215 protein-coding genes (2 of these 215 running past the window's edge) are annotated in these 227,865 nt (G+C 62.4%); 143 read left to right on the forward strand and 72 right to left on the reverse strand.

The genetic code is table 11. The features are described 5' to 3' along the window. The 5 genes from ACVC7O_RS07905 to ACVC7O_RS07925 all read right to left on the reverse strand — a co-directional run. On the reverse strand, positions 1–366 hold the 5' end (the start) of the coding sequence (locus ACVC7O_RS07905) for an ABC transporter ATP-binding protein (protein ID WP_458325540.1). Its footprint begins 639 nt before the window's first position; the window shows 366 of its 1,005 coding nt (coding positions 1–366); it begins with the start codon at positions 364–366; its stop codon lies off the left edge, out of view. Positions 367–377: 11 nt separating this feature from the next. Then, positions 378–1,208 (reverse strand): carbohydrate ABC transporter permease, encoded by an 831-nt coding sequence (locus tag ACVC7O_RS07910; RefSeq protein WP_458325541.1) that lies wholly within the window; start codon positions 1,206–1,208, stop codon positions 378–380. Between the two features lie 17 nt (positions 1,209–1,225). After that, positions 1,226–2,089, reverse strand: a complete 864-nt coding sequence (locus tag ACVC7O_RS07915) for a carbohydrate ABC transporter permease (RefSeq protein ID WP_458325542.1) — start codon at positions 2,087–2,089, stop codon at positions 1,226–1,228. Positions 2,090–2,217: 128 nt separating this feature from the next. Next, complete coding sequence (locus ACVC7O_RS07920; RefSeq protein ID WP_458325543.1) at positions 2,218–3,519, reverse strand: ABC transporter substrate-binding protein; 1,302 nt, start codon at positions 3,517–3,519, stop codon at positions 2,218–2,220. A gap of 102 nt (positions 3,520–3,621) precedes the next feature. Further along, positions 3,622–4,653 carry a LacI family DNA-binding transcriptional regulator gene (locus tag ACVC7O_RS07925; RefSeq protein WP_458325544.1) on the reverse strand — a complete coding sequence of 344 codons (1,032 nt, stop codon included), beginning with the start codon at positions 4,651–4,653 and terminating at the stop codon, positions 3,622–3,624. Positions 4,654–4,898: 245 nt separating this feature from the next. Here ACVC7O_RS07925 and ACVC7O_RS07930 point away from each other — a divergent pair, with 245 nt between their 5' ends. From ACVC7O_RS07930 to ACVC7O_RS07945, 4 genes are all read left to right on the forward strand, one after another. Next, positions 4,899–6,125, forward strand: a complete 1,227-nt coding sequence (locus tag ACVC7O_RS07930; RefSeq protein WP_458325545.1) for a YcaO-like family protein — start codon at positions 4,899–4,901, stop codon at positions 6,123–6,125. After that, on the forward strand, positions 6,122–6,904 hold the full coding sequence (locus ACVC7O_RS07935; protein ID WP_458325546.1) for a TfuA-like protein: 783 nt from the start codon (positions 6,122–6,124) through the stop codon (positions 6,902–6,904). The genes ACVC7O_RS07930 and ACVC7O_RS07935 overlap by 4 nt, the downstream gene beginning before the upstream one ends. Positions 6,905–6,962: 58 nt before the next feature. Continuing rightward, entirely contained in the window at positions 6,963–8,219 is a 1,257-nt protein-coding gene (locus ACVC7O_RS07940) for a hypothetical protein (protein ID WP_458325547.1), read from the forward strand. A gap of 73 nt (positions 8,220–8,292) precedes the next feature. Then, a complete protein-coding gene (locus ACVC7O_RS07945) occupies positions 8,293–8,775 on the forward strand; it encodes a hypothetical protein (protein WP_458325548.1) in 483 nt (160 codons plus the stop codon). Positions 8,776–8,792: 17 nt separating this feature from the next. Here ACVC7O_RS07945 and ACVC7O_RS07950 read toward each other — a convergent pair whose 3' ends face one another. The 3 genes from ACVC7O_RS07950 to ACVC7O_RS07960 form a co-directional block, all read right to left on the reverse strand. Then, the gene (locus ACVC7O_RS07950) at positions 8,793–10,583 is read right to left on the reverse strand and encodes a tetratricopeptide repeat protein (protein ID WP_458325549.1); all 1,791 of its coding nucleotides are present in this window, start codon (positions 10,581–10,583) and stop codon (positions 8,793–8,795) included. After that, positions 10,576–11,193 (reverse strand): GNAT family N-acetyltransferase, encoded by a 618-nt coding sequence (locus tag ACVC7O_RS07955; protein WP_458325550.1) that lies wholly within the window; start codon positions 11,191–11,193, stop codon positions 10,576–10,578. The genes ACVC7O_RS07950 and ACVC7O_RS07955 overlap by 8 nt, the downstream gene beginning before the upstream one ends. Before the next feature lie 307 nt (positions 11,194–11,500). Beyond that, positions 11,501–14,341 carry a G8 domain-containing protein gene (locus ACVC7O_RS07960; protein ID WP_458325551.1) on the reverse strand — a complete coding sequence of 947 codons (2,841 nt, stop codon included), beginning with the start codon at positions 14,339–14,341 and terminating at the stop codon, positions 11,501–11,503. Between the two features lie 517 nt (positions 14,342–14,858). Here ACVC7O_RS07960 and ACVC7O_RS07965 point away from each other — a divergent pair. From ACVC7O_RS07965 to ACVC7O_RS07995, 7 genes are all read left to right on the forward strand, one after another. Further along, positions 14,859–15,887: an extracellular solute-binding protein gene (locus ACVC7O_RS07965; RefSeq protein ID WP_458325552.1), complete on the forward strand. Its 1,029-nt coding sequence runs from the start codon at positions 14,859–14,861 to the stop codon at positions 15,885–15,887. Positions 15,888–16,105: 218 nt separating this feature from the next. Continuing rightward, positions 16,106–16,246 (forward strand): hypothetical protein, encoded by a 141-nt coding sequence (locus tag ACVC7O_RS07970; protein WP_458325553.1) that lies wholly within the window; start codon positions 16,106–16,108, stop codon positions 16,244–16,246. After that, positions 16,243–16,419, forward strand: a complete 177-nt coding sequence (gene hemP / locus ACVC7O_RS07975; protein ID WP_458325554.1) for a hemin uptake protein HemP — start codon at positions 16,243–16,245, stop codon at positions 16,417–16,419. The genes ACVC7O_RS07970 and hemP overlap by 4 nt, the downstream gene beginning before the upstream one ends. Positions 16,420–16,496: 77 nt before the next feature. Further along, a complete protein-coding gene (locus ACVC7O_RS07980) occupies positions 16,497–16,895 on the forward strand; it encodes a hypothetical protein (RefSeq protein ID WP_458325555.1) in 399 nt (132 codons plus the stop codon). A 26-nt stretch (positions 16,896–16,921) separates the two neighbouring features. Beyond that, positions 16,922–18,181: an imelysin family protein gene (locus ACVC7O_RS07985; RefSeq protein WP_458325556.1), complete on the forward strand. Its 1,260-nt coding sequence runs from the start codon at positions 16,922–16,924 to the stop codon at positions 18,179–18,181. Between the two features lie 65 nt (positions 18,182–18,246). Continuing rightward, entirely contained in the window at positions 18,247–18,504 is a 258-nt protein-coding gene (locus ACVC7O_RS07990) for a DUF1289 domain-containing protein (RefSeq protein WP_458325557.1), read from the forward strand. After that, positions 18,504–18,905 (forward strand): hypothetical protein, encoded by a 402-nt coding sequence (locus ACVC7O_RS07995; protein WP_458325558.1) that lies wholly within the window; start codon positions 18,504–18,506, stop codon positions 18,903–18,905. The genes ACVC7O_RS07990 and ACVC7O_RS07995 overlap by 1 nt, the downstream gene beginning before the upstream one ends. A gap of 206 nt (positions 18,906–19,111) precedes the next feature. On the opposite strand, the gene ACVC7O_RS08000 is transcribed toward ACVC7O_RS07995, so the two are convergent. Both ACVC7O_RS08000 and ACVC7O_RS08005 read right to left on the reverse strand, forming a co-directional pair. Next, positions 19,112–19,582 carry a Dps family protein gene (locus ACVC7O_RS08000; RefSeq protein ID WP_458325559.1) on the reverse strand — a complete coding sequence of 157 codons (471 nt, stop codon included), beginning with the start codon at positions 19,580–19,582 and terminating at the stop codon, positions 19,112–19,114. Positions 19,583–19,687: 105 nt separating this feature from the next. Next, complete coding sequence (locus ACVC7O_RS08005) at positions 19,688–20,125, reverse strand: hypothetical protein (RefSeq protein WP_458325560.1); 438 nt, start codon at positions 20,123–20,125, stop codon at positions 19,688–19,690. 140 nt (positions 20,126–20,265) lie between these two features. On the opposite strand from ACVC7O_RS08005, the gene ACVC7O_RS08010 reads away from it, so the two are divergent. From ACVC7O_RS08010 to ACVC7O_RS08035, 6 genes are all read left to right on the forward strand, one after another. Next, entirely contained in the window at positions 20,266–21,756 is a 1,491-nt protein-coding gene (locus ACVC7O_RS08010; protein ID WP_458325561.1) for a di-heme oxidoreductase family protein, read from the forward strand. Between the two features lies 1 nt (position 21,757). Then, entirely contained in the window at positions 21,758–22,729 is a 972-nt protein-coding gene (locus ACVC7O_RS08015; protein WP_458325562.1) for an imelysin family protein, read from the forward strand. Continuing rightward, a complete protein-coding gene (locus tag ACVC7O_RS08020; RefSeq protein ID WP_458325563.1) occupies positions 22,729–23,793 on the forward strand; it encodes a DUF1513 domain-containing protein in 1,065 nt (354 codons plus the stop codon). The genes ACVC7O_RS08015 and ACVC7O_RS08020 overlap by 1 nt, the downstream gene beginning before the upstream one ends. Positions 23,794–23,838: 45 nt before the next feature. Further along, positions 23,839–25,425: an alkaline phosphatase family protein gene (locus ACVC7O_RS08025; RefSeq protein ID WP_458326057.1), complete on the forward strand. Its 1,587-nt coding sequence runs from the start codon at positions 23,839–23,841 to the stop codon at positions 25,423–25,425. Between the two features lie 120 nt (positions 25,426–25,545). Then, positions 25,546–26,205 (forward strand): peroxiredoxin, encoded by a 660-nt coding sequence (locus tag ACVC7O_RS08030; RefSeq protein ID WP_458325564.1) that lies wholly within the window; start codon positions 25,546–25,548, stop codon positions 26,203–26,205. Positions 26,206–26,223: 18 nt separating this feature from the next. After that, positions 26,224–27,111, forward strand: a complete 888-nt coding sequence (locus ACVC7O_RS08035) for a sulfurtransferase (RefSeq protein WP_458325565.1) — start codon at positions 26,224–26,226, stop codon at positions 27,109–27,111. 70 nt (positions 27,112–27,181) lie between these two features. Here the strand turns inward: ACVC7O_RS08035 and ACVC7O_RS08040 are convergent, their stop codons facing one another. From ACVC7O_RS08040 to ACVC7O_RS08050, 3 genes are read right to left on the reverse strand one after another with little or no spacing between them, the layout of a single operon-like run. Next, positions 27,182–27,952 (reverse strand): maleate cis-trans isomerase family protein, encoded by a 771-nt coding sequence (locus ACVC7O_RS08040; protein ID WP_458325566.1) that lies wholly within the window; start codon positions 27,950–27,952, stop codon positions 27,182–27,184. Further along, on the reverse strand, positions 27,949–29,115 hold the full coding sequence (locus tag ACVC7O_RS08045) for a M24 family metallopeptidase (RefSeq protein ID WP_458325567.1): 1,167 nt from the start codon (positions 29,113–29,115) through the stop codon (positions 27,949–27,951). Before ACVC7O_RS08045 ends, ACVC7O_RS08040 begins: the two co-directional genes overlap by 4 nt. Beyond that, positions 29,112–30,149, reverse strand: a complete 1,038-nt coding sequence (locus ACVC7O_RS08050; RefSeq protein ID WP_458325568.1) for a pyridoxal-phosphate dependent enzyme — start codon at positions 30,147–30,149, stop codon at positions 29,112–29,114. The genes ACVC7O_RS08045 and ACVC7O_RS08050 overlap by 4 nt, the downstream gene beginning before the upstream one ends. Before the next feature lie 93 nt (positions 30,150–30,242). Here ACVC7O_RS08050 and ACVC7O_RS08055 point away from each other — a divergent pair, with 93 nt between their 5' ends. Beyond that, positions 30,243–31,229, forward strand: coding sequence for a sugar phosphate isomerase/epimerase family protein (locus ACVC7O_RS08055; RefSeq protein ID WP_458325569.1), 987 nt, complete (start codon positions 30,243–30,245; stop codon positions 31,227–31,229). Further along, a complete protein-coding gene (locus tag ACVC7O_RS08060; protein WP_458325570.1) occupies positions 31,226–32,065 on the forward strand; it encodes a PfkB family carbohydrate kinase in 840 nt (279 codons plus the stop codon). Before ACVC7O_RS08055 ends, ACVC7O_RS08060 begins: the two co-directional genes overlap by 4 nt. Here the strand turns inward: ACVC7O_RS08060 and ACVC7O_RS08065 are convergent. Both ACVC7O_RS08065 and ACVC7O_RS08070 read right to left on the reverse strand, forming a co-directional pair. Then, positions 32,050–32,889, reverse strand: coding sequence for an amidohydrolase family protein (locus tag ACVC7O_RS08065; RefSeq protein ID WP_458325571.1), 840 nt, complete (start codon positions 32,887–32,889; stop codon positions 32,050–32,052). The two genes, ACVC7O_RS08060 and ACVC7O_RS08065, sit on opposite strands and share 16 nt — an antisense overlap. Before the next feature lie 17 nt (positions 32,890–32,906). Next, positions 32,907–33,938 (reverse strand): aldo/keto reductase, encoded by a 1,032-nt coding sequence (locus ACVC7O_RS08070; RefSeq protein ID WP_458325572.1) that lies wholly within the window; start codon positions 33,936–33,938, stop codon positions 32,907–32,909. Positions 33,939–34,035: 97 nt separating this feature from the next. Here ACVC7O_RS08070 and ACVC7O_RS08075 point away from each other — a divergent pair, with 97 nt between their 5' ends. From ACVC7O_RS08075 to ACVC7O_RS08085, 3 genes are read left to right on the forward strand one after another with little or no spacing between them, the layout of a single operon-like run. Further along, on the forward strand, positions 34,036–34,836 hold the full coding sequence (locus ACVC7O_RS08075) for a BtpA/SgcQ family protein (RefSeq protein WP_458325573.1): 801 nt from the start codon (positions 34,036–34,038) through the stop codon (positions 34,834–34,836). Further along, a complete protein-coding gene (locus tag ACVC7O_RS08080) occupies positions 34,833–35,927 on the forward strand; it encodes a M42 family metallopeptidase (protein ID WP_458325574.1) in 1,095 nt (364 codons plus the stop codon). The genes ACVC7O_RS08075 and ACVC7O_RS08080 overlap by 4 nt, the downstream gene beginning before the upstream one ends. Continuing rightward, positions 35,927–37,414: an FGGY-family carbohydrate kinase gene (locus tag ACVC7O_RS08085; RefSeq protein WP_458325575.1), complete on the forward strand. Its 1,488-nt coding sequence runs from the start codon at positions 35,927–35,929 to the stop codon at positions 37,412–37,414. The genes ACVC7O_RS08080 and ACVC7O_RS08085 overlap by 1 nt, the downstream gene beginning before the upstream one ends. 144 nt (positions 37,415–37,558) lie before the next feature. On the opposite strand, the gene ACVC7O_RS08090 is transcribed toward ACVC7O_RS08085, so the two are convergent. Genes ACVC7O_RS08090 through ACVC7O_RS08100 form a run of 3 tightly spaced genes read right to left on the reverse strand, consistent with a single transcriptional unit; the run spans position 37,559 to position 39,982 of the window. Next, positions 37,559–37,912 (reverse strand): DUF1428 domain-containing protein, encoded by a 354-nt coding sequence (locus tag ACVC7O_RS08090; RefSeq protein WP_458325576.1) that lies wholly within the window; start codon positions 37,910–37,912, stop codon positions 37,559–37,561. A 52-nt stretch (positions 37,913–37,964) separates the two neighbouring features. Then, positions 37,965–38,879, reverse strand: a complete 915-nt coding sequence (locus tag ACVC7O_RS08095; RefSeq protein ID WP_458325577.1) for a carbohydrate ABC transporter permease — start codon at positions 38,877–38,879, stop codon at positions 37,965–37,967. Then, positions 38,876–39,982 (reverse strand): carbohydrate ABC transporter permease, encoded by a 1,107-nt coding sequence (locus ACVC7O_RS08100; protein ID WP_458325578.1) that lies wholly within the window; start codon positions 39,980–39,982, stop codon positions 38,876–38,878. Before ACVC7O_RS08100 ends, ACVC7O_RS08095 begins: the two co-directional genes overlap by 4 nt. Before the next feature lie 172 nt (positions 39,983–40,154). Here ACVC7O_RS08100 and ACVC7O_RS08105 point away from each other — a divergent pair, with 172 nt between their 5' ends. Continuing rightward, positions 40,155–40,583 carry a cupin domain-containing protein gene (locus ACVC7O_RS08105; RefSeq protein WP_458325579.1) on the forward strand — a complete coding sequence of 143 codons (429 nt, stop codon included), beginning with the start codon at positions 40,155–40,157 and terminating at the stop codon, positions 40,581–40,583. Positions 40,584–40,839: 256 nt separating this feature from the next. Here ACVC7O_RS08105 and ACVC7O_RS08110 read toward each other — a convergent pair whose 3' ends face one another. After that, the gene (locus ACVC7O_RS08110; protein ID WP_458325580.1) at positions 40,840–42,468 is read right to left on the reverse strand and encodes an extracellular solute-binding protein; all 1,629 of its coding nucleotides are present in this window, start codon (positions 42,466–42,468) and stop codon (positions 40,840–40,842) included. Positions 42,469–42,684: 216 nt separating this feature from the next. Between ACVC7O_RS08110 and ACVC7O_RS08115 the strand changes: the two genes are divergently transcribed. The 4 genes from ACVC7O_RS08115 (at position 42,685) to ACVC7O_RS08130 (ending at position 45,770) form a co-directional block, all read left to right on the forward strand. Further along, positions 42,685–43,734 (forward strand): ABC transporter ATP-binding protein, encoded by a 1,050-nt coding sequence (locus ACVC7O_RS08115; protein ID WP_458325581.1) that lies wholly within the window; start codon positions 42,685–42,687, stop codon positions 43,732–43,734. Positions 43,735–43,795: 61 nt separating this feature from the next. Further along, positions 43,796–44,389 (forward strand): SGNH/GDSL hydrolase family protein, encoded by a 594-nt coding sequence (locus tag ACVC7O_RS08120; protein WP_458325582.1) that lies wholly within the window; start codon positions 43,796–43,798, stop codon positions 44,387–44,389. 19 nt (positions 44,390–44,408) lie between these two features. After that, on the forward strand, positions 44,409–44,858 hold the full coding sequence (locus ACVC7O_RS08125) for an RbsD/FucU family protein (RefSeq protein WP_458325583.1): 450 nt from the start codon (positions 44,409–44,411) through the stop codon (positions 44,856–44,858). 3 nt (positions 44,859–44,861) lie between these two features. Beyond that, a complete protein-coding gene (locus ACVC7O_RS08130; RefSeq protein ID WP_458325584.1) occupies positions 44,862–45,770 on the forward strand; it encodes a ribokinase in 909 nt (302 codons plus the stop codon). Here ACVC7O_RS08130 and modC read toward each other — a convergent pair. From modC to modA, 3 genes are read right to left on the reverse strand one after another with little or no spacing between them, the layout of a single operon-like run. Further along, positions 45,767–46,873 carry a molybdenum ABC transporter ATP-binding protein gene (gene modC / locus ACVC7O_RS08135; RefSeq protein ID WP_458325585.1) on the reverse strand — a complete coding sequence of 369 codons (1,107 nt, stop codon included), beginning with the start codon at positions 46,871–46,873 and terminating at the stop codon, positions 45,767–45,769. The genes ACVC7O_RS08130 and modC overlap by 4 nt on opposite strands. Continuing rightward, positions 46,870–47,565: a molybdate ABC transporter permease subunit gene (gene modB / locus ACVC7O_RS08140; protein ID WP_458325586.1), complete on the reverse strand. Its 696-nt coding sequence runs from the start codon at positions 47,563–47,565 to the stop codon at positions 46,870–46,872. Before modB ends, modC begins: the two co-directional genes overlap by 4 nt. Then, on the reverse strand, positions 47,562–48,347 hold the full coding sequence (gene modA / locus ACVC7O_RS08145; protein WP_458325587.1) for a molybdate ABC transporter substrate-binding protein: 786 nt from the start codon (positions 48,345–48,347) through the stop codon (positions 47,562–47,564). The genes modB and modA overlap by 4 nt, the downstream gene beginning before the upstream one ends. 211 nt (positions 48,348–48,558) lie before the next feature. On the opposite strand from modA, the gene ACVC7O_RS08150 reads away from it, so the two are divergent. Then, complete coding sequence (locus ACVC7O_RS08150) at positions 48,559–49,227, forward strand: DNA-3-methyladenine glycosylase I (protein WP_458325588.1); 669 nt, start codon at positions 48,559–48,561, stop codon at positions 49,225–49,227. Here the strand turns inward: ACVC7O_RS08150 and arsJ are convergent. The 7 genes from arsJ to ACVC7O_RS08185 all read right to left on the reverse strand — a co-directional run bounded on the left by arsJ (position 49,224) and on the right by ACVC7O_RS08185 (position 57,457). Then, positions 49,224–50,489, reverse strand: coding sequence for an organoarsenical effux MFS transporter ArsJ (gene arsJ / locus ACVC7O_RS08155; protein WP_458325589.1), 1,266 nt, complete (start codon positions 50,487–50,489; stop codon positions 49,224–49,226). The two genes, ACVC7O_RS08150 and arsJ, sit on opposite strands and share 4 nt — an antisense overlap. A 1-nt stretch (position 50,490) precedes the next feature. Further along, positions 50,491–51,489 carry an ArsJ-associated glyceraldehyde-3-phosphate dehydrogenase gene (locus ACVC7O_RS08160; RefSeq protein WP_458325590.1) on the reverse strand — a complete coding sequence of 333 codons (999 nt, stop codon included), beginning with the start codon at positions 51,487–51,489 and terminating at the stop codon, positions 50,491–50,493. Continuing rightward, a complete protein-coding gene (locus ACVC7O_RS08165) occupies positions 51,486–52,322 on the reverse strand; it encodes an arsenate reductase/protein-tyrosine-phosphatase family protein (RefSeq protein WP_458325591.1) in 837 nt (278 codons plus the stop codon). The genes ACVC7O_RS08160 and ACVC7O_RS08165 overlap by 4 nt, the downstream gene beginning before the upstream one ends. Before the next feature lie 109 nt (positions 52,323–52,431). Beyond that, entirely contained in the window at positions 52,432–52,866 is a 435-nt protein-coding gene (locus ACVC7O_RS08170; RefSeq protein ID WP_458325592.1) for a universal stress protein, read from the reverse strand. Then, on the reverse strand, positions 52,863–55,478 hold the full coding sequence (locus ACVC7O_RS08175) for a TRAP transporter permease (protein WP_458325593.1): 2,616 nt from the start codon (positions 55,476–55,478) through the stop codon (positions 52,863–52,865). Before ACVC7O_RS08175 ends, ACVC7O_RS08170 begins: the two co-directional genes overlap by 4 nt. 112 nt (positions 55,479–55,590) lie before the next feature. Continuing rightward, positions 55,591–56,559, reverse strand: a complete 969-nt coding sequence (locus ACVC7O_RS08180; protein ID WP_458325594.1) for a TAXI family TRAP transporter solute-binding subunit — start codon at positions 56,557–56,559, stop codon at positions 55,591–55,593. A 34-nt stretch (positions 56,560–56,593) separates the two neighbouring features. After that, positions 56,594–57,457, reverse strand: coding sequence for a MurR/RpiR family transcriptional regulator (locus ACVC7O_RS08185; protein ID WP_458325595.1), 864 nt, complete (start codon positions 57,455–57,457; stop codon positions 56,594–56,596). 112 nt (positions 57,458–57,569) lie between these two features. Here ACVC7O_RS08185 and ACVC7O_RS08190 point away from each other — a divergent pair, with 112 nt between their 5' ends. Further along, positions 57,570–58,886, forward strand: a complete 1,317-nt coding sequence (locus ACVC7O_RS08190) for an aspartate aminotransferase family protein (protein WP_458325596.1) — start codon at positions 57,570–57,572, stop codon at positions 58,884–58,886. Here ACVC7O_RS08190 and ACVC7O_RS08195 read toward each other — a convergent pair. Continuing rightward, positions 58,883–59,671 (reverse strand): nitroreductase family protein, encoded by a 789-nt coding sequence (locus ACVC7O_RS08195; RefSeq protein ID WP_458325597.1) that lies wholly within the window; start codon positions 59,669–59,671, stop codon positions 58,883–58,885. The two genes, ACVC7O_RS08190 and ACVC7O_RS08195, sit on opposite strands and share 4 nt — an antisense overlap. A 124-nt stretch (positions 59,672–59,795) precedes the next feature. Between ACVC7O_RS08195 and ACVC7O_RS08200 the strand changes: the two genes are divergently transcribed. Genes ACVC7O_RS08200 through ACVC7O_RS08225 form a run of 6 tightly spaced genes read left to right on the forward strand, consistent with a single transcriptional unit; the run spans position 59,796 to position 64,585 of the window. Next, a complete protein-coding gene (locus tag ACVC7O_RS08200; RefSeq protein WP_458325598.1) occupies positions 59,796–60,527 on the forward strand; it encodes a succinate dehydrogenase/fumarate reductase iron-sulfur subunit in 732 nt (243 codons plus the stop codon). Continuing rightward, the gene (locus ACVC7O_RS08205; RefSeq protein WP_458325599.1) at positions 60,527–60,871 is read left to right on the forward strand and encodes a succinate dehydrogenase; all 345 of its coding nucleotides are present in this window, start codon (positions 60,527–60,529) and stop codon (positions 60,869–60,871) included. The genes ACVC7O_RS08200 and ACVC7O_RS08205 overlap by 1 nt, the downstream gene beginning before the upstream one ends. Then, a complete protein-coding gene (sdhC, locus tag ACVC7O_RS08210; RefSeq protein WP_458325600.1) occupies positions 60,868–61,206 on the forward strand; it encodes a succinate dehydrogenase, cytochrome b556 subunit in 339 nt (112 codons plus the stop codon). Before ACVC7O_RS08205 ends, sdhC begins: the two co-directional genes overlap by 4 nt. A gap of 3 nt (positions 61,207–61,209) precedes the next feature. Then, complete coding sequence (locus tag ACVC7O_RS08215; protein WP_458325601.1) at positions 61,210–62,967, forward strand: L-aspartate oxidase; 1,758 nt, start codon at positions 61,210–61,212, stop codon at positions 62,965–62,967. After that, entirely contained in the window at positions 62,964–63,920 is a 957-nt protein-coding gene (locus ACVC7O_RS08220; protein ID WP_458325602.1) for a fumarate hydratase, read from the forward strand. The genes ACVC7O_RS08215 and ACVC7O_RS08220 overlap by 4 nt, the downstream gene beginning before the upstream one ends. Next, complete coding sequence (locus tag ACVC7O_RS08225) at positions 63,917–64,585, forward strand: fumarate hydratase C-terminal domain-containing protein (protein ID WP_458325603.1); 669 nt, start codon at positions 63,917–63,919, stop codon at positions 64,583–64,585. Before ACVC7O_RS08220 ends, ACVC7O_RS08225 begins: the two co-directional genes overlap by 4 nt. Here the strand turns inward: ACVC7O_RS08225 and ACVC7O_RS08230 are convergent. Further along, entirely contained in the window at positions 64,582–65,325 is a 744-nt protein-coding gene (locus ACVC7O_RS08230) for a sulfite exporter TauE/SafE family protein (RefSeq protein ID WP_458325604.1), read from the reverse strand. The two genes, ACVC7O_RS08225 and ACVC7O_RS08230, sit on opposite strands and share 4 nt — an antisense overlap. After that, positions 65,322–66,233 carry a LysR substrate-binding domain-containing protein gene (locus ACVC7O_RS08235; protein ID WP_458325605.1) on the reverse strand — a complete coding sequence of 304 codons (912 nt, stop codon included), beginning with the start codon at positions 66,231–66,233 and terminating at the stop codon, positions 65,322–65,324. The genes ACVC7O_RS08230 and ACVC7O_RS08235 overlap by 4 nt, the downstream gene beginning before the upstream one ends. Positions 66,234–66,383: 150 nt before the next feature. Between ACVC7O_RS08235 and ACVC7O_RS08240 the strand changes: the two genes are divergently transcribed. The 11 genes from ACVC7O_RS08240 to ACVC7O_RS08290 all read left to right on the forward strand — a co-directional run bounded on the left by ACVC7O_RS08240 (position 66,384) and on the right by ACVC7O_RS08290 (position 76,358). Then, positions 66,384–67,358 carry a Bug family tripartite tricarboxylate transporter substrate binding protein gene (locus ACVC7O_RS08240; RefSeq protein WP_458325606.1) on the forward strand — a complete coding sequence of 325 codons (975 nt, stop codon included), beginning with the start codon at positions 66,384–66,386 and terminating at the stop codon, positions 67,356–67,358. 93 nt (positions 67,359–67,451) lie between these two features. Further along, positions 67,452–67,943, forward strand: a complete 492-nt coding sequence (locus tag ACVC7O_RS08245; protein WP_458325607.1) for a tripartite tricarboxylate transporter TctB family protein — start codon at positions 67,452–67,454, stop codon at positions 67,941–67,943. Continuing rightward, positions 67,940–69,454: a tripartite tricarboxylate transporter permease gene (locus ACVC7O_RS08250; protein WP_458325608.1), complete on the forward strand. Its 1,515-nt coding sequence runs from the start codon at positions 67,940–67,942 to the stop codon at positions 69,452–69,454. Before ACVC7O_RS08245 ends, ACVC7O_RS08250 begins: the two co-directional genes overlap by 4 nt. Before the next feature lie 162 nt (positions 69,455–69,616). Then, positions 69,617–69,994 carry a hypothetical protein gene (locus ACVC7O_RS08255; protein ID WP_458325609.1) on the forward strand — a complete coding sequence of 126 codons (378 nt, stop codon included), beginning with the start codon at positions 69,617–69,619 and terminating at the stop codon, positions 69,992–69,994. Further along, the gene (locus ACVC7O_RS08260; RefSeq protein WP_458325610.1) at positions 69,991–71,049 is read left to right on the forward strand and encodes a Rieske 2Fe-2S domain-containing protein; all 1,059 of its coding nucleotides are present in this window, start codon (positions 69,991–69,993) and stop codon (positions 71,047–71,049) included. The genes ACVC7O_RS08255 and ACVC7O_RS08260 overlap by 4 nt, the downstream gene beginning before the upstream one ends. After that, complete coding sequence (locus ACVC7O_RS08265; protein ID WP_458325611.1) at positions 71,046–71,807, forward strand: hypothetical protein; 762 nt, start codon at positions 71,046–71,048, stop codon at positions 71,805–71,807. Before ACVC7O_RS08260 ends, ACVC7O_RS08265 begins: the two co-directional genes overlap by 4 nt. Continuing rightward, on the forward strand, positions 71,807–72,088 hold the full coding sequence (locus ACVC7O_RS08270) for a hypothetical protein (protein WP_458325612.1): 282 nt from the start codon (positions 71,807–71,809) through the stop codon (positions 72,086–72,088). The genes ACVC7O_RS08265 and ACVC7O_RS08270 overlap by 1 nt, the downstream gene beginning before the upstream one ends. Then, the gene (locus tag ACVC7O_RS08275; protein WP_458325613.1) at positions 72,081–74,060 is read left to right on the forward strand and encodes a thiamine pyrophosphate-binding protein; all 1,980 of its coding nucleotides are present in this window, start codon (positions 72,081–72,083) and stop codon (positions 74,058–74,060) included. The genes ACVC7O_RS08270 and ACVC7O_RS08275 overlap by 8 nt, the downstream gene beginning before the upstream one ends. Before the next feature lie 80 nt (positions 74,061–74,140). Beyond that, a complete protein-coding gene (locus ACVC7O_RS08280) occupies positions 74,141–74,845 on the forward strand; it encodes an ABC transporter permease (RefSeq protein ID WP_458325614.1) in 705 nt (234 codons plus the stop codon). Then, complete coding sequence (locus ACVC7O_RS08285; protein ID WP_458326058.1) at positions 74,839–75,555, forward strand: ATP-binding cassette domain-containing protein; 717 nt, start codon at positions 74,839–74,841, stop codon at positions 75,553–75,555. Before ACVC7O_RS08280 ends, ACVC7O_RS08285 begins: the two co-directional genes overlap by 7 nt. Continuing rightward, positions 75,552–76,358 (forward strand): substrate-binding domain-containing protein, encoded by an 807-nt coding sequence (locus tag ACVC7O_RS08290; RefSeq protein WP_458325615.1) that lies wholly within the window; start codon positions 75,552–75,554, stop codon positions 76,356–76,358. Before ACVC7O_RS08285 ends, ACVC7O_RS08290 begins: the two co-directional genes overlap by 4 nt. 2 nt (positions 76,359–76,360) lie before the next feature. Here the strand turns inward: ACVC7O_RS08290 and ACVC7O_RS08295 are convergent, their stop codons facing one another. From ACVC7O_RS08295 to ACVC7O_RS08310, 4 genes are read right to left on the reverse strand one after another with little or no spacing between them, the layout of a single operon-like run. Beyond that, positions 76,361–76,855, reverse strand: coding sequence for a DUF6505 family protein (locus tag ACVC7O_RS08295; protein ID WP_458325616.1), 495 nt, complete (start codon positions 76,853–76,855; stop codon positions 76,361–76,363). Then, positions 76,852–77,556 carry a DUF4444 domain-containing protein gene (locus ACVC7O_RS08300; protein ID WP_458325617.1) on the reverse strand — a complete coding sequence of 235 codons (705 nt, stop codon included), beginning with the start codon at positions 77,554–77,556 and terminating at the stop codon, positions 76,852–76,854. Before ACVC7O_RS08300 ends, ACVC7O_RS08295 begins: the two co-directional genes overlap by 4 nt. Continuing rightward, positions 77,553–78,620: an Mrp/NBP35 family ATP-binding protein gene (locus tag ACVC7O_RS08305; RefSeq protein ID WP_458325618.1), complete on the reverse strand. Its 1,068-nt coding sequence runs from the start codon at positions 78,618–78,620 to the stop codon at positions 77,553–77,555. The genes ACVC7O_RS08300 and ACVC7O_RS08305 overlap by 4 nt, the downstream gene beginning before the upstream one ends. After that, on the reverse strand, positions 78,621–78,827 hold the full coding sequence (locus tag ACVC7O_RS08310) for a DUF6494 family protein (protein ID WP_458325619.1): 207 nt from the start codon (positions 78,825–78,827) through the stop codon (positions 78,621–78,623). 99 nt (positions 78,828–78,926) lie between these two features. On the opposite strand from ACVC7O_RS08310, the gene ACVC7O_RS08315 reads away from it, so the two are divergent. Next, positions 78,927–79,658: a c-type cytochrome gene (locus ACVC7O_RS08315; protein ID WP_458325620.1), complete on the forward strand. Its 732-nt coding sequence runs from the start codon at positions 78,927–78,929 to the stop codon at positions 79,656–79,658. On the opposite strand, the gene ACVC7O_RS08320 is transcribed toward ACVC7O_RS08315, so the two are convergent. Beyond that, on the reverse strand, positions 79,652–81,604 hold the full coding sequence (locus tag ACVC7O_RS08320) for a 4Fe-4S binding protein (protein WP_458325621.1): 1,953 nt from the start codon (positions 81,602–81,604) through the stop codon (positions 79,652–79,654). The two genes, ACVC7O_RS08315 and ACVC7O_RS08320, sit on opposite strands and share 7 nt — an antisense overlap. A gap of 376 nt (positions 81,605–81,980) precedes the next feature. On the opposite strand from ACVC7O_RS08320, the gene ACVC7O_RS08325 reads away from it, so the two are divergent. The 8 genes from ACVC7O_RS08325 (at position 81,981) to ACVC7O_RS08360 (ending at position 88,927) form a co-directional block, all read left to right on the forward strand. Continuing rightward, positions 81,981–82,511, forward strand: coding sequence for a DUF3305 domain-containing protein (locus ACVC7O_RS08325; RefSeq protein ID WP_458325622.1), 531 nt, complete (start codon positions 81,981–81,983; stop codon positions 82,509–82,511). Next, a complete protein-coding gene (locus ACVC7O_RS08330) occupies positions 82,508–83,092 on the forward strand; it encodes a DUF3306 domain-containing protein (RefSeq protein ID WP_458325623.1) in 585 nt (194 codons plus the stop codon). The genes ACVC7O_RS08325 and ACVC7O_RS08330 overlap by 4 nt, the downstream gene beginning before the upstream one ends. After that, positions 83,089–83,697 (forward strand): TorD/DmsD family molecular chaperone, encoded by a 609-nt coding sequence (locus ACVC7O_RS08335; RefSeq protein ID WP_458325624.1) that lies wholly within the window; start codon positions 83,089–83,091, stop codon positions 83,695–83,697. The genes ACVC7O_RS08330 and ACVC7O_RS08335 overlap by 4 nt, the downstream gene beginning before the upstream one ends. 51 nt (positions 83,698–83,748) lie before the next feature. After that, the gene (locus ACVC7O_RS08340; RefSeq protein WP_458325625.1) at positions 83,749–83,940 is read left to right on the forward strand and encodes a twin-arginine translocation signal domain-containing protein; all 192 of its coding nucleotides are present in this window, start codon (positions 83,749–83,751) and stop codon (positions 83,938–83,940) included. Between the two features lie 89 nt (positions 83,941–84,029). Then, positions 84,030–86,927, forward strand: a complete 2,898-nt coding sequence (locus tag ACVC7O_RS08345) for a formate dehydrogenase subunit alpha (protein ID WP_458325626.1) — start codon at positions 84,030–84,032, stop codon at positions 86,925–86,927. 15 nt (positions 86,928–86,942) lie between these two features. After that, positions 86,943–87,539: a formate dehydrogenase FDH3 subunit beta gene (gene fdh3B / locus ACVC7O_RS08350; RefSeq protein ID WP_159975708.1), complete on the forward strand. Its 597-nt coding sequence runs from the start codon at positions 86,943–86,945 to the stop codon at positions 87,537–87,539. An 81-nt stretch (positions 87,540–87,620) separates the two neighbouring features. Continuing rightward, positions 87,621–88,802, forward strand: a complete 1,182-nt coding sequence (locus tag ACVC7O_RS08355) for a formate dehydrogenase subunit gamma (RefSeq protein ID WP_458325627.1) — start codon at positions 87,621–87,623, stop codon at positions 88,800–88,802. Continuing rightward, complete coding sequence (locus ACVC7O_RS08360; protein WP_458325628.1) at positions 88,799–88,927, forward strand: hypothetical protein; 129 nt, start codon at positions 88,799–88,801, stop codon at positions 88,925–88,927. The genes ACVC7O_RS08355 and ACVC7O_RS08360 overlap by 4 nt, the downstream gene beginning before the upstream one ends. A gap of 2 nt (positions 88,928–88,929) precedes the next feature. Here the strand turns inward: ACVC7O_RS08360 and ACVC7O_RS08365 are convergent, their stop codons facing one another. Further along, positions 88,930–89,586 carry a GntR family transcriptional regulator gene (locus ACVC7O_RS08365; protein WP_458325629.1) on the reverse strand — a complete coding sequence of 219 codons (657 nt, stop codon included), beginning with the start codon at positions 89,584–89,586 and terminating at the stop codon, positions 88,930–88,932. 131 nt (positions 89,587–89,717) lie between these two features. Between ACVC7O_RS08365 and dctP the strand changes: the two genes are divergently transcribed. The 5 genes from dctP to ACVC7O_RS08390 all read left to right on the forward strand — a co-directional run bounded on the left by dctP (position 89,718) and on the right by ACVC7O_RS08390 (position 95,395). Beyond that, positions 89,718–90,704 carry a TRAP transporter substrate-binding protein DctP gene (gene dctP / locus ACVC7O_RS08370; protein ID WP_458325630.1) on the forward strand — a complete coding sequence of 329 codons (987 nt, stop codon included), beginning with the start codon at positions 89,718–89,720 and terminating at the stop codon, positions 90,702–90,704. Positions 90,705–90,767: 63 nt separating this feature from the next. Next, positions 90,768–91,316 carry a TRAP transporter small permease gene (locus ACVC7O_RS08375; RefSeq protein ID WP_458325631.1) on the forward strand — a complete coding sequence of 183 codons (549 nt, stop codon included), beginning with the start codon at positions 90,768–90,770 and terminating at the stop codon, positions 91,314–91,316. Further along, positions 91,316–92,632: a TRAP transporter large permease gene (locus ACVC7O_RS08380; protein ID WP_458325632.1), complete on the forward strand. Its 1,317-nt coding sequence runs from the start codon at positions 91,316–91,318 to the stop codon at positions 92,630–92,632. The genes ACVC7O_RS08375 and ACVC7O_RS08380 overlap by 1 nt, the downstream gene beginning before the upstream one ends. Continuing rightward, positions 92,629–93,903: a malonyl-CoA decarboxylase gene (locus ACVC7O_RS08385; RefSeq protein ID WP_458325633.1), complete on the forward strand. Its 1,275-nt coding sequence runs from the start codon at positions 92,629–92,631 to the stop codon at positions 93,901–93,903. The genes ACVC7O_RS08380 and ACVC7O_RS08385 overlap by 4 nt, the downstream gene beginning before the upstream one ends. Beyond that, a complete protein-coding gene (locus ACVC7O_RS08390; protein WP_458325634.1) occupies positions 93,884–95,395 on the forward strand; it encodes a malonate--CoA ligase in 1,512 nt (503 codons plus the stop codon). Before ACVC7O_RS08385 ends, ACVC7O_RS08390 begins: the two co-directional genes overlap by 20 nt. Before the next feature lie 33 nt (positions 95,396–95,428). Here the strand turns inward: ACVC7O_RS08390 and ACVC7O_RS08395 are convergent, their stop codons facing one another. From ACVC7O_RS08395 to ACVC7O_RS08420, 6 genes are all read right to left on the reverse strand, one after another. After that, the gene (locus ACVC7O_RS08395) at positions 95,429–95,623 is read right to left on the reverse strand and encodes a hypothetical protein (protein WP_458325635.1); all 195 of its coding nucleotides are present in this window, start codon (positions 95,621–95,623) and stop codon (positions 95,429–95,431) included. 16 nt (positions 95,624–95,639) lie between these two features. Beyond that, a complete protein-coding gene (locus tag ACVC7O_RS08400) occupies positions 95,640–96,980 on the reverse strand; it encodes an amidase (protein ID WP_458325636.1) in 1,341 nt (446 codons plus the stop codon). After that, on the reverse strand, positions 96,977–98,344 hold the full coding sequence (locus ACVC7O_RS08405) for a TRAP transporter large permease (protein ID WP_458325637.1): 1,368 nt from the start codon (positions 98,342–98,344) through the stop codon (positions 96,977–96,979). The genes ACVC7O_RS08400 and ACVC7O_RS08405 overlap by 4 nt, the downstream gene beginning before the upstream one ends. Before the next feature lie 30 nt (positions 98,345–98,374). Then, positions 98,375–98,965, reverse strand: a complete 591-nt coding sequence (locus tag ACVC7O_RS08410; RefSeq protein ID WP_458325638.1) for a TRAP transporter small permease subunit — start codon at positions 98,963–98,965, stop codon at positions 98,375–98,377. A gap of 110 nt (positions 98,966–99,075) precedes the next feature. After that, on the reverse strand, positions 99,076–100,170 hold the full coding sequence (locus ACVC7O_RS08415) for a TRAP transporter substrate-binding protein (protein WP_458325639.1): 1,095 nt from the start codon (positions 100,168–100,170) through the stop codon (positions 99,076–99,078). A gap of 299 nt (positions 100,171–100,469) precedes the next feature. Further along, positions 100,470–101,339, reverse strand: a complete 870-nt coding sequence (locus tag ACVC7O_RS08420) for an IclR family transcriptional regulator (protein WP_458325640.1) — start codon at positions 101,337–101,339, stop codon at positions 100,470–100,472. Positions 101,340–101,547: 208 nt separating this feature from the next. Here ACVC7O_RS08420 and bhcA point away from each other — a divergent pair, with 208 nt between their 5' ends. The 21 genes from bhcA to ACVC7O_RS08525 all read left to right on the forward strand — a co-directional run bounded on the left by bhcA (position 101,548) and on the right by ACVC7O_RS08525 (position 123,759). After that, on the forward strand, positions 101,548–102,738 hold the full coding sequence (bhcA, locus tag ACVC7O_RS08425; RefSeq protein WP_458325641.1) for an L-aspartate--glyoxylate aminotransferase BhcA: 1,191 nt from the start codon (positions 101,548–101,550) through the stop codon (positions 102,736–102,738). A gap of 9 nt (positions 102,739–102,747) precedes the next feature. Continuing rightward, positions 102,748–103,719 carry a beta-hydroxyaspartate dehydratase BhcB gene (bhcB, locus tag ACVC7O_RS08430; protein ID WP_458325642.1) on the forward strand — a complete coding sequence of 324 codons (972 nt, stop codon included), beginning with the start codon at positions 102,748–102,750 and terminating at the stop codon, positions 103,717–103,719. A gap of 11 nt (positions 103,720–103,730) precedes the next feature. Further along, complete coding sequence (gene bhcC, locus ACVC7O_RS08435) at positions 103,731–104,894, forward strand: 3-hydroxy-D-aspartate aldolase BhcC (protein WP_458325643.1); 1,164 nt, start codon at positions 103,731–103,733, stop codon at positions 104,892–104,894. 83 nt (positions 104,895–104,977) lie between these two features. Beyond that, the gene (gene bhcD / locus ACVC7O_RS08440; RefSeq protein WP_458325644.1) at positions 104,978–105,955 is read left to right on the forward strand and encodes an iminosuccinate reductase BhcD; all 978 of its coding nucleotides are present in this window, start codon (positions 104,978–104,980) and stop codon (positions 105,953–105,955) included. A 181-nt stretch (positions 105,956–106,136) separates the two neighbouring features. Then, positions 106,137–107,786, forward strand: coding sequence for a serine/threonine protein kinase (locus ACVC7O_RS08445; RefSeq protein WP_458325645.1), 1,650 nt, complete (start codon positions 106,137–106,139; stop codon positions 107,784–107,786). A gap of 75 nt (positions 107,787–107,861) precedes the next feature. Then, a complete protein-coding gene (locus ACVC7O_RS08450) occupies positions 107,862–108,953 on the forward strand; it encodes an FHA domain-containing protein (RefSeq protein WP_458325646.1) in 1,092 nt (363 codons plus the stop codon). After that, positions 108,937–109,782 carry a PP2C family protein-serine/threonine phosphatase gene (locus ACVC7O_RS08455; protein ID WP_458325647.1) on the forward strand — a complete coding sequence of 282 codons (846 nt, stop codon included), beginning with the start codon at positions 108,937–108,939 and terminating at the stop codon, positions 109,780–109,782. Before ACVC7O_RS08450 ends, ACVC7O_RS08455 begins: the two co-directional genes overlap by 17 nt. Beyond that, positions 109,772–110,884, forward strand: a complete 1,113-nt coding sequence (locus ACVC7O_RS08460) for a hypothetical protein (protein WP_458325648.1) — start codon at positions 109,772–109,774, stop codon at positions 110,882–110,884. Before ACVC7O_RS08455 ends, ACVC7O_RS08460 begins: the two co-directional genes overlap by 11 nt. 180 nt (positions 110,885–111,064) lie before the next feature. Continuing rightward, positions 111,065–113,143, forward strand: a complete 2,079-nt coding sequence (locus tag ACVC7O_RS08465) for a dynamin family protein (protein WP_458325649.1) — start codon at positions 111,065–111,067, stop codon at positions 113,141–113,143. Beyond that, positions 113,140–114,069 (forward strand): dynamin family protein, encoded by a 930-nt coding sequence (locus ACVC7O_RS08470; protein WP_458325650.1) that lies wholly within the window; start codon positions 113,140–113,142, stop codon positions 114,067–114,069. The genes ACVC7O_RS08465 and ACVC7O_RS08470 overlap by 4 nt, the downstream gene beginning before the upstream one ends. A 101-nt stretch (positions 114,070–114,170) precedes the next feature. Beyond that, the gene (locus ACVC7O_RS08475) at positions 114,171–114,554 is read left to right on the forward strand and encodes a hypothetical protein (protein ID WP_458325651.1); all 384 of its coding nucleotides are present in this window, start codon (positions 114,171–114,173) and stop codon (positions 114,552–114,554) included. 3 nt (positions 114,555–114,557) lie between these two features. Then, the gene (locus ACVC7O_RS08480) at positions 114,558–115,286 is read left to right on the forward strand and encodes a hypothetical protein (protein ID WP_458325652.1); all 729 of its coding nucleotides are present in this window, start codon (positions 114,558–114,560) and stop codon (positions 115,284–115,286) included. Between the two features lie 213 nt (positions 115,287–115,499). Continuing rightward, positions 115,500–116,501 (forward strand): ABC transporter substrate-binding protein, encoded by a 1,002-nt coding sequence (locus tag ACVC7O_RS08485; protein ID WP_458325653.1) that lies wholly within the window; start codon positions 115,500–115,502, stop codon positions 116,499–116,501. A gap of 58 nt (positions 116,502–116,559) precedes the next feature. Next, positions 116,560–117,345: an ABC transporter ATP-binding protein gene (locus tag ACVC7O_RS08490; RefSeq protein WP_458325654.1), complete on the forward strand. Its 786-nt coding sequence runs from the start codon at positions 116,560–116,562 to the stop codon at positions 117,343–117,345. Then, positions 117,342–118,199: an ABC transporter permease gene (locus ACVC7O_RS08495; protein WP_458325655.1), complete on the forward strand. Its 858-nt coding sequence runs from the start codon at positions 117,342–117,344 to the stop codon at positions 118,197–118,199. The genes ACVC7O_RS08490 and ACVC7O_RS08495 overlap by 4 nt, the downstream gene beginning before the upstream one ends. Further along, positions 118,199–119,461, forward strand: coding sequence for a cytosine deaminase (locus tag ACVC7O_RS08500; RefSeq protein ID WP_458325656.1), 1,263 nt, complete (start codon positions 118,199–118,201; stop codon positions 119,459–119,461). Before ACVC7O_RS08495 ends, ACVC7O_RS08500 begins: the two co-directional genes overlap by 1 nt. Beyond that, the gene (locus ACVC7O_RS08505; protein WP_458325657.1) at positions 119,458–120,858 is read left to right on the forward strand and encodes an FAD-binding oxidoreductase; all 1,401 of its coding nucleotides are present in this window, start codon (positions 119,458–119,460) and stop codon (positions 120,856–120,858) included. The genes ACVC7O_RS08500 and ACVC7O_RS08505 overlap by 4 nt, the downstream gene beginning before the upstream one ends. A 2-nt stretch (positions 120,859–120,860) precedes the next feature. Then, positions 120,861–121,442 (forward strand): NAD(P)H-dependent oxidoreductase, encoded by a 582-nt coding sequence (locus ACVC7O_RS08510; RefSeq protein ID WP_458325658.1) that lies wholly within the window; start codon positions 120,861–120,863, stop codon positions 121,440–121,442. Then, positions 121,443–122,072: an NAD(P)H-dependent oxidoreductase gene (locus ACVC7O_RS08515; protein ID WP_458325659.1), complete on the forward strand. Its 630-nt coding sequence runs from the start codon at positions 121,443–121,445 to the stop codon at positions 122,070–122,072. After that, positions 122,069–122,989: an isopenicillin N synthase family dioxygenase gene (locus tag ACVC7O_RS08520; protein ID WP_458325660.1), complete on the forward strand. Its 921-nt coding sequence runs from the start codon at positions 122,069–122,071 to the stop codon at positions 122,987–122,989. The genes ACVC7O_RS08515 and ACVC7O_RS08520 overlap by 4 nt, the downstream gene beginning before the upstream one ends. After that, the gene (locus tag ACVC7O_RS08525) at positions 122,986–123,759 is read left to right on the forward strand and encodes a creatininase family protein (RefSeq protein ID WP_458325661.1); all 774 of its coding nucleotides are present in this window, start codon (positions 122,986–122,988) and stop codon (positions 123,757–123,759) included. Before ACVC7O_RS08520 ends, ACVC7O_RS08525 begins: the two co-directional genes overlap by 4 nt. Before the next feature lie 21 nt (positions 123,760–123,780). Here ACVC7O_RS08525 and ACVC7O_RS08530 read toward each other — a convergent pair whose 3' ends face one another. Next, positions 123,781–124,542 carry a DeoR/GlpR family DNA-binding transcription regulator gene (locus ACVC7O_RS08530; RefSeq protein ID WP_458325662.1) on the reverse strand — a complete coding sequence of 254 codons (762 nt, stop codon included), beginning with the start codon at positions 124,540–124,542 and terminating at the stop codon, positions 123,781–123,783. A gap of 291 nt (positions 124,543–124,833) precedes the next feature. On the opposite strand from ACVC7O_RS08530, the gene glpD reads away from it, so the two are divergent. The 10 genes from glpD (at position 124,834) to ACVC7O_RS08580 (ending at position 135,589) form a co-directional block, all read left to right on the forward strand. Continuing rightward, complete coding sequence (gene glpD / locus ACVC7O_RS08535; protein ID WP_458325663.1) at positions 124,834–126,438, forward strand: glycerol-3-phosphate dehydrogenase; 1,605 nt, start codon at positions 124,834–124,836, stop codon at positions 126,436–126,438. 12 nt (positions 126,439–126,450) lie between these two features. Further along, positions 126,451–127,539, forward strand: coding sequence for an ABC transporter ATP-binding protein (locus tag ACVC7O_RS08540; RefSeq protein WP_458325664.1), 1,089 nt, complete (start codon positions 126,451–126,453; stop codon positions 127,537–127,539). After that, positions 127,539–128,624, forward strand: coding sequence for an ABC transporter ATP-binding protein (locus ACVC7O_RS08545; RefSeq protein ID WP_458325665.1), 1,086 nt, complete (start codon positions 127,539–127,541; stop codon positions 128,622–128,624). Before ACVC7O_RS08540 ends, ACVC7O_RS08545 begins: the two co-directional genes overlap by 1 nt. After that, positions 128,624–129,496: a carbohydrate ABC transporter permease gene (locus ACVC7O_RS08550; protein ID WP_458325666.1), complete on the forward strand. Its 873-nt coding sequence runs from the start codon at positions 128,624–128,626 to the stop codon at positions 129,494–129,496. The genes ACVC7O_RS08545 and ACVC7O_RS08550 overlap by 1 nt, the downstream gene beginning before the upstream one ends. Then, positions 129,496–130,371: a carbohydrate ABC transporter permease gene (locus ACVC7O_RS08555; RefSeq protein WP_458325667.1), complete on the forward strand. Its 876-nt coding sequence runs from the start codon at positions 129,496–129,498 to the stop codon at positions 130,369–130,371. Before ACVC7O_RS08550 ends, ACVC7O_RS08555 begins: the two co-directional genes overlap by 1 nt. Beyond that, entirely contained in the window at positions 130,371–130,787 is a 417-nt protein-coding gene (locus ACVC7O_RS08560) for a hypothetical protein (protein ID WP_458325668.1), read from the forward strand. Before ACVC7O_RS08555 ends, ACVC7O_RS08560 begins: the two co-directional genes overlap by 1 nt. Continuing rightward, on the forward strand, positions 130,787–131,059 hold the full coding sequence (locus ACVC7O_RS08565) for a DUF2160 domain-containing protein (RefSeq protein WP_263845460.1): 273 nt from the start codon (positions 130,787–130,789) through the stop codon (positions 131,057–131,059). Before ACVC7O_RS08560 ends, ACVC7O_RS08565 begins: the two co-directional genes overlap by 1 nt. A 76-nt stretch (positions 131,060–131,135) precedes the next feature. Continuing rightward, a complete protein-coding gene (locus ACVC7O_RS08570; RefSeq protein WP_458325669.1) occupies positions 131,136–132,863 on the forward strand; it encodes an ABC transporter substrate-binding protein in 1,728 nt (575 codons plus the stop codon). A gap of 93 nt (positions 132,864–132,956) precedes the next feature. Continuing rightward, positions 132,957–134,444 carry a glycerol kinase GlpK gene (glpK, locus tag ACVC7O_RS08575; RefSeq protein WP_458325670.1) on the forward strand — a complete coding sequence of 496 codons (1,488 nt, stop codon included), beginning with the start codon at positions 132,957–132,959 and terminating at the stop codon, positions 134,442–134,444. Beyond that, positions 134,441–135,589, forward strand: coding sequence for an iron-containing alcohol dehydrogenase (locus ACVC7O_RS08580; RefSeq protein ID WP_458325671.1), 1,149 nt, complete (start codon positions 134,441–134,443; stop codon positions 135,587–135,589). The genes glpK and ACVC7O_RS08580 overlap by 4 nt, the downstream gene beginning before the upstream one ends. A 3-nt stretch (positions 135,590–135,592) precedes the next feature. Here ACVC7O_RS08580 and ACVC7O_RS08585 read toward each other — a convergent pair whose 3' ends face one another. Next, complete coding sequence (locus tag ACVC7O_RS08585) at positions 135,593–136,792, reverse strand: ROK family protein (protein WP_458326059.1); 1,200 nt, start codon at positions 136,790–136,792, stop codon at positions 135,593–135,595. Positions 136,793–136,983: 191 nt separating this feature from the next. On the opposite strand from ACVC7O_RS08585, the gene ACVC7O_RS08590 reads away from it, so the two are divergent. From ACVC7O_RS08590 to ACVC7O_RS08665, 16 genes are all read left to right on the forward strand, one after another. After that, positions 136,984–138,006 (forward strand): substrate-binding domain-containing protein, encoded by a 1,023-nt coding sequence (locus ACVC7O_RS08590; protein WP_458325672.1) that lies wholly within the window; start codon positions 136,984–136,986, stop codon positions 138,004–138,006. Between the two features lie 128 nt (positions 138,007–138,134). Continuing rightward, entirely contained in the window at positions 138,135–139,208 is a 1,074-nt protein-coding gene (locus ACVC7O_RS08595; protein ID WP_458325673.1) for an ABC transporter permease, read from the forward strand. Further along, positions 139,208–139,984, forward strand: coding sequence for an ATP-binding cassette domain-containing protein (locus ACVC7O_RS08600; RefSeq protein WP_458325674.1), 777 nt, complete (start codon positions 139,208–139,210; stop codon positions 139,982–139,984). The genes ACVC7O_RS08595 and ACVC7O_RS08600 overlap by 1 nt, the downstream gene beginning before the upstream one ends. Further along, a complete protein-coding gene (locus ACVC7O_RS08605) occupies positions 139,981–140,625 on the forward strand; it encodes a nucleoside/nucleotide kinase family protein (protein WP_458325675.1) in 645 nt (214 codons plus the stop codon). Before ACVC7O_RS08600 ends, ACVC7O_RS08605 begins: the two co-directional genes overlap by 4 nt. A gap of 140 nt (positions 140,626–140,765) precedes the next feature. After that, positions 140,766–141,773 carry a type I glyceraldehyde-3-phosphate dehydrogenase gene (gap, locus tag ACVC7O_RS08610; RefSeq protein ID WP_458325676.1) on the forward strand — a complete coding sequence of 336 codons (1,008 nt, stop codon included), beginning with the start codon at positions 140,766–140,768 and terminating at the stop codon, positions 141,771–141,773. A 40-nt stretch (positions 141,774–141,813) separates the two neighbouring features. Then, positions 141,814–143,619 (forward strand): phosphogluconate dehydratase, encoded by a 1,806-nt coding sequence (gene edd / locus ACVC7O_RS08615; RefSeq protein ID WP_458325677.1) that lies wholly within the window; start codon positions 141,814–141,816, stop codon positions 143,617–143,619. A gap of 14 nt (positions 143,620–143,633) precedes the next feature. Then, entirely contained in the window at positions 143,634–144,275 is a 642-nt protein-coding gene (gene eda, locus ACVC7O_RS08620) for a bifunctional 4-hydroxy-2-oxoglutarate aldolase/2-dehydro-3-deoxy-phosphogluconate aldolase (RefSeq protein ID WP_458325678.1), read from the forward strand. A gap of 29 nt (positions 144,276–144,304) precedes the next feature. After that, positions 144,305–145,231, forward strand: coding sequence for a carbohydrate kinase family protein (locus ACVC7O_RS08625; protein ID WP_458325679.1), 927 nt, complete (start codon positions 144,305–144,307; stop codon positions 145,229–145,231). A 97-nt stretch (positions 145,232–145,328) separates the two neighbouring features. Then, positions 145,329–147,752: a glycogen/starch/alpha-glucan phosphorylase gene (locus ACVC7O_RS08630; protein ID WP_458325680.1), complete on the forward strand. Its 2,424-nt coding sequence runs from the start codon at positions 145,329–145,331 to the stop codon at positions 147,750–147,752. Positions 147,753–147,764: 12 nt separating this feature from the next. Further along, complete coding sequence (gene glgB, locus ACVC7O_RS08635) at positions 147,765–149,963, forward strand: 1,4-alpha-glucan branching protein GlgB (protein ID WP_458325681.1); 2,199 nt, start codon at positions 147,765–147,767, stop codon at positions 149,961–149,963. Positions 149,964–150,004: 41 nt separating this feature from the next. Further along, on the forward strand, positions 150,005–151,264 hold the full coding sequence (gene glgC / locus ACVC7O_RS08640) for a glucose-1-phosphate adenylyltransferase (RefSeq protein WP_458325682.1): 1,260 nt from the start codon (positions 150,005–150,007) through the stop codon (positions 151,262–151,264). Position 151,265: 1 nt separating this feature from the next. Continuing rightward, the gene (gene glgA / locus ACVC7O_RS08645; RefSeq protein ID WP_458325683.1) at positions 151,266–152,720 is read left to right on the forward strand and encodes a glycogen synthase GlgA; all 1,455 of its coding nucleotides are present in this window, start codon (positions 151,266–151,268) and stop codon (positions 152,718–152,720) included. Positions 152,721–152,725: 5 nt separating this feature from the next. Continuing rightward, positions 152,726–154,822, forward strand: a complete 2,097-nt coding sequence (gene glgX / locus ACVC7O_RS08650; RefSeq protein ID WP_458325684.1) for a glycogen debranching protein GlgX — start codon at positions 152,726–152,728, stop codon at positions 154,820–154,822. Then, complete coding sequence (gene malQ, locus ACVC7O_RS08655; RefSeq protein ID WP_458325685.1) at positions 154,819–156,822, forward strand: 4-alpha-glucanotransferase; 2,004 nt, start codon at positions 154,819–154,821, stop codon at positions 156,820–156,822. Before glgX ends, malQ begins: the two co-directional genes overlap by 4 nt. A gap of 11 nt (positions 156,823–156,833) precedes the next feature. Next, complete coding sequence (locus tag ACVC7O_RS08660; protein WP_458325686.1) at positions 156,834–158,465, forward strand: alpha-D-glucose phosphate-specific phosphoglucomutase; 1,632 nt, start codon at positions 156,834–156,836, stop codon at positions 158,463–158,465. 101 nt (positions 158,466–158,566) lie between these two features. Continuing rightward, the gene (locus tag ACVC7O_RS08665) at positions 158,567–159,850 is read left to right on the forward strand and encodes a cytochrome-c peroxidase (protein ID WP_458326060.1); all 1,284 of its coding nucleotides are present in this window, start codon (positions 158,567–158,569) and stop codon (positions 159,848–159,850) included. Here the strand turns inward: ACVC7O_RS08665 and ACVC7O_RS08670 are convergent. Next, on the reverse strand, positions 159,847–161,319 hold the full coding sequence (locus tag ACVC7O_RS08670; protein ID WP_458325687.1) for a CRTAC1 family protein: 1,473 nt from the start codon (positions 161,317–161,319) through the stop codon (positions 159,847–159,849). The two genes, ACVC7O_RS08665 and ACVC7O_RS08670, sit on opposite strands and share 4 nt — an antisense overlap. Then, a complete protein-coding gene (locus tag ACVC7O_RS08675) occupies positions 161,316–162,575 on the reverse strand; it encodes an ROK family transcriptional regulator (RefSeq protein WP_458325688.1) in 1,260 nt (419 codons plus the stop codon). The genes ACVC7O_RS08670 and ACVC7O_RS08675 overlap by 4 nt, the downstream gene beginning before the upstream one ends. A 203-nt stretch (positions 162,576–162,778) precedes the next feature. Between ACVC7O_RS08675 and ACVC7O_RS08680 the strand changes: the two genes are divergently transcribed. The 6 genes from ACVC7O_RS08680 to ACVC7O_RS08705 all read left to right on the forward strand — a co-directional run bounded on the left by ACVC7O_RS08680 (position 162,779) and on the right by ACVC7O_RS08705 (position 169,715). Continuing rightward, positions 162,779–163,801, forward strand: coding sequence for a substrate-binding domain-containing protein (locus ACVC7O_RS08680; RefSeq protein WP_458325689.1), 1,023 nt, complete (start codon positions 162,779–162,781; stop codon positions 163,799–163,801). Positions 163,802–163,933: 132 nt separating this feature from the next. Next, a complete protein-coding gene (locus ACVC7O_RS08685) occupies positions 163,934–165,256 on the forward strand; it encodes a sugar ABC transporter permease (protein WP_458325690.1) in 1,323 nt (440 codons plus the stop codon). A gap of 11 nt (positions 165,257–165,267) precedes the next feature. Next, positions 165,268–166,029 (forward strand): ATP-binding cassette domain-containing protein, encoded by a 762-nt coding sequence (locus ACVC7O_RS08690; protein WP_458325691.1) that lies wholly within the window; start codon positions 165,268–165,270, stop codon positions 166,027–166,029. Positions 166,030–166,032: 3 nt separating this feature from the next. Next, on the forward strand, positions 166,033–167,472 hold the full coding sequence (xylB, locus tag ACVC7O_RS08695; protein ID WP_458325692.1) for a xylulokinase: 1,440 nt from the start codon (positions 166,033–166,035) through the stop codon (positions 167,470–167,472). Continuing rightward, on the forward strand, positions 167,469–168,773 hold the full coding sequence (xylA, locus tag ACVC7O_RS08700; RefSeq protein WP_458325693.1) for a xylose isomerase: 1,305 nt from the start codon (positions 167,469–167,471) through the stop codon (positions 168,771–168,773). Before xylB ends, xylA begins: the two co-directional genes overlap by 4 nt. Before the next feature lie 12 nt (positions 168,774–168,785). Next, positions 168,786–169,715 (forward strand): glucokinase, encoded by a 930-nt coding sequence (locus ACVC7O_RS08705; RefSeq protein WP_458325694.1) that lies wholly within the window; start codon positions 168,786–168,788, stop codon positions 169,713–169,715. Between the two features lie 9 nt (positions 169,716–169,724). On the opposite strand, the gene ACVC7O_RS08710 is transcribed toward ACVC7O_RS08705, so the two are convergent. The 10 genes from ACVC7O_RS08710 to ACVC7O_RS08755 all read right to left on the reverse strand — a co-directional run bounded on the left by ACVC7O_RS08710 (position 169,725) and on the right by ACVC7O_RS08755 (position 180,490). Further along, positions 169,725–171,623, reverse strand: coding sequence for a beta-galactosidase (locus ACVC7O_RS08710; protein ID WP_458325695.1), 1,899 nt, complete (start codon positions 171,621–171,623; stop codon positions 169,725–169,727). Further along, positions 171,620–172,480, reverse strand: a complete 861-nt coding sequence (locus tag ACVC7O_RS08715; RefSeq protein ID WP_458325696.1) for an SMP-30/gluconolactonase/LRE family protein — start codon at positions 172,478–172,480, stop codon at positions 171,620–171,622. Before ACVC7O_RS08715 ends, ACVC7O_RS08710 begins: the two co-directional genes overlap by 4 nt. Continuing rightward, positions 172,477–173,082, reverse strand: a complete 606-nt coding sequence (locus ACVC7O_RS08720) for a 2-dehydro-3-deoxy-6-phosphogalactonate aldolase (RefSeq protein WP_458325697.1) — start codon at positions 173,080–173,082, stop codon at positions 172,477–172,479. The genes ACVC7O_RS08715 and ACVC7O_RS08720 overlap by 4 nt, the downstream gene beginning before the upstream one ends. After that, entirely contained in the window at positions 173,079–173,984 is a 906-nt protein-coding gene (locus ACVC7O_RS08725) for a 2-dehydro-3-deoxygalactonokinase (protein ID WP_458325698.1), read from the reverse strand. Before ACVC7O_RS08725 ends, ACVC7O_RS08720 begins: the two co-directional genes overlap by 4 nt. A gap of 3 nt (positions 173,985–173,987) precedes the next feature. Next, complete coding sequence (locus tag ACVC7O_RS08730; protein WP_458325699.1) at positions 173,988–174,758, reverse strand: SDR family NAD(P)-dependent oxidoreductase; 771 nt, start codon at positions 174,756–174,758, stop codon at positions 173,988–173,990. Between the two features lie 31 nt (positions 174,759–174,789). Next, positions 174,790–176,874, reverse strand: a complete 2,085-nt coding sequence (locus ACVC7O_RS08735; protein ID WP_458325700.1) for an alpha-galactosidase — start codon at positions 176,872–176,874, stop codon at positions 174,790–174,792. Next, positions 176,871–177,719, reverse strand: coding sequence for a carbohydrate ABC transporter permease (locus tag ACVC7O_RS08740; RefSeq protein WP_458325701.1), 849 nt, complete (start codon positions 177,717–177,719; stop codon positions 176,871–176,873). The genes ACVC7O_RS08735 and ACVC7O_RS08740 overlap by 4 nt, the downstream gene beginning before the upstream one ends. A gap of 1 nt (position 177,720) precedes the next feature. Continuing rightward, positions 177,721–178,089, reverse strand: a complete 369-nt coding sequence (locus ACVC7O_RS08745) for an MmcQ/YjbR family DNA-binding protein (RefSeq protein WP_299678295.1) — start codon at positions 178,087–178,089, stop codon at positions 177,721–177,723. Positions 178,090–178,153: 64 nt separating this feature from the next. Further along, on the reverse strand, positions 178,154–179,080 hold the full coding sequence (locus ACVC7O_RS08750) for a carbohydrate ABC transporter permease (protein WP_458325702.1): 927 nt from the start codon (positions 179,078–179,080) through the stop codon (positions 178,154–178,156). A 147-nt stretch (positions 179,081–179,227) separates the two neighbouring features. Beyond that, positions 179,228–180,490, reverse strand: a complete 1,263-nt coding sequence (locus ACVC7O_RS08755) for an ABC transporter substrate-binding protein (RefSeq protein ID WP_458325703.1) — start codon at positions 180,488–180,490, stop codon at positions 179,228–179,230. Positions 180,491–180,735: 245 nt separating this feature from the next. Between ACVC7O_RS08755 and ACVC7O_RS08760 the strand changes: the two genes are divergently transcribed. From ACVC7O_RS08760 to ACVC7O_RS08800, 9 genes are all read left to right on the forward strand, one after another. Further along, positions 180,736–181,527 (forward strand): IclR family transcriptional regulator, encoded by a 792-nt coding sequence (locus ACVC7O_RS08760; protein ID WP_458325704.1) that lies wholly within the window; start codon positions 180,736–180,738, stop codon positions 181,525–181,527. Between the two features lie 4 nt (positions 181,528–181,531). After that, the gene (locus ACVC7O_RS08765) at positions 181,532–182,590 is read left to right on the forward strand and encodes an ABC transporter ATP-binding protein (protein WP_458325705.1); all 1,059 of its coding nucleotides are present in this window, start codon (positions 181,532–181,534) and stop codon (positions 182,588–182,590) included. A 144-nt stretch (positions 182,591–182,734) separates the two neighbouring features. Then, positions 182,735–183,592 carry a delta-class carbonic anhydrase gene (locus ACVC7O_RS08770; RefSeq protein ID WP_458325706.1) on the forward strand — a complete coding sequence of 286 codons (858 nt, stop codon included), beginning with the start codon at positions 182,735–182,737 and terminating at the stop codon, positions 183,590–183,592. 75 nt (positions 183,593–183,667) lie between these two features. After that, a complete protein-coding gene (locus tag ACVC7O_RS08775) occupies positions 183,668–184,135 on the forward strand; it encodes a hypothetical protein (RefSeq protein WP_458325707.1) in 468 nt (155 codons plus the stop codon). Positions 184,136–184,396: 261 nt separating this feature from the next. Next, positions 184,397–185,545 (forward strand): ABC transporter substrate-binding protein, encoded by a 1,149-nt coding sequence (locus tag ACVC7O_RS08780; protein ID WP_458325708.1) that lies wholly within the window; start codon positions 184,397–184,399, stop codon positions 185,543–185,545. Between the two features lie 86 nt (positions 185,546–185,631). Then, positions 185,632–186,549, forward strand: coding sequence for a branched-chain amino acid ABC transporter permease (locus tag ACVC7O_RS08785; RefSeq protein WP_458325709.1), 918 nt, complete (start codon positions 185,632–185,634; stop codon positions 186,547–186,549). Between the two features lies 1 nt (position 186,550). After that, on the forward strand, positions 186,551–187,534 hold the full coding sequence (locus ACVC7O_RS08790) for a branched-chain amino acid ABC transporter permease (protein WP_458325710.1): 984 nt from the start codon (positions 186,551–186,553) through the stop codon (positions 187,532–187,534). Continuing rightward, complete coding sequence (locus ACVC7O_RS08795; RefSeq protein ID WP_458325711.1) at positions 187,527–188,282, forward strand: ABC transporter ATP-binding protein; 756 nt, start codon at positions 187,527–187,529, stop codon at positions 188,280–188,282. The genes ACVC7O_RS08790 and ACVC7O_RS08795 overlap by 8 nt, the downstream gene beginning before the upstream one ends. Next, positions 188,279–188,968, forward strand: a complete 690-nt coding sequence (locus ACVC7O_RS08800; RefSeq protein ID WP_458325712.1) for an ABC transporter ATP-binding protein — start codon at positions 188,279–188,281, stop codon at positions 188,966–188,968. The genes ACVC7O_RS08795 and ACVC7O_RS08800 overlap by 4 nt, the downstream gene beginning before the upstream one ends. Positions 188,969–189,260: 292 nt before the next feature. Here ACVC7O_RS08800 and ACVC7O_RS08805 read toward each other — a convergent pair whose 3' ends face one another. Further along, positions 189,261–191,288, reverse strand: coding sequence for a PhoX family protein (locus ACVC7O_RS08805; protein ID WP_458325713.1), 2,028 nt, complete (start codon positions 191,286–191,288; stop codon positions 189,261–189,263). Positions 191,289–191,447: 159 nt separating this feature from the next. Further along, positions 191,448–192,653, reverse strand: coding sequence for an FAD-binding domain-containing protein (locus tag ACVC7O_RS08810; RefSeq protein WP_458325714.1), 1,206 nt, complete (start codon positions 192,651–192,653; stop codon positions 191,448–191,450). A 149-nt stretch (positions 192,654–192,802) separates the two neighbouring features. Here ACVC7O_RS08810 and ACVC7O_RS08815 point away from each other — a divergent pair, with 149 nt between their 5' ends. The 6 genes from ACVC7O_RS08815 (at position 192,803) to ACVC7O_RS08840 (ending at position 196,642) form a co-directional block, all read left to right on the forward strand. After that, a complete protein-coding gene (locus tag ACVC7O_RS08815; RefSeq protein ID WP_458325715.1) occupies positions 192,803–193,432 on the forward strand; it encodes an ATP-dependent Clp protease proteolytic subunit in 630 nt (209 codons plus the stop codon). A gap of 140 nt (positions 193,433–193,572) precedes the next feature. Beyond that, positions 193,573–194,838: an ATP-dependent Clp protease ATP-binding subunit ClpX gene (clpX, locus tag ACVC7O_RS08820; protein ID WP_458325716.1), complete on the forward strand. Its 1,266-nt coding sequence runs from the start codon at positions 193,573–193,575 to the stop codon at positions 194,836–194,838. Between the two features lie 173 nt (positions 194,839–195,011). Further along, on the forward strand, positions 195,012–195,374 hold the full coding sequence (locus ACVC7O_RS08825; protein ID WP_458325717.1) for a RidA family protein: 363 nt from the start codon (positions 195,012–195,014) through the stop codon (positions 195,372–195,374). Between the two features lie 81 nt (positions 195,375–195,455). Continuing rightward, positions 195,456–195,839, forward strand: a complete 384-nt coding sequence (locus ACVC7O_RS08830; RefSeq protein ID WP_458325718.1) for an NADH:ubiquinone oxidoreductase subunit NDUFA12 — start codon at positions 195,456–195,458, stop codon at positions 195,837–195,839. Between the two features lie 3 nt (positions 195,840–195,842). Then, a complete protein-coding gene (mlaD, locus tag ACVC7O_RS08835) occupies positions 195,843–196,289 on the forward strand; it encodes an outer membrane lipid asymmetry maintenance protein MlaD (protein ID WP_458325719.1) in 447 nt (148 codons plus the stop codon). Next, the gene (locus ACVC7O_RS08840) at positions 196,286–196,642 is read left to right on the forward strand and encodes a DUF2155 domain-containing protein (protein ID WP_458325720.1); all 357 of its coding nucleotides are present in this window, start codon (positions 196,286–196,288) and stop codon (positions 196,640–196,642) included. The genes mlaD and ACVC7O_RS08840 overlap by 4 nt, the downstream gene beginning before the upstream one ends. Here ACVC7O_RS08840 and aat read toward each other — a convergent pair. The 3 genes from aat to accB are packed head-to-tail and all read right to left on the reverse strand — an operon-like array spanning position 196,606 to position 199,105. Next, a complete protein-coding gene (gene aat / locus ACVC7O_RS08845) occupies positions 196,606–197,238 on the reverse strand; it encodes a leucyl/phenylalanyl-tRNA--protein transferase (RefSeq protein ID WP_458325721.1) in 633 nt (210 codons plus the stop codon). The genes ACVC7O_RS08840 and aat overlap by 37 nt on opposite strands. A 4-nt stretch (positions 197,239–197,242) precedes the next feature. Further along, positions 197,243–198,595 carry an acetyl-CoA carboxylase biotin carboxylase subunit gene (accC, locus tag ACVC7O_RS08850; RefSeq protein WP_458325722.1) on the reverse strand — a complete coding sequence of 451 codons (1,353 nt, stop codon included), beginning with the start codon at positions 198,593–198,595 and terminating at the stop codon, positions 197,243–197,245. Positions 198,596–198,607: 12 nt separating this feature from the next. Next, a complete protein-coding gene (accB, locus tag ACVC7O_RS08855; RefSeq protein ID WP_458325723.1) occupies positions 198,608–199,105 on the reverse strand; it encodes an acetyl-CoA carboxylase biotin carboxyl carrier protein in 498 nt (165 codons plus the stop codon). A gap of 148 nt (positions 199,106–199,253) precedes the next feature. Between accB and ACVC7O_RS08860 the strand changes: the two genes are divergently transcribed. Beyond that, entirely contained in the window at positions 199,254–200,771 is a 1,518-nt protein-coding gene (locus ACVC7O_RS08860) for a class I adenylate-forming enzyme family protein (RefSeq protein ID WP_458325724.1), read from the forward strand. Positions 200,772–200,922: 151 nt separating this feature from the next. On the opposite strand, the gene ACVC7O_RS08865 is transcribed toward ACVC7O_RS08860, so the two are convergent. The 5 genes from ACVC7O_RS08865 to ACVC7O_RS08885 all read right to left on the reverse strand — a co-directional run bounded on the left by ACVC7O_RS08865 (position 200,923) and on the right by ACVC7O_RS08885 (position 206,231). Next, complete coding sequence (locus ACVC7O_RS08865; protein ID WP_458325725.1) at positions 200,923–201,678, reverse strand: ABC transporter ATP-binding protein; 756 nt, start codon at positions 201,676–201,678, stop codon at positions 200,923–200,925. 117 nt (positions 201,679–201,795) lie between these two features. Continuing rightward, on the reverse strand, positions 201,796–202,560 hold the full coding sequence (locus ACVC7O_RS08870; protein ID WP_458325726.1) for an ABC transporter ATP-binding protein: 765 nt from the start codon (positions 202,558–202,560) through the stop codon (positions 201,796–201,798). A 10-nt stretch (positions 202,561–202,570) separates the two neighbouring features. Further along, complete coding sequence (locus ACVC7O_RS08875) at positions 202,571–203,767, reverse strand: branched-chain amino acid ABC transporter permease (RefSeq protein WP_458325727.1); 1,197 nt, start codon at positions 203,765–203,767, stop codon at positions 202,571–202,573. 3 nt (positions 203,768–203,770) lie between these two features. Further along, complete coding sequence (locus tag ACVC7O_RS08880; protein ID WP_458325728.1) at positions 203,771–204,802, reverse strand: branched-chain amino acid ABC transporter permease; 1,032 nt, start codon at positions 204,800–204,802, stop codon at positions 203,771–203,773. Positions 204,803–204,881: 79 nt separating this feature from the next. Further along, a complete protein-coding gene (locus tag ACVC7O_RS08885; protein ID WP_458325729.1) occupies positions 204,882–206,231 on the reverse strand; it encodes a substrate-binding protein in 1,350 nt (449 codons plus the stop codon). Positions 206,232–206,468: 237 nt separating this feature from the next. Between ACVC7O_RS08885 and ACVC7O_RS08890 the strand changes: the two genes are divergently transcribed. From ACVC7O_RS08890 to ACVC7O_RS08910, 5 genes are all read left to right on the forward strand, one after another. Further along, complete coding sequence (locus tag ACVC7O_RS08890) at positions 206,469–207,758, forward strand: short-chain fatty acyl-CoA regulator family protein (RefSeq protein WP_458325730.1); 1,290 nt, start codon at positions 206,469–206,471, stop codon at positions 207,756–207,758. Positions 207,759–207,878: 120 nt separating this feature from the next. Further along, positions 207,879–208,262: a response regulator transcription factor gene (locus ACVC7O_RS08895; protein WP_458325731.1), complete on the forward strand. Its 384-nt coding sequence runs from the start codon at positions 207,879–207,881 to the stop codon at positions 208,260–208,262. Between the two features lie 3 nt (positions 208,263–208,265). Beyond that, positions 208,266–208,541 carry a hypothetical protein gene (locus ACVC7O_RS08900; protein WP_458325732.1) on the forward strand — a complete coding sequence of 92 codons (276 nt, stop codon included), beginning with the start codon at positions 208,266–208,268 and terminating at the stop codon, positions 208,539–208,541. Beyond that, positions 208,541–211,234, forward strand: a complete 2,694-nt coding sequence (locus ACVC7O_RS08905) for an ATP-binding protein (RefSeq protein ID WP_458325733.1) — start codon at positions 208,541–208,543, stop codon at positions 211,232–211,234. Before ACVC7O_RS08900 ends, ACVC7O_RS08905 begins: the two co-directional genes overlap by 1 nt. A 126-nt stretch (positions 211,235–211,360) precedes the next feature. Continuing rightward, on the forward strand, positions 211,361–212,572 hold the full coding sequence (locus tag ACVC7O_RS08910; protein ID WP_458325734.1) for a FliM/FliN family flagellar motor C-terminal domain-containing protein: 1,212 nt from the start codon (positions 211,361–211,363) through the stop codon (positions 212,570–212,572). Between the two features lie 22 nt (positions 212,573–212,594). Here the strand turns inward: ACVC7O_RS08910 and ACVC7O_RS08915 are convergent, their stop codons facing one another. Continuing rightward, on the reverse strand, positions 212,595–213,026 hold the full coding sequence (locus ACVC7O_RS08915) for a TIGR01244 family sulfur transferase (protein WP_458325735.1): 432 nt from the start codon (positions 213,024–213,026) through the stop codon (positions 212,595–212,597). 104 nt (positions 213,027–213,130) lie between these two features. Further along, complete coding sequence (locus tag ACVC7O_RS08920) at positions 213,131–213,370, reverse strand: hypothetical protein (RefSeq protein WP_458325736.1); 240 nt, start codon at positions 213,368–213,370, stop codon at positions 213,131–213,133. 130 nt (positions 213,371–213,500) lie between these two features. Between ACVC7O_RS08920 and ACVC7O_RS08925 the strand changes: the two genes are divergently transcribed. The 6 genes from ACVC7O_RS08925 to ACVC7O_RS08950 all read left to right on the forward strand — a co-directional run bounded on the left by ACVC7O_RS08925 (position 213,501) and on the right by ACVC7O_RS08950 (position 220,158). Beyond that, positions 213,501–213,785, forward strand: coding sequence for a DUF2312 domain-containing protein (locus tag ACVC7O_RS08925; protein ID WP_458325737.1), 285 nt, complete (start codon positions 213,501–213,503; stop codon positions 213,783–213,785). 397 nt (positions 213,786–214,182) lie between these two features. After that, positions 214,183–214,887: a GntR family transcriptional regulator gene (locus ACVC7O_RS08930; protein ID WP_458325738.1), complete on the forward strand. Its 705-nt coding sequence runs from the start codon at positions 214,183–214,185 to the stop codon at positions 214,885–214,887. After that, positions 214,877–215,782, forward strand: a complete 906-nt coding sequence (locus ACVC7O_RS08935; RefSeq protein ID WP_458325739.1) for a dihydrodipicolinate synthase family protein — start codon at positions 214,877–214,879, stop codon at positions 215,780–215,782. Before ACVC7O_RS08930 ends, ACVC7O_RS08935 begins: the two co-directional genes overlap by 11 nt. Continuing rightward, positions 215,782–217,272: an aldehyde dehydrogenase gene (locus ACVC7O_RS08940; RefSeq protein ID WP_458325740.1), complete on the forward strand. Its 1,491-nt coding sequence runs from the start codon at positions 215,782–215,784 to the stop codon at positions 217,270–217,272. Before ACVC7O_RS08935 ends, ACVC7O_RS08940 begins: the two co-directional genes overlap by 1 nt. Next, positions 217,269–218,819 (forward strand): trimethylamine methyltransferase family protein, encoded by a 1,551-nt coding sequence (locus tag ACVC7O_RS08945; protein ID WP_458325741.1) that lies wholly within the window; start codon positions 217,269–217,271, stop codon positions 218,817–218,819. Before ACVC7O_RS08940 ends, ACVC7O_RS08945 begins: the two co-directional genes overlap by 4 nt. A 7-nt stretch (positions 218,820–218,826) precedes the next feature. Further along, positions 218,827–220,158: an NAD(P)/FAD-dependent oxidoreductase gene (locus tag ACVC7O_RS08950; RefSeq protein WP_458325742.1), complete on the forward strand. Its 1,332-nt coding sequence runs from the start codon at positions 218,827–218,829 to the stop codon at positions 220,156–220,158. Between the two features lie 130 nt (positions 220,159–220,288). On the opposite strand, the gene ACVC7O_RS08955 is transcribed toward ACVC7O_RS08950, so the two are convergent. Both ACVC7O_RS08955 and ACVC7O_RS08960 read right to left on the reverse strand, forming a co-directional pair. Further along, complete coding sequence (locus ACVC7O_RS08955; RefSeq protein WP_458325743.1) at positions 220,289–221,473, reverse strand: oxidoreductase; 1,185 nt, start codon at positions 221,471–221,473, stop codon at positions 220,289–220,291. A gap of 153 nt (positions 221,474–221,626) precedes the next feature. Then, positions 221,627–222,505, reverse strand: a complete 879-nt coding sequence (locus ACVC7O_RS08960) for an NAD-dependent epimerase/dehydratase family protein (RefSeq protein WP_458325744.1) — start codon at positions 222,503–222,505, stop codon at positions 221,627–221,629. 573 nt (positions 222,506–223,078) lie between these two features. On the opposite strand from ACVC7O_RS08960, the gene ACVC7O_RS08965 reads away from it, so the two are divergent. From ACVC7O_RS08965 to ACVC7O_RS08975, 3 genes are all read left to right on the forward strand, one after another. Then, entirely contained in the window at positions 223,079–226,210 is a 3,132-nt protein-coding gene (locus ACVC7O_RS08965; RefSeq protein ID WP_458325745.1) for an AAA family ATPase, read from the forward strand. 272 nt (positions 226,211–226,482) lie between these two features. Then, the gene (locus tag ACVC7O_RS08970; RefSeq protein WP_458325746.1) at positions 226,483–227,409 is read left to right on the forward strand and encodes a LysR family transcriptional regulator; all 927 of its coding nucleotides are present in this window, start codon (positions 226,483–226,485) and stop codon (positions 227,407–227,409) included. Positions 227,410–227,715: 306 nt separating this feature from the next. Beyond that, positions 227,716–227,865, forward strand: partial view of a J domain-containing protein gene (locus tag ACVC7O_RS08975; protein WP_458325747.1) — the 5' end (the start) only. 396 nt of this gene lie beyond the right edge of the window; 150 of the gene's 546 nt are visible here — the first part of the coding sequence; it begins with the start codon at positions 227,716–227,718; the stop codon falls past the right edge of the window.

Here is a 227,865-nt window from a genome sequence, read left to right on the forward strand (position 1 = left end):
GTTCAGCGCGGCGGCAGCTTGTGTGATCCGCCGGTCCTGTTCCGCCTGATCGATGCCCGCCATCCGCATCGGGAAGGCGATATTCTTGCGCACCGACATATGCGGGTAGAGCGCGTAGGACTGGAACACCATGGCCAATCCGCGCTTTGCGGGCGGGATGTCGGTGGCGTCCGTTCCGTCGATGCTGATGTGGCCGCTGGTGATGTCCTCCAGCCCCGCAATCAGCCGCAGCAGGGTGGATTTCCCGCAGCCGGAGGGGCCGACGAAGACCGTGAACTCGCCATCCTGAATGTCCAGATCCAGCGGCGGGATCACTTCGACATCGCCGAAACTCTTTGTCACGTTCTGAAGCGTAATCTGTCCCATGATATCGTTCCTTATTTGACCGCGCCGAAGGTGAGACCGCGGACGAGTTGTTTCTGGCTGAACCAGCCGAGGATGAGGATGGGGGCAATCGCCATGGTCGAGGCCGCCGACAGCTTGGCGTAGAAGAGGCCCTCGGGGCTGGAATAGCTGGCGATGAAGGCCGTGAGCGGTGCCGCCTTGGCCGCTGTGAGGTTGAGCGTCCAGAACGCCTCGTTCCAGGCCAAGATGAAGTTGAGCAGCAAGGTTGACGCAATCCCCGGGACTGCCATCGGCGTGAGCACGTAGAGGATTTCGGACTTCAGCGTGGCCCCATCCATCCGGGCCGCTTCCAGGATTTCCCCCGGAATCTCACGGAAGTAGGTGTAGAGCATCCAGACGATAATCGGCAGGTTGATCAGCATCAGCACGAAGGTCAGCCCATAGACGTTGTCGAGCAGGCCGAACTGGATGAAGAGCAGGTAGATCGGGTAGAGCACACCCACCGCCGGCAGCATCTTGGTCGACAGCATCCAGAGCAGGATGTCCTTGGTGCGCTTGGAGGGCACGAAGGCCATGCTCCAGGCCGCAGGCACCGCGATGATGATGCCGAGGATGGTGGAGCCGCCCGCGATGAAGATCGAGTTCCAGAGGAACCGGCCGTAGTTCGACCGCTCCATGACCGTCGAGTAATTCTCGGTCGTCCAGTCGAAGAACAGGAAGATCGGCGGGTCGGCGATGGCCTGGGCCTCGCTCTTGAAGCTCGTGAGGATTGTCCACAGGATCGGGAAGAAGATCAGCAGACCGATGATCCAAGCCGCAGCGGTGTTGATCGCCTTGCGTTGGTTTGTGACAGCACGTGCCATGAGTCGTCCTCCCTGGTTCAGTCGAGGTTCTTGCCAACGATGCGCATCAGGAAGATGGCAACGATATTGGCGAGGATGATGGCATAGACGCCGCCTGCGGATCCGAGCCCGATGTTCTGGCTCTCCAGCACGCGCTGGAAGATCAGATACGACAGGGTCCGGGTGCCGAAGGCGCCGCCGGTGGTCACGAAGATCTCGGCGAAGATGGCCAGCAGGAAAATCGTCTGGATCAGCACCACGATGGTGATCGCGCGGCTGAGGTGGGGCAGGGCGATGTAGAAGAAGCGCGAGAGCACCGAGGCGCCATCCATTTCCGCCGCTTCCATCTGCTCGCCATCGAGCGACTGGATCGCGGTCAGCAGGATCAGCGTGGCAAAGGGCAGCCACTGCCAACTGACGATCATGATGAGCGACACCATGGGCACGTCCGACAGCCAACTGATCGATTCAGCCCCGAAGAACCGCCACAGATGCGCGAGCAGCCCGTTGGTGGGGTCCATGAAGATGTTCTTCCAGACCAGCGCCGAGACGGTGGGCATGACGAAGAAGGGCGCAATCACGAGGATGCGGACAACACCTTGGCCCCACATCGGCTGATCCAGAAGGATCGCCAGCAACACGCCGAAAATGATGGTGATGGCCAAAACGCCGATCAGAAGGACCAGCGTGGTCGAGATCGCAGGCCAGAAAGAGCTGGAGGTGACGAACCGAACGTAATTGTCAAAACCGGTCCATCCCTGATCCCCGCCACGCAGCGGCAGGTAGGTGCGGAAGGAAAACCACAAGGTCATGATCAGCGGTACCAGCATCCAGCCCAGCAAGAGCACCACTGCGGGGGCCATCATCACGCGGGCTGCGGATCGGGAAGCTTTGGTCGCCATTTGACACATCTCCTCTGTGCGCAGCAGCCCGGGTGGGGCGACGCTGCAGAATTGCGGGCCTACAACTTAATGATACGAGAGGGGCAGAGGGCGGCTCAACATCAGCCGCCCCCTGACGAAGCGGGGCGTTAACGGTAGCCGGCCGCTTCCATGGCTTCGTTGGTGATCGCCTGCGCCTTCTCAAGCGCCTCTTCCACCGACTGCTGGCCAGCATAGGCCGCCGAGAACTCCTGGCTCACTTGCGTTGCGATACCTGCGAACTCAGGGATGGCGGCGAACTGGATGCCCACATAGGGGCTCTCCTCGACGGTGGAGTTATTCGGATCAGCCGACAGGATGGAGTCCAGTGTCTTCTGAGCGAACGGCACTTTCTGGTACTCGGGGTTCTCGTAAAGCGAGGTCCGCGCACCGGGAGGCACGTTGGCCCAGCCTTCGTTCTCAGCCACCAACTCGATGTAGTCCTTGGAGGTGGCCCACTCGATGAACTGCTTGGCTTCGGCTTCCTGCTGGGTGCCCGCCGGCACCGCCAGCGCCCAGGCCCAGAGCCAGTTGGAGCGTTTGCCAAGGCCGGTGTCCGGTGCCAGTGCAAAGCCAACCGAATCCGCGACGGTCGAGTCGCCGCCTGTCACGAAGGAGGCCGCCACCGTGGCGTCGATCCACATGCCGCATTTTCCCTGGTTGAAGAGGCTCAGGTTCTCGTTGAAGCCGTTCGTGGCATAGCCCGCCGGGCCGGACTCGTCCATCATGCCCTTGAAGAAGTTGAGCGTGTTGGCCCAGGCTTCGGTGTCGAACTGTGCGTTCCAGTCCATGTCGAACCAGCGTGCACCAAACGAGTTGGACATCGCCGTGATGAAGGCGCCGCCCTCACCCCAACCGGCCTTGCCGCGCAGGCAGATGCCGTTGATGTCAGCGTCGCGGTCGGTCATGGCCGCCGCGGCTTCGCGGACGAACTCCCATGTGGGGGCGTCCGGCATTTCCATACCGGCGGCTTCCATCAGGTCGGTGCGATACATGATCATGGAGCTTTCGCCATAGAACGGCGCCGCATAAAGCGTGCCGTCGTGGCTCAGACCACCGGCCATGGCGGGCAGAATGTCGTCCACATCATATTCCGCGGACAGATCGTCGAGAGGGACCAGCCAGCCGTTGGCGCCCCAGATCGGTGTTTCGTACATACCGATTGTCATGATGTCGAACTGACCACCCTTGGTGGTGATGTCCGTTGTCACACGCGAACGCAGCACGTTCTCTTCCAGCGTGACCCATTCCACGGCGATGCCCGTCGCTTCGGTGAACTGGTCCGTATAGCCCTGCATACGGATCATGTCGCCATTGTTCACGGTCGCGATGGTGAGGGTGGCCTGCGCCAGTGCAGCCCCAGCGGTAAGTGCAAGCGCACTCGCCGCACAAAGTGCGGTTCTCAGGTACATCCGATTCCTCCCTTGGTATTATGGATTTCCCACCACCAAGAATTGAGAAAATATTTGCGCGCGTCAAGTTTTTATTTTTCGCGCGTCAATAAGGTAATGGTTTCAAGCTGATGTCCGCAGAATCAGCCGGGCGGGGAACAGCCGCTCGGTCCGTGGGCCTTGAGCGTCACCCTTGTCAATCACGCTGAACAGCGTCTCGACACTGTGGTTCGACACCGCTTCGTAGTCGTGCGCCACCGTGGTCAGTGAGGGGCTGGTGAAGCGCGAAAACGGGTGATCGTCATGCGCGGCCACCCGCATCGCGCAATCCGGGTCACGACCTACGCGGATGCCCTTCTCATAGGCCGCCGCAAGAAAGCCGATCGCCAACCGGTCGTTGCTGCAGAGCACCGTATCACGTGTCAGATGCCCCTCGGACAGGGCCCGCATCGCACCCTCATAACCGATCTCCTCGAAGGCCCAGCCTTCGCCATCCACTTTGATCACCTCGGGCGTCAGACCCATCTCTTCCATGATGCTGATATAGGCGATGCGGCGCTTGTTCGCATTGGGGTTGGCAGGGGTGCGCATCTCGAAAAAGCACGGCGGGGTGCCCGAGCGCACCAGGTATTCGACGCTCTGGGCCACGAAACTATGGTTGTCCGAGCCGACAAAGGCGGCGCCGATCCCTTCAAGATCGCTGTCGAACAGGACTGTCGGCACATCGCGGCAGAATTTTTCGATGGCACCCCGGTCGGATGCCCGGCCCAAGGGTGCCAGCAAGACGCCCGCAGGCTTCAGCGAGCGGAGGCTGTCCAGAATGCTGTTCTCCAGCTCTTGCGAGCCATGCGCGCTGAACAGGGTTGGCCAGAACCCGGCATCAATACAGCGCCGCTCGATCTTGCGCGCGATCTCGGTGAAGAACGGGTCGGCGAGATAAGGCACCACGATGCCGATGTTCTTCGTCAGCCGCCGGTTCTGGTTCATCGCATAGATGTTCGGCCGGTAGTCGTATTGCTCGAGTGCTGCTTCGATGCGTTCGCGGATCGTGTCGCGCACGCTGCCGGGATCGTTGAAATACTTGGAAATCGTCGGGCGTGAGATGCCGCTGACGCTGGCAAACTCCGCCATATTCTTGATCTTCTTGTCGCTCATGCCTCATCCTGGCTTGGGGCGCATCTCCTGGCCGTGCACAAGCGCCCTTGCCGGCGCCAAGCCATCCATCACAAATTTAACACGCGCAAATTTATACTTTGACTTTAGAAAGAAAGAGTTTTGCCGGTCAAGGTGTGTCGGCCCGGTTCGGGAGGTGACTGCGCGGTTGCGTCAAAAGATAATCGTTCCGCCGCCGGACGGGATGTGATTTGACACGGGGCGTGACAACAGCGAAAGGCCGCAGGGTGGACCTGACATCGCGGATTGAGAAGCAGTTGCGGGGTGGGTCGCAACGCATCTGCCCGGCAGAGGAGACGCTCGCGCGGGTCCTGCCACACAAACGCGCCTTTGGGATCACGCGGCTGGCCAATGTGACCGGGCTCGACAATGTGGGGCTGCCGGTTGTGATCGCCATCCGGCCAAATGCACGGTCCATCGCGGTGTCGCAGGGCAAGGGCATGACGCTCGCCCATGCCAAGGCCTCGGCCCTGATGGAATCCGTCGAAGTCTGGCATGCGGAGCATCTCGAGCTGCCGGTCTTCTACGCGAGTGTGGCGGACCTCGAGGCACGCCACGAGTTTGTCGATCTGGAGCGTTTGCCGCAAACACCCCGCCCCCAGCCGCCGCGCACTGTCCGGCAGCACTGGGTCGTGGCGCGTGATATCCTGAGCGACACCGACAAGCTGGTGCCCTTCGAGATGGTGCACGCGGATTACACCGCTCGGACGTCGTCGGAGGCGGGGTGTTATCCGGCCAGCACAAATGGTCTGGCTTCCGGCAATCACGTGATGGAGGCGATCTGCCATGGCATCTGCGAAGTCATCGAAAGGGACGCGCTGACGCTTTGGAATGCGACACCGCTTGAGCAGCGCGCGCGCACCCGCGTGGACCCGATGACGATTCAGGATGATATGTTGCAGCGGTCTCTGCAGAAGTTTGCCGAGGCTGGCCTGGCCTGCGCGATCTGGGAAGCCACCAGCGATACCGATGTGTCGACCTTTGTTGCCGTGATCCATGACCCCAACGCGCAGTCCGACCACCTCGGCTTGGGGTCGGGGACACATCCCGATCCGGTCATTGCCCTGCACCGGACGTTGAATGAAGCGGCGCAGACGCGGTTGAACTATATCTCAGGTGCGCGGGAGGATCTTTTCCACGCGGAATACAGTGCCGAAGGGCGCGCCGCAAAGGCCGCGCATTTCGCGGACCTGTTGCTGCCGCCGACGCATCAGCGCGATTTCGAGCAGGTCGCGGGGGTGACTCATAAGGACCTGCATGATGATCTGGAGTGGTTGAAGGTCCGGCTACAACATATTGGCATAGAAGAGATTTGCGTCGTTGATCTCACCCAGGATGCGTTCCGGATTCCGGTGGTCCGCGTGATCGTCCCCGGGCTCGAGGCCCCGCATGATGATGCGGCCTATGTGCCGGGACTGCGCGCGCAGCTTGCACAAGAGCGCGCTGTCTCATGACGCACACCATTCTCTTTGCAGGCCCCTCGATTCATGGCCTCGGCGCTCAGATGTCGAGCACGGTTCGCCTGTGCCCCCCGGTGCAGCAAGGCGACGTCTATCTCGCCACGCTCGAAAACCCCGGTGCCATTGCGATCATCGACGGGTTCTTCGAGGGCGCGCCAGCGGTCTGGCACAAGGAAATCCTCTGGGCGCTGAAACGTGGCATTCCCGTGTTGGGCGCCTCGAGCATGGGGGCCTTGCGCGCCGCCGAAATGGACGTCTTCGGCATGGTCGGCCTCGGCGCGATTTACGAAGACTACCGGGACGGCGCGCTTGAGGATGACGACGAGGTCGCGCTGCTCCACGGCCCCGAGGCGGTGGGCTATCCACCCCTCAGCCTCGCGATGGTGAATGTCCGCGCGACGCTCGGCGCGGCGCGGAAGGCCGGGGTGATCACCGGAGATGTTGCCGAGCGTCTGACCGCCCGGGCGAAGGCCCAGTTCTACAAGATCCGCAGCTGGGACAGCGTCCTGGCAGACAAGGGCGCCCCGATAGAAGACAGCCTGCGCGGCTGGATTGCGGACAATGAGGTGGACCAGAAACAACAAGACGCGGCCCTTTTGCTGAAGCACCTGGCCGAAGAAGCCTTCGACACTCCAGACCCCGGCACTCACTTCGAAGAGACCGCGCTGTGGCAGGAGGCAACGAGGATTTGGCGCCAACGTGCCGCCGCTGAACGCGACGTTCAGCAGGGCGGCTACCGCGTGACAGCGGGTGTGTCGCTCTTTGATGAATAGACGCACGGCCCAATCTGCGCTAGCCATGATGGCGAGCGTGTGGTGAAGGGGTTCGGTCATGGCAGGAACGCGGTTCAAACTGTTCGCGCAGCCTCAATTTCTGGATGAATACGCCGAGCCGGAGGTGGTGGAGGTCTCCTCGCCGCCGGGCAGCCTTGATCCCGGCCCGTCGGATGACCGGATGTACACGGTCTTCCCCATCGGAAAATCGCAACCCTATGGCATCTCGCCGGATGGCTCCGACCCGCTGGCACCACCCTGGACGGGGGATATCGAAATCCCCGCGATGCCGGATGCCGAGGGGCATTTCGATTATCTCGAGCCCGGAACGCCGCAGTTCGAGGCGGCCCATCTCTTTGGCACCGTGCGCTTTGTCATGGACATCTGGGAAGGCTATTTCGGGCGCGAGATCCCCTGGCAGGCGGATGGGGTTTACGAGCGGCAGGAGCTGACGATCCTGCACTCCCTCGACAATGCCTATTCGGGTTTCGGTTTTATCGAGATGGGGGCCGATACCAGCACGGGCAAGCTCATGCCCTTCGCTCTGAACTTCGACGTGATCGCGCATGAGCTGGGCCATGCGATCATCTATTCCGAAATCGGCGTGCCCGACCCGCAGAATGTCACAGGCGAGTACTTTGGGTTTCACGAAAGTGCCGCGGACATCGTCGCGCTGATCTCATCGCTGCACTTCAATTCGCTGGTCGATCTGCTGCTCAACAACACGCGCGGCAACCTCTACATGCTGAACGCTGTGAACCGGATCGCGGAGCTGTCGCAGAACAAGCAAATCCGTATTGCCGCGAATGACCGGCGCCTCTGCGAATTTGCGAAGGGCTGGCGGAAGGAGCACCATCTCGGACAGCCGCTGACCGGCGCGTTTTTTGATATCCTCGTGGACATCTTCCACGAGATGCTACTCGACTACGATGCCATCACGCCGGAGATGGAGGACCTGTCCGATCAGCTTTTGGCGACGGCGGACTATGCGCCGGTGATGCAGGAGATGTTCGATGCGGCCTATGCCGATCACCCCGAACAGTTCAAGCGCGCGCTTCTCGATGCGCGCGACATCATGGGGACCTACCTCGCCGACACCTGGCAGAAGCTGAGCCGTCAGAATCTGAACTTTGTCGATGTGGCCGAGGCGTTTCTCGAGGTCGATCGCGCCCATACCGGGGGACGGTTTGAGAAGATCATCGTGGGGAATTTCCACCTGCGTGACATCGGGATTGTCGACGTTGGGCCACAGCTGGAGCCCCTGGGTAAGGACAGCCATGCAAATTCAGTCAGAACGATGCTTCCGATGGACTGAAAACACGGAATAGGTTAACAAAAGAACAGCTGCAGCATGAGGGGCTGATTTCCCTCTCAGAAGGACCCATATTATGAATGAATCAATTTATACCTCTTCAGAAATTGTCCTTTTTGGACGCCTGGTGGATGATCTGACAATTGGCTCGTCCGATGACACCGACGCTACCGCGCACAAACCCGGCCGAAAATTTGCCCGGATATATGGCTTCACCTTTGATGGCGTTTACACCGAATTGGGCTCGCCCGTTCTCTTCATGGTGAGCGACGCGCACAAAGAGGCCAAGGAGGTTCCCGTACCAGGGCCGAACCCGCGCAACACGAAGTTCTATTCCGAACTGAAAGCGTGGATCGTCGACAAGTCAGCCGAGACGGTGCGTTTGGACGTGGATCAGGGGAAGTACGAAGACGTGCTTCTGGCTGGTGCCGCGGAAGCGATGGGCGGTGTCTCGGGCGCGCGGGTCTCCGGGGCCCGGGTCTCGGGTGCGCGTGTGTCCGGGGCGCGTGTCTCCGGCGCACGGGTGTCCGGTGCGCGCATCAGCGGCGCGAGCGACTGACCCGAGGCGGCGGGCCGTCAGAGGCCCGCGCGCTTCATCCCTTCGTAGAAGTGCCGGACATCGTCTTCGAACTTGTCCGGTTGAACCGCGGCCCAGCGTTCGATCGAGAAATTCGGATGGGCTTCGCGCACCAGATCGGCCTGCGCGCGCGCATCCTCGACTTGGTTCAGATAGGCATAGCTGGCCGCGAGAATGCGTCGCCCTTCGGTCGGGTTCTGCATCTTCTGGATCGTGTTGATCGCGTCCTCATAGCGCATGAGGTTGAAGTAGGCGCCGCCCAGGTGCCAGATGTATTGATCCGGATAGAAGGGATTGAGCCGCATGGCCTTTTGCAGAAGCTCCACCGCTTCTTCGGAGCGGCCCATATGCGCCAGCGCATCCGCCATGTCCGACATCAGGTCGGCGTCATTGGGGTTGAGCTTCAGTGCGCGGTCATAGGCATTGATCGCGGGGTCATGTTCCTTGCGGTAAAGATGCGCAAAGCCCAACTCGCCAAAGCCGCGCGCATCGGCCTCATCAAGGTCGATGGCTTCGCGCGCAAAGCTCAGCGCATCATCGAGCGCCATGTCCGGCTGGTCCGCCCAGTCATAGCGCCAGTCGAGATTGAAGGTGCGTGACTTGGCGGCATAGGCGCGGGCATAGCGCGCATCGCTGCCGATGGCATTCTCGTAAAGATCGCGGGCCTGCCGCACCTCTGGCTGCGTGTACTTGAGCACATGCCGATGCCCTTTCAGCACAAAGCCATAGGCCATCAGGTTGGCGGGCGGCAGCAGCCGCATGCGTTCCCGCTCGGTCGCTTCGATGCGCGCTGCCGTGGCGGTCACGATGATCTGGGTGATCTCATCCTGCAGATCGAAGATGTCTTCCATGTCACGGTTGTACTGCTCGCCCCAGATCGTCCGGTCCTGCAAAGCGTCGAGCAGCTGCAGGGTGATCCGAATCCGGGAGCCCGCCTTGCGCACGGTGCCGTCGACCGCATAGCGCACGCCCAACTCGCGGGCCGCCTGCGCAGGTGACTTCGACCGGTCAGCGTACATATTCGCCGACCCCCGCGCGATCACGAAGAACTCCTGGAACCGCGACAGGTTCGTGGTCACATCCTCGGTCAGCCCATCGGCAAACCACTGGTCCCCCTGATCGCTGCCCTGAAAGCCGAAGGGCAGAACCACGATGGACTGGTTCGCAATCGGGCGTTCCTTGAACTCGGCGGAATTCTCGAGATTGCGCCGCAGCCCGGGCGTCATCGCCGCTGTGGTGGGGTTCTCATGCACCTGGAAGACGTCGATTGTCCGCCCGATGTTCTTGAAATCCTGTCCGCCGAGGTACTCATAGCCGTACTTCAACTTGTTGCAGACATGATCATAGGCCGCGCCGGATATGCAGACCTGGCCGGGCGCCGCAAAGGCCTCGATCCTCGCGGCGATATTGATGCTCTCGCCGGTGATCTCATTGCCGCTGACCAGCACCTCGCCGAGATTGATGCCAAAGCGGAAGTGGATCTGCTCGTCTTCGGGCAGATCCTCGTTTTCCTGCTCCAGCGCCTTTTGCATTTCGACTGCAAAGGTGACCGCATCGACGGCGCTTTCGAACAGCATAAAGGCGCTGTCGCCTGCCGAGCCCTTGAACTCACCCGAATAGGATTTGATCGCGTTGCGAAATTTCTCCAACCGGTTGGTCACCGAGATCGTCGTGCGCACCTCGTCAACGCTCATCATCGAGCTGAAGTTCGCAACATCCGCAAAGACAATCGCCACAAGACGACGTCTGAGGTGTTCGCGTGCCTCGGGTATGTTCGCAGTATCAGCCAAGACTTTCTTTCCAGCAGGTTGGCGAAAATGTGAGAGTGCAGGATGCGGCGACATCTTCGATGACCTTGTCGCGAGTTGCAATCCATTCTGTTCCTAAAATGCCAGCGACTACGGTGTCTTTTCGGGCGCCTTCCACAAACCAGGCTTCACGAAAGCAACCCTCCTTGGCAAATCCGAATTTCTCCAGCACCCGCGCGGTTGCGGCGTTGTCAGAGCGGTAGAAGGTGGTCACCCGGTGCAGCCGCAGGCGCTTGAACGCAAGATCGAGCATGGCCACCGTCATCGCCGTGGCCAGCCCCCGTTTGCGAAATTTTTCCGACACAAAGAATGGCAAAACCGCGTCCCCCTGAATATAATTGACCGCTTCCAGACCTGCGATCCCCACGGGCGCGCCGTCTTTCTCGGCCATGAACCAATAGGCTCCGGGCTGGGACTTCTGCACGATCGACTCGCGCCATGTCTCGCGCAAGGCATCGACACTGACCGGCACAGGTAGGCTCCGATCAAAGAGCGCCGCATCCGTGAAATCCCAGAACCAGTCGGAAATCCGCGGTATGTCGTCCAGTCCCATTGGGCGCCACGTGATAACCTTTGTAGTTTCGTCAGCCATAATGAATTTCCTATCAGCTGCCGCCCTGATCTCACCCCGCGCGGTCTGATTGCGCCGGGGAACGGGCCTCGCAAGAAACTACAATGCGTTCGTTAACTACAGTTGTTACTACCGTACCCCTCGGAAAAGCAACGATTTTGCGGGTTCGGCCATTTCCCGGTAGCGCAGGCTGGATCGGCGTGTCTGTGATCTGGAACACGTTTGACGCCAATTCTTAAGCCGAACGACGAAGGCGGGCAGGGGTATGCTGCCCGCCTGTGGTTCGCTCTGATGGCGCACCGATGAGAGGTGCCCGCCAACGGCCTTATCAGGCGGCGGCCTCTTCAGGCAGCTCCTCGTCAGCCTCTGGGGCAGGCGGGTCTTCGGCGAGGATTACCTGGCCTTCGGTGAGCTCGGCAAAGAGCTCCGCGGCCTCCTGTGTCGGATCGCTTTCGCTCTGGTCGAGATCGGCCACACCGTTGAACAGCGCATCGCCATAGGAGGTGAATGGATTGCCCAAGGGCACATTGGGGTCGATCATCACCGGATGGCTCTCGGTATAGATGTCCCCGGTCAACCGGTCCGAGAAGTAGAGATCGACCATGAAGTAGTTCTGCCCGTCCGAGGTGGCATAATACCCATCGGTCTCGAGCGTGCGCACGACATCCTCGAAATCCATGTTGTAGCTGTCCGTGCCTGCGGGGAAGCTTGTCTGCCCAAGGCTGTCGGTCTTGGTCCCGCTGATCTCGACGATCCGTGCGCCCGGGTCGGGCCAGCCTTCGCGGTAGCTCATGGGGCTCACCACCAGATCGGGCTCGACCTCCTGCGGCAGATCAGCCGAATTGACGATCTCATCAATCGCCGGATTGAAATTCTCATAGGCCTGATCGACGTTCTGGAAGACCGGATCGACAATCGTGTGCTGGAACTGGTCCGGCGTGCCGGGATTGTTGGGTGTGAACCATTTGAAGAGGTCCATGCCAGTGTCAAACTCCGCGATCTGCGCATCGACAATGGTCATATCCGTGGTGTTGGGCCCAAAGCTGATGCCCACATCCGCTTCGGAATAGCTCACCCCCGGGCCTTCACCAATCAGGTCGAACCCCTCGATGATGTAATGCGAGGTGTATTCGAAATGCGCGCCCGAGCGGACGTTCCACGCCGTGAAATCGCTGAACACACTGTGCAGATCATGCCCCTGGTTCGGGTTCGATTTCACCACATGCAGCCCCTCCTTGGCGGCGAAGGCCTCGTTGTCGTGAAAGCTCAGCACCGGAAAGTGATCGAGGAACACGGTATCATCGCCGAAAAAGGCATCCGGTGCGGCAAACACATCCGAATCCGCCGTGTAAAGCCCGTCCTCGAAGCCGCGGTGCATATAGGCAAACCCGTGGTTCACGCTCGCCGCGATATTGCCGGTGGACTCGACCATGCGCCCCTGGAACCAGAAGCCATCGCCGGTCTGCCCGAGATCGAAATTGGCGATGTCATTGCCATCCTTGGGCGCGGCCCAGCTGTTGCCTTCGGCATAGATGGCGATGTTGTTGCTCCAGACGCCGGTCTCATTGCCGGACTCGGCCACATAACCCGCGCCAAAGGTATCGAAGGTGGCGTTGCCGTCCACAATGGCATTGGAATCGTGATGCACGATCCCCCAGCCGGGGGAGCCAAAGACCGCATTGCCCATCAGCACCGCAGGATCCTCCAGATCGCCCACACCCGCCTTGTGAACATGCGCCGGATAGCGGCCCTTTACGTTGTCGTCGAAGGCAATGTCGATGATATCATCCGCATCCTGCGCAGGCTCGGACTTGTCCGTTCGACCGAGCTCGTGGAAGGCGGCATAGCGTACGTCAACGTCATCGTTGTGCATGAACATGACATGACCGCGGTCGTAGATCTCCGCGTCTGCGCCCCCTTCGGAGGAGAAGGTGATGTTGCGCGTGTAATTGGCGACCGAGGTGCTCAGATCGTCGCGCGGGGCGTCGTGGTCATGCTCCAGCGGGTCATCGAAATAGACCATGCCATCCTGGATGTCCGTGATCGTCCGCACCTCGTCCTGCGAGGGGTAGGGCTGCACGGCATTCACGCCGTTCCAGTCGTGCCCGCGATAGTGGGTCCCGGCGATGACAATCGTATCACCCACCTCCCAGCCCTCGGGTGCCGTGGCAAATTCGACCCAGGTGTCACCGGCCATCGGATCGTCGATGACCTTCTCATGGGCGTCCTTCTCCGCGCCGTGGATCGTCGTCTGCCCATGCGCGATCAGCCCGCGGCTGAGCAGCGTCGGGTCCCAATCGGTATCGATGGGCCCGTTTCCCGCGAAGATGATATCGACACTCACATCCGCCTCAACCGGGTTGGCCTCGGTCCCGATGGTCAGTTGCCCGTTGGGCGTCACCACCATCGTGTCGAGCAGCATCTGGCTGTCCGTGTCCGGCGCGAATTCCAGGTGTCCATCGACGCGCACCGTGAAGAGGCTCGCGTCGCTCAACCCGTCATAGGTCATATGCACCCCGTCCGGGATGATGACCCGCGCGCCCGCATCCGGGATGTTGCCCTGATACCAATTGTCTGCGTCGAACCAGCTGCCATTGCCAATCGCGACGTGTGTCGCCTCGGCCGGGGCCACGAGGTTCAGCGCGGCCATATGCTCCATCCCCATGGGCGAGCCCGGCGCATGATCGCCATGCGCGTCCTCCCCCGCGAGCACATCGGCGACGAAAGCTTCAATCTCTTCGGGCGTCTGCGGCAAGTGCGCCCCGTGGTCGTCCGGCGCGTCACCGTGACCACCGTCCATCGGCATTTCCGGATCCTCCGGCTGGTCCCCATGGCCGTGATCCGGGGGGGTCTGCGGGTCCTCACCGTGCTCCGGCGGCATCTCGGGCGCGTCAGGAGGGGTATCACCATCCTCAGCGGGAGGCTCGGGGTGATCTTCGCAGCTCGGCGGCGCGACCGGCGGCTCCGGGGCGGGCGGGCTGACAGGATCGGCGGGCTGCTCGTCATCCGCAGCCTCTTCGGGTGGCGGGTCAGAGGGCGCTGGTGCCTCCGGGGTTTCAGGGGGCTCGTCGGTCGGAGACTCTTGCGTGGCCTCGAAGTATTCTGTCAGCTTTTGAAAGAAGTCGGTCAGACCACCGGTGTCATAAAGCCACTTTAGGAATGAAAACATGTCGCGGTTCTCCAGTGTTGGCATTTGGTAGCATGGTAGAATCACACTACCGTAGGTTGGTCCCCCGGTGTGAACCTTGGCATGGAGCGTCGCCCGCCCGCAACAGTTCGATCACCGCGCGTCCGAGGTTTTTTCCGCTCTATATTCAAGTGAAGATGGGGCTGTTCTGGTTTGATATTAAACAGAAAATTTCACTATCTCGGCTTTCCTTAACGGGCCTGTTAACAGCCGCTTAATCCCGTCTCTGCCAGTTAACCAGAATTCTCCCTGTGCCGAATGCGTTCCTGCCAAGCAGCGCGCAAAGCTTCCGCACGGGGCCGTGGGTGTCTCAGAGCGGAGGTCACATTGGTTTGAGTTATGGGTCGTGACGGCCGTTCTTTATGGCCAGAGCGGAAAGTCGACAAAAAACATCAGAAATCAGACCAAAATACCCAATTATTTCACTCAACAATATTGCCTTCCGCGCAGGAATCAGTAATTGAGTAAATCAATAAGGATTAACCTTTGGGAGACATCAATGCCTACACCATCCAGATTCATGCTCGGCGCGCTGGCCGCGACCACCGCAATCAGCACGGCGTCACTCGCGCAGGCGAACGGCGAGTTGAACCTCTACTCCTCGCGCCACTATGACACCGATGAACGTCTCTACTCGGATTTCACCGAGGCCACCGGCATCACCATCAACCGGATCGAAGGCAACGCGGATGAGCTGATCACACGGATGCAGGCGGAAGGGGCGAATTCGCCCGCCGACATCCTGTTGACCGTTGACACCTCCCGCCTCGAGCGCGCGAAGGATGCAGGCGTGCTGCAATCCGTCGAGAGCGCGGTGCTGGAAGAGCGCATCCCCGCAAACCTGCAGGACAGCGACAACCAGTGGTTCGGCTTCTCCCAACGCGCGCGGATCATCTTCTACGACAAGGCCGATGTGGCCGAGCCGCCGATGGATTATGTCGCGCTGGCCGATCCCAAGTACAAGGGCATGGTCTGCCACCGGTCGTCCTCCAACGTTTACAGCCAGACCCTGCTGGCCGCTGTGATCGAGAACCACGGCGAAGAGGCGGCCAAAGCCTGGGCGCAGGGCGTTGTCGACAACTTCGCCCGTGAGCCGGAAGGTGGCGACACCGACCAGCTGCGCGGCCTGGTGTCGGGGCAGTGCGACGTGTCGATCTCGAACACCTATTACTTCGCCCGCGCGATCCGTAAAGACGTGGACGGCCTCTCCTCCGATCTCGACAAGATCGGCTGGGTGTTCCCGGCCCAGGACGCCGAGGGCGCGCATATGAACCTCTCGGGTGGCGGTGTGGCCGCGCACGCCCCCAACCGTGACAACGCCGTTGCCTTCCTCGAATACCTCGCCTCCGATCAGGCGCAGCAGTATTTCTCGGCCGGCAATGACGAATTCCCCGCGGTGCCCGGTGTGGCGATCAGTGAAAGTGTCTCCGAGCTTGGAGACTACAAGGGCGACGATGTTGATCTCTCTGCAGTGGCCAAGAATGTCCCCGCTGCTCAGAAAATCTTCAACGAGGTCGGCTGGAAGTAGTCGCTTCACCAGGTGCTGACTAAGGGGTGCGGCTGGTCCGCACCCCTTTTTTGCTGCGCCCGCGGCTTCGATGCCGTGGCCATAGGCAGAGATGAGAATAAAGTAGCCAAGTGTTTTAGTCGGGATTGACTTGTCTGACTATAATGGTCAAGAATTAAAGCAGATTCCCAGCCACCCGAAAGGGCAGCCCGGAGCCATACAGTCAGCTGGAGGCCACCATGGAGCACCGCCCTAAACCCGCCCGACCCACACCACCCCGCCTATGCCGCATCGAGATACTGCAATCCGCCCTGAATGGCCTTGTGCCGCTCGATCACCGTCTGGAAAGCATGCTGGACCGGCTGGAGGTGCGGTCATGAACGCGATGGCGCAACCCACACGCATGGACCCGACCGAAAGTGCCGCCGCCGATATCGTCACCTATGACGTGCGCGATCTGATCGAAACAGGCGTGCAGGCACGCCTCGTTCTCGACGGGCAGCCCTATTTCCTGCGCATCACGCGCGCCGGCAAGCTGATCCTCACAAAATGACACCGAATGCGCAAAACCGCGGCGGGGCTTCCGTAGGTGTGTTGATGCACCTGGAGCCCTGGGAAGCGGATCTTATCGTGACGCTTCGCCTTTGGTGTGACAGCCCCGAAGGCCAGGCGAAGGTCTGGAATGAATTCGCCATGACCCTGCCCAAAGGCAAGGCGGCAGACGAGATGCGCGCCTTTGAACAGCTGGTCTCGGTGATTGCGTCCTATGCGCACCGCCCGCTTGTCCGGCACGGTGTCGGCTGCGCCTGCATCGGCGCGGATGAGGGGGTCTTTGCGCATCTCGTGCGCGTCGCCTGCGACGGGGATCTGGGCGAGGCCGCGCAGGTGGCCACCCTGCTGGTCACCGCCGCGCAGGCGGAACGCGTGGCGATCCTCGCCGCGCAAGTGGGCTGCGCCCGCAAATCTATCACCCGGACCCGCGCGGCCGAGCAGGCCGCATATTCCGACAACGTCATCCGACTTCACTAACGATTGCAACAAAGGGACAGCAACCAATGAAGACGACACTGGCCGCCGCACTTGGCACAACGATGCTGATCGCGGCTCCCGCTTTGGCGGATAAGGCAGCGGTTCTCGACACCTACGCGAATATCGCCGCCGCGAAATACACCGACAGCCTGGTCACCGCGCAGGCTCTGCAAACGGCCATCACCGCGTTGATTGACAGCCCGTCAGCCGAAGCCTTGCAGACCGCGAAGGAGGCCTGGATCGCCGCCCGCGTGCCCTACCAGCAGACCGAGGTCTACCGCTTTGGCAATGCCATCGTCGATGACTGGGAGGGTAAGGTGAACGCCTGGCCGCTTGACGAGGGCCTCATCGACTATGTGGATGCCACCTATGGCGGCGCCACGGATGAGAACGAATACGCGGTGCTGAACGTGATCGCGAACCCGTCGTTTACGCTCTCGGGCGAGACGGTGGATGCGTCCGAGATCACGGCGGACTTGCTGGAAAACGTGCTGCATGAGGCCGACGAGGTCGAAAGCAATGTGGCCACCGGCTATCACGCCATCGAATTTCTTCTCTGGGGGCAGGACCTGAACGGTCATGGCCCCGGTGCAGGCAACCGTCCCTGGACGGATTACGCACAAGGCGAGGCCTGCACGGGCGGGAACTGCGACCGCCGCGGCGCCTATCTTCAGGCGGCTACCGACCTTCTGGTGTCCGATCTCGAATGGATGGCGGCGCAATGGCAGGAGGGCGGGGAGGCCCGCGCCCAACTCATCGCAGACGAAAACGCCGGGATCACCGCGATCCTGACCGGCATGGGCTCGCTCTCTTATGGCGAGCAAGCGGGCGAGCGCATGAAGCTCGGCGTGCTGCTGAACGACCCAGAAGAAGAGCACGACTGCTTCTCCGACAACACGCACAACAGCCATTTCTATGACGCGATGGGCATCCGCAATGTCTATCTCGGCAGCTACACCGGGATCGACGGCACCGTGACATCCGGTGCATCGCTCTCGGCGCTGGTGGCTGAGGCGGATGCGGGCGTCGATGCGGAGCTCACCGCCAAGCTCAACACCACGATGATCGAGATGGCCGAGATGAAAGCTGCAGCCGAGGCCGGGTTCGCCTATGACATGATGCTGGAGCGCGGCAATGAGAAGGGTGAGGCGCTGATCATGGGCGCCGTCGATGCGCTGATCGATCAGACCCGGTCTATCGAGCGCGCCGTCGATGCGCTGGGCGTCGCCCAGATCGCCTTTGAGGGCTCTGACAGTCTCGATGATCCGGAGGCCGTCTTCCAGTAACCGGAACTGTTCCTACATAAATAGAGAGGCGGGGCGCCGCCTCTCTCCCCACCGCGAGAGGTCGCATGAGCAAAACACCCAGCCCCTGTATCGACGTTTGCAAGTTCAAGCGCCAAGGCCATTGCATTGGCTGTTCGATGACCAAGACGCAGAAGTCGATGTTCAAGACCCTCAAGAAGGACAGCCACCGGCAGGCTTTCGTCGAAATGCTGGTTGCGCAGCAGAAAACCCTGGGCCGCTACAAGCACTGGGTGCCGCAGTATCTGCGCAAGTGCCCGAAGAAAAAGGCCAAGCCGGTCGCCGCCGTACGCGACGCAGCCTGATGCGGCTGTTCGCGATTGCTTTGATCATGTTCGCCGCGCCTGCGCTGGCCGACTACCGGCTCGAGATCACCGAGACCGGCAAGCGCGACTATTACTGCACCATCACGGTGGAACTCACCAATGACAGCGCCGAGCCGCTGACCGAGATCAACGCCTTCTTTCTCAACTACATCGGCCAAGAGCAGGTGGGCCGATCGAAAGGCGCCTCTTTCTTCAACGTGGCGCCGGGCGCCTCCGCAACCGCCACCTTCGAGACCCCGAACGCCCCCTGCGCCGAGGTCGAGCGCTACGACATGGTGATCGGGGCCTGCCGTCTCGGCGCGTCTTTCGCGGAGAAGGCCATCTGCGCCGACCGCATGGCGCTGACCGCGCCCTTTGGAACCGCAGCCCCATTGGAGTGACTTGGCAGCTGACGACCAGCGCGGCTGATGGGGGGACGAAGCCCCCTCACCCCCATCGAGGGGGATCGGGGGCTGCCCGGCCTGTCAGCCGGGCGCGCCAGCTGCGCCGCCGGGACCTTTGGCCGGGGCGGGGCACGGGACGCTCAACAATGCAATACTAAGAAAGAGCCGCCCCGACAGGCGGCGTCATGTTCTGGCTCAGCGCTTCAGCGCAGGTGCGCCCGCAGGAACCAGGCAAACTTCTCGTGCTCCTGGCCGCGCGCGATGCACAGATCTTCGGTCAGCGTATCGCCATGCTCGGCAGCCAACTCGCCACAGCCCGCCAGCGTCTTTGCCAGCGTTTCCTGCGCGTCCATCATCATTTTGATCATGTCTGTGTCCGAGGCGTGCCCATCATGCTCGCTCACCTTTGAGCGCTTGATCATGCCCGCCAGCGTGCCCTCTGCATGCCCGTCCAGCGCCTTGATCCGCTCGGCCAGATCGTCCTGGGCCACGAAGTGATCCTCATAGATCTTCTGGAACAGCTCGTGCAGCGGCCCGAACGCCATGCCCGTCACGTTCCAGTGAAAATTCTGCGCCAGCATGGTGGTGACAGCCGTCTCCGCAACGGACTGGTTCAAGGCTTCCACAATTTGAGTTTGTGCGTCTGTAGACAGCGCCATCGCGGTCTGTGTCATTCGTCATCTCCCAATTTTGAAAACGGCTGGCTGGCATCAGGCTGGCTGGCGATACGTCTTATTTAACGCAGCCAGCCAAAAGTCCAACAGAAAATTAGAATAATTCTAAATCTGACCAAAACGCTCGGAGAGAGACAGGATCAGGAAGCCCAGATTGCGCCGCGCGGCATGGGGCACGCGCGAGCGGATCAGGAAGAGAAAGCTGCCGTGGTCCTCCGCCTGGGCTGCGGCGATGCTGCGCAACAGCCAAGCTTCGTCGAACGAGACCTCGGCCACACCGGGGCGGTGCAGAAGGGGGGAGGCGCCAAGCGCTTGGGCAAGGCTCTTCATCAGTGCTTCGGCATAGGCTTTGCGCGCAACGTTCGGCGTCTGAGACAGCACCGCGCAGGCTTCGAAGAGATCGGTGCGCGCCGCAGAACGACATGTCAGAGCCACCTGCCGTAACTCGTTCAACACAGCTGCGGCCTCGGGGCTGAAGGCGGTCAGGGTCGATGTCTGCTGCCGGGGCGCAAGGGCGCGGGGGGCGTGGCGGGCTGCGATCATCTGTCCTATCACTTTTCCTGTTTGCAGGCGCGCAGAGACTCGACGCGCTGAATTCCCGAGTATATTTATCGGAAATAAGTCGCCGCTGCAATTGGAGACATGGGACAGTGCGTATTCGTCACAGTTTGTTCGGGCCTGTTGTGGCTCTTGGTCTCGGAAGTGCTGCATCGGCGGAGCTGGCAGACCTGCATCTGCCGATTGTCCCGCGCACCGAGGACGAGGCGGCCCGCATCGCTGCAATTACCGCGCCAACCACGGATTTCTCGCAGGCCGAGCGATTCGAGGCCAATTCCGCTGGAGCCGCGACCGTACGGGTGATCGGCACCGCCGATGCCTTCAGCCAGCCGTCGGCCAACATCAGTTTCGAGCGGGAGCTGGAGTTCAAAGTGGGCAACGGGCTTTTCAAGAAGCTCTGGGTCTCCTCGCCATCCTCCACGCTGGCCTCGGATGGGCTTGGCCCGCTCTACAATGCGCGCTCCTGCCAGCGCTGTCACCTGAAGGATGGGCGTGGCCACCCACCGGAGGGTCCGGATGATTCGGCTGTCTCCATGCTGGTGCGCGTCTCGATTCCAGCGGATGAGAGCACGCTTTCGGACTACATCGAGGACTACATCGCCACCGCGCCCGAACCCACCTATGGCGGGCAAATCCAGGACTTTGGCATCGCCGGGCACCCGGCGGAAGCGCGCATCGCGATCACCTATGAGGAGTTCGACGTGGTGTTGGAGGGGGGCGAGACCGTCACTCTGCGCAAACCCACGTTGGCTCTGGACAACCTCGGCTACGGCCCGCTGCATCCCGACACGATGACCAGCGCCCGCGTGGCCCCGCAGATGATCGGCCTGGGCCTGCTCGACGCGATCCCGGCGGCGGATATTCTCGCGCAGGCTGATCCCGAGGATGCCGATGGCGACGGCATTTCAGGGCGCCCCAATATCGTCTGGTCCAGCGTCTATGGCACGCCGATGCTGGGCCGCTTTGGCGTCAAGGCGGGCGAGCCCAGCGTCTGGGAGCAATCCGCCGGTGCCTTTCATGGCGACATCGGCATCTCCACGCCGCTGCACCCGACGGGCTATGGCGACTGCACCGAGGCGCAGGCGGCCTGTCGCGCGGCACCTGACGGGAACACGCCAGATCATGACAACGCCGAGATCGGGCAGCTTGGGCTGGAGCTTGTGAGCTTCTATTCCTCGAACCTCGCCGTCCCGGCCCGCCGCGACTACGACGACCCGGAAGTGCTGCGCGGCAAGCAGATGTTCTATAAGACCGGGTGCATTTCCTGCCACACGCCCAAATTCGTGACCCACCGTCTTGAGGGGCAGCCTGAGCAGAGCTTCCAGCTGATCTGGCCCTACACCGACATGCTGCTGCACGACATGGGCGAGGGGCTGGCCGACAACCGCCCCGAAGCCCGGGCCACGGGGCGCGAATGGCGCACCCCGCCGCTGTGGGGGATTGGCCTCACGCAGCAGGTTTCAGGGCATACGTATTTCCTGCATGACGGGCGCGCGCGCTCGCTGATGGAGGCGATCCTCTGGCACGGCGGCGAAGCGGAAGCCGCGAAAAATCGGGTGATCTCCATGCCCAAGCCCGACCGTGATGCCCTGATCCGCTTTCTGGAAAGCCTCTGATATGAAAAACTTCGTCTGCGCCGCCTTGCTCTGTCTGCCGTCATCGCTGGTGGCAGGCGTGACGGCGGTTGTGAGTGATCACATCTTGCCCGCCTACAGCGCCTTTGCCCAAGCCAGCGACGCGCTTGTCACGGCCACCGTCGCCTGCGATCAAACGGAGATGCGCGCGGGCTATCACGCAGCTTTTGACGCCTGGATGGGCGTGAGCCACATCCAGTTCGGACCGATCGAAGCGCAAGGGCTGTCGCTTGCCATTGCCTTCTGGCCGGATCCGAAGAATCAGACAGAAAAGGCGTTGGCACGGCTGATCGCAGCCGACGATCCGGCCGTCGAGGACCCGGATCAATTCGCCGAAGTCTCCGTCGCGGCGCAGGGTCTGATGGCGCTCGAGAGCCTGCTTTACACCGAACGGGAAGAGACGGCCTACACCTGTGCGCTGACGCAGGCCGTGGCGCGGCAGCTGGCGCACAACGCGGCCCGCCTTGAGGCTGCCTGGGTGGGGGAACACGCCGATCTGCTGACCAACCCGGGCCCCGAGAACGACGCGTATCAATCGCAGGCTGAGGCGCAACGTGCGCTTTATACCTCTCTCTCGACCGGGCTGGAATTCTTGCATGATCAACGGCTTGGGCGCCCTCTGGGCACCTTCGACCGCCCTCGGCCCAAGCGCGCCGAGGCGCGCCGGTCCGAGCGCAGCCTGCGCAATATCCTCCTGAGTCTGCGCGCTTTGGACGCGCTGACGGTTGCGCTTGCCGGTGACGAGAGTCCAAAGACGCAAGCGGCCTTTGCAGAGGCCGTGGCGCGTGCCGAAGCGCTGGACGATCCGGCGCTGCAAGGCGTGGCCGACCCGGCGGAGCGTTTCCGCATCGAAGTCCTTCAGCAGGGCGTCGCGGCGATCCAACGCGCGGTTGCCGAGGAGATTGGCGCAGGCCTGGGCGTCCGCGCTGGGTTTAACGCATTGGATGGCGACTGATGCCGAACCGGCGCGCTTTCCTAGCAGGGCTGCTGGCCAGCGGCATGACCGCCGAGCTCAGCTGGGCCGACGCCGGTGGCCCCAGCCATCTGAGTGCTGCGATGACACCCGCAGGTGACTATGTGCTGGTCGGGCTGCGGCCCGGCGGCGAACTGGCTTTCACCCAGCCCTTGCCGGGCCGGGGCCACGCTGCGGTGGCCCATCCCGCCAGACCCGAGGCGGTCGCCTTTGCCCGCCGCCCGGGGACATATGCGCTGGTGATCGATTGCGTGTCGGGCGCTGTGCTGCATGAGCTGACCGCGCCTGCCAGCCATCACTTCTACGGGCATGGGGCGTTTTCCGCTGATGGCAGCCGTCTCTTCACAACCGAGAACCACAGTCCGAGCGGGCAGGGCCGGATTGGCATTTGGGCGCGGGAGGAGGGCTATGCACGGGTTGGAGATGTGCCGTCCGGCGGGATCGGCCCGCATGAGATGCTGCGCCTGCCGGGGCGGGCCATGCTTGCGGTGGCCAATGGCGGCATCCTGACGCGGCCCGAAACTGGGCGCGAGAAGCTCAACCTCGACACCATGCGCCCGAACCTGACCCTGATGACGGACGCGGGGGACATCACGGATCAGGTGGCGCTGCCTGACGCCCTGCACCAGAGTTCCCTGCGCCATATCGCGGGCTTCGCGGATGGCAGCATCGCCTGCGGCTTCCAATGGGAGGGCGACCCCTATGACAGCCCCGCGCTTGTGGCGCTCTACAAGCAGGGCAGCCTGCGCCTGCTCGACAGCCCACCGGATGCGGTGCGCCGTCTCAACGCCTATGTGGGCTCTGTCGCGGCACTGCCCGACGGCCACATCGCCGTGACATCACCCCGTGGTGGCGTGGTGCAGGTCTTCGATCCGGCCCTTGGCTTTCTGACGCAAAGCCCGCAAGCTGACATCTGCGGGGTCGCGGCCAGTGGCGGCGCTGGCCTCGCGACCGACGGTCTGGGAGGGGTGCATCATGTGGGACAGCGGTTGCGACGCATCGGCCAGCATGATCTGGCGTTCGACAATCACCTCGTCGCGATCTGACGCTCAAGGCCGCACCTCGTGACGGCGAAGAACATCCTGTTTATCATGTGTGATCAGCTGCGGTTCGATTATCTTGGCTGCACCGGCCACCCGCATCTGAAAACGCCGCACATCGATGCGCTGGCCGCCCGGGGCGTGCGCTTTGACAACGCCTATGTGCAATCGCCCATTTGCGGGCCCAGCCGGATGAGCACCTATACGGGACGGTATGTGCGCAGCCACGGCTCCACCTGGAACCAGACACCGCTGCGGGTGGGCGAGATGACGCTGGGCGATCATCTGGAGCCGCTGGGCCTGCGCACGGTACTCTGTGGCAAGACGCATATGGCGGCGGACACCGACGGGATGAGACGGCTGGGCATCGACCCGACCTCCGCCATTGGCACGCGGATCGCGGAATGCGGTTTCGAGGTGTGGGACCGGCTCGACGGGGTGCATCCGACTGGCGGCAAAGCACCCTCTCACTACAATGACCATCTGGCCGGGCTGGGCTACGGCGGGCCGAACCCCTGGGAGCAATGGGCCAACTCCGCGCGAGGCGATGATGACGACATCCTGTCAGGCTGGCTAATGCAGCACGCCGACAGACCCGCGCGCGTGGCCGAGGAGGAGAGCGAAACGCCCTATACCACCCGCCGCGCGATGGACTTCATCGACCAGGCGGGGGATCAGCCGTGGTGCCTGCATCTGAGCTACATCAAACCGCATTGGCCCTATATCGTCCCGGAGCCCTACCATGCGATGTACGGGCCGGAGCATGTGCTGCCCGCCGTCCGGGCCGAGGTGGAACGCGACGATCCGCACCCGCTGCTCGCGGCCTACCACCAGCATCGCTTCTCCAAGGTCTTCGCCCGGGACGAGGTGCGCGCCCGTGTGATCCCGGCCTATATGGGCCTGATTGCGCAGCTTGACGATCAGATCGGGCGGCTGATGGCCTGGCTCGATGAAACCGGGCGCAGCTCTGATACACTGATCGTCTTCACCTCCGATCACGGCGACTATCTGGGCGACCACTGGCTGGGCGAAAAGGAGCTCTTTCACGAGCCTTCGGTCAAGGTGCCGCTGATCGTGGTGGACCCGTCGCCTGAGGCCGAGGCCACGCGCGGGCAGGTGCTGTCGCATCTGGTTGAAGCGATTGATCTGGCACCGACTTTTGTGGATTGGGCAGGTGGTGCTGCGCGCCCGCATATCCTCGAAGGGCAGTCATTGCTGCCGCTGATCCGCGGCGCTGAACCGACCTGGCGCAGCGCGGTGATCAGCGAATACGACTATTCCGCGCGCCGGGCGCAACAGCTCTTGAACCAGCCCATCGCCGATTGCCGCCTTGTCATGGTCTTTGACGGGCGCTGGAAATACATCCATTGCGAAGGCTTCCGGCCGATGCTCTTCGACCTCGATACCGATCCGCAAGAGTTTCACGATCTGGGCGCGGACATGGCCCATGAGCCCGAGCGCCGCCGTCTTGCCGATCTGATGCAGCGCTGGTCCCTGCGGCACCACAGCCGCACAACGATCAGCGACGCCGAGATCGAGGCGGGGCAGGGGCGCGAGGTGGACCAGGGCGTCTTCATCGGGTTCTGGGATCAGGCCGATGTCGCCGCCGCCCGCAAGGACGGCCACAGCGGCAACTGACCCGCGGTTTCAGCAAAGCTTCAGAACTCCTTCAGGCGCGTGGCGGTCCGCGCCGCCTAGGGTGCCTGTCAGGGGCGGCCGAGGGGCCGCCCTGCGATTTGATTACGAAGGAGATGTGTTATGAGTCTGTCCCTGAACGCCATCGCGCCTGATTTCACGGCAGAGACGACAGAGGGCCCGGTTCGGTTCCACGAGTGGTTGGGTGACGATTGGTGCGTGCTGTTTTCGCACCCCAAGGATTTCACCCCGGTCTGCACCACTGAAATCGGCGCAATGGCCCGCATGAAGGAGGAGTTCGACCGCCGCGGTGTCAAGCTGATCGGCCTCTCGGTCGATCCGGTCGAAGCCCATACCCGCTGGTCGGTGGACATCGCCGAAACCCAGGGCGTGGCGCCCAACTTCCCGATGATCGGGGACCCGGACCTCGAGATCGCCAAGCTCTACCAGATGCTGCCCGAAGACGTGGAAGGCCCGGCGGTTGATCGTACCGCGATGGACAACGCCACGGCCCGCGCGGTCTTTGTCATCGGGCCGGACAAGCGGATCAAGCTGATGATCCTCTATCCGATGACCACCGGGCGTGACTTCAAGGAGGTGCTGCGCGTGATCGACAGCCTGCAGCTCACCGCTGAGCATCAGGTGGCCACCCCGGCCAACTGGAAGCAGGGCGAGCAGGTGATCATCGTGCCTTCCGTCTCGGATGAAGATGCCCGCAAGAAGTTCCCGACCGGCTGGTACGCGCCGCGCCCCTACATGCGCCTCGTGCCGCAACCGGTCTGATTCAGAAGGATAATCCACATGACACCACCTCTCACGCGCCGCGCCTTTGGCGGCCTGACACTGGCGGCCCTGTCAGTGCCCCGCAACGTCTTCGCAGCGCCCAGCAGCTATGCCAACCCCGATCTGCTGGTCAGCGTGGCCGAGCTGCAAACCAAGGTCTGGGCCGAGGGCGCGCCGCCTGCGGTGCTGGTCGATGTGCGCTCTGCCGAGACCTTCGCCGCCGGGCATATCCCCGGGGCGGTCCTGCTGGAGGCCAATGCGGTGGTCGCCCCCGGCGGGCCGATCACGGGCGCCTTGCGCCCTCAGGCTGAGATCGAGACGCTGTTGGGCGATCTCGGGATCACGCCCGACCGCCGGGTGATCCTCTATGATGATCGCGGTGGCTTTCACGCCGCGCGTATGTTCTGGCTGCTCGAATACCTCGGTCATCAGAACGTCGCCCTGCTGAACGGCGGGCTGACCGCCTGGACAGCGGCGGGCGAAGCGCTCTCCACCACGCCTGTCTCCCCAAATCCTGGACGGTTCGTCTCGGCCCCGATGCCGCGCCGCTTCGCCACGGCGGATTACATCATGGCCCATCGGCGCGACCGCGATACCCTCGTGATCGACGTGCGCCCGCCCAAAGCCTTCGACAAGGGGCATATCCCCTGGGCCAAGAACGTGCCGTGGAGCGCCAATCTCGACGCGGCCAAGCAGTTTCTGCCTGCGGCGGACTTGCGCGCACTGTTCGACGGCTATGGCGTCCTGCCGGAGCATAACGTGGTCATTCATTGCGAGGTTGGGCTTGCGTCTTCGCACAGCTACGTGGCGCTGCGGCTTCTGGGGTATCCGCAAGTGCGGGTCTACCACCGGTCCTGGGCCGAATGGGGCAAGGACGACTCGCTGCCCCGATCGGGCGGCGTCTGACCCCGTGGGCGCGCGCGTCTGCTGGACACAGCGCGGGCGCCCACTGCCTGAAGGTAGACCCCTCTCCCCTTCAGGACGCCCGACCCTCTGGTTGGAAGAGGTCGGGCACCAACCCACCGGGGGGATCATCCCGAGCGATCCTCCCGGTGGACATCAGCAGGTGCCAGGCCAGCACAAGATTGCTTGAGAGCACCGGCAGCCCGGTGGCCTGTTCGATCTGGTGGATGACGTCCAGCGTGCGCAGGTTGGTACACGACAAGAACAGCGCATCGACCTCTGCACCCGCCGCAAGGTCGGTCGCGGCGTCGACAATCGATGGTCCGTCGATCCGTGCCACCTTCGCTTCTTCCGCCTCGCCAAAGCTGCCGAAGACCGGCGTCTCGATCCCGGCCGCGCGCAGCCGGTCGCGCAGGCGCGCCGATACCGTTTCAATGTAGGGCGACAGGAGCGCAAGCCGCGTGAACCTGAATGCGTCGCAGGCTGCGATCAATGCTGTCAGCGGGTCTGTCACCGTGGCTGCATCGGTGCCCCGGCGGATGGCCTCAGCAACAGCCTGCGCTCCGATCTGCGCGGTGCCGGAGGTGCAGCCGTACCCCACCGCGCCGAAGGTGCAGCCCTGCGGGAAGAGCGACGCGGCCTGCGTCAGATGCTGCTCCATCTCGGCCAGCGTGTCCGGCGTGACCGTGACGCCGGACGGGACACGAGAGACCAGCAGCCGCACATCGGCGGGCACCATCCGGCGAAACTCATCTTCGATGGTCAGATCCGCTTGCAGAACGATCAGCCCCAGCTGGTGTGGCGGAGCAGGGGCTTCGCCATAGGGATAGGGGGCTTGAGTCACGCGCCCAACCGCGGCAAATGGCGTGGCGCGGGCGTCGAGAGGTAGTCCGCGCCGCTTTCGGTGATTGCGATGACCTCTTCATGCACAAGCGTGCGCCCGGGCGCGATCTCGATCCCCGGCTCGAGGGTGATTACCATGCCCGCCTCCAGCACCGTACGATCCTGCGGCATCAGGGACAGCCCTTCGGTGAGCTGCAGGCCCACCCCGTGGCCAAGCCGACCTGCATCGGAGCCACCCTCACCGCCTGTGAGACACGCGTCCATGACCGCGAAGAGCTCAGCAGCGGTGGCGCCGGGCCGCGCCGCTGCAAAGCCCGCCGCCTCGGCCTCCAGCAAGAGCTGGTAAGCTGCTTCGGTCTCGGCGTCGGGCGGGCCAACGCTGTAGTTTCGGTCGAAGTCGCAGAAGTAGCCGTCCCAGACGATGCCGGTGTCCAGCATCAAGACGTCGCCTGGGTCCAGCGGGCGCGCCGAGGCCGGGGAGATCACGTCGCCATAGCCGCCCGGGCCTGCGCCGCCAGCCAGATAGGCAACCCAGTCCGCCCCTTCCTCGAGGGCCAGCCTCTGGACGCGGCGAAACACCGCCTCCAGAGGCTGGCCCTGCGCTGTACACGCCGGGACGCGGGCAAAAGAGCGGTCCGCAATCGCGCAGGCATGCCGGATCTTCGCAATTTCGGCGGGCGACTTCACCGCACGGGCCCGCCGCATGATCTGCGCATCGGGCGCGACTGTCCGCGGGGCGAGCGCGGCTTGCAGCGCCGCCCAATCGTCGAGCGGCATCCGCAGATGGGTCTCCAATCCGCTTGGCACCCCGATCCGCCCCTGCGCCGGGGTACAGTCAGTCAGCGTTGCGCGCAGCAAGGACACCCCGTCATCCGAATAATCCGGCGACCGCCAGGTGCGGATGTCGCTGATCCAGCATTGGCCCATCAGATGCGCACCGATCGACGGGATCACCGCAATCGGATCCCCGCTTTGCGGGACCACCACGAACCAGGGGCGCGTCGGGCTCTCCCAGAACCGTGTCAGGAACCCGGTCACATAACGCACATCCGGTTCGGTCGTGAGCAGCAAGGCGTCCAACCCGGCCGCACGCATCATCGTCTGGATGCGGATACACCGGTCTCGAAACTCCGCCTCCGGGAAGCCGCGGGGCGGTTCTGTCACACCTCCGGTCCTTCGCTCAGGATCAGGAGCACGCTGGCATCCCGCGGCAACGCAAGATCAGTCGCCCCGGCCATCAGCGCGGCAAGGCCCGCCGCACCAGAGGGCGTGCTGGCCAGCCCGATCTTTGCGGCAAGGTCCGCTCCCGCCTGTCCCTCCGCCTCGCTGATCGTGGCGAAGACATCGGCATCGCGGGCGAGGCCCTTGAGTGCGATCAACGACGGCACCTTGCAATCGAGCCGCCCCATGGCCGAGACCGGCCCGGGCGTTTCAACCGGGCGTCCTGCCGCGATGGAGCCCATCAGTGCGGGAGCCACCTCCGGCTCCACCACGATGATCTGCGGGTCATCGCCCCACCTCTGCCGCGCGGCGGCGGCGCATGCGCCTGCGAGGCCGCCCACGCCCGCCTGCAGCAGTACATGCGTCGGCACCGCTGCAATCTGGTCAAACACCTCTGCCATCAGCGCGAGGTACCCCTCCATCAGCCGGTGCGGGCGCGCGGTGTAACCCGACCAGGAGCTGTCCGACAGCAGCACAGCGTCCTGCGCCTCGGCATAGGTCGCGGCCGCCGCCATGCTGGCTTCATACTCCGCGCCCGCGCGGATCACCTCGGCGCCCTCCGCCTCGAGGCGGGCCGCGAAGGCCTCCGGTACGGTCTCGGCAATGAAGATCACGGACTTTGCGCCGAAGGCGGCGGCCCCGGCGGCAACCGACATGCCGTGGTTGCCGGCGCTCGCTGTCACGTAGGTCGTGCCCTTGGCGGCGCCCTCGGCGTGATCGCAGGCGATGACATAGGCGGCGCCAAGCGCCTTGAAGCTGCCGAGACCCATACGCCCCCGTTCGTCCTTGATGTCCACCCGTGCGACGCCAAGGTTCTCTGCCAGCGACGTCGCGGCGATCAAAGGGGTGCGGGCCGCACGCGGACATTTTGTCAGCATTGAAACCGGCGCACCGGCATCGACGCTCGGCATCGGAACACCATCAAGCTCGGGGTGTGCGAGCCCGCTGCGACGGTAAGGATTCACAAGAGCCTTCATGCCGCGACGGTGGGCGAGAACGTGCGCGCCGTCAATCACATGCGTCGAAAATCCGGTTTGCCAGAGCGCGCGCCTTGCGGCTAGGCTCGCGCCATGACAGCCAAGCCACCGCCCCGCTACGCCGCCCGCCTCAATGCCTTCAAGATCGGTGCCGCGGCGTATTGGCCCGGCAAGAACACCGTGACAACCGCGGATTTGCTGGCCCGGGCGGCGACCGCAGGGCTGACCGCTGCCGATCTCAACTACCCTGACCATTTTGTGCAGGACACGCCTGCGGAGCTGTCGGCTGCGCTCGCGGACGCGGGCATGGTGCTGAACGGCTTGGCGATGCGCTATTACACCGATCCCGGCTATAAGCTCGGTGCGTTCACCCATCCGCAGGCCAGCATCCGCCGCGCGGCGATCGACGAGACCAAACGCGGGCTCGATGCGCTGGCCGAGATGGGTGGGCGGCTCATGACACTCTGGATGGGGCAGGACGGGTTCGATTACTCGTTCCAGATGGACTATGTGGCGGCCTGGGCCCACACGCTGGAGGCCATGGCCGAGGTCGCAGATCACAATCCCCAGATCGATATCGCGCTGGAGTACAAACCCAATGAGCCCCGCGCCTTTGCCGTGATGCCCGATGCGGCAACAACGCTGCTGGCCTTGAAAGAGCTTGGGCGCGCCAACACCGGCGTGACGCTCGATTTTGCCCATGTGCTCTACGCCGATGAGATGCCGGCCTTTGCGGCGGCCTTGGTGGCGCGGCATTCGCGCATCTTGGGTGTGCACCTGAACGATGGCTATGGCAAATGGGACAACGGGCTGATGGTCGGTGCCGTGCATCCCATTCAAACCATTGAGCTTCTGGTCGAGCTGGAGCGTGCAGGCTATGACGGTGCGATCTACTTCGACACCTTCCCGGATCACTCCGGTCTCGATCCGGTGGCCGAGGCGCGCACCAACATCGAGATCGTTGACCGGTTGCGCAAGGTGGCCGCCGGTCTCGTCGGTGATGCGGAGCTGCAGGCTGCCATTGCGGCGCAGGATGCGCCTGCGGCGATGCGGATCGTCCATCGGGCCCTGGCCACGTGAGCCTGCTGGTCGTTGGTGCGCTGCACCTCGACGTGGTGCTGCGCGCGCCGCATCTCCCAGCGCTTGACGAGACCGTTAGAGGCTCCAGCGTCGACTATGTCTTTGGCGGCAAGGGGGGCAACCAGGCGGTGGCGGCGGCGCGGATGGGCGCGTCGGTACATTTTGCTGGTCGCGTTGGCGCGGATCGTTTTGGTGAGATGCTTCGGGAGACGCTGCGCGTCAGCGGCGTCGACATCACCCAGGTGCAGGACGACACGGGACCCTCGGGAATGAGCGCGGCCATCGTCGATGCGCAGGGCGACTATGGAGCCGTGATTGTCTCCGCCGCCAATCTCAACATCGCGGCCGATCGCATCCAGATTCCCGAGGGCACGCGGCTCGTGCTGCTGCAGAATGAGATCCCGGAGGCCGTGAATGTGACGGTGGCGCGGAGCGCCAGGGCAGCGGGCGCGCGGGTCTGGCTGAACGCCGGACCCGCGCGCCCGCTGCCCTCCGCCCTGACCGATGCGCTGGATTTGCTGATCGTGAACCGGGTCGAGGCGGCGGCTTACAGCGCGCTTGCCGTGCCCAAGCTCGAGACACGCGGGGCGGAGGGGGTGATCTTCGATGGCCGCACCATGCCGGGCTATTCCGTCGACGTGCTGTCGACCCACGGGGCCGGGGATGCCTTTGTCGGCGCGTTGGCGGCGGAAGTTCTTAAAGGCGCCGACATCGCCAAAGCCATTCCCTTTGCCCAAGCCGCCGCCGCCCTGCATGTGAGCACGCCACGAGAGGCGCAGGCAAAGCTCACCCGGTCCGCTGTCATGTCTTTCCTCGTGGATCACTCCAGCCGGTAAAACCGCCGCGCCGTGCCACCAAAAACCTCCGCCCGCTCCGCGTCGCTCAGACCGTCGGCCAGCCCCTGCGCCACGTCGAGCCAGTCGCCATATTCGGCAAAGACCCGCACCACCGGCCAGTCCGACCCCCACATCACGCGCCGCGCGCCAAAGGCCGTCAGAATGTGGTCGGAGAAGGGGCGCAGATCATCTGGCGCCCAACCGTCGCGTGCCTCGGTGATCATCGCGGAGAACTTGCACAGCGCCTGGGTCTCTTCCGCCAAACGTGTCATCTCGTCCGCCCACGCGGTAAAGATGTCCTCGCCCGCCATCTGCAAATGGATCTGCGGTTTCATCAGGTGGTCGAACACCACCCGCATCTCGGGATACCGCCTGAACAGCGTGTGGAAGTTCGGCATGTGCTGCGGAAACCCCAAGGCGTCGAGGCTGAGGTCCAGATCAATCAGCGCCTCATAGGCCCATTGCACATCCGCTCGCAGCATCCAGTCCACATCCGGAATGTCCTGGATCATCGGGCGCACGCCCCGGAATTTCGGATGCCGCGAAAAGCGCTTCAGCACCTCCAACTGGCCCGCGTCTTCAAAGTCGATCCAGCCCACCACGGCCTTGACGCTCGGCGTCGCCTCCGCCAGCCCCAGCAGATACTCTGTCTCCGCCACCGTCGCGGCCGCCTGGACCAGCACGGTGCCCGCTATGCCGTGCCGCGCCAGCGCGGGTTCCAGATCCGCCGGGCCGTAATCGCGGTTCAGAACATCGATATCGGGCATCCAGTCATAATCACCCCGGTCGATCTGCCAGTAATGCTGATGCGCGTCGATTTTCATGTCGAGAGCCCCTCTGATCAACCGGTGGGCGCATCCTCGCGCATCAGCCCCTTGGCCTTCAAGTCGTCCCAGAGCGCTGCGGGGATTTCCGCCTGTGCCGCCTGCAGATTGCCCTGCATTTCCGACACGCCCTGCCCACCGGGGATCACCGCCACATGCGCTGGATGCAACAGCGGGAACTGGAAGGCGGCATCCACCATGCGCACCCCGTGATCTGTACAGACCGCCTCGATGGCATTCACCCGGTCCAGGATCTCCTGTGGCGCGACATCATAGTTGTAGTAGGCCCCCGGTTTGGCGCCTGTCGCGAGAATGCCGGAGTTATAGGGCCCGCCCGTGACAATCCCGATGCCTCGGCTTTCACACAGCGGCAGGAAGGAGTTGAGCGCCTCCTGTTCCAGCAGCGTATAACGCCCGGCGAGCAGGAAGAGGTCGAAGTCGCCGCGCTCCGCAAGGGTCTGGCAGACCTCCCACTCGTTGATGCCGCCACCAATCGCCTGGATCATGCCCTGATCGCGCAGGGAGACCATTGCGTCATAGCCGCGCCCGCCAAAGAACTCCTCGATCCGCATGTCGGAGACCTCTTTCGAGCCATGGCTGAAAATGCACAGATCGTGGACATAGAGAATGTCGATCCGGTCCACACCGAGCCTTGAGAAGGAATGCTCGACCGAGCGCATGACCCCGTCATAGGTGTAATCATATTGCTCGCGGCGGCAGGGCACGTCGAACCACTTGCCCACGCCCGAACGGTGCTCGGGTGCGCAGTGTTGCATCAGCCGCCCGACCTTGGTCGAGAGCACATACTCATCGCGCGGTTTGCCCCGCAAAAACGGGTTCAGCCGCGTCTCCGACAGACCCATCCCGTAAAGCGGCGCGGTGTCATAATAGCGCACGCCCCCGTCCCAGGCGGCATCCAGTGTCGCCCGCGCATCCTCATCCGAAATCGCCTTGTAGAGGTTGCCCAAAGGGGCCGTGCCGAACCCCAGTTCCGTGAAGGTCACCCCGCCGTTTCCGATCCGGTCCCACGCGCGTGTCTTCAGTGTCATATCGGCCTCCCCCATGCTGTTGGCGCTATCATTACCGAGTTTCCCTTTGCGTGAACAGATCACAAAACCTAAGCTCCAACACAAAGGGGAGAGGGATATGACCGAGCGGTTCAGAGCGGTATTCGGGGTCGAAAAGCCGGTGATTGCCATGGTGCATCTGGGCGCCCTGCCGGGCAGCCCGCTTTACGATCCGGCGGTCGATCTGGTGGCCGCCGCTCGCGCCGATCTTCAGGCGCTACAGGCCGCGGGCTTCGATGCGGTGATGTTCGGCAATGAGAACGACCGGCCCTATGAGTTCGCGGTTGATGCGGCCTCGAGTGCGATGATGGCTTACGTGATCGGGCAATTGCGCGATGAAATCACCGTGCCTTTTGGCGTCAACATGCTCTGGGACCCGATGGCGAGCGTTGCCGTCGGCGCGGTCACCGGCGCGGGCTTCATACGGGAGATCTTCACTGGCACCTATGCCTCCGACATGGGGCACTGGTCGCCGGATGCGGGTGCGGCGATGCGCTATCGCGACCGGCTGGGACGCTCCGACATGGCGATGCTCTACAACATCTCGGCGGAGTTCGCACACTCACTCGACGCGCGCCCCTTGCCTGACCGGGCGCGCTCCGCCGTCTTCTCCTCGATCCCCGACGCGGTCCTGGTCTCGGGCCAGATCACCGGCGAGGCGGCGGCGCTGTCGGACCTCGAAGCGGTGAAGGCGGCGCTGCCGGAGACGCCCGTGCTCGCCAACACCGGCGTCAAGCGCGACACGGTCGCAGAGGTGTTGCGCGTGGCGGACGGCTGCATCGTCGGCTCCTCGCTGAAGGTGGATGGGGACACCTGGAACGCCGTTGATCCCGACCGCGCGGCTGATTTCATGGCGCGGGTACGGGCGGCGCGCGGATGAGCGACCGGATCAAAGGCGACCTGCTGGACCTCATGCAAATCCCCGGGTTGTCCGGGCACGAGGATCGCGTCCGACGGGCGATCACCGCCCGTCTCGACGCGATGGGGCACGCCACTCAGACCGATGTGCTTGGCAATCTTTGGACGACCATCCCGGGTGAGGGGCCTGCGGTGATGCTCTTCACCCATATGGATCAACTGGGTTTTGTCGTGCGCAAGATCGAAGCGGATGGACTCTTGCGTCTGGAACGCCTCGGCGGCGTGCCGGAACGCGCGCTTGCGGCGCAGGAGGTGCTGATCTGCCTCGGCGAAGGCCGGGACCTGCCCGGGGTGATCGCCAACAAGAGCCACCATGCGACCTCACCCGATGAGAAATACACCGTGGTGCCCTACGCCGATCTCTTCGTCGATGCGGGCTTTGCCTCGAAAGCGGCCGCCGAGGCTGCGGGCATTCGCATCGGCACGCCCGTGGTCTACACGCCCCGGGCCTTCGAGATGCCGGGCGGACGCATCGCGGGCACCAGCGTCGATGACCGCGCCGGCTGCGCCGTGCTGCTCGATATCGCGGCAGCTTTGACCGCACGCGAGGGCGGGCCGCCCGTCCACCTTTGCTTCACCGTGCAGGAGGAGTTCAACCTGCGCGGTGCGCAACCCTTGGCCCAACAGCTCCAGCCCGACATTGCGCTGCAGATTGACCTGATGCTCGCCACAGATACGCCGGATATGGCCGCGCGGGGCGACATGGCCTTGGGGCAGGGACCGGGCATCAGCCTCTACAGCTTTCACGGGCGTGGCACGCTCAACGGCGTGATCCCGCATCCGGCGCTGGTGCGGCTTGCCGAAGAGAGCGCCGAGGCCACGGGTCTGCCGCTGCAACGTTCCGCGCAAACCGGGGTGCTGACCGATCTGAGCTATGTGCAGCTGGTGGGCAAGGGTGTGGCGAGCCTCGATCTCGGGTTCCCCATGCGCTATTCGCATTCCGCGCGCGAGGTTTGTGACCTGAATGATCTGGCACAGCTGTCGCAGCTGCTGCAGGAGATGCTCGCCCGCATCCCGCCGGAGTTTTCTCTCAACCGCGACGAGGTGACCTGATGGCATACACCCTTGGCATCGACATCGGCACTTACGAGACCAAGGGTGTGCTCGTGGATTTCGAGGGTCGCGTGGTGGCGCAGGCCGCACGGGGCCACAAGATGCTCGTGCCCCAACCCGGCTGGGCCGAGCACCGCCCCGAGGACGACTGGTGGGGCGATTTCGTCCATGTCTCTCAGGCCCTCTTGCGCGACAGCGGCCTGGACCCGCGCGAGATCAAGGCCGTCGCCTGCAGCGCCATTGGCCCCTGCATGCTGCCTGTGGATGCGGGGGGGGCACCGCTGATGAACGGCGTGCTCTACGGCGTCGATGGCCGTGCCGAGGCGGAGGTGCGGGAGCTCACCGACCGCATCGGCGAAGACGTTCTGATCGAGCGCTGTGGCAATGCGCTCACCTCGCAATCCGTTGGCCCGAAAATCCTTTGGCTGAAACGCCACCGCTCGGAGCTCTATGCGCAGACCGCCCATGTGCTGACCTCCACCAGCTTCCTCGTACAGCGGCTCACCGGCGAGGTGGTGATCGACCACTACACCGCGGCCAATTTCGCGCCGCTCTATGATGTTGAGACCCAGAGTTGGGTGAGTGATCTCGCCGATGACATCCTGCCGCTGGACAAGCTGCCGCGACTCCTGTGGTCGGATGAGATTGCGGGCGAGATCACCCGCGAGGCGGCCGCGGCGACTGGGCTGGCGCCCGGAACGCCCGTGACCGCCGGGACCATCGATGCCGCGGCCGAAGCCTTCTCAGTGGGCGTGGATCAACCGGGGGACATGATGATGATGTATGGCTCGACCATCTTCATCATCCTGCGCGCGGCGGAGCGTGTGGCCGACCCGCGCATCTGGTATGCGCCCTGGCTCTTTGCGGGCGAGCACGCCTCGATGGCCGGGCTTGCCACCTCCGGCACGCTGACCCATTGGTTCCGCGACCAGATCGCCCGCGATCTCGACCCGGCAGAGGCGTTCCCGACGCTCGCTGAAGAGGCCGCCGCCTCGCCGCCCGGGGCCAACGGGCTTCTTCAGCTGCCGTATTTCTCGGGCGAGCGCACGCCGATCCATGACATCCATGCGAAAGGCGCGCTCTTTGGTCTGAACCTCACCCACACCCGGGGTGACATGTACCGCGCGCTGATCGAAGGCATCGCCTACGGCACGCGGCACGTGACGGACACCTTCGCCGAACTGGGCCAATCGCCCACCCGGCTGCTCGCGGTCGGCGGCGGCACGCAGAACCGGCTCTGGCTGCAGGCGACCTCGGACATCACCGGGATCGACCAGGTGGTCTGCGAGAAGACCACGGGCGCAAGCTACGGCGATGCCTTCCTCGCCGCGCTCGCCATCGGGGCCGTGAGCCGCGCTGATATCGCGCAGTGGAACCCCGTCGCGGAGACGATCGAGGCCGCGCCCGATCCTGCGTATGACAAAGGATACGACCTCTTCCGCCGCCTCTACGAACAGACCAAGGACATCGCGGCGGATCTGTCATGACAGAAGATGCAGAGGAAGGTCCGGAGGCCACCCGGCCCAATTTGGGCCGGGTGGCCTCCGGACCGGAGCGCCCTTGCCGGGCGGGCCGCGCCAAGGCGCGGCCCGCCCGGCAAGGGCGCCACCCCGTCAGTCAAAGGCCGGGTTCTAGATTTCGAGCACCGTCTCGAAGCCGCCGAAGATCAGCCGTTTGCCGTCAAACGGCATCGGGTTTGTCTCCGGAGACATCTCCGGGTCTTCCATGATCTTCGCCCATCCCGCGTCGCGGGCCTCTTTTGACGGCCAGACCACCCAGGAAAACACCACCGTTTCATCGGCGCCGCACTGCACGGCCTGCGGAAAGGACGTCACCTCTCCCGGGGGCACATCATCACCCCAGTTCTCGACGGTTTTCAACGCACCGTGCCGCTTGAAGACTGCGCCTGAAATCCGCGAATGCTCCAGAAAGTCCTGCTTCTTGTCGTTGGGCACTGCAGCCACGAAGCCATCCACATATGACATGATCCACCCTCCTATGCTGGGTGCGTCATAGCACAGCGGCCCCGCCGGGGCACTACTTCACGGCACCTGCGGCCATGCCCTTGATGATGTATTTCTCAAGGAAGATCGCCACGATGATCAGGGGCAGGATCGCCGCAGACGACAGCGCCGCCATCGACCACCAGTTGATCCCCTGGCTGCCGGTCTGGCTGGCGACCATCACCGGCAGCGTCGTAGCATTGGTGGAACTCAGCAAAGCCGCGAAAAAGTATTCGTTCCAGCAGAGCACCAGGCTCAGGATGAAGGCCGCCACCATGCCGGGCAGAGCGATAGGCAGAACGATCTGAAGGAAGGCGCCCCAGATGCCCAAACCGTCTACGAGGGCCGCTTCCTCCAGTTCAACGGGAATGCCCTGGAACTGGTCGCGCATGATCCAGATGACAATGGGCAGCACCATCAGCGTATAGAGCAGAATGAGCCCGATCCGGCTGTCGAGCAGATCGAGCGACTTGTAGAGCACAAGGAACGGCAGGGCGAGCACCACCGGCGGCAGGATCATCTGGCTGAGGAAGAAGAACGAGATGTCCGAGTTGCGCATGAACCCGAAACGGTAGTTGAAGCGCGACAGCCCGTACGCCGCCAGCGAGCCCAGCACCACCGCAAGCGTCGAGGCCGAGAGGGCCACGACCGCCGAATTCCAGAACCGTTTGAGGAACTCCTCGCGCACGGTCGACACCTCGCCGATGAGCCGGGGGGAGAGCCCGAGGCTTTCCCAGCCTTTCCATTTCGGCATGTAGTCCACGAAGGGGATCATGTTTCCGCGCATCACATCCGGCGCCAGTTTGAACGATGTGGTCAGCGTCCAGTAGATCGGAAAGAGGCAGATCACCGCCCAGAGGATCAGCGCGGCGTAGATCGCGACGCGGCTCGACCACCATTTGACCTTCACGCTGCGATCGGCGGCGTGATCCTTGAAAATCGCACTCATGCCGGGCGCTCCATCCAGCGGCTCACCAGCTTCAGCAGGGCGGTGATGAAAATGATGATCAGCACCAGATAGACGATGGCCAACAGCGTGCCGTAGCCCACGTTCGAGCGGTCGCGGTACTCGCGGAAGATGAAGCTTGTGACACTGTCGGTGGCGCCACCGGGTCCGCCTGAGGTGACGTTGATGATGATATCCGCGAGCTTCAGCTTGAAGATGATGCGGATCACGATGGCGGTGACCGAGACGGGCAGCATCAGCGGGAAGATCACCTCCTTGAAGCTTTGCCAACCGGTGGCGCCGTCGACCTTGCTGGCCTCAATCACCTCACGCGGCAGCGCCTGCAGGCCCGCCAGCAGCATGATCATCATGAAGGGGATGAAGGTCCAGGCGTCCATGGCCATGATCATGAAGCGTGCCATCTCGGGCGTGCCGAAGAAGCTGGGCTCAAACCCCATTTCGCGCACGAGTCGCGAGATCGGGCCAAAGCGCACCTCCAGCATCGACTTGCCGACCATCCACGAGACCGCAACAGGGCTCAGCATCAAGGGCAGCAGAAAGACCACGCGAAAGAACTTGCGCGCGCGGATCTGGGCATTGAGCAGCAGGGCCAGGCCAAAGGCGATCACATATTCCACGCTGACGGCGGCGACGTAATAGACCATGTTTTTCAACGCGTTCCAGTAGAAGGCATCGCCCCACATCTGGCGCATGTTGTCCCAGCCGTTGGGCCGCGCACCATTGAGCGACGCGAGGTTCCAATCGGTGAAGGAGATGTAGAGCGCAAAGAGCAGCGGGAAGACCACAAGGCTGATCACGAAGAGCGCGGCTGGCAGCACGAAAAGCGTGCGTTTGCCCTTTTCGCCGTTCACGATCACCTGCGCAAAACACAAAGCGGTGGCCCAGAGCAGATAGGCAAAGAGCACGGGCCGCCATGTGTCGAAGCCAAAGCCGATGCGCCCGATCTCATGGGCGAATTGCAGCGCCGCAAGGGCCAGCACAAGCAGGGCCGTCCCCCAGACCATTGCCTTGCCCAGACGCCTGCGCGTGTCAGAGATATCGTCTGCCGTGACGGTGTGCAGCAGGTCGCCTTCGGTCGTGCTCATGCGGCGACGTTAGCGCTGTCTTGCTGGGCTGTTAAGACGAAACTGACCCCGGCGCCGCTTTTGCCCCAAGTGCCTCCGACCTGCGGTTGTGCGGCGGTGGCGATCTCTCTTGACGTGATACCATAATGTTTCATATTTAAGTGATACCATATGGTATTATAAGGAGAGTGATATGAAACGACATCTGATGACCGCGCTGATGGCCAGCTGGCTTGCGGCGGGCCCTGCATCTGCGCAGGAGATCGCGCTGATCGCCGCCGCCGATCTCGACTGGCAAAGCACGCCCGAGGGGGTCGCCTTCGCAGCCCTCGACGGTGACCGCTTCGCCGAAAGCTATCAGGCCATGGTCAGGTTGCCTGCCGGGATTGTCAGCCCGCCGCATGTCAAATCGGCTGATATGTTCGGTGTGATGCTGGAAGGGCAGATGGTTCACTACGCCAGCGGCGCCGATCCGGCAGCGGCTGTCCCCGTTGGCCCCGGCGGGTTCTATCACATCCCCAGCGGTCTGCCCCATATCTCGGCCTGTGTGTCCGAGGTCCCCTGCGTGGCCTATCTCTATCAGGACGGGGCGTTTGACTTTCTGCCGGTGCAAACGCCCTAGTTACCACTCGTTAGCAAACACGCGGTTTTGAGGCCATAGGCCCGAAACACCGATCCGGGCACCGACAAAATACCGACGTTATACCGACGTTGGATTTTCATGAAAACAGGGGGTCTGTGGGCGATCCGCGCCAGAGGGCCGCGCAGGCCTGATCCCCGTTGCGCGCCCGCTGCGTTAACCTTTGTCCGGACCTTGAAACTGAAAAGGGGCGCCGCATCTTGCCGCGCCCCTGTCTCGTCCTGTGACTGGGCAGTGGTCAGAGCCCGAGCGACGCCTTGTAGAGCGCGATCTGGTTGTCGCGCCCGATCTGGTCGGTGATCTTCTCCCAGGCGGCGGCGATGGCGTCCGCCGTTTCCTGCGCCGAACCATACTGCCCCGCATAGCCCTTGGCGAGCTCGTCTTCGGCGACGGAGTAGTATTGGAAGATCCCCGGAATACGCGGCTCGATCGCGGCATTCGGGTGGTTGTAGCTGTCCGCGTTTGAGCCCAGGTAGTCCTCGATGAAGGCACGGTCGTAGCCTGCCTCTTCCCACTCCTCGAACTGGAAGTGCGACTGGCGATACGGCTGGAAGCCCGACGGGTAGGCCGAGGCCCAGAGCGACAGGTCCTTACCGCCCAGATGCGCCGCCGCCGACCAGGCCGCTTTCTTCTTCTTCTCGTCGCCTTCGACGGTGGCCATCACGTAAACGCCCCAGCCGATGTAGGCCATGTTGGGCGCCTCGTTGCGGGTCTCTTCCCATGCGCCGGACTGGGCATTATAGACCCGATCCGAGGCCGGGTTGATGCCGAAGCCCACCACATCGCCGACCACAGACGTGTCGGACGTGCGGGCGGATGAGCCCACGTCGCCCCACCACATCAGCATTGAGCCGGTGCCCGCGAGGAACTGCTGGAAGGCTGTGGTGCCCGGGTCCGCGTTGATCTGGTCGGCGGGGTAGGCGCCCGCTTCGATCAGGTCCATCACGTCTTGAATGGCCTGCACCCAAGCCGGGTTATTGACCATTGGTGTCATGGTCTCCGGGTCGAAGAGCCACGCGGGGCTGTTGGGGTGTTTGGCGTAAGCCGCGGCGCGGTTTTCCAGGAAGTAGAAGCCAAAGCCACCCCAGCCTTTCAGCGGGTCGAGATAGCCATGCGCGGGCAGACCGGTCAGCGGGTCTTCCTTGCCGACCAGCTCCTTACTGGCCGCATTGATTTCCTGCCAGGTTGTCGGCACCTCAGCGCCGCCAATGCCATCTGGGCCGAAGTAATCCTTACGATACGCAAACGTATGGCAATCGCCGTCGATGGAGACGCGGTAGGTCTTGCCATCCCAGGTGCCGACGGGATCCTTGAGGTAGTCGACATAGTCGTCCATGTCGATCTGCTCTTTCACCCAATCAGGCATCTCGGAGGCCATGCCGCGCCCCAGCACGTCGCCCTCAAAGGGCGCACCCATCTCGATGATATCGAAGTCCACCGTGCCGGTGGCAATCGACTGCTGCAGCCGTGCGTTATAGTCAGCCTGGGCGAGGTCGATCCAGTTGATCGTGGCGCCGGTATAGGCCTCCCAGGGCTTCAGGAACCCGCGAAACAGAAAGTTGTGCAGGTTCTGGTTGTTCAGCCCCATGAATGTGAGCTCGACCCCGGCAAACTCGCCCTCGGCCACGTTTTCCTTCGTCGCGCCAAGGCAGAGCTCGCCCACTTTCTGCCAGTCGCTGTCGGTCGGAGAGCCCGCGCCCACACCGGGGATTTTCAGGATCTCGGCCCGCACATTGCCGTGCCCGTCAGCGCGCGCCGCGGCCTTTGGCATCATCGCCACGGCCCCCAGTGCAGCGCTGCCTTTTAGCATCTGCCGCCGGTTCATTTTCTGGGCCGCCCTGATGTAATTGTAGAGCTCTACTTTCATATCCATCCTCCCTGGATTGCAGTGACACGTCTTGTCAGTGGGCAGATGGCAGAGCGCGCGTTTTCGTCCGCGTCTTTATCAGCAGCGCCAGGTGATCCCCCCACGAAATTTCACTATGATCGAGATTTACCTTAAGTCAACAAAAGCCATAAGCCGGGCGTGGACAAGGCAAAATCCTTTCTCTAGCATCGTGTTTCGAAGGCGGGGAGGCAGGGCATGGCAGGGGTCACAATCCAGGACATCAAAAAGTCCTATGGGGCGGTTCAGGTCATCCATGGGGTCAATGTCGAGATCGCGGATGGCGAGTTCGTGGCGCTCGTCGGGCCGTCCGGATGTGGCAAATCCACGCTGCTGCGCATGATCGCCGGGCTCGAGCCTATCAATGGCGGCACCATTGCCATTGGGGACCGCGTGGTGAACAACTTGCCGCCCGCCGAGCGTGATATCGCGATGGTGTTTCAGACCTACGCGCTCTATCCACACAAGTCGGTGGCGGAGAATATGGGTTTCGCGCTCAAGGTGGCGCGCACCGACAAGGCCGAGATTGCACGACGTGTGAAAGAAGCAGCCGAGATCCTGAGCCTGACAGACTATCTCGATCGCAAACCCCGGCATCTGTCAGGCGGCCAGCGCCAGCGGGTCGCAATGGGCCGCGCCATTGTCCGCGATCCGCAGGTGTTTCTCTTTGACGAGCCGCTCTCGAACCTTGACGCCAAGCTGCGGATCCAGATGCGAACGGAGATCAAGGAGCTGCACCAACGGCTGAAGACCACGACCGTTTTCGTAACACATGATCAGATCGAGGCAATGACGCTCGCGGATCGGATCGTGGTGATGCAGGCAGGCAAGATCGAACAGATCGGCACGCCGCTTGAGCTCTATGACAACCCGGCCAATGAGTTCGTTGCCACTTTTATCGGCGCGCCTTCGATGAACCTGATCGAGGGTCAACTCAAGACCGGTGTCATCGATCTCAGCGGTCATGAGCTGCCTTATCCGCAAAGCTCGGCCTCGGGGCGTGCACGTCTGGGCATCCGGCCCGAGCATCTGGAGCTTGTCGATGTGGGGGCGGGCCTGCCGATGCAGGTCAAGGTCGTCGAGCCGACCGGCTCGGAGACGATGGTCTTCCTCACCTTTGCAGGCCAGGACATCACTGCCGTTTTTCGCGAACGGCACGCCTTTGCGCCGGGCCAGACCATCCATCTGCGTCCTGATCCTGAGCATCTGCACTGTTTCGATGCGCAGACCGGTCAACGGATCGGGTAGGCGGGTGTCGTCGCGCAGCATCCTGTGCTTCGGCGATAGCAACACGCATGGCAGCTGCGCGATGCGCACAGCCGATGACCGCACGCGACATGCCCGGGCCCTGCGCTGGCCCAATGTGATGGCCAAGAAGCTTGGGGCGGGCTGGGAGGTGATCGCTGAAGGGCATCCCGGGCGGACAGCTGTTTTTGACGACCCCATCGAGGGGTCGCACAAAAACGGGCAGGCTGCGCTGCCAGTTCTGCTGGAGAGCCATCGGCCTCTTGATCTGGTGATCGTCATGTTGGGCACGAACGATCTCAAGGCGCGGTTTGGCCAGTCCGCGCATGACATTGCGCTCGGCCTGCGCCGTCTGGCGTTGGACATCGCGACCTGTGACAGCGGCCCGGGTGGCCGCGCGCCCGAGGTTCTGCTGGCCGCGCCACCGTGCACAAAGGAGGCAGGGGTGCTTGCGGAGACATTCGCTGGGGCCGAGGAGAAGTCGGCAGAGCTGCCGGGCCTTTTGGCCGCGGTTGCTGTGCGTCAGTCGGTGCATTTTGCCGACATGGATGCGGTGGCTGATGTCGACCCGGTTGACGGTGTGCACCTGAGTGCTGACGCGCATGCCGCCATTGGCGCGCAGATGTGCAAAGCCGTGCTAGAAATCTTCAAGGATTGAACAAGGAGGACCGCATCACATGCTCAAAGGACTGGACCCGATCCTGAACGCGGATGTGCTCTACGCGCTGCGCGCGATGGGCCATGGCGATGATCTGATTATCGCTGACACCAACTTCCCGTCGGACAGCGTGGCGCGCAAGACCGTGTTGGGGCAGGTCTTGCGCATTGACCGCCCAGCAGCGGAGGTGGTGCGGGCGGTGCTGTCGGTTTATCCCATCGACACGTTCGTTGACGATGCGGCGGCGCGGATGGAGGTGGTGGGCGAGCCAAACACCATCCTGCCGGTGATGGAGGAGGTGCAGGCCGAAGTCTCCGCCGCCGAGGGGCCGAAGATGCTGGGGATTGAGCGGTTTGCCTTCTATGACCGCGCGAAGCAGGCCTATGCGGTGATCCAGACGGGGGAGCGCCGCTTCTACGGATGTTTTGCCCTGCGCAAGGGCGTGGTGCCGCCGGACGCGGAAGGGTAAGCCATGGGCAAGGCGGTCATTCTCGGGGTGTTTGTTGCGGACACCGCCTATCGCGCAGATCGGATGCCGCGGATGGGCGAGACGATCCTCGGCAACAGCTTTGCGCTGGGGCCGGGCGGCAAGGGTTCGAACCAGGCGGTGGCCTGTGCCAAGATCGGCGCTGAGACGCATATGATCTCGAAGCTGGGGCAGGACGACTTTGCCAAGCTTGCGCTCGACACCTGGGCCGCTGCCGGGGTTGAGGCGCATGTGCAGCAGGTGGCCGAGAGCTACACAGGCGCGGCCTATATCTTCATCGAGGAACGCTCTGGCGACAACGCGATCATCATCGCACCGGGTGCCGCCGCGCTGATTGAGGCCACTGATATCGACGCTCATGCCGATCTGATCCGGGGCGCGGATGTGTTTGTCACCCAGTTGGAACAGCCAATGCCCGCCGCGGTTCGTGCGCTGGAGCTTGCCCGGGAGGCAGGCGTGACCACGATCCTCAACCCTGCACCGGCGGCGGAACTGCCCGACGGGATGTTGGCGCTCTGTGATTACGTCACCCCGAACGAAACCGAATGCGAAGCGCTCACTGGCGTCGCCGTTGAGAGTGCCGAGGACGCGGCCCGCGCCGCTGAGGCGCTGCGCGCCCTCGGCGTCGGCACACCGATCATCACCATGGGCGCGCAGGGCGCTTATCTCGACGGTCACGGGCTGGTGCCTGCCATGACTGCGGGCGCCGTGGTCGAGACGACAGGTGCCGGAGACGCTTTCAATGGCGGGTTCGCTGCGGCACTGGCCGAGGGAAAGCCCGCGCTTGAGGCGGTCCGGATCGGCTGTGCAACGGCCGGCATTTCGGTGACCCGCCCGGGCACGGCGCCTGCAATGCCAACCCGAGCGGAGGTCGACGCGCTTCTGACAGCCTAGGAGCCTTCGGCGGGTGCGGGTTGATCGCCGATCGCATCCCGCGCCACAGAGACGGCCTTCAACACGGCGAAGACCTTGGAGCCGGGCGCCAGTGACAGCGCGTCCGCCGAACGGCGCGTAACCCGCGACAGCAGCAGCGCATCGCCGAAAGCCAATTGCACCAGAACCCCAGGTCCTCCTCCGAAGCGCAACTCTCGCACGGTCACCTCCAGCACGTTGAGCGCGGAGATACCACGCGGGCGTTCCGTGGCCAGCATCACATCCTGTGCTTCTATCCAGACCCGGACGGGCGCACCAGGCGCCTGGTCAACCCGTGGCAACAGCAAGGTGGCTCCCGAGGCATCCAGCGCGCTCAGCCCGTCGGCGTGATGTTCGGTCACACGGGCTTCGAGCATGGCGCCTGCCGAGCGCACGCCGAGCGGTGTAATCGCAGGATCACTCAGCACATCCGCCGCCGCGCCCTCACGCGCGACGCGCCCGTCGTTCAGTGCGACAACGGTCGTGGCGATCCGGGCGACTTCGGTGGCCGCGTGGCTGACATAGAGGATCGGCACCGACACTTCATCGCGCAACCGCTCGAAGTAGGGCAGGATCTCGGCCTTGCGCTGTTCATCCAACGCGGCGAGCGGTTCATCGGCGAGGATGAGGCGCGGGCTTGCCAGCAGCGCGCGGCCAATCGCAACCCGTTGCCGTTCGCCACCTGAGAGATGGCCGGGGCGACGGCCAAGCAGGTGCCCGATGCCCAGAAGATCGATGATCCGGTCGGGATCTTCCCGCGTGATCGATCTTGGCGCAAACCATCGCCCGTAGTTGAGGTTCTGTCGCACCGTCATATGCGGGAAGAGCCGCGCATCCTGAAAGATATAGCCCACCCGACGCCGGTATGGGGCGACGGCTTCACCCGTGTCACTGTCGAAAAGCACGTCACCATCGCAGACAATCCGTCCGGCTTGAGGGTGGAGCAGCCCGGCGACCGCGTTCACGATGGTCGATTTGCCCGCGCCAGAGCGGCCGAAGAGCACTGTCACGCCCGCGGGCGCTTCGAAGGTGATGTCGAGGTCAAAGCTCTCGAACCGATGCTGGAGGGCGACGGAAAGCGTCATACGCCGCGCACCTGTCCAGCCGCCCGGCGCGCGACCCATTCCGAGAGCAACAGCGCGCCCATCGCGATAATCACCGAGACGACGACCAATCGCCAGGCCGAGTTCTCCCCACCGGGCACTTGCAGGAAAGCATAGATTGCCGAGGGCACGGTCTGGGTCTGACCCGGAATGTTGGACACAAAGGTGATCGTCGCGCCGAACTCGCCCATCGCCTTGGCGAAGGCAAGGATCGCGCCCGCGATCACGCCCGGCAGGATCAGCGGCAAGGTTACCGTCAGGAACACCCAGGAGCGCGACGCCCCGAGCGTCGCCGCGGCGTCTTCCAGCTTGGGGTCCACCGCTTCGATGGAGAGCCGCATCGCGCGGACCATCAGCGGGAAAGCCATGACCGCGGCGGCTAGTGCTGCCCCCGTCCAACGGAAGGCGAAAACGATGCCAAGCGCCTCAAGGGTGCTGCCAAGGGTGGTCTGTGTCCCAAAGCTGATGAGCAACAGATAACCGGTCACCACCGGTGGCAGGACAAGGGGCAGGTGCACGATGCCATTCAGGATCTGTTTGCCGGGGAAGTGCTTGCGCGCGAGCACATAGGCGACCCAGAGGCCGAGGGGCAGGCTCAGCAGCGTCGCCCAAAAGGACACCTTGAGCGACAAGGTCACCGCACGCCACTCTTCGGGGCCGAGCCAGTCGGTCATTCTGGTGCCTCGACCCGCTGGAACCCATGCTGTTCAAGTAGCGCACGGGCGGGTTCTGATTGCAGAAAGCCAAGGAAGGCATGCGCGGCGGGTGCGCCTCGGCCTGAGACGATGGCAGCGGGGTAGGTTATCGGGGCGTGGCTCTCCGTTGGGAAGCGGGTCAGCACCGTGACGCGCGGCTCGGCCATCGCATCTGTCGCGTAGACGATGCCATAGGGCGCGGCCCCGGTCGCGACCAAGGCCAATGCGGCGCGGACGTTATCGGTTTGCGCAACCAGCGGCGCGATCTGATCCCAGAGATCAAGGTGCGATAGGGCCGCTTTGCCGTAGATTCCAGCAGGCACCGCATCGACCAGCGCCATCGCGATGCGGTCCTGCCTTAACTGTTTGGCGAGCGCCTCGGTGGTCGGTGGGATCGCGGTCGCTTCGCTCCCATGCGCGATCAGCACGAGATGGTTGCCGACGACATCTATCCGGCTGTCGGCGTCAATGGCGCCACGTTCTTCGAGCCAATCCATCCACTCAGCGCTGGCCGAGATGATGACATCCGCAGGTGCGCCGAGCGAGATTTGGCGGGCCAGAACCGACGTGCCCGCGTAAGACACAACGATGCGCTCCTCGGTGGATTCTGAAAACGTTGCGGCGATCTGGTCCAGCGCCGTCTTCAGGCTGGCCGCTGCGAACACGGTGATCTGCTCGGCCTGAGCTGCGCTGATCACCGACCACAGGCTCACATTCAGCGCCACGAGCCATCTTGCGCCGCGCCGTCCTAACCCACCCATCGGTCTTCCTGCGAATGGTCGGCGGCGGCCTGGCAGCAAAGCCGGGACTGTGAGGTGTGGCGCGTCATGGGTTCACAGTGTTTCAGCACTGCGCGGGTTGCAAGGGGCACGGGCGACACCGCGATTTCCGCACAACGCCCTGTGCTCGATTGATCGTTTCTGCGCAGCGGTGTTTCGGCTAGGGTGCCGAGCCAGACCGGAGGAGGCCACCATGCGCAGCTTGCAGGATATTCTCGCCATCAGCATTGAGCGGAAAGGATCAGAGGCTGCGATTTTCGACGGGTTCACGCCCGCGAAGACGGCAGAAGACCTCAGCGCCTGCCCGGATGACCGGTGGCTCGCCGCGATGACCCGCGCGATCTTCAACGCCGGATTTAACTGGAAGGTTGTCGATTCGATGTGGCCGGGGTTCGAGAGCGCGTTCAAAGGGTTCGACCCCGCAGCCTGTGCGATGATGGACGATGAGTGGTTTGATCAACTCCTCACTGACACGTCGATCGTACGGCACGGGCCAAAGATCCGAGCGGTACAGGAAAACGCCGTCTACCTGCAGGAGCAGGCGCAAGACCATGGCGGCTATGGCGCTTTCATCGCACAGTGGCCTGCGGATGACTTCACCGGCCTGCTGGCGCATCTGAAGACGGAAGGAACACGGCTCGGCGGGACAACGGGGCAGTACTTCCTGCGCTCCATGGGCGTCGACGGTTTCATCCTCTCCCGCGATGTGGTGGCGCGGCTGATTGCTGAAGGTGTGGTTGACAAGCCGCCGACATCGAAGGGCGCCATGCGCGCGGTTCAGGCCGCGTTTTCGGACTGGCAGGAGAGTTCTGGACGGTCGCTAAAAGAGATCAGCAGGATTCTCGCCATGAGCATCGGCTAGACTCGCTGCACAGCGGCCTTGGCTGTTGTGCCGCGCAGCCGGGCCGCACCGAACGTACTCAGTGCCAAGAGCACCGCCGCCGTCCCAAGGCAGAGCGGCAGACCGCCCATTTGATAGCTTAGGCCGGACAGTACCGTGCCGATCAACCGACCCGCCGCATTGGCCATGTAGTAAAACCCGACATCCATTGTCACCCGCTCGCCGGTGCTGAAGGCGAGAATGAGATAGGAATGCAGCGCGGAATTCACCGCGAAGAGGGCACCAAAGATCAACAGTCCGATGATCAGCGTAACCGTCAGCCAGGTGGTCGGCTGCGGCGCGAGGAAGCTCAGCAGGGCCAGACCTGCGGGGATCACGATGAGTGCTGCAACCCAGCGCCTTGCGTCGCGGACGATCTCGGCCTCATTGCGGCCCTTCGCGTTCAGCAGCTTCGGGGCTGCCGCCTGCACGCCGCCGTAGAGGATGATCCACAACGCCATGAAGCTTCCGATGGTGAAGAAAGCGGCGCGATTGCCTGCCTCGGTACCATCCGACAGCACCGCGTAGAAATAGATCGGAATGCCGACGACAAACCAGACATCGCGGGCTGCGAAGAGAAAGACGCGCGCAAAGCTCAACCAGTTGACATTGGCGTTCTTGGAAAACACCTCGCGGAACTTCGTGCCCTTGCGGCCGGTGGGCAGGCCCTTTGGCATTTTCAGCATGATCGCCACGAGGATGACGGCGAGCACCGCTGCCATGCCGAGCACGGCGCCTTCGAGACCGACCCAGCCCAGAAGCAGCGCGCCGATCAGGAAGCCGCAGCCTTTGACCGCATTCTTCGACCCGGTCAGCAGGGCGACCCAGCGGAAGAGGCCGCCTTGCTCGGCTGGGGCGAGCAGCTTGACGGCGGATTTCGCACTCATCTTGGAGAGGTCCTTGGCCACGCCCGATGCGCCCTGGACAGCCATGACGAAGACAACCGAGACGGCGACGGTCCAGGTCGGATCCAGTTGTGCCAGGGCGATGAGCGCCGCGACCTGCAGGGCGAGGCCAGCATAGAGTGTCGAGGTCAGGCCAAAGCGCGCGGCGATCCAGCCTGCGCTGAGGTTCGTCACCACGCCTGCGATCTCGTAAAGCACGAAGAGATAGGCGAGTTGGACCGGTGAGAAGCCGAGCGTATGGAAGTGCAGCAGCACCAGCATCCGCAGCGCGCCATCGGTCAGCATGAAGGCCCAATAGGCCGCCGTGACGGCGATGTAGGCTGCTCCAGCGCGCTCCATATCAGAGGCTGCCCGCGACCATGAAGGCGACGTCAACAAGTCGATTTGCATAGCCCCACTCGTTGTCATACCACACGTAGACCTTGAGCTGGGTGCCATTGACCACCATCGTCGAGGGCGCATCCACAATGCCGGAGCGGGGGTCGTTGGTGTAATCCGTGCTCACCAGCGGGCGGGTCTCATAGCCGAGGATACCCTCCAACTCACCCTCTGCTGCGGCCTTGAACAGGCCGTTCACCTCTTCGACCGTCGTTTCGCGCTCCAGCTCGAACACGCAATCGGTCAGGGAGGCATTCAGCAGTGGCACGCGCACGGCATGGCCGTTCAGGCGCCCGGTCAACTCGGGATAGATCAGCGTGATCGCGGTCGCACTGCCGGTGGTCGTCGGAATGAGCGAGTTCAGCGCCGAGCGCGCGCGGCGCAAGTCCTTCGCGGGGCGGTCCACAATGGTCTGCGTGTTGGTCACGTCATGAATGGTGGTGATCGACCCGTGCTTGATGCCGAGGTTCTCATGCACCACCTTAACCACGGGGGCGATGCAGTTGGTGGTGCAACTGGCCGCTGTCACGATGTCATGGGTTGCGGGATCGTACGCCGCGTTGTTCACCCCATAAACGATGTTGGCGGTCGGTCCGTCTTTCACCGGGGCCGAGACGACAACTTTCTTTACACCGGCGGCAAAGTAAGGTGCCAGCGCGGCCTCGGTCTTGAACACGCCGGTGCAGTCGATGATCACATCAACACCATCGAGCGGCAGTGCGTCCAGCGTGGCTTCGGAGTGCACCGGCAGCCGCGTGCCGTCGATGGTGATGCCGCCCTCATCGGCGCTGAACGCAGCGGGCCAGCGCCCGTGAACCGTATCAAATTCCAGCAGATGCGCATGCATCGCGGCATCGCCCACCGCATCGTTGATCCACGCGATCTTGGCGCCCCGCTCGAGCAGGGGGCGCAGTGCCAGTTTTCCGATCCGGCCCAATCCGTTGAGGGCGTATGTTGTCATGCAGGTGTTCCTTCCAGATGGTCTGCGCCGATCTCATCGACCGCGGCTTGCAAAGAGATGGTGTCGAGCGTGTCGATTGGCAGAGCGGCAAAGGCCTTCAACCGGTTGCGCAGGGCGCCATAGGTCTGCTGAAACGCCAGCCGCCGCTCAGCCAGGCTGCCGGTGGCTTTCACCGGGTCCGGCAGACCCCAATGGGCGCTGATCGGTTGGCCTTCCCACGAGGGGCATTCCTCGTTTGCGGCCTGGTTGCAGACGGTAAAGACGAAATCCATGTGCGGGCTCTCCGGTGTTTGGAACTCAGAGGTATGTTTGGAGCGCAACAGTGATGTGTCATGCCCCTTGTCCTTGAGCATCTCGATGGCGAGCGGGTTCAGCTCGGAGGCGGGGTCGGTTCCCGCCGAATAGGCCGTGAACCGTCCGCCCTCCAGATCACGCAGGATCGATTCCGCGAAGATCGAGCGGGCGGAATTGCCAGTGCAGATGAAGAGAACGTTGTAGGTCGTGTCAGTCATCGGTCGTGCTCCTTTTGTGAGAGGGGGGCACAGCTCGGGCCGGCCCCGGCAGCAGTCAATGAAGAGAAAGTCGATGAGTTCCGCTGCTGCACCGGTGTTGGCGCTGTACCTGAGAGAGGTGCCGTGGCGCTTCTGGCGGATCAGACCTGCGTCGGTCAGCGCGGAGAGGTAGACCGAAGTCGTGGAGGGTTTCAGCGACAATGCGCTGGCGATCTCACCCGCTGGAACCTGATCGGGATAGCGCCGCATCAACAGCCGGAAGACGGCCAGCCGCTGCGGATGGCTCAGGGTTGAGAGGCGGATCAGCGAGTCTTTTTCCATATTTCATGAATATATGAAATATTAAGCTACGCAAGATGGTTTTGCGGGCTGGCGCAAAAGAAAAGGCGCGCCCGGAATCGGACGCGCCGGAAGCCACCACGGACCCTGATTATTGTCGGACGACGTGCACACTGCAGTTGGAATGCCGCACGACGCGGGCGGCATTCGGGCCGAGCAGGTAATCCTTGAAATCCGGTTTGTGCGCGCCGATCACGATCAGCCCGCAATTGGTTTCCTGCGCCACGTGCAGAATTTCCTCATAGGCCTTCCCGGTCGCCACCACGTGACGCACCATCGCGTCGACATCTGCACCGATGCTCGCCGTGACCTCGTCGCTCAGCAGTTGCCGCGCTTCGGCGACGGCTTTCTCGTGGTGGTCCTGCTCGAAAAAGCTGCCCACGATGCTCTCACCGAAGTCCGGCACAACCGTCATGACATCCAGCGTGGCCCCATCGAGATCGGCCAGTTTCTTGGCGACGCGCAAGACATCCGCGTCCTGGCCCTTGTGGCTCACGTCGATCGCGCAGAGGACGGGACGGCTCATGCGGTGGCTCCTTCTGGTTTTTCTTCTTTGCCCATGCGCCCACGCTGCAACAGCACAACGAGACCCAACAGGAGCAGGGCGGGGATAAAGATCAGCTCTTTGGGCATCTGATCCGCCGGGGCCTTGACCTCTTTGATGGTCACAAAGTCATCGCCGTAGAAGTCATAGGCCTGGAAGGTCTCGGCATAAGGCGTGCCAAAGAGCGGCTCTTCGAGCACGATCTGGTCGCCTTCTTCAAGTGTCAGCAGACCGAAGGTATCCATCCGTGTGCCTGGTTCTTCATCACCGATGGCGACCAGCAGCGTGGTTTCGGTGATCTCGCCTGTGTCGAAATCCGGCCCGCTGACCACCACGCGGAACTCGCGGCCTGCCGGGGCTTCTTCGACTTTCTCGGCAAACTGCTGCGGCGCGATGTCTTCGAACGGCGGTTGGATGCGGTTCATGAAGAAATCCGGACGGAAGAGCGCGAAGGCGATGAAGATCAGCACGATGCTCTCATAGATCCGGTTGCGGGTCAGGAAGTAGCCCATGGTGCCTGCCGTAAAGACGAGGATCGCGATGGTCGCCGTGACGAAGACGAGTATGCCTTGCGCCCAGGTCACGTCGATCAGCAACAGATCGGTGTTGAAGATGAAGACGAAGGGCAGGGCGACCGTGCGCAAAGAGTAGAAGAACGCCACAAAGCCCGTGCGGATGGCATCCCCGCCCGAGACGGCGGCAGCCGCGAAGCTCGCCAAGCCTACCGGGGGCGTCACATCCGCCATGATCCCGAAGTAGAACACAAAAAGGTGCACTGCGATCAGCGGCACGATCAGCCCGGACTGCGCGCCCAGTTCCACAACCACACCCGCCATGAGCGAGGAGACCACGATGTAGTTCGCCGTGGTGGGTAGGCCCATGCCGAGGATGAGGCTGAGAAGCCCCACCATGATCAACATCAGCACCAGCCGTCCGCCGGAGAGGAACTCGACCAAGTCCGCCATCACCTGACCCACACCGGTCAGCGTGACGGTGCCCACGATCACACCGGCGGTGGCTGTCGCGAGGCCAATACCGATCATGTTGCGCGCGCCGTCAATGAGGCCGTTGAGCAGATCGACCACGCCATCCTTGAAGGCGTTGGCCATGTCATTCTCGCCCCGGAAGATCGACTTCAGCGGCTTCTGCGTGAGCAGGATCACGAAGAGCAGTGCCGTGGCCCAGAAGGCCGAGAGCCCCGGAGACTTCTGCTCGATCATCAGGAAGTAGACCAGCACGATGATCGGCAGCAGGAAGTAGAGGCCCGCTTTGTAGATCTCGCCCACGACGGGCAGTTCGATCTCCTCGGCGTTGGGGTCATCGGGCTCCAGATCCGGCACTTTGGCCGCGAAGAAGAGCAGGATGACATAGGCCAAGAATACCAGCGCGGAGAGCAGCAGGCCGGAGTTCGGCAGTGCCGAGGTGATCCAGCGCACCGGGTACTGCACGCCGTAGCAAAGAAGTGCAAAGCCCACGAAGAAGGCTGCCATGCCGCCGATGGTTTTGCCCATCGACACGACACGGTTGCCCAGCGTCGGCATGTTGTTCTTCACCGCTTCCAGATGCACGATGTAGACCAGCGCGATGTAGGAAATCGCCGCTGGCAGGAAGGCATGGGTGATGACCTCCACATAGGAGATGCCCACATATTCCACCATCAGGAAGGCCGCGGCCCCCATGACGGGCGGCATGATCTGACCGTTCACGGAGGAGGCCACCTCAACCGCGCCGCCTTTCTCAGACGAAAAACCCACGCGCTTCATCAGAGGGATGGTGAAGGTGCCGGTGGTGACCACGTTGGCGATAGAGGACCCCGAAATGAGGCCCGTCGCAGCAGAGCCCACAACAGCAGCTTTCGCAGGGCCACCGCGCAGGTGACCGAGCGCGCCGAAGGCCATCTTGATGAAGTAGTTGCCCGCGCCCGCCTTATCGAGCAGGGCGCCGAAGAGCACGAAGAGAAAGACGAATTTGGTCGAGACCCCGAGCGCGATGCCAAAGACCCCTTCGGAGGTGATCCACATATGGCTCATCGCCTTTTGTAGTGAGGCGCCTTTCCAGCGGATCACATCGGGCACGACTTCGGAGGAGCCGAAGAAAACGTAAAGCAGGAAGATCGTGGCGATGATCGCCATCGCGGGGCCGAGCGCACGGCGCGCACCTTCGAAGAGTATCACCAGACCAATCAACGCGAACCACTTGTCGGTGTCATCGGCGAGACCGCCGGAATTCACGATCTTGTCGTAGAAAATATAGCCGTAAAGCGCGAGAAATGCGCCGCCAAGGGCCAGAATCCAATCATGGATCGGGATGTAGTGGCGCGGGCTCGACTTGAGCATCGGGTAGGCCATGAAGGCCAGGAAAATGGCAAAGGCCAGGTGGATCTGGCGCGAGTTGTTGATGACCGAGCCGGGCAGCAGCTGGTTCGACAACGGCGAGGCCAGCATCACCTGAAACAGCGACCAGACGATCGCGACGATGGCCAGGAAGGTGCCGACGGACCCGGCTGGGTTTCGGGCCCCCGCGTCAGATGACGAGACGAGGTCCTGAAGTTCTTCTTCGGTCAGCGCACGGCCGCCGCTTGTCTTATCTGTCATTTCACTGTCTCCCTGACGTGCCACGTTTTTTTGGTGTGGCTTATGTCGTGTGGTGCCCTTTGGTGGGCGTCAGAGGGCGGCACACCGCCCTCTGGAATGGCATTGGATCAGATTATTCGATCCAGCCTTTTTCTTTGTAGTACTTCTCAGCACCGGGGTGCAGCGGTGCCGACAGGCCAGCTGTCGCCATTTCTTCCGCTGTCAGGTTGGCGAAGGCCGGGTGCAGCTTTTTGAAGTCTTCGAAGTTATCAAAGACCGCCGAGACAACCGCATAGACCGCATCTTCCGACACAGACGCCGAGGTCACGAAGGTCGCACCCACGCCGAATGTGGCCACGTCACCATCGGTGCCGCGGTACATGCCGCCGGGGATCTTGGCCGAGCGGTAGTAGGAATTGTCGCCGATCAGGGCGTCAATCTCGGCACCGGAGACTTCAACCAGCACGGAATCGCAGGCGGTTGTAGCCTCCTGTATCGAACCCGAGGGGTGACCCACGGTGTAGATCATCGCGTCGATCTGGTTGTCGCAGAGCGCTGCGGATTGCTCAGCCGCTTTCAGCTCGGAGGCGAGGGCCAGATCGGACATCTCCCAGCCCATCTTCTCCATCACCACTTCCATCGTGCCGCGCTGGCCTGAGCCGGGGTTGCCGATGTTGACACGCTTGCCTTTCAGGTCGGCGAAGCTGCTGATGCCCGCATCAGCCCGGGCCACAACGGTGAAGGGCTCTGGGTGTACGGAGAAAACCGCGCGCAGATCTTCGAACGCACCCTGTTCCTCGAAGCGCGAGGTCCCTTTGTAGGCATGGTACTGCCAGTCGGACTGCGCCACACCGAACTCTAACTCGCCCGCGCGAATTGTGTTGATGTTGTAGACGGAGCCACCGGTCGATTCGACCGAGCAGCGGATGCCGTGCTCTTTCCGGCCCTTGTTCACCAGGCGGCAGATCGCACCACCTGTGGGGTAGTAAACCCCGGTCACACCACCGGTGCCGATGGTGATGAATTCCTCAGCCATGGCCACCGGCGCGGTCAGAACCGCAACCGCTGCACCAGCGACTGTCATCTTCAATCCATTGAACATAGTTCTCTCCCTTATATGGATTATCGGTTAGTTATCAGCCGTCCAGAACCTCTTGTAAACGGCGGTTGCTCAGTTCCACCTCCGCGATGCGGTTGCGCGAGGATTCGCCCCCGATCCGGGCCAAAAGGCCCATCAAGGTTTCCACGAAAAACAGCGAAGCGGTATAGGAGGAAAAGAAATGTGGCGTCTTTGCCGGGGTAATGAAACGTGCTGATGCATATTTCAGCGCCGGGCAGGTGTGGCTGTCGGTGACCACCACCACATAGACGCCGTTGCTGCGCGCCAGCTCCGCAGCCCGAACCGGGCGCGGCGAGAAGGGCTGTTGGGTGATGATGATCAACACATCCTGATCATCGAGCCCGGCAAGCCCCGCGCCCAATGAAGCGCCCATCCGGCCTGCCATGCTCCAGTTGTCGAAGAGCAGGCTCGCCATATAGGTGAGGTGCTCGGCTACCCCGGTCGAACTCAGCGTCCCGAAGACCATCACGTTGCGCGCCGCGTGCAACTTCTCAACGGCCTCATCCAGTTGTGAGGTCTGAAGGCTGCTGGCAAGGGTGTGGATGTTGTCGATGCAGGACTGTGCGAAGTCCTGCGAGAAATCGCTGCCCTCATCCTGTTGTAGCGTGGACAGTTGCCGGGCACGGGCGGTCGGGCTGTTCACGCGCCGCCCCAGAGAGGTCCGGATATCACCACGCAGAGCGCCAAAATCTTCATATCCCAGGGCACGGGCGAGGCGCGAAAAGGACGCGGGCGCGATGTCGCTGTCTTCGGCGACCGCACGCAGCGAGCGTGTCGCGATATCGACCTGGTTTTCCAGGAGGTAGTCAGCGGCCTGCTGCAGCTTGCTGCTCAGATCGCCGTAACTCGCAGATATCCTGATATCAAGTGGTTCGGCCACGCACGCCCCCAAGCCGCTGTGAGTCCATTCGCGATGATTCATTTGTTTCAGCGCATTGTCAACGAAGGCTCCATGTGTTTCACAATTGGCAGCAAAACGCGGGAGAGTCCGAATGTCACATGTGTTTGCAAGGCACTCTAGAACCGATCTTCGACGTGCGTCTATAGGTAAAGGTACGTACCTCTATGATGCTGATGGAAAAGAATATTTTGATGGATCGGGCGGTGCGGCGGTGTCCTGCCTCGGGCATGGCGACCCTGACGTGATCGCCGCCATTCAAGAGCAGGTGGCCCAGCTGGCCTATGCGCATACGAGCTTCTTCACCTCGGAGCCTGCCGAGGAGTTGGCGGATCGTCTGGTTGCAGCAGCGCCCGGCAATTTGGACAAGGTGTACTTCGTCTCGGGCGGGTCCGAAGCGGTCGAGGCGGCACTGAAACTGGCGCGACAATATTTTGTCGAGATTGGCCAACCCGAGCGGCACCGGTTCATCGCGCGGCGGCAGAGCTATCACGGCAATACACTGGGGGCGCTGGGGACCGGTGGGAACGTCTGGCGCAAGCAGGCCTTCGCGCCGATCATGGTGGAGACCTCGCTGATCTCGCCCTGCTATGCCTATCGCGGGCAGCAGGAGAATGAGAGCGCGTTTGATTACGGTCAGCGGGTCGCCAATGAGCTTGAGGCGGAGTTGCAACGGCTGGGACCAGAAACGGTCATCGCCTTTGTGGCCGAGCCGGTCGTGGGCGCCACCTTGGGTGCCGTGCCGCCGGTCGAAGGCTATTTCACGCGCATCCGCGAGATCTGCGACCAACACGGTATCTTCCTGATCCTCGATGAGGTGATGTGCGGGATGGGGCGGACGGGCAGCCTGTTTGCCCATGAACAGGAGGGGATCACGGCAGACATCGTGACCATCGCGAAGGGGCTTGGGGCCGGGTATCAGCCCATCGGAGCAATGATGTGCACCGACACGATACACCAGGCCATTGCCGACGGGTCGGGGTTTTTCCAGCACGGCCATACCTACATCGGCCACCCGACGGCCTGCGCAGCGGGCAATGCGGTGCTGAAAAAACTGACCGGGGGCCTGGTCGAGCGCTGCGCCATTATGGGAGAAAAGTTGCAAGAGGCCTTGCAAGCCGAATTTGGCCAGCATCCGCATATCGGCGACGTGCGGGGACGCGGGCTCTTTCGCGGGCTGGAAATTGTCGAGGACCGCGCAACCAAGGCACCTTTTGATCCGGCAAAGGGTATCAACAAGACCATCAAGCAGACGGCCATGTCTCATGGCCTAGCGTGTTATCCGATGGGCGGTACCGTCGATGGCCGGATCGGCGATCACGTTCTCTTGGCCCCGCCGTTCATTATGGAAGACCACCACGTGGACGAGATCGTATCGAAGCTCAAGAAAACGTTCGACGATGTTCTCTAGTCGAGGTTAAAGCCGATTTGGCGTACAAAGCTGCCAAAATCTGTGCGTTGTGGCGCGGCATACATCCGGGCTTTGGCTTCGGACCAGCCCGGACCATCTGCGCCGTCGAGGCGCCGGGTGTCGTAGCCTTTGACCTCCTCCTCCGTGATGTCCGCGAAGTGGTTGTAATGGATCGTTTTGCTGAGCGGCAGCCGGGGGCTGATGTCAGGCGCACCAGCCGGATGGCCCACCGCCATCGCAGCGACTGGGAACACGTGATCGGGAAGTTGTAAGAGGTCTTTGACGTCGTCAAGGTGATTGCGGATTGTGCTGATCGGACAGCAACCGAGGCCCGTTGCTTCGGCCGCTGTCATGAAGGTGGCAAGCGCGATCCCCGCATCGACGCTTGCATTGAAGAAAGCGTCGAGGTGGTCGTTCGGGAACGGTTGCGCATGCCAGTGCTGGATATGACGTTGCCGCCGATTGTTCGCCAGGAACACGACCATCGCGGGCACATCTGTGATCCAGGCCTGCGCGGCAAGCAAGGTTTTCAGCTGCGTCAGTAGTTCTGCATCGGTGATGATGACGATGTCGCGCTGTTGCAGGTCACTCTTCGAGGGCGCCGAGAGCGCGGCAGCACACAGGGTTTCGAGCAGCGCGATCTCGACCGCTTGGTGTTTAAATGCACGGCAAGATGCCCGGGCTGCGATCTGCGTCAGAACCGCATTCTCAGCCACCTCTGCGGGCACGGTCGGTGCCTCGCCAAATCGTTGCGCGAAGAGTGCGGTCAAGGTCCGATCAGGCATGAAGAACCCCGCATTTTTCGTAAGGAAGGCTTACAAAAAGCATAAGTACATATTCCTTCTCGTTAGGTATTCTGGCGTTTATACCATAGGCGCAACTCGAACAGCCACAAGACAGGAAGCCGATTTGGGCCGCGAGAATGACGTTCTGGAGGTGTCGGTCTGGCGCGGGACATCCGCGGGCGGCGGCTATCAGACCTTCGACGTGCCCGCGCAGGACAACCAGACCATCCTCGACGTGGTATCCTGGATCCAGCAATACGCGGATGCGTCGCTCACCTATCGCTTTGCCTGCCGGGTCGGCATGTGCGGCTCCTGCGCGATGATGGTGAACGGACAGCCCCGCTGGACCTGCCGCACCCACGTCAAGAAGGTGCTGAAGGATCACAAGATACAGATTGCGCCGCTGCGAAACCTGCCTGTGATCAAGGATTTGGCGGCGGATATGGATCCCTTTTTCGACAAGTGGGTCGCCGCAGGGGGATCGCATGCTCCGAGTGCGACACGCGACGATCCCATTCCACCGGTTGATCCAAAGGACGCGATCCGCGTGGAGGCCAGCGCCGGGATTGAATGTATCAACTGTTCGATTTGCTATGCGGCCTGCGACACGGTGGCTGGCAATCCGGACTACCTCGGCCCGGCGGCGTTGCAGCGGGCATGGACCTTGCTGAACGATGCCAAACATGACGGGCGGGACCAGATCCTGGATGCTGTCTCGGGCACCGGCGGCTGCCACAATTGCCATTCGATGGGCAGTTGCACGACATTCTGCCCCAATGATCTCGACCCGATGTTCGCCATCGCCGGGCTCAAACGCGAAACGACCCGTGCGTTTTTTCGCAAGGGGCGCCGCTGATGCTCGACCTGCGTCTTTACATGCTGCAACGGGTCACGGCGCTGATGATGGCGCCACTGGTGCTAGGGCACATCGCAGTAATGATCTACGCGGTGCAAGGCGGGCTCACGGCGGAGGAAATACTGGGCCGGACGCAAGGCTCGATCTTCTGGTTCCTGTTCTACGGCAGCTTTGTCGCCGCCGTTTCGGTGCACGCGGCGATTGGCCTGCGGGCGATCCTGCATGAAATTGTGGGGCTGAGTGGCGGGCCACTGCGCGTCGTAACATGGGCAATTACCCTGCTCCTGCTGGCGATGGGCACACAAGCGGTCATCGCGGTGACCTGGCCGGTCGGCGCATCATGAGATGCGCCCGCGCCCATCCGCTCTGGCTGGCCTTCGTGCTGCACCGTGTGTCCGGCCTCGCATTGGCGCTGTTTCTTCCGCTGCACTTCTGGGTTTTGTCGCTAGCGTTGACGCAGCCCGAGCGACTGAACCAATTTCTCAGCTTCACCGAGCAACCTCTTGTGAAGATGGCCGAATTCGGCCTGATCTTCCTGCTTGCCGTGCATATGTTCGGCGGGCTGCGGTTGATGGCGATGGAATGGCTGCCCTGGTCCGCGCCGCAAAAGACGCTCGCAGCCGGAGCCGTTGGCGTGGCGGTTCTGATTTCCGGCACCTTCTTCTTGCAGGTGGTGTGAGACATGGCACATGACATTGACCGGCACGATACGGACATCCTGATCCTCGGCACGGGCGGCGCAGGGCTCTTTGCCGCGCTGCACGCCCAGCAATCCGCGCCTGCGGGCACGAAGATCACGATTGCGGTGAAAGGGCTGATCGGCAAATGCGGCTGCACGCGGATGGTCCAGGGAGGCTATAACGTAGCGCTTGGCGGCGGTGACACGGTCGAACGACATTTCATGGACACCATTGAGGGTGGCAAATGGCTGCCCAATCAGCACATGGCCTGGCGGCTCTGCGAACAGGCGGTGGTGCGTATTCGCGAACTGGAGAACGAGATTGGTTGCTTCTTTGACCGCAACCCCGATGGCACGTTGCACCAGAAGGCCTTTGCCGGGCAGACCGCCGACCGCACGGTGCACAAAGGGGATCTTACAGGCATCGAGATCATCAACCGGCTGATGGAGCAGGTGCTGAGCCGACCGGTGGAAAAGCTGCAGGAACACCGCGCGATTGGGCTCGTGCCGACGAAAGATGGAAGCGCTTTGGCGGGCGTTCTGATGATTGACATGCGCACGGGGCGGTTTCGCTTCGTGCGCGCCAAGACGGTGCTGATGGCAACGGGCGGCGGGCCGACGATGTACAAATACCACACGCCAAGTGGTGACAAGAGCATGGACGGGCTCGCAATGGCGTTGCGCGTGGGCCTGCCGCTGCGGGACATGGAGATGGTGCAGTTTCACCCCACCGGGCTTTTGGCTGGCGAACACAGCCGGATGACCGGGACGGTGCTGGAGGAGGGGTTGCGCGGCGCGGGCGGGCAATTGCTGAACGCCGCAGGCCAGCGCTTCATGTTCGACTACGACGCCAAGGGCGAGCGCGCGACCCGCGATGTGGTCAGCCGCGGCATCTACGCCGAGATGCGGAAGAGCAACGACCCCGACCAGGTGGGCATGTTTATCTCGATGTCCCATCTGGGGCCCGATAACGTGCGCACCAAGTTCAAGGGCATGGTCAAGCGCTGTGAAGACAGCGGCTTTGACCTCGCGGGCGGGTTGGTCGAAGTGGTGCCCACAGCGCATTACTTCATGGGGGGCGTTGTGGTCGATGTAGATACGCGCACTGCTCTAGAAGGGCTCTATGTCGCGGGCGAGGATGCGGGGGGTGCGCATGGGTCCAACCGCCTGGGGGGCAACGGTGTGGCGAACTCGACTGTCTATGGGGGCATCGCAGGTGACACCATGGGCGTCGAGATCCGCGCCATGAGCGCTCTGCGCGACCCGGATGAAGACGTTTTGGCCGAAGAGATTGCGCGTGCGAGCCGCCCCTTGGCGCAGAAACCTGATCTGGTCCAACCGCTGCGCAATCAGCTACAGGAGGTCATGTGGGACGAGGTTGGCGTGATGCGAACCTCGACGGGTATGCAGCGGGGTCTCGACAAGATCGCGAACATTCGCGATGCCTTGATGCAGGTCGGTGTGGCACCGGACAACTTGGCGTTCAACCTGACCTGGCACGATTGGCTGAACATGGCGAGCCTGTGTGACATTTCTGAAGTGATTGCCAAGGCTGGCCTGGCGCGTGAAAACTCCCGGGGGGCGCACTATCGCGAAGATTTCCCCGAGCCAGGTGCAATGGAGGATTCGTACTTCACCGTCGTGCGACACGACGGATGCGACATCAATGTCACTCGAGAAGATGTTGATTTCTCTATCGTTCGCCCCGGTGAGAGCATTCTGCCGGACGGTGAGCCTGACACCTTGGTGGCTGCACAATGATACCGATTGATCTCATTCAAAGCACCGCGGAAACCTTGATGGACAAGGCTGCTATCGAGATCCCCCAGGACTATCTGGACGGGCTGAAGGCAGCCGCCGAGACCGAGGACGGTGATCTGTCATCCTTCGTGCTCAAAGCCATGCTGGAGAACTACGAGGCTGCGAAAGAGGACCGCCGCGCGATGTGCGGCGACACCGGTGTGCCGCGATGGTTTGTGAAGCTCGGCAACGAGGCGCGGATCGAAGGTGGTTTTGTCGCGCTGGAAGCCGCGCTGCGCCGGGCCACGGCGAACGCGACGACCGGTGTGCCCCTGAGGCCCAACCGCGTGCACCCGCTCTGGCGCACGGATCACAATAACAACGTCGGGATCGGTGCGCCCGAGATCGAATACGGGTTTGAGCCTGAAGGCGAATGGATTGATTTGATCACCGTTCACAAAGGCGGGCTTTTTGGCACGGATTACCGGATGCTCTTTCCGTCCGACGGGATCGAAGGGATCAAGCGGTTTTACCTCGACAGTCTTGTCGCCTTTGGCAAACGAGGTCTGGCTTGCCAACCTGCCATCATCGGTATTGGACTGGGCGGGTCCAAAGACACCTGTATGGTGCTGGGCAAGCGGGCGTCGGTTCTGCGCACGGTCGGCAGCCGAAACTCCGATCCGAAGATTGCGGCGATGGAAGATGAGTTCAAAGAACTCGGCAATTCCATCGGTATGGGTGCCATGGGGTTTGTAGGCAAAAACATGGTGATAGACTGCAATATTGAAGTGGGATACTGCCACACGGGCGGTATGCAGATGTCAGTGCATGCGTTTTGCCTGTCCTCTCGCCGTGCGGTCGCGCGCCTGTTTCCGGATGGTCGGGTTGAGCATCGGACCGATCCCGATTGGTTCACAGCTTACCAACGTCGCGAGACCGTAGACTGGGATCCGGTGCGGGAGGCGGCGGAATGAAAATCCGCGAGGTGACCTTATCGACAACGCCCACTGCCGAGGCCGTAGCCGATCTGCGTCTCGGCGATATCGTCTATCTCGATGGGCTGATCTACACAGCGCGCGAGGGCGTCTATATGCGAGCTTTGGAGGAGAAGGCCAACATCCCGATGGAATTGCCCTCGCAGAGCGCCGCCAATTTCCACTGTTCACCGGCCGCCGTCATTCGCGAGGACGGGTCCTTCGATCTGGGCGCGGTCACGGCCACCGCGAGTTTCCGCTTTGCCAAATGGCTGCCGGAGTGGATGGCAAAGACGGGCGCACGGCTGATCATTGGCAAAGGCGGTATGTCGTCGAAGGATTACAAAGAATACTTCGTGCCGAATGGCGCGGTCTATCTCTCAACTGTTGGCTATGGCACTGGCGCGCTGTTGGGGCGGGGGGTCGAGACGGTGGAGGCCGTGCACTGGCATGAAGAGCTGGGGATCGCGCAGGCGATGTGGGTGATCAAGGCGCGGCGCATGGGGCCTTTCATCGTAGCGTCAAACTTGCAGGGTGACTGCCTCTTCGAGCGAGAGAACACGAAGATCGCCGAGAACCTTGACCGTGTCTATGAAGGGACCAAGCCAGCGGTGCTGAAACGCTATGGTGAGACCGACGACCGCTCCGATGAGGTGATCGGTTAGAACAGCTCTCGCAGCAAAAGCACTGTTCCGGACAGAAAGCAGACGGCGATGAGCAGCCTGCGAAAGACCGCGTCGTCAAGTCGTCGGAAAACAGCGATGCCAACCTGTGCCGCAATGATGGCGGTGGGCAGGGCCACAGATGTGTAAATCAAGGTTTGCGTATGGTAGGCACCGTTCCAGGCCAGAACGATGGCTGAGAGCCCCAGAACCACGACATTGAAGGGTTGCAAGACAGCCCGGGTCTCGTATCGCGGCCAGGCGCGCATCGAGCACCACATGGTGGGCAGTGCGCCCGAGAGAGAGGCCGCCCCCCCGAGAATACCCGCGAAAAACCCAACCGTGCAGTCGATCACCGGTGTTGGCCGATCGATTTGAGGCAGCGTGCGCCGTAGGGTGAAAAACCCGCCGTAGAGGATCAGAAAGGCCGCAATCAGCAGCTTCAAAGTAGAGACATCCACCTGCTTGAGGGATGCGACCCCCAGCGGGATGCCGACGACTGCGGGCAGGAGAAAGCGGGCAAGCCGTCGCAGGTTGTTGGCGATGGCATGGCGCACGATCCAGAGCCCCTGCAACCCGCTGAACACTGAGATCAGCACCGTGATGGCGACAGCTTCCAGCGCAGGCATGACACTGAGAAAGAAACCAAGCGCAAACAGCGCAGTGCCAAAGCCTGCAAGCCCGTTGATAAAGCCGCCCGCGATGGCTCCGATCACGAGATAAAGGATGTCGGTATCAGTCACGCAGGCTGCCCAGAGCGCGGCGACTGACCGAAGGCACCGATCTCCACCGAGGTCAGACAGACGCTGTGCAACTCCTTGAGCACGGAGGCGCGCGCGGTATCACGCGGAAAGGCGAGGCCCAGCCGCCGGACGGGGGCATCTGGCCCCAAGGCAAGGCGCTTGAGCGGCAGTGGGCTGTTGGTTTGCACGGCCCGTCGCGGCGCGATGGCGACGCCGAGCTTGGCAAAGACCATGCTCGAGATTGCTTCCAGCCCATCCAACTCCATGGCCTCGTTTACGCGAATCCCTTTCTTTTGCAGCCAGCTTTCGATCATGTGGCCGACCACCGCGTCCCGGTTGAAGCGGATGAACGGGTAGGTGGCCAGAAGCTCGAACGGATCGTCGCTATCGATGTCCTGGGACGCCAGCAGTTGCAACGGTTCTTCGGCGATGTCGAGAAAGTCCAGCCGCGCGGGTAGCAGATCGGGTCGCGTGACAATGGCGGCGTCGAGCGCGCCGCGCTCCAGTTGTGACACCAGTTGGTTGCTGAGCCCCGGAAAGAGCCGGACGCGGACCTGCGGATAGGCGCTCACCAGCATGGAAATCGCGGAAGGCACCATCGTCGTCAGGGTCGTGGGCAGGGCGCCAAGCGCAACGTCTCCGCTCACGCCACGCTCGCCCAGCACGGAAGGCAACATCTGGTCATAAGCCTGCACCACCTCACGCGCCTTCGAAACAAGTGCACGACCGAGAGGTGTCAGCTCCGGCGTGCGCCGGGAGCGATCAAAGAGCTGCACGCCCCAGTTTTCCTCGAGCGTGCGCATCTGCTGGCTGACCGCGGCATGGGTGACATGGACGGCATCCGCAGCGGCGCTGAAGGTCTTGTGATCGTAGACGGCGATCAGCGTCCGAAGCGTGCGTATCGACATGTCGCGCGCGGCCCTTTGTTAAGCTGTGCTTACTGGAAGTGTAATGCATTATTACTTCTATAAAGCATGCCTTAAGGTTACCAATTGTCAAGGGTGCCGTCGGCTTGGCCCGGAACGGTCCGGAAACAAGACACGACTGGGAGGAAAACGATGACATTCAAGACACTCGGCGCGGTCTGCGCCTTGACCCTGGGCTTGGCCGGGGCTGCTGTTGCGGAGTATCCCGAGCGGCCGATTAACATGGTCATTCCCTATGGCGCGGGCGGGGCGACGGACATCTCTGCCCGCACGATCGCAGAGCCGTTGGGCGCTGCGGTGGGCAAGCCGCTGGTGATGGCGAATGTCACCGGTGCGGGCGGTGCGACCGGGTCTGTCGCTGTGCAGAACGCCAAGGAAGATGGCTACACCATGCTCTTTGCGCGCGTGGGCTCGCATTCGGTGAACCCGGCGATGAAGGCGACGCTGCCCTATACGCTCGATGATTTCCGCTTTGTCACCGTCTATGAGATCAATCCGGTTGCCTGTGCAGTCAGCCCGTCTTCGGGCATCACATCCATGGAAGACCTGATCGCCAAGGTCGATGAGGGCGGGGTGACCTATTCCTCCTCCGGTGTCGGCTCGCTCCTGCATCTGGCGGCTGTCATGGTGCTGTCGGAGTTCGGCGTCGAGGAGCCGCTGACCAAGACCACGCATATCCCGCAGAAGGGCGGCGGCGCGGCAGCCACGGCGGTGCTGAACGGTACGGCGACGTTTCTCTGCACCAACTCTTCGGCCATCGCCAGCTTCGTGGCGAACAAGCAACTCGTCCCCTTGATGGTGACCACGGCGGAGCCTGTTGCGGGCTTTGATGTGCCGACGGCGGCTGACCTTGGCAAACCCGCGCTGCACCAGCTGGTAGGCTGGACCGGTATCGCGGGCCCGGATGGTCTGCCGGATGATGTGGCAGAGAAGTGGGGCACGTGGATGGCGAGCGCCACGGCGGACCAGGAGTTCCTTGAGAAGATGACTGCGCGGGGCTCTGTGATCGAGCTCATGTCGCCAGAAGATGCCAACGCTTTCATCCAGGGACAGTACGAGACGTTCCGCAAACTTGTTGACGATCTGGGTATGAGGATTGAAGGCTAGGCCCATCGCCTTGCGCAGCAGATGTGGAGAGACGCCGGGCAGTCAGGCCGCCCGGCGTTTTTTGTCGCGTGGAATAGGGTTGGAGGGGAGCCAGTGACACAACGGCAGGTGCAATTGCGTCTGGGGGTCGGCGCGCTTTTTGCAGCGCTTTTTCTGGCGCTCTATGGCATTCCGCAATGGGTGTCGTCGCCCAGCAATGTGGGTAACATCATTCTGTCGCCGCTGTTCTGGCCCTATGCGTTGGCTGGTCTGACGGGGCTGACCGGATGCGGATTGCTCTTCTCGGGCCTGCGTCTTGAGCGGGATGATGACCCGTTGAACGAGGCCAGCGAAGAGCCCGGCACGGCGTGGCTGCGCCTTGCCGGGATGGCCGTGATCATGGGGCTGACGATGGTGCTGTTGCCCCGGCTCGGCATGGTGCTGACCTCGATGCTGATTTTCGTCGCCACGGCCTTCCTCGTGCGCACGCGACACCCCGTCACAGCGCTGATCTGTGCGGTGATCATCCCGCTGGTGCTCTACGCTTTCTTCGCCCATGTCGCCGGGGTGGCGATCCCGCAGGGCAACTACCTGAGGTTGCCATGAGCTTTCTCGACAGTATCGCAGCCGGGCTCAGCCTCGTTGGAAACATCGAATCCTTCCTGGCGCTGTTCATCGGGGTGGCTATTGGCGTGATTGGGGGCGCCATTCCCGGCATGTCGGCGACAATGGCCGTGGCGCTGACCTTGCCCTTTACCTTCGCGATGCAGCCGATCACCGGCATCCTGCTGTTGCTCGGGGTTTACAAGGGAGGCATCTTTGGCGGATCAATCCCGGCAATCCTGATCAAGACGCCCGGAACACCGGCGTCTTCCGCCACGATCCTCGATGGCTATCCGATGGCCGAGAAGGGTGAGGCCGGTCGGGCGCTGGGCATGGCGCTCTGGTCGTCCTGCACGGCGGATGTGATCTCCAACATGTCGCTCATCCTCTTTGCGGGGTGGCTGGCGTCGTTTGCGTTGAGCTTCGGGCCGCCAGAGTTCTTTACGCTGATCCTGTTTTCCCTGACGATCATCGCAGGCGTATCGGGCGAGAGCCTGCTGCGCGGTGCGCTTTCGGCGCTTCTGGGCCTGCTGCTCGCGACCATTGGGCTCGACCTTGTCTATGGCACCAATCGCTTCACTTTTGGTGATCCGAACATGATGGGGGGGCTGAATTTCATCGCCGTGCTGATCGGGCTCTTTGCGATCCCAGAAATCCTCGCGATGGTTTGGCACCCCACCGCGCATGTGGGTAAAGCCCGGTCACTCGGCAAGAACTGGGTGACCTTCGGGGAATACCGGCGCAGCTTCAAATCCATCGTGCGGGGCAGCTTCATTGGGGTATTCCTCGGTTCCATCCCTGGCATTGGGGCTGCGCCCTCAGCCTTTCTGAGTTACTCCGAAGCGCGCCGCACGTCGAAGAACCGCGACAACTTTGGCAAAGGCGAGATTGAAGGCGTCGCCGCATCCGAGGCCGGCAACAATGGGGTGGCGGGGGCCACTCTGATCCCACTGTTGGCCCTTGGTGTGCCCGGCGATGTGATCACCGCGATCATCATCGGCGCGTTCATGATCCACGGGCTGCAGCCCGGCCCGATGATGTTCATTCTGAATGTCGATATCATCTACGGGCTGTTCATTGGTCTGATCGTCAGTTCGGTCTTCCTGTTCTTCATCGGCACGATTGCAATCCGCGGTTTCAAATACGTGGCCGACATCCCCAAACGCATCTTGATCCCGGCGGTTCTGGTGCTCTGCATCTATGGTGTCTTCGCGGTGAACAATAATATCTTCGACGTGGGCGTGATGTTTGTGATGGGCTGGATTGGCTTTCTTATGGTCCGCTATCACATTCCTGCAGCACCCTTCCTGATTGCCTTCATCCTCGGGCCGCTGCTCGAGGACAATTTCCGCCAGTCGATGCTGATGTCGGGCAGCGACCCTTCGATCCTCGTGCGAGGGCCGATCACCTGGTTCTTCTGGGCGATGACGTTGCTGACCATTGTTGCCATCGTGCGGGCTGGGGTCCGGGCTGTGAAAAATGGCCCGACATTCGGCGAAAAGCGCGGCGGGTGATCGACAAGGCACGGTGACGTGCAAAAACCACATAGGCTGCAATTCGCCGAAGCGGCGGGGCAAATTTTGAAATTGTGATTTGGTCGCAGACCCCAAATGCGTGCAGTTTTCGGGTGAGACGTTGAGCGCGCCTCACCTAGCAAAGAGCGGAGCGCCAGGGAGATGAACCAAGCCGAAGCAATCCTCATGGCGCTGCGCATCTGGGGCAGTATCGGCGCGGTGGTCGCGGCGCTGTTCCTCACCATCGGCATGGACCGGATCGATGAAGATGCGCGCGAGGCCTACATTTTTCGACCGCTGCTCATTCCCGGCGTGTTGGTGATCTGGCCGCTCGTGCTCTGGCGCTGGTATCTCTATGAGAGCGGGCGCGAGCGGTGGGCCCGCCGCTACGACCCACCTCGTAAGTCGCATTTCACGGTCGGGTGGCTGCTGCCCATCGGCATCTGTGTGATCATTCTGGCGGGTCTCAGCCAGCGGCAGAGCTGGCCATCTGATATCGCGCCTGTGCAGATATCCGCGCCTGCGGAGGCTGCACAATGAGCGTCAAATACATCCCGGTTCAGTGGAACCTTAACAAATACATTTACGATGCGGTGATGCTGCTCGGCGTTGGGCTGTTTCTCTACGTGTTCCTCTATGCGGCGCCCGGCATCCTCAGCCACGAGCGTCCGATCAATGCGCAGGTGCACAACGCTCGGGCCTTCGGCGCCTGTGCCTTTGTGATGCTGACAGTGATCCTGTGTATCGGCCCGCTGGCGCGGCTCGATCCGCGGTTCCTGCCGCTGCTCTACAACCGACGGCATTTTGGTGTCATGACCGCCTTCGTGGCGATCACCCACGCGGGCTACATCGTCGACTGGTACTTCGCCTTTTCCTCATCAAACAAGTATGAGGCTCTGCTCTTTGCCAACACGAGCTACGGCCAGCTTGCCGGTTTCCCCTTTGAGGTATTCGGGATCTTCGCGCTCTTCACACTGACCCTTTTGGCGGCGACGAGTCATGATTTCTGGATGAAATTCCTCAGCCCGCCGGTCTGGAAACGCATCCATTACCTGATCTATCCCGCCTATCTGTCGGTCGTGGCGCATGTCTCCTTTGGCATCCTGCAGGACCAGCAGAACCACGTTTTCACTGTGATTTTCATCGGTGGGGCGGCAACTGTGGGCGCGTTGCATCTGATGGCGGCGCTGAAGGATCGGCACACGGACCGAGCGCTTGCCGCAGAGGCGGCGAAATGGGTACCCGTTTGCGATGTGTCCGAGATGACGGAGGGTTTTGCCAAGATCAAACTCTTGGCCAATGGCGAACGCGTTGCTGTCTACTTGAACGCAGGCAAGCTCAGTGCGATATCAAACGCTTGCGCGCATCAGAACGGACCGCTTGGGGAGGGGCAGATCATCGACTGCCTGGTGACCTGCCCGTGGCACGGGTTTCAGTACGATGTCACCAATGGCCGCTCGCCTGCGCCTTTCACTGAGAAAATCCCAACCTACAACCTGAAGACCGAAGGGTCGGCTGTGCTGGTCGATCCACGCGCCAATCCGCCTGGTACCTATGTCGAGCCGGTCGCGGTGCCGGAAGGAGTTACCCGATGAGCGAGAATCGCCCGCCTTTCTTTGTCGGCTACCTCCCCGCACCAAAGGCTCTGCGCGGGGTGTTGCTCGCGATCTGCGTGCTGTTCATCTCCGGCCTCGCGGGCTTTGGACTGGCACTTGGGGTGGCGCAGGATGATCCGGGTGAAGGCGCATTCCGCTTCGATTATGGTCGCCAGACGGTCACCGGAGTTGTCGAGCTGACGCCCTATCCACTTCTGCGCGTGACCGAAGGAAACGAGCGGATCCCGGAGGGTCACACGCTGATGCTGGCCGGGGGGGGCAAGACCAACGTCGAGAGCCGCGCGATCCCGCTGGATGGACAGCTTGCGCAGGTCTCGGGCACGCTTCTGCAGCGCGGCGCGCTCGATATGCTGCAACTGCGGGGCGGTGAAAATGGGATCAGCGCGGCAGAGGGTGAGGCCCCTCAGATGGACACCGTTCCGCTCGGGCGCTGGAAGCTTGCCGGTGAGATCTGCGATGGCAAATGCCTCGCCGGTGCTATGCGGCCCGGACGTGGTCTGGCGCACAAGGCCTGCGCCAACCTCTGTCTGCTTGGAAAGGTGCCGCCGGTCTTTGTTTCCACGCAACCGGTCGACGGGTCCGAGTTCCTGTTGGTCACCGGCCCCGATGGCGGGCACCTGCCGGACGCGGCCTATCATTTTGTCGCGCAATTCGTCTCGCTGGAAGGCGAGGTAGAGCGGCGCGGTGATCTTCTCGTTCTGCGGATGGATCCGGACACGCTGGAGGTGCTGGACTGATGCGCCGTGTTCTCATGCTGATCTTGGTGGCCTTCCTCGCCACGGTGTTCTTTTATCTTTCGCGCTTCTGGTACTTGTCGCTCTGGGAACGGCCAGGGCTCTTTGGCTGGGAGGCGCTGAGGCCACAGGGCGATCTCGTCACCTTTTGGCTGCGCGGCACCAACGCCGCCCCCTTCGAATTGCTGATCTGGGCTCTGGGGTGTTTCGCGATCCTGAGCCTTGCCCAGAAAATCCATGACAAACTCACCAAGCCACCCCAGACAGGAGAGCCACATGAGTGACGACACCCTCGACTGGATCAGCGTCGGACACACTGGGGACCTGCCCGAAGGCCGGGTGAAGACGGTCACGGCCCGCACCACCTCGATCTGTCTTGTCCATTTCGATGGGCAATGGGCGGCCATGAACAACCACTGCCCACACCAGCGCGGTCCGCTGGGCGAAGGCTCTATCGAAAAAGGCATTGATGACAAATGCTGGATCCGTTGCCCGTGGCACGGATGGGATTTCGACCCGCTGACCGGCAAACCGCCGGGCGGGCATGAGGACACCGGCCAGCAGATGTATCCCGTGGACATCCGGGACGGCGAGATTTTCGTGGGGATCGAGCCGGAACCGCCGCATGAACGGACCGTGACGGATGTGATGGTGGAGACGCTGACCAACTGGGGCGTGCAGTCAGTCTTTGGCATGGTGGGGCACTCGAACCTCGGTCTCTCGGATGCGATCCGGCTGGCCGTCGTGGATGGCAAGATGTCCTACTTCGGCATTCGCCATGAGGGGGCTGCCGCCTTCGCAGCCTCGGCCTATGGCAAGCTCACCGGCACCCCGGCGGCCTGCCTGACCATCGCAGGGCCGGGGGCCACGAACCTGCTGACCGGGCTCTGGGACGCGAAAGTGGACCGCGCGCCGGTGCTGGCGCTGACCGGACAGGTCCAGACGCAGGTGATGGGGCCGGGGGCGTTCCAAGACATTGACCTGCTCTCAGCCTTCCAGGCGGTCACCAGTTTTTCGCAACCGGTGCTCGGCAGCTCTAATCATGCTGAGCTTGCGTCGCTTGCCTGCAAGACGGCGATTGTTGAGCAGAACGTGGCGCATCTGATCTTCCCGGATGATGTGCAGACCAATGCCTCCGATCAGCCCGCAAGTGCGCCGCAGGGGCGGGTGACGGCGGCGCCGGTGATCCCCGCGCAGAGCGAGATCGACAAGGCCGCTCAGATGATCAAAGCCGCCAAACGCCCGATCATCGTGGTCGGCCACGGCGCTTATCCGGTGCGTGACGAGATCGGAGCACTCGCCGAGACACTGGGCGCGCCGGTGCTGACCACCTTCAAGGCGAAAGGGCTCGTGCCGGATGATCACAGATGCGCAGGTGGCGTGTTGGGTCGGTCGGGCACGCCGATTGCCAGCTGGTTCATGAACGAATCTGACCTGATCCTCGCCCTTGGCACCAGCTTTTCCAACCACACCGGGATCGAGCGCAGCAAGGAGATCATCCAGGTTGATCACGAGCGCATGCAGCTGGGCAAGTTCCACCCGGTTGCCTTACCGGTCTGGGGCGACGTCGGTGCATTCTGCGAGGCGCTGCGCGCAACGCCCTGCACAAACCCGGATGCGGAGGATCAGATCGCTGAACTGGCCGAGCGGTGGGCGATCTGGCGGCGGGAGAAACAGCATCGACTGGACGAAGATCTCGGCAAGGGCATTCACTCCTTTGCCATCTTTGACGTGCTGGGCCGTTTGGTGCCGGAGAACACGATCTTCGCCGTGGATGTGGGCAACAACACCTATTCCTTTGGTCGTTATCTCGAAACCAAGGGCCGCCAGCGCGTGCTGATGTCGGGCTATCTCGGCTCCATCGGGTTCGGTCTGCCCTCAGCGATGGGCGCCTGGGCCGCAACACAAGACAAGGACGATCTGAAAGGCTGCAAGGTTGTCTCGATCTCGGGCGACGGCGGCTTTGGTCAGTACCCGATGGAATTCACCACCGCCGTGAAATACGGCATGGATATCACCCACATCCTGCTGCACAACGGCGAGCTCGGGAAAATCTCGAAAGAGCAACGCTCGGGCGAATGGCCGGTCTGGGAGACTGATCTGCAGAACCCGGGCTTCGCGGCCTTTGCGCGTCTCTGTGGTGGCTATGGGGTCAAGGTGACAGATGCGGGTGATCTCAAGAGCGCAATCCGCGACGCGCTCGATCACAAGGGACCCGCGCTGGTCGAGATCATGACAGATGCCGAGCTTGTCTGATCGGATTGCAGAGGGCGAGGCCATGCCTTAGGACGGTGCAACCGAGCTTTGAACGCGTGGCAGATGAACCGGCCTGAGACATGAACGACATTTACGAAGGGCTGGTGTCCGCGTTCTGGCTTGTCGTGGCGTTGGACGCGGATCTGCTGGAGATTTCACTGCGTTCCCTCCAAGTGAGCCTGACAGCACTTGTCATCGCGTCTGCCATTGCGCTGCCCTTTGGCACCTTCCTCGCCATTCGCCGGTTTCGCTATCGGCGGCTCACGATCTCACTGTTGAATGCCCTGATGGGGTTGCCGCCGGTCGTGGTGGGACTGATTGTTTACATACTGTTGTCCCGGTCCGGGCCTTTCGGTGTGCTGGGGCTGCTTTTCACCCCGAGCGCCATGATCATTGCGCAGGTGATCATCATCACCCCGCTGATCGCCTCGATCACCCATCAGGCGATGCGCGAGCTCTGGGCCGAGTACCACGACCTGCTGATCTCGCTGAACACCAGCGGCTGGCAGCGGATCAAGACGCTGATCTGGGACGGGCGGCGCAATCTGCTCACAGCCTCGCTCGCCGGGTTTGGCCGCGCGATTGGCGAGGTAGGGGCCATCATGATTGTCGGCGGCAACATTGACAACGCCACTCGCGTGCTGACAACGGCAATTGCTCTGGAGACCGGCAAGGGCGACTTTGCTTTGGCGCTTGCCCTGGGGTTTGTGCTGATCGCGCTCGCCATCGGGATCAACATCAGCATCCATTGGCTGTCGCGAACCGAGCGGGAGGGGCGCTGGTGAGTACCATCCTGCCTTTGACCCTGACCGATGTGGCGGTGCGGCGGCGCGGCAAGCGCTTGCTGGGCCCCGTTGATCTGAGCCTAGGGGCCGAGGGTCTGACCATGATCATCGGCCCCAATGGTAGCGGCAAGACCACCTTGCTGCGCGCCATGCATGGCGTCGAACGGCTGAGCGGAGGCAAGGTTCGCTGGTCGGTCGAGGACGAGGAGGCGCGCCACCGTCAGGCTTATGTGTTCCAGACACCTATCATGTTGCGGCGCTCGGTTGCCGACAACCTGCGCTATCCGTTGCAGCTGCTGGGCCTGTCGCGCTCGGAGATCCAAGCGCGCGTTGCGGACTGGCTCGGGCGGATCGGGTTGGAGGAGCGTGCGGGCCTCCAGGCGACCCGGCTGTCCGGAGGCGAGAAGCAGCGGCTCGCAATTGCCCGTGCGCTGATCCGCAAGCCGGATGTGCTGTTCCTCGATGAGCCCTGCGCCAACCTCGATGGCGCCTCGACCCGCGCGATTGAATCCCTGCTATCGGCTGCTTTGTCGGAAAAAACCCGGATAATCATGACCACGCATGATCTGGGTCAAGCCAAACGCCTCGCGCGCGATGCTATCTTCATGTTGCATGGGGTGGTGCATGAGGCAGGTCCGGCAGAGGCTTTCTTCGGCGCACCGCAGACCAGCGAACTGCAGGCGTTCTTCAGAGGAGATATCATCGCATGATCCCCCGCATTCTGGCCGCACTGACGGCACTGACACTCGGGACCGCTGCTATGGCGGAGGAGATGAAAATGGCTGTGACCACGTCGTTTGAAAACTCCGGCCTTGCCGATGTTCTTTTGCCCGCAATCCGCGACGATCTGGGGCTTGAGGTGCAATTGCTGGTCGTCGGAACGGGGCAGGCTTTGCGGCTGGGCGAAGCAGGCGATGTGGATGCGATCCTGGTGCATTCCCGCGCCGCAGAAGAGGCCTTTGTCGCCGAGGGATATGGTACATACCGCAGAGAGATTATGTACAATGATTTCGTTTTTATTGGTCCTGCGGCTGATCCCGCTGGTATTGCTGAAGCGGCCTCGGCTGCCGACGCCTTGATGCGGATCGGCACCACCGAACCGGCCTTCGTCAGCCGTGGCGATGACAGCGGGACGCACAAGAAGGAATTGGCCCTATGGGCCGAGGCGGGGCTGTCAGCGGAAAGCTTTGGCGACTGGTACCGCGAGGTCGGCGCGGGCATGGGCGCCAGTCTGAACACCGCCGCCGGGCTTGATGCTTACATCCTGGCAGATCGCGCCAGTTGGCTGAATTTCGGCAACAAGGCCGGGCTCGCACTGCTCTACGCAGGGGATCCGGCGCTCTTCAATCAATATGCCTTCATCGCCGTCAATCCCGAGCGGCACAGCCATGTGCGCAACGACCTTGCTCTGCAGCTGGAGGAATGGCTTGCTGGCCCGCGTGCGGCGGAGCTGATCAACAGCTACACCATCAACGGTGAGACGCTCTTTATCTTCAACGCCAAGCCCGAGTGATCTTAATGTTGGTGCGGCTCGTCATCCAGTGAGCCGTGGATCGCGAATTGTTCGATCCCCGCTTCCTGCGGTTCGATCATCCGGTAGCTTTCCTTCACCCCCGCCTCGGTCAACTCGCGCGTGACGGTGAGCAGCGTGTTGAAATCCTGATCCTCGCAGAGATCGATCATCTGGTTGATCTCTTCCATCGCCACGCCCATCGCTGCGTCGAGCGAGGGTGCGCCGTAGATATCGACGAAGTGCTGGGCGAGCGCGCGGGCAAGTGCGTCGCGCTCGGTTTCTTCGATCTGGGTCACGGCAACGAAGCTCGCGCGCCCGAAGGTCTCCACCCCCATCCAGCCGTTGGTGAACGCCTGCTTTGCTTTTCCGATCAGATCGCCTTCGGACCAGTTCGAGAACTCGAACCCGCCCGAGATACACCATTCCCCCGTCCGCGCGGGGCTGTGAAAGACGCGCGTGTCGCTGTCGTCGAAGTGGATGGCGCGGGCAAGTTTCATACCGTGTCCTTGAGGTTTCGGCTGAGCGGTATGATCTGTGCTCCGCTCTCCTGCTGCAAGACCAAACCGAAGTCTTCATCAAGGCCGCGGAAGGTGCCGTTCAAACCGTCTAGCGTTATCGGGTCGCCGATTCCGTGGGCGAGGCCTGTCCACTCGGTGTGGAGGGGTTTCACGCCATCCTCGTCCCAACGGTTGATCCAGACCAGCGTGTGCCGCATCCAGGCTTCCAGCAGGTCAACCGGATCGATCTCGCTGCAGCCTTCCGCTGAGAGCGCGGTGACATCCGGTGTGACCCCGGTGTCTTCCTCGTCGGACCACAGCGTTAGTGAGAGCGCAACAACCATCCAATCTGGAACTGCATCGGCACCGTGGACCGCTGCGCTGATATCGAGCGCGCCGCACCGAGCGCCATTCAGTCTCAAGCCACCTGACCATTCCAGTTGCAGCGAGACCTCGGGCGGGGCGAGTGTGCCGAACGCGTTCTGAAATCCGACACCACAGAGCGGCAGCATGATCATCGCCTGGCGCAATGGTACTTCGGGCGCAAAGACAACGGCGGCACTGAGCCGTTCGGGGGTGACATCATAGGTCACCAGCCCCGCGTCGCAGCCCCTTTCCGCCTCGGCGCAGGCGGCGGCGCGCGGGTCAGCCCCCGCCGTCGCAAGGCCGGAGAACAAGGGTGGAAGCTGGGGTGCTCTCATGCCTTGCCGTCGGACACCAGCGCGCGAGCGACCGAGCGGAACGCCTGCGCTTGGGCGCTGTCCGGCTTGGAGACGACGATGGGCGCCCCGCCGTCCGCGGCCATCCGGATGTCGAGATGCAGCGGAATTTCTGCCAGCAGCGGCACCTTCAGCTTTTCCGCTTCCGCCGCGACGCCGCCATGGCCAAAGACATGCTCCTCATGCCCGCATTTCGAACAGATATGCGTCGACATGTTCTCGATCATCCCGAGGATCGGTGTTCCGAGCTGGTTGAACATGTCGATGCCCTTGCGCGCATCCAGCAAGGCCACGTCCTGCGGCGTCGAGACCACGATGGCGCCATCGACCTGCGCCTTTTGTGCCAGCGTCATCTGCACGTCGCCCGTGCCCGGTGGCAGATCGACAATCAGCAAATCCAACGCGCCCCACTGGACCTGGTTCATCATCTGCTGCAGCGCGCCCATAAGCATAGGGCCCCGCCACACCACGGCCTGATCATCATTCGTCATCAGCCCGATGGACATCATGGTGACGCCGAAATTGCGCATGGGCAGGATAGTCTTGCCGTCCGGTGACGCCGGGCGTCCCGACACGCCGAGCATGCGTGGCTGTGAGGGGCCGTAGACATCCGCATCCAGCAAGCCTACCCGGCGGCCTTCCGCGGCAAGCGCGCAGGCCAAGTTGGACGCGACGGTGGATTTGCCGACACCGCCCTTGCCAGAGGCAATGGCAATGATGCGATCAATACCGGGGATCTTCTGGGGGCCGGATGGGGCCGCTCTTTGCGGTTTGAGGTCCGGCGGTGGAGCAGGTGTGCTGTGCGCCGTCATCACGACGGAGACCGCGCCCACACCATTCAACGCCTTGACCACCGCCTCGGCACTGCGCTGCACGTCAGTGTAGGCCTGCGCCTGCGAAGGCGGGACTTCGATCACGAAGCGCACATCACCCGTCTCGCCAATCGTCAGCGCTTTGATCAGACCGGCTGATACGATATCCGAGCCCGAGATCGGGTCGGTCACGGTTTTCAGCGCAGCGAGCACACTGTCTCGGGACAGTGCCATTCAGGCAGCACCATCATCGCGACCGGTGATCTGGCCCGTCACCACATGTTCAAGATCGAGCCCATCGACCGTCAGCACGATCTTGGCGGAGAAGCTCTGTCCGCTGGTGTCGCCCGCTTGGCGCATGGCATCCTCGATGGCCTGTTGCGACGTCACGCCGACCTGTTTGAGAAACTTGCGCATGGACATGTTGAAATCATCACTCATGATCCGGCTCCTTTGCATGATGCGGTTTTGAGGAAACTTGACGGCTTTGCTCGGGCGATTCTAGTCTGACCTACTTGCCATCAGGGGGGAATGGGGCTGATGCGACGTCTGCTGGCGATGGTGCTGATCATTTGGCTGGCTATGCCCGTCGGGGCGGAGAAGGACCTGCGCCTTGCGGTGCCGGAGGCCTTGGAGCAATCCGGATTTGCACAATACATCGTGCCGCGCTTTGCTCTGAAAACTGGTGTGCGTGTGCTTCGGGTCGCCGAAACGGACGCTGCCGAGATGCGGTTCATGACCACCGAGACCCCTTTGTTCGACGGGCTGGGGCAGGGTTGGACCCTTGAACATGACGGCGACCCGCGGGCGCTGCGCTTTGCGGACTGGTTGCGGTCGGAGGTCGGTCGCAAGACTATTGAGAGTTTCGTAGCCGCTGATGACAGCCGCTTCGTCACGCGAGCCGTCGGTGCGACCGCGCCCGTGACGCTCGACTACGAGGGCGACCGCGTCCAGGGCGAGCGCCTGTCGCTCGCGCTCTGTGGGCGATGTCATGTGATCAATGAGACCAACCGCATGAACGGCATGGGCGCCACGCCGTCCTTTGCGGTCTTGCGCACCCTTGCCGACTGGGATGATCGCTTCGCCACTTTCCATCTGCGCAACCCGCATCCGAGTTTTACCCAAATCGCGGAGGTTACAGACCCGTTCGATCCGAGCTTGCCGCCGCCAATCGTGCCGCTGGAGATGACCGAAGCCGATCTCGAGGCGATCCTGGCCTATGTTTCGGGGTTGAGCCCGGCTGATCTGGGTGCGCCGCTGCATGTTCAGTGATCCTTGCGCTTGCTGAGATAGTCGTCGGTGGTGCGCACCGCGGGGCGCTCCTCGCTCGCAAACGGGTTGTTCTCCGAATGGTACTGCGCCTGAATGCGACAGTTGTCACACATCTGGATCATACGCGCCGTGTCGGGATTGGAGAACATCGCATGCTTGCCCGCGAGCTTTTCCATGATCCGTTCGACCGTTGATTTCGAGCCGAAGAGGCTGCCGCATTCCACACAGGCAAAGGGTTCCTCTTCGTGCAGCACCCGCTGCGTGAAGGCCTCGTCGGTGAGGTTGAGCTGCGGCGACAGGGTGATCGCCGTCTCGGGGCAGATCGCGGCGCAGAGCCCGCATTGCAGACAGGCGTCTTCCTGAAAGCGCAACTGCGGTTTGTCAGGATTGTCGCCCAAGGCTCCGGCGGGGCAGAGCGACACGCAAGACAGGCAAAGGGTACAGGCGTCCTCATCGACGAGAATCGCGCCATAGGGTGCGGTGTCGGGCAAGGCGACAACCTCCGCGTCGGGCTGCAGCGCTTTTGCAGCAACACGCGTGACCTGCCGCCGGGAGCCGAGCGGAAGGACTGGCTGCGTGATGCTGGTGCCGGCGTGTTGGTCATAGAGGATGTCGCTGAGCGCATCGGGGTCGGCGACGTCAATAAGGGTGACCGAGGCCGCGCCCGAAATGGCGTCCGCCAGGCGGGCTTCTTGCTGCAGGACAACGCGATCACTGCGCGGCGCCAGAAGGATCGACACATGCGCAAAGCCGGTCGCGAGCGCTGCCAGCATCTCCGCATGCCCAAAGCTCGCGAGAGCGGAGATGGAGAGCGGGATCACGTCACTGGGCAACCCCCGTCCATAGCGGGCGGAGAGCGAGATCATCTCGGCCCCGAAGTCATCGTGCACGAGGAGGCGCGGATTGTGCCCACCTGCCGCGCGGAATTTGCTGGCCAATGTATTGAGCCGGGCAAAGAGGGTCGCGACGGGTGGCGCGTCGTAGGTGATCGCGGCTGATGGGCAAAGCGCGGCACAGGCACCGCATCCCGCGCAGATCATCGGGTCGATCGCCACATGTTCGCCAGCGGAGGTGATGGCCCCGGTTGGACAGGCGTCCAGACATTTGGAGCAGGCGGGTTGCTCCGCCCTGGAGTGCGCGCAAAGCGGTTCTTCTAGCCGGACATAAAGTGGCTTCTCGAAAGTCCCCACCATCTGCGATGCAGTCAGGACCGCCTTCGAAACGGCAGCTTGGCTGCCCGGGTCGGCGCGCAGGTATCCGTCTCGCTTTTCCGGCGCGGGGAAGAGCGGGGAATCTCCGCTCAGATCGAGGATGAGATCGCAGCTGCTGAGCCCCCCGTCCTTTGGTTCGGTCCAGGTGGCGGCACCGCGCCCACCCGCAATGGTCTGCTGAAAGCGATCAATGCGCAGATCAAATTGCCCAAGGCTGCCCGTGGCCCGGCGCAGCGTCCCCGCGACCAGACCAAAGGCGCCACCGGGGCTGACCTCCTCGGGGTGCGGCAGCAGCACGGTCACGGCCAGGATGTCGGCCAGATCCGCGGCGGCCTGCAGTGCCGTCTCACCCGATCCGATGATCAGGCAGGCGCCGGAGGAGGTGATATCAATTGTCCGTTCCGGCGGCGGGTCCAGCAGAGCCTCAGCGGCAAGGGCTGCCATCTTGGGCGCCGCATCGGCGCCTTGATCACTCCAGCCCGCGCGGTCCCGAAGATCAACAAACCGCGGTTCGGGTGCATCAACCTCATCGGCCAAGTCGCGGAAAAATGGGGCTTCCTGCTGGCAGGCAACCATCACGTCACCCGTCGACAAATGTTCCGCGGCCTGAGTGAGCTGCGCGCCGCAGGCATGGGTCATGACTTTCGTGCAGGCCAGACCAGTAGCGCCGGAGATGGCCTCCGCGTCAATCGATTGGCTGCCCAGACAGTCGCACAGCAGCAGTTTTTTCGTCATGATCCCCCCAGCCGCAGCAGGTCGTCCTCCTCAACACCTATATCGGTGCCGGCTGATAGAAAGGCAGGAATTGCCCCCGGGGTAAACCGGAATCGACGCCAGACTGGCCGGGTAGGGCAGTCCCGCCGTACCTGCGCGGCTGGCGCTATCCGCACTCGCAAAATGCAGGATGCTCAAAGCCTTATGATTTCAGGGGCTTGCTGCCATGCAAGACGCTGCGCCAAGTCATCTACGACTAATTGGGTAGAGATGAGTCCAGATTTTTCTAGGATAATGGAGATCATTTGGTAAGGTCATATCAAGAACAGTGCGCGTTTAAGGAGAAGTTTTGGGAGTCGTGTATCCAGAGTCGCAGTCTGCGACGCTCGGAGTAGTCATGCGTCGGTCCCCCGGTATCACGCCGTGGTCAAAGTGGGTTTGGCGCGCGACAGCCGTGCTGCCTGGCGCGGGAAGGGCGTCTTGGAAACTGCTGCGAGAGGACGGTGATGTTGCCGAATATCATGCGTCGACACATGATCTCTGGCTTTATGTGTCCGATACGGAGGCGTATGCACACGAGTTGCAAGCGGCGGTGCCATCGATCTATGTGATCTTGCGCGATGTGGAAGATCCGTCGGCGGGTGACATGCCTGTGCATGTTTTGAAAGTCACTGCATCGCCTTACGAGGCGCAGGATTACTCTGACAGCGGAGAAGAGATGGTGGAGCGCGTGCCGATGCCCGCCTCTGTGCTGGATTGGGTCACATCCTTCGTTGACCAGCACCATCTCGAAGAGCTCTTCGTGAAACGCCGTCGCGACAAGCATCGGACCGATCGCACACAGGATGGTATAGGTGACGCCCGTATCGCGCAGGTGTCGGATGTCTATCGGGCGCCAACTGCGCGGATGCAGGAGGAGGCGGAATGACCGACGTTTCGTCTTTCTGGGCCCGCCGCCGCGCCGCTGTTCAGGCCGAAGCCGAAGCAGATGCGCGCGCCGAGGACGCCGCGCAGGCCGCAGCCGTTCAGGCTGGGATGGCGGAAAAGGATGATGAGACGGTCCTTGAGGAGATGGGTTTACCGGACCCGGATGCGATGCAGCCGGGTGACGACTTCGCCGCCTTTATGGCCAAGGACGTGCCGACCCATCTGCGCAACAAGGCCTTGCGCAAGCTCTGGCGCAGCAATCCGGTTCTGGCCTGCGTCGATGGGCTGAATGAATATGACGATGACTTCCGTGCCGCCATGTTGGCGGGCGGCCCGATCCAGACCGCCTATCAGGTTGGCAAGGGCATGATGTCCCATCTGGAAGAGATGGCGCGGCAGGAAGAGCAGGCCGCGCGTGCAGACGAGGACGTTCTCGACGACGAAACGGTCGAGGTTGCGCCTGAGGACCATGAAGAACCGGTCCAAACCACCGCGACCGTTGTTGCTGAGGCCGAGAACGAGGAGTTTACCACCCCGAAACCGCGCCGGATGCAATTCCGCTTTGAGGAGGCCGACGCATGAGCGCTGCTGCGGATACCATCGCCGTCACCGAGGAAGACCGGCTGCGCGCGGACCTCTACAACTATCTTGGGCTCCTGTTGGCCCGCCCCGCGGATCAGATGCTGCTGGACCAGACTGCTGGTTTGCAGGGGGACGACAGCACCATGGGGCAGGCCATTAACGGGCTGGCCCGCGTCGCGAAGTCCACATCGCCCAAAGCGGTCGAGCGCGAGTTCACAACGCTCTTCATTGGTCTGGGGCGGGGTGAGCTTTTGCCTTACGCCAGCTACTATCTGACGGGGTTCCTCAACGAAAAGCCGCTCGCCAAGCTGCGCAAGGACATGGCCGCGCAGCAGATCACACGGGCGGAAAACGCATTCGAACCCGAAGACAGCATGGCATCGCTGATGGAAATGATGGGTGGCATGATCGTCGGGCGTTTTGGCGGGCCAGCTGGGCTCGAGCAGCAGAGCACCTTCTTCAACAACCATATCTCGCCCTGGGCCGTGCATTTTTACACGGACCTAGAAGGCGCGAAATCTTCGATCTTCTACGCCGGAGTGGGTGCCGTCGGGCGCGCCTTCATGGAAATCGAGAAAGAAGCATTCAGACTGACGGCAGGCTGATCTGCCATAGGGGCGGGACGCCGCCCGGAGAGACGAAAGGGAGAAAGACTGATGAAAAGAGAAACCGAAGGCCAGACGAGCCGCCGGAGTTTTCTGAAATTGGCGGGCACCGCGGCCCCTGCGGCGGCGGTTGCTGTGGCAGCCGGAGGCCAGAAGGCCGAGGCTGCCGAGGTCGATCCGACCTCCGACAAGATGCAAGACACAGCTCACACGCGCGCCTACCTCGAGAGCGCACGGTTCTGATCTGCCGTGCCGGGGCCTGATCGGCGCCGGACAACAGCAGACATACACCAACACCCAGCCACCTCAACGGGGCAGCAAGGGAGGGAACAATGCTAAGGAAAAAGACCAACTCGGTTACGCAGCGCGCAGGACGGTCCAGCATCCTGTCGGACGTGGCCACAAAATCCGTAGACCGCCGCGCATTTTTGCGTGGGTCCGGTCTGGCGATCGGTGGCTTGGCGGCAATCTCGGCAACAGGCGGCACGGTCACGCAGGCTTCTGCGGCAACGGCTGCGGCGGGTGCTGTGGAAACCATCAAGTCGATCTGTACCCACTGCTCGGTCGGTTGTACCGTGATCGCGGAAGTCTCGAATGGTGTCTGGACCGGGCAGGAGCCCGGATGGGATAGCCCCTTCAACCTCGGTGCCCATTGCGCGAAAGGGGCCGCGGTGCGGGAGCACGCCCATGGCGAGCGGCGCCTCAAGTACCCGATGAAGAAAGAGGGCGGTGAGTGGAAGCGCATCTCCTGGGAGCAGGCCATCGAAGAGATTGGCGATGGTATGATGAAGGTGCGCGACGAAAGCGGCCCGGATTCGATCTATCTGCTCGGCTCGGCCAAGCACAACAACGAACAGGCCTACCTGTTCCGCAAATTCGCCGCCTATTGGGGGACGAATAACGTCGACCACCAGGCGCGGATTTGCCATTCGACCACCGTGGCCGGTGTGGCGAACACATGGGGCTACGGCGCCATGACCAACAGCTATAACGACATCCATAACTCCAAGGCGATGTTCCTGATCGGCGGCAACCCTGCCGAAGCGCACCCTGTCTCGCTGTTGCACATGCTGAAGGCGAAAGAGCAGAACAACGCGCCGCTCATCGTCTGCGATCCGCGCTTCACGCGCACGGCGGCCCATGCGGATGAATACGTGCGCTTCCGTCCTGGCACGGACGTCGCGCTTGTCTGGGGTATCCTCTGGCACATCTTCGAGAATGAGTGGGAGGACAAGGAGTTCATCCGCACACGGGTCTGGGGCATGGACCAGATCAAGGAAGAGGTCGCCCGCTGGACACCCGAAGAAGTGGAGCGCGTCACCGGCGCGCCGGGCAGCCAGCTCAAGCGCGTCGCGCGCACGCTGGTGAACAACCGTCCAGGCACCGTGATCTGGTGCATGGGTGGCACGCAGCACACCAACGGCAATAACAACACGCGTGCGTATTGCGTGTTGCAGCTGGCGCTCGGCAACATGGGCACTGCCGGCGGCGGCACCAACATCTTCCGTGGCCACGACAACGTGCAGGGCGCGACCGACTTGGGCGTGCTCGCCAATACTCTGCCCGGCTATTATGGTCTCAAGCCCGGGTCTTGGGCGCATTGGGCACGGGTCTGGGAAGAAGATCTGGACTGGCTGAAAGGCCGTTTCTCTGTGATGGAAGGCGCGGGCAAGGACGGTGAAGATCGTCTGATGATGAACGAGACCGGCATTCCGGTCTCGCGCTGGATCGACGGCGTTCTCGAAGAGAAAGACAACATCGACCAGCCGGATAACACGCGCATCATGTTCCTATGGGGCCACGCACCGAACTCGCAGACCCGTCAGAAAGAGATGAAGACGGCGATGGAGAAGCTGGACATGATGGTCGTGGTCGATCCCTATCCGACCGTCTCGGCCGTCATGCAGGACCGGACGGATGGCGTTTACCTGCTGCCCGCCTGTACACAGTTCGAGACACGCGGGTCTTGCACAGCATCGAACCGCTCGCTGCAGTGGCGTGACAAGGTGGTCGATCCGATCTTCGAGTCGCTGCCCGATCACACGATCATGTCGATGTTTGCCAAGAAGCTCGGTTTCCATGACAAGCTCTTCCGCAACATCGCGATGGACGGCGATGAGCCGGTGATCGAGGATATCACCCGCGAGTTTAACAAGGGCATGTGGACCATCGGCTATACCGGTCAAAGCCCTGAGCGGATGAAGATGCACATGGCCAACCAGCACACCTTTGACCGCACAACGCTGCGGGCGGTGGGTGGCCCGGCGGATGGCGATTTCTATGGCATGCCGTGGCCCTGTTGGGGCACTGCCGAGATGAACCACCCGGGCACAGCGAATCTCTATGACATGTCGTTGCCGGTGGCGGAGGGTGGCCTTGCCTTCCGGGCGCGCTTTGGCGTGGAGCGGGACGGCGACAACCTGCTGGCCGAAGGGGTGTCGAACCCCGGTGCCGAAATCCAGGATGGATACCCTGAGTTCACCATGCAGATGCTGATGGATCTCGGCTGGGATGGTGACCTGACCGCAGAGGAACGCGCGTCCATCGACGCTGTGGCCGGGCCTAACACCAACTGGAAGACCGACCTCTCGGGTGGCATCCAGCGGGTTGCGATCAAGCACGGCTGTGCGCCTTTCGGCAACGCCAAGGCCCGCGCCGTTGTCTGGACATTCCCCGATCCGGTTCCGGTACACCGCGAGCCGCTTTATACCAACCGGCGGGACCTCGTGGCGGACTATCCGACTTATGAGGACAAGAAATTCTGGCGTCTGCCGACCATGTATAAGTCCATCCAGGAGCAGGACTTCTCGGAGGAGTACCCGATCATCCTCACCTCGGGCCGTCTGGTGGAGTATGAGGGTGGGGGCGACGAATCCCGCTCCAACCCCTGGCTGGCGGAACTTCAGCAGGACATGTTTGTCGAAGTGAACCCGCGGGACGCCAACAACCTTGGCCTGCGCGATGGCGAACAGGTCTGGGTCGAAGGCCCCGAAGGCGGCAAGGTCAAGGTGATGGCCATGGTCACCGAACGGGTCGAGGCTGGCGTGGCCTTCATGCCCTTCCACTTCGGCGGGCATATGGAGGGCGTCGATCTGAGGGACAAATACCCCGAGGGCGCGGACCCCTATGTGCTGGGTGAGGCGACGAACACCGCGCAGACCTATGGCTATGACAGTGTGACCCAGATGCAGGAGACGAAATCAACGCTCTGCAAAATCTGGGCAGCGTAAGGGAGGACATGAACAATGGCCGCTAGAGCAAAATTTCTCGTCGACGCCGAACGCTGCATCGAGTGCAACGCCTGCGTCACCGCCTGTAAGAACGAGCACGAAGTGCCGTGGGGCATCAACCGCCGCAAGGTCGTGACGATCAATGACGGCAAGCCGGGGGAGAGGTCGATCTCCGTCGCTTGTATGCATTGTTCGGACGCGCCCTGCATGGCGGTTTGCCCGGTCGACTGCTTCTACCAGAACGAAGAGGGCGTTGTCCTGCACTCCAAGGACCTCTGCATCGGCTGTGGCTACTGCTTCTATGCGTGCCCCTTCGGCGCGCCGCAGTTCCCGCAAGCAGGAAACTTCGGATCGCGCGGCAAGATGGACAAGTGTACGTTCTGCGCCGGTGGTCCGGAAGAGAACAACTCCACCGCCGAGTTCGCCAAATACGGCCGCAACCGGATCGCCGAAGGCAAGCTGCCAATCTGCGCCGAGATGTGTGCGACAAAGGCGCTGCTGGCGGGCGACGGCGACGTCGTCTCCAGCATCTACCGCGAACGCGTTGTGGCGCGGGGCTTCGGCTCGGGCGCCTGGGGCTGGGGCACCGCTTACGATCAGAAAGGCGGTTGACCTTCGCCTTAAGGTTGTGAACTCTTGCGGGGCGGCTCCACCGGGCCGCCCCGGCTTGTCTTGACTGAACAGGATACGTCCATGCTCCGACTTCTGTGTGCTCTCTTTTTGACTCTGGGCCTCGCGGTGAGCGCCCAAGCACAGGAGGCGGCACCCGTCGACCGCAGCGCCACAGGCGGTGCCCAAACGCTCGAGGACATCCTCAAGCGGCAGGAAGGGCTCAAGATTGACGATAGTTTTCGCAGCGGTCTGACGGGCAATCCCGACGCTGCGGCACCGAGCACGGAGCAACTCGGGACGTTGGGCGGGGCTTCTGATCCCGACCTCTGGCGAGCCTATCGCTATAACAGTGCGGCGATCACAACACAGGCGCGCGGACCCGCCGCAGATGTGCTGATCCAGGACGGCGGCATGCGCTGGCTTCTCTTCCGTGAAGGGCCGCTTCTGACCTATGGCAGCGCCTTGCTGGGTGGGATGATCGTACTGTTGGCGGTTTTCTATCTCATCCGTGGGCGCATTCGGATCGACGGCGAAAAGACGGGTCGGACGATTCAGCGGTTCAAGTCCGTTGAGCGCTTTGCGCACTGGCTACTCGCGGGGTCCTTCATCCTGCTGGGCATCACGGGGCTGATCACGCTGGCGGGGCGCAAGGTGCTGATCCCCGCCTTCGGGCATGAGGCCTTCGCCACCGTCGCCGTCGCCTCGAAATGGGTGCACAACAACGTCTCTTGGGCGTTCATCCTGGCGCTGGTCCTCGTCTTTGTCTTCTGGGTTGTGCACAACCTGCCGGATCGCACCGACATCAACTGGCTCTTGAAGGGTGGCGGTATTTTCGGCGGCGGTCACCCCCCGGCTAAGAAATTCAACGCGGGACAGAAGCTTATTTTCTGGTCCGTCATCATTCTGGGCGGGTCCATTGCAGCCTCTGGCCTGTCGCTTCTCTTCCCGTTCGAACTGCCGATGTTTGCGGCGACTTTCGACAAGCTGAACGCGCTCGGTCTGCCGCAGCTGGTCGGCTTGGGAGAGTTGAATACCGCGCTGACGCCTCATGAGGAGATGCAATACGCGCAGCTCTGGCACGCAATTGTCAGCTTTGTGCTGATGGCGATCGTGATCGCGCATATCTACATCGGGTCCGTCGGGATGGAAGGCGCCTATGCGGCGATGGGCGACGGCGAGGTTGAGTTGCAATGGGCGCGCGAGCACCACAGCATCTGGACCGCGGAAGTGGAAGAACAGCAGTCGAAGGCCAGCTCCACATGAGAGAGATCGTCCTAGCCTTTGCAGCGATGGCGGTGATCTCGGTCGGTGCCAGCTTTGCCTTGAATGAGGCCGGGTTCTCGGCTGCAGAGCAAGGCAGCGGTGCTGCCGTACGGCTCAGCGACTAGGCTCACTGGGCGGCGGTGCGCAGTTCGGTCATGAGATGGCGGAACTTCTCACCCTGAATCCCAACGTGATCACGTAGGGCTGTTGCGGCCCGCTGATCATCGCCTGCTTTGAGGGCTGCGACGATTTCCTCATGCTCCGCCATGGATTGCGACATTCGCCCACGCAGCCGCAATTGCAGCCGTCGGAAGGGTTTGAGCCGCCGATGCAGGCGCAATGCCTGTCCGGCCAGGTAGCTGTTACCGGATTGCGCATAAATGGTGTGATGAAACCGCTCGTTCTCGCGATAATAGGCATCCGTATCGTTTGAGGCGACGGCTGAGCGGCAGAGCGCGTTGGCCTGCTCCAATTCATCGAGCGCGTCATCTGAGATGCGGCGCGCCGCCAACCTGCCGCAAACCGCTTCGATCTCTGCCATGGTTTCGAACATCTCCATCAACTCGACGGGCCCGGGCTGACGCACAAATACGCCGCGACGTGGCAGCTGTTCGGCAATGCCGGAGGCGACGAGCCGTTGCAGTGCTTCGCGAATGGGCGTGCGGGAGACACCGAATTGTTTGGCCAGCCTGATCTCGTCCAGCCGGTCGCCATCATTGAATTGCCCGGTGAAAACCAGCTCCTCCAACGCGTCCGTAATTCGATCTGCGTGTCTGATGTCCATGCCGCCAGTGTAAGGTCAAACTGCGTGTGCGACAATCACATTATTGTATACAAAAAAGTTGACTCTGGATGCGAGACGCTAAATGCTGACATGTGGGCCGGGCAAACGACCGGCGATCTGGGAGGATAATCATGAAACAATCACTGCTTTCTGCCGCGCTTGCCGCGGGTCTTGCGACCGGCGCGGCCACCGCGCAGGCGACTGAGCTGCGCCTGTCTCACCAGTGGTCGAACAAGGATGTGCGTCATCAGGTGGCACAGATCATCGCGGACGAGGTTGCCGCGGCGGACGTCGATCTGGAGATCAAGATTTTTGGCTCCAAGTCACTGTTCAAGCCGCGAGAGCAATACAAGCCGCTGAGCCGCGGCCAACTGGATATGACCGTGCTGCCGCTGAGCTATGCCGGTGGTCAGCAACCCGCGTACAACCTCACGCTGATGCCGGGCCTTGTGAAAAACCACGACCATGCAGCGCGGCTGAGCGAGAGCCCCTTCATGGAGGCGCTTGAGGCGAAGATGGCCGATGATGACGTCATGGTGCTGGTGCATGGCTACCTGGCTGGCGGTTTTGTCGGCAAGGACAAATGCATTACCAAGCCGGAAGACGTGGCCGGACAGCAGACAAGAGCTGCGGGCAAGGCCTTTGAACAGATGCTCGCCGGGGCAGGGGCGTCTATCGCCTCGATGGCGTCATCAGAGATCTACAACGCCATGCAGACCGGCGTTTTGACGGCGGCCAATACGTCGTCTTCGTCTTTTGTCTCGTACCGGATCTACGAGCAGGTATCGTGCTATACCCCTGCGTCCGACGTGGCGCTGTGGTTCATGTACCAGCCTGTGCTGATGAACAAGTCGACCTTCGAGGGGCTTACCGAAGCGCAGCAGACGGCACTTCTGGAGGCGTCCGAAAAGGCTGAAGCCTTCTATCTCGAAGAAGCAAAGAAACAGGATGCCGCCTCGGTGAAGGTTTTCAAGGATGCAGGCGTTGAGATCGCGCAGATGACGGCGGACGATTTCGCCGCGTGGCAAGAGATCGCGAAAGAGACGTCCTTCAAGGCCTTTGTTGAGGAGGTTCCGGACGGGCAAGCCCTGCTCGATATGGCGCTCTCCGTCGAATGAGTTTTACCGGGCGGTAACACCCTCACCGCCCGTTACTTTCCCCAAGCATCCGAGACATCTGATATGGCTGGCCAGAACAACGCTGCGACCGCACCGGTCGGCAACCACCCCTTCCTGCGCATGGTTGCGGCCCTGTCCACCGTCGCAGGCTGGTGTTCGGCAGGGATGATCGTTCTGGCCGTAGCGATCACGTGCCAGATGATCTTTGTGCGCTTTGTGCTGAATGGCTCGACCGTCTGGCAAACGGAGATGGTGATCTACCTCGTCATCGGCGCGACGCTTGTCGGCCTGCCTTACGTCCAACGGTTGCGCGGGCATGTGAACGTCGATTTGATCCCGCTGGCCCTGCCCATGGCAGCACGGCGTGGATTGGCCGTGGTGACTCTCTCGCTGTCGATCGCAATCATCGGGGTCATGCTGTGGTATGGCTATGAATACTGGCATTTCGCTTGGGATCGCGGCTGGAAATCCGACACGGTCTGGGGCGTGCGCCTCTGGATTCCGTACTTGGCCTTGCCCGTCGGGTTTGGCTTGTTGTTGCTGCAGTTGATCGCTGATCTGGTCGGTGTGTTGACACGAACCGAAGCGCCCTTTGGGCTGGGGGACAACTGATGGACCCGCTTGTCCTCGGCGCGCTGGTCGCGGTCTCGACTGTCATCGTGCTTTTCTCAGGCGTGTCCGTAGCCGTTGGCTTGCTGATCGTTTCGGCTGGTTTCCTGATGATCTTCGACGGGATGCGCAGTCTGGAACTGATGCCCGAAATCCTCTTCGGCAAGCTCGACAACTTTGCGCTGCTCTCGATCCCGATGTTCATCATCATGGGGGCATCGATTGCCTCGACCCGGGCAGGGGCGGATCTGTACGAGGCGCTGGAACGTTGGCTGACCCGTGTGCCCGGTGGCCTCGTGATCTCGAACCTGGGCGCCTGTGCGCTCTTTGCCGCCATGTCGGGCTCCAGCCCCGCAACCTGTGCGGCCATCGGCAAGATGGGCATCCCCGAGATGCGCAAGCGCGGCTACCCCGATGGCGTCGCTGCAGGCTCGATCGCGGCAGGGGGCACGCTCGGCATCCTGATCCCGCCCTCCGTCACAATGATCGTCTACGGCATCGCCACCGAGACCTCGATTGGCCGATTGTTCCTCGCGGGCGTGATCCCGGGGCTGATGCTCGTCGGGCTCTTCATGGCCTGGTCGCTTTACTCCACCTGGAAGACGGGCAGCGCGGGGTTGCTCACCGCAGGCAGTTACACGTGGCGGCAACGGTTGGAAATCCTGCCACGCGTCTTGCCTTTCATCGGCATTATAATCGGCGTGCTCTACGCGATGTATGGCGGCATCGCGACCCCCTCCGAAACCGCAGCCGTTGGCGCGCTGCTCTGCCTGATCATCGCCATGGTGATCTACAAACTCTGGAGCCCCGTGGCGCTCTGGCATGTGCTGCGCGACAGCACCAAGGAAAGCGTGATGATCCTCTTCATCATCGCCGCCGCCGGTGTGTTTTCCTACATGCTTTCCAGCCTCTTTATCACCCAATCCATCGCCGAATGGATCGGCACGCTGGATGTGAACCGCTGGGTGCTGATGGGCACGGTGAATGTCTTCCTGCTGATCGCGGGGTTCTTCCTGCCCCCCGTCGCCGTCATCCTGATGGCCGCGCCCATTCTGCTGCCGATCATCACCACCGCCGGGTTCGACCCGATTTGGTTTGCGGTGGTGCTGACCATCAACATGGAAATCGGTCTGATCAGTCCACCGGTTGGCCTCAACCTCTATGTGATCAACGGAATTGCTCCCGATATCTCTTTGAAAACGATCCTCAAAGGGTCGCTGCCCTTCGTGGCCTGCATGGTGATTGCGATCATCCTGCTTTGCCTCTTCCCCGGCCTGGCCACGTGGTTGCCGGATGCCGTCATGGGGCCGACGTTTTGAGCTTTTTCGCGGGCCTTCTCTCCACCGTTTTCGAGCGCCGTTATCGCAGCCCGCTTGAGCCGGATCTCGAGGGGCGGTCGATGCCAGAGCTTTGCAATGATCTGCTTGGCCGGTCCGGTGAGGTGTCGGGGGCCGCAACCGCGCGCCATATCCTCGACCGCTATGCCCGGATGGGGCGCGCCGAGAAGCTGGGGTTTTTCACGCTTCTCGCAGACGATATGGGGTTGGAGCCCCAAGCGGTGCGGCAGACGTTGGCGGCATTTGAAGCCGCCCCCTCTGGTCAGACATATCGCGCCTTTTCTGCTGCCGCAGAGCCGAAGCGCCAAGAACTGGCCCGGCGGCTCAATCAGGTGCCGGGCGCCACGGCCCAGCTTGTCCAGATGCGCGATGACCTTCTCGACGCCTTGAAGGCACGCCCTGACCTCGGCCCTGTCGATCAGGATCTGCGGCATCTGCTGTCCTCCTGGTTCAATCGCGGCTTTCTTGTCCTGCTGCCGATCAGTTGGGAGAGCCCGGCGGAAGTGTTGGAGAAAATCATCGCTTACGAGGCCGTGCACACCATTGACAGCTGGGAGGACCTGCGCCGCCGGGTCCAGCCCAGCGACCGACGATGTTTTGCATACTTTCATCCCGCGATGCCCAATGAGCCTCTGATTTTCGTGGAGGTGGCTCTGACCAAAGGCATCCCGGGATCGGTGCAGGATCTCCTGTCCGACGAGCGTGACGAACTGGCGGCGGACGAGGCCGACACCGCGGTATTCTATTCGATCTCCAATTGCCAGTCCGGGCTTGCGGGCATCTCCTTCGGCAATTCCTTGATCAAACAGGTGGTCGCAGATCTGTCGCGGGATTTGCCGGGGCTCGACACCTTTGTGACGCTCTCTCCGATCCCGGGCCTGATGGACTGGGCTCGCGAGGCAGGCCTCACGATAGGCGACGATCCGGAAGACCAGCGCCAATGCGCGGCCCATTACCTTCTGAATGCCAAGCGATCCAACGGCAGCCCGCGTGACCCGGTGGCGCGCTTTCACCTCGGAAACGGTGCTTTGGTACATGATGTGCACGCTGACGCCGATGTATCGCCCAATGGGATCGCGCAATCCGGCGGCGTGATGGTGAACTATCTTTACGACCGTGCGCTGATCGCGCAAAACCACGAGGGTTATGCGGGCGCATACCAGATCGCCGCATCACCCGGCATGCAGACCCTCGCGGCGGCGATCGATCCCGCCCCGGACCAAGGACATGGCGATGGCAAACCCTCTCTTTGATCAGCTGTTCGGTCGTCACGCGGGCAAGACCACCCCGTTTTTGCACCTCAGTGATGGCGGCACGATCACCCATGCCGCCTTTCTGGCGATGGCGGCCCAGTTTGCGAACGCCTTCTCCGAGATCGGACTGGAGCCGGGCGACAGGCTGGCGCTTCAGGTCGACAAGTCACCACAGGCGCTCGCCGTCTATGCCGCGGCGGTGCAGGCCGGCGTCGTCTTCCTGCCGTTGAACACCGGTTACACTCCGGCGGAACTTGCGTATTTCGTAAAGAACAGCGGCGCCGGGTTGCTTGTCTGCGATCCGACCGCAGCAGAGAGCCTGCGCCCGATCGCGTCAGCGTCGGGTGCGCGGTTGGAGACCTTGGACGGGCAGGGCGGTGGGACGCTGTCCAATCTAGCTGCGGGTCAGTCCACGCGCTTCGAGACGGCGGAGCGCAGGTCGGATGATCTCGCCGCATTCCTCTATACCTCCGGCACCACTGGACGGTCGAAGGGGGCCATGCTGACGCAGACCAATCTGCTCTCCAACGCGGAAACGCTGGTCGACTACTGGCGCTTCACGGCTGACGACGTGCTGCTGCACGCGCTGCCGATTTTTCACACGCACGGGCTCTTCGTTGCCACCAACGTCATGCTTCTCTCGGGTGGCTCGATGATCTTCCTGCCAAAGTTCGATCTCGACGCGATGATCGCGCAGCTGCCGCAGGCCACCGCAATGATGGGCGTGCCGACCTTCTACACCCGGCTGCTCGATGACAAGCGCTTCACGAAAGAGCTGGTCGGGCACATGCGGCTCTTTGTGTCGGGCAGCGCGCCGTTGCTGGCTGAAACGCATGTCCGGTTCGAGCAACGCACCGGCCACCGCATCCTCGAACGCTACGGCATGACGGAAACCAATATGAACACCTCCAACCCCTATGACGGCGACCGCCGCGCGGGGACCGTCGGATTTCCGCTGCCCGGTGTGGAGCTGAAGATCACCGACCCGGCCACCGGGGCCAGACTGCCGGATGGCGAGATCGGCCAGATCGAAGTACGCGGTTCAAACGTGTTCAAAGGGTACTGGCAGATGCCTGAAAAGACGCGGGAGGAGCTGCGCGAGGACGGGTTCTTCATCACCGGCGATCTCGGGCTGATCGACAATCAAGGCTATGTGCAAATTGTCGGGCGCAACAAGGACCTGATCATCTCAGGTGGTTACAACATCTACCCCAAGGAAATCGAGAGCCTGCTCGATGATCAACCCGGCGTTCTGGAAAGTGCGGTGGTCGGGGTGCCGCATCCTGACTTCGGCGAAACGGTGGTGGGCTTTCTCGTTGCGGAGAATGGTCAGTCGCCGAATGTGGATGCCATTGCTCAGGCTGTTGGGGCGCAGTTGGCGCGCTTCAAACATCCCCGCAAGCTGATCACGCTGCCCGAGTTGCCGCGCAACACGATGGGTAAGGTTCAGAAGAATGTTCTGCGGGACCAGTATGGCGATCTGTTCACCTAGTAAAACACCCTGACGAGACCCGACGCCTTGGTCTCACTTCTTGCGGATACACTCATCCCAATAGTCGTAAAGCGCCATACCGCAGACCAAGATGGCGATCACCATGAATGGAAACCCACCCCAGAAACCGGCAAAGCCGGTCGAGATGCTGTGCGAAAGGCCACCGACGAAGATCACCAGAAGGCCGGTGCCGATCAGGCCCATCACCAGTTTGACAAGATATGACATTGCGCTGTCCTTTCCGTCAGGCGGCTGCGGCCGCGATGTGTTGTTGCACCCAGGCTGCTGTGCGCAGCAGCCGATCGTCTTTGTGAGCGGGACCAATCAATTGGACACCGATGGGCAGCCCTGTCTCGCCCACCAGCAAGGGCATGGTCACAGCCGGTAGCCCCGCGAGGGTCCATAGCGTGCAGAAGATCGGATCGCCGGTGCCATCGCCAAAGCGGGGGGCTTCACCTGCGGCGGAAGGTGCGAGGATTGCGTCGAATTCGGTGAAAAACTCTGCAAAGAACGCTTCGGCCGACGATTTGACCGCCAAGGCATCGTCGTACTCGGCGTCACTGATCTGGCGCGCTCGGCTGATGATGGGTTTTAAAGTCTCGCTGATCTGATCCCAGTGGTCATCGAACACAGCCTGCTGATGCCGCACGATTTCATATTCATGGATACGTGCCTGCACGGCCACAAGTTCGGAGAGCTGATCAGCAGGCTCCATTCGCGTGATGCGCGGCCCGAGCAGCTCCATCACACGCTCCAGACCTTCGCGGGCCGCGTCTGACAGCCGGTCATAGAAGGGCAGGTCAAACCAGACGAGGTCGGGCTCCATCGGTGGGGTGCCTCGCGCTCCTGCCGCCATGTTGGGCCGCGCGTGGGAAAAACTCTCGTTGTCGCGCTGGTCATAGCCGCTCAGGACATCGGCGAGTATGGCAGCATCTTCAAGAGTACGCGCAAAGGTGCCCAGCTGATCGAGCGACTTGGAGGTTTGCAACACGCCGGTGCGCGGGATCGTCCCGCGTGTGGGTTTGAACCCGAAGGTGCCGCAGAAGGAGGCGGGGCGAATGACGGATCCATTGGTCTGCGTGCCGACTGCCAGAGGCACATGGCCCGCCGCAACAGCCGCTGCCGAGCCGCTGGACGAGCCACCTGGTGAGTTATTAGGGTTCGCCGGGTTGCGTGTTTCGCTGGGATGCATGAAGGCCAGCTCGGTCGTGACCGTCTTCCCCATGATCACCGCGCCTGCTTCGCGCAGCATCTCGACGACGCGGGCATCCTCGTCGGGTTGGCGTCCCGCAAAGATGGGTGTCCCGCGTTGGGTTGGCATATCGCCCGTGTCTATGATGTCTTTCAATCCCACCGGCAGTCCATGCAGCGGCCCGGTTGCGAGGCCCGCTTGCCGATGCGTGTCACAGGCCGCAGCTTGGGCCATCGCCGCCTCCGGGTCGAGATGAGCCCAAGCGCGTAAGCCGTCCTCGGTCTCGGCGATCCGATCCAGACAGGACCGCACCAGCTGTTGCGATGACAGTCGCCCTGCCGCGATATGCGCGGAGGCCTCGCTTGCCGATAGCTCGTGCGGTTTGATCTTCACGGGATGTAGACCCCAAAGAGATAATCCGGGAACCAGAGCGCGATGGCGGGGAACTGATACATCAACACCATCGTCAGGATTACGATGCCAAGGTAGGGCATGATCCCGCGGAAGATCTCCATCAGCTCGATCTGTTTCTTGAGCACTCCCTTTAGGTAGTAGGCCGACATGGCCATGGGTGGGGTCAGAAACGACGTCTGTAGGTTCAGCGCCACAAGCATCGCGAAGAAGTAGGGGTTCACCCCGAAGACTTCGAGCAGTGGCAGGAAGATCGGCACGAAGATGATCAGGATTTCTGACCATTCGAGCGGCCATCCCAGCAGGAAAATGATGATCTGTGCGAGCACGAGGAATTGCCAGGGCTCCAGCGCCATGCCGCCGACCCAATCCGCGATAATGTCGTGGCCGCCCAGGTAGGAGAAGACGCTCGCAAAGGTCCAGGAGCCTACGAAGAGCCAGCAGACCATGGCCGTGGCCTTGGCGGTCAGAAACACGCTTTCCTTGAGCTTGGTCCAGGTCATCGACCGGTAGAGCACAGCCAACACCATGCCGCCAAGCGCGCCCATGGCGGCGGCTTCTGCCGGTGTTGCCAACCCGCCGAGGATGGAGCCAAGGACCAGCGCGATGAGTACCGTGAGGGGCACAAAGCTGACCAGCAGGTTGAAGTAGATCTCGCGCGGGGGTGGGACGTCGTCCATCTGCGGACGTGGGGCGAGTGCCGGGTTAAAATAGACCCGCACAATCACGTAAACGATGTAGAGCCCCGCCAAGAGCAACCCCGGGAAAACGGCTGCCGCGTAAAGGCGCAGTGGCGAGAGGTCAGCAATCGCTGAATAGACGATCAGCATGATCGACGGCGGGATCAAAATGCCGAGCGTGCCGCCTGCACAGATGACGCCGGACGCAAAGCTCTTGTTATAATTCGCATTGGCCATCGCGGGGAAGGCCAGCAGACCCATCAGCGTCACAACCGCGCCGACGATGCCGGACGCAGTCGAGAAGACCGCGCAGGTCAGCAGCGCCGCGATGGCCAGCGAGCCGGGCAGGTTGCGCGCGGCCTGATAGAGCGAGAAGAAGAGCTTGTCGACGATGTTCGCGCGCTCCACCACATACCCCATGAAGAGGAACAGCGGGATCGCAACCAGCGTAGGGTTCTCCATCACGGAGTAGGTGTTCTGGTTCAACAGGTAGAAAATGTTGTTGTTGAAGATGTCGCTGAAACTCTCGACTGGGCCGCCCTGGTGATAGGCGTAATAGCCGAAGGCCACGCCCATCGCGAGCAGGGTGAAGGCAATCGGAAAGCCCAGCAGCACCAGCAGGATAAACAGGCCCAGCATCAAGAGGGCGACTTCGGGATTGGTCATCTTGTTATCTTTCTTGCTGCGTCAGCGACGTCATTTCTTGCCGGGGATGATGGCGTTGATTTCCGCGAGATCTGCCTCGGACAGCAGGTCCTCGGTCTCTTTCACGTCCGCGAGACGCTCCGGCCATTCGCCCAAGCGCATGGCCATGATGCAGCGCACCAACTCTGCGAGTCCCTGGATCATCAGCAGCACGCCGGCGACCGGGATCAGCGATTTGAAAAAGTAGATCTGGATGCTTGCCGGGCTGTTGAAGCTGACTTCCTTGTATCGCCAACTGTCCGAGGCGATCTCATAGCCGAACCAGACCAGGGCGAGGATGCCGGGGAAGAAGAAGAGGAAGTAGAGCAAGAAATCGAGGCCCGCCTGCACCCGGATGGGCAGAAGGCGGTAGATCACATCCGCCCGCACGTGTGTGTCCTGTGCCAGAGCGTAGGCGCCGCACATCAGAAACAGGGCGCCGTACATCTGGATCATCATGTCGAAGGCCCAGACCGTCGGTGCGTTCAGTACGTAGCGCACGAACACCTCGTAAGACACCGAGAGCGTCAGGATCAGGATGCACCATCCAAAGGCCCGACCCACCCAAAGGCTCAGACCCTCAATGGCGTGAACGAATTTCATCTTTTCTCTTCCTCGCGACGAAGCTGATGGCCAAAACCTGTGACCCGCTCAGCAGCCAAAAGGTCGGGCGCTCCAACAAGCGCCCGATCTCAGTCTCAGATGTGATCAGCTCAACCGAAGTAGTGGTTGTAGGCCAGCTTGTAGTCCGGCTGGTTCAGGTTGAGATAGTTCATCACGTTCTTCGCATAGGCCTTCTGAGATTCCATGACCTTGGCAAAGAAGGGGTCATCCTCGGCGATGCGGTTGGCCACCACATCCCAGGCTTCGAGCTGGGCCGCCATCACCGAATCCGGTGTGCGGTAGACGTTCACGCCGTCCTGCTCCTGCAGCTTGATCAGGTCGTCAGAGTAACGCTTGGTGTTGCCCCAGTAGAAGCCCGAGTTCTCCGCCATCGACGCGTTCTTGATGATCGCCTTGTGATCGTCAGAGAGCGCGTTGAACTTGTCCTTGTTGAAGGTGACCTCGAAGAATTCCTGGCTCTGGTGATAGGAGGCCAGGTGATAATGCTTCGAGACGTCCTGCATGCCGAAGTCCCGGTCAGAGGTCGGGTTGTTGAACTCCGCCGCATCGATCAGACCCGACTTCATAGCAGGCTGGATCTCACCGCCTGGAAGCTGCACCACTGACATACCCATTTCCAGCAGCACGTCCGCGGCCAGACCCACGGTACGGTACTTCAGACCGTTCATCTGGCTGGCATCGGTGATCTGCTCTTGGAACCAGCCCAGTGGCTGCGCGGGCATTGGCGAATTGAAGAACGACACAACGTTCAGGCGCAGGTTGTCCATCAGCTCATTGAAGAGCTCAAGCCCGCCGCCAGCGTAGACCCATCCCAGCACTTCCTGGCTCGACCAGCCGAAGCAGGGGCCTGTGCCAAAGAGCGAGGCTGCCTTGGACTTGCCGTACCAATAGGCAGGCACGTAATGGGCCGCGTCCAGAACGCCACGGTGCACCGCGTCCTGCATCTGGCTGGTTTTCACAACCGCATCAACGGACAGCACTTCGATTGTCAGCGACCCGCCGGACATCTCGTTTACACGTGCTGCGAAGGACTGGGCGTTCTCAAGGAAAATGCCGCCGCCCCAGGCCGCCTGCATTTTCAGCGTTGTGCCATGGCCGTCAGCGATGGCAGGTGTCGCAAGTGCGGCAGCCCCGGCAACGGCCGAGCCCCGCAAGAATTTTCTGCGATTCAGATTATCTGTCATGTTTCCTCCCTAGGTACGGGTCCACGACCCGTTTCAGATATGAGCATCGTGCTCGGTCTTGACGTAGAATGTGGAGAATGGTGCCGGTTTTGCTCGATTATTACCAGCGCAATGCTCCTCCATTGCGCTGCGGCCCTGACCTCTCCCCATCTTACGATAGTCAAACTAGACTAACACTGTGATCAGGCAAGAAAGTAGCCCAAAAACAATCCGTTAGCTCAACCCTTAGGTGAATTCCGGTGGTGGTTGCGGTTTTCGACGGTCTCCTCTGTTCATTGATCTGATGCGCATCTGGTCGCTCAGGCGACGTGATGGCCCGGTTGTCCGTATCCGCTGTCCGATCCTGCCATGTGATCAGGGAAACGTCCGCCGATCAACTGCGTAATCTCGCGGGCGGCCTCTGCGACTGTCGCGCCAAGTTCCGGCACGCGGTGGGTGTCAAACCGGGTGCTGGGTCCTGAAATGGACACACCGGCGCAGGGCTCACGATGCTCATCATAAATGACACTGCCGATGCAGGACATGCCAGCATAGCGCTCCTCGCGATCAAATGACCATCCGCGATCCTGCGTGAGTGCGAGATCCTCGAAAAAGGCATCGGGGGTGATCAGAGTGTTTTCGGTGAAGCTCGTCAGCCCCGTTGACATGAGCATCTTCCGCACACGCGCTTCGGGCAGTGCTGCGAGAATTGCCTTACCGGTACCCGATGCATGCATCGAGGTGCGCGTACCCTTGGCGAAGAAGGCCCGGATAGGGTTGCTCGATTCGATCTGGGCAACGAACACGACCTCCGCCCCGTCTGGTATGGCAAGGTTGGCGGTCTCCCCGGTCCTCTCCATCAGCTGCCGCATGATCGGGCGGCTGACCGCGCTGAGGCCCGTCCTATTCAGGAAGGACACACCAGTGCGGTAAGCCTCGAGGCCAATGACCCAGTCTTGCCGCTCCTCGTCGAAGGCGACAAACCCGTGCTTCTGCAGCGTGGTCAGGATGCGGTGAGTGGTGGCAGTGGGCACGCCCAGTGACAGGGACAAATCGGTCAGGGTGGCTCGTTCTGCCTTGGAAATCGCCGTGAGGATACCCAGCGCACGATCCAGCGACTGCAGCGTGCCAGCCGAGCTTTCCTTGAATTGAGACTTGGGGCGCCCGCGAGGGCGCTTCTGCGGCGTCATGTCGGTGATTGCCCTTCGGTATGCTGTCCAGAGTTTTGCATTTCCGAAAAATATTTTCAACAAAAAATTGAATGCAAATTTGGAAAACAAAATACCTTATAAAAACATATGTTTGATAATTTAAATTACTAAATGAAAAATATTTTCGAGAAAATTGATTACGCCGATCTAGTTGATAAGATACAGGGTGGCAAAGGAGGATACCGCTATGTCAGATCAGAACCCCGTGTTCATCCCAGGACCGACGAACATGCCCGATCGTCTGCGCGCGGCGATGCAGGTTCAGACACGTGATCACCGCGCCCCGGACTTTATCGAGACCTTTGCGCCGGTGCTGGAAGAAACCAAGAAGGTCTTCGGCACGACTGACGGCAAGGTGATCACCTTTCCTGCGAGTGGAACCGGCGGCTGGGAAGCTGCAATCTGCAATACGCTGAGCCCCGGCGATAAAGTGCTTGTGGCGCGATATGGAATGTTCAGCCATCGCTGGATCGATCTTTGCGAGCGTCACGGCTTAGACGTTCATGTGCTGGATTGCGCATGGGGTGCCGGTGCGCCCGCCGAGCGGTTCGAGGCCGTTCTGACCGCAGATACGTCCCACGCAATCAAGGCGGTTCTCGTAACGCACAACGAAACCGCAACGGGCGTGACCTCTGACATCGCCGCCGTGCGCGCAGCGATGGATGCGGCCAACCACCCGGCGATGATGTTCGTCGATTGTGTCAGTTCGCTGGCCTCCATCGAGTTCAAAATGGACGATTGGGGAGTCGACATCGCGGTATCGGGGTCGCAGAAAGGTTTCATGCTGGCGACGGGCATGGCCATCCTCGGGGTGAGCCCCAAGGCGCTCGCTGCGATGGAAACGGCCAAACTGCCGCGTACATTCTTCGATTTTCGCGACATGATGAACGCCAACGCCTCCGGCGGATTTCCGTACACGCCGCCCTTGCAACTCATCTATGGCCTGCGCGAGAGCCTCAAGATGTTGATGGAAGAAGGCTTGGAGAACGTCTACGCCCGGCACTTCCGCCTCGCGGAAGGGGTTCGCCGGGCGGTCGATGCCTGGGGCCTGCGTCTCGTCGCTGAAAGCCCGGACCTCTACTCTGATACGGTGAGCGCGGTCTATGTCCCCGACGGGTTTGACAGCAACGCGCTGACCGATCAGGCGTTCAACGCCTATGGCGTCTCCTTCGGGATCGGGCTGGGCGAGATGAACGGGAAGGCGTTTCGGATCGGGCACTTGGGCAGCCTGACCGATGTGATGGTTCTGTCCGGCCTCGCGACCATCGAGATGGCCATGGCAGACCTTGACTATCCGATCGAGCTCGGCAGCGGTGTGGCGGCGGCGCAGGACTATTATCGCCAGCATCGCGCTGCGCTGATCAAATCCGCCGCGTAGGAGGCGATCATGCTGGATACACTGACCGGACCCGACCTGACCATCGACCACGTGCATGCGGCGCATGAGCGGATCAAACCCTACATCCACTGCACGCCGATCCTCACCTCGCAATACTTCAACGAGCTCACCGGAGCGGAGTTGTTCTTCAAATGCGAGAACTTCCAGAAGGCGGGAGCATTCAAGGTGCGGGGCGCGTCGAATGCGGTCTTCGGGCTGAGTGACGCGATGGCGGAGAAGGGTGTGGCGACCCATTCGTCGGGCAACCATGCGCTGTCGCTGAGCTACGCCGCCGGGCGGCGTGGCATCCCCTGCCATGTTGTGATGCCGCGCACGGCGCCCGAGGCCAAGAAGGCGGCGGTCCGGGGCTACGGCGGTCTCATCACCGAGTGTGAACCCTCGACCACGAGCCGCGAGGCGGTCTTCGCCGAGGTGGAGGCGGCCACCGGGGCGGAATTCGTGCATCCCTACAACGACCCGCGTGTGATCGCCGGGCAGGCGACCTGTTCCTTGGAGATGTTGGAGCAGGTCGAGAACATGGACGCGGTCATCGCGCCCATCGGCGGGGGCGGTATGATCTCGGGCACCTGCCTGACCTTGTCGAACCTTGCACCTCAGATGGAGATCTACGCGGCTGAGCCGGATCAGGCGGATGATGCCGCGCGGTCCTTCCGTGCGGGCCACATTATCGCCGATGACGCCCCGGTGACCATCGCGGACGGGCTCAAGGTGCCGCTGAAAGACAACACCTGGCACTTCGTCTCGAGCTTCGTGACCGATGTGCTGACGGCTAGCGAGCAGGAAATCATCGATGCGATGAAACTCACCTGGGAGCGGATGAAGATCGTGATGGAACCAAGCTGCGCCGTGCCGATGGCGACCATCCTGCGCAACCCGGAGGTGTTCCGAGGCAAGCGGGTCGGCGTCATCATCACAGGCGGCAATGTGGATTTGGACAAACTGCCCTGGATCACGGGTTAAGGAGAGCGGATATGAACACGCAAGTGAAATTCGAAGACTTTGAAGTCGGCTATGACATTCCTGCGTCCATCGGCATGGATGAGGCACAGATACAGACGCCCTGCCTCGTGCTGGATCTCGACGCGCTGGAGCGCAACATCAAGAAGATGGGCGATTGGGCAAAGGCGCACGGCATGCGTCACCGGGTGCACGGCAAGATGCACAAATCGGTGGATGTGGCGCTGTTGCAGGAAACACTCGGCGGCAGCTGCGGCGTGTGTTGCCAGAAGGTGTCGGAGGCAGAGGTCTTTGCGCGTGGTGGCATCAAGGATGTGCTGGTCTCAAACCAGGTGCGCCAGCCGGAGAAGATCGACCGGCTTGCGCGGCTGCCAAAACTGGGCGCGCGCACGATCTGTTGTGTGGATGACATCGAGAATGTGGCAGACCTGTCCGAGGCGGCTGTCCGTCACGCTACTGAGATCGAATGCCTTGTGGAGATCGACTGCGGCGCTGGCCGTTGCGGCGTGACCACCACGCCGGAGGTCGTTGAGATCGCCAAGGCCATCGACGCGGCGGACGGCCTCAAGTTTGCCGGCATCCAAGCCTATCAGGGGGCGATGCAGCATCTCGACAGCTATGAGGAACGCAAAGCCAAGATCGATGTGGCCGTGGCTCAGGTGAAGGATGCAGTTGATACGCTAAAGGCCGAGGGCCTCAACTGCGATATCGTTGGTGGCGGCGGCACAGGCTCCTACTACTTCGAGGGAAACTCGGGCGTCTACAACGAGCTGCAGTGCGGGTCTTACGCCTTCATGGACGCCGACTATGGCCGTATTCTCGATGAGAATGGCAACCGGATCGATCAGGGCGAGTGGGAGAACGCGCTCTTTATCCTGACCTCGGTCATGAGTCATGCCAAGGCGGACAAGGCCATCGTGGATGCTGGCCTCAAGGCGCAATCCGTAGATTCCGGTCTGCCCGTCATTTTTGGGCGCACAGATGTGGAATATGTCAAATGCTCCGATGAGCATGGCGTCGTGGCTGATCCGGATGGCGTGCTGAAGGTGAACGACAAGCTGAAGCTGGTGCCCGGGCACTGCGACCCGACCTGTAATGTCCATGATTGGTATGTGGGCGTGCGGAACGGCAAGGTCGAGACGCTGTGGCCTATATCAGCCCGCGGCAAGGCCTATTGAGCCCACACCCCATGACGACCAAAGGCCGCGCCCCGACCCACGGGGCGCGTGTGTCTCTACCACTGACAGAACTGGAACACCCCATGAGTGAAGGATTGCTGATCGTCGGCGAGGACATCTGTGCGGAGGTGGTCAGCAGCGCCGACGCATTCACTGCAGTTGAGGCCGTTTTCGGCGCCATGGCGCGGGGAGACGCCTATAACTTTCCGGTCATTCGCGAGGCGATTGGCTATGCGGACGCGCTCTACGGCTTCAAGTCGGGCTTCGACAAGGCAGGCAAGACGCTCGGCGTTAAGTCGGGCGGCTATTGGCCCGGGAACATGGACAAGGGGCTGACCAACCACCAGTCCACCATTTTCCTCTTCGATCCGGACACAGGCATGCTGCAGGCGCTGGTCGGGGGCAACTATCTGACAGCCGTGCGCACAGCGGCGTCCTCCTCGGTTTCCATTGCGCATCTTGCACGCAAGGATGCCAAGGTGTTGGGCATGGTCGGGGCAGGGCACCAGTCGACTTTTCAGTTGCGCGCGGCAGCGGAACAGCGTGACTTCGAAAAGGTTGTGGCCTGGAATCCGCATCCCGAAATGTTGCCACGCCTTGGCTCTGTTGCCGAAGAGCTCGGCCTCACCTTTGAGGCGGTGACCCAGGAGGAGCTGGGCGCGCAGGCCGATGTGATCATCACCATCACCTCCGCCTTCGAGCCACTCTTGATGAAGGACTGGATCAAGCCCGGCACGCATATCGCCTGCATGGGAACTGATACGAAGGGGAAGCAGGAGGTCGACCCGGCGCTGCTGGCTGCCGCCACCGTCTTTGCGGATGAGATTGCTCAATCGACCACTATCGGCGAGTCGCAACATGCGGTGTCGACCGGTCTTCTCTCGGAAGGTGACATTACGCCAATTGGTGCCGTGATCAACGGCACCCACCCTGGTCGGAGCGATGCGTCAGAGATCACGCTCTTTGATGGCACGGGCGTCGGGCTGCAGGATCTCGCGGTTGCCTCTGTCGCCGCCACAAAGGCCGAGGAGGCCGGAAAAGCCACGCGCGCAGTTCTTTAAGTGACGTTGCGCTGATCGGCGTTAAGACCTCATAAATTAGTATAAACTTGTCGTTTCATGGCACGGGTCTTCCCCGGCGTGGCCATGTTTTCGTCACAGCATTTTGGCCTCTCTAGGAAGGGTTTTGGTGCGCCGTCGCGGCGGCTGGAACTTTGAGCAGCCATGGACGAATGACACGACAATGAGCACCCCAGACGGGACACTTCCACCAGAGGCCAACACCGAGGCCCTTGCCCCCGGCAGCCAATTGCTGAGCGGGCAGTATGAGATCATTCGTTATCTCAGCAGTGGCGGTTTCGGCATCACCTATCTGGCGAAAGACAGCTTGAACCGCACTGTCGTGATCAAGGAGTGCTTCCCCGAGGCGTTTTGCAGTCGCGTGAAGAAGACGGTCCGCGCCCGGACGCGGAACTACATTGACGATTTCAAGTCAATTGTCGCGCTTTTCATCCGCGAGGCGCATGCGCTCTCCCGCCTCGACCACGAGAGTGTCGTGGGCGTGCATCAGGTCTTTGAAGATAATGAGACGGCCTATATGGCTCTGGACTTGGTTGATGGGAAGGATCTGCTCGACATCATCGAAAGCGGTAGCCCGTCTATGTCATCCGCGCAGGTGCGCAAGCTGACCCTATCGCTGCTTGACGCAATTTCGCACGTGCATGGTCAGGACCTGTTGCACCGCGATATCTCGCCCGACAACATCCTGGTGGACAAGACAGGTCACCCGGTTCTGATCGACTTTGGCGCGGCGCGCGAGGAAGCGAGCCGCAAGAGCCGGGTTCTCTCAGCCGTGTTGGTCGTGAAGGATGGCTATTCGCCACAGGAATTCTACGTCGCCGGCAGCCAGCAATACCCGTGCAGCGATCTCTATGCCCTCGCTGCGTCGCTCAGTCATCTCATCTCTGGTGAAGCGCCGCCCAACAGCCAGGCCCGGTTGGCCGCACTGGCGTCGAGCCAGCCTGATCTTTACCAGCCGCTGCTGGGTCGGTTCCCCGCGTACGATGATGCATTTCTTGCCGCGATCGACAAGGCAATGAGCATCGTGCCTGCGGATCGAGTCCAATCGGCTGAAGAGTGGGTCCTCATGATCGACCACAGCAAGCGCGCCGAACTGGCGCGGGCGCGGGCGCGGGATGATGAGACGATCAATCTCACGGTCAGCAACCTGATCCAGTCGATGCAGGATGCGGGTGAGGCGGTCGGAACCGATGCAGCGAAACTGGCCAAGGACGTCCCGGCAGTGGAACCTGCCGCTGTCACAAAACCTAAAGACACAAAATACGATGAGGCCTTCTTCCGCGACCTCTATCAGGATGAGGACGAAGACGCCGAGGCGTCTGCCGATCCGATTCACGAGACAGATGTCGATGACATTCTTGACGCGCTTTACAAGGCCGCAGATCAAGCGCCTGTCGCTGATGTTGCAGTAGCTGACACGGCGGAGATCTCGGAGAACCGAGGTGAAGATCGCGATGTTGCGGCTGAGTCCAGAAAGGCGGACCCGGCGTCGGCTGATGAGAGCGCCGACGCTTTGCCCGCCCGCGCCCCCGCAAACAATCCCATCGCGCGTCTCAAGGCGCGAGAGGCGCTGCCGCCCGTGATTTCGCAGGAGGAATTTGATGTCCTCATCGCCGCTGAACAGGCTGCGCCGAAAGGGCCACACTACCGGCGGTTGGCGACCATTCCCGTGATCCTCTTTGCTTACTTTTTCCTCGGGCACACCGCGCTGCAGTTTGACGATGTCCACGCGATCACGGTCGGGCAGATCATCGCGCTTGGCGAGGACTACGGCTACTGGACTGCACACCGATCATACACGACCGGTGGATAACGACGCGTACTGAGTTCTGTCCGCTTCGGGAAGTTCCGAGGCGGCTGGTTACAAACAACTTTGGAAAGGCATGACATGACACTCTTCCGGAAGGTTTTTCAAAACCAATCGACACCTGCCACAGGCGACGAAGGATTGGATGAGGACGCGCTGCGCGAGGCCTTCATGGAAACGTCTGAAGACCGCGTTCTGCCATTGGACCCTTTTGCCGTGGCCGAGACGGCCGGCGAGGAGGAGGCTGGCACAGAAGCGCCGCTGACGGACGATGCGGCCGAGGATGACGACGCGCCTGAGGCGTTCGCGGATGCGGACGACGCGCCAGAGGTCGCCGAAGACGACGAGGATGACGGCGGAGCCGATATTGCCGCGGTGCTGGCCCAAACGCGCATGATGGAAGAAGTCGAGCCGCAGTCTGCGCCCCGCGTCGAACCGGAGATGGAACCGGAAGACCTGCTCGAGCAGGAGATGACATCTGAGACCTCCGAGGCCGCCTTCGACGATGAGCCGGTCCAGGAAATGGTCGGTGGTCCCGAAGTCGAGGCGGAAGAGCCCTCGGATGTTGTGGCTTTCGCCAAGCGACAGCTTGAGCTTTCAGGCGGCGTCGCGGAGGAAGCCGCATCCGCCCCAGTGGATCTTTCCGCGACGTCGGAGGCTGCTGTACCCGCGCCGATGGCAGGCCGCTCTGGCCGGCGGGCAGGGCGGGTAAAGACCCGCCTTCTTGGGTTCAACCGCGCTGACCAGGGGGCGCAAGACCCGATTGGCGCCACGGAAGGTGCCACGGCGAGCCCGCAGAACGAGAAGTTCCCGGTCGGCTGGCTGGTGGTTGTCGAGGGGCCTGGTGTTGGTCATTCCTTCAGCATTTTCACGGGCGCGTCGATGATCGGCCGCGGCGACGATCAGGTGATCAAACTCGACTTCGGCGACAACAGCATCTCGCGCCACAATCATGCGGCCATCGCCTATGACGAAGAGCAGAACAAATTCTACATCGGTCATGGCGGCAAATCGAATATCATTCGGCGCAACGCGCGCCCGGTGCTAAGCACCGAAGAGCTGCATCATGCCGATCTCATCCGCATTGGTGAGACCACGCTGCGCTTTGTTGCGCTCTGCGGGTCGGACTTCAAATGGAACATGACGGATGGCGGCGATGCCTCCGACGTTTGATTTCGACGCAGCCTCCGCTCTCAGCCAAGGCGAGCGCACTTACCAGGAAGACGCGGTGATTTCCGATTTCTCGCGAGGCTCTGACGTTGGCCTCGTGGTGCTTGCCGATGGCATGGGCGGCCACGCCGCGGGAGATGTCGCGAGCAAGATCGTTGTGACAGAGGTTTTCAGCGAGTTGATGTTTCAGCGCGGTGATGTGGCCGCCTTTGAGCGGACGGTGACGCAGAACCTCTTTGATGCGACCATGGCGGCGAATGCCTGTCTGCGCCAGCATGTGGACATGCATCCCGAGACGCATGGCATGGGGGCCACCCTCGTGGCCACTGTGATCCTGAACCGGAACCTGTATTGGATTTCGGTTGGCGACTCGCCGCTCTTCCTGTTCCGGGACGGTGGGCTGTCGCAGCTCAACGAAGACCATTCCATGGCGCCGCAGATCGACTTCATGGTGAAGTCCGGCCTGTTGGATACTGATGAAGCCCGGTGCCATCCGGACCGCAACACGTTGACCTCGGTGCTCTTTGGCGAGGAGGTGCCTCGCATCGATTGCCCGAAGGAGCCCTTGGAACTGCGTACGGATGACGTGCTGATTGTCGCGAGCGATGGGCTTCAGTTCCTGACGAACGACGAGATCACGGAGGTGCTGACTGCGCATCGAGAAGCGCATAGCGCCGAGATCGCCGACAGCCTGCTGGCGCGCTTGAGCGACTTGCAAGATCCGGACCTGGACAATGTGTCGTTCTCGATTGTGAAGCTGAACGACCCACAGCCCCGACAGGTTGGTGCGGCGGAGGCAAAGGCCAAGGATGTCCTGCGTTGTGTTGGATGATCTCTCATCCGATACCGTGATCACGCGGTTGGACCATGCGCTGGCGCATGGTGATTTGAGTGGCTCGGCACGATCACAGGCGCAAGACCTGCGCGACCGACTTTGCGGGGGTGTACAGGTTGTTTTGCTCGGGCCGAAAGGGGCCGGCAAGTCGCAGCTCTGCGGGGTGATGCTGGGCGCTTCTCTTGACGCGCAGGACACAGGCGGGAGCTATGGTGTCCGATACGTCAGCTCCTCGGGGCCCGCCACGCCGAACACCGACCAGTTGCAGACCATCGTGCTGTCGAGCCCCTTGCTCGACACGACCACGCTGGTCGATGTTTCAACTCCAACGAAGGCCGACGAGATGGCGGTGCGATTGGACTGGGCGCTCGGACGTGCCGATATCGTGGTTTGGTGCACCGAGGTCTTCGGCGCCGAAGAGGCGGCGGTTTGGGCTGGAGTGCCAGACCACCTGAAAGATCATAGCTTCTTGGTGCTGACCAAGGCTGATATTCTCGCCGCGCAAGGAACAATGGCTGCGCGGATCGCCGAGTTGCAGAGCATCGCTGCAGAAGAGTTTCACAGCTTTTTTCCGACCTCGACCCATCACATCCATCAAGCGATGTCGCAGGGTGACAGTGTCGACGATGCGGCTCTGGCGGCAAGCGGTGTGAAGGCGCTGCGTGATACGCTTTTGGGACTGGCCGCGTCCGGCCGCCAGGCTGATTTAGACCGCGCACTGCTGTTCCTCGAACGGCACGACGCGCAGCCGCAAGAGCCATTGGCTAAGACGTTATCGGACGGGCCTAGTGTGCAGACGTATCAGCGGGCGCTCGATCTTCTGTGCGCCCGGATTCCGGAATTGTCATCGTCTGATCCCAACATCGAAGTCTCTGATCACGTTCTGACCACCTGCGGCGCGCTTGTTGAAGACCTCGCTGAGTTCGCAGGGGATCAGGCGCATCGTAACGATGCCTTCGAGGTCTGGCGCAATGATCTCTACGAGGCCAGCGACAAGGTTGTGCTGATGGGGCTCGAGAATGACATGCGGTCCGCGGCTGACGCCGCGACGGTCATCCTGCAGCTGAAGCGCGACCTGGAAGAGCGGATCGCTTGTTAAAAGCCTAACTATTGTTGGTATTTGCGCCGACAGATCGCCACAATCGGAGCACATTTGCGCGCCACCTAGGACTAGAGCAAAACCAACATTAGGGGCAGCAGATTTCATGGCGAGCGGGCCAATATACATCCAACCTCACTCTGCATTAAGGTGCTCTGGCGGCCCCGTGGGAGGCCGCTCATGAATGCCCTGACGTCATCCGAGCGCGCGGAGTTTCAACACGCCACCCGGAAAGAGCTGCTCGGGCTTGGCCTCGCACCCATGCGCGAGATCGCTCAGATGAGCGCGCATCTCCGCGGGGCGCTTGTCGGGCTGCAGAGCCTGGGAGACAGCGGGACATCCAAGCGCGCGGATCGGTTGCTACGCCAGCTTGACAGCTTCGAGCCGAGCGTAACCCTGATCGGACAAATCAAATCAGGCAAGACCTCGCTGGTCAACGCGCTGGTGGGGCTGCCCGACCTGCTGCCTGCGGATGTGAACCCGTGGACATCCGTTGTCACGTCCCTGCATCTGCACCCCGAAACGCAAGGGTTTCAGGAAACAGCTTCGTTCCAGTTTTTCGACGAAGACGAGTGGGATCGCCTGATCTCGGGCGGCGGTCGGATTGGAGAGTTGGCCAGCCGGGCTGGCGCCGATGACGAGTTGGAGAAGATCAAGGCGCAAGCAGCCGAGATGCGCGAGAAATCCCGCCAGCGCCTTGGCCGGAAATTCGAGGTGCTTCTCGGGCAACAGCGCGACTACGGCTATGTCGATAAGGATTTGATCGAACGATACGTTTGTCTCGGTGAGGAGCCCGACGAAGACGCGCCTGACGTTTCCGAGGAGCAGGGCCGGTTTGCCGATATCACCAAAGCCGCCGATCTCAGCCTGCAATGCCCCGCTTTGCCCATGCGGCTGTGTCTGCGGGACACGCCGGGGGTGAACGACACCTTCATGATGCGCGAGCAGATCACAATCCGCGCGATCCGCGACAGTCGGATCTGCGTGGTGGTGCTTTCTGCTCATCAGGCGCTGTCATCGACCGATCTGGCGCTGATCCGGCTGATCACCCATGTGAAGTCTCGCGACGTGATCATCTTCGTCAATCGTGTGGATGAATTGTCCGATCCCAAGGCACAGATCCCGCAGATCAGGGCAAGTATCGCAGACACACTGTCCCGTCATAAGGGGCCCGAAGACGCCGAGGTGATCTTTGGCAGCGCGCTCTGGGCGTCGCACGCGCTCGACGGGCGCTTGGATGAACTGCCGCGTGCCAGGGCCGATGCGCTTCTGGACTGGTCCGATCATGCCGATCTGGGGCAACTCTTTGAGGGACAGAAGGATAGGGATCCTTCGAAACTGGCCTGGGGTCTGTCTGGCGTGCCGATGCTGCAGCAGGCTATTGCAGCCCGTGTCGCTGAGGGCCCGGCAGATGCCACGTTACATCGCATTGGAACCAGCGCGCTGAACCTCACAAGTGCGATGTCGGCGGGACAACGCCTTTCGACGCAGACGCAGGACGGCGCGAAACTGGGCAAGCTTGAAGGTGCCACTGCGCGCAAGGGGCTCGACGACCTTCTTGCCGCTGAGGCTGAGAAACTGCGCGCCACCTTCGACGGCATTCTCGCGGAATTCTCGGACCGTATGGACCGTGTCCAGGCCAGCTTTCTTGATCGCGCGACGGCCTCGCTGATTGTTCATCTCGAAAAGAACGGCGATTCTTCGCCTTGGACGTACGATCCCGCAGGGTTGCGCATGTTGCTCAGCTCATCTCACAAGGTGTTGGCGCGAAAGAGCAAGGCAGCCTTTGAGACCGCCACCCAGCAAGTGCGGGATGACCTCGGCCAACTCTACGCACAGGCCTTTGGCCTCGTCCCTGACCAGATCACCGTTACCCAACCCCGCGCACCGGACGCGCCGGCGCCAGTGACCTTGGGTCGTACCATTGCGCTCGATCTCAACGGAAGCTGGTGGAAACGCTGGTGGCTGCATCGTCGAGGGTACAAGGCCTATGCCTCCAGTTTTTATGATCTGATCAAGACCGAGACAGAACCCTTCGTGGATGAGTTGCGCGATGATCTGGCAGAGGAAATCCGCACGAATGCGCTCGAGGCCTTTGATGCGTTTCTGGCTGAACAGCGCGCTGTCTTCACTTCGCTGGAAGAGATCGCGCAGGCCGGCCCCGACCAGATGCGCGCCCATATGGCAAAAACCGCGCCCCCGGATCGCGCGGCACTGCTGCACAAGACCATGGACCTCTTGAGCGAGTACGCGACATGACAGTTGATCAGACACCGCCCGACACACCGGCTTTTGCAGATGCCCTTACCGGGCTACGCCGACCGCGTATCGCCCTGATGGGTGAGTTCAGCGCGGGCAAGAGCACGCTCGCAAATCTCATGATCGGGGCTGATCCCCTGCCTGTTCAGGTCATTGCGACGCAATTGCCGCCTGTTTGGATCAGCTATGGCACGGCACCGGCGACCATCGTCGATCTGGACGGCAATGAAACGCCCTGTGATCTTGAAACCCTGCAGGATACCTCCGCCATGGATACGGCCTTCATCCGCATCCAATGCGAGGAAGAGATCCTCAAGATGTGCGATGTCATCGACATGCCGGGCATCTCTGATCCGAACATGCCGCCCGACGTTTGGGAGCGCATTCTGCCGCTTGCCGACGCCGTGATCTGGTGCAGTCCGGCAACGCAGGCCTGGCGCCAAAGCGAGGCGTCGGTCTGGGACATGGTGCCATCGCAGGTGCAGGCGCAGTCGATCCTATTGCTGACCCGCGGCGATATGCTGACGTCTGAGAAGGATCGGCAGAAAGTGCTGAAGCGCGTGCGCACCGAGACGGACGATCTGTTTCTCGATACGCTCATGATCTCGCTGACCCAAGCGCGCGATGCAGGGGATGATCCGCAGCTTTGGGACGAAAGCGGTGCGGAACCTTTTGTAAATGCATTCTTAGGCGTTGTCGCGACCCTGGCCGACCGGGTGTCGGATGCCGGTTCGGCGGAGCCTTTCGCCGCGTTGGCGCGGGCCGCGAAGCCTGATCCTACGCATGCGGAGACCGTGGAGGCCGCGCGCGCTGAGCCATCCGACCGCGTTGTGCCCCGCCGCCCGGTTGCGAAATCCGTGCGGGCCCGCCCTGCGCCCCGACCAGAGCCGGAAGAAGAACTGAGCTTGACGCCAAAATTCTCATGAAATCAGCTGAAAACCGTTAACCGGACGGACATGTTCTGACGCTATACCCAACTCAGTGCGGCTGCGATGTTGCGCGCTGATATCGGAGATAGGTCGTCAGAATGGCAGTGCAGGATCGGCTGGACGGTTTGCGGACCCGTTTTCGGGGCTGTCAAATTGTGGCCTTTGCTGATCTGTCGACGGGTATGGTCTTCGCGGCCAGCACCGCTGAAAAAGTCGCGCAGGAGCGGCTGGACGCACTTTGCAAGGCTGCAAAACACCAGCTGTCAGGTGCAATCGCTCAGTCGCTGTCCGAACAGGTCTTCGAGGCAACCGAAGTGCCGCTGCGGGCAGTTTCCATGGGCTCGCCGTTGGTCACCTGCGTCGTGGCAGGGTCAGACCGCGGCGACGAAGCGCTTTGCTTCTTGTGCGAACGGGATGTGCGTCTGTCCGAGATCATGGATGCGGGGGCTGCGGTGCTGTCCGAGCTCTGCGAAGAGGTCTGACCGATGCCCGACGGACATTTGGAAGATGAACGGCGGCTGCAGCACGTTCTTGACGAGTTGGCGGGCGGCTCGGCCCCAGCCACCGCCGCGGGTCGGGTGATCTTTGAAAATGACGCAGGCAATGCGCTGGCGTCGGTTCTCGGTGCAATCGATGAAACGGTGCTCCCGCGCCGTTTGACCTTTGCAACTGGCGAGGCGCGGACGCTTTGTTGTGAGGTGGCGGAGCGACGCATCATGCGGTTTGCGAACGATCCGCCGCTCTCCAAGGCGGATGCTGTCTCGGCGGCGGCGCAGATCGAGGCCTTCAGCGCAAGCGCATCTGTTATTCACCTGCGGAGTGAGATTGTGGCGACGGCGACGACCTCGGGTGAGGTTGGGGTGTCCGTGGCGGAATTGCTCAGCCATATCGCGACCGACGCCATTCCGCGCGATATCACCGCACTGATCGAAACAGCCCTGTCGGAAAGTGCCAGCTACGCGCTGGCTATCGTCGATCGACAGCTTGATGGCCGCGTGCGCGAGAAGGGGCAGAGCACCCTTTGCGAAAAGCTGCAGCAGATGGAGGCCGCATTTCATACCCAGCCAGACGGCCTCACCCGACAAATTTGGATTGGCGCACCCGACGAGGACTTCGCAATCCTTCAGATCACCTCCTCTGACCGCTGCATCTGGATGGCGTTTGAAGTCGAGCATCTCGACAGTTGCATCAACATTTGGTCTCGTCTGGGCTGATCCTAAAGGCCGGTCGGCACGCGACAGGTGCTGAGACAGATGCGCCGATCAGGCATCGTATCAATCCCTGTCTGCTCAAGAAATAAACAGAATTGTGGAAATCGCTCAATATTTGCGCGAACATGTGCCAATGTCGTCAAATTGACTGTGCGCTGCTTCCCTTTGATCCAAGCGCTCCGAACGATTGGCAAAAGACATGTCTTGGAGGTTTTCATGTTCGTCACACGAATTTCGACACTTGCCTGCGCTGCGAGCCTGAGCGCGACAACCGCGTTCGCCGATGGCCATCTGACGCCAGTGGTGTTTGGGACAAACTGGCTCGCGCAGGCCGAACACGGCGGCTTTTACCAGTCTGTCGCCGACGGCACCTATGCGGAGTGCGGGCTGGATGTCGAGATCATCTCTGGCGGGCCACAGGTCAATAACCGCGCGCTAATGCTGGCTGGTCGAATCGACTTCCACATGGGTGGCGATATGCTCCAGGCATTCAACGCGGTGAAAGAGGGCATCCCGGTCGTCTCGGTGGCTGCGATCTTCCAGAAACACCCGCAAGTGATCCTGGCCCATCCCGGTGAAGCGGATAGTTGGGAAGAGCTCAAGGACCTCACACTGCTGATCGGCGACAATGGCTTCACCTCTTACTATCAATGGATGATTGCGGAGCATGGCTTCACCGTCGAGCAACGCGAGCCTTATACGTTCAATCCTGCGCCGTTCATTGCCGACAAGCAGAAAGGGATGCAGGGCTACTTGAGCTCCGAGCCCTATGCCGTTGAAAAGGAAGCGGGTTTTGCGCCGAATGTCTTCCTAATCGCGGATGCCGGCTATTCCTCCTACGCCACCACCATCGAGACCATGGCGGACACAATCGCGACCGACCCTGACAAGGTAACCTGCTTTGTCGATGGCTCGCTGACGGGATGGTACAATTATCTCTACGGTGACAGCAGCGCGGCGGATGAGTTGATCAAGACGGCAAACCCGGACATGACGCAGGACAAGATCGATTTCGCGAAAAAGATGATGATCGAGCAGGGCATTGTTGACAGCGGGCAAGCGCTAGAGACCGGCATCGGGTCGATGACGGATCAGGTCATTGGTGACTTCTACAACAGTATGGTTGAAGCTGGTGTTCTCGAAGAGGGGCTCGATTGGAAGGCGGCCTACACGTTGGACTTTACCAACAAGTCCGTGGGCAAAGACATCAAGCCCTGAGAGGTTAGGGTGAACCCCGGGCACTATGGCGTGCCCGGGCGGTGTTGTCGGGGGATACATGACACCATCAGATCAGCCGCAGGACACGCGGCCTGAACTTTTGCGGATGGAGCACGTCGACAAGACGTTCAACGGCAATGTCGTTGCGCTGAAAGGCATGTCACTGCAGGTGCGTGAGGGTGATTTCATCTCGCTGCTGGGCCCGTCGGGTTGCGGCAAATCAACTGCGCTGCGTCTGATTTCGGACCTGTTGCATCCCACTGCCGGGCGGATCACGTGGACCGGCACGCATGATACGGGCGACCTCGGCGTCGTCTTTCAGGAGCCCACGCTGATGCCCTGGGCTACAGTGGCCCAGAACGTCTGGCTTCCCTTTCGCCTGCGCGGGAAGTCCTACAACGAGGTGAAGGACGACGTGCTGGAAGCGCTGAAGCTGGTCGGGCTTGAGAAGTTCCAGACAAGCTATCCACGCGAGCTTTCGGGCGGCATGAAGATGCGCGTCTCGATTGCCCGGGCGATGGTCACGCGGCCGCGGCTCATCCTGATGGATGAACCGTTTGCCGCGCTAGACGAGATCACGCGGTTCAAGCTCAACAACGACCTTCTAAAACTGAAGGAGGCCATCGGCTGCACGGTCATCTTCGTGACCCACTCGGTCTTCGAGTCCGTGTTCCTGTCGGATCGCATCGTCGTCATGGCCGCGCGACCGGGTCGGGTGATCACCGAGCTTGAGGTCGATGCTGCCTATCCGCGCGAGGAGACCTTCCGGACCTCGGCGGAATACGCCGCCTATACACGGCAGGCGACGGACGCCTTGCATCAGGCGATGGGAGAGGCGGCATGAGTTTGGCGGACCGAACCGACACCCCGATGACGCTCGATGCAGACGAAGTGGCCCGGCTGCGACGGCGCAAGCTCGAGAAGTTTGGCAAGTGGGTGTTGCCTGCGGCGGTTCTTATCCTGATGCTGGTGATCTGGGATCGGATTGTCGTCTGGAACGAGATCCCGCATTACATTTTACCGGGGCCTGGACTGGTCTTCGAGACGCTGATCAAGGACTGGGCGATGCTGTTCGAGGCCCTGCTGGTCACTGTGCAGATCACCTTGATGGCGCTGGGGGTCGCGGTGATCGGCGGCGTCGGACTTGCGGTGCTCTTCACCCAGTCGCGGCTGGTCGAGATGAGCTTCTACCCCTACGCGGTGATCCTGCAGGTCACGCCAATCGTCGCCATCGCACCGCTGATCTTCATCTACGTAGACAGTCGCATCGCGGGGCTTCTGCTTTGCGCCTGGCTGGTGGCCTTCTTTCCGGTGCTCAGCAACACCACGCTGGGGTTGAATTCCGCCGATCATAATCTGCGCGACCTTTTCCGCATCTACGGCGCGTCTCGCTGGCAAACCCTACGGTTTTTGCAACTGCCTTCGGCGCTGCCGTACTTCCTTGGCGGCCTACGCATCGCGGGTGGTCTCTCGTTAATCGGCGCTGTGGTCGCGGAATATGTGGCGGGGACCGGCGGGCTGAAATCCGGGCTCGCTTTCCGCATCCTCGAGGCCGGGTACCGGCTCAATATCCCGCGCATGTTCGCAGCCCTGATCCTGATTGCGGCGACCGGTGTGATCATCTTTGCGGGCCTGAGTTTCCTCAGCCACATGCTGTTGCGCAAATGGCATGAGAGCGCGTTGAGCCGAGAGCCCTGATGGATGTCCTGACACTGCCAGCAGGGCCGGTGACCCTGAAAAACCTGACGGTGCCTGCGTGCCTTGTGGAGCAGGAGGGTGATCTGGTTTCGCTTGACCTCTCGTTGGACGGACACCGCATCACCGATGCGCCTGGCCAGGTGGTCGATATGAAAGGCGCGATGGTGTTCCCGGCGTTCATCGACATGCACACCCATCTGGACAAGGGCCACATCTGGCCGCGGGCCGCAAACCCAGATGGCAGCTTTGACGGCGCGCTCAGCACAGTTGGAGCGGACCGAACCGCCAACTGGACGGCGGATGATGTGGCCGCGCGTATGGATTTTGCCCTGCGCTGCGCTTACGCGCATGGCACACGGGCGATCCGGACGCATCTCGACAGCATCCCGCCGCAGGATGATGTTTCGTGGCCGGTCTTCCAGGAGCTGCGGCTGCAATGGCGTGACCAGATCACGCTGCAAGCGGCTTGTCTTGTGGGCTGTGATGCCGTCGCGCTTGATACCGGTTTCGTGCACACCGCTGATGTGGTTGCCGAAGCGGGCGGGGTCCTTGGCATGGTCGCCTATCCAGTGCCGGATATCGAAGCGCGGGTGCGGCTGTTACTCGATCTCGCACAGGAGCGCGGGCTTGAGGCGGACTTTCACGTCGACGAGACGCTCGATCCGTCGTCCGAAACGTTACGCGCTATTGCCGAAGCCGTCCTAGAGACGGGCTTCGCCGCCCCTGTCACCGTGGGGCATCTGTGCTCTCTCGCGGCTCAGGAGCCAGACCGCGCCGCCAGCACTATGGACCTGGTCGCAGAGGCCGGGCTCAACGTTGTCTCCTTGCCCATGTGCAACCTCTATCTGCAGGATCGGCAAAGCGGCACACCGCGCATGCGCGGTGTCACACTGGTACACGAGTTGAAGGCACGCGGCGTGAATGTGAGTTTTGCCTCGGACAATACGCGCGACCCGTTCTATGCCTATGGCGACCTGGATATGATCGAGGTCATGCGCGAGGCGACACGCATTGGACATCTGGATCACGCGGATACCGATTGGGTGCGCGCGTTCACGACCAATCCGGCAAAAGCCTGCGGGTTCGAGGCGCCAAGCCTCAACCCTGGCGCGCCCGCCGATCTGGTGATCTGCCGCGCGCGCAATTGGACGGAGCTTTTCGCGCGCCCGCAGGCCGACCGTATCGTGATCCGCGCAGGCCAGCAGATCGACCGGACACTGCCCGACTATGCCGAACTCGACCACCTGATGAGGATATCATGACCGCCAATCTCGACGCTGCCAAAGCCGCTCTCGCCCATCTGGACCTCGAGGACACGGGCGCTGGCATCAAAGCGAAAAGCCGGGACTTCTTTTGGTATTCTCCGGTTTTGAAAGCGCACCTCGATGACGTGACCGCGGATTTCGTCGTCTCCCCACGCAGTGAGGCGGAGGTGATCGAAGTGCTGAAGGCGTGCTATGCGCATAACGTGCCCGTGACCACGCGCGGCGCGGGCACCGGCAACTACGGGCAGGCGATGCCGCTGGCGGGCGGCTGTGTGATGCATCTGCGGCACATGACGGCTGTCAAGGAGATCGCGCCCGGGCGGGTGATCGTTGAACCGGGATGCCTGCTCAAAGATCTCGACGCGGCCTGCAAGGACCACTCAGGCCAGGAAATCCGCATGTTCTCCTCGACCTGGGCGACGGCGACCATTGGCGGATTTATCGCAGGCGGTTCGGGCGGCGTTGGGTCTTGCACCTGGGGCTCGCTCCGCGACCTCGGTAACATCATCCGTCTGCGCGTTGTGACCATGGAGGAAGAGCCGCGCGTTCTCGAGTTCCAAGGCGAGGAACTGGCCCGGGTCAGCCACGCCTACGGCACCAACGGTATCATCACTGAAGTCGAAATGCCGCTGGCACCGGCCTACGACTGGGTCGAGATGTTTGTCGCGACCGATGACTTCATGGACGCGGCCCGCTTTGCGGAAGAACTGGCCAATGAAGATGGCATCCTGATCAAGCTCGCCACCGTGTTCGAGGCGCCCATTGCCAAGGATTACTTCCAGCGTGTGGCCCCTCATGTGGAGGCGGGGACAAACCTTGTGGCGCTCATGGTGGCGCCGCACTCGATGGACGGGTTCCTGACGTTCCTTGGGCGGCGACCCGGCGCCTGGCTCATTTATCGCAGCGACGATCATGACTGGCCACGCGGGCCCGGGATGATCTTTGAATACGGCTGGAACCACACAACCCTGCGCGCGCTCAAGGTCGACCCCAGCATCACCTACCTGCAAGTGCGCTATGGCTTCCCGCAGCATCTGGACCTGATCGAAAAGATGCGCGACGCGTTGAGCCCCGAGGTGTTGCAGCATCTCGAGGTGATGAAGGAGAACGGCAAGATCATGTTTGCTGGTCTGAGCCTTTTGAAGTTCACCACCGAAGCGCGGCTGGATGAGATCATCAAGATCCACGAAGACGCGGGCGCGCTGGTCTTCAACCCGCACCGCTATACGCTGGAAGAGGGGGGGCGGCAGACGGTGGATGACCGCCAACTGGCCTTCAAGCGCGAAGCCGACCCCAAGGGATTGCTCAACCCCGGCAAGATGATCGCCTGGGACGACCCGGACTGGGGGTTCGACCGGATGTACAGCTATCCCAAGATGCGCGCGGCTGAATAGCCATGACCCGTGCGCTTGTCCTCTTTGCCCATCCTTGCGCGGAAAGCTTCTCCGCGGCTTTGCATGGGCAGGTGGTCGAGCGGCTGCGGGCTCGGGGCTGGGATGTCGATGATTGCGATCTCAATGCCGAAGGGTTTTCGCCGGTCCTCACGGCGGAGGAACGGCGCGGTTATCACGAAGAGCTGACAAACACTGGCCCGGTCGCCGATTATGTCGATCGGTTGCGGCGTGCCGAAGCGCTGGTTCTGGTCTTTCCGGTCTGGAACTTCGGGTTTCCGGCCGTCCTCAAGGGGTTTTTCGACCGAGTGTTCCTCCCCGGTGTGTCATTCAAGCTCGAGAGTGGCAAGGTGCGTCCGAACCTGCAGCATATTCGTAAGCTGGCGGCGGTCACAACCTATGGCGGGACCCGGACGCGGGCTTTCCTCGCTGGTGACCCGCCTCGGAAATGCGTCACGCGTGCGGTCTGGCACGTATGCCGCCCGCAAAAAATGCGATATCTTGCGCTTTACGATATGAACCGCGCGACAGATGCACAAAGGGCAAGCTTTCTGTCGCGCGTCGATGTGGAAATGGAGAGGTTTTGAATGCGTGCGCTCATTGTTCACTGCCATCCGAAGGAGACCAGCTTTACAGCAGCGGTCCGCGAGACCGTGCTTGAGCGGCTGCGGTTCGCAGGCGCAGAGATACGTGTGATCGACCTCTATCGCCGCAACTTCGCCCCGGTCCTAAGTGGCGAAGAACTGGACATTTACGAGGACACCCCCGCCAACCGCGTCCCGGTCGCGCAGGACGTCGAGGATGTGCTCTGGTGCGATGCGCTGATCTTCGTCTACCCGACCTGGTGGTACGGCTTGCCCGCGATGCTGAAGGGCTGGCTCGACCGCGTGCTCTTGCCCGATGTGGCCTTCCTGATGCCCGATGGCGAGAACGACAACATCCGTCCGGGGCTGACCCATATCACGCGGCTCGGTGTTTTCACCACCTGCGGAGCCAGCTGGGGGCTGACCCAGATGATCGGCGCACCCGGCAAGCGCACCATCCTGCGCGGTGTCCGGGCCATCTGTGCACCACGCTGCAAGACCGCCTTCGCGGCACATTACCTGATGGACAGCTCGACCGAGGCCAGCCGGCGCGCGCATTTGCAGAAGGTTGCGCGCAAGATGGACAAGTTCATCGGAGCCGTCCCCGTCAAGCACAGTGCGGTGCGGGTATGATCCCGGTTCTCGACTGGTCCCGGTTCGAGACGGATCGTGCGGGTTTCTTGTCGGATCTTGGGGAAGCGGTGCGTGGTCCGGGGTTTTTCCTGTTGCAAAATCACACGGTCCCCGCGGACCTGCGCACCCGGGTGTTCGAGATGGCGGATGCCTTCTTCTCATTGTCGGTTGCTGAGAAACAAGCCCTGTCGATCCTGAACACGCCGCACTACCGGGGATGGGCGGCGGAGGGCGACGAGTCGCTCGATGACAGCTCGGCTCTGGTCGACCGCAAGGAGAGCTTCAATATTGGCTTCGACCTCGCCCCCGAAGATCCGCGTGTGGTGCGGGGCGAGCCCTTTCGGGGGGTGAACGTCTGGCCTGAGATCGACGGGTTTCGCGACACAATGCTGGCCTACTTCGATGCCGCGCTGGCTTTGGGCGTGGATATACATCGCGCCTTTGCAGCGGATTTGGGGCTGGAGGCGGACCACTTCACAGCGTCTTTTGCCGAGCCGCTGGCTGCTTTGCGGTTGCTGCACTACCCGCCCGCGACCGGCGCGCAGAACGAGATCGGCGCAGGTGCGCACACGGATTATGGCGCGATCACGCTGCTGATGACCGATGGTGAGGCCGGGCTGCAGGTCAAGCCGCGTGGCGGTGACTGGACCGACGTGCCGCATGTGCCCGGCGCCTATGTGGTCAACATCGGCGATTGCCTGATGCGCTGGACCAACGACATCTATGTCTCCACGCCGCACCGCGTCTTGCCGCCAAAACGCCAACGCCGGTCGGTGGCGTTTTTTGTGGAAGCTCATCCCGACACGGTGGTCGCGGCCCTGCCGGGGACTGGCACGCCTAAGTACCCGCCCGTGCGTGCGGCGGACTACCTACGCTCGCGCTTGGATGCGACCTACGCGCCGAAGGCTGAGACGTGAGTGGCTGCACAGATTGGGCCGACTTCAAGGCCTCGGACTTCGGCGACATTGACCCGATGGAGACCATCGCGATCCTGCCCACCGCCGCGATCGAACAGCACGGGCCGCATCTGCCGGTGGGCACCGACACGTTGATCGGGCAGGGGATGCTCGATGAGTTGCGCCGCCAAGCGCCGTCGGATCTGGACCTCCGCATTCTGCCATTGCAGGCGGTCGGCAAATCGAACGAGCACCTTTGGGCTGCGGGCACGCTGACGTTAACGGCTGCCACAGCGCTCACCGCCTGGACGGAGATCGGGTTGAGCGTTGCGCGCGCGGGCATTCGGAAGATCGTGATCATGAATTCTCATGGTGGAAATCTCGATCTGATCTCGATCCTGTCGCGCGAGCTTCGGGTCCAGGCCAATATGCTGGCCGTCAAATGCCAATGGGGCGCCTTTGGCACGCCCGAAGGTCTGTACTCCGAGCAGGAGGTAACCTTTGGCATCCACGGCGGCGATGTTGAAACCTCGCTCATGCTGCATTTCCGCCCCGAAACGGTTGATCTGACACAGGCGCAGGACTTCCGTTCGACCGCTGAGACCAGCCTGATCCAGCCGATTGGGCCTGTGTCCTATGGTTGGATTGCTAGCGATCTGAACCCCGACGGTACAGTGGGCGAGGCGCATCTTGGAACTGCGGAGAAAGGGGCCGCAACGGCGCGCCATCAGGTCGCGGGGTTTGTCAAACTTCTGCGCAAAGTACGCGAGAGCGCGCTGCCCGCGACTTAGTTTTTCGCTGATGATCCATTGTCAGCTCGTGACGATGACCTTCGTGCCCCAATCCGCGCATTTCTGTCCGAGGTTGCCGGGCAGCGGTCTGTCAGTGATCACGGTCGACACCGCTCCCATCGAAGCGATCCGCGCTGGGGCGGTACGGCTGAACTTGGAGTGATCCGCAACCAGAAGGCAATTGCGGGACTGCGCGATGATCGTTTGGCTGACCCCGACTTCCTGGATATCGAAGTCGAGAATATCACCGTCTTCGTCCATCGCAGAACACCCGATGACCGCAAAATCAAATTTGAATTGCCGGATCGTTTCGATGGTCAGCGTCCCGACCAACCCGCCATCCGAACGCCGAAAGGCGCCCCCAGTCACGATGATCTGACATTCCGGATTATCAACCAAGATATTGGCGATGTTCATGTTGTTCGTGACCACCATCAAATCCCGATGCTGCAACAACTCGCGAGCGACCGCCTCGGTACTGGTTCCGATATTGAGAAAGACCGAACAGCCCTCAGGGATCTGTGCTGCGCAGGCCCGCGCCATCGCGAGCTTTGACTCCTGGTTCAGCGTGCGCCGTTCCTCGTATTCGATGTTTGTCGTACCCGAGGGGAGAATCGCGCCGCCGTGCACACGTTCGAGTTTGTTCGCTTCTGCAAGTTCGGTCAAATCGCGTCGGATCGTCTGCAAGGTGACGCCGAAGTGTTCGGCCAGCCCCTCGACGGTGACTTTGCCTTCGCGTTGGGCGATTTTCAGGATGTCAGGGTGACGAAAGGTCTGTGACATGCGCTCCTCCTATCCGCTGAGTAGCTGAAAAATAGAGATAATTCTACAGTTATCTCGCTCCACCCTTGGAAGGGGTGCCGCCTGTCAGTCGCGTCTCAGCCTGCCCGACGCTCCGTCTTGCTGAATCTGCACAGCGTCTGCACCCCGGTTGCGGGTCGAGAGCGATGCCTGCGGTAATCGCTCATCCTGGGTTCCGGTCAAAAACGAACATAAACGAAAAAAACCGCTTGATCGCGGTCATCCAGTGCGGTACCCCTCTGCCAACGGTGAACGCAAAGTTGGGAGGGTTTTGTGTCGTCGCTTCAAGCGCATTCCAAGACATATGACCTTTTCATCGTGGGCGGTGGTATCAATGGCTGCGGCATTGCGCGCGATGCGGCAGGCCGCGGGTTGAGCGTGGCGCTCGCCGAAATGAATGATCTGGCATCGGCCACCTCCTCCGCATCTACCAAGCTGTTCCACGGCGGGCTGCGCTATCTTGAGTACTTTGAGATCAATCTCGTGCGCCATGCATTGGCGGAGCGGGAAGTTCTGCTCAAGGCGATGCCGCATGTCAGCTGGCCGATGCGCTTTGTGCTGCCCTATCACAAAGACATGCGGTTCGAGGGCGCGACGCCAACGTCGCGTATTCTGAACACGATCATGCCGTGGATGAAAGGGCGTCGGCCGGCATGGCTGATCCGCTTCGGTTTGCTGCTCTACGACAATCTGGGCGGGCGGAAGATCTTGCCGGCGACTAAGACGTTGAGCCTGAAGGGAAGCGTCGAGGGGGCACCACTCGAGGATCGGTTCGAGAAGGCATATGAGTATTCCGATTGTTGGATTGAGGACTCGCGGCTGGTCGTGCTCAACGCCCGTGATGCGGAGGCACGGGGAGCGGATGTGATGGTCCGGACCAAGGTGATCAGTGCGGCACGTGTTGATGATCTGTGGGAGATCACGGTCGAAGACGTGGAAAGCGGTGAGAGCCAAAACATACGTGCACGTATGCTGGTGAATGCAGGCGGTCCTTGGGTTGGCGACATCATCCAGCAGAAGGTGCGGATCAACTCGAGCGAAGGCGTGCGGCTGGTGCGGGGCAGTCATATTGTGACGCGCAAGCTTTACGATCACGACAAGTGCTATTTTTTCCAGGGCACCGATGGGCGCATTATCTTCGCGATCCCCTACGAGACGGATTTCACCCTGATCGGCACCACCGATGCGGAGCATGATGACCCGAGCGTGAAGCCGGAATGCACGACCGAGGAGCGAGACTACCTGCTCAACTTCATCAATCAGTATCTCAAAGAGGATATCGGGGTAGAGGACGTGGTCTGGAGCTATTCCGGCGTGCGGCCGCTCTATGACGATGGGGCGAGCAGCGCGACGGCAGCGACGCGCGACTACACGCTGAAAGTGGATGATGCGGGCGGTGCGCCGATCCTCAATGTGTTTGGCGGCAAGATCACCACCTATCGCAAGCTCGCGGAGGATGCGATGGACAAGATCGTGCCGTTTTTTCCGGGCACATCAGGGCATTGGACGGCCGGCGTGCCGCTGCCAGGTGGGGACTTTGCCGTTGATGGGTTCGATGTGCTGGTCACGCGGCTCAAGGAGGACTTCGCTTTCCTGTCGGATTTCTGGGCGCGTCGGTTGGTGCGGGCCTATGGAACAGAAGCCTGGGACGTGATGGCGGGGGCTCAGGGTGAGGCCGATCTAGGCCAGCCCTTTGGCGCGACACTGACCGAGCGCGAGGTGCGCTGGTTGCAGAAGAATGAATATGCCCGTACCGCTGAGGACGTGATCTGGCGGCGCAACAAGCTCGGGCTGAGACTGACACAAGAAGACGTCACTGCATTGGAGACATTCATGCGGTCCGCTGCGGCGGAGCGCGTGGCCAAAGCAGCAGAATAATAGGGGGCGGACATGACCTTGATTTTGGAAGGGGTGTCTAAGACTGTCGGCGGGGCGACCCATATCTACCCGACAGACATTGAGCTTCAGAAAGGCACGATGAATGTGCTGCTGGGGCCGACACTTTCAGGGAAGACATCGCTCATGCGGCTGATGGCGGGGCTTGATGTGCCGGCGACGGGGCGCGTGATCTGGAATGGCGACGATGTAACAGGCATGCGGGTGCAGGATCGCAAGGTCGCGATGGTCTATCAGCAGTTCATCAACTACCCCTCCATGACCGTCTACGATAACATCGCCTCGCCAATGCGGCTGCTGGGACAGTCCCGGGATGAGATTGACCGGCGTGTGCGCGAAACGGCGGAGCTGATGAAGCTGACCCCGATGCTGGACCGTAAACCGCTTGAGCTGTCCGGTGGGCAGCAGCAACGCTGCGCGCTCGCGCGGGCTCTGGTGAAGAATGCCGGTCTGGTGTTGCTCGACGAGCCGTTGGCCAACCTCGACTACAAGTTGCGCGAGGAACTGCGCGCCGAAATCCCGAAAATCTTCGAGGAATCTGGGTCCATCTTCGTCTATGCGACAACGGAGCCGGAAGAGGCCCTGCTTCTTGGCGGCAACACCGCAGCCCTTTGGGAAGGGCGGGTCACGCAGTTCGGGCCAACCCCCACCGTCTACCGCAAACCGGTCAATGCGACGACCGCGCGCGTCTTTTCTGACCCGCCGATGAACTTCCTCAAGATCACCAAGGCGGGCGCCGCTCTGTCGTTTGGCGACGGACAAACAGTGGACGTGCCGCCGAGCGCGCAATCGCTGCCCGATGGGTCCTACACCGCGGGGTTTCGCCCCAACCACCTGGAACTGACCCAGCACGTCGCAGGCGCGATGTCGTTCAAGACGCAGCTCACGGTGACCGAGATCACGGGCTCAGAGACCTTTGTGCATCTCGATCATCACGGAGAACGCTGGGTGGGTCTCGTGCATGGCATCCAGAGCCTGACGCCGGGCCAAGATCTGGAGGTCTATCTCGACCCCGCGCATGTTTATCTCTTTGGTCAGGACGGCGGGTTGGTCGCTGCGGCCCCCTACGCAGAGGCGGCATAATGGCCAAGATCACGCTCGACAATCTCGCGCATTCCTATTTCCCTTCGCCGAAATCCGAAGACGACTTTGCTCTGAAAGAGCTGAACCACGATTGGGTCGATGGCGAGGCCTATGCGCTTTTGGGCGCGTCGGGTTGCGGGAAATCCACGCTGCTCAACATCATCTCAGGTCTGCTGCATCCCAGTCAGGGGCGCATTCTGTTCAATGATCAGGACGTGACCGATGCGCCCACGGCAGAGCGCAACATCGCGCAGGTGTTCCAGTTCCCGGTGGTCTACGACACGATGACCGTACGCGATAATCTGGCCTTTCCGCTGCGCAATCGCGGAGCCGATCCGTCCTACATCGCGCAGCGCGTGCAGCAGATTGGTGCAATGATCGGCATGGAGGCGGAGCTGGATCGCAAGGCGCGTGGGCTCACGGCGGATGCCAAGCAAAAGATCTCGCTGGGGCGCGGGATGGTGCGCGAGGATGTGAACGCGCTGCTCTTTGACGAGCCGCTGACCGTGATCGACCCGCATATGAAGTGGGAGCTGCGCACCCAGCTGAAATCGCTGCACCACGAGTTTGGTCACACGATGATCTATGTGACCCACGACCAGACCGAGGCGCTGACCTTCGCCGACAAGGTGGTGGTCATGTATGACGGGCGGGTGGTCCAGATTGGCACACCGGAAGAGCTCTTCGAGCGCCCGGCGCATACCTTCGTTGGCTACTTCATCGGCTCGCCCGGGATGAACGTCTTCGATGCGAAGATCGAGGGGGCCACGGCGCAGGTTGCAGGTGTTCAGGTGCCGCTCAGCGCCGGATATGCACCGCCGAATGGCAAGGTGCAGGTGGGCGTCCGCCCCGAATATGTCCGCGTGACCGCCGAGGAGACGGGCGTCCCGGCCCGGGTTCTGCGGGTGGAGGATGTGGGACGACACAAAATTGTGCGGCTCGAGATCGAAGGCGCGCAGCTCAGCGCGATTGCGGGAGAGGGTGATTTCATTCCGGAGATCAATCCGCATGTGACCTTCGACCCCAAGGGGATCAACGTCTATGCGGATGACTGGCGCGTGGCGCCGGAGGGGGAGGCCGCCTGATGAACAAGACAGTCAATCAAAAGGCGTGGTTCCTCGTCCTGCCGGTGCTGGTGCTGGTGGCCTTTTCGGCGGTGATCCCGCTGATGACGGTCGTTAACTATTCCGTGCAAGACACCTTCGGCAACAATCAGTTCTTCTGGGCGGGCCTCGAATGGTTCCGCGAGATGCTGCAAGACGACCGCATGTGGGACGCGCTCTGGCGGCAGCTGATGTTCTCCGGCATCATCCTTGCGATCGAGATTCCGCTGGGCATCTATATCGCGCTGAACATGCCCAAATCCGGCTTTTGGGCGTCCTTCTGCCTTGTGGTCATGTCGCTACCGCTGCTGATCCCTTGGAACGTGGTCGGCACCATCTGGCAGATCTTTGGCCGCGTGGACATTGGCTTGCTGGGCTATACGCTGAACAAGCTGGGTATCGACTATAATTACACGCAAGATGTCTTTGCCGCCTGGGTCACCGTGATCGTCATGGATGTCTGGCACTGGACCTCGCTGGTGGCGCTGCTTGCCTATGCCGGGCTGCAATCGATCCCCAACGCCTATTATCAGGCGGCCAAGATCGATCAGGCCAGCCGCTGGGCCGTCTTCCGCTACATCGAACTGCCGAAGATGGCAGGCGTGCTCATGATCGCGATCCTGCTGCGCTTCATGGACAGCTTCATGATCTACACCGAGCCGTTTGTTGTCACCGGGGGTGGGCCAGGTTCCGCGACCACCTTCCTGTCGATTGACCTTGTGAAGATGGCGCTGGGGCAGTTTGACCTCGGACCGGCGGCGGCCTTCTCGATCATGTACTTCCTCGTGATCCTGCTGATCTCCTGGGTGTTCTACACGGTCATGACCAACCTCGACAAAAGGGACGGCGTGTGATGTCCGATACCACTGTGCAAGCCCCCGCGGCCCTGAGCCGGGGTGAGACAACCGTGGCGCGCCGCCGCGCCCCACGCATCAACCGCTCGGCCATTGTCATGGGGCTTTACCTGCTGTTCCTGATGCTGCCGATCTACTGGCTGCTGAACATGAGCCTCAAGACCAATACCGAGATTGTGAGTTCGTTTTCGCTCTGGCCGCAGAACCTGACATTCCAGAACTACGTCAAGATCTTCACGGATGAGAGCTGGTACATCGGCTATATCAACTCGTTGATCTATGTGGTGATGAACACGGCGATCAGCCTCGCGGTAGCGCTGCCTGCTGCCTATGCCTTCTCGCGCTACAGCTTTATGGGGGACAAGCACCTGTTCTTCTGGCTGCTCACCAACCGGATGGCACCGCCTGCGGTCTTTGCGCTGCCGTTCTTCCAGCTCTACTCCTCGGTGGGGCTCTTCGACACCCATATCGCGGTGGCGCTGGCACATTGCCTTTTCAACGTGCCGCTGGCGGTCTGGATTTTGGAAGGCTTCATGCGCGGCGTGCCCAAGGAGATCGACGAGACGGCCTATCTCGACGGCTACTCCTTCGGGAAGTTTTTTGTGAAGATCTTCATGCCGCTGATTTCCTCCGGCATCGGCGTGGCAGCCTTCTTCTGCTTCATGTTCTCCTGGGTGGAACTGCTGCTGAGCCGGACGCTGACCACAGTCGACGCCAAGCCCATCGCCGCAATCATGACGCGCACCCAAGGCGCGGCGGGCATCGACTGGGGCGTGCTGGCTGCCGCCGGTGTGCTGACCATCGTGCCGGGCGCCTTGGTGATCTACTTCGTCCGCAACTACATCGCCAAGGGCTTTGCCCTGGGGAGGGTGTGATGGAGGCTTTGTTGCAGGGGCGACTGGTCCGCATGAACACGGGACGCAATTTTCGACAAGTCTTTATCCGCAATTGGGCTTGGGTTGGGCCTTCTGCTTTGATGCTTGGTGTGATTGCAGACGATGGGGTCGCATTTCTTGGGAATTGGCTGTTTGCTCCGGTTTCTGTTTTGGTCTTTGGCGGCCTCGAATTGGCGTATTTGTTGCGATGGGGCGAGTTGTCTTCACACTCTCTGAATAGTTGGCTGCACCTATTGGGTATGGTCGCTCCGGGAACTCTTATGTGGACAGCGGTGCTACTTTCGATCCGGACTGGAAGTCGCTGGATCGAACCGCTGTTTGCGTTTCTTCAATGTGCCACGGTTCTGCTCTTAGCGATTTGGATAGGTCGGCTGAATGAGGGAGGATACTTCTGATGGCTTGGATGGCATGGACCATACCGACTGCAATCTTCTTTGGCGTGATCGCCTGTCTGCTGATCATCTTCACGATCCTCGCCATCAAATACCCGGAGACGCCCCGCGTGGGCATTCTCCGCATCGAAACAACGCGGGGTGATCGTCTGTTCATCACGCTGTTGGGCTCGGCCTTCATCAATCTGATCTGGCTGGGTCTGGAGGTCGCACCGCAGCCCTACGCGCTGCTGGCGTGCCTTGTCTATGCCGTGGCGGTGTTCCGCTGGGTCTAGGCAAGAAGAATGGAGTGTCCGGGACGTCTCGGGCAGTCTGCAAAAAACGGTTCAATAACGTCTTGGGAGGACACACATGAACTTTTCTTTGAAATCAACCACCGCCATGGGCGCGTTGGTCACATCGCTGTTGGCGATGCCGGCCTGGGCGGACATGGAGGCTGCGATGGCGTTTCTCGACAACGAGATCGCAGGGCTGAGCGTGCTGAGCCGGGAAGAGCAGGAAGCGGAGATGCAGTTCTTCGTCGATGCGGCCCAGCCGTTCCAGGGTATGGACATCAAGGTGGTCTCCGAGACGATCACCACGCATGAATATGAAAGCCAGGTGCTGGCGCCGGCCTTTACGGCGATCACCGGTATTCAGGTCACGCACGACCTCATCGGCGAAGGCGACGTGGTCGAGAAGCTGCAAACGCAGATGCAGTCGGGCGAGAACATTTATGACGCCTACATCAATGACTCCGACCTGATCGGTACACACTGGCGCTACCAGCAGGTGCGCAACCTGACTGACTGGATGGCGGGCGAGGGCGCCGACGTGACCTTGCCGACGCTGGACGTGGACGATTTCATTGGCACCAGCTTCACCACCGGGCCGGATGGTAAGCTCTACCAACTGCCGAGCCAGCAGTTCGCGAACCTCTACTGGTTCCGCTACGACTGGTTCAACGACGAGAAGAACAAGGCTGATTTCCAAGAGAAGTATGGCTATGAGCTGGGCGTTCCGGTGAACTGGACAGCCTATGAGGACATCGCCGAATTCTTTACAGGCCGTGACCTCAGCCACATGGGTGTGGAAGGCGACGTCTTTGGCAACATGGACTACGGCAAGAAAGACCCGTCGCTCGGATGGCGCTACACCGACGCGTGGATGTCCATGGCGGGCATGGGTGACGTGGGTGAGCCGAACGGTCTGCCCGTCGACGAATGGGGCATCCGGGTGAACGAGAACTCGCAGCCTGTGGGCTCCTGCGTGGCGCGGGGCGGTGCGACCAACTCGCCCGCGGCTGTCTATGCGGTGACCAAGGCCATCGAATGGCTGCAAAAGTATTCGCCGCCCGCCGCAGCTGGCATGACCTTCTCCGAGGCGGGACCGATCCCGGCGCAAGGAAACGTCGCACAGCAGATGTTCTGGTACACCGCCTTCACCGCGGCCACGGTCGAGCCTGACCTGCCGGTGATGAACGACGACGGCACGCCCAAATGGCGCATGGCCCCCAGCCCGCATGGCGTTTACTGGAAAGAAGGCCAGAAGATCGGCTATCAGGACGCTGGTTCCTGGACGCTGATGGAAAGCACCCCGGTGGATCGTGCCAAGGCCGCATGGCTTTATGCGCAGTTCGTGGTCTCTAAGACGGTGGACCTGAAGAAGTCCGACGTCGGGCTGACCTTCATCCGCGAAAGCACCATCGACAGCGATCACTTCACCGACCGTGCCGACAAGCTGGGCGGTCTGGTCGAGTTCTACCGTTCGCCCGCGCGCGTGGCCTGGTCGCCAACAGGCACCAACGTTCCGGACTATCCCAAACTGGCGCAGCTGTGGTGGCAGAACATCGGTGACGCCATGTCCGGCGCCAAGACACCTCAGGAGGCTCTGGATGCGCTCTGTGCAGACCAGGAGCGTGTGTTGGAGCGCCTGGAACGTGCCGGTGTCCAGGGCGATCTTGGCCCGGTTATGAATGAGGAACTTGGTGCAGAGCATTGGTTTGCTCAGCCGGGTGCCCCGTTCCCGAAACTGGAAAACGAGGACGAAGAGCCCATGACCGTCAGCTATGACGAGCTGATCAAGTCCTGGGAAAACTAAGTCTTTGACCATAAGCCGGGGCGCACGTGTTGCGCCCCGGTTTTTTCATGGGCAGTCTTGCTCGAAAGAATTCAGTGACAGCCGGGGGATGCCATGACCCATATTCTCGCCATCGATCAGGGGACGACCTCATCGCGCGCGATCCTCTTCGACGCGGAGATGAAGATCACGTCGAGCGCACAGGAAGAGTTCCCGCAGCACTTCCCGAACAGTGGCTGGGTTGAACATGATCCAGGTGATCTGTGGTCCACGACGGCAGGCACCTGCAGGGCTGCGATCGAGAAAGCGGGCCTCGGGCCGGATGACATCACCGCCATCGGCATCACCAACCAGCGCGAAACCGTGGTTGTCTGGGAGAAAGACACGGGCAAGCCGATCCACAATGCGATCGTCTGGCAGGACCGGCGCACCGCAGATTATTGCCGGGAGTTGCGCGAAGCCGGCCACGACAAGATGATCACCGAGAAAACCGGCTTGCTCGCGGACCCGTACTTCTCCGGTACGAAACTCAAATGGATCCTCGATCATGTGGAGGGGTCGCGGGAGCGCGGACAAAGGGGTGAGCTGCTTTTCGGCACCGTCGACAGCTTCCTGATCTGGAAGCTCACCGGCGGTGAAGCGCATGTGACGGATGCGACCAACGCGGCGCGCACGTTGCTCTATGACATTCATAAAGGGCGGTGGAGTACCTCGATTTGTGAGCTCTTTGACATCCCTATTCAGATGTTGCCCGAAGTGCGCGATTGTGCGTCGGACTTCGGAACAACACGGCCTGACCTCTTTGGACGTCCGATCCCGATCCTCGGCGTGGCCGGCGACCAGCAGGCGGCCACCATAGGGCAGGCGTGTTTCGAACCTGGTATGCTGAAGTCAACATACGGTACCGGATGTTTTGCGCTCCTGAACACAGGCGAGACGGCGGTGACATCGAAGAACCGCCTGCTGACGACCATCGCCTATCAGTTCGACGGAAAACCCACCTATGCACTTGAGGGCTCGATTTTCGTGGCTGGTGCGGTCGTACAATGGCTGCGCGACGGGCTCAAGATCATCCGCGAGGCGGCGGAAACTCAACCTCTGGCCGAGAGGGCTGATCCAAACCAGAACGTTGTCCTGGTGCCTGCTTTCGTCGGCTTGGGCGCGCCTTATTGGAACGCTGAATGCCGTGGCGCCGTCTTTGGGCTGACCCGCAACTCGGGTCCGGAAGAATACGCTAAAGCGGCGCTGGAAAGCGTTGGCTACCAGACGCGCGATCTGCTGGAGGCGATGCAGGCCGATTGGCAGGGCGAGGGGGCAGGTGCCACGCTGCGCGTTGATGGCGGCATGTCTGCGTCGGATTGGGCGATGCAGTTCCTCTCCGACATCATCGGCGCGCCCGTGGATCGGCCGGAAGTGCTGGAGACAACCGCGCTCGGGGCGGCGTGGCTCGCCGGGCAGCGCGCGGGTCTCTATCCCGATATGGACGGGTTTTCGAAAAGCTGGGCCCTGCAGCAACAGTTCACACCGAAAATGGACGACACGGATCGCGACGACAAATACGCGGCCTGGAAGCGTGCTGTTGATGCGACGATGCGGTTTTGACGCCAGCGTTTCGTCTCCTCACCGCTGGCCGCATTGAGTTTGGGCGCGGCACCCGTGAACTCGTGGCCGCAGAGGCGTTGACGTTTGGGCGATCCGTTCTCCTCATCCGCGGACGGTCAGTGGCCTGGGTCGATCAACTTGCCGATAGCCTCAAGAGCAAAGGTGCGCAGGTCACCGCCGTGATCTGTACCGGCGAGCCCACGGTGCCAATGGTCGAGGAAGCCATGACCATGGGCCGCACGGCGGGTGCCGACGTCGTCGTTTCGGTCGGAGGTGGCTCCGTGATCGACCTTGGCAAGGCGGTCGCCGCCCTGCTGCCCGGCACGTCGGAGGTCATGGACCACCTTGAGGGTGTGGGCGGAGGCAAACCGCTGACGGAAGCGCCGCTGCCGTTCATCGCGGTTCCCACGACGTCCGGGACAGGCGCCGAGGCCACCAAGAACGCCGTGATTTCGGTGCCCGAGGCCGCCCGCAAGGTCAGCTTGCGCGACGACAGGATGCTGCCGGACCTTGCCGTCGTTGATCCAAGCCTGACAGATCATGCGCCACGTGCGCAGACGCTGGCCTCCGGGCTGGACGCTCTGACCCAGGTCATCGAGCCATACCTCTGCACCCGCGCGAACCCGTTGACCGACGCCCTATGCCGCGCGGCCATTCCATTGGGCGCACAGGCCCTCGCACGCCTCGCCGCTCAGGAAGACGCACAGGCGCGCGACGACATCGCTTTTGTGAGCCTCGCGAGCGGTCTCGCGTTGGCAAATGCAGGGTTGGGTGCGGTGCATGGGTTGGCGGGTGTCTTGGGTGGGCGTTTAGGTGCTCCGCACGGCTTGATTTGCGGCCGCCTCCTGGGGCCGGTTCTCATCGCGAACAGGGAAGCTTTGGCCAATGGCGGCGCCGATCTTGGTCGATTTCACGAGGTGGCCGCTTGGCTGGCAGAGGCCTTTGATCATCCCCCCGACGATGTTTTCGCAGCATTGCCTGAGATGCTCGACAGGTGGCAAGTTCCCCGCCTCGGAACCTGGCTCGCCCCGCAGACCGACCTGATGGCAATTGCGGAAGAGGCGCAGACGGCCTCGTCGATGAAGGCGAACCCGTGCGCGTTGTCGTCAGAGGTACTGGTCGCCACGATGCGCCAAGCCCTGTGAGGCTCAGACCGAGGACAGACCGGCGTTGGTGTTCAGCAAGAACTGCGAAAAGATCGGGCCACTCGCCGCCCCGATGGCACGCGCGTTGAAGCCGATATCGCCCGCCTCGATGCGCGGGGCGAGCAGCCCGCGGGTGTCCTGATTGACAAGATAGCGGCGCACACGTTCGACCAACTCGGTGCGCACCGTTTCGGGGAAGGCGCCGTCGATCAGGATGGCTTCGAAGTCGATCACCGAACAAATCGAGAGCGCTGCTTTGGCCAACTCCTGTGCGGTTTCGCCGACCCAAGGATCGACATAGCGGGCGAGGGCACTCCAATCCTGCGGTAGCTGCCAGAGCTGTTTGGGGTTCAAACCCACCTCGACCAGCCGTGCTTCGAGCAGATGCAGCGAGGCCACGTCGATCAACTGGCGGCTCTCGCCCAGCGGCCCGGTGCTGCGCAGCGACCCCAGCGCGCCTGCATTGCCCTGATTGCCCTCGAAGACCGTGTGGTTCAGCACCACACCGCCGCCGATGAAGGAGCCGATATAGAAGTAGGCATAGTCGCGATACTCCTTGCCAAGGCCATAGAGGTGTTCGGCCCGGCAGGCCGCGGTTGCGTCGTTGCACACGAAGATCGGCAGTGTGCTGAACTTAGCGACTTCATCGGCGAACTGGATGTCCTTCCACGAGCTGAAGTCCTCTGCCGCAGGACCTGAGAGGTTGTGCCACTTCCACAGCTCGAAGGGAGAGGCCACGCCGATACCGCAGAGGCGGGTTTGCTGCGTGGCGCTCATCTCTTCCATCAGCGTATCGATCCCGCCCTCCAGGAAGCCGAACACGACCTCGGGCGAGGGGTAGCTGTAGGACATATGCACCTGCTTGATGACATCGCCCTTGAAATTCAGCAAAAGCAACTCCGCACTGCGCCGCCCGATCTTGAGGCCAAAGGCAAAGACACCTTCCGGGGACAGATCCATCGGAATCGATGGTTTGCCGACCTTGCCACGCTGCGGTTCGCCACGGGCCAGAAGTCCATCACTTTCGAGCTTTCTCAGGATCACGGAGACGGTTTGCGGCGACAGGCCCGCCATGCGCGCAAGGTCACTTCCCGGCATGGCGCCATGGCGCATGAACATCGACAGCAACAGGCGCTCGTTATAGTTGCGCACGCCGCGTTGATTCACGCCGATGCTCAAACCCTTGACCTTATTGCCATCCATCGGGCTGCTCATGTCCCTTGTTTCCTTGGGTATTCTGGCGCGCTCCAATTAATAAATCAAGTTTATTTATTTATTGACAGTCGGTTTGAAATGATGTGTCTTGGGCGAGACCTGACGGGGGAGAATTCCGCAGGCCGAGGCGCGCTGCCCGCGCCTTACCAAAGACACCAACGTTTCCTTGGGAGGAAAACATGAAGAAACTTCTCGCCAGCACGATACTGGGTCTGAGCACTCTGGGCGCGACCAGCGGCGTGGCGGTTGCCGATGACATCACGGCCTGCCTGATTACCAAAACCGACACCAACCCGTTCTTTGTAAAGATGAAAGAGGGTGCCGAGGCCAAGGCCTCTGAGCTCGGCATGACGCTGAAGGCCTTTGCGGGGAAAGTCGACGGCGACCACGAGACGCAAGTCCAGGCCATCGAGACCTGCATCCTGGATGGGGCAAAAGGCATTCTGATCACCGCCTCCGACACGTCGTCGATTGTGTCGGCGGTCACCCAGGCACGCGACGCAGGCCTCCTGGTCATCGCGCTCGACACTCCGCTGGAGCCGATCGACGCGGCTGATGCCACTTTCGCGACCGACAACTACAAGGCCGGCGTGCTGATTGGCGAATGGGCACGGGCGCAGTTGGGAGATGCGGCGGATAGCGCCAAGATCGCAACGCTGGACCTTAACGTCAGCCAGCCCACCGTGGACGTGCTGCGCAACCAGGGTTTCCTTGATGGCTTTGGCATTGACCTGGCCGATCCGGGCGTGATCGGCGATGAGAGCGACGCTCGGATCGTCGGCAGCGACGTGACCGACGGCAATGAAGAGGGTGGCCGCCGCGCGATGGAAAACCTGCTGGCAAAAGATCCGACGATCAATGTCGTACATACGATCAATGAGCCGGCGGCAGCGGGCGCCTACGAGGCGCTCAAGGCCATCGGTCGCGAAAATGACGTTCTGATTGTCTCCGTTGATGGCGGCTGTCCTGGCGTGCAGAACGTGGCGGACGGTGTGATTGGCGCGACCTCGCAGCAGTATCCGCTGCTCATGGCCTCGCTGGGTGTTGAAGCGATCAAGAAGTGGGCCGACGAAGGCGTGAAGCCTGAGCCGACACCCGGTAAAGACTTCTTCGACACCGGCGTCGCGCTGGTGACCGATGCGCCGGCGGATGGTGTTGAGTCGATCTCGGTTTCCGAAGGCAAAGACCTCTGCTGGGGCTGAGCCACAGCTGATCATCGTGGCGCGCGGGTCCTTCGCGCGCCACATCCGACCGGGACTTTTTCGCACCGGTCTGGCACACTGCACACCATCACGTAAGGATGTGACCCGGGGACAGGGAGGGGAGAACTGTGTCTGAGACATCAGGAAAATCTCAAGACTACGAAGCGGATCTGTCAAAGCGACCCGAAGCGGTTGCCGAATTTGACGATCCTCATCGCGGGCTGATCGGGACGGTGCAGCACTTGCTGCATGTGAACCCTTCACTGGTCCCCCTCATCGTCCTCGTTGCGTCCATTGTGATTTTTGGCCTGCTGCTCGGGACGAAATTCTTCTCGCCTTTCGCGCTGACGCTGATCCTCCAGCAGGTGCAAATCGTGGGCATCGTGGCGGCGGCGCAAAGTCTCGTCATCCTGACCGCCGGGATCGACCTCAGCGTCGGTGCGATCATGGTCATGTCCTCCGTGGTCATGGGCCAGTTCACCTTCCGCTATGGCATCCCCGTGGAAATCTCGGTCGCTTGTGGCCTGCTGTGCGGCACGCTGATTGGCTTTCTCAATGGGTGGCTCGTCGCGCGAGTCAAACTCCCGCCCTTCATTGTGACGCTGGGCATGTGGCAAATCGTGCTGGCGACGAACTTTCTCTATTCCGCCAACGAAACCATCCGCAGCCAGGAGATCGAGGCGGAGGCCTCCCTGCTGCAGTTCTTCGGCACGACCATCCAGTTGGGCAGCGCTCGGCTCACCTTCGGCGCCGTCTTCATGCTGCTTCTGGTCTTCGTGCTGGCCTATGCGCTCAAACACACCGCCTGGGGGCGTCACGTCTATGCGGTCGGCGATGATCCGGAAGCGGCCGAGCTGTCTGGCGTCAACGTCAAACGCACGCTCATCTCCGTCTATATGCTCGCGGGTCTGATCTGCGCCTTCGCAGGCTGGGCGTTGATTGGCCGGATCGGGTCGGTCTCGCCAACGTCTGGCCAGCTTGCAAATATCGAAAGCATCACCGCCGTGGTGATCGGTGGCATCTCCCTCTTCGGCGGGCGCGGCTCGATCATGGGCACGCTCTTCGGCGCGCTCATCGTCGGAGTGTTTACGCTTGGTCTGCGGCTGATGGGGGCGGATGCGCAATGGACCTATCTGCTGATCGGGGTGCTCATCATTGCAGCCGTCGGTGTGGATCAATGGATCAGAAAGGTATCGGTCTGATGGAACCCATTCTCAAAGGTCGCAACCTCGTCAAGCGCTACGGCCGGGTGACGGCGCTCGATCACTGTGATTTCGACCTGATGCCGGGCGAGATCCTCGCGGTGATCGGGGACAACGGCGCCGGGAAATCCTCGCTGATCAAGGCGGTTTCCGGAGCGGTGATCCCTGATGAAGGCGAGGTCTTTCTCGAAGGCCGGAAGGTGCATTTCACCTCGCCCATCGACGCGCGGAACGAGGGGATCGAGACGGTCTATCAGACCCTCGCGATGTCCCCCGCGCTGTCGATCGCCGACAATATGTTCATGGGTCGCGAGATCCGCAAACCGGGGTTCCGGGGCACATGGCTGCGCCAGCTCGACCGCGCCGAGATGGAGCGGATTGCCCGCGACAAGCTGTCGGAGCTTGGGCTGATGACCATCCAGAACATCAATCAGGCGGTGGAAACGCTTTCTGGTGGCCAACGGCAGGGTGTGGCCGTCGCCCGCGCAGCTGCCTTCGGATCGAAAGTGATCATTCTCGATGAACCCACCGCCGCGCTTGGCGTCAAGGAATCACGCCGCGTGCTGGAACTGATCTTGGATGTGAAATCCCGCGGCATTCCGATCATCCTGATCAGTCACAACATGCCGCATGTCTTCGAGGTGGCGGATCGTATTCACGTGCACCGTCTCGGCAAACGGCTCTGCGTGATCGACCCCAAAGACTATACGATGTCCGATGCCGTGGCCTTCATGACGGGTGCAAAAGAGCCTCCCACGGCTGATGTTGCCGCGTGACGCAGACGCTTCAGAGCCTCAACGATCTGGTCGCCGCTATCAGCGCCGCGCCCCGCAAAGCGCGGCGGCGGCTGGTCGCTGTTGCTGGTGCGCCTGGCAGCGGCAAGTCGACCCTGGCCGAGCACGTGGCCGCCGCGCTGAACCAAAGCAACTGCTCTGCCCAGGTCGTCCCGATGGACGGCTTCCATCTCGACAACGTCATTCTCGCGCAGAAGAATCTGCTTAATCGAAAGGGCGCGCCCGAAACCTTCGATGTCGGCGGTTTCCAACGGCTGATGCCAGCACTTGGCGTGGAGACGCCCGTCTACTATCCGCGATTTGACCGGTCTCGCGACATCGCCATTGCAGGGGCTGGCATGCTCGATGGGGACTGCGATACTGTCATCGTCGAAGGCAACTACCTGCTGCTGGACGCGCCTGAGTGGCGCGACCTCGCCCCACTCTGGGATATGCGGATCAGGTTGGATGTGCCCATGGAGACGCTGCGCGCGCGGCTCATTCAGCGCTGGTTGAGCGAAGGGCTGGCCGAAGAAGCCGCCATCACCCGTGCCGAGGACAATGATCTGCGCAACGCAAGGTTGGTCGTCGCGCAGGCGCTGCCAGCGGATGTAATTTTTGACGGCACAGCGTCACACGGCTGAAAAACGGCCATTCTATGCTAATCTTGGTTGGAGCCTGCGCAATCGGCCATTGATATCCGCGTGGAAATATGATCGTTAGCGCTAACAAGAGCCAGCCGTTTCATCCCGGCGCATGACAGAAGAAGTTCTGGAGGAAGAAGATGTCTCACTCAGTTGCAATTAACGGTTTTGGTCGCATCGGTCGGGGCGTGCTGCGCGCGCTTGTCGAGAACAAGGTGTCTGACGTGGACGTTACCGCGATCAACGACCTGTCGACCCCCGAGACCTTGGCGCATCTTCTCAAGTACGACAGTGTGCACGGCCGTTTTGACGCCGAGGTCTCGGTCTCCGGCGATGCGCTGGTCGTGAATGGCAAGAGCATCGCGGTGACCGCCATCCGCAACCCGGCGGAGCTGCCGTGGGACGGCGTTGACGTCGCCATGGAGTGCACCGGGCTCTTCACCGCGCGGGAGAAGGCGGCGCAGCATCTGGAGAACGGCTCTCAGCGCGTGTTGATCTCGGCGCCTGGGGCGGGGGCCGACCGCACCGTCGTCTTTGGCGTGAATGACAAGGACATGACCAAAGATGACATCGTCATCTCGAACGCCTCCTGCACCACCAACTGCCTCGCGCCCGTGGCCTATGTGCTCGACAAGACCTTCGGGATCAAGACCGGCTACATGACCACGATCCACGCCTACACGGGCGACCAGCCCTCGCATGATGCCCCTCACAAGGATCTCTATCGCGGACGCGCAGCGGCACTGTCCATGGTACCGACGTCGACCGGGGCCGCCAAAGCGATTTCGCTTGTGCTGCCGCATCTGGAAGGCAAGCTGGAAGGCTCTGCCGTCCGCGTGCCCACGCCCAATGTCTCGCTGGTCGATCTGACCTGCACAACCGACAAGCCCGCCACCAAAGACGAGATCAACGCCGCCATGAAGGCCGCCGCCGAAGGCGAGCTGAAAGGCGTACTGGCCTATGAGACCGACCCGACCGTCTCCATTGACTACAACCACAACCCGCATTCGTCGTGTTTTGCCGCCCCGCAGACCAGCGTCACCAAAGACGGTCTGGTCCGCGTGGTCAGCTGGTATGACAACGAATGGGGCTTTGCCAACCGGATGATTGACACAGGCCGCAGGCTCGCGGAACTGTCCAAGACCTGACCTGCCGTCCGCGCCATCCAGGGACCAAGAGGAACCTCAGATGACACTGAACGACACGATTGCCCGCGTCACCGACCGCATCATTGCGCGCAGCGAAGGACCGCGAGGCGAGTATCTGGCCCGTATGGAGGCCGCCCGCACTAAGGGGCCCGCGCGCGGGCATCTGAGCTGCAGCGGACAGGCCCACGCCTATGCCGGTGCAGGTCCCGATCAGGCGGCGCTCGCGACCGAGCAGGCGCCGAACCTGGCAATCGTGACGACCTACAACGATATGCTCTCGGCGCATCAGCCGTTCGAGCGTTTCCCTGATCTGATCCGGGAGGCGGCGCGTGAGGTGGGTGCCACCGCGCAAGTCGCGGGTGGCGTGCCCGCTATGTGTGACGGCGTGACCCAGGGTGAGCCGGGCATGGAGCTGAGCCTCTTTTCCCGCGACCTCATCGCCATGGCGACCGGCATCGCGATGACGCACAATACGTTTGACGCGGCCGTTTATCTTGGTGTCTGCGACAAGATCGTGCCGGGGCTCATCATCGCGGCGCAGACCTTCGGGCATATCCCGACTGTCTTTCTGCCTGCGGGCCCGATGACCTCCGGTCTCTCCAATGAGGAAAAGAGTCAGGTCCGTCAGAAATTCGCCGCTGGTGAAGTGGGCCGCGAAGAGCTCATGAAAGCTGAGATGGGTGCCTATCACGGGCCGGGCACCTGTACCTTCTACGGCACCGCCAACACCAATCAGATGCTCATGGAATTCATGGGCATGCATTTGCCGGGCACCAGTTTCGTGACCCCGAACACCGAGATCCGCGACGCGCTCACGAAGGCAGGCGCGAAAACTGCGCTGGCGCATTCCGATCTGGGCGAGAACTACCTGCCGGTCTGCGATGTTCTCGATGAAAAGGCTTTTGTGAACGGCATCATCGGGCTGAATTCCACGGGCGGCTCAACCAATCTGCTCATTCACCTTGTGGCCATGGCGCGCGCAGGCGGGATCATCCTCGACTGGCAGGATTTCTCGGATCTCTCCGAGGTCACACCGCTTCTGGCCCGGGTCTACCCAAATGGCCTCGCGGATGTGAACCATTTTCACGCCGCGGGTGGCCTTGGATACATGATCCGGGAACTTCTGGGGGCAGGGCTGTTGCACGCCGACACCAAAACAGTCGCCGGCGGCGGGCTCGAGGCGTACACCCAAGAACCCAAGCTCAAGGACGGCATCTTGGTCTGGGAAGAGGGCACACCCCACAGCCTCAATGAAAAAATCCTGCGCCCCGCCGCAGACCCATTCCAGCCGACGGGCGGGCTGAAACGCATGAGCGGTAGCCTTGGCAATGCGGTGATGAAGGTCTCTGCCGTGAAACCAGAGCACCAGATCGTCGAGGCGCCGGTGCGCGTCTTTCACGATCAAGAAGAAGTCAAAGCGGCGTGCCGAGCCCATGAGATCACCGAAGACACCGTGGTTGTCGTCCGCTTTCAGGGCCCGAAGGCCAATGGCATGCCGGAACTCCACAGCCTGACGCCGCTTCTCAAGAACCTGCAGGCGCGGGGGATAAATGTGGCCCTCGTGACCGACGGGCGCATGTCGGGGGCGTCTGGCTCGGTGCCTGCCGCGATCCACGTCAGCCCCGAGGCGCTCGATGGTGGCGCCATCTCGAAGCTGCAGGATGGCGATGTGCTGCGCGTCGATGCCATAACCGGTGATCTTGACATCATGACCCCCGGCGTGCTCGACCGCGACCCGGTGCGTGCCAATCTCGGTGCGAATGAATATGGTTTGGGACGCGAGCTTTTTGCCCAGTTCCGCCGCTCCGTTGGTACCGCCGATACCGGCGCCAGCGTGCTCTTTTAGGAAAGGACACCCCAATGACCCCGCAAGAGGCCAGCCAACGCGCCCGCGAGATCTGCACGCTGGCGCCCATTGTCCCCGTGCTGGTGGTCAAGGATGCAGCCCATGCCCGTCCTCTGGCCGAAGCGCTGGTGGCCGGGGGGCTGCCCGCACTCGAAGTTACGCTGCGCACCCCCGCAGCGCTCGAGGCGATCTCGGAGATGGCGAAGGTGCCTGGCGGTGTTGTCGGTGCGGGCACGCTTGTGACCCCGCAGGACGTGAAGAATGCAAAGGCTGCGGGCGCCACCTTTGGCGTGTCACCCGGCGCAACCGATGCGCTGATCGACGCTTGCGAGGCAGAAGGCCTGCCCTTGCTGGCCGGTGCAGCCACCGCCTCCGAAGCCATGCGCCTACTCGAGCGCGGCTATGACGTGCTCAAGTTCTTCCCCGCCGAAGCCTCGGGCGGGGCGCCCGCGCTCAAGGCAATCGGCGCACCTCTGCCGCAAATCTCGTTCTGCCCAACCGGCGGCGTCAGCCCGCAGAATGCGCAAACCTACCTTGATCTGCCAAACGTCCTCTGCGCCGGTGGCAGCTGGGTTGCGCCCGCCAACCTTGTGCAAGATGGCGATTGGGCGGGTATCGAAGCGCTGGCAAACGATGCCGCGAAACTGAAGGCCTAGAGGCCAGCACGGCGCGACGGGAGCGGGATATGATCATCTGCTGCGGCGAAGCCCTGATTGACATGATCCCCGCCGATACGGCGGAGGGGGCACAGGGTTTTGTCCCCCACGCGGGGGGCGCAGTCTTCAACACCGCCATTGCATTGGGCCGGCTTGGTCAGACAACGGGCTTTGTGACGGGGCTCTCCGACGATCTCTTCGGCACACAGCTCGCCGCAGCACTAGAGCACAGCCACGTCGATTGCAGCCATGTCATCCGGTCGTCTCTGCCCACAACCTTGGCCTTTGTCGAGCTTACGAATGGCCAGGCGCGCTATACCTTCTATGACGAGAACACGGCCGGGCGCAGCCTGACGCCGGACCAACTGCCCGACCTGCCACCGACCGCCCAAGCACTCTATTTCGGCGGCATCAGCCTGATCAGCGAACCCTGTGCCGAGTTCTACGCTGCGCTGGCCGAGCGCGAAGCGTCGCGGCGCCTGATCATGATCGACCCGAACATCCGCGCCGCCTTCGTGCAGGACGAGGCCCGCTACCGGGCGCGTCTGGACCGTATGATCGCCGTATCCGATATCGTGAAAGTCTCGGATGAAGATCTTGATTGGATCGTTCAGTCGGATGCGGGCCTTGAAGACAAAGCGCGCACATTGTGTGCCGCCGGTCCACACGCGGTGATCGTGACCCGCGGGGCTGATGGGGCCGCGGCAATCCTCAAGGACGGTGGGATGATCGAGGTGCCTGCGAAGATCGCCAAGATGGTCGATACGGTGGGTGCGGGCGACACTTTCAACGCCGGAGTGCTGGCTCGGCTGGCGCAGGATGATCTTCTGACAAAGGACAAACGCGCCGCGATCGATGCGGAAGCCTTAACCCGCGCGCTCACCCTCGGGGCCGAAGTGGCCGCCGTCACCGTCTCTCGGGCTGGGGCCAATCCCCCTTGGGCCCATGAGCTTTGAACAATCACGGGTGTTGTCTGACGTGCAAAACCGGTATCACGAAAAGAATGGCTGTCTTTAACCCCCATGCATCGCACGATGCGCTTTATGAGATTCGATGTCTGACATGAGTATTCCCCCGGTTACCCCTCAAGATTTCAGCGCGGACATTCTGCGCCACCTGAAACATTCGCTTGGCAAGGATGAAAGCCACGCGGCTCTTTATGACTGGCGCATGTCGCTGTCGCTGGCCCTACGCGACCGCGTGGTCGATCCGTGGTTTGAGAGCACGCGCAAGACTTACGAGGTGCAGGGCAAGCGGGTCTACTATCTCTCGATGGAGTTTCTGATCGGGCGGCTGATCGAGGATGTCGCCGTGAACCTTGGCCTGGATGAGGTGGCCGAAGCCGCGCTGGCCGATCTGGGTCAGGATTATGCGGCCGTGGTCGCGAATGAGCCGGATGCAGCACTTGGCAATGGCGGTCTGGGGCGGCTGGCGGCCTGCTTCATGGATTCCCTCTCGACCCTCGGTATCCCGGCCTACGGCTATGGCATCCGCTATGAACACGGGCTTTTCGAACAGCATTTCGAAGATGGCGCGCAGATGGAGACGGCAGAGACCTGGCTTGCGCAACGCCATGCCTGGGAGTTCGAGCGCCCCGAGGTGAACTACCCGATCGATTTCGGTGGCCACGTGGAGGATGAGGGTGGCAAACCGGTCTGGCATCCGGCGGAAACGGTGATGGCCTCGGCCTATGACACCCCGGTGATCGGCTGGCAGGGGCGGTGGGCCAATACTCTGCGTCTCTGGGCGGCCAAACCCACCACCGCCTTCGATCTGGCGAGCTTCAACCGCGGCGACTATATGGCCGCCAGCGCACCCGAGGCGCTGGCCCGCACGATCAGCCGTGTGCTCTACCCCGATGACACCACCGATACCGGCAAGGAACTGCGCCTGAAGCAAGAGTATTTCTTCACCTCTGCTTCGATCCAGGACCTGCTGCGCCGGTTTCTCAGCGAGGGCGGCGATCTGGCCGATCTGCAGAACCATGTGGCGATCCAGCTCAATGACACGCACCCGGCCATCGCGGGCCCTGAGCTTGTGCGCCTGCTGATCGACGAGCACGGGCTCGAGGTGGCGCAGGCCATCAGCACGGCACGTGGCTGCCTTGCTTATACCAACCACACGCTGCTGCCCGAGGCGCTCGAGCGTTGGCCGGAAGAGCTCTTCATCCGTGTGCTGCCGCGCCACCACCGCATCATCCATCTGATCGAGGCGGCGCATGTGGCCGAAACCGGCAGTGACGTCCGCATCATCGAACATGGCGAGATCAAGATGGGCGAGCTCGCCTTCATCATGGCGCATCATGTCAACGGGGTGTCGGCGCTGCATTCCGATCTGGTGAAAGAGACCGTCTTTGCCGATCTGAACCGCGACTATCCCGGCCGGATCATCAACCAGACCAATGGCATCACGCCAAGGCGCTGGCTCTACTCCTGCAATCCGCCGCTGCGCACGCTGATCAACGAGACCATCGGGACCGCTTGGCCCGATGACCTTCAGCAACTGGACGCCTTGAGCGGTCATGCCAGTGACGCAGCCTTTCTGGACAAATTCCAGGCGGCGAAGGACGCGAACAAACAGCGACTGTCCAATTGGCTCAAGCAATGCGATGATGTGACGCTGGACCCTGCCGCGATGTTCGATGTGCAGATCAAGCGCATCCACGAGTACAAGCGCCAGCTGATGAACCTGCTGGAAACCATCGCGCTCTGGAATGACATCCGCGAGAACCCGAACGGCAACTGGACGCCACGGGTCAAGATTTTCGGCGGGAAGGCGGCGCCAGGCTATGTGGTCGCCAAGGAGATCATCCACCTGATCAATGACACCGCCAAGTTGATCAATGCGGACCCCGCAACCAAGGATCTGCTGCAGATTGTCTATCCGGAGAACTACAACGTCTCGATGGCGGAAATCCTGATCCCCGCCGCGGATCTGTCGGAGCAAATTTCCACTGCGGGCAAGGAGGCCTCGGGCACCGGCAACATGAAGTTTGCACTCAACGGCGCGCCCACGATCGGAACGCTGGACGGGGCGAATGTGGAAATCCGCGACTGTGTGGGCGCCGAGAACTTCTTCCTTTTCGGTCTGACAGCTGCGGAAGTGACCGCGCGCCGGGCCGAGCCCAACTATGCCCGCCGCGCCGTCGAGGCGAGCCCGCGTCTGGCTCGCGTCCTGACCCAGATCGAAACCGGCGTCTTCTCACCTTCGGACAAGTCGCGCTACAGCGGGTTGATCCAGGGCCTGCTGGATCACGACTACTTCCTCGTGACCTGCGATTTTGACAGCTATTTTGACACACAGCGCGCCGTCGATACCGCCTTCGCCGACCAGAGCGGCTGGACCAGGATGGCCGCACTCAACACCGCCCGCGTGGGATGGTTCTCGTCGGATCGCACGATTACGGGCTATGCGCGTGACATCTGGAACGCCCCGAGCCTCATTGCATCCCGCACCTCGCGGAAGGATGTCGCCTAGAAAGGAGCTGCCTTGGGACCAACCGCACAGGACGCCGCCGCCATCGTTTCAGGCCGCCATGGTGACCCGTTTTCCGTGCTGGGTCTGCATCAGGTGGCCGGTAAATGGGTGGTGCGCGCCTATGTGCCCGGGGCTGAACGCATTGAGGCGGTCGATCCCAAGACGCAGCGCCGGATCGTGGCCCTCAAACCGATCGCAGGCGCGGATGGGCTGTTTGAAGGCACCGCCTCGCGTCGGAAAAACCGCTTTGCCTATCACCTGAGCATCACCCGCGATGGGCATCATTGGGTCGTCGATGATCCGTATCGCTTTGGCCCGGTGATGGGCGAATGGGACGAATATCTCATCGGCGAGGGCACGCATCGCCAGCTCTGGCACGTGCTCGGGGCCCATGTGATGACCCATGACGGCACACCGGGCACCCATTTCGCCGTCTGGGCACCCAATGCCTCCCGCGTTTCGGTGGTCGGCGATTTCAACACCTGGGACGGGCGCCGTCATCTGCTGCGTCGGCGCGGTCAGACGGGGGTGTGGGAGATCTTCATGCCCGGCATCGGCGACGGCGAAGTCTACAAGTTCGAAGTTCTGGATGCGCACGGCCACCTGCTGCCGCAGAAGGCCGACCCTGTGGGGTTCGGCGCCGAGCATCCGCCACGCACGGGCTCGGTCGTGCGCAGTCTTGCAGGACACGATTGGGCAGACAGTGGCTGGATGACCAAACGCGCGGCACAGCAGCGCTTTGACCAGCCGATCTCGATTTACGAAGTCCATCTGGGCTCCTGGCGGCGCGTGCCGGAAGAGGGCAACCGCCCGCTGAGTTATCTCGAACACGCCGAGCAATTGGTGAACTACGCCAAGGACATGGGCTTCACCCATATCGAGCTGATGCCGATCTCGGAGTTCCCGTTTGATGGCTCCTGGGGCTATCAGCCGGTGGGCCTCTTCGCGCCCACGATCCGCCACGGTACCCCGGATGAATTCCGCGCCTTCATCGAGGCCGCGCATAATGCCGATATCGGTGTGATCCTCGATTGGGTGCCGGGGCATTTCCCGGAGGACGCCCATGGGCTGGCGAAATTCGATGGGACTGCGCTCTACGAACACGCCGATCCCAAGGAAGGGTTTCACCCTGACTGGAACACGATGGTGTTCAACTATGGACGCGCCGAGGTCTCTAACTACCTGATCGCCAACGCACTTTACTGGCTGCAGGAGCATCACGTCGATGGGCTGCGCGTCGATGCGGTCGCCTCCATGCTCTACCGCGATTACAGCCGCAAGGAGGGCGAGTGGATCCCCAACAAGGATGGCGGCCGCGAGAACCTCGAGGCCATCGCATTCCTGCAAAACATGAATGCCACGACCTACGGTGCAGTTGAGGGCATCATGACGGTGGCTGAAGAAAGCACCGCATTTCCCGGTGTCAGCGCGCCCACCGATGCGGGGGGCTTGGGCTTTGGCTTCAAATGGAACATGGGCTGGATGAATGACACGCTGAGCTACATGAGCGAGGACCCGATCCATCGCAAATATCATCATTCCAAGATGACCTTCGGGCTGCACTATGCCTTTTCGGAGAATTTCATCCTGCCGCTCAGCCACGACGAGGTCGTGCATGGCAAAGGTTCGCTGCTCGACAAGATGCCGGGGCAGGGGGGCGACAAATTTGCCAACCTGCGCGCCTACTACGGCTTCATGTGGGGGCATCCGGGCAAGAAGCTGCTCTTCATGGGCTGCGAATTTGCCCAAGGCATCGAGTGGAACCATGACAGCAGCCTCGACTGGCACCTGCTCGACATCGACCAGCACAAAGGCATGCAGGCCTTGATCCGGGATCTCAACGCGCTCTACCGCGCACATCCCGCGCTCTATACGCTCGACACAAAACCCGAAGGTTTCGAGTGGATCGAAGAAAACAACGGTGATGAATCTGTATTCGCCTGGGTGCGGCGCGGCACGGACGATACGCCGCCCGTGCTGGTGGTCTGCAACTTCACCCCCGTGGAACGGACAGATCGCCGCATCGGCGTGCCGGAACAAGGCCGCTGGGTGGAGCGTTTGAACACCAATTCGGAGTTTTACGGCGGCACCGGTCGCGGCAACTTCGGCGGGGTGCAGAGTGAACAGGTGGCCGCGTCGGGGAGGGCGCAGTCGATCCAGATCACCTTGCCGCCCTTGACGACACTCTTCTTCGAATTGGAGCGGCATTGACGCTCCGGTGGGAGAGCAAGAAATACATGGGGAGGACAGACATGGACAGAGAAACGCAGCGGCTGGCGCAGCAGACGATGGCCTTCGTGCTTGCGGGCGGGCGGGGCAGCCGGCTCTACGAGCTCACGGACAGGCGGGCCAAACCGGCGATGTATTTCGGCGGCAAAAGCCGGATCATCGACTTTCCACTCTCCAACGCGGTCAACTCCGGCATTCGGCGCATCGGGGTGGCCACGCAATACAAGGCGCATTCGCTGATCCGGCATCTGCAGCGGGGATGGAGTTTCTTCCGCGCCGAGCGCAACGAAAGCCTCGATATCCTGCCCGCATCCCAGCAGCTCGACAACGAGAACTGGTACAAGGGCACAGCGGATGCGGTGGCTCAGAACAAGGACATCATCGAAGGCTACGGCCCAAAGTACATCGTGATTCTGGCAGGCGATCACATCTACAAGCAGGACTATGCCGCGATGATCCGGCACCACGTGGAAAGCGGCGCGGATGTCACGGTCGGCTGCATCGAGGTCCCGCGCATGGAGGCGACGGGCTTTGGCGTCATGAAGGTCGACACCGAGGATAAGATCCTCGAATTCGTGGAAAAACCCTCGGACCCGCCGGCGATGCCTGGTGATCCCGACCAGGCGCTGGCCAGCATGGGGATCTATGTCTTCGAGACGGATTACCTCTTCAAGGTGCTCGAAGACTGTGCCGCCGAGCCCGGTTACAACCACGACTTCGGCGGAGATGTGATCCCGAAGATCGTGAAGCACGGCACCGCCATCGCGCATCCCTTCAGCCGCTCCTGCGTCCGCTCGGGCATCGAAAAGAAAGCCTATTGGCGCGATGTGGGCACGGTCGATGCCTTCTGGCAGGCCAACATCGACCTGACGGACTTCACGCCAGAACTCGACCTCTTCGACAACGAATGGCCGATCTGGACATACTCCGAGCTGACAGCTCCAGCCAAATTCATTCACAACGAGGAAGGCCGCCGCGGCCACGCGGTCTCGTCGATGGTTTCGGGCGGCTGTATCATCTCCGGCTCCAGCCTCGATCAATGCCTGCTCTTCACCGGCGTACGCACGCATTCCTTCTCGCAGCTGAACGGCGTGGTGGCGCTGCCTTACGTGGAAATCAACCGCAACGCACAGCTCAGCAACGTGGTGATTGACAGGGGCGTCGTGATCCCCCAAGGCCTCGTCGTGGGCGAAGACCCTGACGACGACGCCAAGCGCTTTCGGCGGACGGCGAGTGGGACCTGCCTGATTACGCAACCGATGATCGACAAACTGGACCTCTGATGTGAATCTGCTCTTTGTTGCTTCTGAATGCGCGCCCTTCGTCAAGACGGGCGGGCTGGCAGATGTGGTGGGCGCATTGCCCAAGGCGCTGGCTCCGCTGGGGGTAAAGGCCCGGGTGATGCTTCCCGCCTATCCCGCGCTCGCCGAGATCGCAGTAGGGGGCACAGAGGTCTGGCGGCAGGACGCGCTGCACGGCGGCCCCGCAAGTCTGCTCGCCTGCGAGGCGGACGGGGTCGATCTTCTGCTACTCGAGGCGCCGCATCTCTATGACCGACCGGGCAATATCTATCTCGGTGCGGATAACCAGGACTGGCCCGACAATGCGCAACGCTACGCCGCGCTGTCCTATGCGGCGGCCCAGGTCGCCCTGGGCGCGCTCGCCGATTGGCAGCCCGATATCGTGCATGCGCATGACTGGCAGGCCGGTCTGGTGCCCGCCTACCTGCAGCAGTCCGAGGCACCCACGCCGCCCTGCGTCATGACGATCCACAACATCGCTTTCCAGGGGCTCTTCGATGCGTCGCTGATGACGGCACTGGGCCTCTCCTCCGCGCTCTACACGTCGGACGGGATGGAGTACTTCGGGCGGATTGGCTTCCTGAAAGCCGGTCTCGCCTTCGCAGACAAGATCACAACGGTCAGCCCGACTTATGCGCGCGAGCTCATGCAGCCCGAGTTCGGGATGGGCCTCGAAGGCGTGCTGCGCGCGCGGCAGGCGGACCTCACCGGCATCCTGAACGGGATCGATCTCGAGGCCTGGGACCCCGAACAGGACGCCGCACTTGTTGCGACCTACTCCGCCAAGCGCCTGAAGGCCAAGGCTCAGAACCGCGCCGAGGTGTCGAAACGCTTTGGCCTGAACGCCGAGGCACCCGGTCCGCTCTTTTGTGTTGTGAGCCGTCTGACCACACAAAAGGGGCTCGATTTGCTGCTTGAGGCGCTGCCCACGCTTGTGGCCCGCGGCGCGACCCTGGCCGTTCTGGGCAGCGGGGACACGGCGCTTGAAGCCGGTTTCGTTGCCGCGGCCCATGCGCATCCGGGCTTCGTCGGCGTGATCATCGGATATGACGAGCCGCTATCGCACCTGATGCAGGGCGGCAGCGATGCCATCCTGATCCCCTCGCGCTTCGAACCCTGCGGCCTCACCCAGCTTTACGGGCTGCGCTATGGCACCCTCCCCGTTGTTGCGCGCACTGGCGGCCTGGCGGATACGGTGATCGACGCCAATGAGGCCGCGCGCGCCGCCAAATGCGCCACGGGTGTCCAGTTTGCGCCGGTCACGGCCGCGGCGCTGGAACAGGCGATCCACCGGACCTGTGATCTCTACGCCCAGCCCAGCGAGTGGGCGGGCATGATCCGTCGCGCGATGCGTCATCCCGTCGGCTGGGGCGTCTCGGCGCAGGCCTATCACGATATCTACGCGGACCTTCTCCCGACCGGGGCAGCACGAGGCTAACGGCAATGGCGCATGCGATCTTCTCCGGCAGCCCCGTCACCTTGGGCGCGCAATTCGACGGGGAGGGGGTCAACTTCGCCGTCTTCTCCGCCCATGCGAGCCGGATCGAACTCTGCCTCTTTAGCCCGGACGGTAATCGGGAAACCGCCCGGCTGACCTTGCCGGAACGCACGGGCGACATCTGGCACGGCTATGTTCCCCGGCTGCAACCGGGCACGCTGTATGGCTACCGCGCCCATGGCGTCTATGCGCCGGAGCGCGGGCATCGGTTCAACCCCCACAAGCTGCTGCTCGACCCTTACACGCGCGAGATGCGGGGAGGCTGGCGCAACAGCGACGTGACCCTGGGCTACGACCGGGGCTCAAGTGCCGAGGATCTGTCCTTCGACCGGCGCGATTCCGCGCCCTTCGTGCCCAAGTCCGTCGTCTCCGATCCCGCGCTCTTCGCGCCCATTGCGCGACCGGACGGCACCCCTTGGGATGAGACGTTGATCTACGAGGCCCATGTCAAAGGCCTGACTCAGCGTCATCCGGAGGTGGCCGAGGCGCTGCGTGGCACCTATGACGGTCTCGCATCTGACGCTGTGATCGACCATCTGCACAAGATCGGCGTGACAGCGATCGAGCTGATGCCGGTGCACGCCTTTCTCAACGACGGCTTTCTACTTGAAAAAGGCCTCACAAACTACTGGGGCTACAATACAATTGGCTTCTTCGCGCCCGAGCCGCGCTACTTCGGTCCTGACGGGCTGCTTGGCTTTCGCAAGATGGTCCAGCGGTTCCATGACGCGGGCCTCGAGGTGCTGCTCGACGTGGTCTACAACCACACGGCCGAGGGCGATCACCGTGGGCCGACTCTGTCGTTTCGCGGGCTCGACAATGCGTCCTACTACCGTTTGCTCAGCGGCCAGCCGCGCTACTACGTGAACGACACAGGGACAGGCAATACGGTCAATGTCTCGCACCCGCATGTGTTGCGCATGGTGATGGATTCGCTGCGCTTCTGGGTGCAGTGCATGGGGGTCGACGGCTTCCGTTTCGATCTCGCCACCACTGTCGCGCGCGAGGATCACGGCTTTGATGCGCAGGGCGGCTTTCTCGGCGCCCTGCGGCAGGACCCGGTGCTGGCAGGGGTCAAGCTCATCGCCGAGCCGTGGGACATCGGGCCGGGCGGTTACCGCCTCGGCCAATTCCCCCCGAAGTTCGCCGAATGGAATGACGCCTATCGCGATACCGTCCGGCGCTTCTGGCGCGGCGATGCTCACAGCGCGCAGGAGCTGGGCGCGCGGCTGCTGGGTTCGGCGGGGGAGTTTGACCGAGGCGGGCGGCGCGCCTGGTCCTCGGTCAATTTCGTGGCGGCGCATGATGGCTTCACCCTGGCCGACATCACCCGCTACAGCCGCCGTCACAACGAGGCCAACGGCGAGAACAACCAGGACGGCCATCACGCCAATTATTCGGACAATTGTGGTGTCGAGGGCCCGTCCGACGACCCGGCAATCGAGCAGCGGCGCAGACAGCGACAGCGCAACATGCTGGCCACGGTCTTCCTGTCACAAGGCACGCCGATGCTGTTGGCGGGTGACGAGATGGGCCGGTCGCAAGGCGGCAACAACAATGCCTATTGTCAGGACAATGCGTCGACATGGCTTGACTGGGAGGGCGCTGACGCCGAGATGGTGACCTTCGTGGCCGAGCTTGCCGCGCTCCGAAAAGCGCACCCCGCGCTGCGGCAATCGCGCTTTCTGCACGCCGCGCCGCGCCCCAAGGATGGGTTGCCGGATGTGGAATGGTCTGATTTCGATGGCAACCCGCTCAACTGGCGCGATCCCGGCCTGTCGAGCTTCTGCGTCACCCTGCGCGGCTCGGCAGAGGTCGCGCCGCACCTGCAGAGCGATGATGTGGTCTTCGCAGTCTTCAACCGGTCCGAGGTCAAGGCTCGGGTCACCTGTCCACCAGCACCCGAGGGGCAGAACTGGGCCTGCGCCTTCGACAGCACATTGCAATCCGACGACCGCGCAGTGGTCTCCGGGGGCGCCGTCACCGTGTCCGGCCCATCCATTGTCGTGCTCAGCCTCAGCCCGATGGGCACGGCAGAATGAGCGCAGATGCCGAGCTGGCCGCACTGGCAGATTTCTGCGGCATCTTTGACAAGTTTCGCGATCTTGAAGGGGTTATCCGGCCAACCTCGCCCGAGACCCAACGCGCTTTGCTGCGCGCCAATGGGCTTGCGGTGGGGTCCGCCCGCGAGGTCCGCGAGACCCTGGCCGAATTGCGCGCAGCCGAGCAAGCGCGCTTGTTGCCGGAAGACGTCGTTGTCAGATGCGACACACCGTTTTCTCTGCCACTTCAGGCCCCGGCACATTGGCATATCGTGCTCGAAGACGGCATCGAACCCGCTGTCGAAGGACATGCTGAGGATCAGATCGAGCTGCCAGCGCTCCCCACAGGGCTGCACCATTTGCATCTGCGGCAGGGCAAGCGCTCAGAGATCACGCGCCTGATCTCTGCCCCTGCGCGAACGCCTTCGCTAAGGGACGTGACGGGGCTCACAAAAACCTGGGGCGTCGTGGCCGCGCTCTACGGGCTGCGATCCGAACGCAACACCGGCCTTGGCGACTTCGAGGACCTCGCCCGACTGTCGGAGGTGCTGGGCGCGCGGGGCGCGGGGTTTCTTGGTCTCAACCCGGTTCATGCCTTGGGCTGGGCCGCCGAAGAGGTGATCAGCCCGTATTCGCCAACCCACCGTGGGTTTCTGAACGCCAATCACCTGGCACTGGATGATCTGCCCGGTGTGCCAGAGCACCCCGGTGCCCCGTCCGGCGACCTCATCGACTATGCGACACACGGCCAAGCGCATCGCGCCGCGCTGCGGGCCGCATTCACCGCGTTTCAGCAGGGTGCAACTGCTAATGACCGCGCGTCTCTTCAGGCCTTTACCGAGGCAGGCGGCACAATGCTGCAAGACTTCGCGCGCTTTGAAAGCCTCAGCACATCTCTGGGCCAGGACTGGCAGCGCTGGCCCGATCGGCTCCGCACGCCAGCCACCGCGCGGCACGCACCGCCGCCAAGCGACATGGCCTTCCACATCTGGTTGCAATGGCTTGCGGATCGTCAGCTCGGGCAGGCGCATGCCCGTGCGCAACGGAGCGGGCTCGCCCTCGGCCTCTACCTGGATCTCGCCATTGGGGCTCGGCGTAACGGAGCCGAGGCCTGGAGCGGGGCCGAGGCCATGGCGACGGACGTCTCGCTTGGTGCGCCGCCCGATCATCTCAGCCCGGCGGGGCAGAACTGGCAGCTCGCGGCCTATGCCCCGCGCCGCCTTGCCGCGCAGGACTACGCCCCGTTGCGCCAGATCCTGCGCCAGGTGATGCGTCACTGTGGCATCCTGCGCATCGACCACGCCTTGGGCCTCAACCGCAGCTACTGGATCCCCGATGACGGCAGCCCAGGTGGCTACATTCGTCAACCATTCCAGCCGCTCATGGCGCTCATCGCCATCGAAGCGCAGCGGGCAGGCACGGTGATCGTCGGCGAAGACCTTGGCCTCGTGCCCGACGGGTTCCGCGATACGATGGCTGACAACGGCTTTTACGGCTATACCGTCCTGCAATATGAAAAGACGGATGTGGGTACATTCCGCGATGCCGGGGATCTGCGACCGCAGTCGCTCGCCTGCTTCGGCACCCATGACACGCCGACCGTGGCCGGGTTCTGGTCCGGGCGCGATATCGATTGGTGGCATCGGCTGGGCTGGATCGACCGGGCCGAACGCAGACGCGCGCAGAAGCGGCGACAGACCGAGAAGGCCGACCTTCTGCAAGTCTCTCAGACCAATCTCGATCAGCACAGCGCCGCCGATCTGGCCGACGCAGTGCATGGTCAGTTGGCGGACGGCCCGACCGCGCTCGCCGCCGTCCAGCTGGATGATATCCTGGGAATGACCGAGGCCCAGAACCTGCCCGGCACAGTTGACGAGCACCCCAACTGGCGGCGCAAGAGCCCGGTTGCGGTCGAGGATTTGCCGGGCCATGAAGGTCTCGCCAAGGTCGCGCAGATCATGACCGGGGTGGGCCGCGGCCCCTTGAAGCGAGAGATTTGAAAGGAGTTTTCATGACCGTTCAAACCCTATCCAAAGGCCCCTTCGAGGGTCAGAAACCCGGCACCTCCGGCCTGCGCAAGAAGACCCGCGTGTTCATGGAGCCGGGCTATCTCGAATGCTTTGTGCAAGCGACCTTCAACGCGATCGGCGGCGCGGCGGGCAAGACCTTCGTGGTGGGCGGCGATGGCCGCTTCTTCAATCGCGAGGCCATCCAGATCATGCTCAGGATGGCCGCCGCCAATGGCGCGGCCAAGGTGATTGTCGGGCAGGGGGGGCTGCTCTCCACACCCGCGGTCTCCAACCTGATCCGCCAGCGCCAGACCAATGGCGGCTTCGTGCTCTCGGCCAGCCACAACCCGGGCGGGATCGGCGCGGATTTTGGCGTCAAATACAACGTCAGCAATGGCGGCCCCGCGCCCGAGGCGATCACCGAGGCCATGTTTGCGGAAACCCAAATCATCACCGAATACAAGACCGTCGATGCGCCGGATATCGACCTCTCCACCTGCGGCACGGCCCAAGTGGCCGAGATGCAGGTCGAGATCATTGACCCCGTCGCCGACTACCAGGCGCTGATGCAGCAGCTTTTCGATTTCGACAAGATCCGCGGGCTTTTCTCGGGCGGCTTCACCATGCGGTTTGATGCGATGCACGCGGTCACGGGACCCTATGCCAAGGCCATCCTTGAAGGCGCGCTGGGCGCACCCGAAGGCACCGTCATCAACGCCGTGCCGTCCGAAGACTTCGGCGGCGGGCACCCGGACCCGAACCCGGTCTGGGCCAAGACGCTGATGGATGAGATGATGTCTGACACCGCGCCCGATTTCGGCGCGGCCTCCGACGGCGACGGTGACCGTAACATGATCGTCGGGCGTGGCCTCTACGTCACCCCCTCCGACAGCCTTGCCGTGCTCGCCGCCAATGCGCAGCTTGCGCCAGGCTATGCGGATGGGCTGGCGGGTGTGGCGCGGTCCATGCCCACAAGCGGCGCCAGCGACAAGGTGGCCGAGAAGCTCGGGCTCGGCTCCTTCGAAACCCCCACGGGCTGGAAGTTCTTCGGCAACCTGCTGGACGCGGGCAAGGTCACGCTCTGCGGCGAGGAAAGTGCCGGCACAGGGTCCGACCACGTGCGCGAGAAGGACGGCCTCTGGGCGGTGCTGCTGTGGCTCAACATTCTCGCCGAGCGTGGCGACTCCGTGGCGGATATCCTGACCGACCACTGGGCCACCTACGGGCGTAACTACTATTCGCGGCATGACTACGAGGCCGTGCCGACCGAGGCGGCGAACACGTTGATGCAGGGCGTGCGCGACAAGCTGGGAAATTTGCCCGGCACCGAGGTGGCGGGCGTGCAGATCACCGCGGCGGATGAATTCTCGTATCATGATCCGGTTGACGGGTCGGTCAGCCACAACCAGGGCCTGCGCATCTGGTTCGCAGGCGAAGGTCGTGCGGTTTTGCGTCTCTCCGGCACGGGCACCGAAGGCGCGACGCTGCGGGTTTATCTTGAACAATACGCAGTACCTGACGCCGATCATGGCCTGACCCCCGATAAGGCCTTGCAAGCGGTGCGGGACGCCGTGGTCGAAATCACCGACATGCAAACCCTGATCGGACGCACTGAGCCGGACGTGAAGACCTGAACTGACACGCCCTTGCGATCCGCGCGCGGGCCTGCAAATCTATGAAGGTGCGACAGGGAAGAGGTGCGGTTGTGTTGGCAAGAACACTCGCAACATGGGTAATGATCGGGGTAGGCGCGGCGGCAGCGAGCGATATGCCAGCGCCCGTGACCGATGCGGACTATTTCCCGCTTGACGCGGCGCAGATCCGGCTGGGCCATCTGCTCTTCTATGACCCGATCCTCTCCGGCAACCGCAACATCTCCTGCGCCACCTGTCATCATCCGAAGTTCGCGACCGCCGACGGCGTGGCGCTCTCGCTCGGGGAGGGGGGCATCGGCCTCGGCCCGGAGCGGCGCGCCTCCGCCGACAACACACCGGAACAGCGCATCCCGCGCAATGCGCCCGCGCTCTTCAACCTCGGCGCCCGTGAATTCACGGTGATGTTCCACGATGGCCGGATCGAGGTGGACGAGAGCAAGCCCGGCGGTCTGCGCACGCCCATGGGCGCCGAGATGACGCAAGGCTTCGCCAATCTGCTCTCGGCCCAGACCATGTTCCCAGTGCTCAGCGCCGACGAAATGGCGGGGCATTACAGTGAAAACGATGTGAGCCAGGCCGTCCGGCAGGGGCGCATCACTGGCGAGGGCGGGGCATGGGACCTATTGAGCAAACGTGTGGCAGACACCCCGGGCTACGCCCCTTTGATCGCGGCGGCTTTCCCCGAGAGCGAGGCGCTCACCTTCACCGATATCTCGGACGCCATCGCGGCCTTCGTGGCGTTCGAATGGCGCTCGGACAGCAGTGCCTTCGATGCCTATCTGCGCGGCCAGGCGCCGCTTCCGCCCGAGGCGGAGCTCGGGCGGACGCTGTTCTACGGTGAGGCCGGGTGCAGCACCTGCCATGCGGGGGTCTTCCAGACCGACCACGGTTTTCACGCCATGGGTGTGCCGCAGTTCGGGCCCGGCAAGGCCGCGCGCTTTGAAAGCCATGCGCGTGACGTGGGCCGCCTGCGGGTCACGGGCCAAGAAGCGGACGCTTATGCCTTCCGCACGCCCTCGCTGCGCAATGTCACCCAGACAGGTCCTTACGGGCACACGGGCAGCCACGCTGATCTGACGGCCTTCATCACAGATCACATTGATCCACAGGCAGGACTAGACCGCTTCGACCGCGTCGCCGTGCAGCTGCCGAACCTGCCGGGCGTCGAGGATTGGCGACACCTGGAAGACCCGGCGGAGCAGGAGGCGCTGCGCGCCGCGATCACCATCGCGCCGCGCACGCTCGGCGCCACGGACATCGCCGCCCTGGTCGCCTTTCTGAAGACATTGGACGATCCGGAGGCCCTCTTGGGTCGGCTCGGCATCCCCGAGACCGTTCCGAGCGGCCTGCCCATCGATCGCTAGGGGCGCAGTACCAGCCGTTGGTCTGCGGCGACATCCGCGTGCGTCGTCACTCGTCCATCCGGCCAGGTGACCGTCAGCTGCGCCAGTTTTGCATCGCCCAGACCGAAGTGCAGCGGCCCGGCTTGCCCGCCCGCATGGCCGCCGCCGACCGTCAGCTCCTGCACCTGTGTCACATCGCCTGCACTGACCTCAACGAGGGCCCCCACCGCCCGGCTGTTGGCGCCCGGCATCCGCAACTCCACAGCCAGCCAGCGTCCGGTCCCAGGCGTCACATTGCGATAGAGCTCCATCGGTGCGCGGCGGTTCATCACCACCAGGTCAAGCCGCCCGTCACCATCCAGATCGGCCAGCGCAGCGCCCCGGGAGCGATCCACAGTGGCCACGCCCGCGTCGACGGAGCGTTCCGCAAAGGTCCCATCGGGCTGTTGAATGAGCAGCGAATTCGGGTCTTCCATCGCCAGCCCCGGCATCTGGTCCACATTCCCCTTCGCAATGAAGAGATCCGACCGCGCGTCATTGTTCAGATCGCCAAACTCCGCATGCCACCCCGTCGAAGGGCGCCCGTCATCACCAACATGCGGTCGCTGCGCGTAGGTGCCAAGACTGTAGGGCGCGCGGCTGTAAAGCCCGTCTTCGCCCGCGATCTGCATCAGCTGGTCGCCCATCGAGGTCAGCATCACCTCGGACCGCCCATCGCCAGTGATGTCGCGGCTCGCAATGCCCATGCCCCAGAGGCGTACGGTCTCCCAACCATCCTCGGGGCCGAGGAACCGCGCCTCGCCCAAGTCATACATCTGCTCCGCGCCCGCGCGCACGTAATAGTGCCGGTCATTCGACAGCCGCAGCCGGGTTGCGCCGGTGGCATCGCGGGCAAAGAGAACCGACAGCGCGCAGAACCCCGGTGACAAGACCTCCGCCGCAAAGTCATCACCCGCCCAGCGGTGCAGCGTGTTGTCATCACAGGCCTCAAACGGGCCCTCAGGGTCCTCGCGATCCACATAGTTGCCGATGGCCAGCACCGGGCCATCCGCGGTCCATGTGGCCGAAAACGCCGTCGACCAGGCCTCGCCACCGTCGAACCCCATAGTGTCATTGGCCACGGCAAACCCACAATCGCCATCACCACGCAGCAACTGGTTCTCCCCCACCCGCAGCAGCATCACGTCGAGATGCCCGTCGCCGTCCACATCCAACGGATATGCGCCGGTGGTACCCGTGAAGGCGGGCAGGGGCGCCGCCTCGAACTGCATCGCACCACGGTTGACCATCAACGCCGCCGGGCGCTCGCCCCCAGCGGCCAGCAGGTCGGGCAGGGCATCGCCATTGCAATCGAAGACCGCGACACCCCCGCCCACAAAATGCTCCCAGCCGCCGGTGTAGCTGTGTGGGGGCAGGTTGGCCGAGAGATCCTCGAACAGCACCTCGGCGCTGGCCGTTTGCGCCAGCAGGCACAGCACCAGCGCTCTCATCCGCGCCCCTCCGCCATCGCATCCGCGATCTCTGACAGCGCCAGCGCCGCGGCGCCATGTGCCCACATCAGATCGCCCCAGGCGTGGGTTTCGACCTTCTGCGGGGTGCTCACCCGGTTCAGCGTCAGCTCATGCATCTCGCGCAGCACCTCATCGGCATAGAGATAATCGTACTGCATCCGCTCGCCCGCCAGAATGATCAGCGGCGGATCAAACAGGTTGACCACATTCGCCAGCCCCAGCGCCAGAAAGCGCCCCGCACGGCGGAAGATCACCCGTGCCGCCTCATTCCCGGCCTTCGCCTGCTCATAGAGCTGCTGCAGCATCACATCCGGTGCCGTCACATCCGAATTCGCCGGGTCGAGCGCGGTCGAAGCTTCGCGCACCAGCGCATAGTCGGCAATGTAAGCCTCGAGACAGCCGCGTTGGCCGCACTGGCAGAGCGCACCGTCGAGCTGCACCTTGGTGTGCCCGATCTCCATCCCCAGCGATCCGGCGCCGCGATAGAGCCGGTGGTTGATCACCAACCCCATGCCCACGCCCTGTTCGATTGTGACGACGGCGAAATCCGCCATCGCGCGCCCCTTGCCGAACCACAGCTCGGCCAGCGTGACGAGGTTGGCATCGTTGTCCACGGCCACGGGCACCCCAAAGGCATCCTCCGCGAGGCGCCGCAAGGGACGGTCGGTCTCGGTCAGCATCGGCGACCAGACCATCTGCCCCGCCGCGTGATCGATCATGCCGGGCATTCCGAGCCCGATACAGGCCACATCGGCCCGTGCCAGCCCGGCTTCTTTCAGAAGCGCGTCCAGCACCTGCCCGGTTTCCTGCAGCACCTGTTGCATCGACCGGCGGCGCGGCTGGCAGGCGAGGCTCGCCTGCGCCAGCGGGCGCCCCGCCGCATCGACCAGCAGTGCTGTGTGCTGCGCCCGCGACAGCTTGATGCCCACGACATAACCCGCATCGGGCTGCACCGAGAGCGCGACAGGCGGCCGCCCGCGCGTGGTGCTGCGCGTGGTGTCGCTGCTTTCGCGCAAGAGCCCGAGGTCCAACAACTCACCCACCAGCGCGGTGATCGAGGCGGGGCTCACCTTCAGCTGCTTGGCCAGATCAATGCGCGAGATCTGCCCGGCCGAGCGCACGCATTCGAACACCCGGTACCGCAGCGACTGTCCAGAAACATCCGCTTCGGGCCGAATCGGGCCGCAGCCAACCGGGCCATCACCCAAATCGGGCTGAGAAATCTCCACATTCATTTATTCAGCTCTCGAAAATATAGAGATCGAATCCTCCGGGTTTCGGAAGAAATCAGCTGATAAATCAGGGCGTGCCGCAATTTTTAGCGCAAAAGTCATAAATTTATTTTGACAGCTGAATTAAAACAGTCAATCCTTTTGCGCATGCCAATTCTGAAAACAGGCATGAACAGTCAACAGAACTGTCCCTACGGGAGGATACAATGAAGAAGATGATGATTATGGGCCTGGCCGTCTCGGCAGCCCTGAGCACAGCGGCGTTTGCCCAGGACCTCACGGTTGGTGTGAGCTGGTCCAACTTCCAGGAAGAGCGTTGGAAAACTGACGAGGCCGCGATCAAGGCCGCTCTGGAAGAAGCGGGTGCCGCCTATATCTCCGCCGACGCCCAGGCCTCTGCCGCCAAACAGCTGACAGATGTGGAAGCGCTGATCGCCCAGGGGGCGGACGCGCTGATCATCCTCGCGATGGATAAGGACGCCATTGGGCCCGCCGTCGACAAGGCCGATGCAGAAGGCATCCCGGTCGTGGGCTATGACCGGCTGATCGAAGACGACCGCACCTTCTACCTGACCTTTGACAACAAGGGCGTGGGCCGGATCATCGCCGAGACCGTCGTGGCCGCGCAGCCGTCGGGCAACTTCGCGATCATCAAGGGCGACAAGGGTGACCCGAACGCGGGCTTCCTGCTCGAAGGCATGATGGAAGTAATCGGCGACAAGGTCGACAGCGGCGAGATCAAGATTGTCGGCGAAGCCTTCAGCGATGGCTGGAAGCCGGACAATGCGCAGAAAAACATGGAACAGATCCTGACCGCGAACAATAACGAGATTGATGCGGTTCTGTCCCAGAACGACGGTATGGCCGGTGGCGTGATCGCTGCGCTCTCCGCACAAGGTCTTAGCGTGCCGGTTGGCGGCCAGGATGGTGATCACGCCGCCCTGAACCGCGTGGCCCGTGGCGAACAGACCGTGTCGGTCTGGAAAAACGCGCGCCAGCTGGGTGCCGCAGCGGCCAATATCGCCGTGGCGATGGCCAATGGCACCGCGCTTGATCAGATCGACGGCGCTGTGAAGTGGTCCGGCGGCGAGAAGGGCGTTGAGATGAACGCCATCTTCCTCTCGCCCACACCGATCACCAAGGACAACCTCGGTGACGCGATCGCCGCAGGCCACATCGACCAGGCCAAGGCTTGCGCGGGCGCCATGGACGGCGTCAACGGCTGCTGATCTGATACCGATCCGCCGGGCGCGCAGCGGTGCGCCCGGCTTTTCCACACTTTCTACATTGCCAGATGCCTCCCGCTTGCGTGATCCTCGCGCAGACAGGTGAGGTGCATCTCGCAAGGGGCGCGCTGAACCATGACCGATCAAACAACGCAACCACCCGGCACTGCAAAGGAAAGCGAAGGCGCCATCGCGCGCTTCTTCCGCGAAACCGAACTCGACACCCGCCTGCTGGGCATGCTCGGCGCGCTGGCGATCATCTGGATCGGCTTTCACGTCTACGGCCAGCTGGTCAACGGGTTTGGCGCCTTCCTGACGCCCCGCAACCTCTGGAACCTTTCGGTTCAGACCGCCTCCATCGGGATCATGGCCACCGGCATGGTGCTGGTGATCATCACTCGCCACATTGACCTCTCCGTGGGCTCCATGCTCGGCTTCTGCGCCATCATCATGGGGGTGGTACAGGTCAACATCCTGCCGCCGATGCTGGGCGTCGGTCATCCGATGATCTGGGTTATCGCCGTGATCGTTGGTATCCTCTGCGGCAGCTTCATCGGGGCCTTCCACGGCGCGCTGGTCGCCTACGGCAAGATCCCGGCCTTCATCGTGACACTGGGCGGCCTCTTGGTCTGGCGCGGCGCCGCCTTCCTGGTGGCGCGGGGCGAGACGATCTCGCCCGTGGACAAGACCTTCGCGCTCATGGGCGGCGGACCCTACGGTGCCATCGGCGCCACCGGCAGCTGGATCGTGGGCCTGCTGGGCTGTGCCGCGGTGCTGGGCCTGATCATCATGGGCCGACGCAAGCGCACCATCTTCCACATCGCACAACGCCCCATCTGGGCTGAGAGCTTTCTCGCCGTGGTCGGCTGTGGCGCGGTGATCGGCGCGGTGCTGCTCGTCAACGCCTACCCCTGGCCGCGCGGCATCGTGCGCCGCTATGCCGAGGCCGAAGGGATCACCATCCCCGAAGGCGGGCTCTTAATCTCCCACGGGTTCGCCATCCCGGTTCTGATCCTCGTAGGCGTCGCGATCTTCATGACCATCCTCATGTCCCGCACCCGCTTTGGCCGCTATGTCTATGCCATTGGCGGCAACCCCGAGGCGGCGGAGCTTGCAGGCATCAACACCCGCTGGATGACCGTGAAGATCTTCGCCCTGATGGGCGCTCTGACGGGGCTCTCCGCCGTGGTCGCCTCTGCGCGGCTTGGCTCGGCCACCAACGCGCTTGGCACATTGGACGAGCTCTACGTCATCGCCGCGGCAGTGATCGGGGGCACCTCGCTCGCAGGCGGCGTGGGCACGATCTACGGCGCCATCCTCGGCGCGCTGGTCATGCAATCCCTGCAAACCGGCATGGTGCTCATCGGCTTTGACGCTGCCATCCAACAGGTTGTCGTCGGCTCCGTCCTCGTGCTCGCCGTCTACCTCGACATCCTCTATCGTCGCAAATCCAAGTGAGGGGTCAGATCATGACAGACACATCTCAAACCCCGCTCGTCCAGCTCAAGGACATCTCGATCTCCTTCGGCGGTATCCGCGCGGTGGATCACGTCAGCCTCGATCTCTACCCCGGCGAAGTCGTGGGCCTTCTGGGTCACAACGGGGCGGGCAAATCCACGTTGATCAAGATTCTCTCCGGCGCTTACCAGAAGGACGGTGGCGAGATCTGGATCGAAGGCAAACCAGCCAATATCACCAGCCCCCGCGATGCGCGCGATTACAACATCGAGACGATCTACCAGACGCTTGCGCTGGCCGACAATCTCGATGCCGCCTCGAACCTCTTTCTGGGCCGCGAGCTGGTGACCTCGACAGGCTTTGTCGATGACGCGAAGATGGAGAGCGAGACCGCCAAGATCATGGCGCGGCTCAACCCCAACTTCCGCAAACTGAAAGAGCCGGTCAGCGCGCTCTCGGGTGGTCAGCGACAGTCGGTCGCCATTGCCCGCGCAGTTTATTTCAACGCCAAGATCCTGATCATGGACGAGCCAACCGCGGCGCTTGGCGTGCATGAAACCCAGATGGTCGCCGATCTTATTCAAGAGCTGAAAAAGCAAGGCCTCGGCATCTTCCTGATCAGCCACGACACCCGCGAAATGCTTGAGCTCTGTGACCGCGTCTCGGTCATGAAAAACGGCCAGTTGGTCGGCACCGAACGGGTCGAGGACGTGACCGAAGATGACATCCTCAGCATGATCATCATGGGCAAGAAACCGGATCAGGCGGCGTAATTCATGTACCTGGGCCTCGATCTTGGGACCTCCGGCCTCAAGGCCGTGCTGATCGACGACGATCAGCAGCTGGTGGCGGAAGTCACGGCGGCCCTGACGGTGCAGCGGCCGCAGAGCGGCTGGTCCGAGCAGAACCCGGCCGATTGGCTCGCAGCCACGGAGACTGCGATGACAGCGCTGGCTGCGCAGCACGGGCTCGACGCCGTGCGCGGCATCGGCCTCAGCGGCCAGATGCATGGCGCCACTCTGCTCGACGCCGCGGGCGATGTTCTACGCCCCTGCATGCTCTGGAACGACACCCGCAGCCACATGGAGGCCGCCGCCTTCGATGCCGATCCGCAGTGGCGCAGGATCACCGGCAACATCGTCTTTCCGGGCTTTACCGCGCCTAAGGTTGATTGGGTCCGCGTGAACGAGCCCGAGATCTGGAAGAAAACCGCGAAAATCCTGCTGCCCAAAGACTACCTGCGCCTCTGGCTCACAGGTGATGCCGTCTCCGAGATGTCCGATGCGGCGGGCACCAGCTGGCTCGACACCGGCGTGCGCGACTGGTCCGATGCGCTGCTCGACGCTTCGGGGCTCAGCCGCACCCACATGCCGCGTCTCGTCGAAGGGTCTGCGCCCTCCGGCATCCTGCGCGATGCGCTGGCCGACCGTTGGGGCCTGCCGAAAGGCGCCGTAGTCGCGGGCGGGGCAGGCGACAACGCCGCGTCTGCCGTCGGCATGGGCGTGGTGAAACCGGGGCAGGCCTTCCTGTCGCTGGGGACCTCTGGCGTGCTCTTTGCCGCCAGCGCCGCCTACCAGCCCGACGCGCCCTCCGCCGTGCACACCTTCTGCCACGCGCTGCCCGACACCTGGCATCAGATGGGCGTGATCCTCGCCTGCACCGATGCGCTGAACTGGTACGCCAGCCTCGTGCAGTCTGACGCGGCCAGCCTGACCGCTGACCTCGGCCCGCTGCAAGCGCCGGGCGAGACGCTGTTCCTGCCTTACTTGGGTGGCGAGCGCACGCCACACAATGATGCCGCTGCACGCGGAGCTCTTCTTGGTCTTGACCATGCGACCGACCGCACCGCGGGCACCCGCGCGGTGCTCGAAGGGGTCAGCTTCGCCTTCTGCGACAGCCTGGATGCGTTGCGCAGCACAGGGACGCAGATCGACACGCTGGTCGCCGTCGGCGGCGGCAGCAAGTCCGACTATTGGCTGCAGGCGCTCGCCACGTTGCTGGAGATGCCCATCGACCTGCCCGAAGCGGGCGACTTCGGTGGGGCTTTTGGCGCGGCGCGGCTGGGGCTCATGGCCGCGACCGGCGCGGGCGCCGAGATCGCCACGCCCCCCGCCACGGCCCGCAGCATCGAGCCGGACACCACACTCACATCCGCGTTCCTCGACAAACACGCGCACTACCGCGCCGCCTATGCGGCCCTCAAGGAGGCTCTATGACCGACTTCTTCGCTGGCATCTCGCCCGTCACCTACGCTCCTGACGCGCCCGCGGATGTCTTGGCTTACCGCCACTACAACGCCGAAGAGATGGTCGCCGGCAAGCGCATGGAAGACCACCTGCGTTTCGCCGTCGCCTGGTGGCACAGCTTTGCCTGGCCGGGCGGTGACCCGTTCGGCGGGCAGACCTTCGAGCGCCCGTGGTTCGGCGACACGATGGAGCTCGCCCGCCTCAAGGCCGATGTGGCCTTCGAGATGTTCGCGATCCTCGGTCAACCCTATTACTGCTGGCACGACGCCGACATCCGCCCGGAAGGCGCGACATTTGCCGAGAGCAAGCGCAATTTCGAAGAGATCATCGACTATCTCGCCCAGAAAATGGACGCTCAAGGCACCAAGCTGCTTTGGGGCACCGCCAACCTATTTTCACACCGCCGGTTCATGGCGGGCGCGGCGACCAACCCCGACCCGGAAGTCTTCGCCTGGTCCGCCGCCACGGTGAAGAACTGCATCGATGCGACCCATAAGCTCGGCGGTGAAAACTACGTGCTCTGGGGCGGGCGCGAGGGCTACGAGACGCTGCTCAACACCGATTTGAAACGTGAACGCGCGCAGGCCGGGCGGTTCCTGCAGATGGTGGTCGATTACAAGCATAAGATCGGTTTCAAGGGTGCGATCCTGATCGAGCCAAAGCCGCAGGAACCGACGAAGCACCAGTACGACTACGACGTGGCCACGGTCTACAGCTTCCTCAAGGAGTTCGGGCTCGAAACCGAGGTACAGATGAACATCGAGCAGGGTCATGCCATCCTCGCGGGCCACAGCTTCGAACATGAACTCGCGATGGCCTCCGCGCTCGGTATCTTCGGCTCCATTGACATGAACCGCAACGACTACCAGTCCGGCTGGGACACCGACCAGTTCCCCAACAACGTGCACGAGGTGGCGCTGGCCTACTACGAGGTGCTGAAGGCGGGGGGCTTCACCACCGGCGGCACCAACTTCGACGCCAAGCTGCGCCGCCAGAGCCTCGACCCCAAGGATTTGATCGCCGCCCATGTGGGCGCGATGGACATCTGCGCCCGTGGCCTGAAGGCAGCAGCCGCCATGCTCGATGACGGCGGCCTTGAAAGCGCCCGCGCTGCCCGCTATGCGGATTGGGATGCGCCGCAGGGCCAATCCTGGCTCACCTCCGCGACGCTGGATCAGATCGAAGCGCAGGTGGCGGGCGGTGGTATCGATCCGCAGCCGCGCTCCGGCCAGCAGGAGATCCTGGAAAACTACGTCAGCCGATTTGTCTGAGGACACGACACCATGGCCCTTATCCTCGCCGATGTTGGAGGCACAAACGTCCGCTTTGCCTGCGCGCGCGAGGGCGCCATTCAGGGCGGGCTGACGCGGCGCTACCAGAACGACGACTACGCCGATTTTGACGCAGCCCTTGAGGCGTACCTGGCCCATGCGCAGGTGCACACGCTGGAAGCACTGACGGTCGCCGTGGCCGGGCCGGTCACAGCGCAGACCGCACGGCTGACCAATCGCGGCTGGTCCTTTGATGCCGGTCAGCTCGCCGAGCGCCACGGCGCGCAGCGCGTTGGGTTGCTGAACGATCTCAGCGCGCTCGGCTATGCGCTGGACAGTCTCGGCCCCGATGGCACGGAGGTGGTGGTCGACGCGCCCGTTCCGGAAGACGACCAGCGGTTGGTCATCGGCGCGGGCACCGGCTTCAATGTCAGCCCGGTCCTGCGGGTTGGTGACCAGACGGTCTGCCTGCGGGCCGAGGCGGGGCTTGGCAGTCTGCCGACCCGTGTCGCGGACCACCTTCACGCCTACGTCGGGCCGTCCACGCCCTGGGTGCGCTGTGCGGAGGATGCCGTGCGCGGGCCGGGTCTGTCGGAGTTGCACGCCGCGGCGACCGGCGCGGCGAAGATCGATGCCCGCGAGGTGATTGATGCGGCCAACCGGGGTGAGGGGCAGGCGCTCGCGTCCGTAGAGATCTATGCGCGGATGTTAGGCACCTTCATCCAGGATCTGCGGCTGCTTTACATGCCTGCCGGTGGGATCTTTCTGGCGGGATCGGTGGTGCGCGGCTTGCTTTCCAGCCCTGCGCAGGCGCTGTTCAAAGAGGTGCTGAGCGGCCAACCCACGGTGAAATCCAATCTACCGCCCGTCGCCGTGTCGGTGATCACGCAGGACGAGGCGGCGTTGCTTGGCTGTCTCGCCTATGCCAAGTCGCGGGCTTAGTCTCCGCGCCTAGATCGCCCACCAGGCGACATCGGCGGGCAATATGGTTTTTCCCTGAAAATCAACGGGCTCCGGCCCGTAGTTAAACGCAAAGCGATTGGCGCTTGTATCGCGCAACCGCAGACCCTCTGGCAGGTTCTGCGCGGTGAGCCCGGCCTCCTTCGCCAACCCGTGCACGATCCGCTCCCAGAGCTCTGCATCCGGCCAGGCGCCGAGATAATGCATCCCGTCATCGCCCTTCAGCACCGCCTGACCCGTCTCGGTCTCGAGGAGCGTGGTGGCGCCGCCTTCCAGATCCTCGACCCAATGCTGTACTGCACCGCCGCCCAGAACCGGGCGCAGCACATGGGGCGGCAGGCTCTCCACCCGTGCCGCGATGACATCAAGCCCCGGCAGGTCCGGTCCCATGGGCGTGGGAATGCGCAACTCCTCCGTCACCGCATTGCTGCGCGGCCCCACCAGCGCCACGGTCTGCCCCAGGGCCCGCTGCAGCGCCTCAGGCATGGCGGCAAGGCCGGGCGCCAGCACCAGCGCATAACCCGAGAGATCGGTCACGCTCGACGGCACGATGTCGATGGAAAATCCACAGCGCCGCAGCGCCCGATAGGCCTCGAGCATCAGGCGGAAATAGCTGAACCCATCGCCCTGCGGCAGTGTCGCCCAGGCCCATTCTGACGGGTAGTCGAACACCAACGCGACCGGCGCCTGCTGCAGCGCAATCTCCGGCATCTCAGCGATCTCGCGGCCCACCTGTTCGGCCTCTGCCAGCCCAGGCGCAGGCGCATTGTCGGGCCGCTTCAGGCCCGCGTGCATTTGCTCCTGCGCAAAGGGCGCCTGCCGCCAGCGGAAGTAGCTGACCACCTCCGCCCCATGGGCAAAGGCCTCCCAGCTCCACAGCCGCACCATACCGGGCAGGGGCGCGGGGTTGTGCGGCGCCCAGTTCACCGGGCCCGGCTGCTGTTCCATCACCCACCAGCGCCCGTCACGGCCCACGGCGCGGTAAAGGTCGTGGTGGAAGGCCTGCATGTCCGGATCACCCTGCTGCAAATACCGCGCCTTATGCTCTGCCGTGCCCTCCAGACGGTCCGATAGGAAGCCAATCGGGTAGCTGTCCCAACTTGCGATATCGATCGAGGCACCCACCTCGAAATGGTCGAAGTCCAGCACCCGCCCCATGTAGTTGTGAATGAGCGGCGCCTCGCTGCGCGCCCGCAAGGCCGCCACCTGCACCTCGTGATAGGCCACCACCTGATCCGAGGAAAACCGCCGAAACGCCAGCTCATGGCTCGGGTTCGGCTGCGTCACGGTCAGGTTCGGCAGGTCGATCTCGTCAAAGCTGCGGTACTCCATAGACCAGAACACATTGCCCCAGGCGTCGTTCAGCGCGTCGATGCTCTCATACCGCTGCGCCAGCCACGCACGGAACGCCTCCCGCGCCGCGTCGGAATAGGAGAGGATCGTGTCGTGACAGCCGTATTCATTGTCGATCTGCCAGGCGTGAATGCGCGGGTCGCGCCCATAACGGTCGCCCAGCACCTCGGCGATGGCCCCGCTGGCGTCGCGATAGCCCCCGTGGCTGAAGCAGTAATGCCGCCGCGATCCAAAGCCGCGCGGGTGCCCTTGCGCATCTACCGCCAGCATGTCGGGAAACCGCTCCAGCATCCAGCGCGGCGGCGTACAGGTCGGCGTGCCAAGCACGATCTTCAGCCCCGCGTCACTCAGCACTGCAATCGCGCGGTCCAGCCAGTCGAAGTCAAACCGCCCGGGCTCCGGCTCGATCCGGCTCCAGGCAAATTCGCCGATGCGCACCCAGGAGATGCCCGCCGCGACCATCTCGGCGGCATCCTGCGCCCACATCTCCTCGGGCCAGTGTTCGGGGTAGTAGCAGACGCCCAACGCGCGGTTCATAAGATCACCCTTGGTTCGGGCAGCCCCTCCGCCACGCCCTCCACGGCAAAGGTCTGACCATGCGGGCTTTGATCATGCGCAACCTCCGCGGACAAGCCTTGCCGCGCGCTGGTGACATAAAGCGTGCGGAACTCCGCCCCGCCAAAAGCCGGGCAGGTGGTGTGCACCCCGGGCACCTCCACCGCGCGGAGAAATTCGCCAGCATCGGAATAGGCGGCAGCGCGCGCGGCGCCCCATTGCGCGATCCAGACCGCACCGGCCTTGTCCACCACCGCGCCATCGGGGTTCAACCCGTCATCAGAGAGGTCCAGAAAGACCGTCGGATCGCCCGCTGGCCAACCTTCCCGATCCAGCGCCACGCGCATCACCTGCCGCGTTGATGTGTCGGTGAAATAGGCGCAGCTGCGATTGGGCGCAAAACAGATCGCATTTGAAATGGTGATCTGTGCAAAGAGCTTCTGCAACCGGCCCTGATAGAAGCGATAGATCGCCCCCGCACCGCTCTCGGCGTTGCGGTCCATCGTGCCGATCCAGAAGCCGCCCCAAGGGTCGGCGCGTCCGTCGTTCGAGCGGGTGACCGGATTGTCCTGCTCCAGCCCGCAGATTTGCGTCGTGCTGCCGTCGCGCAGATCGAACCGCCAGAGGGCGGAGGCCGAGGCGATCAGCAGCGTCTCGGCATCGACCCATCCGGCCGCCGACACGGGCTCGTCAAAGCGCCACTCCAGCGGCCCGGAGGCATCGCGGCTCAGAAGCCGCTGGCGCATGATGTCGAACCAGAAGAGCTGCCCGCGCTCCGGGTGCCAGAGCGGGCCTTCCCCCAAGATACAGCGCCGGTCGTCAAAGACCTCTGCGCTCATCCCGACGCCTGTCGGTAGGCCTCGACGATCCCGGCGGCGCGCCCGGCCACATCCGCTGTGCTCATACCCGGCTTGTAGAGCGCCGAGCCGATGCCGAAGCCATCCGCGCTCGCGGCGATCCAGTCGCCAAAGTTCTCGGGCCCCGCACCGCCAACCGCATAGATCAGTGTGCCCTTGGGCAGGATCGGCCGCATCGCGGCCAGACCAACCGTGCCCGCCATAGCACCGGGGAACAGCTTCAACCCATCCGCTCCGGCCTGCAGCGCGGTGAACGCCTCGCTGGGAGTGAAGACGCCCGGCCAGCTTTGCATCCCCAGCGCCTTCGTGGCCGCAATCACCGCCGCATCGCAATTCGGCGACACGATCAGCCGGCCGCCCGCTTCGGCCACAGCCCCCACCTCTTCAGCCGTCAGCACCGTGCCCGCGCCGATCAGCGCCTGATCGCCAAAGCTGCGGGCCAGCGCACCGATGCTCTCCAGCGGGTCGGGCGAGTTCAGCGGCACTTCGATCTGGGTGATCCCGGCGGCGATCAGCGCCTCGCAGACGGCAGGGGCCTCCGCCGGGGTGATTCCGCGGAGAATGGCGATGAGGGGCAGCGTCATGTCAGAGCCTTTGCGTTGCGAAATGCGGCCGTGAGCCCGGCCAGCGTGGCTTTTTCCGTGTCGACGAGCATCGCTTCGATGCCTTGTGGCCGCAGCGCGTCCTGATAGGCGCGCGCCTGGTCATTGGTCCCGAGGATGGCCAGGTTCTGGCCCAGCCAATAGGCCCGCGCCGCGGCCAGCTCCGCTCCGATCAGCAGCCCGGAGAGGGCCGCGCGCGTCACCGGCGCCTGAACCCCGTGCAGAAGGTGACCCGCGCGCAGGCCAAAGAGCCGCGCAGCCATCGCTTCGGGCTTGGACATCGCATCGCTGACCGCAGCGTCGAAGGCCTCGGCGTCCCAGCCATCGCTGGCCAGCGAATGCCGCAGCACCGACTGCCCGCTGATCAGCGCAAAGAGTTCACCGCTCATGAATGTCTGGAAGCTGACCACTTCACCCGCGCTCAGGTGCACCCATTTGGTATGCGTCCCCGGCATGCAGAGCACGCCGTCCCAGCCCGGATTGAGCGCCAGGAAGCCCGCGATCTGCGTCTCTTCCCCGCGCATCACATCTGCGGGCCGGGTTTGCGACAGCCCCGAGACAACCCGCACATCAAGGCCCTGCGACGTGGGCGCAGGCGTCAGCTCTTCGGCGAGGGGCGTACAGGGCACCGCGCGATACGGCGCTTCGACCCACCCTTGCCGTGAGCCCACCATGCCGCAGGCAATGACCGGCAAGGGCCCGGCCTCCAGCCAGTCTCTGACAAGCGCCATCAGCGCGGGTTCGAACTCTGCGACGCTGAGCTTGCCCATACCGTCGTCCGACCCGGCGCGCGCCAGCACCGTCGCCCCCTGCATCGCATAGGCGCGCAGATTGGTGGTGCCCCAATCGACCGCAATCCAGTCCCGTGTCACGCGCTCACCCATCGCCTATCCCGTCGTCACGACGCCACCATCGACGACCATGCATTGCCCCGTCATCATCTTGCTGGTGTTCGAGGCCAGAAACAGCACCGCATCGACGATGTCCTGCGGCGCAAGATGCGTCTTGAGGCACTGCCGCTCCAGATGCGCGGCGAGCCCTTCCGGTGTCGCCCATTTGTCGAGCTGCTTCTCGGTCAGCACCCAGCCCGGCGCCAGCGCGTTCACGCGGATGCCATCCGGCCCCAACTCGCGCGCAAGGCTGCGGGTCAACGCGGTGATGCCACCATTCGCCGCCGTATAGGCCGGGTAGCCCGCATTCCCCATCATATAGCTGATCGAGCTGAAGTTGATGATCGATCCCGCGCCGCGCGCCTGCATCGCGGGCGCCACCGCTTGCGCGGCGAAGAAATACGCCTTGAGGTTCACGGCGAGCAAGAAATCCCATTCCTCGGGTGTGACGTCTTTCCAGCTGTGCCGCTTGTCGTTGGCCGCGTTCGACACCAGCGCATGGATTGGCCCATGCGCCTCCGCCGCCTCGGCAATGCTGCGCTGCAGGCCTTCCGTGTCGGTGATGTCACCCTGGAAGAACAGCGGTCGCACCCCGTGCTTCGCTTCCATCTCATCAACAAAACCAGTCGCATCCGAGCGCCCGATAAAGGCGACCTGGGCGCCTTGCGCCAGGAACCCATCCGTCAGGTCCGCACCAATGCCAGAGCCGCCGCCGGTGATATAGACGGAGGCACCGTCGAGGTCGTGGAACGTGGCTGTCTTGGTCATGAGCATACCTCATCAGGGACGTGCGGAAGAATCATAGCCGTTTTCCTTCCAGCACCCATAGGGTTTCAGGATAGCTCCAGGGCAGGGCGATCCCATTGTGCATCAGCGCCGCACCCGTGAGCGTTAGTGCGCCGTGTTTCAGCGCAGGCGTGCCGCGCGACAGTTCGGTGGCATCGGCGCGGTTGCGCAGGCTGATCTCGTAGCGCGCCTCCGGGTCCAGCCGTGTCAGCCGCAAGGGCCGCGGCGCGATCTGGCGCGAGGTGCCAGATTTGCCCGCAAAGATCACGAACTGGTTGCCGTCGCGGGTCATCTGTTGTTCGGCAATCACCGAGCTGTCGGTGGCATCGAGCCGCAGGATATCCGCGCCATACATCCAATCGCGGTTCGCTTTCCACCAGGCAGTGACGTCGCGCAGCACCTCGGCCTCATGTTCGGTCAGCTCGCGCGGATCCATCTCGAACCCCAAATGCCGCTGCGCTGCCACCCAGGCGCGGAACGAGATATCCAAAACCCGCCCCGACGTATGGCACTTGCGCGGCCCCACATGGCTGCCGGTGACGGCGGCGGGCAGGAAGAGGGCCGCGTTGTGCTGCATATGCAGCCGCTCCAGCGCATCATTGCTGTCCGAAAGCCAGACCCTTTGCGTGCGGCTCAGAATGCCGAAATCGATGCGCCCGCCGCCCGAGGCGCAGCTTTCAATCTCTACATCGGGGAAGTCGGTGCGCAGCCGGTCGATCAGCGCATAAGACCCCCGCGTCTGCGCCGCATCTGGCGCGGGCAGCACCCGGTTGTGATCCCACTTGATGTAATCAATCGGATGCGCGTGCAGCAGCGCCGAAATCCGGTCGTAGAGGAACTCCCGCACCTCTGCCAATCCCATGTTCAGCGCCTTCTGCTGCCGCCCAAGGATCTGGTCTTCCGCCCCCAGTGCCCAGTCGGGATGCGCGCGGTGGATGTTGCTGTCGGGGTTGATCATCTCCGGTTCAAACCAGATGCCAAAGGACATGCCCGCGCCATGCACATGATCGATGAGCGGCCCCAGACCATCCGGATACTTGCGCGGATCGACCTCCCAGTCCGACAGCGAGGAGGTGTCATCGTCCCGCTGCCCGAACCAACCATCATCCAGCACAAAGCGCTCGGCCCCCAGGCTGGCTGCCCGCGTCGCGATGTCTTTCAAGACCGGCAGATCATGGGCGAAATAGACTGCTTCCCAGCAGTTGTAATGCACCGGGCGGGGGCGGCCTGGTTTGGTCCACGTGACGATGCGGTCGCGCAGATGGCGCTGGAACGACACCGCGCAGCCATTGAACCCATCCGAGGAATAGACCGCATAGAGCGGGGCCGTGCGAAATTCCGTGCTCGGTGCGGTTTCCATCCGCGCAGCGTGCCCGAACTGGATCTGGCGGCGGCCATCGGGCAACTCTTCGGCGATCATCCGGTGCCCGCCCGACCAGCCATAGTGAAAGGCAAAGGCCTCTCCGGTCGCATTCGTCGCCCCGCGGCAGGGCACGATCAGCCCCGGAAAATGCTCATGGCCGGTGCGGCCCGTGCGGTTCTCGCGATAGCGGATGCCGGGCGACCAGGCGGTGCGATTGAGCTGGAACTCCCCGCACCAGCGCCCCGCCACGTCGATCATCTCGTCCGACTGCTGCGGCGCGGGCAGCACGGGCGCGGCGAGCCAATGCAGGTGCAGGGGCCGGTCCGAATTCACCCGCGCCGATAGCGCGATCACATGGGTGTCCGGGTCCAGCGTAAACTCCGCCGTATAGGTCAGCCGGTTTGGCGCATCCTCGCAGATCACCGTCAGGTGCTGCTCCGCCTCGACCACCTCGCGCAGCTTGAAGGCGGGCAACAGCGGCGCGCCATCGCTGTCGCGCACGATCAGCCCCGGCTGGCCGGGAAAGCTGTGCGATGCCTCGGGACAGATCGAGAGGTCCGGGTTTTGATCCAGCATGCCCCCCGTGACATCCAAGGTCACGGCAGCCGCCAATTGCGCCAGGTCCTCGTCCCCGGGCAGTGGCGGCCCCCAGTAGATCACCTGGGGGCTGCGTCCGGCTGTGGAGGCGAGAACCAAGGTCTGGCGATCATCGTCCAGACGCCAGTGTGTTGTCACTTTACGGCCCCCAGGGTCAGACCGGCGATGAAGTGTTTCTGCATCAGGAAGAACATCAGAACAGGGGGCAGGGCGGCAACAATCGAACCGGCACTCATCAGGTGATAGGCGGCGCGGAACTGCGCGTTGAAGCTGGTGATTCCGGCGGTGACCGGCTGGCTTTCCGGCCCCTGCGTCAGCACCACCGCCCAGAAATAGTCATTCCAGATGAAGGTGAAGATCAGAACCGAGAGCGCCGCTATCGCAGGCTTCATCAGCGGGATGACCACGTACCAGAAGATCTTCCACTCCGCGATGCCTTCCACCCGTGCCGCCTCGACCAACTCATAGGGCAGCGCGCGGATGAAGTTGCGCATGAAGAGCGTGCAGAACCCGGTCTGGAACGCGATGTGAAAGAGCACCAGCCCCGTCTTGGTGTTATAAAGCCCCATGTCGAGTGTCAGGTCGCGCACCGGCACCATCAGGATCTGAAAGGGCACGAAGTTGCCCGCCACGAACATAAAGAACACCCAGATGTTCGACTTGAACTTGTAGATCCCCAGCGCAAAGCCCGCGAGGCAGGACAGTGCCACCGCGCCGACCACCGTCGGCACCGTGATCAGCACCGAATTCAGCATGTACCGCGGCATGTCTGAGTTGAAGAACACCTGCCCGTAGTTGTTGAACATCTCAAACGACGAGGGCAGCCCCCAATAGTTGCCTTGCGTGAAATCCACCGCCGGCTTGATCGAGAAGACCGCAACCGCAATGAGCGGCAAGAGCCACATGATCAGGGCAAGAGGCAGAAGCGACTGATAGGTCAGCTGCCAGGAGCGCGGGGTTTTTTCAATCGGTGTCGGAAACATCTCAGCACTCCTCCGGCAGGGGGGGCAGGGCGGCCTGCGCCTTCTTGGTCAGGCCGCTGCGAATGGTTGTGTAGGAGACGGCGACCCGGTGTCGGGCCTCCTCCGGGTCCAGCGCGGGAAGGTCCAGCCGCACCCAGGCGCCGCGGAAATAGGCGGGCTTTCCGGCCGCCCCGCTCTCGATCAACATGCGCGCCATCTCGGTGTCGGCACAGCGCACCACCACGTGGTCGTCATTCGTCGCGCGCTGATCGGTGTGCCCAAAACAGGCAAACATCTTGCCGCCGACTTTCCAGGCATCGAGCTCACCAGGGCCCGACAGCACCGCACCGGGATGCACCGCACAGAGGTCATCAAACTCGGGCCGGGTCATGCGCGCACCCCCTTCACCCTTCCAAAAATACTCCCGCCGGAGGCGGCCCAACACATCAACCCGCTCATCGGCCCTTCTCCTCGGCCCACATCGAGTAGAGGAAGTAGGCGATGAAGACCAACATGATCAGGAAGAGCACCACCGCGATGGCCGCGCCATAGCCCATGCGGAAGCCGTATTCCGACAGCGCTTTTTCGAACATGTAGAAACTCAGCACCCGCGTCTGCCCGAAGGGCCCACCGTTGGTCATGATCGAAATGAGATCGAATGAGCGCAGCGCGCCGATGATGGTCACCACAAAGGCGATGAAGGTCGCAGGCTTGAGCTGTGGGATGATGATGTACCACAGCATCTTCCAACCCTTGGCCCCATCCAGCCGCCCCGCCTCGATCTGCTCCGGGTCCACCGCGTTCAGACCGGTTAGATAGAGGATCATGCAATAGGCCGTCTGCGGCCAGAGCCCCGCGGCGATGATCCCATAGGTCGCCATCGACGGATCGCCCAGCACGTTGATCGGCCCGAGCCCCACGAGACCCAGCACCCCGTTCAGCAGCCCCTCATTGGGCAGGTAGAACCAGGAGAAAACGAGGCCCACAACCACTTGGCTCAGCACGAAAGGGAAGAAAAACAGCGATTTGTAGATCCGAATGCCGGTCACGGTCTGGTTCAAAAACAGCGCGATGAACAGCCCGCCGGGGATCGCCAGCAAATAGAGCAGCAACCACTTGAGGTTGTTCCACAGCGACACCTCGAAAGCTGAATCGTCCATCAGCTCCACGTAATTCGCCATGCCCACATAGCGCGCTTCGCCCAACCCGTCCCAGTCATAGAAAGAGATCGCGATCGACTGGTAGATCGGCCAGATCACATAGAAGGCAAAGAACAGGATCGCGGGCGCCAGAAACAGCCAGGGCGTGACCGCAATCTCGTTGCGCTTGTACCAGCCGCGCTCTGATCTCGCGGGGGCGATGGTGGGGTCTATGGCTGTCATCGACGCATCTCCTCGGTCGTGCGGTGCACGCCGTGGCGTGCGGTGCGGCACCTGCGGCGCATACGGCAACATGGTATGTCATGCTGGCGAATGGGTCGCGGGGAGAGGAAAAGGCCGGGCGTTTGGGAGCCGCCCGGCCAGTCGTGGTTACTGGTAGACGCGTTCCTGCACCTTATCGAGGCGGTTCAGGATATCGTCGATGTTGTCCGGGAAAACCATGAATTCCTGCAGGCCCTGCATGGCTTCTGCGGCCATCTCGGCGGGGAAGTCCCGGTCAAAGAACTGGGCCACACCACCGGGGCTGTTTTCGGACAGCATGGTGAAGCCTTCATTCAGGAACTTGTCGTCATCCACGGAAGAGGCTGCGTTCACAGGCAGCTGCCCGAGGTTCTCGCCATTGTTGATCTCGGTCTGCACGTTAGACGACACCACAAAGCGCAGGAACTCGCGGGCATTGTCCTTGTTTGACGCGTTGGCCGGGATGTGGAAGGTGTCGGTCGGCGCATCTTCGGCCAGTTCCACATCGGGGTTGATCGCTGGGAACTGGTAGAAGTCCAGCTTGCTGTCATCCAGACCCGCTTCGCGCAGCGGTGCCACAGCGAAGTTGCCTTTCAGGATCGCGGCGGCATCGCCGCTCACGATGGCGGGCAGTGATTCCTGCCAGCTGTAGGACTGGTGGTTCTCGACAAAGGCGCCCATGTCGATCAGCTCACGCCAATTGGCAAAAGTCTCCTTGACGCGGTCGTCGGTCCATTTGACGTTGCCCTGGGCCAGTTCCATGTGGAAATCAAAGCCATGGGTGCGCATGTTCAGGTAGTCAAACCAGCCGCCGGCGGTCCAGAAGTTCTTGGTGCCGATGGTATAGCACTTGCGCCCTGACTCGACGATGGCCTGGCAGTTGGACTTCATCTCGTCGAAATTGGCAGGCTCGCTCAGCCCCAATTCGTCATAGATGTCTTTGCGGTAGTAGATGCCCCACTGGTAGTAGGTATAGGGCACGCCCCACTGTTTGCCGTCGATGGTCATCGCGCCCTTGGTCGAAGCGAGATTTTCTGCGATTTCAGGCTCCTGCCAGAGATCTGAGACATCCTCGAAGAGCCCGGCATTCACATAGGGGGTCATCCGGTTGGCCGCATACCAGTTGGCCACGTCCGGGGTGTCGTCGCCCGCTGTCAGGAAGTTGCGGATCTGGGTCTTGTAGGCCTCGCGGTCGATCACCGTTGTCTCGATGTTCAGATCAGGATGCAGCTCCTGGAAATCCGCGATCATCGCTTCCATCGTCGCGCGCGGCGCCGGGTTCGATGTGTCGAGGAAAATCTTCAGATCGCCCGACAGCTCGGCTGCCGCAGCACCCGCAAGCATGGTTGATCCGGCCAATGCCATAAGCATTGTCTTGGTGGTAAAACGCATGGTGTCCTCCCTAAGATGCGTTCGCGCTTTTGCGTCCCTCGGCTCTCGAAATGTAGTTCCATTATTTGAAACCGAGTTTTATATATTGAAAACTACAGCGCAATCTGCTTAGCCTGTCAACAGTGTTCTTCGGGAAACTGAAGACGCAGCGCAGCCTGCATGGAGGCGGAAAAGCGCGCAAGCCACTGGTTTGCAACAGGTTTTCCGAAACGCAGGCGGTTCGCGCATCACGGGAGGAGTGGGCCATGTCCGGCGACGGCACGGTTGGCAAAGCACTGGACGTTCTGGATCAGGTGGCCGCATACGGCCAGCCGGTGCGCTTTGCGACGCTGCTTGCCGAGAGCAAGTTTCCCAAGGCGACGCTCTACCGCTTCCTGCAGACACTCACCTCGCAGGGCATGCTGGAATACGACCCGGATCGGCAGACCTACGCGCTTGGTGTGCGCCTCGTGCGGCTCGCCCATGCGGCCTGGACGCAAAGCTCGCTGGCCCCGCTCGCACGGCCCTTCCTCGACCAGCTCAGCGCCGAGACCGGGCAGACCGTGCACCTGGCGCAGCTCGACAATGCGCAGGTCCTCTATGTGGACAAGCGCAACGCGGCGCAGCCGGTCGAGATGTTCTCGGATGCAGGCAAGGTCGGCCCGGCCTATTGCACCGGCGTCGGCAAGGCGATGCTCGCCTTCCTGCCGGAAGAGCATCTGGACCGGGTGATCGCCCAGCAGAGCTTTCACCGCTTCACCGAGCACACCTATACGACACCCGAAGCGCTCTGTGCCGAACTCGCGGCGATCCGCACGCGCGGCTATGCCTTCGACCGCGAAGAGCACGAGCCGGGCATCATCTGCATTGCGCATCCGATTCTCACCGGTACCGGCCGCGTGCTGGGCGCGATGTCGATCACCGGCGCGCTGCAGGCCACCGATCTCAAGCAACTGGAAAGCTGGGCCCCGCGCCTTGCGCGCACGGCGGATGCCATCGCGCAGGAAGCGCAGACCTGGCGCTTTCCGGACACCCACCTTCAACACACGGGGACCTAAGACCATGACAGGCGTGACACTGAACCAGGCCATCAAACGCTACGGCGATGTGCAAGTGATCCACGGGATCGATCTGCAGATCGAGGACGGCGAGTTTTGCGTCTTCGTGGGCCCCTCGGGCTGCGGCAAGTCCACGCTCCTGCGCATGATCGCAGGGTTGGAAGAGACAAGCGACGGCAAGATCGCCATCGGCCCGCGCGATGTCACGCACATGGACCCCTCCGAGCGCGGCGTCGCCATGGTGTTCCAGACCTACGCGCTCTATCCGCACATGAGTGTTGAGGACAACATGGGCTTCGGGCTCAAGATGAACGGGGTGCCCAAGGCCGAGATCAAGGAGAAGGTCCAGAAGGCCTCTGACATTCTCAAGCTCGACCAGTTCCTCGCCCGCAAACCCAAGGCCCTCTCTGGCGGTCAGCGCCAGCGTGTCGCCATCGGCCGCGCCATCGTGCGCGGGCCTGAGGTTTTCCTTTTCGACGAGCCGCTCTCCAACCTCGATGCGGAACTGCGCGTCGAGATGCGGGTCGAGATCGCCCGTCTGCACAAGGAAATCGGCGCTACGATGATCTATGTGACCCACGATCAGGTCGAGGCGATGACCCTCGCCGACAAGATCGTCGTGCTGCGCCTCGGCAACATCGAGCAGGTGGGCGCGCCGCTGGAGCTCTACCGTGACCCGGACAACAAGTTCGTGGCCGGTTTCATCGGCTCGCCCGCGATGAACTTCTTGAACGGCACGGTCGCCGAAGGCGGCGTCGAGGTGCCTGGTCTGGGCCGCACCGTGGCGGTCGAGGCCAACCTGCCCGCCGTCGGCACGCCGGTCATCCTCGGCGTGCGGCCCGAGCATCTGGAGGTGCAGATGGGGCAGGGCGCCCTGAAGGCCGAGCTCTCCGAGGCGCTGGGCGGTGTCAGCTACCTGCACCTCGACACACCGACTGGCGAGCGGATCATCGTCGAGGAACGCGGCGACGAGCGCGCCAATGAAGGCGACACGGTCGACATCAGTTTCGAGACCCGCCGCGCCTACGTCTTCGACGCCAAGACCGAAGAGCGCATTCGCTGAAGGTTCCGGCACATTCGGCGCCTTGGGTCACATTTTGCTCAGGGCGCCCGGTTTTGCGCAGCGCCGATCTACTCTCCCGCGGCGCGGTGCCTATATCTCTGGTTGAACCGGCCACCTGGCCCACATCACCACGGGAGGAATTTCATGAAATCTGCGCTGACCCTTGCTCTGTCCGTCTCGGCAATCACGGCTGCCTCATCTCTGAGCGCGGCGACCGCCTCTGACGAGGACATCGCCGCCCAACGCGCGGCTCTGGCCGAGGCCACGAAAGACGCAGGGTTCGGCCCGCAATCGCCGCGCGATCTCAGCACGCTCACGGGCGAGAATGACCGGGTCTTCGCCACCGCCCCCGCGCACACCGAGATGAACCTCTGCAACATCCACTTCCATGAGAACGCCGAACATCGGGGCGGCCAGTTCACCACCTACGCAGGCAACGGCGACGGCAAGGGCGCGGGCACCGGGTTTCGCTATGACGGCACGCTGACCGAGGCGGAACTGGCGCCTTATGAAAACACCGTCGGGTCAACGAAATACGGCGATCTGCAGCCCGGCGACACCATCGAGGTCCACTACGTGCACACCACCGCACAGGTGCAGCCCGGCCCGACCCTCGGCTCCTGTCTCAGCGAGGCCATCGCCAATCCGCAGCTGCGCGTCGAAGCGCAGGTCTTCGTGCTGGTCAATGACGACAGCGCGCTCGACTTCACTCAGCTCACGGCGCATGAACTCATCGACGGCCTGCACCAGGCCCCCGCCATCCCCACCGACACCGGCACGCCGATCCTCTACCCGGGCTCGACCACGGGCCCCAGCTTCAACACCGCGGGATCGCCCCTGCAAGTCACCTGGAGCGTCCGCCCCGATGTGGCCAAGGTCTCGATCCGTTCGGTGGAGGCCTGGCTCGCCGACAACACCTTTGACGAGACCGGCGCCCATGGCGTGCGCAATCTCGTGACCAACCCCGCCCTGCTCGCACCGATCACGCAGACGGGCGGCTAGGGACCCGCCGCCGGGCGGTCCGGTCCAAAGGGGCCGGACCCTCCCGATGCCCGGACACAAAAGCACGGAACCCCCATGGCCGCACCGCGTCCCGATCCTCTGCCGCGCCTGTCCGCCAGCTTCGAGGCCTATCTCACAGCCGTGCAGGACCCCGCGCTGCCCGAGCGCGTGCGCAATCATGACCTCCGGCATATGGCCTTCTGGCACGCCTACTATGCCGACACGCTCACGGCGTTCGCCTCCGGGCAGACGCCCGAGGTCCTGTCCGGCACCTACAAGGTGATCAACCGAAACGCACAGCGCGCCCATGCCGAGGCCGGGGCGGAGGTGCTCCTCGCCCGGCTGCAAACCGCGCAGGGTGCCGTGTTGGAGGCGGTGGCGCAGATTCCGGCGCAGACGCTGATTCCCTACAAGAAGGGCAGTCGGACCTACGCCCGCGACGCCTATATCGACGTCATGTCCGAGCATTTCGATATGCATGTGCGCTATCTTCAGGGCATCGCCAAAGGCGCGCCGGAACACACTTGGGTGTTTCACATCTGACGGATGCTCGCGCCCGGATCCGCGCATTTTCGCGGCGCTCAAGCCTGCGCCGCTGCTAAATACTTCAAGGTTGAAATATTTGTTCTTGAAATAAATCCGGAGCCAGCCTAGCCTTTCCTCAAGGAGACGGGCCGTCCGGTCCTGATTTATCGGCGCATCTGCATCTGCCCGATGGACAAATCCGCTCTTGATGCGCCACAGTCGGCCGCATCGATATCCAAGAGGGCACGCCAAGAGGCCCTTCATAACCGGGAGAGTACAATGCAACTGAAATCTTTGATCCTCGCGGCGGGTCTGACGGCACTTGCCAGTGCCGGGCTCGCTGACGGGCATGGCGGCAAAGTCAAGATCGGCATGATCACCACGCTGTCAGGCGGCGGCGCTGGCCTCGGCATCGACGTGCGCGATGGCTTCCTGCTTGCAGCGAAACTGGCGGGGAACGAAAATCTCGAAGTGGTGGTCGAGGACGACCAGCGCAAGCCGGAGATCGCCGTGCAGCTGGCCGACAAGATGATCCAGTCCGAGAAGGTGGACATTATGACCGGCATCATCTTCTCCAACCTCGCCATGGCCGTGATCCCCGCCGCCACGGCGCAGGGCAAGTTCTACATCTCGCCCAATGCGGGGCCCAGCCAGCTTGCGGGCAAGGGCTGCCACCCGCTCTACTTCAACGTGGCCTGGCAGAACGACAACCTGCACGAGGCCGCGGGCGCCTATGCCAATGACGCAGGCTACACCAACAGCTTTATCCTCGCGCCCAACTACCCGGCGGGGCAGGACGCTCTGACAGGGTACAAGCGCACTTATGGCGGGGAGCTGGCTGGTGAGATCTACACCAAGCTTGGCCAGACCGACTACGCCGCCGAGATCGCGCAGATCCGCGCTTCCGGCGCAGACTCTGTCTTCTTCTTCCTGCCCGGCGGCATGGGCATCTCCTTCCTCAAGCAATATGCCGGCTCGGGCGTTGACATCCCCGTGGTTGGCCCTGCCTTCAGCTTTGATCAGGGCATCCTGCAAGCGGTCGGTGAAGCCGCCCTTGGCGTGAAGAACACCAGCCAGTGGAACAAGGACCTCGACGTGCCCGCGAACGCGACCTTCGTTGAGGCGTTTCAGGCCGAATACGGACGCCTGCCGTCGCTCTACGCGAGCCAGGGCTATGACGCCGCGAACCTGATCCTGAGCGCCATGGCAAAAGCTGACGTAAAAGACGCCGACGCCTTCCGCGCAGCTCTCGCCGCCGCCGAGTTCGACAGCGTCCGCGGTGACTTCAAGTTCGGCACGAACCAGCACCCGGTCCAGGACTACTACGTGCGCGAGGTGATCAAGGAAGGCGATGTCTTCACCAACAAGATCATCTCCGCCAGCCTTGAAGACCACGTGGACGCCTACGCCGCCGAGTGCAGCTATTGATCTGACAGGTCGCTCCGCACCGCCGGGGCGACCTCTCCCGCACCCCTGTCCAGAGTGACGCAGCCGCCGCTGCGCCCGGAGCCTCTATGACCACGCTCTTGCTCATCGAACAGATCCTCAACGGGCTGCAGTTCGGCGTGATGCTGTTCCTGATGGCCGCGGGGCTCACGCTGATCTTCGGCGTGATGGGGCTGATCAACCTCGCCCATGGCTCGCTCTACATGGTCGGCGCCTTTGCCGCCGCCGCCGTCGCGGGGGCGACCGGCTCCTTCCTGCTCGCGCTCATCGCTAGCCTGATCGCTGCCGCAGCGGCAGGGGCGATCATTGAGCTCACAGTCATTCGGCGGCTCTATGACCGCGACCACCTCGACCAGGTGCTCGCCACCTTCGCGCTGATCCTGATCTTCTCCGAAGGCACCCGCTGGCTCTTCGGCTCCTTCCCGCTGTTCCTCGACATCCCCTCCGCCCTCGCGGGGCCGGTGACACTGCCCGGCGGCATCCAGTACCCGGCCTACCGGCTGCTGATCATCGTGATCGGCCTGCTCATCGCGCTGGGCCTCTTCCAACTCATCGCCCGCACCCGCATCGGCATCCAGATCCGGGCAGGCGAAAGCGACCGCGAGATGATCGCGGCCCTCGGCGTCGACATCTCGCGCCTATACACCATCGTCTTCGCCCTTGGCGCGGCGCTGGCGGGCCTCGCAGGTGCGCTTGTCGGAGCGCTGCAGTCCGTGCAGGTGGGCATGGGTGAGCCCGTGCTGATCCTCGCCTTCGTCGTCATCGTGATCGGCGGCATAGGCTCAATCAAGGGTGCCTTCGTCGGCGCGCTGCTCGTGGGGCTCACCGACACGCTCGGCAAGGTCCTGTTGCCCGGTTTCTTCGGGGCGTTCATGGAGCCCGCCGCCGCCACCGCCGTCGGCTCCTCGCTCGCCTCCATGGCGATCTACATCCTCATGGCCGCCGTGCTGCTCTTCCGCCCCACCGGCCTCTACGGGACGGCCTGAGATGACCCGCGGCGCCCTGATCAACCTCGCGCTGTTCGCCATGCTGCCTGTCACGGCGCTCATCGCTCTCGCGCTTGATGAGCCCTTCATCATCACCCTCGCCACCAAGGCCGCGATCCTTGCGCTCGCGGGCGTCGGCCTCAATATCGCACTTGGCCTCGGCGGCCTCGTCAGCCTCGGCCACGCCGCCTTCTTCGGCCTCGGCGGCTACGCCATGGGCATCCTCGCCCACCACGCCCAGACCTTCACCCCGCTGATGGAGGTGCCGTTCCTCATCGAGGGCACCAAATCCATGCCCGTGATCTGGCTCACCGCCGTGATCGTGGGCGCGCTCTCCGCTTTGCTGATCGGCGCGCTCAGCCTCCGCACCTCCGGCGTCTACTTCATCATGATCACGCTCGCCTTCGGCCAGATGCTCTATTACTTCGCGATCAGCTGGCCCGCATATGGCGGCGAGGACGGCCTCTCGATCTACGTGCGCAACGGCTTCCCGGGCCTCAACACGCTCGACCCGATCCAGTTCTTCGCCATCGCCTTCGTGGCCCTCGCGCTGGTCCTCTTCATCGCAGGCCGCCTCGCCGCATCCCCCTTCGGCCTTGCCCTCGCGGCAGCCCGCCAGAACCCCGAGCGCGTCGAAACCGTCGGCCTCTCGCCCTACCGTCTGCGCCTCCTGGCCTTCGTCATCTCCGGCGCCATCACGGCGCTCGCTGGCGCGCTCTTTGCCGACCTCAACCGCTTCGTCAGCCCCACGATGCTCAGCTGGCACATGTCCGGCGAGATCATGATCTTCGTGATCCTCGGCGGGGTGGGGCGGCTCTATGGCCCCGTCGCGGGGGCCGCGCTCTTCATCCTGCTCGAACACATCCTCGGCGGGCTGTCCGACTTCTGGCACGTCTACCTTGGCTTCCTGTTGCTGCTCGTCGTCCTCTTCGCGCGCGGCGGCATGATCGGCGCGCTGGCCGGCCGCGAGGTCGCCCATGACTGAGCCGTTGCTGCACATCCGCAACCTCAGCAAGTCCTTCGGCGCGCTGAAAGCCACCGACGATGTCTCGCTCACGCTGACCCCCGGCGAAATTCACGCGCTCATCGGCCCCAACGGCGCGGGCAAATCCACCCTGATCAAGCAGATCGCGGGCGGCCTCGCGCCGGACGCCGGTACCATCCGCTTCGCGGGCCAGGACATCACAGCCCTGCCCACACCCGCCCGCGCCCGTGCCGGGCTGGGCCGGACCTTTCAGATCTCGTCGCTCGCGATGGACTACACCGTTCTGCAGAACGCGGTGCTGGGCGCCGTGGGCCAACGCGGCAGCGTCTGGCGCTTCTTCAAGCCGGTGATGGCGGACGCCGCCCTGCGCGCGACCGCCATGGCCGCGCTCGAGCGCGTGGGCCTCGCAGATCACGCCACCACCCGCACGGCGGAGCTCAGCCACGGCCAGCGCCGCTTGCTTGAGGTCGCCGTGGCGCTCACCCTGAAGCCGCGGGCCTTCCTGATGGACGAGCCCATGGCGGGCCTCGGCGCCAGCGGCTCCAAACGCCTCACCGGCTTTCTCGACGGGCTGCGCAGCGAGGCCCCAATTCTGTTGGTGGAGCACGACATGGACGCGGTCTTCGCGCTCGCCGACCGGATCTCGGTGCTGGTCTATGGCAAGGTCATCGCCACCGGGACGGCCGAGGAGATCCGCGCCAACCCGGAGGTGCGCGAGGCTTACTTGGGCGAGGAGGACGCCGCATGAGCTTCCTCACGCTCGACGGCATCGAAGCCTCCTATGGCCCCAGCCAGGCGCTCTTCGGTGTGAGTCTTTCGCTCGCCGAAGGTGAGGTCTGCGCGCTCATGGGCCGCAACGGGATGGGCAAATCCTCCACCATCAAGGTGATCTGCCGCCTGCTGAAACACAGTGCCGGTCAGGTCCAATTCGACGGGCAAGATATCGGCCAGATCCCTCCGCATAGGGCGGCGCAGGCGGGTCTCGGCCTGGTGCCCGAGGGTCGGCGCTGCTTTCCCAATCTCACAGTGCATGAAAACCTCATTGCTGCTGCGCGTCCGGGGCCATGGGATGTGGCGGCGGTCACGCGGCTCTTTCCCCGGCTGGGCGAGCGGCGTGACCAGTCCGCCGCCTCGCTCTCGGGCGGCGAGCAACAGATGCTCAGCCTGGGCCGCGCGCTCATGACCAACCCGCGGCTGCTGCTGCTCGACGAGGCGACCGAAGGGCTCGCCCCCGTGGTGCGGCAGGAAATCTGGGCCGCGATCCGCAAGCTCAAGGCCGAGACCGGCATGGCGATCCTGCTGGTCGACAAATCCCTCGCCGAGCTGCGGCAGGTGGCTGACCGCGCCGTGATCGTCGAGCGGGGCAGCTCTGTCTGGGCCGGGGCGATGGGGGAGGTTACCGCGGATGTGGCGGATCGGTATCTGGGCGTCTGACGTCAGAAAGCCATCAATTCTGCTGCTGAATGTGTTCGCCCGGCGGGCACCGCCGGGCAGCGCCCGACCCGCCCCCCAGGGTGGGCGCTTTTCGCCCCCACCCTCGGGTCCGGCGCTGCCCTTTGTTCTGCGTGCAGACGGTGCAAGGCCCAACGTCAATGTTTGGGCACCGCCATCGCTATCAACAAAAAAGGCCCCGCGGGGGGATTGCGGGGCCTGCTCGGTGTTGAAATAGCCTTAACTATGGGGTCCGGGCGCCGGGGGCATCGAGCCCCCGGCGCGCGGTGGGCGCTCAGATGGCAATCTTGCCGCCCCCTTGTTTCGTGACCACAACCACCGACGGGCGCGGCGGCATGGCGGGGTCAAAGTCAGGCCAGCGGGTCGCCGGGTCCTCGAAGGTCGAGTCGCGTTCGAAGCCTGCGAAATCCTTGGTGCCATCAGTGCCGGGGTGCTGCACCGCGAGGAACAGCGTCTCACCGCTGTCATGGAAGTACGGGCCGCAGAGCTCCCCGCCCACCGGGCAGCGGAAGAAGAGCTTCGAATGGCCGCGCAGATCGCCCTCGGTCTCCAGCGCGTAGAGACCGTCGGATTTGCCGGTCTTGCCCCAGCCGGAGCCTTGGTCCGTCGAGATCCAGAGGCGTCCGTCCGCGTCCATCGCGGCGTTGTCGGGCGAGCCGAACCAGCCGTTCTCGGAGGTCTCCGGGTTCCACTGCGCGCCGACCTCTTCGATGGTCGGGTCGCCGCATTTCACCAGGATCGACCAGGTGCCCTTGGTGGCGCCATGGTCCTCGCCGTCTTCCTTGATCTCGATGATGTGACCGAAGGAGCTTTCGGGCCGCGGGTTCGCCGCATTCACCTGCTCCGGCGTCCGGCGCGTGTTATTGGTCAGCATCAGATACGCGGTGCCGTTGGGCCCGGGCTGCGCATCCTCGGGGCGGTCCATCGGCGTGGCGCCCAGCAGGTCCGCCGCGATGCGCGTGTCAATCATCACGTCACCCTGGTCGTTGAAGCCGTTCTCCGCTGTCAGCGGGCCTTCCCCATGCACCAGCGGCAGCCAGTCGACCGTTCCGTCTTCGTTGAAACGTGCCACATAAAGCGTGCCGTCCGAGAAAAGCGAGGAGCCGAAGACCGCGGTCTCATCCGTGACCGTGCCGCCCGAGACATATTTGTATTGATAGTCAAACCGGTTGTCGTCGCCGGAGTAGATGACCAGCTTGCCGTCCTTGGAGATCGTTGTTTCCGCGCCTTCGTGGCGGAAGCGGCCCAGAGCGGTGTGCTTGATCGGCTTCGCATCAGGGTTGCGCGGGTCGACCTCGACGATCCAACCGTATTTGTTCGGCATGTTCGGCTCTTTGTCGATGTTGAACCGGTCATAATACTTGCCCCAAGCGTACCAGCCGCCGGGCACGCCATAGCGCTTCATCTTCTCTGCGTCAGGCTGCGCGGAGACATCTGGCTTGCCCTCGGCGTCGAGCACATCGGTCCAGAAGTAGCCGTGGAAGTTCTCTTCCGCCATCAGGTAGGTGCCCCAGGGCGTCATGCCGCCGGCGCAGTTGTTGATGGTGCCGATCACGGCGAGGCCGGTGGCATCGTCGTTGGTCTTCATCCGGTCGTGACCGGCGGCGGGGCCGTCCAGCACCATCTCGGTGTTGAAGGGGGTGATGCGGCGGTTGTATGCGCTGTCGCGCACCAGTGACCACTTGCCGTCGTCACCCTGCGCGATCTCGACCACCGAGCCGCCATGCGCGGCCATCTCGATGTCCACCAGCTCCTTGGTCATGCCCTTGAAGCCATCGCGGTCCTGACGGCCAAGGCCGGGGAACATGACCTCCTCGTTGGTGTACTCGTGGTTCACGCACAAGAGGCCACGGGTGCCCTCGTCGTTCAGCGCGGTGAAGCCCACATAGTCGTTGTTGTAGCCGAACTGCTTCAGCTGCGCGTCGACCGTCTGGTTCATCACGTCGAACTCGGGCGCATCGGCGGTGATCGGATCTCCCCAGCGCAGCAGCACGTCGGCGTTGTAGCCCTCGGCGATGTGGTGCTTTTCGTCGTTGCCCCAGGCGAGCTCATCAAAGTTGTAGCGGCCCGCAGCAGCGGCGGCGGCCTGTTTCGGCGCAATCATCGCGGAGGTCCCGAACAATGCCGTCGTCGCGGTCACGCCCAGCATGCCTTTCAGCATATCGCGGCGGCCATACCGGCTGTTGATCACATCGCCGATGGTGCGGCTCAGGTTCGGGTTGGTGGGAATGTCGTCAAAGGCCTCGAAGGCCTCAGCCTTGTTTCCGTAGTCCGGGTCGTTGATGATATCTTTGCGGTACATGTGCTTCCTCTGTCGGTGGCGTTGATGATGGGCGCGGCGCCGAATCCGCGCCGCGTTCTCTGTCATTCGATCTGCCCGGCGCTTGTAACGCCCTTATGACGGATCACTGCTGTTTTTGAGGTCCCCGGCGAAAAGGTTAACAGCAACCTGAGCGAGAAATCAACCGAGGCGGGAAAGCAGGCCCGGGATCTGCTTTTTGAAGGGGAAGAAGCCCTTGGTGGCATGGGGCCAGGCGGCGCTGTCATAGGCGCGGTGCAGCCGATGCAGCGGCGGTGCGTCAGACTGACGCGCGACCTCATCGAGCCGCCGTGCGATGGGGCCAACCGGGGCATAGGGCGTCACGATCTGCTCCAGCCCCGCGGCTGTGGCCCAGTCGGTAATCTGCTTGGATGTGGCGAGGTCGGGCGTGACCTCACCCAACCGCTGGGCCCACCGCGTGGCTGCATCCTGCAGCGCGGCGTTTCGGAACTCGGCTACATGCGGCGCGGGCGTCAGCGGGCTGATCTCGCCTCCTGCTGTGATCAGGCCAGTCGCCACAACTTCGACCTGGTCCAGCACAAACCCCGGGCTGAGGTCATCGGTGTGCAACAGCAAACCGGTGCGCAGGCCCGGCTTGGGCGCCGTTTCCGGCGGCAGGATCTGGGGGGTGGGGGACGGCTGGCCCTGCATGGCCCCGCCATGCAGGGCCAGCCGCCCCTGCGCTCCGAACCGACCTTCGGTGTATTTGGCGATGTTGTCAGACCGCGCAAGATAGATCTTGCCAACGGTCTGGATGCCCGCCACCCAGCGCCAGCTCAGCGTGTTCGAGGCCGGATCGCCATCGAGCAGATGCCGCAGGAAGAAATCCGCGCCCAGCTCCCAGGGCAGCTCCAGCGTGAAGATCCAGATCGAGGCAAACCACATGCGCGCGTGATTGTGCAGATAACCCGTGCTCACCAGCTCCTCTGCCCAGTGGTCGAAACACTCGATGCCCGTCTCGCCCCGGCAGGCCGCCTCCCAGCGGTCGCGCAGGCCCGCCTGCGTCTGCACATCGTCCCAAAGCCTGCGCAGATCATGCTGGTACTGGTCCCAGACGCCGGGCCGCAGCTCCAGCCAGCCTTTCCAATAGGTCCGCCAATAGACCTCCTGGATGAACTTCTCCGCCGCCTGCGGCGAATGGCGGCCCAGCACCGCCTGCAGAACCTCCTCTTCCGTGATCAGCCGAGACCGCAGGTAAGGCGACAGCGTCGAGACACCCACGTGCCGCCCCGGACCGAGGTCATAATTGCGCCGCGCGGCATAGTCACGGCCCGCACGGGGCAGGAAGGCGGTCAGCCGTTCAAGGGCGGCGGTCCGGGTCGGCGGGAAGGTCTCAAGTGCTGTCATCCCGGCCCATCTAGCTGCGCGCGCGGGCGGATCAATCCTTCCCGCTGTGATGGAATCCGCCTCTTGCAGCCCCCCGGCACCAATACTAAGCTTTGCGTAACGTTTCGTCGGGTATGGTCCCGCGAACACCAACTGACAGGCATTCCCACATGAACGATCCCATCGACACCTATATGAATACGCTTGTGCCCATGGTGGTGGAGCAGACCAGCCGGGGCGAGCGCGCGTATGATATCTTCTCGCGCCTGCTGAAAGAGCGGATCATCTTTCTCTCCGGACCGGTGCACGACGGGATGTCGTCGCTGATCGTGGCCCAGCTGCTGCACCTGGAGGCGGACAACCCGTCAAAAGAAATCAGCATGTATATCAACTCCCCCGGCGGGGTGGTGACCTCCGGTTTGTCGATCTACGACACCATGCAATACATCAAGCCCAAGGTCTCGACGCTGGTCATCGGGCAGGCAGCCTCGATGGGATCGCTGCTTTTGACAGCAGGTGAGGCGGGCATGCGCTTTTCTCTACCGAACTCCCGCGTGATGGTGCACCAGCCCTCGGGCGGCTACCAGGGCCAGGCGACCGACATCATGATCCACGCGCAGGAGACGCAGAAACTCAAGACGCGCCTCAACGAGATTTACGTGAAGCACACCGGGCAAACCCTTAAAAAGGTTGAAGAAGCGCTGGAGCGCGACAACTTCATGTCGCCCGAGGAGGCGCAGAAATGGGGTCTCATCGACGAGATTGTCGAGAACCGCAGCAAGGAGGACGATGACAGCTAGGCGGGGCATCGGGACGCACAGTCAGTTTACCAATTAGCGATTGTGGACCTGTCAGCGCTGTCCTAAGCTGTCATGTGTAATCAGTAAGACGTGGCGCGGCGGGGCCGCCCACCCCACGAACAAGACCTGGAAGGCTTGACATGGCGACGAATACAACGGGCGACAGCAAGAACACCCTCTATTGCAGCTTTTGTGGCAAGAGCCAGCATGAGGTGCGCAAGCTGATCGCAGGCCCGACCGTCTTCATCTGCGATGAATGTGTCGAGCTGTGCATGGATATCATCCGCGAGGAAACGAAGGCCTCGGGGCTGAAGGCCACCGACGGGGTGCCGACGCCCAAGGACATCTGCGAGGTGCTCGACGATTACGTGATCGGGCAGGCGATGGCCAAACGGGTGCTCTCGGTGGCGGTGCACAACCACTACAAGCGTCTGAACCATGCCCAGAAGGGCGGTGACATCGAGCTGGCGAAATCCAACATCCTGCTGATCGGCCCCACCGGCTGCGGCAAGACGCTGCTGGCGCAGACGCTGGCGCGCATTCTCGACGTGCCCTTCACCATGGCCGATGCGACCACGCTGACCGAAGCGGGCTATGTGGGGGAAGATGTGGAAAACATCATCCTCAAGCTCTTGCAGGCGTCTGAGTACAACGTCGAACGCGCGCAGCGCGGCATCGTGTACATCGATGAGGTCGACAAGATCACACGCAAGTCGGAAAACCCGTCGATCACCCGCGATGTGTCGGGTGAGGGCGTGCAGCAGGCTCTGTTGAAGCTGATGGAAGGCACCGTGGCCTCCGTGCCGCCACAGGGCGGGCGCAAGCATCCGCAGCAGGAATTCCTGCAGGTGGACACCACGAACATCCTCTTCATCTGCGGCGGCGCATTCGCGGGCCTCGACAAGATCATTGCCGCACGTGGCAAGGGCTCGGCCATGGGCTTTGGCGCTGATGTGCGCGAGAATGACGAGCGCGGTGTCGGCGAAATCTTCACCGATCTGGAGCCGGAAGACCTGTTGAAATTCGGCCTGATCCCGGAATTTGTCGGCCGTCTGCCAGTGCTGGCGACCCTGGAAGATCTGGACGAGGACGCGCTGGTCACGATCCTGACCCAGCCGAAGAACGCATTGGTCAAGCAATACCAGCGACTCTTCGAGTTGGAAGATACTGCGCTGACTTTCACCGACGATGCGCTCTCGGCCATCGCCAAGCGCGCCATCGAACGCAAGACCGGCGCGCGCGGGCTGCGCTCGATCCTCGAAGACATCCTGCTCGACACGATGTTCGACCTGCCGGGTCTCGACAGCGTGACCGAAGTGGTCGTGAACGAGGAAGCGGTGGTCTCCGATTCCGCACCGCTGATGATCCATGCCGATGCCGAAAAAGAGCCGGCCAGCGCCAGCTGACCCTCGGCGACAGACGTGCAAAAAAGGCGGGCATCGAGCCCGCCTTTTTTGCTGGGCGCAGAGCGGATAGGTAAACAAGAGGTCTCTGGCCCGTGCGCTGCGCACCGACGTGATACCGACATAAAACCGACGCGATACAGACACCCCACCGACAGGCAAAAAGGAGCCATCCCATGAGCATTCAGCGTATCTCTTCTGGAGGCATCTATGAGGATAAGATCGGCTATTGCCGCGCGGTGGTGGCGGGCGGCTGGGTGCATGTGGCGGGCACCACGGGCCAGGGGGAGACAGTGCAGGCGCAATGCGCCTCGGCGCTTGGCATCATCGAGGCCGCGCTGAAAGAAGCGGGATGTGGGTTTTCTGACGTGATCCGAGTGACTTACATGCTGCCCGACCGCACGGAGTTCGAGCTCTGCTGGCCGCTGTTGGCCGAGGCCTTCGGAGCGCATCCACCCGCTGCCACCATGATCGAATGCGGCCTTATCGACCCCAAGTTCCGCATCGAGATCGAGGTGACCGCGCGGCTGCCGGAATAGCCGGGGAAAGCCGCGCATCGAACTGGACGTTTACCCGACAATCAGCCATATGTGAGATAAGAGTGCGACCGGAGGCAATCCATGGGACTTCTGACATCTATCCTGCGCGCGGTGACCTGGTGGAACGGCCAGACGCTGAACACCCAGCTGTGGACCTGGCGCAAGGGCGTGAAGGTCGGCGAGGACAGCCAGGGCAATATCTTCTATGAAAACAAGGACAAGAGCCGCCGCTGGGTGATCTACAATGGCGAGGCCGAGGCCAGCCGCGTGGATCCGGAATGGCACGGCTGGCTGCATCACACCTGGGATGCCGCACCCACTGAAGCGCCGCTGCCCCGCAAGGAGTGGGAGAAGCCGCATCAGGAGAACCTGACCGGCACGGCTCTGGCCTATGCGCCGAAAGGGTCGATCCGGCGGGCGGATCCGGCGCCGCGCAGCGATTACGAAGCCTGGTCTCCGGAGTAACCGATGGCAGAGAACATCACCGAAGTGCTGGTTGGAACGGGCGTTCTTGCGGCCGCTGTCGGCTTTGCAGTATACGCAGGCCAGGTCGCAGATTTATCAACGAATTCAACAACATACCCTCTTGAGGCCAGCTTCCGCAGCCTCGAAGGTGTGAGCGTTGGGACCGATGTCCGGCTCGCTGGCGTGCGTGTCGGGTCGGTGGCTGCGGTGGATCTGAACCCCGAGACCTACCGCGCCGATACGGTTGTCGCAGTGCAGCAGGGGATCGAGATTCCCGATGACAGCGCGATCGTGATTTCGTCGGAAGGGCTGCTCGGCGGCAACTTCGTCGAGATCGTGCCCGGTGGGTCGCCGTTCTTCTTCGAAGCCGGAGACACCATCGAAGACACGCAAGGCGCCGTCAGCCTCGTCTCCCTGCTTCTGAAATTCGTCAGCGGATCGTCCGAATGATCCTCCGCCTGGCCGTGTCGCTTGGACTGATAGCCGGAGCTGCAGCGGCGCAGCAGGTGAGCGAGGCGGAGGGCGTCGTGCTGCGGGGTCTCGATAAAATCAGCGGCCAAGTCTATGATATTGAAATGAAATCCGGGCAGACGGCGGCATTCGAGCAGCTGCGAATCACGCTCAACTCCTGCCGCTTCCCGGTTGGCAACCCGTCGGGCGATGCCTTCGCAGCCCTTGAAGTCGCCGACGCCCTTCGCGGCACCACGGTCTTCTCGGGATGGATGATCGCTTCGGCGCCCGCGCTGTCGGCAATGGACCACGCTCGTTACGACCTCTGGGTCATGCGCTGCACCACCTCCTGAGGGCTGCGCATGGGCGGCGCAGTGAAGCTGGCGGGCATCTCCTGTGCCACGGCGAGCGCGCGATGGTAAGTGGCGCGTGACACTTCGAGCCCGCCCAATGACGCCAGATGATCCGTCAGAAACTGCGTGTCGAAGAGTTTGAATCCGCCCTCGACCAACCGGTCCACAAGGCAGGCCAAGGCGATCTTCGAGGCATTTGGGCGGCGCGAGAACATGCTTTCCCCGAAGAAGGCCGCCCCTAGCACCACGCCATAGACCCCACCGACAAGTGCTGAACCTTCCCAGACCTCGAGGGAATGCGCCTTGCCGGTTTGGTGTAACGTAATGTAAAGGCTGCGAATTTCTTCGTTGATCCAAGTGTCGATGCGGTCTGCACACCCCTCGACGACGCCTTCGAAATCCTGATCGATCGTGATGTGAAACGGAGTGTTCCGCATGGCCCGGCGTAGCGAGCGCGAGGCGTGAAACCCATCGAGCGGCATGACCCCGCGCCGTTGCGGGTCGACCCAGAAGATCTCCGGGTCATCCCGGTGTTCGGCCATAGGGAAAATCCCCGTGGCATACCCCTGCATCAGCACATCCGGGGTCAGCCGCACGAGGTCAGCCGCCGCCGAGATTGGTCTCCAGCCAATGCTCCAGCCAGTGGATGTTGTACTCGCCCGTCAGCACGTCCTGCTCCTGCAACAGCGCGTGGAACAGCGGCACCGTGGTGTCGACCCCATCGACAATCAGTTCACCAAGCGCCCGGTTCAGCCGCGCCAGCGCTTCGGACCGGTCGCGCCCGTGCACGATCAGTTTGCCGATCAGGCTGTCGTAATAGGGCGGGATCGAATAGCCGTCATAGAGTGCCGAATCCATCCGAACGCCGAGGCCCCCCGGCGCGTGGTACTGCGTGATGCGCCCGGGGCAGGGCGCGAAGTTCGGCAGCTTCTCCGCGTTGATCCGCACCTCGATGGCGTGCCCGTTGATGGCGAGGTCCTCCTGCTGGAACGACATCTCCATCCCGGCGGCGACGCGGATCTGTTCGCGCACCAGGTCAACGCCGAAAATCCCTTCCGTCACAGGGTGTTCGACCTGCAGGCGGGTGTTCATCTCGATGAAATAGAACTCGCCATTCTCATAAAGAAACTCGATGGTCCCGGCGCCGGTATAGTTGATCCGGGCCACCGCATCCGCACAGGTCTTGCCAATCGCGGCGCGTTCTTCGGCGCTGATCGAGGGCCCGGGCGCCTCTTCAAAGACCTTCTGATGGCGCCGCTGCAGCGAACAATCGCGCTCTCCCAGATGCACCGCGCGGCCCTTCCCGTCGCCAAAGACCTGGATTTCGATGTGCCGGGGGGTGGTGAGGTATTTCTCGATGTAGACTTCGTCATTGCCGAAATTGGCCTTGCCTTCCGCCCGCGCGGTCAGGAAAGCCTTCTCCATCTCCTCGGCATTCTGCGCGACCTTCATGCCGCGCCCGCCGCCGCCAGCGGTGGCCTTGATGATCACTGGATAGCCGAACTCTTCGCCGATCTTCTTGGCCTCTTCGACCGAGGCCACGCCACCATCGGATCCGGGCACGCAGGGCACGCCCAGCTTCTTCATTGTCTCCTTGGCGGTGATCTTGTCGCCCATGATGCGGATGTGTTCGGCCGTGGGGCCGATGAAGGTCAGGTCATGATCCTCGACAACCTGAACAAATCCAGCGTTTTCAGAGAGAAAGCCATACCCGGGGTGAATCGCCTCGGCCCCGGTGACCTCGCAGGCGGCGATGATCGCGGGCACCGACAGATAGCTCTGTGTGCCCGACGGCGGGCCGATACAGACGCTCTCGTCGGCCATGCGCACATGCATCGCGTCGCTGTCGGCGGTCGAATGTACGGCCACGCTGGCAATGCCCATCTCGCGCGCGGCACGCACCACGCGGAGGGCAATCTCGCCGCGGTTGGCAATCAGGATTTTGTTGAACATGGGCGCGCCCCCTTATTCGAGGATGACAAGCGGCGTGCCGAACTCCACCGCCGCCCCGTCCTCCACGAGGATGCGTTTGACCGTGCCCGCGCGGGGCGCCGGGATGTGGTTCATGGTCTTCATCGCCTCGACGATGAGCAGCGTGTCGCCTTCGCTCACGCTGGCGCCGACCGAGATGAACGAGGAGGCACCGGGCTCTGGCTGCATGTAGACAGTGCCGACCATCGGCGAGGTCACGGCGCCCGGGTGGTTGGCCGGGTCTTCGCTGGCCTCCGCGGCCGCGGGCGCCGGTGCGCTGGCCGCAGGGGCCGGAGCGTCGACCGGGGCCGGCGCAGGCGGCGCGACCTGGGTGACCACCTGCTGTTGCGTGTGGCGGCTGACCCGCACGTTCAAACTGTCATCTGCCCCGTAGTCGCGCTTGACCTGCAGCTCCGTCAGATCGTTTTCCCGCAGCAATTCGGCCAGGGCCTGGATGAAGGCCACATCGGCGTCATGGTTCTTTTTTGTCATGTAAGTCCTCGACCGTTCGGGGGAGCCTTCTTGCCTGCGGCTCTTGTTCCTGCGGGTTCGTTATAGGGGAAGGGTCTTGCCATGAAAACCCGCCTCTTGCAGCGCAAGGGATGCGGCGTAGACTGGGCGCGCACTGGGGGAGGTGGCGATGAATCTTGCGCTTTGGCTGGAACGGACAACCCAGGTGAGTCCGAAGCGGCCTGCGCTGTTTTCGGGCCGTACTTGCGTTGCCACCTATGGGGCCTTCTGGACCCAGGCCCGCGCGGTTTCCGGGGCGTTGCAAACAATGGGCATCGCGCCGGGTGACCGGGTCGCGATCTTCATGTCGAATTGTCCGGAGTATCTCATCGCCTTCTACGGCATCTGGTGTGCGGGCGCTGTCGTCGTGCCGATCAACGCCAAGCTGCATGGGCGCGAGGCGGCTTACATTCTTGAAAACGCGGGCGCGTCTGTTGTGTTCACCAGCCCTGATCTGGCCGCGAAACTGGCGGAGGCGGATGTCGCGGCAGAGGTTTTCGTTGCGCCCGGTCCTGCGTTCGATGCGATGTGCAGTCACGACCCGCTGGCAGGCCCCGCGCCGCGCGACGCGTCCGATATCGCCTGGCTCTTCTACACCTCCGGGACCACGGGCAAGCCCAAGGGCGTCATGATGACCTTCCGCATGCTCACCTCCATGAGCCTGTGTTACGCGCAGGATGCGGATGCGGTGCGGGGTGAGGATGCCGCGCTCTATGCTGCCCCCATGAGCCATGGCGCGGGCATCTACAACATGATGCACGTGCGGGCGGGTGCGCGGCATGTCTGCCCGCCCTCGGGCGGGTTTGATCCTGCGGAAATCTTTGATCTTGCAGCGGAATTTGGAAGCGTGCAGATGTTCGCGGCGCCCACGATGGTCAAGCGCCTGACCGAGGCGGGCAAGGCTGCGGGTCAGCGCGGTACCGGGCTGCGCACCATCGTCTACGCCGGTGGGCCGATGTACAACGCCGACATCGTCGAGGCGGTGGAGCACTTCGGCCCGATCTTCGTGCAGATCTACGGGCAGGGCGAGTGCCCCATGGGAATCACCGCCCTGTCACGCGCGGATGTTGCGGACCGTAGCCATCCGAATTGGCGGGCGCGGCTGCAGTCGGTGGGCCGGGCGCAATCGGCGGTGGAAGTCGCGATTGGAGATGCCGAAGGGCATCCGCTGCCTGCAGGCACGCATGGTGAGATCATGGTCCGCGGTGACACGGTGATGCCGGGCTATTGGCAGAACCGCGACGCCACGGCCAAGACGCTGGTCAACGGTTGGCTGATGACAGGCGACATGGGATTCATGGATGCGGATGGCTACGTGACGATGCAGGACCGGTCCAAGGACATGATCATTTCGGGCGGCTCAAACGTCTATCCGCGTGAGGTGGAGGAGGTGCTGTTGATGGACCCGCAGGTGCAGGAGGTCTCGGTCGTGGGGCGCCCGCATCCCGAATGGGGCGAGGAGGTCGTGGCCTTCGTCGTCGGGCAGGCCGATCCGGCACGGCTCGATCAGCTCTGCCTCGATCATATCGCGCGGTTCAAGCGGCCAAAAGACTACATCCAGATCGATGCCTTGCCCAAGAACAACTACGGCAAGGTGCTCAAGACCGAATTGCGCGCGCGGCTCCAAGACCTCGCAGACACAGACTAGGGCGAGCAGGCATACCCGTCGCCAAGGCGTCGCCTACTCACATTTCTTCGGATCAGCGGTTAAAGATTCAAGTGACCATTTGAAGCGAGATCGCAGAAGAATGCGCCCCCGATCGGGCACGTCTCTCCATGTTCCCAAACCGGCGGCACCCCTAGATGGCGAGGTACTCCTCGCGCAACTCCTTGTTCTCAAGAACCTCTGCAGCGGTCCCGTCAAAGACGATCCCTCCGGTGTCGAGGATCACGGCCCGGTCCGCCAGTTGCAGCGCGCGCACCGCGTTTTGCTCGACGAGGATCGTGGTGATCCCCTGTTCCTTGATCACCCGCAGAGTCTTTTCGATCTCATCGACGATCACGGGCGCGAGGCCTTCGTAGGGTTCATCCAGCAGAAGCACCTTGATGTCGCGGCAGAGGGCGCGGGCGATGGCCAGCATCTGCTGTTCGCCACCCGAAAGGGTCACGCCCTCCTGCGTGCGGCGTTCGCGCAGTCGGGGGAAGAGATCGTAGACCCGCTCGAGCGACCAGCCGATGGGGGGCGCGATCTGTGCCAGCTTGAGGTTCTCCTCGACGGTCAGCCCGGCGATGATGCGACGGTCCTCCGGCACGAGGCCGAGGCCGGACTGCGAAGCCTGATAGCTCGACATGTTGTGCAGCGGCTGGTGGTCCAGCCAGATCTCGCCGCGCTTGACCTCCGGGTCGCCCAGCCGCGCGATCGCCCGCAGGGTCGAGGTCTTTCCCGCGCCGTTGCGCCCGAGAAGGGCGAGGATCTCGCCCTCGTGCACGTTGAAGCTGATGCCCTGCACGATGTAGCTCTCGCCGTAATAGGCATGCATGTCCCAGACCGACAGGAAGGCGGGGGCCGTCGCCGCCTGATTGGCGTGTTTGGAGAAGTCTGGTTTCACATTCATCGTCTGTCTCCTTGTCTTCTGTCCCGAAGCGGCGGCCCAAAGGCCCACCGTACCTGCCTGCTCTGCCCGTGGTGTTGGCAGGTGGGGTGGGCTTTCAGGCCACCCCTGGCTGAGCGGTTACGCGGCCTCCTGGGTTTCTCCCAGATAGGCTTCGCGCACTTTGGGATTGCCTTTGATGTTGTCCGGTGTGTCCTCGACCAGCGGGGTGCCTTGAGCCAGAACGGTGATCCGCTCGGCGAGGCTGAACACCACATGCATGTCATGTTCGATGATGGCGATGGTGATGTCGCGCTCCTCGCTGATCTGTTTCAAAAGGTCGATCGTGTTGTTGGTATCGGCCCGCGCCATACCCGCTGTCGGCTCATCAAGCAGCAGCAGGCGTGGCTCCTGGCTGAGGCACATGCCGATCTCCAGCCGCCGCTTGTCACCGCGAGACAGCGAGCCTGCGTGCATCTCGCGCTTGTTGGCCATGTTCATGTCTTCGAGCATGTGTTCCGCCCGCTCGATCATGTCGCGCTGCGAGGGGATCGAGGAGATCGCATTAAGCTGGAACGCCCCGTCGCGCTTGGCAAAGCAAGGGATCATCATGTTTTCCATCACGCTCAGATCGGCGAAGATCTCGGGCGTCTGGAACACCCGGGAGATGCCCATCTGGTTGATCTCGTAAGGCTTCCGCCCCAGGACCGATTGGCCGTCGAACATGACCGACCCGGTGTCGGGGATCAGCTTGCCCACAAGACAGTTGAGCAGCGTGGATTTGCCCGCACCATTGGGCCCGATGATCGCATGCACCGAGTTTTCGGCGATGCTCAGGTTCACATCCCCAAGGGCCTGAAGCCCCCCAAAGCGTTTGCCGACGTTCTTGACCTCGAGAATTCCCATGTCTCTCTCCTTACTCCGCCGGTGTGGTTTTGCCGTCGGGCTTGTCATCCGCTGGCTTCTTGCGCTTGAAGAGCCGACCGACGCGCTGGCCGCCTTCCACAAGACCGCCGGGCAGGAAGATCACCACCAGCATGAACAGGATGCCGAGCGTCAGGTGCCAGCCCTTGCCGATGAAGGGGTAGACCAGCGTGACCAGCAGATCTTCGATCCCGTCGGGCATGAAGGCAAACCACTGCTCCAGGATCGACTTGTTGATCTTGGACACGATGTTTTCCATGTACTTGATGAACCCCGCGCCCAGCACTGGGCCGATCAGCGTGCCGGCCCCGCCGAGGATGGTCATAAGGACCACTTCGCCAGATGCGGTCCAGAACATGCGTTCTGCGCCCACCTGCGTGTCCATCGCGACCAGGAGCCCGCCCGCAAGGCCTGCGTACATGCCGGAGATCACGAAAGCGGCGAGCGTATAGGGTTTGGAATTCAGCCCAGTGTAGTTCAGCCGCTGCTGGTTCGATTTCACCGCCCGCAGCATCATGCCAAAGGGCGAGCGGAAGATGCGGATCGAGATGTAGAAGGCGATCAGCATCACGATGGCGGCCAGATAGTAGCCTGCGTTAAACGTGAAGACCCAGTCGCCCGCCGTGATCTCAAAGCTGGTTTTCATATCGAGCCCGAAGAGGTTGGCACGGGGTGTCTCGCCTGCCTCAAGCGCGCCATCGAGAATGCGCGGATCGGTGAACTTCGGCTGCAGGCCCGTCTCCCCGCCGGTGATGGGCGTCAGCACCGAATAGGCCAGAGCGTAGGACATTTGCGCAAAAGCCAGCGTGAGGATCGAGAAGTAGATCCCTGAGCGCCGCAGCGAAATCCAGCCCACAAGCAGGGAGAAGAGACCGGCTACCAGCACCGAGATCACGATTGCCGGGATCACGTTCATGGTCAGCAGCTTCATCATCCAGATCGCCGCATAGGAGCCTACGCCCAGAAACGCCGCGTGCCCGAAGCTCAGATAGCCTGTGAGGCCAAAGAGGATGTTGAAGCCGATAGCGAAGATGCCGAAGATCACCAGCCGCTGCATCAGGTCCGGATAGCCCGCGTTGAACTGCGCCATCGCCGAGCCTTCGGGGAAGGGGTTCAGGATGAAGGGCGCAAAGAGGCAGAGGATCGCGACGATGAGCAGGAGGGTGAAGTCTTTTTTGTTCAGGCCCATGGCTTAGTCCTCCATCACGCCTTTGCGGCCCATGAGGCCCCGCGGACGTGTCAGCAAGATGATGATGGCGACCAGGTAGATGATGATCTGGTTGATGCCGGGCAGGGTCTCCAGCACGATGGCCATGGAGGCGAAGCTTTCCAGGATGCCCAGCAAGAAGCCCGCGAGAACAGCCCCCGAGAGCGAGCCCATGCCGCCGACGACGACCACCACGAAGCTCAGCACGAGGAAGTCCATCCCCATGTGATAATTCGGCGAGTTGATCGGCGTGTACATCACACCCGCAAGGCCCGCGACCGCCGCGGCGATGCCAAACATGATGGTGAAGCGCTTGTCGATGTTGATGCCCAGCAGGCCCACGGTTTCCCGATCCGCCATGCCCGCGCGGACCACCATGCCGAAGGTGGTGAACTGCAGGAAGGCAAAGACCGCGCCAATGATCACGGCCGCAAAGGCGAAATACACGAGGCGCCAGTAGGGGTAGATGATCGTGTTCGGATCGAACCCCAGCATCGCGCCGAAATCGAACGAGCCGGTGAAGGCCGCAGGCGCCGGCGTCGGGATCGGGTTGGCGCCGTAGAAATACTTGATGATCTCCTGCAGCACAATCGCCAGGCCGAAGGTCACCAGAATCTGGTCCGCGTGTGGACGCTTGTAGAAATGCTTGATCAGCCCGCGTTCCATCGCAAAGCCGATGGCCACCATCACCGGGATCGCGAAGAGGATCGAGATCGGCACCGCCCAGTCGATGATCACATCGCCCGTGGCCTGCCCGAAGATGTCATAGAGGTAAGGGACCTCGACTTTCAGCGGGTTACCGAGAAAGTCGGTCTTGGTCTCGTCGATCACGGTGTGGCTGATCGTCAGGATACGGCTGAGCGTGACCGCACAGAAAGCGCCGATCATGAAGAGCGCGCCATGGGCGAAGTTCACCACGCCGAGCGTGCCGAAGATCAATGTCAGACCGAGCGCGATCAGCGCATAGGCCGAGCCTTTGTCGAGCCCGTTTAAAACTTGCAGGATGATTGCGTCCATGGTCCCACCTGTCGGAAGCGAGGGTGGCCCCGAGGGGCCGGGGTGTCAGGGCGGAGACGGGCTCCGCCCTGCGAAGAGCTTATGCGCCGGGGTTGCAGGTCCCCAGGGAGCCGCCCGCGAACTGCGGGTGATCCGGTGCATAGGTTACCTGGTCGACAGGTGTCACTTCGACGATTTCGAGAAGGTCGAACTCGGAGGTCGGGTTCTCTTTCCCTTTCACGACCAGCACGTCCTTGAAGCACTGGTGGTCGTCGGCGCGATAGAGGGTCGGGCCGTTGCCCATGCCGTCGAACTCGAAGCCTTCGAGAGCCTCGACCACTGCACAGGGGTTGAACGAGCCCGCACGCTCGACCGCATCCGCATAGAGCAGCGCCTGCACATAGCAGGTGTGCGCCGCCTGGCTGGGCGGGAAGCCGTATTTGGTGCCGAAGGACTGCACGAAGGCTTTGGACCCCTCGTCCTGCAGCGACCAGTGCCAGTTGGTGGACCCAAAAATGCCCTTCACGTTGGCACCGGCACCCTTCGCCATCAGACGCGAGTAGAGCGGCACGATGATCTGGAAGTCCTTGCCGTTCACCTGCTTGTCGCGCAGGCCGAACTGAACCGCGTTGGTCAGCGAGTTGACCATGTTGCCGCCATAGTGGTTCAGCACCAGCGTATCGGCACCCGATTGCAGTACCGGTGCGATGTAGGAGGAGAAGTCCGTCTGTGTCAGCGGTGTCTTCACCGCGTTCACGGTCTCCCAACCCATGGCTTCGGTCGAGGTCTTCACCGCTTCTTCGGTGGTGTAGCCCCAGTTGTAGTCCGCCGTCAGGTGATAGGCCTTGCGGTCGGTGCCGTAGGCATTGGCGAGCACCGGCGCCAGGGCGGCACCCGACATGTATGAGTTGAAGAAGTGGCGGAAGCCGTTGGCCCGCTTGTCCTTGCCTGTGGTGTCATTGGAGTGCGTGAGGCCCGCCATGAAGATGACGCCCGCCTCCTGGCAGAGCGCCTGCACAGCCACGGCCACACCCGAGGAGGAGCCGCCGGTGATCATGATGGCGCCGTCTTTTTCGATCATAGACTTGGCCGATGCGCGGGCCGCGTCGGATTTGGTCTGCGTATCGCCCGTGACGTACTCGACTTTCTTGCCGAGGATGCCGTTACCCTGCAGGGCCTTGGACGTGAATGTGTTCATCATGCCGCCGTCGCCTTCACCGTTCAGGTGTTCGACCGCCAGCTCGTAGGCGCGCAGCTCGTCGGCGCCTTCATCCGCATAAGGACCGGACTGCGGGACGTTGAAGCCCAGCGTCACGGTGCTGCCCTGCGGGGCGTTCAGAAAGCCCGCATGCCCGTCGGCACGCAGATACGTCGGCAGCGCCAGACCGGCAGCACCGGCCACGGCGCCGGTCTTGATCAGACCGCGACGCGTAAGTTTCGTATTGGACATGAATATCCTCCCATATGGTAAAACCGCCTGCTGGGTCTTTCCTCCAAGACCGGGGCACGCGGGGCACAAAGGTGCAAATAACTTATCGCGCAGGACCTGAAAATTGCGCAACAAGTGCCTTGAAATGCTCATTTATTTTGTAAATAAATCGACAAAGAGGCGCAGTTACTTGTAAATTAAGTGATATTGCGCTGCAGAAACCCGTTGAAAAGGCGGGACAATGCCAGAGGGGGTACCATGGGACGCGAAGGCTTGACCGGCAGTCGGATCAGGGAACGACGCTCGGTTGCGGGCCTGCGGCAGGCCGATCTGGCACGCAGCCTAGGGATTTCGGCCTCGTATCTCAATCTCATCGAACATAACCGCCGCAGAATCGGCGGCAAGCTGCTGCTGGACATCGCGCGGGTGCTGGGTGTGGAGCCGTCGATGCTCACCGAAGGGGCGGAGGCGGCGCTGATCGCTACACTGCGCGAGGCGGCGACACAGGCCAATCTGCCCCAGGCAGAGGCGGAGCGGGCTGACGAATTGGCGGGTCGCTTCCCCGGCTGGGCCGAGGTGCTGGCAGCAGGGCATCGGCGCATCGCCAGCCTGGAGCGCACGGTCGAGACCTTGTCGGATCGGCTGACCCACGATCCGCATCTGGCGACCTCGGTGCATGAGCTGCTGACAACGGCAGCGGCGATCCGGTCGACGGCGGCGATCCTCGCTGAAGACACCGACCTGACCCCGGAGTGGCGCGACCGGTTTCATGGCAACATCGACCAGGACAGCCGGCGCCTCGCCGACAGCTCGAAGGCCTTGGTGGAGTATCTCGACGCGGGGCAGGGGGTGGAGGACGCGGGCGCCAGTCCGCAGGACGAGCTCGAGGCCTTTCTCACCGATCACAACTTCGCCTTCGAGGCGTTGGAGACCGGGGCGACGACGCCCGAGACGATGGTGGCCGAGGCGACAACACTTCGCTCCAACGCCGCGCGGCACATGGCCCGCGGCATTCTGCAGACCGTGGCCGAGGATGCCGTCCAGGCGCCGCGTGCCGCCTTGCGCCGCGCGGTGAAAGAACTTGGCCCCGAGCCCGTGGCCCTTGCGCGGCGGCTTGAGGTCCCCGTGGGCATGGTGCTGCGCCGTTTGGCCGGGCTGCCGGAGCTCGATCTCGGCCTTGTGATCTGTGACCGCGCCGGCAGCCTGCTGTTTCGCAAACCCGCCGCGGGTTTCGTGATCCCCCGCTTCGGCTCGGCCTGCGCGCTCTGGCCGCTGTTTGCCGCCTTGGCCCAGCCGGGGCAAGTGATCCGCACGCCCATCGTGCAACTGGGGCGCGGGCGCGCCGCCTTCGAGTGTATCGCCGTGGCCGAGGTTGTCGGGCGCCCGACATACAACACCGCGCCATTGGTCCAGGCGAGCATGCTGGTGCTGCCCGAGGCGGCGGCCGACACCACAGAGGCGCTCGAGGTCGGGGCCTCCTGCGGCGTGTGTCCGCGCGAGCCTTGTCCCGGGCGGCGCGAACCGTCGATCCTGACGGGCGGGCTCTGATGCATATCGGGCTGTCAAGGCTTTGACAGGGCCCGCGAAAGCGACGATAGTTTAGGCTCCGCCCTGAGGGAGACGGACCTTGGGTCTGGCAGGGCTTGCGCCTTTTGGGAGGAGGCCAAAATGGGAAAACATGTGCTTTTGGTGGAAGACGAGATGAACATCGTCGAAGCCATTCGGTTCCTGCTCAGCCGGGAAGGTTGGCAGGTGGACACGCATTCCGATGGGGCCAGCGCGCTGGACGTGATCCGCGACCGCAAGCCCGATCTGGTGGTTCTGGACGTGATGCTGCCCGGTAAGAGCGGCTTTGACATCCTAGAAGAGCTGCGTGGCAGCGATGAGACAGCGGATCTGCCGGTGCTGATGCTGACTGCGCGCGGTCAGAGCCGTGATCGCGAGATGGCCGAGAAGGCCGGTGTCAGCCGCTTCATGACCAAGCCATTTTCCAATACCGAAGTTCTGACGGCGGTGCGCGATCTGCTTTACGTGCACGGTCAGCGGACCTGAGCCATGGCCGAGCCCCGCTCACCGCTCTTTCTGGAACGGGGCAGCTATCGCCAGCGGCGCTTGATGGATGCGCTCCGCCTGCTCGTGATCCTGGGCGCGGGGCTGTGGATGATCCCGCTCCTCTGGCCCTCCGGCGCGGAGGTGGACGAAGGCATCCCCATGTCGCGGGCGTTGCTCTATATTTTCGGGGTCTGGGCGCTACTGATCGCGGCCTCCTATGGTCTGGCACGCCGGGTGCACAAGCTGCCCGACAGCGATGATGAGACCGAGGAGGCGTGATGGCCTCTCTGAACATCCTCGTCGCCGTCTCCCTCGCCTACGTGGCGCTTCTGTTCTGCGTCGCGTTTTTTGCCGAGCGCGCAGGTATGCGGGGCCGTGCGGGCTGGCTGCTGCGCTCGCCACTGGTCTACACGTTGTCGCTGTCGATATATTGCACGGCGTGGACCTTCTATGGCGCGGTGGGCTACGCGGCGCGGTCGGGCCTCGAATACGTGACCATCTACCTTGGCCCCAGCCTCGTGATGGTTGGCTGGTGGTGGATCCTGCGCCGCCTCGTGCGCATCGGGCGCAGCCACAAGGTTACATCCGTCGCAGACCTGATCTCATCGCGCTACGGCAAATCCAACGGGCTGGCGATTGTCGTGACCCTGATGGCAGTGATCGGGGTCACCCCGTATATTGCCTTGCAATTCCAGTCCGTTACCGCATCGCTGTCGATTTTCGCCGCCGGAGGCCAAGTGGGCCTGTCCGAGCAGGTCGACGCCGGTGCCGCAAGCTTCTGGATCGCCGTGGGTCTGGCCGTTTTCACCGTGCTTTTCGGCACCCGCAACCTCAACGTCAACGAGCGTCAGCACGGTGTGGTGATCGCCGTGGCCGTCGAGGCGGTGGTCAAGCTCATCGCTCTGCTGGCGGTGGGTGTGTTTGTGGTCTGGGGCATCGCGGGCGGTGTGGCAGAGACGCTGGCGCGCATCGACGCCTCAGATCTCGGCACCTGGGAGATGGACGGCAGCCGCTGGGCCGGGTTGACCTTCGTCTCCGCCGCCGCCTTTCTGTGCCTGCCGCGTATGTTCCAGGTGATGGTGGTCGAGAACGATGACGAACGGCACCTGCAAATCGCCAGCTGGGCCTTCCCACTTTACCTGATGCTGATGAGCCTCTTCGTGGTGCCCATCGCGGTCATCGGTCTCGATCTGCTGCCCGCGGGCTCCAACCCGGATTTCTTCGTGCTCAGCCTGCCGCTGAGCCAGGGGCAGGAGGGGCTCGCCATGCTGAGCTTTCTTGGCGGATTCTCCTCCGCCACCTCGATGGTGATTGTGGCGACGCTGGCGCTGTCCACGATGGTGTCGAACCATGTGGTGATGCCCGTCTTCCTGCATCTGCATCAAGGGGGGGCCACCCAATCGGGCGACGTCCGCAACGTGGTTATCATGGCGCGGCGGCTTTCGATCCTGACCATCATCGCCCTGGGCTATATCTATTATCAGCTCTCCGGCGGGTCCGGCGCCCTGGCGGCGATCGGTCTGATCTCCTTTGCGGGGGTCGCCCAATTTCTGCCGGCCATGCTGGGCGGCATCTTCTGGCGCGGTGCGACGCGGGCTGGCGCGCTCGTGGGGCTGGGCACCGGCTTTGCCGTCTGGGTGTTCACGATGCTGCTGCCGAGTTTCGGTCCGGGCGCCGTCCTGAGCGCGACCACTTTGGAGGCAGGTCTTTGGGGGCTCGGGTGGCTCCGGCCACAAGCGCTCTTTGGCATCGAAGGCCTCGATCCCACGGTGCACGCGATTTTCTGGAGCCTGCTGATCAATCTGGTGAGCTTTGTGCTGGTCTCGCTCATGACCTTCCCGCACCCGCTCGAGCGGTTGCAGGGCGCGCAATTCGTGAATGTCTTTGAACACTCAGGCCAGACCCGGGGCTGGCAGGCCTCGGTGGCGGAAAGCGAAGACCTGATGATCATGGCCCAGCGAATCCTTGGTGCGAGCGAGGCACAGCGGCTGTTTCAGACCGCTGCGGAGGCGCAGGGGCGCGGCGGCTATCTGCCTGAACCTACGGCAGTTTTCCTGCAACAGCTCGAGCGTGAGCTAGCAGGCTCTGTCGGTGGCGCCACGGCCCATGCGATGATCAGCCAGATCGTCGGTGGCGCGGCGGTGTCGGTGCAGGATTTGCTCGCCGTGGCCGACGAATCCGCGCAGATGCTCGAGTATTCCAACCGGCTCGAAGCGCAATCGCGCGAGCTCAGCCGGACCGCCGCACAGTTGCGCGAGGCCAACAACAAGCTGATGCAGTTGAGCGATCAGAAAGACGCATTTCTTAGCCAGATCAGCCATGAGCTGCGCACGCCCATGACGTCGATCCGCGCGTTTTCCGAGATCCTGCGCGATACAGACGGGCTCGGCCCGATGGAAAAGTCCAAATACGCCAATATCATCCATGTGGAAGCGATCCGGTTGACGCGATTGCTCGACGATCTGCTTGATCTGAGCGTGCTGGAGAACGGGCAGGTGACGCTGAACCAGCAATCGGGCCGGCTGGTTGATCTGCTCGATCATGCCGTGGCCACGGCCGAGGTCAGCGAGGCCCGTCCGATCAGCTTCAAGCGTCGGCGGCTGGACGAGACCGTGACACTGCACACCGATCTGGATCGGCTGAACCAGGTCTTCATCAATCTGATCACCAACGCCCAGAAGTATTGCACGGCCGACGACCCGGAGCTGCGCATCGAGGTGAGCCAACCGGGCGATGCCGTGCTGGTTGATTTCATCGACAATGGTGGTGGCATTCCGCCCGAATCCCGCGATGTGATGTTTGAAAAATTCAATCGTATCGGCGCGGAAGACGGCTCGGGCGCGGGTCTGGGCCTCGCAATCTGCCGGGAAATCATGGCCCGTCTGGGTGGCGATGTGCGGTATCTGGATGGCACCGGCGGCACCGGCTTTCGGGTCACACTGCCGCAGTCCCAGGCGCTTGCCGCGCAGTAGCCGGTCCAGCCGAAAAATCGCATGTTTTGGCGGACATAAAGGCAATGGTAACCATTCGCCGCTATGCCCTGAAAGACAGAACCGTGCGCGTGGGCGAGGCGCCGGTGATCTTGACAAGGGCCACAGATGTCAGTTTTGCAGCGCAAGGCGCAGGCAGGAAAGCAGGAACATCAGGCGCGGGCTATGACCGTGCCCAAGGCTCTGCGCGTGAGCGTGGCCAAGATCGCCGACGAAATCTTCGACATGGCGCTGGTGGTGATCGGCATCACGCAGGAGACCTGCGAAGGCGATACGATTGCCGAGAAACTGGATGACGACTCGCTGCTGATGCTTCTGGACGGGCCCAAGGGCGTTGTCGGCGGTGCGATGGTCGGTCCCGAGCTGGTCGCCGCGATGATCCAGCAACAGACCACCGGAAAGGTTGCGACAACGGCGCCCGAGCCACGACCGCTCACATCCACCGACGCGGCGCTCTGCGCACCCCTCATTGATGCGCTCTTCCAGCGCGCGCATAGTCTGTTGGAGAACGACGATGACCGGCGCGTATTGTCACCGCACAAGTTCGGCGCGCGGGTCGAAACTGCACGGCTTTTCGGCCTTGCACTGGATGCAACGGAATATCGGCTCTTCAAGCTGACACTCGACATTGCCGGGGGAGCGTTCCAATCCGGCCTGACACTTCTCGTGCCCGTGCTCGAGCATCGCGTCGAGGTTGAAACCATCGATAGCGAAGAAGGGCCGGTGACCGCTGGTCCGCTGACGCTCGATAAGACGATGATGGACGTCAAGGCGGATCTGACGGCCATCTTGGGTCGCGTGCGGATGCCGCTGTCACAGCTGGAGAAGCTCAGGCCGGGCCATGAGCTGGTGCTTCGTCCCGATGCCTTCGATATGGTTGAGATCAAGACGGTCGATGGCAGAACCATCGGTCGCGGTGCCATGGGTCAGCTGGATGGGCAACGGGCTGTTCAGTTGGACAGCATCGCGGGCAGCGTGGATCACCCGAAACGGCGCGTGGAAGATCGCGACGATCTTGATCTGCCCGAGGTGCAGATGTCGGGTGCACCAATGCCTGCTGCCTTGCCGCCAGCTCTGCCGAGTGACGACGGTGAAAGCGCGACCTTTTCCGATGATCTTCCGGACCTGCCCGCTCTCCCAGATCTGCCTGATTTGCCCGATCTTCCTGATCTGGACGGCCCTAACGATGCGGCTGGCTTTCCGGATCTGCCCGACTTGCCTGATCTTGGGGATGGCGGCGATTTGCCCGATCTGCCGGATTTGGACAATGCGGATGAACTGCCGCCAATCCCGGGGCTGGCTGACCTTAAAACGGCCTGACGGGCCTATCTATAACGGTCAGCTAGCGGGGCAGATTTGCAATCGCAGACAGCGTGGGCTGCAGATTGCGCAGGTCGTATCCACCCGCCCCAGCCGCAGCAATGACCTCATCCACCGGCATCTCACGCGCTGCGGCCAGCGCCCATGCAATGGTGGAGCGCGTGCCCGAGGCGCAATAGGCCAGAACCGGGCCGTCGCAACCCCCGATCAGCGCGTGGTTCGCGGCAATCACCTCGGGTGTCATCGTCTGATGGGTGAGCGGCTGAATTGCAAATTCCAGGCCCGCGGCCAAGGCCGCTTCCTGCATGACCGCGCATTGGTGGCTGGGGGGCACTTCGACATCGGGCCGGTTGCACACGATGCGGCGGATGCCCGCTTCAGCGATGGCTTGCATATCGTCCGGGTTGATTTGCGGCGCGGCGAAGAAATCGGGTGTGATTTGACGCATATCCATGCCTCAACCTCTAGGCAAAGGATGAGGTACTGTCCAGATCACCGCGTTCAAAACACCGCGAAACAGATCGCAGTGCAACCGCTCTGATAATCTTTCCAGAGGGATCAGGCAAGGAAGATGCCGAGGATCACCAGCATCAACCCGATGACCGATAGAAACAGCGCGCCGAGATTCATTGGCAATGCCGTGCGCAGGCGCGTGCGCATCTCCTCGTCGGACAGTCGGGCACGGCGTGCGCGTGCAACGTAGACGATGCACCAGACCAGCCCGAGAAGCCCGATGAAGGACAGGCTGGCGCCGCCCCAGATCAGCAGATCAAAAACCGATGTGTCGCTCTCTTCCATGGGCTGCAGCTATCCAATCCGCTGCGGGAGCGCAAGATGGGCAGTGCTGTGCCAAAGCCGCTTGCAGCCCCGGCGTCGGCCCGCTAGGCAGATCGGCGATATTCGTCTCGCCACCCGCCAGGAGATTCTCATGAGTGACAGCGCAACCGATCCAGCCGTGCCCGAGACAGAGGGTGATGCGACCTACCGCGTGACCGCCAACGAACTGCGCCAGTTCGTCGAGCGGATCGAGCGGTTGGATGCGGAGAAGAAGGATCTTGCGGAGCAGCAGAAAGAGGTCATGGCCGAGGCCAAAGCGCGCGGTTATGATACCAAGATCATGCGCAAGGTCATCGCTCTGCGCAAACGTGATGCGGACGATATCGCCGAGGAAGAGGCGGTTCTGGAGATGTACAAGGAAGCGCTTGGTATGTGAGCGCGCGCCGCGACTGCGGTTTCCCGGATTTTTTCGTACCGCGGAACCGCCGCTTGCAAACCTTCGCGCCTGATCAGGTGGCGCTAACTGAACCACTGCTCTGCGCTCCGAAGGCGGCGGCCACAAGTTGCATTATCGTTGGTCATCTGCGCTCTTTACCTCAAAGCGCCGACGCGGCGGGCGTTTATCACAATAACACTTGGAGCTCTCCGAGGTCCCAGCCAAGTGGCCTCCGCAGGTGTTGCTGCAGATCCGGTCTGCCACCAATCCAACCTTCTCCTAAAGACCTAAGTGGTGCGGTCTGACCGTTGGTCAGCGAGGCCAATGCCCCGCACACCTAGTCAGGCTTGACTGGCCTCAAAATGTATACATAAAGTATACAAAACTGGAGGGCAGGATGGCGCGGATCACCAAGGAGCAATGTCTTGACGACTTGAAGCTACGCATCCTCTCGACGGAGTTGGCGCCTGGCAGCGATCTCGATGAAACCGCGCTTGCTGAGCACTACGGCATATCGCGCACGCCGATGCGCGAAGTGCTCCACCGCCTGGCGGGCGCTGGTTACATCACCACGGCAGAAAATCGGGGGGCGAAGGTCGCGTCGATGGACATCGGCGTGATGCGCACGTTCTTTCAGACCGCCCCGATGGTCTACGCAAACATCGCGCGGCTCGCGGCAGAAGCGCGGACAGGTCCGCAACTCGACGCACTGAAAGCTGCACAGCAGGCGTTCATCCGCGCGACCGCCACGCAGGACGTCGCGGCGACAGCGTTGGCCAATCATCGGTTCCACGCGGTGATCGGGGAGATGGCGCATAACCCCTATCTGGTGGCTGCGCTCAGCCGCCTGCTGATCGATCATACGCGGCTGAGCCAGCGCTTTTATCGGCCCGCGAATGCTGAGGAAAAGCTGCGGATCGTGAAAGCCAGCGAGCAGCATGATGCGTTGATCACCGCAATCGAGGCACATGAAGCGCCGCTCGCGATGGAGCTGTCGCTGGAGCACTGGGACCTCTCGCGCGACCGTATGGAGCGCTACGTTCGACCTGATCCGCTGCCCATGGACGTGGTGTCCCTGAAGGACCGCCGCAGTGCAATTTGAAGGCATCTATACGCCGCTGATCACCCCGTATCATGCGGATTTCACGCTGAACAACACCGCACTTGCCGAGACAATCGAGCATCTGATCGGTGCGGGCGTGCAGGGTCTCATCGTTGCTGGGACAACCGGAGAGTATTACGCCCAATCGATGGCCGAGCGCATCGACATGATGGAGCGGTGCAAGGCGCTCATTGCGGGTCGTGTGCCGATGATCGTGGGCACCGGGGCCATCCGGACCGAAGACAGCATCGCCTATGCGGAAGCCGCGAAAGAGGTGGATGCCGATGCCATCCTGGTCGCGACGCCACCATATGCCCATCCGACGGGCCGTGAGATTGCCTTGCATGCGTTGGCGATCGACCGGGCGGCGAATTTGCCGGTGATGCTCTACAACTATCCCGGTCGGATGAGCGTCGATATGGATGAAGACTGCCTCGACCGGCTCGGGCGGAGCCCGAACTTCTGCGCCATCAAGGAAAGCTCAGGGGATATCAACCGGTTGCACATGCTGGCGCGCGACTATCCACATATCGCGTTGAGTTGCGGTATGGATGATCAGGCTCTGGAGTTTTTTGCCTGGGGCGCGCGCAGCTGGGTCTGCGCCGGGTCGAATTTCGCGCCCGAAGCGCATCTTGCACTCTATCGCGCTTGTGCCGTGGATGGCGATTTCACCCGTGGCCGTGCGATCATGTCCGCAATGCTGCCGCTCATGCGGGTGCTGGAACAGGGCGGTAAGTTCATCCAATGCATCAAGCATGGCGTGACGATGCGGGGGATCGATGCGGGGCCGCCCCGCAAGCCGCTGCACCCACTCAACAAAGACGACAAGCGCGAGCTGCAGGAGGTGATCCGCACAATGAACACCACCATCGCCGCCATTCCCGGAGCCCTGTGATGACCGATCTTCTGACCCGCGCGGAATATGCAGCGATCGCCGCCGATCTGGATTGTCCGGTCACACCATTCATCGATGGCAAATTAAGAAAGGGTACGGGGGGGGCGATGCCAACGCTCAACCCTGCCACCGGCGAGACAATCGCAACCATCTCCACCGCCGGGCCGGAAGATGTCGATCTGGCGGTGTCCAAGGCGCGCGAAGCCTTCGACCAGGGGCATTGGGCGCGCATGCACCCCTCGGGTCGCAAGGATGTGCTGATCAAACTCTGCAAATACATCAGCCGGCGCAGACGGGAGCTGGCGGTGCTCGAGACACTCGAGTCCGGCAAGCCGATCCGCGAATGCGAGCTGGTTGATGTACCCGAAACCATCCATTGCCTGAAGTGGCACGCCGAGCTGGCGGACAAGATCTACGATCAGACCTCGCCGGCAGGGGATGACGCGCTGTCGATGATCGTGCGTGAGCCGGTGGGCGTTGTGGCTGCGATCCTGCCATGGAACTTCCCGCTGCTGATGCTGGCCTGGAAGATCGGGCCAGCGCTGGCGGCAGGCTGTTCGGTGATCGTCAAACCGGCGGAGCAGACCTCGATGACCGCGCTTCGGGTCGCGGAACTGGCGCATATGGCGGGGGTGCCGCGCGGTGTCTTGCAGGTGCTGCCCGGCGATGGGCCATCGGTCGGCGAGCCGCTGGGGCGGCACGGGGATGTCGATATGGTGAGCTTCACCGGCTCGACGGAAACGGCGCGGCGGTTCCTGCACTACGCGGCCGAGAGCAACCTCAAGAAGGTCGTTCTGGAATGTGGCGGCAAGAACCCGGCGGTGGTCCTGGCGGATGCGGAACACCTTGATCGCGTGGCTGAGCATCTGGTAAACGGCGCCTTCTGGAACATGGGCGAGAACTGCTCTGCCACCTCTCGGCTGATCGTGCATCGGGATGTAAAAGCGCCGCTCATGGAGCGGATCATGGCGCGGCTTCGCGACTGGAAGACGGGCGATCCACTTGATCCGGCCACCCATCTGGGTGCCTTGATTGACGCGGAGCATGTGAAGAAGGTGAGCAAGTATCTCACCGGCGACGCCCTGGCGGGTGGCAAGGCCGAGGGGCCCTTCGTTTCTCCAACGATCTATGAGGTGAGCAAAGAGGACGCCAAGGGGCGAGAAGAGATTTTTGGCCCTGTGCTGAGCGTCATCGAAGTGGCCTCGACCGATGAGGCCATCGCTGTGGCCAACGACACTGATTATGGCCTGACCGCGTCGATCTTCACTGCGAATGGGCGGCAGGCGATCCGGGCAGCACGCGACATACGCGCGGGTACAGTGACGGTGAACTGCTATGGCGAAGGCGACATCGCGACACCTTTCGGTGGCTACAAGCAGTCAGGCTTTGGCGGGCGAGATAACGGCGTGCATGCGCATGACCAATACACCGAGCTGAAGACCATCTGGGTCGATCTGACAGACCCGGCGGATGGAGACAATGTCGGATGAGCGTTCAAGCCGTAGGAACCGCCCGACGAGGACGTGGTGCGCGCAAGGCACAGCGGCAGACTCGGGACGCGACAATGCTGCCGGCTCTCAAGCGCCGCCTGCCGCTCACCGAGCCGATGAGCGAGGACCAGGTCGCCCGAATTGATGCCGCTTCGATGGATATCCTGGAGAATGTCGGCGTTGTCTTTCGCGATGAGATTGCGCTCGCAGATTGGACGCGTGCGGGTGCGGACGTGCGCGGAGAGCGGGTGCATCTGGATCGGGGGCTGGTGCGCGCGTTGATCGCAACGATCCCCGAGAGCTTCACCTATCACGCGCGCAACCCGGCCAACAGTCTGGCCTTTGGCAAGGATCATGCAATCTTCGTGCCGATGACCGGCGCGCCTTACCTGCGCGATCTCGACGATGTGCGGCGCAACCCGACGCTCGAGGATTTGGCGAACTTCCACAAGCTCAGTCACATGCTGCCTGCGATGCATTCGTCTGCGCATCACATTGTTGAGCCCTACGATCACCCGATCAGCCAGCGGCATCTGCGCATCACCTATTCCTCGATGAAGCATTCCGACAAGACCTTTATGGGCATGACCACAAGCCCCAGGAACGCCGAGGATGTGATCGAGATGTGTGCGATCCTCTTTGGCGAGGAATTTATCGACAACAACGCGGTGGTCACGGGAAATTGCAATGGCAACTCGCCGCTGGTCTGGGACGAGACGATGCTGGGGGCGATGCGCGCCTTCTGCCGCCGCAACCAGCCGGTGCTCTGCTCGCCCTTCGTGCTGGGCGGAGCCAATACGCCCGCCTCTGTTGCGCCGACCGTGGCGCAGCTCAACGCCGAAGCGCTCAGCGCACTGGCCTACACCCAGGTGATCCGCGAGGGCGCGCCTGCGATCTACGGGCACTATCTCAGCACCGTCAGCATGAAGTCCGGCGCGCCGATGGCGGGCACGCCCGAGATCTCGCTGATGAATTTCATGATTGGCCAGATGGCGCGGTTCTATGGCGTGCCGTGGCGCACATCGAACACGCTAGGCGGGGCCAAGACCTTCGACGCCCAGGCGGGCTATGAGAGTGCGATGACGCTGAACGCGGTGCTGATGGCCGGGGCAAACTACATCTGGCACTCGGCGGGTTGGAACGAGGCGGGCATGCACTGCTCAACAGCCAAATTCATCGTCGACGCCGAAATGTGTGCGATGGGCTATCGCATGGCGGAGGGGATCAACTGGGACGACTTCGAGGCCGCGGTCTCCGCGGTGCGTGACGTGGGGCCGGGCGGGCATTACCTCGGCCACCCGCACACGCTGGAACACTTTCAGCGCGCGTTCTTCATGCCGGAGATGTTTGACAACAACTCCATCGAACAGTGGCAGGCGGAGGGCAGCGTCGAGATTACGGAACGGGCGCTGATCCGGGCGCGCGAGTTGCTCAACAGCTATGAAGAGCCGAAACTGGATGTGGCCGTGGATGACGCGCTGCGAGATTACATCGCGCGCCGCGAGCGGGAAATCCCGCCCGCCGACGCACTGAACCAGACCTATTGATAAGCAGATGAAGGTGACGCGCCTCCCTGTCGATCCCGGTCCTGCGGGGTGGAACTGTCTCCTGCCGGACCCTGCACCCGTCACACCGCTCGAGGGTGCACAAACGGCGGATTGGGTGATCATTGGCGCGGGCTTTGCCGGGCTCGCCGCGGCGCGGCGCTTGTCGCAGCTGTGCCCCGGTGACCGTATTGTGGTTTTGGAGGCAAAGCGTGTAGGCGAGGGGCCTGCCGGGCGCAATTCCGGGTTCATGATCGATCTGCCGCATAATCTGGCCTCGGATAACTACGGCGGTGCGTTGGCGGCTGACAAAGCCCAGACAGCAGACAATCGGCGCGGCATCGATTTCGCGGTGGAGATGGCTGAAGAGTTTGGGCTATCTCAAGAAGCGTTTGTGAGGTCGGGCAAGATCAACGGCGCCGCAACCGCGAAGGGGCATCGCCACAATCTGGGGTACGCAGGTCACCTGAGCGCGATGGGAGAAGACCATCGGATGCTGGGGGCCGAGGAGATGCAGGCGCTCACTGGCACAACCTACTACCGCAGTGGCTTGTTCACGCCAGGCGCTGCGATGATCCAACCGGCCATGTTCGTGCGTGGCGTCGCGCAAGGTCTGCGGTCCAACCGCGTGGCTATTTATGAAGACAGCCCGGTGACCTCGCTTGTGCGGCGCGGGGATTGGGTAGCGCAAACGCCGCAGGGGCAGATCACCGCGCCGCAGGTGATCCTTGCCGTAAACGGGCATTTGGAGAGCTTTGGTCACATGACTGGCCGGCTCATGCACGTCTTCACCTACGCCTCCATGACCGCGCCGCTGAGTGCGGAGCAATCGGAGCGTTTGGGCGGCGTGAAGGTCTGGGGCCTGACCCCTGCTGATCCGATGGGGACCACTGTGCGACGCATTTCGGGCACTGGCGGCGATCGCATCGTGATCCGGAACCGGTTCACGTTTGATCCGGATATGGAGGTGGACACGCGCCGCATCGCGCGCGTGGCGCGGGATCATGACCGCGCCTTCGCCGGCCGTTTTCCTATGCTGGGCGATGTTGCGATGGCGTATCGCTGGGGTGGTCGATTGTGTCTCAGTCTCAACAACGTCCAAGTTGTCGGCGAGCTGGAGCCGGGTCTGTGGTCTGCCTGCTGTCAGAATGGGCTCGGCACCGCCAAGGGTACGCTGGCAGGCCTTCTGGCTGCCGAAGCCGCGACGGGGCATCGATCAGAGGCACTTGAGCGCGCCGAACTGGCACCGATGCCGCGCCGCCTGCCGCCAAGGACCCTGGCGCAGCTCGGTGGAAACGCACGGCTGCGTTGGGGCGAATTGCGGGCCGGGCGGGAACTCTGATTGGCGACACTGTGTCAAAGGCCGTGGCTTCCGACAAAGGACGTCGTTTGAAGCGTTGATGGCACCTCGTGTGGCGGGCTTGTGGTCGAACCGCACCACAGGCCTTTCTCAGATCACAGGGCAGCCGATCCTACATCGAAAAGTGCCGCCGCCATCGCGTTGCATTCTCGCGCTCTTGGCTCTTGACCGCACTCAGGGCATCGGTTGCGTCCATATCGAAGCCGGCGTCTTCACCCGCACCGATTGCAGCGATGCGGCGTGTGTACCAGGCCGTGACCGCGCCCTCTTGATCAGACGCAAGCCGTGGGAAGCTGGGGCAGGGCATCTCTCCCTTCTGCCACAAGTTCGGCAGGTCTGGATGCAAGACCATGGCGCGGGCGAGGCCTACGACGTCAGCGCGGCCTGTCGTCAGAAGGTCCACCGCCTGCGCACAGGTTTTCACGCCGCCTGTGACCATCAGCGGTCGTTCAGTGCGCTTGCGGGCCTCTTTGGCGAACTCGGCAAAGTAAGGCCCTGTGCCGCCGCCATCAGAGGATGAGGCCGCACCCGGAAAATAGGTGCCTCCGCTGATATCGATCAGATCGATGGGGCAGGCCTCGAGCTCTTCCAGCAGATCCAGCGCCTCCGTCTCCGTCAAGCCACCTTGCAACATGTCCGAGGCGTTGATCTTGATGGCAACTGGGAAGTCCTTGCCCACCGCATCACGCACCGCCGCTATCACCTCCAGTACGAGCCGCCGGCGCGCGACGGCAGACCCTCCATAAGCGTCATGTCGGGTATTGAAGAGCGGCGAGAGAAACTGGCTGAGCAGGAACCCATGGGCTGCGTGAATTTGAACCCCGCCAAAGCCCGCCTCCCGAGCCAACCGAGCTGTCTGCGCGAAATCGTCCGGCAAAGCCCGGACGGCTTGCAAGGACAGCGCGGCACAGGTCAGCCCGGGCACATCTATGGCGCTTGGCCCGGCGGGATCACTGATGTGGGCATGCGCAAGCGCGCCGGCGTGCCCAAGTTGCAGCCAGAGCTGGGCTGTGTTGCGCCGCGCCGCTTCGGCAAGTTTTCGGAACTGCCTGACCGTCTCGGGGCGTAGCACCAGGTTGCCGGGGTTCTCCGCGAAATACGGATTGCCCTGGACCTCACCGACAATACTCGCCGCGATACCTCCGTCTGCCCAGGTGGCATAGAGCCGGAGCTGAGCATCTGTCGGCAGGCCACGACCATCTCCGAGGGCGTCTGACATGGCTGATTTGACCATGCGGTTCTTGAGGCCGACCCCACAGGGCAGCTCAAGGGGCTGAAACAGGATGTCATGGCTCATTGCGGTATCCGATTGATGCAGATGATGTCTTGAGTGTCGTAGTCCGGCAGGAATGGCCACCCCCCGGCTGTCTTAGATGCGAGATCACGCCACGGTTTGTGTATCTCGGACGGGTCCTGTGCGGTTTCTTAATCATAGATCTGCCAAGCCATTTCAGATGCTGAACCATTCTGTGGCGCGGAAATCCGTGATCTCCGGTGTCCAGTCCAGCATCCAGTGCAGCTTGTCTCCACTCATCTGCTGATCGAGCGAGGGGCCAAGCGCCCAGTCACCGTATCGTGCCACGAGCGTTTCGGTTGGAATGATTACATGCGGTATGGTGGACGCCCTTTTTGCGGCGATGGCATCCGCGATGTGACGTACCGGCACGCCGGTTTCCGCCACCGCATTGAAGTGCCCGACAAGATCAAGGCGGTCGAGCAGCGCGCCATAGACCTCCGCCAGGTCGCGGCGATGGATGAGGGGCCACCGCGCCGTTTCGCTGCCCCAGATTTCAATCGGACGCCCGGCCTCCGCGGCCTCAATGAAGCGCGCAAAGGCGCCGCCCCCCTCGTGGTAGACCATCGCCGGATGGACAACTGCCGTCGAGACCGCGCTGGACGCCAGAAGACGCTTTGCGTTCCGGGTCATCCAGGCGAATGCGGGCAGGGGATCGAAGGGATGACCTTCGTCAGCCACCACACCTTTGGTCGCACCGTAAAGCCAACAGCCGCCCGTATAGATCACCCGCGGTTGGTGGCTGACCTGATGGGCTTGCTCAAGTAACGTGGAGATGACCTGATCATCCGTGTCGGCCATGTCGTCCTCAAAGGTGGTGGCCATATGCACAATCGCATCGTGCCGGACGGCCTCGCGCATCCACTCCGTCGGCACGCGAAGATCTCCCGCATGGGGCGTGCCACCAGCGGCCAAGACCTGCTGTCGAGTGATCTGTGACCGTGTGAGCGCGGTAACGTCGTGCTCCCGAGCCACCAAATTCTCGAGCACGGCCGTCCCGATTGTGCCCGTTGCTCCGGTAACGAAAACCCGCAAAGTGACCTCCACCTTAACCGACTGTCAGGCTACTGCGGCTGTTCGATTGGGGTCAATTGCGCTTGGAGAGCCCACCTCAAAATACGAAATCGAATACGTGTAATAAATATCAATAACTTGCAGACATATCTTGATGTAATGTACTGATTGCGATCAGCCCGGCTTATAGCGTGCCCCACAATTTTTATGATTGGTCATTCGGGTCGACACAATGAATCCTGCACGTGCCGAGGCGAGGCTAAGATTGGTGATAAACGGGTTGTTCGGCTAAAGCTTTGACGGCTGGGCTGATCTCAATTTGCTGAAGACAGACAGCACGTAAGTGTCTGTAAAGATGGCGTGTTTGACTTTCCATGAAGGCATCGGATTTGGTTTCAGGGTAGTTGCAGACCGATACGCACTCGGCCTTCGCTGCTCATGATCGACCGGGCGGCGCTAATGCCTTAGGCTGCCGAGGAGGTCGAAAGTCCAATAGGTGGTGCGCCTGCACCCCGAGGAGCATCGCCGCAGGGCTGTTGCGGGATGTGCATCTCTGGTAGTGCTTTGATGATGTTTCCCGCCGCTTGCTGAGCCATGATTTTCCGATTTCTGACTTTTGCTCTGGACACTGAACGCCGCGAATTGCGGGATGGAGACCAACCTGTCTCGCTGACGCCCAAGGCGTTCGATGTGCTGTGCTACTTGATCGAACATCGCGCGCGGATGGTCACCAAATCCGAATTGCTCGATGCGTTCTGGTCGACGCAGGTGTCCGAAGCGGCATTGCAGAAGACCATAAGCCTGATCCGCAAGGCCTTGGCGAAGTCGAGCACCACTTCTGGGATACTGAAGACATATCACGGCCTCGGCTTCCGCTTTGTTGCCGAGGTATCTCAGGGGACGGCCGATGCGGAGGCAGAGGAGCGCCACCCTGTTGCCGTCCGTGAACAGCGCTTGATCACGGTGCTTTGTGTTCGGATGCAGGATGCCGTCTCTGGTGGCGCCGCGATGCGGGAGCTCATTGGCCCGGCCAAGCAGATCGTTGAGCGCTACGACGGCAGCCTGCTGCGGATGATGGTCGAGGGTTTCACGGTCGCTTTCGGGATGCAGACGGCCTACGAGGATGGCGCACGACGGGCGGGACATTGTGCGCTCGAACTTAACACGCTGGCGAAGCTGCTTGCGAAGGACGGCAACGCATTTGCCCTCGGTTTTGGCATTCATACAGGGCCGGGCGATATCGGCGATCAAGACGGTCAAGAGGATTGGGCGCCACCCGGCGATATCGAGCGGATGGCGACACGGATCGCAGAAGACGCGACGCAAGGCGAAATTTTGATAAGTGCCGCGACCCAGCACCAGTTGGGGGATGAGGTGGAGAGCAGCGAGACCGCCCTCGGCTACCGTCTGATCCGAATGGCAGAGATGCGGGCGGGTGTCCCGGCGCGTCCTCGGAAGACACCTGCGAGCTTCGTGGGGCGGAGTGCTGAGCTGGGATTTTTGAACCACACTCTGAAGCTGATGATCGCAGGCAGCGGGCAGGGGCTGACACTGTCGGGTCCGGCGGGGATCGGAAAGACCCGGCTTGTGGCCGAATTCCTGGCGGGGCTCGATACTGCGGGCTGCCGATACGTGACGTTGCAATGCCTGCCGGGGCTGTGCAATTCGCCGGGTGCGCCGATTGTCGAAATGTGCCGCAGGCTCTTTCCCACCGCGCCTGCGGGGACGCTGCAGGATGAGGTTGATGCCGCGCTGCTGCGCGAATTGCATGACGATCCGCCCGAGAGGGAACCGATCGTGCAGGCGCTGTCCGAGCATCAGCACAGGCTGCGCTCTTATGCTCTGGTCAACCGGATGCTTGCCGCGGTGTGCGCGGAACAACCCACTGTGATTGTGATTGAAGATACGCATTGGATTGATGCGACGTCGCAAAAATTTCTTGATGCGATTGGGCGGGAGATGGATGCCAAGCGGCTAATGCTGCTGGTCACGACGCGCCCGACAGAAACACCGGCTCTGTCCGGTGGGGTCCTGCAACTCTCACCGTTGGGGCCGTCGGATAGCCTTGAGGTGCTGCGCCAGAACACCGACGACCAGCCGCTGGCCGAGGCGACTGCGGAGCTCTTGGTGCAGCGGGCTGCGGGCAACCCCTTCTTTATCGAGGAGCTTGCACTGGCCGCACAGGTGGGCGGCGACCCGTCGACAGATTTGCCAGATACCGTGCACGCGGTCATCGCCGTACGCATCGGCGCGTTGGAGCTGTCACAGCGTGTCCTACTCTATATCGTCGCGGTGATCGGGCCACCTGCGCCCCGGGATCTGATTGCGGCGCTCAGCGGGCTCGATTCTGATGAGGTTGACACCACGCTTGATCACCTGATGCGTCATGGGTTCCTGCACGGCGAGGCGGGGGGGTGCGCCTTCCGCCACATGCTGATCCATGACACTGCCTATGCGATGGTTGCGCCTGAAGAGCGTGTGCGTTTGCACGGTGACGTCGCCCGGTTGTTGGAAAGCGCGGCCTTCGAAGGGTCTGCCCGCCCGGAGACCTTGGCGTGGCATCATCAGGAGGCTGGGCGGAAGGATGAAGCACTGACCTATTGGATTGCGGCGAGCCGCGATGCGCTGCACCGCTCCGCCCGGCATGAGGCCATCGCCTTCGCGCGTGACGGGCTCAAAATGATCGATACCGAGACGAACAATGCCAGCAGGCGGGAATTGGACTTACAACTGTGCCTCGCCTCTGCGCTCGGCGCGCTGCGTGGCTATGGTGCGCCCGAGGTGGGCGAAGCCTATCGCCGCGCGCGGGTGTTGAACGGGGATGTCGGCAGTCAGAAGGCAGAGGTCCGGATCCTCGTCGGCCTCTGGATTCACAGCTGGGTCGGCGGCCAATTGACCGAATCCCTGGGGTTTGCTCAGCGGCTGCCCGCGATTGCCGCAAAATCCGACGATCCGGCCCGCTTGTTGCAGGCGGAGGCCAGCATCGGACAAGTGTTGGTGCATCAGGGGGCGATCAACACGGCGCTGGCCCATCTGGAGGCAGGCCTCGCCCACGTAAAGGACGCACCGCCTGCCACCTTACCCGCCCAGAATGCTGCTGTGGCCTGTGCCGCTTACGCTGCTTGGGCGTCCAGCCTCGCTGGCGCGCGCGAGGCTGCAAAGGGACATATCGAGATGTCCGAACGTTTGAGCGGGGTTTTCGAGAACCCCTTTGCCCAGGCCATCCACTATGCGCTCTGCTCCGAGCCTTACATGTTCATGGGAGATGCCGCGTCTTGCCTCGAGTTCGCGGATCAAGCGGTGGCGATCAGCCGTGCGCATGGGTTTGACTTCTGGTTGGGCACGGGCCTCGTGATGCGGGGGTGGGCGCTCAGCCAGTCTGGCCAGCATGAGGCATCCCTCGCGGCCTTCGATGAGGGCATCGCGGTCTTCGAGGCGACGGGTGCCAAGGTGCAATTGGCGAACTGGTACGGGTTGAAAGCCGAGGCACACCTGGCCGCGGAAGACGTCGAGCCAGGACTAGTGGCGGCGCGACATGCTCTTGAGTGTGCGCAAAGGGCGGAGGATATGTTTTTCGCCCCCCGCATCCACACCACACTGGCACATTTGCATCAGCGCTTGGGGGATAACCGAACCGCCGCGGATCATGCCGACAAGGCCACCCGCCTCGGTCAGAGCTTTGCCATGGGTGAGGTTTTCCTCCGCCTCCCAAGCCTTTCGACCTGATCAATCACGCCGGACGTCAGGGTTTGGTCACAACTCCGTCAGGATTTATCATGATCATTTTGGGATCACGTCTTTACGACCTGGCAATGATTACGCCTGGGTATTTGGATTGAGCAATTGGCGCAGGCGCGCAGTGTGTTGTTTTCCGGCTCCCCCCTCCATCCGCATCGGTCGGATGTGCGCCCCTAGATTTCACAGGGGGCCAGGGCAGGCAAGGGACCTGCACATGACATCAATGCGGCGCCGCCACGGGCAATGAAAGGGTTCAAGTCATGAACTTGAATTGGGATGATCTGCGGATTCTGCTGGCCATCGTCAGATCCGGGTCGCTGACGCGCGCGTCCGTGATGCTGGGCATCGACCAGTCCACGGCTGGGCGGCGGCTCTCAGCGTTGGAGGCTGCTCTTGGGACAACGCTTTTTCTCAGATCGAAGACCGGCATATTGCCGACAGAAATCGGCGAAAAGCTGATCGTGCACGCGATGGAGATTGAGCGGCGGGCGGAAACCATCGCCGAAGTTGCCGCAGCCCCCGAGTCCGGCCCGGTCGGACAGCTCCAGATCATGGGAGATCACTGGGTGTTGGAGAAACTGGCGTCGGATTTCCTGCCGCCGTTCACGAAGGCACACCCGCAAATGTCGCTGCGGCTCTCCTCCGGTCCGCCAACTGCGTCGATGTGGACCGCCGCCACCATCTCGCTCTGGTTCGAGGAGCCGCCGCAGATGGGGGAGTTCGCGATCAAACTGGTCGAAGTGCCCTTTGCCGTTTATGCACCGCGCGGGGCCAATCATGACGATCTGCCGTGGGTGTCCATGATGGATGACAGCGCGACGCGTCGGGCCCCCGCGAAATTCCTCGAGAAAATGCGGCAGCCCACCGATAGCCTGCACCTCACAGCGAATGACGCGCGTCTTGTCCGATCGGCGATTGCCGGTGGGCTGGGGAAAGGGCTTCTGCCGGTATGTCTTGCAGAGCACGACATCGCGTTGAAACGCATAGAGAACCCGGAGTATGAGATCACCCGGGTTCTGCATCTGCATGCACATCCTGATACGGTACAGACACTGCGCGTTCAGACTGCGATCCGGTGGCTGCGTGAGCGAGCAGAACGCATTTTCGGCGTTGGCTCGGTCGACAAAGACACCGGCAAGATCGCCAAGTTCGACGATGTCGCCGCTAAGAGGAAGATCTGCGCCTGATTTGATAGTCTGCCGGAGTCTCGCCGCTGTATTTACGTGGTTCCGATCTCTTCCAACGCGAGCGCGGGCCGTCTGGCGGTCTGGGCGCAACGACGCGTTCGCTTAACCAACTAAGTGGTGGAAAAATAGTAATCCCGACGGGCTGAAAGCTTTTGTTGTTGTTTCTGCCGTGGTTTTTTAATTATTTTCAATGGCTTGCGTGGGCTCTCGGATTAACCATGAACAACTGTCAGCATATTCGTCTCAAATTTTCCGTACTATAAGAAGACATTGTTCACTATGTCTTTCGGGATCTGGAGCGGAAAAATGGCGGCAACACCGGAACATGCGGCGCGGGTTCTTGGTCTGAGCGTAGATGCTACACTTGAAGAGGTTCGCGTTGTGCGCCGCGCGCTCGCGATGAAGTATCACCCGGATCGCACCCAGAACCCCGAGCGGGCATCGCGCCATATGGCA

This window comes from Roseobacter cerffii (assembly GCF_054226325.1).

Excerpts from the sequence above, each read along its gene's own strand:
- dctP (WP_458325630.1), top strand. The coding sequence starts at position 89,718 with ATGAAACAATCACTGCTTTCTGCCGCGCTTGCCGCGGGTCTTGCGACC.
- ACVC7O_RS08910 (WP_458325734.1), top strand. The coding sequence starts at position 211,361 with ATGTCAGTTTTGCAGCGCAAGGCGCAGGCAGGAAAGCAGGAACATCAG.
- ACVC7O_RS08900 (WP_458325732.1), top strand. The coding sequence starts at position 208,266 with ATGGCCGAGCCCCGCTCACCGCTCTTTCTGGAACGGGGCAGCTATCGC.
- ACVC7O_RS08955 (WP_458325743.1), bottom strand. The coding sequence starts at position 221,473 with ATGAGCCATGACATCCTGTTTCAGCCCCTTGAGCTGCCCTGTGGGGTC.
- ACVC7O_RS08950 (WP_458325742.1), top strand. The coding sequence starts at position 218,827 with ATGAAGGTGACGCGCCTCCCTGTCGATCCCGGTCCTGCGGGGTGGAAC.
- ACVC7O_RS08590 (WP_458325672.1), top strand. The coding sequence starts at position 136,984 with ATGAAGAAACTTCTCGCCAGCACGATACTGGGTCTGAGCACTCTGGGC.
- ACVC7O_RS08925 (WP_458325737.1), top strand. The coding sequence starts at position 213,501 with ATGAGTGACAGCGCAACCGATCCAGCCGTGCCCGAGACAGAGGGTGAT.
- ACVC7O_RS08405 (WP_458325637.1), bottom strand. The coding sequence starts at position 98,344 with ATGACCAATCCCGAAGTCGCCCTCTTGATGCTGGGCCTGTTTATCCTG.
- ACVC7O_RS08415 (WP_458325639.1), bottom strand. The coding sequence starts at position 100,170 with ATGACAGATAATCTGAATCGCAGAAAATTCTTGCGGGGCTCGGCCGTT.
- ACVC7O_RS07945 (WP_458325548.1), top strand. The coding sequence starts at position 8,293 with ATGAATGAATCAATTTATACCTCTTCAGAAATTGTCCTTTTTGGACGC.
- ACVC7O_RS08805 (WP_458325713.1), bottom strand. The coding sequence starts at position 191,288 with ATGTACCGCAAAGATATCATCAACGACCCGGACTACGGAAACAAGGCT.
- ACVC7O_RS08255 (WP_458325609.1), top strand. The coding sequence starts at position 69,617 with ATGAACCAAGCCGAAGCAATCCTCATGGCGCTGCGCATCTGGGGCAGT.
- ACVC7O_RS08290 (WP_458325615.1), top strand. The coding sequence starts at position 75,552 with ATGATCCCCCGCATTCTGGCCGCACTGACGGCACTGACACTCGGGACC.
- arsJ (WP_458325589.1), bottom strand. The coding sequence starts at position 50,489 with ATGGAGCGCGCTGGAGCAGCCTACATCGCCGTCACGGCGGCCTATTGG.
- ACVC7O_RS08665 (WP_458326060.1), top strand. The coding sequence starts at position 158,567 with ATGATCGGGGTAGGCGCGGCGGCAGCGAGCGATATGCCAGCGCCCGTG.
- ACVC7O_RS08940 (WP_458325740.1), top strand. The coding sequence starts at position 215,782 with ATGACCGATCTTCTGACCCGCGCGGAATATGCAGCGATCGCCGCCGAT.
- ACVC7O_RS08510 (WP_458325658.1), top strand. The coding sequence starts at position 120,861 with ATGACCCGTGCGCTTGTCCTCTTTGCCCATCCTTGCGCGGAAAGCTTC.
- ACVC7O_RS08390 (WP_458325634.1), top strand. The coding sequence starts at position 93,884 with ATGGCAAACCCTCTCTTTGATCAGCTGTTCGGTCGTCACGCGGGCAAG.
- ACVC7O_RS07970 (WP_458325553.1), top strand. The coding sequence starts at position 16,106 with ATGGAGCACCGCCCTAAACCCGCCCGACCCACACCACCCCGCCTATGC.
- modB (WP_458325586.1), bottom strand. The coding sequence starts at position 47,565 with ATGACCGACTGGCTCGGCCCCGAAGAGTGGCGTGCGGTGACCTTGTCG.
- ACVC7O_RS08825 (WP_458325717.1), top strand. The coding sequence starts at position 195,012 with ATGAGCATTCAGCGTATCTCTTCTGGAGGCATCTATGAGGATAAGATC.
- ACVC7O_RS08515 (WP_458325659.1), top strand. The coding sequence starts at position 121,443 with ATGCGTGCGCTCATTGTTCACTGCCATCCGAAGGAGACCAGCTTTACA.
- bhcD (WP_458325644.1), top strand. The coding sequence starts at position 104,978 with ATGAGTGAAGGATTGCTGATCGTCGGCGAGGACATCTGTGCGGAGGTG.
- ACVC7O_RS08490 (WP_458325654.1), top strand. The coding sequence starts at position 116,560 with ATGACACCATCAGATCAGCCGCAGGACACGCGGCCTGAACTTTTGCGG.
- ACVC7O_RS08920 (WP_458325736.1), bottom strand. The coding sequence starts at position 213,370 with ATGGAAGAGAGCGACACATCGGTTTTTGATCTGCTGATCTGGGGCGGC.
- ACVC7O_RS08815 (WP_458325715.1), top strand. The coding sequence starts at position 192,803 with ATGAACGATCCCATCGACACCTATATGAATACGCTTGTGCCCATGGTG.
- ACVC7O_RS08890 (WP_458325730.1), top strand. The coding sequence starts at position 206,469 with ATGGGACGCGAAGGCTTGACCGGCAGTCGGATCAGGGAACGACGCTCG.
- ACVC7O_RS08235 (WP_458325605.1), bottom strand. The coding sequence starts at position 66,233 with ATGTCGATACGCACGCTTCGGACGCTGATCGCCGTCTACGATCACAAG.
- ACVC7O_RS08470 (WP_458325650.1), top strand. The coding sequence starts at position 113,140 with ATGACAGTTGATCAGACACCGCCCGACACACCGGCTTTTGCAGATGCC.
- ACVC7O_RS08705 (WP_458325694.1), top strand. The coding sequence starts at position 168,786 with ATGGCCCTTATCCTCGCCGATGTTGGAGGCACAAACGTCCGCTTTGCC.
- ACVC7O_RS08095 (WP_458325577.1), bottom strand. The coding sequence starts at position 38,879 with ATGAGTGCGATTTTCAAGGATCACGCCGCCGATCGCAGCGTGAAGGTC.
- hemP (WP_458325554.1), top strand. The coding sequence starts at position 16,243 with ATGAACGCGATGGCGCAACCCACACGCATGGACCCGACCGAAAGTGCC.
- ACVC7O_RS08065 (WP_458325571.1), bottom strand. The coding sequence starts at position 32,889 with ATGAAAATCGACGCGCATCAGCATTACTGGCAGATCGACCGGGGTGAT.
- ACVC7O_RS08485 (WP_458325653.1), top strand. The coding sequence starts at position 115,500 with ATGTTCGTCACACGAATTTCGACACTTGCCTGCGCTGCGAGCCTGAGC.
- ACVC7O_RS08275 (WP_458325613.1), top strand. The coding sequence starts at position 72,081 with ATGAGTGACGACACCCTCGACTGGATCAGCGTCGGACACACTGGGGAC.
- ACVC7O_RS08240 (WP_458325606.1), top strand. The coding sequence starts at position 66,384 with ATGACATTCAAGACACTCGGCGCGGTCTGCGCCTTGACCCTGGGCTTG.
- edd (WP_458325677.1), top strand. The coding sequence starts at position 141,814 with ATGACACTGAACGACACGATTGCCCGCGTCACCGACCGCATCATTGCG.
- ACVC7O_RS08750 (WP_458325702.1), bottom strand. The coding sequence starts at position 179,080 with ATGACAGCCATAGACCCCACCATCGCCCCCGCGAGATCAGAGCGCGGC.
- ACVC7O_RS08250 (WP_458325608.1), top strand. The coding sequence starts at position 67,940 with ATGAGCTTTCTCGACAGTATCGCAGCCGGGCTCAGCCTCGTTGGAAAC.
- ACVC7O_RS08555 (WP_458325667.1), top strand. The coding sequence starts at position 129,496 with ATGTCCGATACCACTGTGCAAGCCCCCGCGGCCCTGAGCCGGGGTGAG.
- ACVC7O_RS08780 (WP_458325708.1), top strand. The coding sequence starts at position 184,397 with ATGCAACTGAAATCTTTGATCCTCGCGGCGGGTCTGACGGCACTTGCC.
- ACVC7O_RS07965 (WP_458325552.1), top strand. The coding sequence starts at position 14,859 with ATGCCTACACCATCCAGATTCATGCTCGGCGCGCTGGCCGCGACCACC.
- ACVC7O_RS08120 (WP_458325582.1), top strand. The coding sequence starts at position 43,796 with ATGCGCACAGCCGATGACCGCACGCGACATGCCCGGGCCCTGCGCTGG.
- ACVC7O_RS08375 (WP_458325631.1), top strand. The coding sequence starts at position 90,768 with ATGGCTGGCCAGAACAACGCTGCGACCGCACCGGTCGGCAACCACCCC.
- ACVC7O_RS08905 (WP_458325733.1), top strand. The coding sequence starts at position 208,541 with ATGGCCTCTCTGAACATCCTCGTCGCCGTCTCCCTCGCCTACGTGGCG.
- ACVC7O_RS08115 (WP_458325581.1), top strand. The coding sequence starts at position 42,685 with ATGGCAGGGGTCACAATCCAGGACATCAAAAAGTCCTATGGGGCGGTT.
- ACVC7O_RS08870 (WP_458325726.1), bottom strand. The coding sequence starts at position 202,560 with ATGGGAATTCTCGAGGTCAAGAACGTCGGCAAACGCTTTGGGGGGCTT.
- sdhC (WP_458325600.1), top strand. The coding sequence starts at position 60,868 with ATGAGATGCGCCCGCGCCCATCCGCTCTGGCTGGCCTTCGTGCTGCAC.
- ACVC7O_RS07990 (WP_458325557.1), top strand. The coding sequence starts at position 18,247 with ATGAGCAAAACACCCAGCCCCTGTATCGACGTTTGCAAGTTCAAGCGC.
- ACVC7O_RS08330 (WP_458325623.1), top strand. The coding sequence starts at position 82,508 with ATGACCGACGTTTCGTCTTTCTGGGCCCGCCGCCGCGCCGCTGTTCAG.
- ACVC7O_RS08100 (WP_458325578.1), bottom strand. The coding sequence starts at position 39,982 with ATGAGCACGACCGAAGGCGACCTGCTGCACACCGTCACGGCAGACGAT.
- ACVC7O_RS08970 (WP_458325746.1), top strand. The coding sequence starts at position 226,483 with ATGAACTTGAATTGGGATGATCTGCGGATTCTGCTGGCCATCGTCAGA.
- ACVC7O_RS08895 (WP_458325731.1), top strand. The coding sequence starts at position 207,879 with ATGGGAAAACATGTGCTTTTGGTGGAAGACGAGATGAACATCGTCGAA.
- ACVC7O_RS08450 (WP_458325646.1), top strand. The coding sequence starts at position 107,862 with ATGACACTCTTCCGGAAGGTTTTTCAAAACCAATCGACACCTGCCACA.
- ACVC7O_RS08765 (WP_458325705.1), top strand. The coding sequence starts at position 181,532 with ATGACAGGCGTGACACTGAACCAGGCCATCAAACGCTACGGCGATGTG.
- ACVC7O_RS08190 (WP_458325596.1), top strand. The coding sequence starts at position 57,570 with ATGTCACATGTGTTTGCAAGGCACTCTAGAACCGATCTTCGACGTGCG.
- ACVC7O_RS08770 (WP_458325706.1), top strand. The coding sequence starts at position 182,735 with ATGAAATCTGCGCTGACCCTTGCTCTGTCCGTCTCGGCAATCACGGCT.
- ACVC7O_RS08965 (WP_458325745.1), top strand. The coding sequence starts at position 223,079 with ATGATTTTCCGATTTCTGACTTTTGCTCTGGACACTGAACGCCGCGAA.
- ACVC7O_RS08680 (WP_458325689.1), top strand. The coding sequence starts at position 162,779 with ATGAAGAAGATGATGATTATGGGCCTGGCCGTCTCGGCAGCCCTGAGC.
- ACVC7O_RS08170 (WP_458325592.1), bottom strand. The coding sequence starts at position 52,866 with ATGAGCCGTCCCGTCCTCTGCGCGATCGACGTGAGCCACAAGGGCCAG.
- accB (WP_458325723.1), bottom strand. The coding sequence starts at position 199,105 with ATGACAAAAAAGAACCATGACGCCGATGTGGCCTTCATCCAGGCCCTG.
- ACVC7O_RS08280 (WP_458325614.1), top strand. The coding sequence starts at position 74,141 with ATGAACGACATTTACGAAGGGCTGGTGTCCGCGTTCTGGCTTGTCGTG.
- gap (WP_458325676.1), top strand. The coding sequence starts at position 140,766 with ATGTCTCACTCAGTTGCAATTAACGGTTTTGGTCGCATCGGTCGGGGC.
- ACVC7O_RS08295 (WP_458325616.1), bottom strand. The coding sequence starts at position 76,855 with ATGAAACTTGCCCGCGCCATCCACTTCGACGACAGCGACACGCGCGTC.
- ACVC7O_RS08300 (WP_458325617.1), bottom strand. The coding sequence starts at position 77,556 with ATGAGAGCACCCCAGCTTCCACCCTTGTTCTCCGGCCTTGCGACGGCG.
- ACVC7O_RS08560 (WP_458325668.1), top strand. The coding sequence starts at position 130,371 with ATGGAGGCTTTGTTGCAGGGGCGACTGGTCCGCATGAACACGGGACGC.
- ACVC7O_RS07940 (WP_458325547.1), top strand. The coding sequence starts at position 6,963 with ATGGCAGGAACGCGGTTCAAACTGTTCGCGCAGCCTCAATTTCTGGAT.
- ACVC7O_RS08550 (WP_458325666.1), top strand. The coding sequence starts at position 128,624 with ATGAACAAGACAGTCAATCAAAAGGCGTGGTTCCTCGTCCTGCCGGTG.
- ACVC7O_RS08725 (WP_458325698.1), bottom strand. The coding sequence starts at position 173,984 with ATGGGTGAGCGCGTGACACGGGACTGGATTGCGGTCGATTGGGGCACC.
- ACVC7O_RS08025 (WP_458326057.1), top strand. The coding sequence starts at position 23,839 with ATGTGTGATCAGCTGCGGTTCGATTATCTTGGCTGCACCGGCCACCCG.
- ACVC7O_RS08315 (WP_458325620.1), top strand. The coding sequence starts at position 78,927 with ATGCGACGTCTGCTGGCGATGGTGCTGATCATTTGGCTGGCTATGCCC.
- bhcB (WP_458325642.1), top strand. The coding sequence starts at position 102,748 with ATGCTGGATACACTGACCGGACCCGACCTGACCATCGACCACGTGCAT.
- glgC (WP_458325682.1), top strand. The coding sequence starts at position 150,005 with ATGGACAGAGAAACGCAGCGGCTGGCGCAGCAGACGATGGCCTTCGTG.
- ACVC7O_RS07955 (WP_458325550.1), bottom strand. The coding sequence starts at position 11,193 with ATGGCTGACGAAACTACAAAGGTTATCACGTGGCGCCCAATGGGACTG.
- ACVC7O_RS08945 (WP_458325741.1), top strand. The coding sequence starts at position 217,269 with ATGAGCGTTCAAGCCGTAGGAACCGCCCGACGAGGACGTGGTGCGCGC.
- ACVC7O_RS08310 (WP_458325619.1), bottom strand. The coding sequence starts at position 78,827 with ATGAGTGATGATTTCAACATGTCCATGCGCAAGTTTCTCAAACAGGTC.
- modA (WP_458325587.1), bottom strand. The coding sequence starts at position 48,347 with ATGGGTGGGTTAGGACGGCGCGGCGCAAGATGGCTCGTGGCGCTGAAT.
- ACVC7O_RS07910 (WP_458325541.1), bottom strand. The coding sequence starts at position 1,208 with ATGGCACGTGCTGTCACAAACCAACGCAAGGCGATCAACACCGCTGCG.
- ACVC7O_RS08710 (WP_458325695.1), bottom strand. The coding sequence starts at position 171,623 with ATGAACCGCGCGTTGGGCGTCTGCTACTACCCCGAACACTGGCCCGAG.
- ACVC7O_RS08050 (WP_458325568.1), bottom strand. The coding sequence starts at position 30,149 with ATGAAGGCTCTTGTGAATCCTTACCGTCGCAGCGGGCTCGCACACCCC.
- ACVC7O_RS08340 (WP_458325625.1), top strand. The coding sequence starts at position 83,749 with ATGAAAAGAGAAACCGAAGGCCAGACGAGCCGCCGGAGTTTTCTGAAA.
- ACVC7O_RS08085 (WP_458325575.1), top strand. The coding sequence starts at position 35,927 with ATGGCATACACCCTTGGCATCGACATCGGCACTTACGAGACCAAGGGT.
- ACVC7O_RS08670 (WP_458325687.1), bottom strand. The coding sequence starts at position 161,319 with ATGAGAGCGCTGGTGCTGTGCCTGCTGGCGCAAACGGCCAGCGCCGAG.
- ACVC7O_RS08930 (WP_458325738.1), top strand. The coding sequence starts at position 214,183 with ATGGCGCGGATCACCAAGGAGCAATGTCTTGACGACTTGAAGCTACGC.
- ACVC7O_RS08915 (WP_458325735.1), bottom strand. The coding sequence starts at position 213,026 with ATGGATATGCGTCAAATCACACCCGATTTCTTCGCCGCGCCGCAAATC.
- ACVC7O_RS08480 (WP_458325652.1), top strand. The coding sequence starts at position 114,558 with ATGCCCGACGGACATTTGGAAGATGAACGGCGGCTGCAGCACGTTCTT.
- mlaD (WP_458325719.1), top strand. The coding sequence starts at position 195,843 with ATGGCAGAGAACATCACCGAAGTGCTGGTTGGAACGGGCGTTCTTGCG.
- ACVC7O_RS08355 (WP_458325627.1), top strand. The coding sequence starts at position 87,621 with ATGCTCCGACTTCTGTGTGCTCTCTTTTTGACTCTGGGCCTCGCGGTG.
- ACVC7O_RS08860 (WP_458325724.1), top strand. The coding sequence starts at position 199,254 with ATGAATCTTGCGCTTTGGCTGGAACGGACAACCCAGGTGAGTCCGAAG.
- clpX (WP_458325716.1), top strand. The coding sequence starts at position 193,573 with ATGGCGACGAATACAACGGGCGACAGCAAGAACACCCTCTATTGCAGC.
- ACVC7O_RS07985 (WP_458325556.1), top strand. The coding sequence starts at position 16,922 with ATGAAGACGACACTGGCCGCCGCACTTGGCACAACGATGCTGATCGCG.
- ACVC7O_RS08105 (WP_458325579.1), top strand. The coding sequence starts at position 40,155 with ATGAAACGACATCTGATGACCGCGCTGATGGCCAGCTGGCTTGCGGCG.
- ACVC7O_RS08720 (WP_458325697.1), bottom strand. The coding sequence starts at position 173,082 with ATGACGCTGCCCCTCATCGCCATTCTCCGCGGAATCACCCCGGCGGAG.
- ACVC7O_RS07915 (WP_458325542.1), bottom strand. The coding sequence starts at position 2,089 with ATGGCGACCAAAGCTTCCCGATCCGCAGCCCGCGTGATGATGGCCCCC.
- ACVC7O_RS08420 (WP_458325640.1), bottom strand. The coding sequence starts at position 101,339 with ATGACGCCGCAGAAGCGCCCTCGCGGGCGCCCCAAGTCTCAATTCAAG.
- ACVC7O_RS08015 (WP_458325562.1), top strand. The coding sequence starts at position 21,758 with ATGAAAAACTTCGTCTGCGCCGCCTTGCTCTGTCTGCCGTCATCGCTG.
- ACVC7O_RS08455 (WP_458325647.1), top strand. The coding sequence starts at position 108,937 with ATGCCTCCGACGTTTGATTTCGACGCAGCCTCCGCTCTCAGCCAAGGC.
- ACVC7O_RS08445 (WP_458325645.1), top strand. The coding sequence starts at position 106,137 with ATGAGCACCCCAGACGGGACACTTCCACCAGAGGCCAACACCGAGGCC.
- ACVC7O_RS08675 (WP_458325688.1), bottom strand. The coding sequence starts at position 162,575 with ATGAATGTGGAGATTTCTCAGCCCGATTTGGGTGATGGCCCGGTTGGC.
- ACVC7O_RS08810 (WP_458325714.1), bottom strand. The coding sequence starts at position 192,653 with ATGACAGCACTTGAGACCTTCCCGCCGACCCGGACCGCCGCCCTTGAA.
- ACVC7O_RS08110 (WP_458325580.1), bottom strand. The coding sequence starts at position 42,468 with ATGAAAGTAGAGCTCTACAATTACATCAGGGCGGCCCAGAAAATGAAC.
- bhcC (WP_458325643.1), top strand. The coding sequence starts at position 103,731 with ATGAACACGCAAGTGAAATTCGAAGACTTTGAAGTCGGCTATGACATT.
- ACVC7O_RS08225 (WP_458325603.1), top strand. The coding sequence starts at position 63,917 with ATGAAAATCCGCGAGGTGACCTTATCGACAACGCCCACTGCCGAGGCC.
- ACVC7O_RS08570 (WP_458325669.1), top strand. The coding sequence starts at position 131,136 with ATGAACTTTTCTTTGAAATCAACCACCGCCATGGGCGCGTTGGTCACA.
- malQ (WP_458325685.1), top strand. The coding sequence starts at position 154,819 with ATGAGCGCAGATGCCGAGCTGGCCGCACTGGCAGATTTCTGCGGCATC.
- ACVC7O_RS08865 (WP_458325725.1), bottom strand. The coding sequence starts at position 201,678 with ATGAATGTGAAACCAGACTTCTCCAAACACGCCAATCAGGCGGCGACG.
- ACVC7O_RS08305 (WP_458325618.1), bottom strand. The coding sequence starts at position 78,620 with ATGGCACTGTCCCGAGACAGTGTGCTCGCTGCGCTGAAAACCGTGACC.
- ACVC7O_RS08175 (WP_458325593.1), bottom strand. The coding sequence starts at position 55,478 with ATGACAGATAAGACAAGCGGCGGCCGTGCGCTGACCGAAGAAGAACTT.
- ACVC7O_RS08260 (WP_458325610.1), top strand. The coding sequence starts at position 69,991 with ATGAGCGTCAAATACATCCCGGTTCAGTGGAACCTTAACAAATACATT.
- xylA (WP_458325693.1), top strand. The coding sequence starts at position 167,469 with ATGACCGACTTCTTCGCTGGCATCTCGCCCGTCACCTACGCTCCTGAC.
- ACVC7O_RS08165 (WP_458325591.1), bottom strand. The coding sequence starts at position 52,322 with ATGGAAAAAGACTCGCTGATCCGCCTCTCAACCCTGAGCCATCCGCAG.
- ACVC7O_RS08755 (WP_458325703.1), bottom strand. The coding sequence starts at position 180,490 with ATGCGTTTTACCACCAAGACAATGCTTATGGCATTGGCCGGATCAACC.
- ACVC7O_RS08075 (WP_458325573.1), top strand. The coding sequence starts at position 34,036 with ATGACCGAGCGGTTCAGAGCGGTATTCGGGGTCGAAAAGCCGGTGATT.
- eda (WP_458325678.1), top strand. The coding sequence starts at position 143,634 with ATGACCCCGCAAGAGGCCAGCCAACGCGCCCGCGAGATCTGCACGCTG.
- ACVC7O_RS08775 (WP_458325707.1), top strand. The coding sequence starts at position 183,668 with ATGGCCGCACCGCGTCCCGATCCTCTGCCGCGCCTGTCCGCCAGCTTC.
- ACVC7O_RS08020 (WP_458325563.1), top strand. The coding sequence starts at position 22,729 with ATGCCGAACCGGCGCGCTTTCCTAGCAGGGCTGCTGGCCAGCGGCATG.
- ACVC7O_RS08005 (WP_458325560.1), bottom strand. The coding sequence starts at position 20,125 with ATGATCGCAGCCCGCCACGCCCCCCGCGCCCTTGCGCCCCGGCAGCAG.
- ACVC7O_RS08685 (WP_458325690.1), top strand. The coding sequence starts at position 163,934 with ATGACCGATCAAACAACGCAACCACCCGGCACTGCAAAGGAAAGCGAA.
- ACVC7O_RS08395 (WP_458325635.1), bottom strand. The coding sequence starts at position 95,623 with ATGTCATATCTTGTCAAACTGGTGATGGGCCTGATCGGCACCGGCCTT.
- glgX (WP_458325684.1), top strand. The coding sequence starts at position 152,726 with ATGGCGCATGCGATCTTCTCCGGCAGCCCCGTCACCTTGGGCGCGCAA.
- ACVC7O_RS08585 (WP_458326059.1), bottom strand. The coding sequence starts at position 136,792 with ATGGATGGCAATAAGGTCAAGGGTTTGAGCATCGGCGTGAATCAACGC.
- ACVC7O_RS08565 (WP_263845460.1), top strand. The coding sequence starts at position 130,787 with ATGGCTTGGATGGCATGGACCATACCGACTGCAATCTTCTTTGGCGTG.
- ACVC7O_RS08335 (WP_458325624.1), top strand. The coding sequence starts at position 83,089 with ATGAGCGCTGCTGCGGATACCATCGCCGTCACCGAGGAAGACCGGCTG.
- ACVC7O_RS08530 (WP_458325662.1), bottom strand. The coding sequence starts at position 124,542 with ATGTCACAGACCTTTCGTCACCCTGACATCCTGAAAATCGCCCAACGC.
- ACVC7O_RS08320 (WP_458325621.1), bottom strand. The coding sequence starts at position 81,604 with ATGACGAAAAAACTGCTGCTGTGCGACTGTCTGGGCAGCCAATCGATT.
- ACVC7O_RS08495 (WP_458325655.1), top strand. The coding sequence starts at position 117,342 with ATGAGTTTGGCGGACCGAACCGACACCCCGATGACGCTCGATGCAGAC.
- ACVC7O_RS08125 (WP_458325583.1), top strand. The coding sequence starts at position 44,409 with ATGCTCAAAGGACTGGACCCGATCCTGAACGCGGATGTGCTCTACGCG.
- ACVC7O_RS08070 (WP_458325572.1), bottom strand. The coding sequence starts at position 33,938 with ATGACACTGAAGACACGCGCGTGGGACCGGATCGGAAACGGCGGGGTG.
- ACVC7O_RS08360 (WP_458325628.1), top strand. The coding sequence starts at position 88,799 with ATGAGAGAGATCGTCCTAGCCTTTGCAGCGATGGCGGTGATCTCGGTC.
- ACVC7O_RS08270 (WP_458325612.1), top strand. The coding sequence starts at position 71,807 with ATGCGCCGTGTTCTCATGCTGATCTTGGTGGCCTTCCTCGCCACGGTG.
- ACVC7O_RS08880 (WP_458325728.1), bottom strand. The coding sequence starts at position 204,802 with ATGGACGCAATCATCCTGCAAGTTTTAAACGGGCTCGACAAAGGCTCG.
- ACVC7O_RS08790 (WP_458325710.1), top strand. The coding sequence starts at position 186,551 with ATGACCCGCGGCGCCCTGATCAACCTCGCGCTGTTCGCCATGCTGCCT.
- ACVC7O_RS07925 (WP_458325544.1), bottom strand. The coding sequence starts at position 4,653 with ATGAGCGACAAGAAGATCAAGAATATGGCGGAGTTTGCCAGCGTCAGC.
- ACVC7O_RS08215 (WP_458325601.1), top strand. The coding sequence starts at position 61,210 with ATGGCACATGACATTGACCGGCACGATACGGACATCCTGATCCTCGGC.
- ACVC7O_RS08600 (WP_458325674.1), top strand. The coding sequence starts at position 139,208 with ATGGAACCCATTCTCAAAGGTCGCAACCTCGTCAAGCGCTACGGCCGG.
- ACVC7O_RS08830 (WP_458325718.1), top strand. The coding sequence starts at position 195,456 with ATGGGACTTCTGACATCTATCCTGCGCGCGGTGACCTGGTGGAACGGC.
- ACVC7O_RS08540 (WP_458325664.1), top strand. The coding sequence starts at position 126,451 with ATGACCTTGATTTTGGAAGGGGTGTCTAAGACTGTCGGCGGGGCGACC.
- glpK (WP_458325670.1), top strand. The coding sequence starts at position 132,957 with ATGACCCATATTCTCGCCATCGATCAGGGGACGACCTCATCGCGCGCG.
- ACVC7O_RS08205 (WP_458325599.1), top strand. The coding sequence starts at position 60,527 with ATGCTCGACCTGCGTCTTTACATGCTGCAACGGGTCACGGCGCTGATG.
- ACVC7O_RS07995 (WP_458325558.1), top strand. The coding sequence starts at position 18,504 with ATGCGGCTGTTCGCGATTGCTTTGATCATGTTCGCCGCGCCTGCGCTG.
- fdh3B (WP_159975708.1), top strand. The coding sequence starts at position 86,943 with ATGGCCGCTAGAGCAAAATTTCTCGTCGACGCCGAACGCTGCATCGAG.
- ACVC7O_RS08265 (WP_458325611.1), top strand. The coding sequence starts at position 71,046 with ATGAGCGAGAATCGCCCGCCTTTCTTTGTCGGCTACCTCCCCGCACCA.
- ACVC7O_RS08030 (WP_458325564.1), top strand. The coding sequence starts at position 25,546 with ATGAGTCTGTCCCTGAACGCCATCGCGCCTGATTTCACGGCAGAGACG.
- ACVC7O_RS08875 (WP_458325727.1), bottom strand. The coding sequence starts at position 203,767 with ATGGGCCTGAACAAAAAAGACTTCACCCTCCTGCTCATCGTCGCGATC.
- ACVC7O_RS08000 (WP_458325559.1), bottom strand. The coding sequence starts at position 19,582 with ATGACACAGACCGCGATGGCGCTGTCTACAGACGCACAAACTCAAATT.
- ACVC7O_RS08520 (WP_458325660.1), top strand. The coding sequence starts at position 122,069 with ATGATCCCGGTTCTCGACTGGTCCCGGTTCGAGACGGATCGTGCGGGT.
- ACVC7O_RS08885 (WP_458325729.1), bottom strand. The coding sequence starts at position 206,231 with ATGTCCAATACGAAACTTACGCGTCGCGGTCTGATCAAGACCGGCGCC.
- ACVC7O_RS07920 (WP_458325543.1), bottom strand. The coding sequence starts at position 3,519 with ATGTACCTGAGAACCGCACTTTGTGCGGCGAGTGCGCTTGCACTTACC.
- ACVC7O_RS08080 (WP_458325574.1), top strand. The coding sequence starts at position 34,833 with ATGAGCGACCGGATCAAAGGCGACCTGCTGGACCTCATGCAAATCCCC.
- ACVC7O_RS08730 (WP_458325699.1), bottom strand. The coding sequence starts at position 174,758 with ATGACCAAGACAGCCACGTTCCACGACCTCGACGGTGCCTCCGTCTAT.
- ACVC7O_RS08180 (WP_458325594.1), bottom strand. The coding sequence starts at position 56,559 with ATGTTCAATGGATTGAAGATGACAGTCGCTGGTGCAGCGGTTGCGGTT.
- ACVC7O_RS07935 (WP_458325546.1), top strand. The coding sequence starts at position 6,122 with ATGACGCACACCATTCTCTTTGCAGGCCCCTCGATTCATGGCCTCGGC.
- ACVC7O_RS08785 (WP_458325709.1), top strand. The coding sequence starts at position 185,632 with ATGACCACGCTCTTGCTCATCGAACAGATCCTCAACGGGCTGCAGTTC.
- ACVC7O_RS08760 (WP_458325704.1), top strand. The coding sequence starts at position 180,736 with ATGTCCGGCGACGGCACGGTTGGCAAAGCACTGGACGTTCTGGATCAG.
- accC (WP_458325722.1), bottom strand. The coding sequence starts at position 198,595 with ATGTTCAACAAAATCCTGATTGCCAACCGCGGCGAGATTGCCCTCCGC.
- ACVC7O_RS08410 (WP_458325638.1), bottom strand. The coding sequence starts at position 98,965 with ATGAAATTCGTTCACGCCATTGAGGGTCTGAGCCTTTGGGTGGGTCGG.
- ACVC7O_RS08055 (WP_458325569.1), top strand. The coding sequence starts at position 30,243 with ATGACAGCCAAGCCACCGCCCCGCTACGCCGCCCGCCTCAATGCCTTC.
- bhcA (WP_458325641.1), top strand. The coding sequence starts at position 101,548 with ATGTCAGATCAGAACCCCGTGTTCATCCCAGGACCGACGAACATGCCC.
- xylB (WP_458325692.1), top strand. The coding sequence starts at position 166,033 with ATGTACCTGGGCCTCGATCTTGGGACCTCCGGCCTCAAGGCCGTGCTG.
- ACVC7O_RS08160 (WP_458325590.1), bottom strand. The coding sequence starts at position 51,489 with ATGACAACATACGCCCTCAACGGATTGGGCCGGATCGGAAAACTGGCA.
- ACVC7O_RS08740 (WP_458325701.1), bottom strand. The coding sequence starts at position 177,719 with ATGTTTCCGACACCGATTGAAAAAACCCCGCGCTCCTGGCAGCTGACC.
- ACVC7O_RS08090 (WP_458325576.1), bottom strand. The coding sequence starts at position 37,912 with ATGTCATATGTGGATGGCTTCGTGGCTGCAGTGCCCAACGACAAGAAG.
- ACVC7O_RS08345 (WP_458325626.1), top strand. The coding sequence starts at position 84,030 with ATGCTAAGGAAAAAGACCAACTCGGTTACGCAGCGCGCAGGACGGTCC.
- ACVC7O_RS07960 (WP_458325551.1), bottom strand. The coding sequence starts at position 14,341 with ATGTTTTCATTCCTAAAGTGGCTTTATGACACCGGTGGTCTGACCGAC.
- ACVC7O_RS08035 (WP_458325565.1), top strand. The coding sequence starts at position 26,224 with ATGACACCACCTCTCACGCGCCGCGCCTTTGGCGGCCTGACACTGGCG.
- ACVC7O_RS08325 (WP_458325622.1), top strand. The coding sequence starts at position 81,981 with ATGCGTCGGTCCCCCGGTATCACGCCGTGGTCAAAGTGGGTTTGGCGC.
- ACVC7O_RS08840 (WP_458325720.1), top strand. The coding sequence starts at position 196,286 with ATGATCCTCCGCCTGGCCGTGTCGCTTGGACTGATAGCCGGAGCTGCA.
- ACVC7O_RS08365 (WP_458325629.1), bottom strand. The coding sequence starts at position 89,586 with ATGGACATCAGACACGCAGATCGAATTACGGACGCGTTGGAGGAGCTG.
- ACVC7O_RS08690 (WP_458325691.1), top strand. The coding sequence starts at position 165,268 with ATGACAGACACATCTCAAACCCCGCTCGTCCAGCTCAAGGACATCTCG.
- ACVC7O_RS08220 (WP_458325602.1), top strand. The coding sequence starts at position 62,964 with ATGATACCGATTGATCTCATTCAAAGCACCGCGGAAACCTTGATGGAC.
- ACVC7O_RS08800 (WP_458325712.1), top strand. The coding sequence starts at position 188,279 with ATGAGCTTCCTCACGCTCGACGGCATCGAAGCCTCCTATGGCCCCAGC.
- ACVC7O_RS08150 (WP_458325588.1), top strand. The coding sequence starts at position 48,559 with ATGCGCAGCTTGCAGGATATTCTCGCCATCAGCATTGAGCGGAAAGGA.
- modC (WP_458325585.1), bottom strand. The coding sequence starts at position 46,873 with ATGACGCTTTCCGTCGCCCTCCAGCATCGGTTCGAGAGCTTTGACCTC.
- ACVC7O_RS08630 (WP_458325680.1), top strand. The coding sequence starts at position 145,329 with ATGTCTGACATGAGTATTCCCCCGGTTACCCCTCAAGATTTCAGCGCG.
- ACVC7O_RS08795 (WP_458325711.1), top strand. The coding sequence starts at position 187,527 with ATGACTGAGCCGTTGCTGCACATCCGCAACCTCAGCAAGTCCTTCGGC.
- ACVC7O_RS08625 (WP_458325679.1), top strand. The coding sequence starts at position 144,305 with ATGATCATCTGCTGCGGCGAAGCCCTGATTGACATGATCCCCGCCGAT.
- ACVC7O_RS08545 (WP_458325665.1), top strand. The coding sequence starts at position 127,539 with ATGGCCAAGATCACGCTCGACAATCTCGCGCATTCCTATTTCCCTTCG.
- ACVC7O_RS08715 (WP_458325696.1), bottom strand. The coding sequence starts at position 172,480 with ATGAGCGCAGAGGTCTTTGACGACCGGCGCTGTATCTTGGGGGAAGGC.
- ACVC7O_RS08130 (WP_458325584.1), top strand. The coding sequence starts at position 44,862 with ATGGGCAAGGCGGTCATTCTCGGGGTGTTTGTTGCGGACACCGCCTAT.
- ACVC7O_RS08505 (WP_458325657.1), top strand. The coding sequence starts at position 119,458 with ATGACCGCCAATCTCGACGCTGCCAAAGCCGCTCTCGCCCATCTGGAC.
- ACVC7O_RS08475 (WP_458325651.1), top strand. The coding sequence starts at position 114,171 with ATGGCAGTGCAGGATCGGCTGGACGGTTTGCGGACCCGTTTTCGGGGC.
- ACVC7O_RS08465 (WP_458325649.1), top strand. The coding sequence starts at position 111,065 with ATGAATGCCCTGACGTCATCCGAGCGCGCGGAGTTTCAACACGCCACC.
- ACVC7O_RS08195 (WP_458325597.1), bottom strand. The coding sequence starts at position 59,671 with ATGCCTGATCGGACCTTGACCGCACTCTTCGCGCAACGATTTGGCGAG.
- ACVC7O_RS08745 (WP_299678295.1), bottom strand. The coding sequence starts at position 178,089 with ATGACCCGGCCCGAGTTTGATGACCTCTGTGCGGTGCATCCCGGTGCG.
- ACVC7O_RS08660 (WP_458325686.1), top strand. The coding sequence starts at position 156,834 with ATGACCGTTCAAACCCTATCCAAAGGCCCCTTCGAGGGTCAGAAACCC.
- ACVC7O_RS08380 (WP_458325632.1), top strand. The coding sequence starts at position 91,316 with ATGGACCCGCTTGTCCTCGGCGCGCTGGTCGCGGTCTCGACTGTCATC.
- ACVC7O_RS08500 (WP_458325656.1), top strand. The coding sequence starts at position 118,199 with ATGGATGTCCTGACACTGCCAGCAGGGCCGGTGACCCTGAAAAACCTG.